The organism is Vibrio sp. 10N.286.51.B11 (genome assembly GCF_041469245.1).
Lineage (GTDB): Bacteria > Pseudomonadota > Gammaproteobacteria > Enterobacterales > Vibrionaceae > Vibrio > Vibrio crassostreae_C.
This window is the reverse complement of record NZ_JBFRKI010000009.1, coordinates 1-181,991: the sequence shown is the minus strand read 5'-3', so window position 1 is coordinate 181,991 and position 181,991 is coordinate 1. Positions and strand designations below refer to the sequence as shown.

The window sequence follows — 181,991 nt, the reverse complement described above, 5'->3', positions numbered from 1 at the left end:
CCAATTGATTTTCCGGTATTGCGGTTTCCGACGTCTCGGAAAACCAAGTAGTTCTCTCAAAGTTACTTTTAATAACGGCGTAATTGACGAAACCTTTAGGAAAAAAACAATAAAATTAAAGAAATAGCGATAAAGGAGAAGAAAGCGTGACTGGTAATAAATTTATCAAAAAAAGATAAGAAAAACGCTAAAGTTGTCGAGAAATCCGTCGAGCGAGGTTTTGTGTTTTTATTAACCAAAGAAGCCAAATAAACTGAAATGGTGTTATGAGATTTAAAGTAATTGATTAACCTAACAAGGTTAAGGCAAGGTTAGGTGCTTGCTTCGCTTGAGCCAGAATAGTGGTGCTAACTTGCTGCAGAATTTGCTGCTTGAGCATCTGAGTCGTTTCCTTGGCGTAATCGGTATCTTTGATTCGACTGTTTGAGGTCGCCAAGTTTTCATGAACATTTTCAAGGTTGTTAATGGCGTGGTCGAAGCGGTTTTGCATTGCGCCTAATTCAGAGCGATGGCTATCCACGTACTTCATCGCGGTATCTAAAATAGAAACAGCACGCTGCGCACCACCCACATCCGTCACATTGATGTCATTCACCGACTCATAGTAACCCGCTGACATCGACAGTTCACTCGCGAGTGAACCAGAGAAAGAGATAGTGCCAGAGGTATCTTCACCAGACATGTAGATTTGAAGCTGCCCATCATCATTAACCGAAGCTGAGACCAGATCCGTTTGACCATTGATGTAGGTCGCCAACTCTTCAATGTCATCGCCGACTTTCGCATTAATGGTGATCTCTTGAGGCTGGCCAAAACGATCGGTAAATGACATCGTCATATCATTCTGGTTTGATTTCACTTCCCATGAATCACTGGCCATGCCATTAGCAACGTAGCTAAAGCCGCCCATGTTGATGTCATCAGTACGCATGCTTTTCAAACCAATCTGCACAGCTTCGCCCGAACTGCCGCCGATTTGAAACGAGGTGTGCCCAAAACTGCCGTTAAGGAGTTTTTTACCACCGAATGAAGTGGTTTCGGCAATTCGATTCAGCTCGTCATTTAACGCGGTGACTTCTTCTTGAATAGCGATTCGTTCCGATGAACTATTCGAGCCGTTACTCGCTTGTAGGGATAAGTCTCGCATGCGCTGCATGATATTAGTGGTTTCATTCATAGCTCCTTCTGCAGTCTGCATAATGGAGATACCGTCGTTAGCATTTCGAACAGCAACATCAATGCCACTCATCTGTGCTTCTAATCGATTTGAGATCTGTAAGCCAGCCGCATCGTCTTTTGCACTATTAATACGGCTCCCTGAAGCTAAGCGCTCCAAAGATTGGTTCAGCATGTTATTAGCGTTAGAGAGGTTTCTCTGAGCCACTAACGCCGAGACATTCGTATTGACAGTTATAGCCATAGACCTTCGCTTACAAAAAGATGAATAAAACTCACGATTGCTCTTATATCGACCAGTTCATATAAAGCTTTAATAAAAAAGGAGCCCTGAGGCTCCCTTTCTTTGCTGCAGATGAGGTGATTTACTTAATCGTTAATACACTCAACATGTCAGTTGAAGGTGCAAAGTAGTAAGCGCCAGTCACTGCTTTGGTAAAGCGAAGCAGTTGGTCTGTTTTGCCATCTGTTGCGCCGTACATGCTCTCTAACATCGCATCGAAGTTATGACGAACGTTACAGTAAGCAATGAACAATAAGCCGTGGTCGCCCGTAGCAGTACCGTAAGGTAGACTGTGGCGAACAATCTTAAGCCCCTTGCCTTCTTCTTTGATATCCACACGGCCAACGTGAGACGCCGCAGGAACATCATCTAACTCAATTGAATCAGGTTTAGTTCGGCCAATCACTTTCTCTTGTGCCGACACATTCAAGCGATTCCAAGCTGGCAGATTGTGCATAAAACGCTGCACCATCACATAACTACCACCAGCGAATTCACCCTCAGGCACAATAGCAACTTCAGCACGTTGTGCGTCTTTCGGGTTTTCAGTGCCATCAACAAAGTCTGTCATGTCACGAGAGTCTAGGAAGCGGTAACCATAAGTTTCATCAACCACTTCAACATCAGCTGCTACTTCAGATAGCAATTTACGCAAGATAAAGAAGTGCAGATCATGTCGGTTTGAATGACAGTGAATCAGAACATCAGACAGTGTGCTCGGCGCGGTGGTATCACCTTCACCCAGCACAGGGAAGTCGATCAAATCAGCGGGCGCTGCTTGCTCGAACTTATCCCAAAAAGCTTTTGAGAACGCAACCGATGCCGTTAAGTTCGCATCAGGCTGAGTTTGGTTTAGTTCGTCGATTAGAGTCGGAAGCTTTTGAATTTCTGCTAGTACATTAGCAGTATTAGCGTTCACTTTAAGTTGAACGTAAAGCGCGAAAGGCCCAGCTTCAGGCAAAATAGCACTTTGAACGTTAGGCTGCTCATTTGAAACATTAAGCATAGATTAATCCTTTCATTTTTTAGCTTCTAAGTATAATTGGGAATGGGACAAATGTTTTGATGAGAATCAGTCTTCGAGCTCAACCATTTTAAAGCAATCCCTTGCAGCATGGCTATTGGTTAGATAAAGCGCTAACCACAGCAGCAACAATAGGGTGATGCCATTTGACCAACGGAACCATCCGTTATCCAAATAGATTAAATAAATCGTATGGGAGCCCTGTGCCAAGATAGCCATCATGGTAACCCAACGTCCCCATGACACGACTTTGTTAAGGCGCTTTCTATCTGGCGATCTTAGCCCAAATAACCACATCAGCAGCAAACTAGGCACACTCAACGCGATCCCGACATAAAACATCTGATGGTCTGGGTAGATTATCTCAAGAATATCGGTTCCCGATTCTCGGCTTGCGCCTGCAACAATGAAAACGACCAAGGCTTTCGCAAGAAACAACCAACCTAGCCAGAGCAAGATTGGAGCTTTCAAAAAGCCGTGCTTGTCGTATTGTTCTATGGAGTACCGCACAAATCTCACTTTCACTTATTTTCAAACCAACACTTTAACGCAAATCATTCATACTTAACTAGCTTTGCGTTATCTTAGTAGCCAATCCGTTTTAATTGTCGAACTCAGTATGAAAAACAAAACTAATACGCCCTCTGTTGAATCTCAACAGGAAGCACTGAAGATAGCCAAAGCGACTCAAAAGCCAGCTCAAACCAAAGAACAAACTAAACTGATTGCTCAGGGTATCGAGAAAGGCATCGCACTGTACAAGAAACAGCAAAAAGAACGCAGCCGCCAAGCCGATAAAGCGAAGAAGCGCGTACAGAAAGAAAAACAGACTCAACAAGCTAATCAACACCAAGAAGACACGATCGAAACAAGTGTTGAAACACCATCAAATCACGCCACTAAACTGCCGTGGTTACTACTGTTCGCAAGCTGGGTAGGCTTCGCGATTTATTTGATGCAATAGCAGGGTAAACGTATGAAAAAGGAATTAGTCGCTTTGGCTATGAGTGGCATGTTACTCGGGTGTACCAAACCCACATCAACGCCTCATAGTAAAGCGGACAAGGTACAAATGGATTACCACGGCCTGATTAACATCGAGCAGTGTGAGTATAAAGGGGAAATCACTGGCAGCGAAGGTCATTGGTACAGCTACTTGTTCTTTCCCAATGACACCCTGATTCAAGGTGCGATGAATGAGCTTAAATCGCATGCCATTGAGCTAGGCGCAGACACCGTCATCTTTACCCTACCCCAAGATTTCAGCACTTCCGTGACTATGCTTGGTACCGCCTACCTGTGCGAGTAAGCAACTAAAGCGGCATATCGATATGCTTTGATTTTATGACACCCAAAAGAAAGCCAGCTTTCGCTGGCTTATGCACTAAATCCAAGGCTTGTTGCTATATCGCCTTTACGCTGGATAACCCATTGACTGTCAAATGGCCCCCAGTCGGATAACTGGTAATAGCCATCATTATGACGTCGCCCATCTTGAACAAACATAAGTTCGATACCGATCCCCGGTAACGCCTTGAGTACATCTTGAATAGTACGACGAGGCCACCCCGTTTTTTCGATGAGTTTAGGCACATTTGGCCTATCAAGGCTTTCCACTAACAATGCTAAATATAGCCGCCTTGCAAAAACAGGACTCAACTCCATTGACACCTCCTATATATGTGCAGCTCAATTATTTCTTTTTTCGCTGACAACATGTTGAGGCTGATCAATAAGTCTCCAATAGTGACATTTTCTTACGCTTTTTTTTCACTCTATGAAATATTCATCACTCTATTTTGTCTGAGTTGCTGCTTCCTGATAGGATTCAACTCATAACAATGAAATAAAATCACTCAAAGGAAGAATAATGACTATCACCATGTTTGGTATCCCAAATTGCGACACCATTAAAAAAGCAAAGAAATGGCTCGAAGCTGAAGGTATCGAGTTCGAATTTCACGATTATCGCAAACAAGGCATCACAGAAGAGCTAGTAACAAGCTTCTGCTCTGAGCTAGGTTGGGAGCTTGTGCTAAACAAACGTGGTACGACTTATCGCCAACTTTCTCAAGAACAGAAAGACACCCTAACAGAAGAAAAAGCGGTGACTTTGCTTGTTGAACAACCTGCAATGATCAAGCGCCCAATCTTAAAAGTTGAGGGTAAGCTTCACATCGGATTTAAAGCCGACCAATACGCGGCTATTTTTGCTTAGATCGTTGTATTTACATAGACAGACAACAGGACGTTGATCAGTGAATCAGCGCCTAAAAATTAATGACTAGACGTTTTATTTAAACAAGGAATTCAAGGATGACAGATAGCCCAACTTTGGCTCTGGCAAAAGACCTAATCAGCCGTCAATCGGTAACACCAGAAGATGCAGGCTGCCAAGACCTGATGATTGAACGCTTAAAAGCACTCGGTTTTGAAATCGAAGTGATGGTATTTGAAGATACGACCAACTTCTGGGCTCGTCGTGGTACTGAAGCGCCTCTGTTTGCTTTTGCTGGTCACACTGATGTGGTACCTGCAGGCCCAATCGAACAGTGGAACACTAAGCCATTCGAACCGACTATCGTAGACGGTTTCCTACATGGCCGTGGCGCTGCTGATATGAAAGGCTCTCTGGCTTCAATGATTGTTGCCGTCGAGCAGTTCATTGCCAAACACCCAGACCACACAGGCTCAATTGGTTTCCTGATCACTTCAGATGAGGAAGGTCCTTTCATCAACGGTACTGTACGTGTTGTTGAAGCATTAATGGCGCGCGGTGAAAACATCGATATGTGTATCGTTGGTGAACCATCGAGCACTGAGTTCGTGGGTGATGTCGTGAAGAACGGCCGTCGTGGCTCTATCACTGGCGACCTAACGATTAAAGGCACACAAGGTCATGTTGCCTACCCTCACCTAGCAAACAACCCAGTACACAGCTCTCTGCTTGCTATTAATGAGCTAGCAACAACTGAGTGGGATAAAGGTAATGATTACTTCCCGCCAACCAGTTTCCAAATTCCAAATGTGAGTGCGGGTACTGGTGCTTCAAACGTGATCCCTGGTGAGTTTAATGTTCAGTTTAACCTACGCTTTAGTACAGAGTTAAGCAACGACATCATCGTTGAGCGCATCACAACGACACTCGACAAGTATAATTTCGAATACGACCTAAGATGGACATTCAATGGCGACCCGTTCTTAACAGACGCAGGTTCACTGCTTGATGCTATTGTTGATGCAGTGGGTCACGTCAATGATGTGAAACCAGCACTGCTAACGACTGGCGGTACATCTGATGGTCGCTTTATTGCACGTATGGGCGGACAAGTGGTTGAACTAGGCCCTGTGAATGCAACGATTCACAAGGTTAACGAATGCGTGAAGGTAGCCGATTTAGAAAAGCTAACTGACATGTACGAAAGAACATTAGTGAACCTATTCGCTAAATAGTCTTTCATCAGCGATTCATAGCATCCAATTATTGAGAGACTCGTTATGACACCAGAGCAGCTTACCGGACAATCAGATTCTCATCTAGAGCCTAGCCTGATCGGCACCAAGACCTTCTTGGTCCACAGTGAGGTTAAGAATGACCTGAATAATTTGATTGAAGCTGCTCAGCTCGCTGGTTTTAAAATGGAGATTGCCAGTGGCTTTCGCGACTATGAAAGGCAATCTCTGATTTGGAACCGTAAGTTTTCTGGCGAAGCTCCGATATTAGATTCAGAAAGCCAACCTCTTGATGCTTCAAAACTGACCGAACAACAAAAGCTATCGGCTATCCTGAGATGGTCTGCGCTTCCCGGCGCGAGTCGTCATCATTGGGGTTGTGACTTCGATGTCTTTGCTCGTAACCACTTACCTGAAGGCATACATCTGCAATTAGAACCATGGGAATACCTTACTGGCCACCAGCAATCGTTTTACCAATGGCTATCAGTTCATGCTGCACAATTTGGTTTCTTCTTTCCTTACAGCCAAGATTTGGGTGGTGTGGCGATCGAACCATGGCATATCAGCCATCGCAAAGTATCGGAGTCGTGTTTATCACAGTTATCTCCGACTTTACTTGGCAAGCAACTCCAATCTAAGCCAGTATTAGGGTATGAGATTATTATGGAGCAGCTAGACGAGATCTATGCACGCTTCGTAGCGAATATCAGTCATTAGGAGCGCTTATGTTGGAGTGGCTTACAAACCCTTGGGTTATCATCATCATCGTAGTTAGCGTTGTTGTGGGTAACATCGCAGCGCTCAAACAGACAGCCAATATGGATCTGACGGGGCGTGGTAAAACTGAGCGAGATTTAGATAAGCTCAATCGCTTGGATAAACTTAACCAAGAGAAAGCTGAAAAAGAAGAATCCAAAGACAATAAAGACGCATAGCCTTTTGCTTTGGCTAATCAGCTTGATTGACCAATTTTGATTGACCAATGTAGCCTGATGACAACGAATACAATAAAAAAGAGGACACAGTGTGTCCTCTTTTTTATTTGCTTTTGCTAATCACAAGGCTGATTTAACTCAGCTTGTGACGGCTTGAATGACTACTCAGCTTTCGCTTCTTTGTCATCTTTGGTTTGGTCAGCAATATGCGCTAATACCGGAACCATAGACTTAAGCAGCTCTTCTTCTACTGGCTTACCTGATGCATCCGTTACGTTGATTGACGTACGGTTGCCAAGGTCACCAAATAGGAAGTTGTAAGTGCCTGGCGCTAAGTCGATAGGCTGTAGGCCAATTTCTTCCCAGAACTCATCATCTGGTGCTGCGTACTTCGCCTTCACCGTACCCTGAGATTGATTGCGTTCTTCAAGCTCAAAGCCCATTTCAGGCAACAAGTTAGGCAGACGCTGCCAGAATACATTGTATGGCGTACGAGCAATAATCACAGGGAAACCACTACGGTCAGCACCCATTGAAATTGGAATACGCTTCACCAACTCTTGCGCTTTCAGCGCCGCTTCAGCACGAAGGTTTTCATCGTACTTAGCCATAACTAGGTTGGTCAGGAACGCGTTGTAACGCTCTTTATTGGTTGCCGTTACTGTTTTCTCTTCAGTACCTTCACGCCAATCAATCAGATTAATCTTGAAGCCATGACGGTTGTTTGCTTGGAAGCGAGAGATAGAGTAACGACTACCAATCTCTACGTCTTCATCTTCAGAAACCCAAGTTACCCAATCGGTCTCAATCTCATTCTCTGATTGCTCACGAATACCAATACCACGTTGAGCCAGCATATCTACAGCCGTTTGCCACACGCGGTCTGCCTCTTCTGCGCGAAGAAGCCATAGTGTCACTTCACCGTTTTGACGCTCAGCACGAGCACCCGGGATCAGTTCAAGAACCTGTTGCGGTGGACGAATATCCACTTCACGACCAGTACCACCACTGAATTCACCGCTTGGGATGTCAAAATTTGGGTAGAACTGAGGCTGAGCATCTACAGGCAATTGCCATTGTGAAAACTCAGGTGTTTCTAAGTATTCGAAATCATCTTTGGCTTGGCGACGTTGAGTCGGGTTGCCAGAACATGCTGTAAGAACGAAAACAGCCAGTGACCCAATCACTAGCTGGTGAGAATACTTCATTTATACTCCTAAATGCCGAAGGTTCGCTTCGGCATCACTTCATACGTTTTAGTAAATGCACGCTTCAGTCATTGCTTGAGCAACAACAGGTTGAGCTGGCTCTGACAGTTCAGTCAGCGGTAGACGTAAGCCACCTTCAGCAATCAGACCCATTTTATGAACCGCCCATTTTACGGGAATAGGGTTAGACTCAACGAACAAATTCTTATGTAGAGGCATCAAACGCTCATTGATCGCTTCCGCTTCTTCAAACTTACCTTCTTTTGCTAGCTTGAACATGGTTGCCATATCAGCGGCTGCAACATTGTTCGTTACAGAGATCACGCCATCGCCACCACGCTTAACAAATTCTAGGCCTGTTAAGTCATCACCACTTAGTAAGATAAAGTCTTCGCCACAAAGTTCACGGTGAATTGCAATTCTGTCGAGATCACCCGTCGCATCTTTCAGTGCAACGATGTTTTCGATCTCAGCAAGACGAGCAACCGTTTCTGGCAACAAGTCTACCGCAGTACGACCTGGAACATTGTATAGAATTTGTGGAACGTCACTGACTTCAGCAATCGCTTTGTAGTGTTGGTACAAACCTTCTTGAGTCGGTTTGTTGTAGTAAGGCGTTACGCTCAGGCAACCAGCAATACCAGAACCATTCAACAAACGGCTGAATAGAACAGATTCATGAGTTGCATTTGCACCTGTACCAGCGATAACGGGAATACGACCATCAGCAAATTCAACGATCTTGTTGACGACTTTGACATGCTCTTCAATAGTGAGTGTTGAAGACTCACCTGTTGTGCCAACCGCAACCAGACCATCACTACCTGCAGCAATATGGTGCTCAACTAACTTTTTAAGGCTGTCGAAATCCACTTCACCATCTGTATTAAATGGCGTAACTAGCGCAACGATACTTCCTGAAAACATGTCTATCTCCCTTAATTTATTCTTTTTGCATGTTACTGTAAGCCAATCAATAAACACAAGACATTAAAGTGGCTTACCGGCAACATCTGCATTAAATATTGTCGTATGTTTGAGGTAAAACGACTTCTAACGGCGTTCTACCTAGAATTTGGGTAACCTGCACTCAATCTAGCGGATAGCACATCACTGGATGTCAGTAACAAGTAAGCTGTGCTCTCATCGCTCTATCTCATTTTTTAACGCGCTCGATATTCTTATCATTGGTTGCATGTTCGAAGCAAGGTCGCACATAAAAAGCCCCGCACGCACGCTTATTCCACGAGCTAACTGTGCTAACATGCATGAATCAATGGAATATAAAGAGACGTGATTTTATGACTCAACATCTAGTAATCACAGCTGTGGGCACTGATCGCCCAGGTGTATGCAACCAAGTGGTTCATTTAGTCACCCAATCAGGCTGTAACATTATTGATAGCCGTATCGCCCTGTTTGGCGAAGAATTTACGCTTATCATGCTGCTGTCTGGAAAGGCAAACAACATTACCCGCGTTGAAACCACCTTGCCCTTGCTTGGACAAGAGCACGACTTGATTACGATTATGAAGCGAACCTCAACTCATGATGTTATTGAGAACTCTTACACAGTAGAAGTGTTCGTTGAATCAGATGATAAAATCGGCCTTACTGAGCAGTTTACCCAGTTCTTCGCAGACCGAAACATCGGCCTCGATTCGTTAAGTGCACGAACCATCAATAAGTCTAAGGTTCAACTCGACAACGACCAATTCCATATCTCTATTACCGCTTCTGTGCAATCAGAATGTAACTTGATGCAGCTACAAGAAGAATTCGATTCGCTGTGTCAGAGCCTATCAGTCCAAGGCTCTCTCAACTTTATCAAAAACAGTCTTTAAAAAGGAAATGTCATGAATACGCTAACGGCTGGTGTTCCAGCACCTGCTTTTTCTCTTCCAGATCAAGATGGCAATATCGTATCTCTTGGTGACTTCAAAGGTAAAAAAGTACTTTTCTATTTTTACCCTAAAGCAATGACTCCAGGTTGTATTGTGCAAGCGGAAGGCCTGCGTGATATCAAAACACAGCTTGATGACCTAAACGTGGTTGTTCTAGGTGTGAGTGTTGACCCAGTAAAACGTCTACCAAACTTCGTTGAGAAGAAATCTCTAAACTTCACCCTGCTATCTGATGAAGACCACAGCGTTGCTGAACAGTTTGGCGTTTGGGGCGAGAAACTTTTCATGGGTAAAATCTACGACGGTCTGCACCGTATTAGCTTCCTAATTGATGAAGAAGGTCAGATTGAACATGTCTTCAACAAGTTCAAGACTAAGACTCACCACGAAGTGGTTCTAGATTACTTCAATCAAGAAGCTTAAGGGCGATTTGAGTGAGTTAATGACTTAGATTCATCACTTTCTAAGGCAATAGCAACACTCATTAAGCTAATTATTAAGCTAATTATTAAGCTAAGAGCAAAAAGGCCGAACATCATGGATGTTCGGCCTTTTTCTATAACAAGATCAATTACTTTTGATGTTCGGGGTCATCGTCTAATGCGTGACTCGGTAAGGCATTCCAAACCGCCTTAACTAACGTTGCCAACGGGATAGCAAAGAACACGCCCCAGAATCCCCACAGTCCACCAAACACTAACACGGCAACAATAATGGCCACTGGGTGCAGGTTCACCGCTTCAGAGAAAAGAACAGGAACGAGCACGTTACCATCTAGCGCTTGGATAATACCGTAAGCGAGAAGCAACCAGTAAAACTGAGGCTCTAATCCCCACTGGAACAGGCCTACAATCGCCACAGGAACAGTCACAGCTGCCGCGCCGATATAAGGGATCAGTACCGAGAAGCCAACCGCGACAGCCAACAAGACTGAATAACGCAGATCCAGAATCGCAAAGGTTACGTAGCTGACACCACCAACAATTAAAATCTCTAAGACTTTACCGCGAATGTAGTTCGAGATTTGCTGGTTCATCTCTTCCCATACTTTGGTCGCTAAACGACGATTTCGAGGAAGTACACCGCTCGCCATTCTGATCATCTCTTCTTTGTCTTTTAACAAGAAGAAAATAAGCAGTGGTACAAGAATCAAGTAAACCGCTAAGGTCGCTAAGCTCACAAGAGAAGCAAGAGAACCTTTGACAACACTTTCACCAAAACCTAACGCTTTGTTCTTGGCGTTAGACATAATGGACTCAACGATCTGCAGGTTAGCTAATTCTGGATAGCGTTCAGGAATCGTCGCAATGAAGTTTTGCAAGCTGCCATACATGCTTGGGATATCATTAATTAGATTGCCCACTTGTTGCCAAATGGTTGGTACCAAGCCAAAGATCGCAAGTAGCATCACGCTAAAGAACATCATGATCACCAACATCACCGAAGGCGTTCTTGGAACACCGAGTCTTTGAAGTTGGGTAACAGGCCACTCAAGCAAATAAGCCAACACAATCGCAACCAAGAGTGGTGCAATTAGGTGACCAAAGAAGTAGATCGTAATAAAGCCGAAGAGAATGATGGCAACCAAACTGACAGCATGGGGATCAGAGAAACGTCGTTTATACCAACGATTGACCATTTCAAGCATCTGACTGCAATTCCTTTTTAGTGACGAGGAGATGATGGTAATTAGAGCAAACCTCAGTGATGACGTCATAGGCTTGCTTAGACAAATAAGTAACAATATCTTTCATCGAACTGTTATCAGACACATAAATTGACAATGACTGCCCTACTTCTAACTTTACACTGTGACGCTTGGCTAATAATAGCGCCATTGGACAGCGCTCTTGGCGTAAATCTAGAATATTAGGTGTCATTCTTGAGCTCGATGCTTATTATAAGGGTCGTATTGTAATCTGTTTTTGAAAACGCGCCATCATTCATTCATCCTCCTTCATGATAGCGCACGCACTTGGCAAAGGTTAAATCAGATAAAGAACCAATTTCCATTGCACTTGTCTTACTGTCAGAAGAAACGGAGTATTACTGACTAATATGTTTAAACGCGCTCGCTCAATTGCTTGCTTATGCATCGCAGCTACATTAAGCACCCCAACTATGGCGAATACCAATAGTTTGGAGCTACCAGATATCGGTACCGCTGCTGGCGGCACACTCACTATCGACCAAGAGCTTATCTATGGTGATGCCTACATGCGCATCATCAGAAGTAGCCAGCCTATCGTAAACGACCCAGTTCTAAATCTATATATTGATACTCTTGGCCATCGTCTGGTCGCGAACGCAAATGATGTAAAGACACCTTTCCAGTTCTTTATGATCCGTGACCGCAACATCAACGCCTTTGCTTTCTTTGGTGGTTATGTTGCTTTGCACTCAGGTCTATTCCTGCATGCACAATCTGAAAGTGAATTAGCTTCTGTATTAGCGCACGAAATCGCGCACGTAACCCAACGTCACTTAGCGCGTAGTATGGAAGACCAAGCGCGCCGCTCTCCAGCAACCATTGCAGCGCTAGCAGCCTCTGTATTACTGGCAATTGCAGCTCCTGAAGCCGGCATTGCAGCCCTAACGGCAACGACTGCGGGTAATATGCAAAGCCAAATCAACTACACCCGTAGTAATGAAAAAGAAGCCGACCGCTTTGGTATCAACACGCTAGCAAAAGCTGGGTTTGATGTGAATGCGATGCCACGTTTCTTTGGCCGTTTAGCTGATGAATATCGCTATGCGAGCACACCACCGCCAATGCTACTGACTCACCCATTACCAGAAGACCGAATTACCGATTCACGTGCTCGTGCTCGTAGTTACCCGCCACTGAAACTGGCTCCCTCTCTGGACTACCACCTAGCAAGAGCCCGCATTGTTGCGCGCTATGCTGGCATTAATAATGATGCTGCTCTTGATTGGTTTGAGCGTCAGCTAAAGAAAGCCCCTAAAGCTTTGGTTCCGTCATTAGAATATGGCCAAGCACTGGTTTACCTAGACTCTAAAAAATTAGACAAAGCAGAGCCCATCCTGAACAAGCTGATTAACAGCGATCCAACCAACCTTTTTTATCTAGATGCTATTTCGGATCTGCACATCGAGAAGAAGCAGCCTGAGATTGCGATTAAAGAACTTAAATCGGCACTGGTTCGTCAACCAAACAACCCGGTTCTGACCATTAACTACGCCAACGCACTGATTGAAAATGAAGATCTTCAAGAAGCGGTTCGCGTATTGCAGCGTTACACGCACGATAACCCGAATGACACCAATGGCTGGCACTTACTTTCAAAAGTAAATACGAGCCTTGGTAATAGCGACGAAGAACTGGCTGCTCGTGCAGAAATTTTGGCACTGCAAGCCAACTGGAACAAAGCGATTCAGTACTACACGCAAGCAAGCCAAATCGCAGAATTAGGAAGCCTAAAACAAGCACGCTACGACGCTCGAATTGATCAGCTAATGATTCAACGAGAGCGCTTCTTGTCGCTACAATAGAGTGTTTACTGGTAACAGCTCGTTACCCGAATAAAAAGAAAGCTCAACGTTACACAAAAAAGAAGTCACCCCTGGTGGCTTCAGCTAAACAACTAAATCAAAAATAATAATGAGGAAGAACCATGTCTGTCGTGATTTATCATAACCCACGCTGCTCAAAGAGCCGTCAAACTCTAGAAGTGCTTCAGGAAAACGGCGTACAGCCAGAGGTAATCAAATACCTAGAGACTCCGTTAACAGTTGAACAGCTGAAAGTGCTGTTCACTCAGCTTGGTTTTGACAGTGTTCGCGACATGATGCGCACCAAAGAAGCGGACTACAAAGAAGCAAACCTTGGTGATGCTTCAGTCACTGATGAAGATCTTTTCGCCGCGATGGCAACCAATCCAAAACTGTTTGAGCGCCCAGTCGTTGTCGCGAACAACAAAGCAAAAATTGGTCGTCCACCAGAGCAAGTGCTAGAGATTCTGTAATCCAATATGAGCATTAACATTCTTGTTCTTTACTACAGCCGCCACGGCAACACACAAGCTCTAGCAAGGCAGATTGCACGAGGGGTTGAGTCTATCCCAAACTGTGAAGCCATGTTAAGAACGGTGAACGACGTGTACACGGTAGAAGAGCAGCCTGATTCACGCTATCAACCAACCGATCCTATTGCCTCGTTACAAGAGCTTCGATCTTGTGATGGTTTGGCGCTAGGCAGTCCGGTTTGGTTTGGTAACATGGCCGGGCCAATGAAGCACTTTTGGGATAGCACGACATCAATGTGGATCAATGGTGATCTCATCGATAAGCCAGGTTGTGTATTTACCTCTTCTTCATCATTGCATGGTGGTCAAGAGACAACACAACAAAGCATGATGTTGCCCCTGCTTCATCACGGCATGTTAGTCGTGGGCATCCCCTACTCAGAACCGGCGCTGCACACCACTCAAACTGGTGGTACGCCTTATGGTGCAAGCAGTACTGGAGAGAGCGCTTCACTTAGCAAAGAAGAGATTGAGTTGGCGCAAAACCTAGGTAAACGCCTAGCGCGCATCGCAATAAATCAGAAGGGAATTTCTCAATGATGTATATGCCAGAGAAGGCTATGTCTCCCAAAACCAAGCTATTTCGCTACCTTGCTTTAGCGGGCAACTTGTCACTGTTATTCTGGGTGGTGGCTTGGCAGATGACGCTTTCACCGCACCCTCATCTCAGTAATATCACACTGGCGATTGCTTGGGCTATCCCGCTGTTATTGCCATTACCGGGCATTTTAGCAGGAAAACCTTATACGCACGCATGGGCAAATTTCGTCTTGATGCTCTATTTCCTACACGCATTAACTATCTTGTATGTAGACGATGGTGAACGTTTATTAGCGGCTGTAGAACTGCTTCTGACGACTCTAGGTTTCGCGGGCAATATCTTATTTACTCGCTTTAGAGCCAAAGAGTTAGGCATCAAGTTGAAGCGCCTTTCCGAAGTAGAAAAGAGAGAGAAAGCTAAGTTCGAGCAATAATATTGAGCCCATGCTTTTAAACTGACCGCTTACAAACAAAAAGCCCTGCGAGATTGCTCTTGCAGGGCTTTTTTCAAGTTTTCATTTCAATCAGTCATGTCAGCTGACAATTATGAGCGAACCCACTCGTATACCAAGCTTGGCTTAGCATGTACTGGCGCAGTGATGGTTAGATCTTCTGTACTAGAATCCTCTAACGTTGCGTCAGGCGTATTCGTTAGCTCAGCATCCTCAGATATCTCGTTGCCCTTAATCACTTGTACGCCTGAGTCAGTTTCGTCACCAACGACTTCAGCAGCGTCTGTTGAATCATCACCTACAGACATTGTGTTGTCTTGAGTTTCAAATTCAGGGCTCACTTCAGGCTCAATGTAAGATTCTTCAACCTTCGCGACTTGTCGAATACTTGCTACTTCTTGCTCAAACTCTTGTTGAGTCGACAATAAGTGAATTCGGAAAGTGACTTCGTTGTTCTGAATCTTCAGAATATCTAGGCTTGCCACCGAGTTTAGACGCTTAAGTGCGTTCTCTAACTGGAAGAAGTCTTGAGCATTATTCAGGCTAATAAACTGCGTTAAAATCGATTCTGATGACTCACTCGCTACCGTCACAGCACTTTTTCCTGCGTAGTAGTTACTGATTTGGTCAACTAACTTCTTAGAAGTCGTGTCGCTGTTACCCGATAGTGAACCACTTACAGGCGATGTTGGTGCACTCGTCAATTGACTTGGCTTTTGATCGTATAGAGCCCAACGTAGGCCTGAAGATTGAGCCTTTATCACCAACACAGCATCAACAGGATAACGCTGACTCGCTTTACTGATTGGCGTAACAAAGCTACCCCACAAATCAGAAGTCGCAATACCCGTAATATCGTCAAAGTCACCCACAGGCAGCGTTAGAGGCAAGCCACGCTCTTTTGCGTTAGCTTGTAAGCTAGCTGCTAACTGTGAGTTAGAGTGTTCCCACACGATATTCTTGTCGTAGTTGTCCTCTTCCACCAGCCAAACAAGGATGTTTGAACGCGTGTCAGGCCAGTACGGTAACTGTGCTTGAGTCAATAGCGAACGGATTTGAGCACCGTTAAAACGCATACGCAATGTTGAGTGGTCATTGCTTTCACCAAAACTCATTTGAGACATGTACTGCGAACTCTTGCGCATCGCCTTTTGAATCGTCTCATTCGAAGCGACATCAGTTTGGCCGGTCGCACGTATCAATACCTGCTCCATACCTGTATTTCTTGCCACTTGTTCTGGCTGTTTGTCTTCAGCGTTAATCGCAACTTCAGCACTAAAAATATCTACTTGAGTTAAGGCATAACTCGGAGAGGCTAATAGTCCCATCAACAACAATGCTATGTAGCGCATACTGATCCTAATATTCAAATCTTGTGCCTAGATGATAAGCAACTATGGATTGAGGGGCAAGGTCGATAGAGCCCACTGTGTTTAATAACCACAAAATATCACCTGGCCATGATAAATCGCTCACTTATAAACTGAATTTCTAGGGCTTAGATGGATATAAAACATCATTAAGATAAATAAATTTGATCTATTTGGTGTGGCAATCGATTGCTAAGTGATAGAATCCCGCGAATTTTATTTTTCGCTTTTCATATAACGACCATTTTAAGGACATAACATGAAAAATGCTCTGCAAGGTGCGCAAATGCTGTTTGTAGCATTTGGTGCGCTTGTACTCGTGCCGCTACTAACAGGACTTGACCCCAACGTTGCACTCTTTGGCGCAGGTATCGGTACCCTTTTATTCCAACTTATTACACGCCGTTCAGTGCCAATCTTCTTAGCATCTTCTTTTGCATTCATCGCGCCTATCATGTTTGGTATTCAAACTTGGGGTGTCGGTGCAACCATGGGCGGCTTGATGGCGGCGGGTGTTGTGTATGTACTAATGGGCGCGTTAATTAAAGTTCGTGGCGTTGGCTTCATCCATAAACTGCTTCCACCAGTCGTTGTTGGCCCTGTGATCATGGTTATCGGTTTAGGTCTTGCACCTGTTGCAGTTAACATGGCGCTAGGTAAGACAGGCGATGGTGCGGTTCAGCTTGTTGATGCAGACGCTGCCCTGTGGATCTCTTCAATTTCACTGTTAGTGACGATTGTCATCAGTGTGTTTTCAAAAGGCTTCCTTAAGCTACTGCCAATCTTCGGTGGTATTGTTGCGGGTTACATCACCAGCTTGGTATACGGCGCGGTAGACTTCACTCCAGTAGCGCAAGCATCTTGGTTAGCACTGCCAAACTTCACAACGCCAGAGTTCAACATCAACGCTATCTTTTTTATGGTATTTGTCGCGATTGCACCTGCCGTTGAACACGTAGGTGATATGCTTGCGATATCTAACGTGACCGGTAAAGACTACCTTAAAAAACCAGGTTTACACCGCACTATTACTGGCGACGGTGTGGCAACAATTGCCGCTTCAATGCTGGGCGCGCCGCCAAACACTACGTACAGTGAAGTAACAGGCGCAGTAATGCTTACCAAAGCATTCAACCCTGTGATCATGACTTGGGCTGCAGTCACAGCCATCGTTCTTGCATTGGTTGGCAAGCTAGGCGCACTACTTCAAACGATTCCGGTTCCTGTAATGGGCGGAATCATGATTCTACTGTTTGGCTCTATCGCAACAGTGGGTCTTAACACGCTAATCAAAAACAATGTTGACCTACACAAATCACGTAACCTTGTGATTGTGGGCATTACTTTAGTCTTTGGTATTGGCGGCATGGCCTTTGGTATCGGTGACTTTAGCCTACAGGGCGTAAGCTTGTGCGGTATCGTTGCGATTCTACTTAACCTAGTACTTCCAGAAGAGCTAGGTGACAACACTGTGGTAGATAAAGCTCAAATCGATTAATGAGTCGGTAAGGCTAGATTCCAAAGAATCACAACCTAACAAGATCAAAAAAGGGAGAGCATCGAATGCTCTCCCTTTTTATTAATACGGTTAATTCAGCGAGTTAAGGAACTGTTTAGAGTCACTTAAGCTGAAACCGAATTACTTAGTACCGAAGATCTTATCGCCAGCATCGCCAAGACCAGGAACAATGTAGCCCTTGTCGTTTAGCTTCTCATCGATTGCAGCCGTGTAAAGCTCAACATCTGGGTGCGCTTTTTCTAGAGCAGCGATACCTTCAGGAGCAGCAACAAGCACAAGAATCTTAAAGTGCTTACAACCTTTCTCTTTCATCAGGTCGATAGTCGCGATCATAGAACCACCTGTCGCAAGCATTGGGTCTACCACTAGAGCAATACGCTCATCGATGTTAGATGCAAGCTTGTTGAAGTATGGTACTGGCTCAAGTGTTTCTTCGTCACGGTAGATACCAACAACGCTGATACGTGCACTTGGGATGTGCTCAAGAACGCCGTCCATCATGCCTAGACCAGCACGTAGGATTGGCACTACCGTTACTTTTTTACCTTTAATTTGGTCAACTTCTACTGGACCGTTCCAACCGTTAATCGTCACACGCTCAGTTTCAAAGTCTGATGTCGCTTCGTATGTTAGAAGGCTACCCACTTCTGTCGCTAGCTCACGAAAACGCTTAGTGCTAATCTCACCTTCACGCATCAGGCCAATTTTATGTTTTACTAGCGGGTGTTTCACTTCAACAACTTTCATTTCCAACTCCGGCAATATTTAAACAAACCTGTAGATTATACACGAACTCTAGGGTTATTTCAGAATCTTTATTCTAATAAAAAAAACCGCGCAAACGTTTGCTCTTCATATTCAAGCCCTGTTAGAATAGCGCCGTTTTCACATCCAACTTAAGTTCGAGGACTATCCCGTGAGTGGTAATACTTCTTCTCTAAGCTACAAAGACGCTGGTGTTGATATCGACGCAGGTAATGCACTAGTAGACCGTATCAAAGGTGCTGTTAAACGCACTCGTCGCCCTGAAGTAATGGGCGGTATTGGTGGCTTTGGCGCCCTATGTGAACTTCCAACGAAATACAAAGAGCCGGTACTTGTTTCAGGTACTGATGGTGTTGGTACTAAACTTCGCCTTGCTTTGGATCTGAAAAAACACGACACCATTGGTATCGACCTAGTGGCAATGTGTGTGAACGACTTAATCGTTCAAGGTGGTGAACCGCTATTCTTCCTAGACTACTACGCAACAGGTAAGCTAGATGTAGATACAGCAGCAGACGTTGTTTCTGGTATTGCTGAAGGCTGTGTTCAAGCTGGCTGTGCACTAATCGGTGGTGAAACTGCTGAAATGCCAGGCATGTACGAAGGCGACGACTACGATGTAGCTGGCTTCTGTGTTGGTGTTGTAGAAAAAGCGGACATCATTGACGGCACTAAAGTAGCAGCAGGCGACGCACTTATCGCTGTTGGCTCAAGTGGTCCACACTCAAACGGTTACTCTTTAATTCGTAAAGTCCTAGAAGTTTCTGGTGCTGATAAGAATGAAGAACTAGAAGGTCGCACTATCGGTGAGCACCTACTAGAACCAACTAAGATTTACATCAAATCAGCGCTTAAGATGATTGCAGAGCATGACATTCATGCTATCTCACACATCACAGGTGGTGGTTTCTGGGAAAACATCCCACGCGTACTTCCTGAAGGTACTAAAGCAGTCATTGATGGCAAGAGCTGGGAATGGCCTGCTATCTTCAACTGGCTACAAGAGAAAGGTAACGTGGAGACATTCGAAATGTACCGCACTTTCAACTGTGGTGTAGGCCTAGTTGTTGCTCTACCTAAAGATCAAGCAGACGCTGCTGTTGAACTACTGAAAGCTGAAGGCGAAAACGCTTGGGTTATCGGTGAGATCGCAAACGCTGAAGCTGGCGAAGAGCAAGTTGAAATTAAATAAGTGATACGCTCACTTACTTAGTTAATCAATGAGGACCTAATGGTCCTCATTTTGCTATTTAGCCCGCAGAAAACCTTAGTTTATGTAGGTACATTGTAAACAATTCAGTTAATCAATCGTATGACCCACTCTATGAAAAACAATCACTCAAATAAAACCAGTCACTCTAATAAAAACATCGTTGTGTTAGTTTCAGGAAGCGGAAGTAACTTACAGGCAATTTTGGATGCCTGTGATAACAATATGATTGATGCTTCAGTTAAGGCTGTCTTTTCAAACAAAGCAGAGGCTTTTGGATTAGAACGAGCGAAAACCGCAGGTGTTGGCGCACATTCAGTGAATCCAAAAGACTTTGGTTCACGTGAAGAGTTCGATCATGAATTGATGATTCAGATTGATGCATACCAACCCGATTTAATCGTACTTGCGGGATATATGCGTATCCTGAGTTCAGAGTTTGTTCGTCACTATGCGGGTAAAATGGTCAACATCCACCCTTCCCTGTTGCCTAAATACCCAGGCCTACACACCCACCAGCGTGCCATTGATGCACAAGACAAAGAGCACGGAACTAGTGTCCACTTTGTTACTGAAGAGCTTGATGGGGGTCCTGTGATCTTACAGGCTAAGGTACCGGTATTTGAAGATGATGATGCTGATATGCTGGCAAGCCGAGTGCTTACCCAAGAACACTGCATTTACCCTATGGTCTGTAAATGGTTCGCCGAAGATCGTTTATCAATGCTAAATGGGCAAGCTGTCTTAGACGGTAAGGCATTAGGTAAACACGGTTACGCAGAAGAGTAATTCTTCAGAAACTAAATCAAATCCAAAAAAAGGCCGCTCACTGATTCATTAGTTCAGTAAGCAGCCTTTTTTTTATAGGGTTCAAATAATACTATTCGAGACACTTAGCTCAGCTCAATGGTTCAGTTGGCGCTTGGCTTGCTACCTTCTTCGGCGCATAAGCGACATCTTCCAACGCTTTATGATTGTTGCCAATCAGCTCACCAAAATGAAACAGCGCATATTCGCCCGGCTTCATTCTAAACCACTGTTCATTGTCTGTTAGAGGCTGAGTTGCCACCACCGTAACCACATCATTAGGCGTAGTTTCTTCCTGGAAGTTAATCTCAACATCTTCATCAATCAGGCTCGCTTTACCAAAAGGTGCGCGCCTTGTTATCCAGTACAAATGGTTAGTACAGTAAGTCATCACGTACTCACCATCACTCAACAACATGTTGAAAACGCCTTTCTCTCGGAGCTGGTCACAACATTCCGCTACGAAGCGAAACATACCTTCCATATCTTGAGGTGGCTCAGGGAAACGCTCTTCAAGTTGTTTGAGTAGCCAACAGAAGGAGAGCTCACTGTCTGTCTCGCCAACCGGTCTGAAACGACCACTAATCAGATCGTCGTAATCCGTTAATTGACCATTGTGAGCAAAGGTCCAGTATCGCCCCCAAAGCTCACGAGTAAAAGGGTGTGTATTCTCTAGATTAACACCACCACGGTTCGCTTGACGGATATGACTGACAACGGCTTGGCTTTTAATTGGGTAGTTTTGAACCAACTCAGCGATCTTAGATTCACAGCTCGGGTTAGGATCTTTAAATGTACGAAAACCCTTTCCCTCATAGAAGGTAATACCCCAGCCATCGCGGTGCGGGCCAGTATTGCCTCCACGCTGCATAAGACCAGTAAAGCTAAAACAAATATCAGTTGGCACATTCGCGCTCATACCGAGCAATTCACACATGGTTTAATCTACTCCCTATTAAAACCAATGGAGCCAAAAAGCTGGGCTCCAAATGTCTGTAAAACTATTATTCCATCTCTTTTTCGACAAGCTGAATCACAATGTGGATGATCTTAATGTGAATCTCTTGGATGCGATCTGCGTAGCCAAAGTGTGGTACTCGGATTTCGATATCCGCACAACCCGCCATTTTACCGCCATCTTTACCCGTCAACGCAATAGTCTTCATGCCTTTCGCTTGAGCCGCTTCAATCGCTTTTAGAATATTGGCAGAGTTACCTGAAGTCGACAGACCGAACAACACATCACCTTTACGACCCACCGCTTCTACATAGCGAGAAAACACGTGGTCGTAGCCAAAATCATTACTCACGCAAGACAGGTGGCTTGGATCTGAAATCGCAATGCCAGCGTAACCTGGACGGTTTTCACGGTATCGGCCTGTAAGCTCTTCCGCGAAGTGCATTGCATCACAGTGTGAACCACCGTTGCCACAAGAAAGCACTTTGCCCTCTTGCTTGAATGAGTCAGCAATCAGTTTTGCCGCCGCTTCAATTTGAGCGATGTTATGGTCATCACTCAGGAACTTATTCAGAACGTCAGCAGCTTCGTTTAATTCACTTTTGATTAGGTCTTGGTACATAAGACTTATCTCTTATTTTTTTTGACGCAGCTTAAAGTGCGTGAAATGAGAACTGAGGGTTTTCCCCTCTTTATAGCTGAGTTTACCCACAAACATGAAATAGTGTCGACACTTAAGCCCAAAGATTGCCACCTTAATTAACTTGTCGTTGTAAATCCGTCCAAATATTCGCCACCAACCTCTCACAATTAGAACTTTAACTCTATTGAGATCACTTTTTACCCACCTTGGAGTTTTACAAATATTTAATATTTTGTTTACACTTGACTGGTTAGACCTCTTACCTAAAACTTAATAACAATAAGTGATCTCTGAAAAGGAAATCGATCATGAACATATTGCTCTCCCTACTCGGCATGACCGCCATCTTAGGCGTCTGTCTTTACCATAGAGTTAGTCTGGTACGTGCATTAGTTGTATTAACCGGCGCAATGGTAGCATTAACACTGCTTGGCGGCGTGGCTGTTACCGGCTGGCTTTGCTATCTATTAGCCGTTGCGATCTTTGCTGTACCGACCATTCGTCAGACACTGATCAGCCAAAAAGCACTCTCTTTATTTAAGAAAGTTCTACCGGCGATGTCTCAGACAGAAAAAGAAGCACTAGAAGCCGGCACAGTATGGTGGGAAGCAGAGCTGTTCAAAGGCAAACCTGAATGGAAGAAACTTCAGAACATTGCTGACCCGAAACTCTCTGAAGCTGAGCAAGCGTTTTTAGATGGTCCAGTAAATATCGTGTGTGAAATGGTCAATGATTACCAAGTCACTCATGAGCTTGCTGATTTGCCACCAGAAGTATGGCAATACCTGAAAGACCATAAATTCTTCGCCATGATCATCAAGAAAAAATACGGCGGCTTAGAGTTCTCAGCTTACGCTCAATCTTTGGTTCTACAGAAGCTAACAGGCGTTTCTAGTGTATTGTCATCGACGGTTGGCGTACCTAACTCATTAGGCCCTGGTGAGCTTTTACAACACTACGGTACAGAAGAACAAAGAAACCACTACCTGCCTCGCCTAGCGGAAGGTAAAGAGATCCCTTGTTTCGCACTAACTAGCCCAGAAGCTGGCTCAGACGCTGGCTCTATTCCAGATTACGGTGTGGTTTGTAAAGGCGACTGGCAAGGCGAAGAAGTACTCGGCATGCGCCTAACTTGGAACAAGCGTTACATCACTCTCGCGCCTGTCGCGACGGTATTAGGCTTAGCTTTTAAACTTCGTGACCCGGATGGCCTGCTTGGTGATCAAAAAGATCTTGGTATCACTTGTGCGCTTATCCCAACGGATTTAAAAGGCGTAGAGATTGGCAACCGCCACTTCCCACTAAACGTACCTTTCCAAAATGGCCCGACGCAAGGCGACGATATCTTCGTGCCTATCGATTTCATCATTGGCGGTCAGAAAATGGCCGGTCAAGGCTGGCGTATGCTGGTTGAGTGCCTGTCGGTTGGTCGTGGTATCACACTGCCTTCAAATTCAACTGGTGGCATCAAGTCTGCCGCGCTTGCAACTGGCGCTTACGCTCGTATCCGCCGTCAGTTCAAACAGCCTATTGGCCGCATGGAAGGGGTTGAAGAGCCACTTGCACGCCTTGCAGGTAACGCTTATGTAATGGACGCTGCAAGTAACCTAACCGTTGCGGGCATCGACCTTGGTGAAAAGCCTTCGGTTATCTCTGCAATCGTTAAGTACCACTGTACTCACCGTGGCCAGCGCAGCATCATTGATGCGATGGATATCGTCGGTGGTAAAGGCATTTGTTTAGGCCCATCGAACTTCCTAGCTCGTGGCTACCAAGGCTCGCCTATCGCGATTACGGTTGAAGGCGCAAACATCCTGACTCGTTCAATGATCATCTATGGTCAAGGTGCGATTCGCTGTCACCCTTACGTACTGAACGAAATGGAAGCGGCTTATTCTGAAAGCAGCGATGCGCTTGATAAGTTTGATTCAGCGTTAGCAGGGCACGTTAGCTTTACGATGAGCAACCTAGTCCGCAGCTTGTGGTTTGGTTTAACCGATGGTCGTGGTTCTGATGCGCCAACACCTTCAAATAAAACAGATAAACAGACACAGCGTTACTACCAACAGCTAAACCGCTACAGTGCAAACCTAGCGCTACTGTCTGATATTTCAATGGCAGTTCTAGGCGGATCACTGAAGCGTAGAGAACGTTTATCAGCAAGACTGGGTGATATCTTAAGTCAACTTTACCTCGGTTCAGCAACGTTGAAGCGCTTTGAAAGTGAAGGCAGCCACGCTGAAGATCTACCGTTAGTACATTGGGGGATGCAAGATAGCTTACGTCAGACTGAAGTGGCGATTGATGAGTTCTTAGCGAACTTCCCTAACCCTGTGATTGGTCGTCTGCTTCGTGTTGTGCTAATGCCATTTGGTCGTATCCGTCGTGCTCCAAACGACAAGCTCGATAGCAAAGTTGCGCACATTCTACAAACACCAAGCGAAACACGCTCTCGTATAGGTCGCGGCCAATACCTAGAAGCGACGGAATACAACCCAGTAGGTAAGATTGAAAAAGCGCTAGAAGTGATTCTTCAAGCTGAACCTCTGTTCGACAAAGTCTGCAAAGAGACACATCAAAAACGTGCCTTCTTACGACTTGATCTTGTTGCTCAGTTGGGACTTGAGAAAGGTATCTTAACGCAAGACGAAGCAAATCTTCTGATTAGCGCTGAGGAACATAGACTGTACACGATTAACGTGGATGACTTCTCACCAGAGGAGCTTGCAGCAAAATCTCAGTACCCAGACCAATCGATTGATAACGTCGCTTAAGGCCAGAAAAAGAAACAAAAACGGGACTCCTATGAGTCCCGTTTTTTTTGTTCATGACATCGTTGTCACAAATTTTAATGCTTTATCTAGCGGCTTATTCTCTCAAGACAATCTAATCATCTAAGCGAGTTACTTGGGCGCCTTGAGCTGCATCTCAGGTAACGCTTTTTTCTTCGCCTTGACCTTACGAACCACAAACCAAATCAATAAGCCCAATAGAATAGCGACCACATTACCCACCGCAATAATGATCATACTGCGCTGTCTGTCATCTTCACGTTTTTGAAGGATCATCAACTCTGTTGCGATACGCTTCTGTTCAGCAAGAGCTTCTTCTTGAAGACGTCGTGACTCTGCTAAGTCGATATCTTCAACAACGCTGTACGACTGCTCGGTAATTGGAAAAATCAGCGGGCGCTGACTTGAAGCATCAGTGGCATAAACCATCCCTGACCAATTATAAATTCCTAAATCGCCATTATAAGGCACCTCTAAAGCGACTTTCATTGCGTCGACTTCAGCTTGCCCCTGCTTGTACATCACATATTCATCAGGAGCCTTGTGCTCAACATGAACCGCTAACGAGCTCGGTGCGATCATCCCCTGTTCACCAGACACCACAATAGTATGAGGTAAACCCTCTTTTCGTGATTGAATGAAGGTGCTAGTGATCGGTGTTGGGTAAACCAAGACTTCTTGCTCTTGCGCTCGCAGGAACACGCCATTACCAGAGGTAATACGCGCTCGGTATTTACCGGGCTCGATATCAATTGGCAAAGAGACAGTGAACACACCATCTCCGGCCTTTTCATCAAGATCAGCGCCATCATCGGCAAACTCGCCCATCACAACCGGCACCGGGCGCGCTTCTCTCACCAAAGACTCTTCGTTTTCAACAAACTTAGTAAAGGTAACCTTAAGCTTCACGCGATCGAGAAAATCGCGCAGCACCAGCGGCTTGCCATCAGAAGTCAGTCGAGCGGTAAATTTGATGCGCTCTGTTTGATACAACTTATCTGGGAACTCATTAGCATCCAAAACAAGATGAGACAGCAGCTTGATATTGTTCTTAGGGGAAACTTTACCTATCGCTTGCCAAGGGCCGGGCATCGGATTGTCGATAGAGATAATGTCCATGGACGATTCTTCGTACCAACGGACATTATCAGCATTGCGCCAAGAGTAGTATTTCTTGCCATCAGGGCGAACCAAAACGACAGGTTTAGAGTTATCGGCTCGATAAATCACAAAGGTGACTTGTTCAATACTGGGATCAACTCTAAAACGGTTGTCCAATAAACTCATAACGGATTCTGTTGCTGCATGTAAGCCAAAACTTAACAGCAATAAGCAACCGGTAGCCAATACCCTTAACATACTTTCTCCCTACTGACGCCAGAGGCAGCTTCCGCTTTTCTCGACGAGATCTAAACGACTTTGATGCGCTTCTACTTCATCGGCCGTAGCTCGTAAAACCTTTAGGGATTTTCGACCACTTTCTACTCTTCGTATGCTTTCGGCTTCGCCTTCCTGTTGACCAGCGTTAAATTGCAGCGAAGTTTGACCACCCGTCATCAATAAGTAGACGTCGGCTAGGATCTCCGCATCGAGCAATGCGCCGTGGAGAGTACGGTGCGAGTTATCGATACCGTAACGGTCACATAAGATATCTAGGTTGTTTCTTTTACCTGGGAATATCTTCTTCGCCATTGCCAAGGTATCGGTAACTTTACAGTAGTCATCCGTTTTACCTATCGCTGGGTTGAGCTTCTCAAACTCATAGTCCATGAAGCCCGTATCGAAGGGCGCGTTATGAGCCACCAGCTCCGCACCTTTGATAAAGTCGAGAAACTCTTTATGAATGTCTTGGTATTCAGGCTTATCAATCAAGAATTCATCGGTAATACCGTGAACGCCAATCGCCTCTTCTTGAATCGCACGATCGGGCTTGATGTAGACGTGGAAATGACGCCCGGTCAGCCTACGGTTGATGATCTCTACTGCACCAATTTCAACGATGCGGTGACCCATATAGTGAGGGCCACCTTCTGTATTCATACCGGTGGTTTCGGTATCGAGTACAACAATGCGCTTATTTTCGTTCGAACTGTTTTTTTCGTTCGTGCTTTGTTCTGGAGTGCTACTGGTATTCATAAGGATAACTGTGTCAGACTATGCCGATAATGTGCTTGAGGTAATAGTATCAAATCATGACGAAACAAGTTGAAATTTTCACTGATGGTTCTTGTTTAGGCAACCCTGGTCCCGGCGGCTATGGCATCGTACTTCGCTACAAAAAAGTCGAGAAGACGCTAGCAGAAGGTTTCACGCTAACAACCAATAACCGTATGGAAATGCTCGCCGCTGTCGTGGCTCTGCAAACCCTCAAAGAACCTTGCTCTGTGATTCTGACCACAGATAGCCAATACGTGCGTCAAGGCATCACACAGTGGATTCATAACTGGAAAAAGCGTGACTGGAAAACAGCCGACAAGAAACCGGTTAAAAATGCCGATCTGTGGCAAAGGCTCGATAAAGAAACCGCTCGCCATAACGTTGATTGGCGCTGGGTAAAAGGACACGCCGGACACAGAGAAAACGAAATGTGTGATGATTTAGCGCGAAATGCAGCGGAGAATCCGACTCTAGAAGATACGGGCTATCAACCAAGCTAATCGTCTTTTTAATTAGACGCACATTTCAGAAAGCGATTTATAATTTCTTAAACTAATTGACAATTTCTCAATCGAATTGATAGATGAAAAGCCGACAACTAATCGGCTTTTTCTGTTTTTAGCGGATATGACGCTTTGGCTGAATCCATTGTACGGCGCGTATTGGTTCTAAAACTTGCCCCAACAGGCGAGAAACGTCGCTTAAGGTGCCAATGTGGTTTGATGGGTTTTAGCGGGTAAGTACGCTTACGAGCAACAATAAAGTATTGGCTTCCGGCGAAGGATGCACAACCACCTAAGCTGTTCTCCAACCACGTCCACATCGCTTGATACTTACTCATCGGAAACAGCGCGTAGGTGTCACAATGAATTACTTCATAGTTAAGTACACCTAACCAGTCTTTAATTCGACTTGGCGTGTACATACGCCCACTCCAAGGCAAGCTGTTCTTTCGCCAAGGCATCAAACTGGCAAGCCCAGTGACACTGATTGGGTTGAAGCCCGTGATAATGATATAGCCATCGTCCATCATCACTCGATCGACTTCTCTCAATAAGCGATGCGGGTCATTGCTATAATCTAGCTGATGACTCAGTACTACAACATCAAAGCTTTTCTCCAAAAAGGGTAAATTATAGCCATCCGCTATCACATTATGTAATGGGTTCTGGATATCTAGGTTTACTTGATGTTGAATGTTGCATGTGCAGCTAGAAATCTCACTACTGAGGCCACCGAGCTTGAGCATATGGTAACCAAATAGCTTTGGGCACCACTCATCGAGTCGAGTTTGAATAGATTCTCTCAACCAGTCCCCATTGTGCAATTGCGCCCAAGTGTAAGGACGTTCAAACTTCTTTCTGCTACGTGCTGGCTTCATCAATAATCTGTCTCACTTATTCTGTCGCACTAATAGTGACTGGAGAACCAATAATGTTACATATCAAAAGCATACCTGCATTTAACGACAATTACATCTGGCTGATTCAAAATAGCGATCGCCGTTGTGCTGTCGTCGACCCTGGTGATGCGGCTCCAGTATTAGAGTACTTGGCACACCATGAGCTAACTTTAGATGCAATCTTGATTACACACCACCACCACGATCACATTGGTGGTGTTCCAGAACTCGTTAGACAATTTCCCGGCGTGGATGTTGTCGGTCCAAGGAATGAACCTATCCCTACCTTAACTCATCCGGTCGATGATGGTGATCAATTAGAACTGTTTGGCGAAGTATTCCTCGTCCTAGGGCTCAGTGGCCATACTGCGGGTCATATTGGTTATGTGGGCGATGCCAAACTGTTTTGTGGTGATGTGTTGTTCTCTGCGGGCTGTGGCCGAATCATGGAAGGCACACCACAACAGATGTTCGATGCACTGAATAAGATCACGGCTCTGCCTCAAGAAACCGAAGTTTATTGTGCACATGAGTACACTGCAGCCAATATCGCTTTCGCATTAGCCGTAGAGCCTGATAACCAACATTTGCAGCAATATCGCGACCAAGTGAACCGACTTCGCGCTCAAAATAAGTCGACCATCCCCACAAATTTGAGACAAGAGAAGTTTGTGAACCCCTTCCTGCGCTATACCGAGCCAAGTGTAGTGAAATCAGTGTCTAATCGCACCGAGCAGACCGATCCTTTATCGGTATTCACCGCTTTACGTGCGTGGAAGAACGAATTTTAACAAATACAGACTTGTCACTCATAGGGGGTGGCAAGTATTATCATCGGCCGTTAATTAAAAAGGCTGTAACATGCGAGTTAAGTACAGCTGGGCTTTGGTATTACTACTTTCTGGTTGCCAATTAACTCAGTCAGAGAATCCAGACCAAGCTTCCGAGCAAACCAACACATCTCCTACTAAAGAAGTTTCTCAAGCGAACGTTTCATCAGAAGCAACAGCCAAAGAAGATCAAAAAGTTGAAGCACCTGTCGTTACTCCACAAACACAAGAAGATGTTTGGAAACGCATTGCGATGCAACTTGAAATGGAAGTGCCAGACCAAAAGAAGGTCGACTACTACCGAACTTGGTATCTCAAGCACCCGAGTCATCTAAAAACAGTATCAAAGCGTGCTGAACCTTTCTTGTATCTGATCACGACTAAGATTGAAGAAAAAGGCTTACCACTAGAATTGGCACTACTACCCGTTGTAGAAAGCTCTTTCGATGCGTTTGCCTACTCTCATGGCAGTGCTGCTGGTCTATGGCAATTCATTTCAGGCACTGGCAAAGACTACGGGCTTGAACAGAACTTTTGGTATGACGGCCGCCGCGATGTTGCCGCCTCTACCGACGCCGCATTGGACTTCCTCTCAGATCTTAACCGACGTTTCGATGGCGACTGGAATCATGCGATTGCTGCCTATAACAGTGGTGGTGGTCGAGTAAACAGCGCAATCCGCAAGAACAAGAAGCTTGGCAAGCCAATCGACTTTTTCTCTTTGGACTTACCAAAAGAGACCAGCAGCTATGTACCTAAACTGCTTGCTCTAGCAGATGTCATTGCCAACCAAGAAAAGTATGGCATCGATATTCCGGCGATCCCGAATAAGCCAGTGCTGACTCTGGTTAACCCTGAAGAACAGCTTGATTTAGCCATTGCTGCGAACTACGCAGGCATTCCTGTCAAAGAACTTCAAGGTTACAACCCGGCTTACAACCAATGGGCAACGGCACCAGAGAAACACCAACAACTATTACTTCCTTTAGATTCAGTTGAGAAATTCAACAAAGAAGTCGCTGCCAATAAAGGCAAAGGCATGAAGTTGGTGCGTTACAAGGTTCAATCTGGTGACAGCATTAGCGTACTGGCAAGCAAATATAACACCACCAGCAAAGTGATCCGCTCTGCAAACGGTTTGAGCAACAACAATATTCGTATTGGCCAGCACTTACTTATCCCAACATCCACCAAAGACGACAAGACATACGCCCTAAGCGCCTCAAACCGCCTAGCAAGCACACAGTCGAAGAGTCGTGGTCAATATAAGCTCAGCCATACTGTAAGAAGTGGTGACAGCCTATGGACGATTGCACGCGCAAATAAGGTCTCTCATCAATCACTGGCTAAGTGGAATGGCATGGGACCACGCGACACGCTTAGAGTTGGTCAAGAACTGGTCATTTGGAAGAACGGCTCAGACGGCGCCATCATCCGTACGATCTTTTATAACGTAAGATCAGGTGACACAGTCAGCGGTATTGCATCAAAGTTCAAAGTAAAAAGTACAGATGTTGTAAAATGGAACACTTTGCAGAACAAAAAATACCTACAGCCAGGACAAAAACTGAAGCTGTATGTTGATGTAACTAAGGTAAGTGTATGAACCCGTCAAGTAACCCACTCGTCATGCTGTTGGATATATTCCGTTCGCCAACAGCTTGTTTCTTAGCGCTTTATCAACGAAGTGCTTGGGGATGGCAACCCTACGTCGTATTAATGCTCAGCCCATTTTTGTTTTGGGGTGCTTATTTTTCGAATGTAGATTTTGCATGGTTAAGTGCAGAGCTCTCGCAGCAACTGGCTCAAACGAACCCTGACCAATTGGCGTTACTTGACAGCAATACCTTACTCGCAAGTGAAATCATCAGCGACGTATTTGGCCGAACATTAACCATCGTTCTATTGGCATTCTGGTTTAACCTAGCAACCAAGCCAAGCCAACATCAGCACAGCTTTTGGCGATGGTTTGCAGCGGCATCGGTTGTTATATTCCCAGCTGTTTTAGGTGATGTAGCAAGCTACGCAAGCCTGATACTCAAGCATGGACATGTGATGAACTACGCTGCCGACTTGAACAGCTTAAATGGCTTGATCAAGTTACCGCTAACTAATGATTGGTCACAGTTTGCTAGCTCATTACCACTGCTTCTGCCATGGTACATCGTGCTAGGTTATGCTGCGGTATTAACGTGGACTGAGTTTGAACGCGGGCAAGCGCTTGTGATTTCAGGCTTACCATGGGTTGGCTACTACCTAATCTGGGCGCTCTACATTTTAATCTTTTAAGTAGAAGAGATAAGGCTAGCGAAGACTCTCTAGCCTATTGTTCCGTTAGATTTCCCAAGGTAACCACCGTGCGAATGGTTAAGTTCCAATGACTAATAGCTAATCACTATTTAGCCTTAAAGGTCACTCGCATAGGGTTATGATCAGAAGCGTCCGTAATGGGCGCTTTTGCTTTTTCTACCTCTAGCCCTCGATAGAACACATGGTCGAGCACCAGTCCTGTAATGAACTGAGTTCTGTTATCTGGCTCAAAGGCAACTTCCGTCAAACCAACCTTCTCCAACGCATCTTTCAATACAGCAAAGCGAGCTTCACTCCAGCTATTAAAGTCCCCAGCAAAAATAACCGGCCCACGATACTTTTGCAGATTGTCAGTTAAGCTCTTGAGCTGAGCCTCGTAATCTTCCGTACCAAAGGTAAAGTTCACAGCGTGGATATTAATCACAGCCAGCTCTTCGCCATTGTTTAGTTGGTAACGCGACCAAAGCGCCGATTTAGGCAGTTGAAGCCAAGGTTCTTCATGAGTATAAGCACACGCTTCAATCGGTAAATGGGTTGCTAGGTTGAGTACCCCAGCACTTTGCTCAAAGGCCTCAAACGCATTAACACGTGTGCTTCCCCACTGTCCGCTCATTACCCATTGGCGAAGTCCTTCTGTCATACTAGCTTCTTGCAGCAAGACTAAATCGCTACCTGCCGACAGCTTATTTAACTCACTCTGCCAATTATTTCGGTTTTGCTTGTAGATATTCCACACCGTAATGTCTAAGCCATCAGACACATCAATCGCTTTCGGTGCAGAGTTTTGGTAGCAACTGTAGATGTCGTTACTGGTACTTTGAGAGGAAATGATCAGGTTGGGTTTATTCGGGATCACGAAGATAAAATGAAAACTAACGACAGCAAGCGTTATCAATAACGTGATAACAATGATGGTTTTCTTAAACATACAGCACCCTACCAGAGATGAAAAAGGAGCGATAAACGCTCCTTTTAGGGTAATAGTTTTTTTATACGGCGTCTTCGTCTTCTTCGCCAGTACGAATACGTACCACACGTTCAACTTCAGTAATGAAGATCTTACCGTCACCAATTTTACCTGTTTGAGCCGTCTCAATGATGGTATCAACACATTGGTCAGCCACTTCGTCGGTCACAACGATTTCTAGTTTCACTTTAGGTAAAAAGTCGACCATGTACTCTGCGCCGCGGTATAGCTCAGTATGACCTTTTTGACGTCCAAAGCCTTTAACTTCAGATACTGTCATACCCGTAATACCCACTTCTGCAAGTGCTTCACGTACATCATCAAGTTTGAATGGCTTGATAATGGCTTCAATCTTTTTCATGTTCATCCCTTAAACTGTGCGAATGGCTCATTATCGGTTAGCTATAGTAAACATTCAATGAAAAAAGCCAGAGCTTTAAAGCTCTGGCTCGAAATTTATCATCTTGTTTAATCAGCGCTTTGAGAAGGTTTTACTTAAGGCTTGCGTAGTAAGCGGCTAGATTCGCGATGTCTTCATCACTCAGCATTGAAGCTTGAGCCTGCATTACAGCGGCCAAACCGCCGGTGCGCTGGCCATTCTTATAGGCCTTAATTGATGAAGCGATGTATTGCTCGTTTTGACCTTTAAGGTTTGGATAGCCAGGGATCACTGCGATACCGTCTGCACCATGACATGCCGCACAGATTGCTGCTTTAGCTTGACCCGCAGCAACATCAGCCGCCAGAGCGTTACCACTCAATAGTCCAAATCCAAGAACTAATCCTAGTGTAATTTTCTTCATTGCATATTCCATTAATTATTTTTATTAAAGTGACGGTGAATTGTGACATAAACTTTTTCTACTTGCTCCAAAGCGCTTCACAATCTTGACCTTCGTAGTTTTTATCTACGAATAAGCCTAAAACAGCGATCACTCGATCGCCATCCATTAATATCGGCGTTCTGCGTCTTAACCAACTGGGTACTTGGTACTCTTGAAACAACTTCTTAAGCTTCCTGCTATGACCGCGCCCAACAGGGTGTGCTGACAATCCCTCAGGGTTAAATATCACTCGCAGTGTTCCTCTCGTTGTGTTGAGACTAAAATGTTGCGCATCACAGTGGTTAGATACACCATCACTCGCCGCTGAAGTTAAGTGTAGTTCCCCTAAACCGTCAGGCAAAACTAAGCTCTCTTCCATCGAGATATCACTTTGCCAGTTCGACAAGTCTTTGGTCTCTTTGACGACATAGAGCTGATGATTAAAACGTCTAACCTCAACCTCATTCAACACCAGCTTAGGGTTGGCGTCTGCCTGAGCACATGCCACCTCATCCCATATAAGTTTGAGCTGCTTTTGGCTCGGCATCGGTTGATTACAGCGGCTCAGCCACATTCTTAATAAGCGTGCACGCAGTAAATCAGAGTGCTGAGATAATACCTCAATACTTAAGCTGTGCTTCTCAGTCAAAGCTTGTTGTAAGTGAGATTCTAACAACTCATCCAACAGTAACTCTTGCTCTGCACATAGCTGAGCACTACGACTGACCGATTCTCGAAAACTAGGCCAACGCTCGGTCAGTGTCGGAGTGACTTGATGACGAATAAAATTACGGTCAAAGCGAACGTCTTGATTACTCTCATCTTCTATCCAAGTTAAAGCCATATCGCGCGCCGCCCCTTCAATATCCGTTCTCGTCACCGACAGCAGTGGGCGAACGATATGAGCACCTGAAAATGGCATCACTTTCGCCATTGAAGAGAGCCCTTTCGGACCACTGCCACGCTTAAGAGCTAACAAGAAGGTCTCGACTTGGTCATCGATGTGCTGGCCTGTCACTAACACATCACCTTGTCTAATATGCTTTTTAAGGGCTTGGTATCGCGCGTCTCGAGCCAGCTTTTCAACGCTTTCTCCACGGCTAATATCTAGCGAGACTCGTTCAATGAACAAGGATACCGACACAGCATCACACCATGTTTTGCACTGCTCTGCCCAATAATCAGCATTGTTGCTTAAGCCGTGGTGAACATGTACCGCACAGCAATCGATGTGATGGGACTTAGCGAATTGGGCAGCCAACTCCAACAACACTCGTGAATCGACACCACCACTGAAAGCGACGATCAACCGACAAGGCTTAAGCGCGCTTTGATCAAGTACAGATGTGAAGGTATCAATTAAGTGTGTCATGAGGCTAATAAACCAAGAGATCGTGTGTTAAGGGATAATGTTTTAATAATAAAAAAGGGTTGGCACTGAGTCCAACCCTTTCATCATTTGTTCGTATAGCTAGCCTTATCGCTAAGGCAAGTTATCAGCAGTAGCCGTAGCTCATTAGACGCTGGTAACGACGCTCAAGCAGCGTTTCGTTATCAAACTGCTCTAGCTCTTCTAGCTGTTTAACTAACATGTCTTTCATGTTTTGAGCGGTTTGTGCAGGGTCGCGGTGCGCGCCACCTAGAGGCTCAGGAATGATTTCGTCGATAAGCTCAAGCTCTTTAAGACGAGGAGCAATCAGGCCCATCGCTTCAGCTGCTTGTGGTGCTTTATCTGAATCGCGCCATAAGATTGAAGCACAACCTTCTGGAGAGATTACTGAGTACGTAGAGTACTGAAGCATGTTCACGTAGTCACCAACACCAATCGCTAGTGCACCACCAGAACCGCCTTCACCCACAACGTTACAGATAACAGGAACTGAAAGGCCAGCCATCACTTTTAGGTTTTTAGCGATAGCTTCAGATTGACCACGCTCTTCAGCACCAACACCTGGGTATGCGCCCGCTGTGTCGATGAAAGTAATAATAGGCATGTTGAAACGCTCAGCAGTTTCCATTAGACGTAGCGCCTTACGGTAACCTTCTGGCTTTGGCATACCAAAGTTACGGATCACTTTCTCTTTAGTCTCACGACCTTTCTGGTGACCAATAACCATAACAGGACGGCCATTTAGACGAGCCATACCACCCACAATAGCTTTGTCGTCAGCGTAAGCGCGATCGCCCGCCATCTCTTCAAACTCTGTGAATGCATGCTCCAGGTAATCTTTGGTGTAAGGACGTTGAGGGTGACGAGCAAGTTGAGCTACCTGCCATGCACCTAAGTCACTAAAGATTTTCTGTTTAAGCTCTAAGCTTTTTTTCTCTAGTTGTTCGATTTCTTTGTCTAGATCTACCGCTGTGTCACCACCGTGACGCGAAACGTCACGTAGCGCTTCGATTTTTGCTTCAAGTTCAGCGATAGGCTTTTCAAATTCTAGAAAGTTCAGGCTCATCTATGAATCCTTGTTGATTCAGCTCCGCATTCGCGAAGCTAAATTTTAGTTAAATTCGAGTTCTACTTGGCTATTTCCAAGCAGCTGTTTTAATTCGTCTAGTAATGTATCACTTGGCGTCACGCGCCATTCTGTGCCCAATGTTAACCGCGCTCTAGCGTCGGCACGCTGGTAGTATACATTGACTGGGACCGTTCCGGCTCTATAAGGTTCTAAGATTTGACTAAAGCGTTCAAAAAATTGACCGTTAATTTGGGATTGGTTGATAGATATCGACACCCCACGAGCATATTTCTCACGGGCGCTTCCTAAGTCCATGACCTCGCGCGCGGACATTTTAAGCCCGCCATTGAAATCATCAAAGCTGACCTGTCCGGAAACGACCACAATTTTGTCTTTTTCGAGCAATTCTGCGTAGCGATCGAGCGCATCCGAGAACAACATCACTTCCATTCGGCCCGAACGGTCATCAAGTGTCATCAAACCAATTCGCGTGCCGCGCTTCGTCGTCATCACTCTCGCAGCAATCACCAAGCCTGCAATTGTTAGTGATTGGTCACGACGCGTTGGCGTGGCATCTTTCAAACGACAGCTAGTGTATTTCGCTAACTCTTTGATGTAAGCGTTAACCGGGTGACCCGTTAAATACAAACCAAGCGTTTCACGTTCACCCTCAAGCCAAATCTTCTCAGGCCATTTAGGCACTTGGGTATACTTGTGTTCAACCTCTTCCGGAGCGTCGGTCAACACGCCAAACATATCAGATTGACCAAAAGACTCGGCATGGTGATGTTGACTCGCTGCCTTCACCGCATCTTTCAAAGATGCCATCATCGCCGCTCGGTGAGGACCTAATCTATCTAAGGCTCCGGATAGAATCAACTTTTCGATAACACGTTTATTAACCTTCTTCAGATCAAGACGTGCACAGAAGTCGAATAAGTCTTTAAAGTAACCACCTTTATTTCGCGCTTCAATAATCGCTTCAATAGGGCCTTCACCGACCCCTTTGATCGCACCGATGCCATAAACAATCGCGCCATCTTCATCCACGTTAAAGCGGTACAGACCCGAGTTGATATCTGGTGGTAAAAGCTTGAGCTTCATACGGAAACATTCATCAACAAGGCCAATAACCTTCTCGGTGTTATCCATATCTGCCGTCATTACCGCAGCCATAAATTCCGCTGGGTAGTGCGTTTTCAGCCATAGCGTTTGATAAGAAACCAGTGCATATGCTGCGGAGTGAGATTTGTTAAAGCCGTAGCCCGCAAATTTCTCTACCAAGTCAAAGATCTTCATGGCCAGCTCGCCATCAACACCATTGGCTTCAGCACCCTCTTTAAAGGTACCACGCTGCTTTGCCATCTCTTCTGGCTTTTTCTTACCCATCGCACGACGCAACATATCCGCTCCACCAAGCGTATAGCCAGCAAGGATCTGTGCGATTTGCATTACCTGCTCTTGATACAGGATGATGCCGTACGTAGGTTCTAGCGTCTCTTTCAGCGATTCGTGTTGCCACGTTTCATCAGGGTAAGAAACCGCTTCACGGCCGTGTTTACGGTCGATAAAGTTATCTACCATGCCTGATTGCAGAGGACCCGGACGGAACAGGGCTACCAATGCGATAATATCTTCAAAACAGTCGGGCTGTAGACGTTTGATAAGGTCTTTCATACCACGCGATTCCAGCTGGAATACCGCGGTGGTTTCAGAATTTTGTAATAGGTTAAATGACGCTTGGTCATCAAGAGGAATCGACTCGATACGAACCGGCTCTTTGCCTTCTTTCTTCAGGCGAGGGTTTACAAGGCCTAACGCCCAATCGATGATGGTCAGAGTACGTAGACCCAAGAAGTCGAACTTAACCAAACCGGCGGTTTCAACGTCATTCTTATCGAATTGCGTTACTGGGAAGTTACCTTCTGCATCGGCATAGATTGGCGCAAAATCGGTGATCGTGGTGGGTGAGATAACAACACCGCCCGCGTGCTTACCGGCATTTCGCGTACAACCTTCAAGGATGCGACACTTATCGATCAGCTCACGAACTTCTTCATCGCCATCGTAAAGCTCTGGCAATGCAGGTTCAGCAAGGAATGCTTTCTCTAGCGTCATACCCGGATCTGGCGGTACAAGCTTTGAAATTCGATCGACGAAACCAAACGGGTGACCCAGTACACGGCCTACATCGCGGATTACCGCTTTTGCCGCCATGGTACCAAAGGTGATGATCTGAGAAACGGCATCACGACCGTACATTTCAGCCACGTGATCAATAACTTGGTCACGCTTATCCATACAGAAGTCGATATCGAAATCGGGCATGGATACACGTTCTGGGTTCAAGAAACGTTCGAAAAGTAGATCGTATTCAAGTGGATCGAGATCGGTGATATCCAAGGCGTAAGCGACTAGAGAGCCGGCACCAGAACCACGGCCAGGACCTACTGGCACATCGTTGTCTTTTGACCACTGGATGAACTCCATTACGATCAAGAAGTAACCTGGGAAACCCATGTTGTTAACAACTTCGAGCTCAATCTTGAGTCGCTCATCGTATTCCGGTCTGCGCTCAGCACGCACTTTTTCATCTGGGAATAGGAACGCTAGACGTCGCTCAAGGCCTTCTTCAGATTTCTTGATCAAGAAGTCTTCAATCGCCAAACCTTCCGTTGGGAAGTTAGGCAGGAAGTACTCGCCCAGACGAACCGTTACATTACAACGCTTAGCAATCTCAACACTGTTCTCAAGTGCTTCAGGGATATCGGAGAACAACTCGCACATCTCTTCTTCGCTACGAAGATACTGTTGCGCGCTGTAATTTTTAGGACGACGAGGATCGACCATAGTGAAACCATCATGAATTGCCACGCGGATTTCATGGGCATCAAACAGGTCTTCAGTTAGGAATACTACTTCGTTGGTTGCAACAACAGGCAAGTCTTCCTGCTCAGCCAGTTCCAACGCAAAGTGCAGGTAAGACTCTTCATCCGGACGTCCGGTACGAATCAGCTCAAGGTAAAAACGATCAGGGAAGTATGTTTTGTAAAACTTGACATTGCTTGCAACCAGTTCACGGTTACCTTTCAGTAACGCTTTACCGATCTCACCTTCCTTCGCACCCGATAAAATGATCAGGCCTTCAGCATTCTCAATCAGCCACTCTTTATCAATAACAGGCTGATGCTGAACGTGACCACGAAGGTAAGCTTTCGAGATAAGTAGCGTTAGGTTGTTATAACCTTTGTTGTCCGTTGCGATAACGGTGAGCTTGGTCAACTCGTCACCGAACTCCGGAGACTGCATCAAGAAGTCAGCACCAATAATAGGTTTAATCCCACACCCATGGGCAGTACCGTAAAACTTCACCAAACCACACAGGTTGGTAAAGTCGGTCAATGCTAGAGCAGGCATACCCATTTCAGCGACTTTTTTAACTAATGGTGGCACCTTGGATAGTCCATCCACCATCGAAAAGTCACTGTGTACGCGTAGGTGAACAAATTTTGGATCTGACATTATTTTTCCTGAGTTCTAGGTTTGAGCCTAGGATTACAACTGTGTGTATTCTATTTTTTTCTAATACAAGTTAGCAACTTTATTAGATGCCAAGCTCTAGTTAACGTAAAGCTCTAATCTATACCAAGAATACGTTTTACTGGCTTAAAGCTCTTGCGGTAATGCTCGGTTACACCATGTTTTTCAATCGCTTCGAAATGCGCTTTGGTCGGGTAACCTTTATGCTTAGCAAAACCAAACTCTGGATGAAGTTTATCAAGATCTTCCATCTCTTGGTCACGAACGACTTTTGCGATAATAGACGCCGCACTGATTTCAGCCACTCGCAAGTCACCCTTCACAATCGCAAGACCATCCATCGGCAGTTCTGGGACACGGTTTCCATCTATCAACGCCATATCAGGTTGAACGCTCAAACCTGCGATAGCGCGCTGCATAGCTACCATCGTCGCTTGCAGAATATTCAACTCATCAATTTCTTGTGGAGAGCAACGACCGACAGACCACGCTAAAGCTTTCTCTTTGATTTCTGGAAGCAGCGCAAGACGCTTTTTCTCAGATAATTTCTTTGAGTCGTTCAAGCCTTCAATTGGGTTGTTTGGATCGAGGATAACCGCAGCAGTCACCACGTCGCCAACCAAAGGGCCACGTCCTACTTCATCCACGCCAGCAAACAGCTGGTAGCCTTGCGGGTATTCAAATGGAGGAAGCTCTTTTTTCTCTTTTACTGCCATAACTAATCTCTTAATATTCTGTAAGTAAGCGCTTTATGCTTCAACAAAAGGTCGGTCAATCAATTTCAATACTGCGTTAGCGGCTTGTTTGTCTGCGTCTTTACGGATCCAGTGATGCATCTCGGTAAAGCGTTCGATCAAGGCACTGTTATCGGCTGATAGCATTTTATCGACAGACGGGAACAAAAAGTCTGGGTGGCACTCTTCAAGAATATGCTCTTTCACGATCTCTTCACCAGCCAAAATATTCGGCAGTGACACAAACTCAGTGATCGCCAATTTCTTAACAATGTAACCCGTCAGCTTATTTACTTTGTAACCAACCACCATAGGGCGTTTAAGCAACATACATTCAAGAGCCACGGTACCTGAAGCCAAGAGCACAGAATCAGCGGCGGTAATCACGTTGGTTGCCGTATCTTCGACTAACGTGAATCCAAGCTCAGGTGCGGTCGATTGCCAGATTTCAGTAAACTGCTTTTTACGCTGTTCGTTAACGAGCGCAACAACAAAATTGATATCCGGATACTTCTGCTTGATACGTTGGCAAGTTTCGATAAATGGTTGAGCAATCAAACCCATCTCACCACCACGACTACCCGGCAATACAGCTAACCATTGCTTGTCTTGATCTAAGCCTAACAGCTCACGTGCATCTTGTTTGCTTGGTTCTAAAGGAATAGCATCAGCTAACGTGTGACCAACAAATTCACAGGCAACGTTGTATTTATCATAAAACGCTTTCTCAAATGGCAGGAAGGCCAAAACCAAGTCGGTTGCTTTGTCGATTTTAAAGATACGTTTAGGACGCCAAGCCCACACGGAAGGGCTCACGTAATGAACCGTTTTAATGCCGGCGTTCTTAAGATCGAGTTCAAGTCTTAGGTTGAAGTCAGGCGCATCGATACCCACAAACACATCTGGCGGGTTTTGAGTGAAATACTTTACCAGCTCTGCTTTCACTTTTAATAAGCGAGGTAAACGGCCAAGTACTTCAACTAAGCCCATGACAGCCAGCTCTTCCATCTCGAAAAGAGACTCACAACCAAGCGCCTTCATTTTTGGTCCGCCAATACCCACGAATTCAGCGTTCGGGTACTGCGATTTGATTGCTTTGATAAAACCTTCGCCAAGCGTGTCACCAGAGAGTTCTCCGACAACGATACCTACGCGCAGTGGTTCAATCGAAACAAAGTCTGTGCTGTTGGTTGCTGTTTCTTGCTGTGCCATAGTTTTCCAATTCCCTTCTTGCCTAAAACAAAAAAGATCGCCTAATGATTAGCGATCTTTTTGTTATACCAATCTGATTAAGTAATTATTGTCATACTTACGCGGATTGGTACATAACCACATCGAGTATTAACGAATAATACCGCGCTCAGAGTTCTCTAGCATTTCAAGCATAGGAACTACCGAAGTAAACTCTTTTGCCATTTCCACTAAAGCCGCTTTCGCTTCTTCAAGTGTTTTACCTGAACGGTATAGCTCTTTGTACGCTTTCTGTAGTGCACGAATTTCAGGTTTCTCAAATCCGTTACGCTTCAAGCCTACTAGGTTAAGGCCGAATGGAGCCGCGTGGTTACCCTGTGCAAGCACGTACGGCAGTACATCTTGAACAACTGCAGAACAGCCACCGATGTATGCGTAAGCACCAATTGAGCAGAATGGGTGAATCGCAGAAAGTGCCATAACACCAGCGTAGTCGCCAACCGTTACATGACCGCCAAGAATAGCGTTGTTACCAATGTGAGTGTGGTTACCAACAATAACATCGTGCGCTACGTGAGCATTAACACAAAGTAAGTTGTCATCACCAATCACTGTGGTTGCTTTGTCTTGAACCGTACCACGGTGGATTTGAACCGCTTCACGAATTACGTTGCGATCACCGATCACAACTGTTGTGTCTTCGCCGCCGTATTTCTTATCTTGGTTTTCTTCACCGATAACAGCGTGTGGGAAGATACGGTTTTCTTTACCAATGGTTGTGTGACCTTTGATCACAACGTGCGACATCACTTCAGTGTCGTCACCAATTGTCACGTTACCAGCAATGTAAGTGAAAGGCCCAACCGTCACGTTAGCACCGATAGTTACATCACCTTCGATTACTGCTGCCGGGTGAATTTTCGCTGTTTCATGAATCATATTAAAACTCTCTACGAGCACATTTAAGTTCAGCTGAACATACAACTACGCCGTCAACCTTAGCAACACCATTAAACGATGCGATGCCACGACGTTCTTTTAAGAATTCAACTTCGATAACCAGTTGGTCACCAGGTACTACTGGCTTACGGAATTTTGCTTTATCAACACTTGCAAAGTAGTAAAGCTCGTTGCCAGAAGGCGCACCAAAAGATTTAAATGCTAGAAGGCCTGTTGCTTGTGCCATTGCTTCTAAGATCAACACGCCTGGGAATACAGGAAGTTGTGGGAAGTGGCCTGTGAACTGAGGTTCGTTAACAGAGACATTCTTAATCGCAGTCAGTGTTTTTTCTTTTTCAAAGCTAGTCACACGATCAACCATTAAGAATGGGTAGCGATGAGGTAATAGTTCCTGAATTTCAGTAATGTTCATCGTTGTCTGTTCAGTAGTCAAAGTCGTATTCCTATATATATTCTTTATTTAATTAGAAGGATTATAAACGAAAAAGACTCGCTGTACGCGAGCCTTTTATTAGAAATGCTGGAATTATGATTCCGCGCTCTTCTCGATAAGTTTTTCAACAGTTTTCAAACGCTTGTTCATTTCATCAATTCGATGAACACGCGTTGCTGTTTTACGCCAATCTTTATTTGGCTGTAAAGGAATACCTGAAGAGTACATGCCTTTCTCAGTGATGCTGCGCATTACCATCCCCATACCGGTGATTGTAACGCCATCAACGATTTCAATGTGACCATTAATCACACTGCCGCCACCAATAATACAGTACTTACCTATCGTCGTGCTGCCTGCGATGATAGTACCACCCGCAAGAGCAGAACCATATCCGATGTGAACATTGTGAGCAATTTGAAGTTGGTTATCTAAGATAACGTTATCTTCAATGATTGTGTCATCTAATGCACCACGGTCAATGGTAGTACACGCGCCGATTTCTACGCGGTTACCAATGCGAACAGAACCCACTTGCGGGATCTTAACCCACTCACCTTTCTCGTTCGCATAGCCAAAGCCATCAGAGCCAATAACAGTACTTGATTGGATCAGACATCCTTCACCAATCACAACTTCATGGTAAACACTTACGTTAGCCCACAGCTTAGTGCCTGCGCCAATTTTTGCATTTTTACCAATAAAGCAACCAGCACCGATGATCACATCATCACTAAGTACTACACCAGACTCAATCACAGCGTTCGCGCCAATAGACACATTTTGTCCAATGGTTGCTTCGCTAGAGATTGAAGCAGAATCAGCAATAGCCGCTGCGGGAGCAGGAGTAGTATCAAGCGCTTGAGCAACTTTAGCAAAAGCAACATAAGGGTCATTAACCACAATCACGTTAGTCTTGCACAGTTGACGCTCACTCTCTTTAACCATAATAGCGGACGCTTTACAGTCACCTAGGTGCTTGCTGTACTTCACGTTAGAAAGGAACGTAATGTTACCTTCTTGCGCTTTATCCATCGGAGCGACTGCTGAAACGGTAATTGTACCATCTCCGTGTAGCTCTCCCCCGGTAATCGTTGCCAATTCGGCTAAAGTCAGATTCTTCATAAAACTTATTTCAGTGCTTTAATTACTTTCTCAGAGATGTTGTATTCTGGCTTGCCGTATTGCAGAGCTTGAATATCAACGATCATGTCGTAGCCTTCTTTCTCTGCAACTTTCGTTACAGCATCTTGAATCACTTTGAATAGCTTCTGCTTCTCTTGTGCTTCACGACGTTGGCTTGCTTTTTCTAGTGCTTGAGCTTTGATTTTGTACTTGCTGTCTAGTTGGCCTACTTCGATACGTAGCTTCTCAACTTCGTCAGGACCTAGTAGCTCGCCATCACGCTTAAGCTTTTCAATCTTCGTTTTAGCTTCAGCTTGAATGCTCTGTAGCTCAGCTGCTTTGTCTTTGAACTCTTCCTGCATTTTTTGAAGAACAACTTCACGCTGAGGTAGAGCCTGGAATACTTGTGCAGTGTTTACATAACCCACTTTTTGCGCAGCTTCAGCAGCTGTTGCAAAGAAAGAAGAGCTAAGAACTACAAGGCCTAAACCTGCTGCTTTAATCATATTTTTCAAAATATTGTCCTTTAAATATTAGAAAGTTCTACCAATGGTGAATGTGAAGAATTCCTCATCATCACCTTCGTAAACTTTAATTGGTTTCGCTAGAGAGAAAACCAGTGGGCCCATCGGTGACATCCATTGAAGGGCTGCACCATAAGATGAACGGTAATTTGTTGGATCAGAGTAATCGTAGTAGTACTGGCCGCCACTGTTAGGTGCGCCACGGTCTACGAACTCGGTATCCCATACACTTGCCATATCGAAGAAGACACTGGTACGAATTTGGCTGCGCGCTTCATCAGAAGCAAACGGCGTTGGTACAATTAACTCTAAGCTTGCTAAGGCAACCGCGTTACCACCCACTGAATCATCAGTAGCGGTATCATAGGTTGGGTTATTACCTGTGCTGCTGCCGTAAACGGCTTTCGGGCCAGCTGAGTTAGAGCCAAAACCACGTAGGGTTGTAAAACCACCTGCGTAGTAGTTCTCGTAGAATGGGAACAAGTTATCGTTACCATCTGTTTGACCATAACCATTACCATAGCCTAATCGGCCGCGCATCAATAGTGTGAACTCATGCTTTTTGGTCAGCGGGATGTAATGTTTTACATCGTACTGCATTTTGAAGTACTGAGCATCAGAGCCTGGTACCGTCATTTTAGCGAAAGCACGTTGGTGGTTACCCTCTGTTGGGAAGAAACCACGGTTCAAGTTGTTACGCGTCCAAGAGATATTGATATCGAAGTCATCAGTTAAGATGTGCTCATCACCGTATTGGTCGATACTTCTCGCAAACTGTTCAACCTGGATATAAGTCGGTACGTTACCGATCTTGTTGTGCGTATAGCCAACACCGAACTCAATGCGGTTCAGCTCATCCATAGGGAAACCCCAGGTTAAGCTCGTACCATAACTTTGGTTGGTATAGTCGACGATGCCCGCTTCAGAGGCTTCAAATTCGTTGTAGAAGATCTTACCGCCTAAGCTCACACCATCCAGGTTCCAGTATGGGTCACGGTAGTCTAAGCTCACGTTTTTTTGGTAATCGTTCATCATGGCACTTACGCCAACACGGTTACCAGAGCCCGCAAAGTTGTCTTGTTGCAGGCCAACTTGGAAACTCACACCAGATTCAGTACCGTAGCCGACACCAAAGTTGATACTGCCTGAGTTCGCTTCCTTAACGTTGTAAACCAAATCAACTTGGTCTTCACTGCCAGGAACACGCACTGTTTGTACATCAACCGTTTCAAAGAAACCTAAACGGTTAAGACGGCTCTTACCGGTATCAATGGACTTAGAGTTAAGCCAGCTGCCTTCCATTTGACGCATTTCACGACGCAGTACTTCGTCTTTCGTTGAGTTGTTACCCGTGAATCGAATATCACGAACATAGATACGGCTGCCCGCTTCTACATTGATAACCAACGACACTTCTTTGGTCTCATCGTCAAATTCAGGAATCGTGCGAACTTGTGGGTACGCGTAGCCAGATTCACCAAGAATTCGTTTTACGTTCTCTTCCAAAGACGTTACCGAAGAACCGTTGTACGTATCGCCGTCTTCGAATGGCACTAACGCTTCGAAGTCAGCCTCACGACCGATTAATTCACCACGGAAAGAGACATCTTTAACGGTGTAGGCTTCGCCTTCATCGAGGCCAAGCGTGATGTAAACACCTTTTTTGTCTGGAGAGATCGCCACCTGCGTAGAGTCAACCTTAAACTTAAGGTAACCACGGTCAAGGTAGTAAGATTTCAGCGCTTCGATATCACCGGCTAATACTTGCTTTTGGTATTTTTCATCCGCAAGGAAATTCCACCATGCAACATCAACATTCAGATTGAAACGACTAAGCAGTTCAGAGTCAGAGAAGACTTCATTACCGATAAAGTTGATTTGCTGAATCTTAGCGGATACGCCCTCAGTAAACACAAACTTAAGGTCAGAACGGTTACGTGGCAGAGGTGTCACAACCGCTTTTACTGTCGCGTTGTACTTACCAACACTGTAGTAAAAATCTTCAAGGCCTTTTTCAATGTTACTCAGCGTAGTACGGTCAAGGGCTTCACCTTCACGAACACCAGACGCATCTAGGTTCTGCTGAAGCTGTTCTTCTTTAATCGCTTTATTACCAGAGAATGAGATGCTTGCGATGGTCGGTCGTTCTTGAACTTGAACAATCAATACACCTTCATCACGAAGTACTTTAACGTCCTCAAAGTTGCCCGAAGCATACAATGCACGAATGATCTCAGACACATCGCTTTCATCTACTTCATCGCCAATACGTACTGGCATTTTCAGTAGAGCTGCACCAAGTGCAACACGCTGTAAACCTTCGATCTTGATATCTTGAACTACAAAGTTTTGTGCTCCGTTCGCAGCCACACTAGTGGCCAATAGACTTGCGAACAGAATTTGCTTAATCGCCATACTTATTCTAATTATTCCTTGCTACTACCAATGCCTGTGAGAAACCATTCACAGACGAGTAAAATCGTTAAATATTGCCAGAGCCATCAATGAGAAGAGGATTGCCCCTCCCACTCTGTATCCCATTTCCTGAACTTTCTCAGGTACCGGTTTACGAGTAACGGCCTCAATAGCGAAAAACAGCAAATGTCCGCCATCAAGCATAGGCAGCGGAACCAAATTAATAATCCCTAAGTTAACACTAATCAGAGCCAAAAAGCCCAAGAAGTAAACCAGACCATAATCGGCGGTTGTACCTGCACCTTTAGCGATTGAAATAGGGCCACTCAAGTTGTTTAAGCCAACATCACCAACGATGAGCTTCTTAAGCATTGTCAGTGTCAATCCAATGATTTGACCTGTTTTATCAAATGCTTTTCCTACAGACTCAATTACACCAAATTGTAACTCAAAGCGATAATCTTCTGGCCATTCTGCGACTTCCGGAGCAATACCTGCATAGCCGATTGTCGAACCATCAGAAAGCTCTCGACTTTTTGGTGTCATAACCAATGACTGCTCGGCACCATTTCGCAATACGACCAAGTCCAATGATGTCATTGGATTAGCACGAATTAACTCAACAACCGACTGCCACTGTTCAATAGGTTGCCCGTTAATCTCAACAATTTTATCGCCAGCTTCAAGACCTGCATCGTATGCAGCGCCATCATCAATGATTTGAGCCAGTACGGTCGATATCTCTGGAGAATACGGTCTAAAGCCCAGCGTTGTCATTGCAGATTCAGTTTCTGGGTTGAACGACCAGTCTGAAATATCCAATGTCATTTGTTGCTCAAAGCCGATGTCGTCTTGAGAAGCAACCGTCACTGTCATGGATTGATCACCAATGTGCGATATCAACCCCATATTGACTGATTCCCAATCTGCGGTTTTGATTCCTGAAATAGATTTAAGTTCCATTCCAGTTTCAATTCCGGCTTGTGCAGCAATAGATTGTGGAGTTACCTCACCAATCACGGGCTTAACTGCAGGCACACCGATCAAAAATACTAACCAATATGCAAACACAGCAAAGATGAAGTTAAACGCTGGTCCAGCGCCAACAATCGCGGTTCGCTTCCACAATGGCTTTTTATCAAACGCGTACTGCTGCTCATCTTCTGATAGGTCATCGACACGACCGTCGAGCATTTTTACGTAACCGCCCAATGGAATCACGGACAAGCTGTATTCCGTACCATCTCGGCCTACTTTGCTCCAGATCGATTTACCAAAACCAATCGAGAATTTCTCAACTTTCACACCACAACGACGAGCAACCCAGAAGTGTCCAAACTCATGGACAGCGACCAGAATACCAAGCGCTACAATAAAGGATGCGAAGTTCCACAGAATTCCACTCATGCTAGCTGCTCTTTAATAAATTGAATGGCTATTTGACGAGACATATTATCGAGCTCGAGAAGGCTTTCCAAGCTATCTAAGCCCTCAGAGTTATGTTGTTCACATACTTTGCTCATAACATGCTCGTTAATGACGGCAATATCGGTAAATTTCACTCGATTGTTCAAGAAAGCATCGACTGCAATTTCGTTTGCTGCGTTAATTGCGGTTGTAGCGTGCTGACCTCGGTAGCACGCTTCAATCGCTAATCTTAAACATGGATAACGGCTAAAATCGGGTTCTAGGAAAGTAAGCTCGCCCACTTTGGTGAAATCCAGAGGCTTAACACCCGCTTCAGTGCGCTCAGGGTAAGACATCGTCAAAGCGATTGGCGTCGCCATATCCGGTTCGCCCATTTGAGCAAGTACAGAGCCATCCTTGTACTGGACCATCGAGTGAATCACAGACTGCGGGTGAATGATGACCTTTAACTGCTCCTGAGAAGCATTAAATAGCCATTTCGCTTCAATGTACTCTAGCCCTTTATTCATCATAGTCGCAGAATCGACAGAGATCTTAGGCCCCATAGACCAGTTAGGGTGTGCAATTGCGCGTTCAGGAGTCACTGATTCGAGTTCAGCCACATCGGTATAACGGAAAGGACCACCAGAACCAGTCAGAAGAATATGGTTAATGCCGTTTTCTTCAAGGTTACAGCGGCCTAGGTTAGTTTGTACGTTCTGCGGAAGGCATTGGAAAATAGCATTATGCTCGCTATCGACAGGAAGCAGCTCTGCACCGTATTTTTCCACGGCGTCGATAAACAACTGCCCAGACATCACCAAAGCTTCTTTGTTTGCAAGCAAGATACGCTTGCCCGCTTTAACCGCAGACATAGTAGGAAGTAAACCAGCGGCACCAACAATCGCGGCCATTACCGTGTCCACTTCCTCTAGAGAAGCAACCTGACACATGCCTTCAGTGCCTGAAAGTACTTTTACGTTAGGGTAACTCACGGACAACACTTCAGTCAGTTGAGACGCTGCATCAGAGCAAGCCATAGCAACATAGCTTGGTTGCCACTTTTCAACTAACGCCAGCATCTTTTCAACATTCGAGCCTGCAGCCAGTGCAACCACTGAATAGAGATCTGGGTTTTGCTCAACGACTTTTAGTGTACTTGCACCAATTGAGCCGGTAGCGCCAAGGATAGTTAGATTTCGCATCACATATGACCGTAGAAATGTAATAAAGGGCAGAATCACTGCCCTTTTTTATTAGAATGCTAAATAAAGCAGAGCAAAGACAGGGAATGCAGCCGTTAAGCTATCTATTCTATCTAGTATACCACCATGACCAGGAATCAGATTACTGCTGTCTTTCACCCCAGAAACACGCTTAAACATGCTTTCAACAAGGTCACCTAGAACAGAAATAACAACGGTCACAAGGGTAATAACAATCATGTGAAGTGGGCTTGTGAATTGGATGTCAAACAAGTCAGCAAAGATCCAAGCCACGATCACCGCAGTAATAATGCCACCGATAAGACCTTCAATCGTCTTATTAGGGCTTACCGCTGGTGCCATTTTACGCTTACCAAAACTCTTTCCTGAAAAGTATGCGCCGCTATCTGCAGCCCAAACAAGCAAGCAAACAAACATCACCAGTTTAGCACCGTGGTAAGGATCAGCATCGATACCGTTAGCACGCAGGATAACCACACTCCAGAAGAATGGCAGCAGAGTCAGCACACCAAAGGCGTGACGAAGAAGAGAAGAGTCTTTCCATGCAGGCATAGACTTAGGATAAGTCACCGCCATGCCACTCGCGATTACCCACCAAATCGAGCCAATCGTTAGAATGGCGTAGTGAGCAGTAGACAAGTTATTAAGGCTAAATGCATCAAAAGGGATAAAAGCAAAACTTGCAGCACTTACCACAACCGTTGGAATCAACGCTACATAACGTGATTTGCTTTCAACAAACTGAGTCCACTCCCAAAAACCCAATAGCGAGATTACCGCTAGTGAAAGAATAAATGTAGGAAGTGATAACTCGAAAATACCTAGAATAACTAGGGGAGCTAAAATCAACGCCGTAATAATTCGTTGTTTCAAACCAAAAAATCCTTATTAACTGTCCATCAGAGCTTTAATTTGCTCACCGGTGCATCCAAAACGACGCTCACGGTTAACAAACCAAGTCACAGCTTCTACTAAGCTGTCTTCATTAAAGTCTGGCCAGAATTGTTCAGTGAAATACATTTCGGCGTAAGCCAACTGCCAAAGCATAAAATTACTAATGCGGCATTCGCCACTGGTACGGATAAGTAGATCGACTTCAGGAATATCTGCCATTGTCAGGTGCTGTGTAATCATAGCTTCATCAATGTCATCTACATTAATATCACCAGACTTTACCTGTTGAGCAATAGAGGTCATTGCTTGCTGAATATCCCACTTACCGCCGTAGTTAGCTGCAATATTAATAACCATACCCGTATTGGTGCTAGTCAAAGCTTCCGCTTCTTCTATCTTCTTTTGTAGTCGATCATTGAAACGACTTTTATCACCAATAACACGAAGTTGTAGATTATTTTTATGAAGCTTTTTAACTTCACTCGACAGCACTGAAATAAACAGTTCCATCAAGATACCGACTTCTTCTTCAGGACGACGCCAGTTTTCGCTACTAAATGCAAAAAGAGTAACGGCTTTAATGCCAAGTCTGGCTGCAGAAGAGATAGTTTTACGAACGGCTTGAACACCGTTTTTATGGCCAAAGACGCGAGGCTTGCCCTGAGCTTTTGCCCAGCGACCATTACCATCCATAATGATAGCAATGTGTTTAGGAAGAGAGTCTGTGAACGCTTGAGAATTATGCATAAAAGAGTGAATCAAATTCTAATAGTCGAACAGAGTAGCATAAAAAAACGCTGCACCGTGAGTACAGCGTTTTTCCGGAAAGAAAAGAATATGGAAAATTAAACTTCCATCAACTCTTTTTCTTTAACAGCTAGAACTTCGTCTACGTTCTTAACCGCAGCGTCAGTTAGCTTTTGAATTTCGTCTTGTGCTTTACGATCTTCATCTTCAGAGATTTCTTTATCTTTAAGAAGTGCTTTTAGATCGCCATTCGCGTCACGACGGATGTTACGGATAGCAACACGGCCACCTTCAGCTTCGCCACGAACGATTTTAACTAGGTCTTTACGACGCTCTTCCGTTAGCGGTGGAAGTGGAACACGGATAACCGTACCAGCAGACATAGGGTTTAGGCCTAGGTCAGATGTCAGGATTGCTTTTTCAACTAGAGGAGTCAGTGTTTTATCAAACACTGTAATAGCTAGTGTACGTGCATCTTCAGCGATAACGTTAGCTACTTGAGTCAAAGGCGTTGGAGCACCGTAGTACTCAACAGTAAGACCAGAAAGTAGGCTCGGGTGCGCACGGCCTGTACGAATCTTTTGCAGGCTGTTTTTTAGTGCATCAACACTTTTTACCATGCGCTCTTGAGCGTCTTTTTTGATTTCGTTAATCACAATTTCACCTTGATTATGTTCTTTCTTCAAGAAAGCTTTTTATTTGGAGTGATAAGGATAAGCTTACCAAGGTACAACACCTCAGTAAGCCCGAAAAATTAGTCAGCGTCGCTGATTAATGTACCTTCAGTTTCACCCATAACCACGCGACGTAGTGCGCCTGGTTTATTCATGTTAAATACACGGATTGGCATTTTGTGATCACGTGCTAGCGTAAATGCAGCCAAGTCCATTACTTTAAGTTCTTTATCAAGAACCGTGTTGTAAGACAACGTATCATACAACTCTGCGTCTGGGTTTGCTACTGGGTCAGCAGTAAATACACCATCTACTTTTGTCGCTTTTAGAACTACGTCAGCTTCGATTTCGATACCACGTAGACATGCAGCAGAGTCAGTAGTGAAGAATGGGTTACCAGTACCAGCAGAGAAGATCACAACGCGACCTTGACGTAGTTGGCTGATTGCGTCTGCCCAGTTGTAATCGTCACACACGCCTTTTAGAGGAATTGCAGACATTACACGTGCGTTTACGTAAGCACGGTGCAGCGCGTCACGCATAGCAAGGCCGTTCATTACTGTTGCAAGCATACCCATGTGGTCACCAACAACGCGGTTCATGCCAGCTTCAGCAAGACCAGCACCACGGAACAAGTTACCGCCACCGATAACAACACCAACTTGAACGCCTAGTTCAACCAATTCTTTTACTTCTTGAGCCATACGATCAAGGATCGTTGGGTCAATACCAAAACCTTCTTCGCCTTGTAGCGCTTCACCGCTAAGTTTTAACAGAATACGTTGATACACTGGTTTAGGGTTCGTAGTCATGGAGTTTACCTTCCAAAGAGTTGATGATTAACAGTCATGGATAAAAACTGAGTAAGTCAGTTTGCATTCATAACCACTAACGTTGCCTTCAAAAATAGTTCACTATTCATAAAAAGACCGCAGCATTTGCCACGGTCTTTTTTCAAACAATACGCTAAGGATTAACCTTTTTGTACCGCTGCAACTTCGTCAGCGAAGCTCATTTCAGCAGCTTTCTCGATACCTTCACCAACTTCTAGACGTACGAAGTTAGATACTGCAGCGCCTTTTTCTTTAAGGATTTCGCCAACAGTTTTCTTAGGTTCCATGATGAAAGCTTGACCAGTTAGAGAGATTTCGCCCGTGAATTTCTTCATACGGCCGATAACCATTTTCTCAGCGATCTCTTGAGGCTTGCCTTCGTTCATAGCGATTTCAACTTGAACTTCTTTCTCTTTAGCAACTACGTCTGCTGGTACGTCTTCTGGGTTAACAAACTCAGGACGAGAAGCAGCAACGTGCATAGCAACGTGCTTAAGAGTTTCAGCTTCGCCTTCACCAGCTACAACAACACCGATTTTCTCACCGTGACGGTAAGAAGCTAGTGCAGCACCTTCAACGTAAGCTACGCGACGGATGTTGATGTTTTCGCCGATTTTAGCAACTAGAGCAACGCGAGTTTCTTCGAACTGTGCTTGTAGCTCTTCTACAGAAGCTTTAGAAGCTACTGCTGCAGCTGCAACTTCTTCTGCAAACGCAGTGAAGCTAGCATCTTTTGCTACGAAGTCAGTTTGGCAGTTAACTTCAAGAAGAACAGCTACACCGTTCTCTTCTTTGATGATGATTGCGCCTTCAGCAGCAACGTTACCAGCTTTCTTAGCTGCTTTCGCTGCGCCAGATTTACGCATGTTTTCAATTGCTAGTTCGATGTCAGCGTTTGCTTCTACAAGCGCTTTCTTACATTCCATCATGCCAGCGCCAGTGCGCTCGCGAAGTTCTTTAACTAGAGCAGCAGTTACAGTTGCCATTCTCTATTCCTCGGTTGATTCGAAAATAAGGTAAAAATCAGGGGCCAAAATGAGGCCCCCGATCTAACTATAACTTAGCTTACATTTAATAAAGATTTCAAAATCTATATTAGCTAAGCCAAGCGTGATTCAGAGCCGCTATTATTCAGCTTCTACAAAACCATCTTTTTCAGCAGCTACAGCAGCAACGTCTTTGTTACGACCTTCTTTAACCGCGTCTGCAGCAGCGTTTAGGTAAAGCTGTACTGCACGGATTGCATCGTCGTTACCTGGGATAACGAAGTCAACGCCGTCTGGGTTAGAGTTAGTATCAACTACAGCGTAAACTGGGATACCTAGGTTGTTTGCTTCTTTAACTGCGATGTGTTCGTGATCAGCATCGATTACGAATAGAGCGTCTGGTAGGCCGCCCATGTTCTTGATACCACCAAGAGACTTCTCTAGCTTCTCCATTTCACGAGTGCGCATTAGAGCTTCTTTCTTAGTTAGCTTGTCGAAAGTACCGTCTTGAGCTTGCGCTTCAAGTTCTTTCAGACGCTTGATAGACTGACGAACAGTTTTGTAGTTCGTTAGCATACCGCCTAACCAGCGGTTGTTAACGTAGAACTGGTTGCTGTTTACAGCAGCTTCTTTAACAGCTTCAGATGCAGCGCGCTTAGTACCAACGAAAAGAACTTTACCTTTCTTCTCACCAACTTTAGCGATTTCTGCTAGAGCTTCGTTGAACATTGGTACAGTTTTTTCTAGGTTGATGATATGTACTTTGTTACGAGCACCAAAGATGAATGGCTTCATTTTTGGGTTCCAGTAACGAGTTTGGTGACCGAAGTGAACACCAGCTTTAAGCATATCGCGCATTGATACAGTTGCCATTTTAAAATCCTCTATGGGGTTAGGCCTCCACATCCCCCATGAATCCGACCCCTAACAACTAACCACTTTTCAGCCGTTATCTGTGTTGTTGAGGCACCCCGGAACATGTGTCGGAATGTGTGTGATTTAAAGAAATAAGTTAGTGGACATAAAGCTTATTTCGCCAATTGGAGAAAACAGTCCTGATGTCCGGCGCGCTTTATACCATATTTTGTCTATCTATGGCTAGAAAAAATTCTAAAAATGGCGACTGCTATACTGATCCCTATCGGCGAATTTCACCTATAAATAGTGTCGCTATTCATTCACTTCTGTCTCAATAAATTGATCACGATTCACTCACGTTGAGCAGTATCCACCAGCAATGTATGGGCATGGGAATGTTGCGCTAAAATGCTGCACTGATAGAATAACCCCAATATGCACACTTAGGTGCTACCAAATTAAGAGATATGCAATGGCTGTAAAAATTAAAACTGCTGAAGAAATTGAAAAAATGCGCGTCGCCGGCAAGCTGGCCGCTGACATTATTGAGATGATCGAACCTCACATCCAAGTGGGTACCACGACGGAAGAGCTCAATACGCTTTGTCATGAGTACGCTCTAGAAAGAGGTGCATACTCTGCGCCACTCGATTACCACGGTTTCCCTAAGTCTATCTGTACGTCTATCAATCATATTGTGTGTCACGGCATTCCCGCGTCACAAGACGAGACGGGTAGCACAGGTCAATTCAAACCTGCGGTACTCAAAGATGGCGACATTCTGAACGTTGATATCACAGTTATCATCCCTGATGACGCAAATGCCGATCTTAGTACTCGCCCTCAAGGCTACCACGGTGACACCTCTAAGATGTTCCTAGTGGGTGAGGTTTCACCTGCAAACAAGCGTCTGTGCATGGTTGCTCAAGAAGCACTTTACGAAGGCATGCGCCAAGTTAAGCCAGGTGTTCAACTTGGTCAAATCGGTACTGCTATCGAGAAGTACATCAAAACAAACAACAAGAACAACCCACGCGCTAAGTTCTCTATTGTTAAAGATTACTGTGGTCACGGCATTGGTTCTGAATTCCACGAAGATCCACAAGTAGTTCACTACAAGAACAGCGATCGCACCGTGCTAAAAGCAGGCATGTGCTTCACTATCGAGCCAATGATCAACGCGGGTAAGTTTGGCTGTCGTCTTGATGACGAAGATAGCTGGACAGTATACACAGCAGACAGCAAGAACTCGGCTCAATGGGAGCACACTCTGGTTGTAACTGATACTGGTTGTGAAGTACTAACACTGCGCAGCGATGATACAATCCCACGTATCATGAAGAACGCTTAGTTCACCGAACTGAGCGCATCAGCCTTTTAAAAATATCCTCGCATTGTCGAGGATATTTTTTATCCACTCAATTTCGATTTTCCATCAGCTTCTGTTAAATTGTTTACTATTCTCATTTGCTTGCACGGATAGCAGACTATGCCTTATCAATGCCCTCTTACGTTCAATGACGAACAAATTGAAATCTGCGAATTAAAAAATCAGCTCGAGATCTTCACGCAGTATCAAAAAAATGAATTTCTGAACCACCATCCCGTCACCGATTTGGTTCTACTGCGCTCCGAATACATGGATTTACTTCTCAATCGTTTGTGGGAAAATTTCGGATTCAACAAACTGCCTCATATTTCACTTGTCGCAGTGGGTGGTTATGGTCGTGGCGAACTGCATCCTTTGTCTGACATTGATATTCTCATTGTCTCGCAAAAAACACTACCACCAGCTCTTGGTGAAAAGGTCAGTCAATTCATTACTCTACTTTGGGATTTAAAGCTCGAAGTTGGCCATGCTGTGCGAACTATTACTGAGTGTCTCGATATCGGCATCGATGATTTAACCGTCGCGACCAACCTACAAGAGTCGCGATTGTTATGTGGTAGTGAAGACACTTTCCAAGAACTAAAACTGAAGATTCATTCCGATTCATTTTGGCCAAGTGAGACGTTTTACAAAGCCAAGATTCAAGAACAGAGAGAGCGTCATGCTCGCTACCACGACACCACCTATAATTTAGAACCGGACATCAAATCGACTCCGGGAGGGCTCAGAGACATCCATACCCTGAGCTGGGTTGCGCGTCGCCACTTCGGCGCGACCTCTTTGTTAGAGATGAGCAAATACGGCTTTCTGACCGATGCTGAATATCGTGAGCTCGTTGAGTGCCAAGATTTTTTATGGCGTGTTCGCTTTGCATTGCATATTGAACTGCGCCGTTACGACAACCGTTTAACGTTCGCGCATCAAGCTCAAGTCGCTGAACATCTGGGTTATACGGGTGAAGGAAACCGTGGTGTTGAGATGATGATGAAAGAGTTCTACCGAACCCTTCGTCGTGTTGCTGAACTGAATAAGATGCTGCTTAAGCTGTTCGATCAAGCGATCATCAATGGCGGTCAAACCCAAGACGCTGAAATTCTCGATAGTGATTTCCAACGTCGAGGTTCGTTGATCGAAGCGCGCAAGCCTGCCCTATTCCAAGCAAGACCAGAAACCATTCTCGATATGTTCATCCATATCGCCAATGACTCGACTATCGAAGGGGTAAGTCCACCAACATTGCGACAACTGCGTACGGCACGCCGTCGATTGAACCGATTCCTGCATACCATTCCTGAAGCTCGTGACAAGTTCATGGATCTAGTTCGCCACCCTAATGCCCTACACAAAGCCTTTAGCTTAATGCACAAATTGGGCGTGCTCTCTGCGTACTTACCGCAGTGGAGCCAGATCGTTGGTCAGATGCAGTTTGACCTATTCCATGTTTACACCGTGGATGAGCACAGTATCCGCCTGCTCAAGCACATCAACCGCTTTGGTCAAATCGAAAACCACGATAAGCACCCTATCTGCTGTGAAGTCTATCCTCGAGTACAGAAGAAAGAGTTGCTGATCCTTGCCGCTATCTTCCATGACATCGGCAAAGGCCGCGGCGGAGACCACTCTGAGATAGGTGCGGTTGAGGCTTACTCTTTCTGTATTGAACACGGGCTATCGAAGCCTGAAGCCAAACAAGTCGCGTGGTTGGTACAAAATCACCTATTGATGTCAGTAACGGCTCAACGTCGTGATATCTACGACCCAGATGTGATCACCGAATTCGCCAAAAAAGTGCGTGATGAAGAATCACTCGAGCTACTGGTTTGTTTAACCGTTGCCGATATCTGTGCGACTAACCCTGAGCTATGGAACAGTTGGAAACGAACCCTGTTAGCTGAGCTGTTCCACTCAACGCAGCGAGCACTGCGCCGCGGCTTGGAAAACCCTGTCGATGTCAGAGACCGTATTCGTCACAACCAACAAATGGCATCAGCACTGCTGCGTAAAGAAGGCTTCACCGCTCGTGAGATTGAAGTGTTGTGGCAACGCTTTAAGGCCGATTATTTCTTGCGTCACACACATAAACAAATCGCTTGGCACTGTGAGCACTTACTTCGCCTAGAAGACCCAAGCCAACCGTTAGTGCTGATCAGTAAGAAAGCAACGCGCGGTGGCACAGAAGTGTTCGTTTATTGTAAAGACCAAGCAGCACTGTTTGCGACCGTGGTTGCCGAACTCGACAGACGTAACTTTAACGTTCATGACGCGCAGGTCATGGTTAGCAAAGATGGTCATGTTTTGGATACCTTTATCGTACTAGACCAGCACGGCGAAGCGATTGATGAAGCAAGACACAAAGCCGTTGCTAAACATCTGACTCATGTATTGACTGATGGCCGCCCGACTAAGATAAAGACGCGTCGCACGCCACGTAACTTGCAACACTTTAAGGTCAAAACCTTAGTTGAGTTCCTACCAACCAAGAGCAAGAAACGTACCTTGATGGAGTTAAGAGCTCTTGATACGCCGGGGTTATTGGCTCAAGTCGGTGCAACCTTTGCGGAGCTAGACATCAACTTGCACGGTGCCAAAATCACCACCATAGGTGAGCGAGCAGAGGATCTGTTTATTCTGACCAGTGAAGCGGGAGGAAGGCTGTCTGAAGAACAAGAACAGGCACTAAGAGAACGATTAACCGAGCACGTTTCTGAACTCGCACCTTAGAAAGCGAATTCAGTCTAAAAACAGGTTTAATAACCAAATAAGTGTGGGCAAAGATAGAGAGCGATCTTGCCCACAACTTACAATCAATTCACAGATATCAACTATCTAGCTCGTCGTTAGGCTGCTACATTGATCAAGTCAATTACATAAAAGTATTACATTCATAACCTAGAGGTCGCTTATGTATCCAAACCTCACTGGCTTAGGTATCCACGAACCTAAACAGATTGAACGTTACTCCCTTCGCCAAGAAGCGCACAAAGATATCCTGAAGATTTACTTTCGTAAGCAGAAAGGGGAACTGTTCGCGAAAAGCGTTAAATTTAAGTACCCACGACAAGTAAAAAGTGTGCTTGTTAGCGGTGGCAATAATCAATACAAAGAAGTGACAGAGATTAACCGCAACCTCACTCTTGTGATTGATGAACTCAACAAAATCACCAAACCGACGCCAACGGCTGAGGTGGATGTGAAGCAGAAGATCCTTACCGACTTACGCCATCTAGAGAAAGTGGTATCAAGCAAGATCGCTGAGATCGAAGCTGATCTAGAAAAGCTAAAATGATCCCGCGACTAACTATTACTGTTAACTAACCAACATTAGTTATGCCGTTAAGGTTATACAGATACAAAAAGGGCTGATATCACTATCAGCCCTTTGTTTTTTATTCTATTTTCTCTATTCACTTAGACTGGAGATTGCCTAAACACGCGAGACTTACTTAGACAAGCAAGTTTGAGCATCGATTAAGTTAGTATCCCACTCAAAGGTTTCAAACAACCTTAGCCAAGTTTCATCAAGGTTGGCCTTCATCACCAACTCTTCTTTTGTGAAAGGATGGATAAAGCGAAGCTCAGAAGCGTGCAACAACAAACGATGCGAATCTAAATCATCACGGAACAGTCGATTGTGCTTACCATCACCATGTGAAGTATCACCGACAATCGGATGTCTTAGATGAGCCATGTGACGACGCAGCTGATGTTTGCGACCTGTCTTTGGCATCATCTCAACCAAGCAGTAGCGGCTCGTAGGAAAGCGTCCTGTTGAATATGGCACTTCTACTTTTGCTAGCGGTTCATAGACTGTCACTGCCTCTTGCGCTTCTTTGTCTTCTTTCGCGAACTTATCTGCGATCTTATCCAGCTCAACCTTAAGTGCATAATCGAGCGTATCGCCCTCTTCTATCCAACCACGGACAATCGCATGATAGGTTTTTTGCATCTCATGATTAGCGAACATTGGCATCACCTGTGAAGCAACCTCACTCGACAACGCAAACACCAACACACCCGATGTCGGTCTGTCTAAGCGGTGTAATGGAAATACATGCTGACCAATTTGATCGCGCAATGTCTGCATAACAAATTGCGTTTCGTGTTTATCCAACCATGAACGATGCACTAGCATGCCAGCGGGCTTATTCACCGCGACAAAGTACTCATCTTGATAAATGATCTCTAACATTACGCACATACCTCATCAATGCTCTGAATTGTCACTAGCAGTTCGACTTTGTCTGCCTCATTTTTCCACACTTCACCAAAATAAGGATGGATAGCAAAGCCTTTCGGTAGGCTCATTTGGGCATCCATCATTGCGTTGATCTTAACGATAAAGATCCACTGCAACCACTCTTCCGGTTGTAACGAATCAATCCCGAAAGGTTCAACGCTCGCCAGAGCTTCATCCGAAGGCGGAAGCGTGCTCCATAGCGAACATTGGCGCATTTGTTCTTCTAGTTGTTGAAGTAAAAGAGGTAACTTTGTGGCTGCTGTCATTTTTCACCAAGTTATTTATCTAGTGACCTTGAAATTGGGGCATAGAGTACCATCTATTTAGGAAAGAAAGTTAGGAGCTTTATTACTATGGAAACGATTCACACGCTCACTCAGTTACTAAAGAATAGCGGTTGCCAGTACGATATCTACGACCTAGGTCGCCGTATTCAGAAGATCGACAACACCTTATTCTCTGATGTTGAGCAAGGGAAACAGCCGTACCCATTTCCACTTCAGAAACAAGCTCACTTAGCGATTAGTTACTGGAACGAACACAAGCAACCTTGGATCTGGTTCCTAAAATTCAAACTGGACGAAAGAGGCCTATTACATCAAGGTGATGTCGGCAATTTCCTTAAGTTTGTTATCGAAGCGATGGGCACACGTTTGAACGGTGAGATCAGCGAAGAGCAACAACAAAAGCTGTCAAACAACCCATATACCTTCAAGCCTTCAGAAGACAAAATGGCCGTGTTCCATAGCCAAGTAAGAGCAGGTTTAGACCTTGCAACGAGCCAATACTACGAACACGCTCAACACTACTTCACAGGCGATCTAGGCTGGGACAACTGGAAAACCGTTGGCCTACAAGGCATCACTGATATGTGTGCTCGTTTAGGCAGCCAACAAAATGGTGTCGCGATTCGCAAAGCATTGAATAAGCTGCCTTCAGAACCTCTATACGCGACTCTCGGGGCGCTTGAGCATACGCAAATCAATGACAAGCTCGCTCAACGCTTACAAGAAATGGCAGAGAATGAGATTAACAGTCAAGAGCCAGATCTGTTCTTACTGTCAGCACTGGTACGTGCCCTTTCTGGCGCAGAGCAAAGCACAACCAACGCCGTAATTAACCAAGTTCTGGCTAGCCCGCGCTTAAGCCACCAAGAAGTATTGATTGGTTTGGCTGGTCGCAGCTGGCACGCACTGCAAGATCCTGCGATTGCTGAGCAGTTCTTGCTGCGTCTCGCACAAACGGGCAACCAAAACTTGTTCAATCAGTTATTTGCAGATTTAGTGATGATTCCGACACTGAGAATGGTATTTTTACCATTATTGAACTCGAACCCATCACCAGAACTCGCCAATGCACTTGTAGAATTACAACAAGCGGCTAAGTCGCAATAGATACCAGACAGAACAGCTCAGTAGCTCATAACAAAAAGCTCAAATCACGAACGGAATAGAGAGATAAAAGGAAGTATGGATTAAATGATAGATAACTTATTGGCTATTTTGATGCTGTGCTTCTTTTGCTTTCTGTTTTGGCAACAGCGCAGGCAATCCGAGCTTGCGAAAGCTGCCATTGCGAGAAAATGTAAAGAGCTCGACTTACAGCTATTAAGTGTTGCCTTTAGTGGTCATAAACTTAAGATGCGCCATGAGCTCACCACCATTTGGCGCTGGCACACCGTGTATCAATTTGAGTTTTCAGCGTTAGGTGATGACCTGTACCAAGGGAAACTGACCATGGTGGGCTTCCGTTCTATGCGGTTTGAGCTACAGCCTCATAGAATGTAACGTCGCAATACGCGGTATAACTATATTCATGATAAGGGCCAAACTGATCTTGTTTGGTCTCTTTAAATGCAAAGCCTAACTTTTCAAGTAACTTAATTGATGGGTTATGACCAACATTAACGGTCGCGACAACATTCGTTAGGTGTTCTTCAAAACAAACCAAACTAAAGAAAGGTTTTAGCACTTCACTAGCAAGGCCTTGATTCCAAAACTCCTTGTCCAGAATAAATCCCAGTTCATGCTTCCCTTCTTCAGACGAAACAAACAAATGCCCGAGGTATTCGCGGGTTTGGTTGTGGATAATGGCTCGGCAAAAACCAACGTTGTCGTTCAGTATTTCTTGAAATAGGTGTTTTGCAGAGGCAATAGAATGCGGCCCGTTCATTTCAGCACGATTGATGGGGCAGCAATTCAACTTGATAAAGTCATGTTCTAACTGCTCGGTATAAGGTACCAACAGCGTTCTTGAGGTTGCTATCGTCATAAAACACTCCTTGTGTTGACCATTAGCAGAAAAGCAGATGTCGCGTGCTTAGATAAAAGCTCCTGAATTAAAGAGAGCCCCTAGATAGAGAAAAAGCCTTAGGAAAAGAAAAGCCCCGACACCGAAGTGTCAGGGCTAGGGTCTTACTCGCAGCAGTCCGGCTACTAATTAATGCTCCATGCATCATCCATAATAGTGGCTGTAATCCTTCAGCTCTTTCCTTTACTTCGCCGTCCTAGCGGTGTCCAATCATCCTGAAAGCTAACAATCCTAGTTAGCGCACATCACTTGTTCCGTGAGCGGTGTCCTTTACATCGTCCTGATGCTAATCCAACCCTTTAATCCTAAAGGTGTCCATTGTCATTCCGTTGCAGCTAACTTCCTGTTAACTGACTGTATCCCTACAATGTCCTTACGCTCCATGCTTGATCACTCAATCCTAAGTAACCAAATCTTCATCCTGAAGATAACCAAATCCTTGGTGCTTTCCTGTTCCGTGTCAGAATCCTTCCGACAAGGTTTAATTTACGCGATTTAGGATTTCGGACAATAGATTTGCATCACATTTTGAATTCAAGAAAGTTGTTAATTATATAAAACAATTAAAATTCAACACCTTAATCATGTGCACATCAATCTCTCTAGCGATGTATTCGTGTTATCTCACAACCTTTGTAAGAGATCTCTTACAAGCCATGGGCGGTTTTATGATTCGCTATCATTCACCAGAGCGAGTAAAATGACTAAAGACTAAAAATGGAGATCAACATGCTGACAAAAGATGTTTCTGAAGAGTTGAAATCAGTGCTTGAAGGACTGCAAGCGCAAGGGAAAGAGCCGACAGTTGCTTTAGTTAAGGCTCGTATGAGCACATCCGTTCCGATGCCCGCTTTAATCACGACCATCAAGAGCTGGAAAAGCGCAAATCGTGTTCCTAAAGTTGAAGTCGCGACACAAGAAGAGCCAGCACTTGATCGTGTTAGCCAACTGGAAAAGCAAATCCTTGAACTCACTGCTCGCGTTGCCATGCTTGAAGCTAAACTAACTGATCAATAAGGCAACTGAGCAATAAGTTGACCGATAAATAAGCTAACAGAGAAATTAGAACACTATGAAGATATGGGTTGATGCGGACGCTTGTCCAAAGGTTATCCGAGAAACAATCGTACGCGCAGCTGAGCGCACAGGGGTTGAATGTACCTTTGTGGCAAACCATCTGGTTCCCGTTCCTAAACGCAATAACATTCACTCAATTCAAGTGCCAAGCGGGTTTGATATTGCTGATGATGAAATCGTAAAGCGCACTGAACCCGGCGATCTTGTGATTACATCCGATATCCCTCTGGCTGACGAAGTGATCACTAAAGGTGGGCAAGCACTCAGCTCTCGTGGTGAGCTTTACACCAAAGAGACCATTAAAGCGCGTCTGAACATTCGTGACTTTATGGATACCATGCGCTCAAGTGGCATCCAAACGGGTGGACCAAGTGCCCTTTCTCAAACCGACCGTCGTGAGTTTGCCAACCACTTAGATAGAATTCTAGCCAAACGCTAGCTGGCTCATCCGAGCTTAACCTAGTTCTATCTCTCCATAAAAAATCAAAAAACCTGCAAACAATGCAGGTTTTTTTAATATCAATTAGAAGAAGGTTTCCCCTACTCTACAACTAAGGCGTGTAGTACGTTGCAGCACCTGGACCTACTGGTAGGCCAAATACGAATACCCAAACGTAGAACATTAAGCTCCAACCAACCAAGAATACGATTGAGTATGGAAGCATAGTTGCAATCAGAGTACCGATACCTAGGTTCTTCATGTAACGCGTCGCTACAGCTAGGATAAGACCAAAGTAGCTCATCATTGGCGTAATGATGTTGGTTGTTGAATCACCGATACGGTAAGCCGCTTGAATCGTTTCAGGTGCGTAACCTACTAACATTAGCATTGGAACGAAGATTGGCGCTGTTACTGCCCACTGAGCAGAAGCTGAACCGATCATCAGGTTAATGAAGCCACACATTAGGATGAATGCGAAGAACAACATTGGACCCGTTAGGCCGATATCCTGTAGGAAAGTAGCACCTGCAACTGCGAATACTTGACCGAAGTTAGTCCACTTGAAGAAAGCAACAAACTGAGCAGCGAAGAACACAAGTACGATGTACATGCCCATTGAAGACATAGACTTAGACATTGCATTGATTACATCACGGTCTGTTTTCATTGTGCCGGTAGCTTTACCGTAAACAAAACCAGGAACTGCGAAGAATACGAAGATGAACGCTACGATACTTTTCAGGAATGGAGAACCTGAAACCGTACCTGCTGCTGAACGTAGAACACCATCAGCTGGAACAATCGTCCAAGCAAGAAGCGCTGAAACCGCTAGCACTGCGATACCCGCAAACTTAAGGCCTTTCTTCTCAACGTCTGTTAGCTTGCCCATTGAATCATTTGATAAATCTTCAGACGCTTCTTCGTCGTTGTATTTACCCAGTTTTGGTTCAACAATCTTCTCAGTTACAAATGCACCTGTAATCGCGATGAAGAAAGTAGAAACAAACATGAAGTACCAGTTTGATTCAGGACCAACGTTGTAAGTCGGGTCAATCATTTGTGCTGCTGTTGTAGTAATACCAGAAAGCAGCGGGTCAACCGTACCGATTAGAAGGTTTGCAGAGTAACCACCAGATACACCAGCAAATGCTGCCGCTAGACCTGCTAATGGGTGACGACCCAAAGAGTGGAAAAGCATTGCTGCAAGCGGGATAAGTACTACATAGCCAAGCTCTGAAGCCGTGTTAGAGATAATACCTGCGAAAACTACGGTTACCGTAACCATGCGCTTAGATGCGCCCATTACCATGCCACGCATCGCCGCAGATAATAGACCTGAGTGCTCAGCAATCGCTACACCTAGCATTGCAACAAGCACGGTACCTAATGGCGCAAAGCCAACAAAGTTTGTCACTAGATTAGTAACAATGAGCTGTAAGCCTTCAGCATTAAGTAAGCTTACAACGTAGATCATGCCGTCAGCAGCACGACCTGGAGCACCTTCTGGACGAGGGTCCATAACAGAGACATCAAAATATCCTGCTATACCTGAAGTAACTAAAATAGCGACACAGAAGATTGCGAAAAGAGTGATCGGGTGGGGTAATAGGTTCCCCAAATATTCAACACCATCGAGAAAACGGGTAAAAATAGGTTTCTTTGGCGAGTTGTTTTTTATTGAAGCTGATGAACTCATCAGTTCCCTCCTTGTAGTGATTCCTATGCAATTGTGACAAAAATGTTCAAATTGCCAGCGAAGGGTACGCGACAAAATTATCAATTAGAAATTCAAAATGTTACAAAATGTGTAACAAACGACGATTTTCAACTCAATTCGAACAATTAATTAGCAAATAAATCTACATTAAATACAAGATATAGATTTATAATTCACAAACACACATTCACTACAAATATAACTGATGATATAACTCATTGATTCAATTGAAAATAAAACACGCCATACTCTAAGTTAATACGCAATATCCTGTCAGGTTCTTCTCGAGGGAAAAGAAAAACAGACAAATGAATGAAGTTTGACTTTCCCCTCGTTTTTACACTCGCGTCACATCAATTTGACTGACTAATTCTGAACCGCTTTGAATCTCGGATTGGTTTTGCAGATAACATAATGACGACCTCTGCGCTTTACTATCTGGCAATCAGGATGGCGGCTTTTCGCGCTTTTAAGTGATTTCACAACTTTCATTCTATTTCGCTCCCTTACCTAATTGACCAAAACGACGAGTGAAGTTCGCAACGCGTCCCTCTTTATGTAGCACTCGTTGTTTACCCGTATAGAAAGGATGCGACTTTGGCGACACCTCAATCGTGAAGTAAGGGTAAGTATTGCCGACTTCCCATTCGATAGTACGGTCTGTTTTTAGCGTTGAGCCGATTAAGAAGTACTCATCGACACTGGTATCATGAAAAACCACGGGACGGTAATCTGGATGGATATTCGGTTTCATTGTATTCCCCTTAAATAACCAACTTGATATGTTATAACACTACAAGTGACAATTGTTATCAAAAGAAAAACAAGCGATTTTATGATATTTTTCCGTCTTAATCGTAATCAGAGAACACCCAACTATGTACACAATTGAACCTGTTGGCTTTATTGAGTCTCCTTATAAAGAGAAGTTCGCTGTGCCAAGGCAGCCCAGGTTGGTACCCACATCCACCTCAAGAGTCAGATTGGTTGATGCAGCAAACTGCCTTGAGTCTGTTCGTGATATAGAGCAATTTAGCCATGTTTGGTTACTATTTCTGTTCGACAAGAACCTTGAAGCAGGCTGGAAACCAACTGTGAGGCCACCTCGCCTTGGCGGGAATGAACGTATTGGTGTATTCGCGTCACGTGCCACATTCAGACCAAATGGAATTGGCATGTCTGCGGTTGAACTAAAAGGTGTGTCTCAAGAGAAAGGACAGACTTGGTTGGATCTCGGCAGCGTCGACTTAGTAGACGGTACACCGATCATCGACATCAAGCCTTATATCCCCTATTCAGATTCGATTCCGGATGCATTGGGAGGGTTTGCCGCCGATGAACCAGAAGTGCTCGACGTTAACTTTTCGCAGCAAGCGCAAAGTAAGCTCGCAAGCCATCCACAAGCGCGCCATATCATTCAGGTGATCAAAGAAGTATTAGGCCAAGATCCTCGCCCTGCCTATAAGAAAGGTAAGCCTGACAACAAGGAATATGCGGTAAATTTGTTCAATCTTAACGTGAAATTCGTGGTTGAAACGCTTTTCATCAATGTAACTGACATTGAACGCTTTTGAGATCCCAAATAGGCTGATATTATATGCGGCTATATCAGATTTGCTGTGGTTACGAACGACAGCAAGTTTTCTTTTATCAATGATGAAACGGATACCATAGAATGCGTACCAGTAACTACCTTCTTTCTACTCTGAAAGAGACTCCAAACGACGCAGAAGTTATCAGCCACCAGCTGATGCTACGTGCAGGTATGATCCGTAAGCTAGCTTCAGGTTTATATACTTGGCTACCTACTGGTCTACGTGTACTGCGTAAAGTCGAAAATATCGTTCGCCAAGAGATCGATAATGCAGGTGCCGTTGAAATCTTGATGCCCGTAGTTCAACCGTTTGAGCTTTGGGAAGAGACTGGCCGTTCTGAAAAGATGGGGCCTGAGCTACTTCGTTTCACAGACCGTCACTCTCGTCCATTTGTTCTTAGCCCAACAGCTGAAGAAGTGGTAACGAGTCTAGTACGTAACGAGATCAGCTCTTACAAACAGCTACCTCTAAATCTGTACCAAATCCAGACTAAATTCCGTGATGAGCGCCGCCCTCGTTTTGGCGTAATGCGTGCACGTGAATTCTCTATGATGGATGCGTACAGCTTTGATATCGACAAAGAAGGCTTAGAAAAGTCTTACCAAGCGATGCACGATGCTTACTGTAAAGCATTCGACCGTATGGGCCTTGAATACCGTCCAGTATTGGCAGACTCTGGCGCAATCGGCGGCAGCGGCTCTCAAGAGTTCCACGTTCTTGCTGAAAGCGGCGAAGACCTAATCGCATTCTCAACTGAGTCAGATTACGCAGCAAACATCGAAAAAGCAGAAGCACTTGCTCCTACTGAAGATGCAGCAGCACCAACTCAAGAGATGGAACTGGTTGATACACCAAATGCGAAAACTATCGCAGAATTGGTAGAGCAACACGGTCTAGCAATCGAGAAGACAGTTAAGACTCTATTCGTTAAAGCATCTGATGAAGTAGAAGCAGATATCATTGCTCTAATCATCCGTGGTGACCACGAGCTTAACGAAGTGAAAGCAGAAAACCTTCCACAGGTTGCTTCTCCATTAGAGATGGCTTCTGAAGAAGAAATCCGTGCACTTGTTGGCGCTGGTCCTGGTTCACTTGGCCCTGTTGGCCTAGAGCTACCATTCATCGTTGACCGCTCAGTTGCTGTAATGAGTGACTTCGGCGCTGGTGCAAACGTAGACGGTAAGCACTACTTCGGAATTAACTGGGGTCGTGACGTTGAGCTTGCTCAAGTTGAAGACCTACGTAACGTAGTTGAAGGTGACCTTAGCCCATGTGGTAAAGGTACTATCCAGCTTAAGCGTGGTATCGAAGTGGGTCACATCTTCCAACTGGGTAATACTTACTCTAAAGCAATGAACTGTAACGTGCTTGGTCCTGATGGTAAGAGCGTAATCCTAGAGATGGGTTGTTACGGTATCGGTGTTTCACGTGTTGTTGCATCTGCTATCGAGCAAAACCACGATAAATTCGGTATCACTTGGCCAGACGCACTAGCGCCGTTCCAAGTTGCTATCGTACCAATGAACATGCACAAATCTGAGCGCGTTAAAGAAGCAGCTGAGAAGCTATACGCTGAATTAACAGCTATGGGTATCGAAGTTTTATTCGATGACCGTAAAGAGCGCCCTGGTGTTATGTTTAAAGATATCGAGCTTGTGGGTATCCCTCACACTATCGTTATCGGCGATCGCAGCATGGACGAAGGTAACTTCGAATACAAAAACCGTCGTACTGGTGATAAAGAAGCTATCGCAATGGACACGGTTATCGAGCACCTTAAGGCTCAACTAGCTTAGTAATCCGATTACTGACTAGATAAACATTGAAAGGCTGCCGTTAGGTGGCCTTTTTTGTGCCTGTCATTTCGCTTCAAACTCCCTTCTATTTATCAGTAGAGTAAATAACGTAAGTTAATCCCCTGTTCATCTTTAAATCCGTATATTGGTGTCATCAACTTTTTGGACATGCTCACCATTGGAGGTATCGATGGATATCAAAAGCTTACTGAACCAAGCACTTAAATCAGATCTCGTAAAACAAGGTACTCAGAAACTTTCACAAGGGTCTTCAAGTTTAAGTGGCCTTTCTCAAGGCAGCAATAGCAAGAGTAGCAGTAAAAGTACACTCGGAGCCTTCGGTGCAGGCGCAGTTGGCGGAGGACTGTTAGGTGCGTTAATGGGCTCTAAGAAGACTAAGAAAATGGGTAAGAAAGCGGCTGGGATTGGCGGCGCAGCAGCACTGGGCGCTTTGGCTTATAAAGTCTACAACGACTACCAATCCAAACAAGGCCAGACACCTAACGCCGAACAGGCTCAGTTTGATGAAAATGATGCAAACCACAGCGTGCTGATTCTACGATCGATGATTGCCGCGTCTAAAGCTGATGGCCATGTTGATGAAGAAGAGATGGCTAAGATAGAGCAAGCCGTCGAGAATATGGGCGCTGATTATCAACTGACTAAATTGGTCTCTGAAGAACTGCATAAGCCACTCGACCCAAGCGAAATCGCTCAACTGGCAACGTCACCTCAACAGGCGAGTGAGATCTACTTAGCCTCTTTGATTGTGGCCGACGAACAGAATTTCATGGAAAAGGCGTACCTGAAAGAGCTCGCGAAACAGCTCAATCTTGCTGATGAAGTCACCTATCAACTTGAACAACAAGTCTCTGGCTAATCGGCAAGTACCAAACGAAGCCGTAAAGAACGGCCTAAGCAGCGAGCTAACCAAGTGAGATATTGAGCAAGGACAAACTAACTCTGAACTTGATCAGATCCACTTTGTTTTTGCTTATCTCTATGTGTATATTGAGATCAGTTATCATTTGGTTAGGTATAAAAATGAAAGTATACGATTGTTGTGATTTGGTTCGTGAACTGTATTCTCAAATTGGCAGTGGCGACCAAGGCTATATCCCTAAAGCGATCACCTGCGCAGTAAAAACATTGAATGACCTTGCTGCCGATGAGTCTCTTCCTAAAGAAGCTCGTGAACGTGCAGCCTTTGCCGCTGCTAACTTACTGATTTCAGATTTCGAGGACTAATATGAACCTCGCTAACTTTGAAAAAATGGATCCAGTGATGTTGATGAGCATCGTCAACATGAAGCTTCGTGACGACTTCGGCGGTGATTTAGATCGAGTGGTCAACTTCTACGAAATCGACAAAGCAGCCTTAATCGCTAAGCTCGCGTCTGCTGGTTTTGAGTATCTTCCAGAAGCTAAACAGTTTCGATAGTCGTTTAAAAAATCTTCCTATTTAAAGACCAACCTCTGTGTTGGTCTTTTTTTGTTGGTGATACGTAATAAGGAAACACGCAGCAAACCCATTATAAATTATCTGTATGCACCTATACTTTTATATCTTAGAGTCAACGAACGCGCCTTGAACCAAAGCGTATTGTTGTATAGGCTACCTAAACTAGCATATAAAACTCATCACTCAACTTGATGATAGTGAAGGATTAACAATGAAAAGACTCGGACTTTTAGCCGTTATCGCAGCCGCACTCACCGCAGGTTGCGCTTCAAATACTCAGCAAGACAACTTTCGCGAAGCCTCTTTTGAGCTGTGTAATACTGAAGTCGATATTTACTCTGTAAGCCATGATGAACGAGTTCGTATCGTCTGTTCTGATGGCTCTAAATTCGCTTTGAACAGCGAAGACACATTAGAAGTGATGCGTGACATCAACATCGACTACTGTGATGGCGAAGGCCTAGGTAAGTTCAGTGAAAGCCGCCACTACTACTCTTTCAAGTGTAAGTCAGGCACCCTACTTAGCATCAAAAAGTAGAATCGACACTACCAAATACCAAAGGGTTAATGTGAAAGCATTAACCCTTTTTAATACCCGCTTTTCTTTACTCTTAATCCCAAATCCACCAGCCACCAGATACAAAAAATAGCTCCTTTAAAGAAGCCTCTAGTATCATTGCTTTTCAAAGTAGTTGTTTGAAATTCTAAGAGAGCACGCAGAGATTACGGGTGTAAGTGAGCATGCTCGACAACAATTTTAAAACTTCCAAGTACAAAAAAGGCCCCTATTAAGGAGCCTCTAGTATCAATATTTTTCAAAGTAGTTGTTTGAAATTCTAGGAGAGCACGCGGAGCTTACGAATGTAAGTGAGCATGCTCGACAACGTAATACCCAAAAAAACAAAAAAAGCTCCCAACAGGAGCCTTTCAAATCGTATTTTTCAATCAAATAGCTTTAGTTCAAGGAAAAGGCGCGGAGTTTACGAATGTAAATGAGCACCTTTGACACAGAAATTAAGCTATTTGAGCCAGAAAAATTAAGCGTAAACAGGTAGACGCTTACAGATCTCTAATACTTTTGCTTTCGTTGCTTCGATAACAGACTCATCACCCATGTTATCTAGGATGTCACAGATCCAACCTGCTAGCTCTTTCGCGTCTGCTTCTGAGAAACCGCGACGAGTGATAGAAGGAGAACCGATACGGATACCTGAAGTAACGAATGGGCTACGTGGGTCGTTTGGTACTGAGTTCTTGTTTACAGTGATGTTTGCTGCACCTAGTGCTGCATCTGCTTCTTTACCTGTGATGTCTTTGTTGATTAGGTCAACTAGGAACAGGTGGTTCTCTGTAGAACCTGAAACGATGTTGTAACCACGAGCTAGGAATTCAGCAACCATTGCTTTTGCGTTAGCAACAACGCGTGCTTGGTATTCTTTGAACTCTGGCTCTAGAGCTTCTTTGAACGCTACTGCTTTACCAGCGATAACGTGCATTAGAGGACCACCTTGGCCGCCTGGGAATACTGCTGAGTTCAGCTTCTTGTAAAGATCTTCGCCTTCGTTAGAAAGGATTAGACCACCACGAGGACCCGCAAGCGTTTTGTGCGTCGTTGTAGTTACTACGTGAGCGTGTGGCACTGGGTTCGGGTAAACGCCTGCAGCGATTAGACCTGCTACGTGAGCCATATCTACGAACAGGTAAGCACCTACTTTGTCAGCGATTTCACGCATGCGCTTCCAATCACAGATTTGAGAGTAAGCAGAGAAACCACCGATGATCATCTTAGGCTTGTTCTCGATAGCCAGCTTTTCCATCTCTTCGTAATCGATTTGACCCGCTTCATCGATACCGTAAGGGATGATGTTGTAAAGCTTACCAGAGAAGTTTACTGGAGAACCGTGAGTTAGGTGACCACCGTGTGCTAGGCTCATACCTAGAACCGTATCGCCTGCATTTAGTAGTGCCATGTATACAGCGTTATTTGCTTGAGAACCTGAGTGAGGCTGTACGTTTGCGTACTCTGCACCAAATAGTTCACATGCACGTTCAATTGCTAGAGTTTCAACTTTGTCTACGTACTCACAACCACCGTAGTAACGCTTGCCTGGGTAGCCTTCAGCGTATTTGTTTGTTAGCTGAGAACCTTGAGCTTCCATTACACGTGGGCTTGTGTAGTTTTCTGAAGCGATAAGTTCGATATGCTCTTCCTGACGAAGAGTTTCTTCTTGGATAGCTGCGAATAGATCCGCATCGTAATCAGCAATGTTCATGTCACGCTTAAGCATCTGTATCTCCTGACTCAGATTGTACTGAAAGTTTCAAAAAAACCACACAACGACCGAAAGCAAACGTTTCCGTCACCGTTTTGATGTGACGCATTCTACATAATTTGATCTAGGTCATAAAGAGCTAATTGCAATTTTATCATGCAGTTTTTTCATAATCACAAATAAGATTCATCATGGTTATTTGGCTTATCCAACCAAAGATGGCGCTTACTGTCAATTTTACGCTTTACACCCTGTAAAACGCAGATTACATAGGTTTACCTTAATTTTGCCCCTCAAGCTACCGAAAGCTAAGGTTTTTCTCTACTATGCACGCCTTTATTGGTTAGGTAATTATAAAAACGATGGAAAAACACTCACGTAAAGAAGATTGGGTAGCGATTCTCACTGGCACGTTTTTAGTGGCGTTAGGCGTCTTCTTTTTACAGTCAGCGAACCTGCTTACCGGGGGCACTACTGGCTTGGCTCTGCTTTTGAGTCAATTCTTGCCTGTAACCTTTGGTATTTTGTACTTTGTTGCCAATTGTCCATTCTATTTATTAGCATGGAAACGATTCGGCCGTAGCTTTGCTATTAGCAGTGCGATTTCTGGTGCTTTAGTGTCTGTGTTTGCCGATCATTTATACTTAGTTATCTCGCTAGAAGTTCATAACGAGATCTATTGTGCTGTTGCCGGCGGCTTACTAATGGGCTTAGGTATGCTAATCCTATTCCGTCACCGCTCAAGTCTGGGTGGCTTCAACGTACTGTGCTTGTTTATCCAAGACCGCTACGGTATCTCGGTAGGTAAAACACAAATGGGTATTGATGCATGTATTCTGTTTGCATCGTTCTTCTTCGTGTCACCTTGGGTGATTGCCGTTTCTGTATTAGGCACCGCAGTATTGAACATCGTATTGGCAATGAACCACAAACCAACTCGCTACTCGGTGAATTACGCGTCTTAGAGTTCATTACCTGCTCTGTCGTTGCTGGCACTCGATGCTCAAACTTCTCGCAAGTAGACTCGAGGCACGATATTCCAGCCATCACTAAAACAAAAAAGGCTTTGGGGAGCACTCCAAAGCCTTTTAACAGCCGAATCCTTTAAGGGGAAGAGAATCAAGCCGATTGAAATAAAAACAAGGCTAACCTTCGATCAAAAGAATACGAGTCTCGTAAGGTTGCAAAACTTGATGATGAGACGCCACTAAACTCTCGCTCACTTGATAATTAGACAACAAGCTCTTAGCCTTTGCCATCTCAAAACGTTCAGGTAAAACGCATTCAGCCTCTTCACCATAATAGTTGTTAATGCACAGCAGAGTTTGTCCTTCACTCTCACGAGAGTACGCAAATACCGACGGGTGCTCAGGCAATAGATCTTGATAGCTGCCATCCGTAATCACTGGTACTTGTTTGCGTAACTCAATCAAGCTCTTATAGAAATAAAAAACAGAGTCTTTGTCTTCCAGTGCTTGCTCAGCGTTAATCTCAGAGTAATTATTCGCTACATCAAGCCATGGCTGAGCTTGTGAGAATCCGGCGTAAGGCTCACTATTCCATTGCATTGGTGTACGAGAGTTATCACGAGATTTCTGCGCTAGAATCGCCATCATATCTTGATGAGCCACACCATCACGGTTAACCATGATGTCGTACATATTGGTACTCTCAACATCACGATACTGGCTGATGTCAGTATAGCCAGGGTTGGTCATACCAATCTCTTCACCTTGATAGATATAAGGCGTGCCTTGCATCATGTGCACAGAAGCAGCCAACATCTTGGCCGACTCAACACGATATTGCTGATCATCACCTAAGCGGCTCACGACTCGCGGTTGGTCGTGGTTACACCAAAACAATGCGCCCCAGCCCTTGCCGTTCAAACCCGTTTGCCAATGATTGAAGATCGACTTGAGCTGCAAGAAATCAAACGGCGCATTAGTCCACTTCTCACCATTGGTGTAATCCACCTTAAGGTGGTGGAAGTTAAACACCATCGATAACTCGCTGTTATCAATGTTTGAGTACTGTTGGCAATGCTCGAGTGTCGTTGAAGACATCTCGCCTACTGTCACGCTGCCGTATTTCTGGAATACCGCTTCGCTGATCTCTTTCAGGTATTCGTGCACTCGTGGGCCATCAGTGTAAAAACGACGACCATCACCGATATCATCATTGGGGAAGTCTTGCTGTTTCGAAATCAGGTTGATCACGTCCAAGCGGAAACCATCAACGCCCTTCTCAGCCCAGAAGCTAATGACGTCTTTCACTTCTTCGCGTACAACCGGGTTCTCCCAGTTAAGGTCGGCTTGCTCTTTCGCGAATAGGTGTAGGAAATACTGACCCGTCGCTTCATCCATTTCCCATGCATTACCACCGAACTTAGACTGCCAGTTGGTTGGTGCTTGGCCGTTTACAGGATCTTTCCATATGTAGTAGTCGCGGTATGGGCTGTTTTTATCACCCAATGCTGACTGAAACCACGCATGTTCTGTTGAGGTGTGGTTTACCACGATATCCATCACGATACGAATACCACGTTGGTGCGCTTCAGCCAGCAATAGGTCGAAATCTTCCATGGTGCCGAATTGCGGGTTAATCGCGTAGTAATCTGAAATATCGTAGCCGTTATCGATCATTGGGGATGCGTAAACTGGGGTTAACCAAATGGCATCCACACTCAAGTGTTTAAGATAATCCAGTTTTGAAATGATCCCTTTGATGTCGCCAGTACCTTTACTGCCACTGTCACAAAAGCTCTTTGGGTAGATTTGATAGATGGTTGCGGTTTTCCACCAACTTTCATCATGCTCAGTCATCGCCATCTCTAACACTCACTTACCAGAAAATATAAAATAAAAATCACCATGTGAATCATGGTCGAATAGCCGTTATAACTAAAAGAAAAAGCTATAACTAAGAGAAAAAGCGATGGCTCACTTTGGAGTCATCGCTTATTAAATGCATTACGCGTTGGCGGTTTCTAGTTCGCCTTTCATCTGTGCTCGTTTATAGAAGAACAGTGTTAACGTGACGGGTAGTACAATCGCCACCAGCATCGCAATTAAGTAAACAGACCAATATTGCGGTTGAATCGATAAGATGCCTGGCAAGCCACCAACACCGATACCATTCGCCATCACTCCTGCACTACCACAGATAGCAGCCGCAGCGGCACTGCCGATCATTGCGCTCAGCATTGGGAATTTGTATTTAAGGTTGATGCCGTACATCGCTGGCTCTGTTACACCTAAGTAAGCAGAGATTGCAGCTGGAACCGAGATATCTCGTTCGCCTTCGCGTTTGCTTAAGATGATGATGCCAACAACCGCTGAAGCTTGTGCAATATTTGATAGCGCAATCAAAGGCCAGATTGGTGTGCCGCCTAAGTCTTGCATCAGTTGTAGGTCGACGGCATTGGTTGTGTGGTGAATACCTGTAATAACCAAAGGTGCGTATAGGAAGCCAAAGACTACTGAACCAAGAATCGCAAAGTCACCCGTCATTGCCGCTTTAGCCGCGAATGCCACGCCATCGCCTAACATACGGCCAAATGGGCCAATGAAAGCGTGCGCTAGAATCACAGACAAAATAATCGATACGAACGGCACGACAACAAGGTACAGGTAAGAAGGAACAATACGCTTAAGGTTGGTCTCGATGAAGGCCAGAGCCACACCCGCTAACATCGCAGGGATCACCTGAGCCTGATAACCAACTTTCTCTATCACGAACAAGCCAAAGTCCCACACTTCAGGTACCGATTTACCTATCATGTATGCGTTCATGAGTTGTGGTGAAACTAAGGTCACACCGAGCGTGATACCCAAAATAGGGGTTCCGCCAAGCTTCTTAACCGTAGCCCAACACACGCCAACCGGTAGGAAGAAGAAAATAGCTTCGCCGATCAACCATAAGAAAGAGTGAACGGTTGCCCAGAATTGACTGATTTCAACGAGGGTTTTGCCGTCGAACATGCGAATGTCGCCAATCACATTACGGAAACCAAGAATCAAACCACCTGTAATGATGGCAGGCAGCAGTGGTACGAAAATTTCGGCTAAATGGGAGATACCACGCTCAAGGAAGTTCATGTTTTGACGAGCAGCCAGCTTCGCCTCATCTTTTGATGATGCCTCTTTACCTGTCTGTTCAATCAGAAGTGCGTACACTTCATCAACTTCAGTGCCAATCACAACTTGGAATTGGCCTGCATTAGTAAAACAGCCTTTTACTAGCTTCAGTTTTTCGAGTTCAGCTTTGTTGGCCTGCTCTGTATCGTTCAATACAAAACGCAGTCGAGTCAGACAGTGGCTGACACTCGCAATGTTTTCTTTACCACCGACTAACTCGATAAGACGCGCAACGTCTTGCTTCGCTATCTTACTCATACTACCCCACCCTGGTTTCATTCAATTACTCATCTAAACCATGCAAGCTATAATCACTCAGACTTAGATTTATGGGAACATTCCCAGTTACGGTTATTATAATGCCCGTATGAATGATAAATTAAAATGGGAACAATCCCATTAATTGAAAGAGATCACACTCTAATTTTAATCTAAGCCGTTCAATTTCGCTTAATTGAGTGGATTATAGAATAGGAGATTGCGTATGATGAGAGATCTCTGAATTGCCTAAAAGCTGAGAGATCAATAGATTAGCAGCCAACTTACCTGCAGATTGGTAACCAGGATCAATGCTAAATACTCGTGGGAATAAGAAAGAGAGAAGATCATTACCACCAACGCCAGTGACGACCACATCTTCACGTTGTAGTTCTTGCAGACGCTTGATTACACCAAGAGCCAGCGTATCACTGGCACAAACGATCGCTTGAGTCGCGGGAGTTAACACCTCATCCACCAGCTGATAAGCACTTTCGTGATGAAGTTGACCAGTACGATAGTTTGCCACTGAACCTGTGTTTTCACACCAATCGAGATAAGCCTTAAGACGCAGTTCACCGGTTGATTTATCACTAGGATCAACCCCGATAAAGCCAACGTCAGAGATCCCTTGATCCGATAAATGCACCAACGCACTATTGATCACCTGTTGGTTATCATAGTTAATCGACGTCACGTTCTCGGTATCCAGAGCAATCACCACCGCTTTGTGTTCCCAAGCTTCGATTGCCGGAATATCGCAGTCAGTAAAACCAAATACAATAATGCCATCAACGTTACGACGCTTTAGAACTTGCAGGTGCTCATTGGCTTTATCTCTATCAAGTTGGCTTTCCATGATCACGACATCGTAATCCGCTCGATACAACTCGGCCAGCATCGTGCTAACGGCTTTGTTTTCAGAGGGAGAGTCCAAACGAGAGATAATCACGCCGATGACTTTTTGGCTGCCACCGCGCATCGATTGCGCAGACTTTGAAGGCGTGTACCCAGATTCTTGAATTACTCTTTCTACCCTTTCACGGGTTTCAGGTTTCACTTTTGGATCATTGGTCAGAACGCGTGATACGGTTGACTTACCAACACCGGACAGCTTTGCAATATCAAGAATAGTGAGTTTTTTGCTCATAAAAAGTCTAACGTTAAAGGGAAGAGAAGAAAAAGTGAGGGTAGATTCCCTCACTTAACTGTTTGTAAATACTAGCAGTTCTTACTATGACTTACTTTTGGCAATTTCGATAGACTACGCGACCAAGTTCTAGACGCGCATTGTCACCTTTCGTGCGCAAAGTGATGCTGTTAATCATCTCTGAAGTGCCATCATCTAAGATGTATTTGGTTCCTGAGCCCGCTGGAACTTGAGTCAGGCGGTATTCATTATCAGGCAAGCGTAGTACCGCTTTTTCATTATCAAGGTAAGACACATCAAACGAGACGTCAGACTCACATTGATAAGTCGCGAATTGATCATTCGATGTTGCGCTATCAGTCTCAGGGGCTGCTGATTTAGAGCACCCAACCAATGCTACTGTACATAGAGATGCTACCAACATAGCTTTCATACTTCGTTCCTCATCTTTATATAGTCAACGACACTTAGCCTATTCACAGGTTCGAACAAACCTAATGTAAGTGCCTAATGATAGGTCCATACCTTAGTGATAAATAAAACGTTTAGCCATTTAAGAAAGCGGGTACGTCTTTAATGCTATCAAGTACCACGCTAGCCAACGCTTCACCTTTTTCAGTGATGGGTTTACCCGTTCTTACCAAGACTTTAGTACCAACACCTGCTGCTTCTGCAGCCATCATGTCTTCCGCTTTATCGCCGATCATGACCGAGTTAGCCATATCAATCTTCAGAAAGTCACGAGCATAAATGAACATGCCTGGCTTTGGCTTACGACATTCACAATCTTGCTTGTAGTCACCAATACCGTGCTCAGCGTGGTGAGGACAGTAATAAATGCCATCGAGCTCGACACCATTATCAACAAAGTTCCAATCCATCCACTGCGTTAAAGAAAGAAAACGGTCTTCACTAAACATGCCGCGAGCAATACCAGATTGGTTGGTCACTAGCACCAATAAATAACCCATATCTTTAAACGCTTTCGCCGCTTCAAACACACCATCGATGTATTCAAAGTCATGCTCATCATGTACGTAGCCGTGATCAACGTTAATCACTCCATCACGATCTAAAAAAACAGCAGGTTTAGACAAAATTTTGTTCTCTATCAACTCTCTATTAATCATTAATTATTACACGCTTTATTTGCTTCATCACTATCTATTTAGTTTTGCGTTCGTTAACGATTTGTTTCTAGCTTAGCCATACAATCGACGTTTAGCCGTCTAGACGTAAAAATATCTATTGACTTAGATCATAGAACACCATAGCATCGTCTGTAAATCGAGCGAGCTATCGACATATTATTCTGTTCTACCTGCACGGGTTTCTCTATGATTAAAGTGAATCAAGTCAATAAGGTTTTTTATCAAGGCACTAAAGAAATCAATGCCTTAATTGATATCAACCTCCACATTCCTCAAGGTCAAATCTTTGGAGTCATCGGCTCTTCAGGTGCAGGCAAAAGTACCCTAATCCGCTGTGTAAATATGTTGGAAGCCCCGACTTCGGGTGAAGTGATTGTTGATGGTATCGACCTAACAAAACTCAGCAAATCAGAGCTTAGCGAAGCGCGCCGTAACATCGGCATGATATTCCAGCACTTCAACCTGCTGTCTTCTCGTACTGTATTTAACAATGTAGCACTGCCTCTAGAACTTGCTGGTAAAGATAAAGCGATTATTGAAGCGAAAGTCAGCGAGTTACTTGAACTGGTTGGCCTTGCTGATAAGCGTGACACCTACCCGGCAAACCTAAGTGGTGGTCAAAAGCAGCGTGTGGCGATTGCTCGCGCACTGGCCTCTGACCCGAAAGTACTGCTATGTGATGAAGCCACCAGCGCATTGGATCCAGCAACAACTCAATCTATCCTTGAGCTGCTGCGTGAAATCAACCGCAAGCTGAACATCACTATCCTGCTTATTACACACGAGATGGATGTGGTTAAAAGCATTTGTCACGAGGTTGCGATCATTGGCGGCGGTGAATTGGTAGAGAAAGGTACAGTCGGTGACATCTTTGCTCATCCGAAGACAGAGCTAGCGCATCAGTTTATTCGCTCAACGTTGGATCTGACGATCCCTGAAGATTACCAAGCACGTTTGCAAGAGACTCGCGTAAACAGCAGCTACCCGCTGGTGCGTCTTGAGTTTACTGGTGCAACGGTTGATGCTCCGCTAATGACGCAAATCGCACGTAAATTCAATATCGATGTCAGCATCTTAAGTTCTGACCTTGATTACGCCGGTGGCGTGAAGTTCGGCATGATGGTCGCTGAACTGTTCGGTAATGAAGCAGATGATAATGCTGCTATCCAATTCCTACGCGACAACAATGTAAAAGTAGAGGTGCTTGGTTATGTCCTTTAGTTTCAACGAGATTGCTGACTGGATCAGCCTTAACGGTAACCTTCTATTAGGCGCAACAGGCGAAACGCTTTACATGGTTGCTGTTGCAGGCATTGTTGGCTTCGCGGTCGGTATTCCACTAGGCGTGATTCTGCATACGACTAAAAAAGGTGGCCTGTTAGAGAACACCAAAGTAAACAAGATTCTAGGTGCGATTGTGAACGTGGGTCGTTCAGTACCTTTCTTAGTTTTGATGGTTGCGATTATTCCACTGACTAAGATGCTGATTGGTACCTTCATCGGTACAACAGCAGCGATTGTTCCACTGACGATTGGCGCTATCCCATTCGTGGCTCGACTTATCGAAAGTGCACTACTTGAAGTACCAACAGGTCTAGTGGAAGCGGCCCAATCAATGGGCGCAACACCAACACAAATCATCAATAAGGTTCTGCTTCCAGAAGCACTACCGACTATCATCAACTCAGTAACGATTACGCTAGTGACTCTGGTGAGCTACTCAGCAATGGCCGGTACTGTAGGCGGTGGTGGCCTAGGTGATGTCGCGATTCGTTACGGATTCCACCGCTACGATGTGACCATCATGGCTGTGACAGTAGTGATGTTGATTGTGCTGGTACAAATTATTCAATCAATCGGTGATTCATTAGTTCGCCGCGTTGACCACAGATAAAGACTCACACATAAAGATTAGAGTCGTCTGAACCTAATTAAATAGATTTATTAAAAGGAGATTATTATGAAATTTAACCTTAAAGGTTTACTAACTATCGCAGCAGCAGCTTCAGCGCTAGTTCTAGCAGGTTGTGGTGATAAAGAAGTGGATACTTCTAAAGTAAAAGTTGGCGTAATGGCAGGTGCAGAAGCGCAAGTTGCTGAAGTGGCAGCTAAAGTAGCGAAAGAGAAATACGGCCTAGACGTTGAACTGGTTACTTTCACGGATTACGTAACACCAAACGCAGCTCTAGATGATGGTTCTATCGACATCAACGCATTCCAACACGCACCGTACCTAGATCAGCAAGTGGCTGACCGTGGCTACAAGCTAACTATCGCTGGTAACACGTTTGTTTACCCAATTGCGGGTTACTCTAAAGAAGTGAAATCGGTAGACGAAATCCAAGACGGTGCTCGTATTGCTGTACCAAACGACCCTACAAACCTAGGTCGCTCTCTACTTCTTCTTGAGCAACAAGGTCTTCTTGAACTTCGTGAAGGCGCAGGTCTTCTAGCTACAGTTCGCGACATCGTGGGTAACCCTAAGAACCTAACGATTGTTGAACTAGACGCAGCTCAACTGCCACGTTCTCTTGATGATGTTGCTCTATCTATCATCAACACAACTTACGCGAGCTCTATCAACCTGACTCCACAAAAAGATGGCGTATTCGTTGAAGACAAAGATTCTCCTTACGTAAACCTAATCGTTTCTCGTGAAGACAACCTAAACGCTGAAAACGTACAAAACTTCGTTAAAGCTTACCAAACTGAAGAAGTGTACAACGCAGCTTCTGACATCTTCCAAGGTGGCGTCGTTAAAGGTTGGTAATCAACTAAACGACAGCACTGTATAGATACCCGAAGGGGCTGACATAACGTCAGCCCCTTTTTTAATGATAAAGATTTGCTAGAAAGTAAAGCATCTCAGATTTAAGCGAAACAAAGTCGATTACTTCAGGTGATCCCAAGAGATGTTTGACACCAATCGGCAGTCATCACACTTGAAATAGAAAATATCGTGGATAGGCGCATCTAGCAGCCATTCACCACCACATTGCGGGCATTTGCGCTCTTTTTCATCTTTCAGGCTGATCCCACCGACACGGTATAAGTAGTAGTAGGTTGGAACCTTAGTCAGATACTCAATGCGCCCTCTTAGACCCCAACCGCGTTTAAACAGCACACTCTTCGTGTCACTGATCTCGGTTAGCGTTGCATGTTCCGCGCGACAACCACCACCCATTTGTACTTCATCACAGGCTTGCCATTCGGTCTGCCATTTCAACACGGCTTTATGGTCGCCATTGAAGGTAGGTGGATTGCGATACAAAGGGATTGGTAGCAAGCTATCGCCACTACGCAGCGGTGAACAGGTGTGCACGAATGTCGTGTATAACACCTGCCAGCTTGGTGTTTCATCTTCTGCCACTTCTTCTGAGTTCAGATCTCGACCTAGCAAACGCATTTTAGGCGCTAGTAGGCTCGCGTTAGACAAGCGATCAAAACACACTTTCACAAAGTCTGAGTGATTACGCGGGTGCAAGCTATCTTGCTCCGGGCACACAACGCGAACATAGAATTCCCCATCGCCCATCACGATTGGGAACTCACGACCTAACACTTGTCCGTTATAACGAAGTGCATCCATTAAGCCATTAACCGCCTTGTCGACAGCGCTTACCGTTGTGTTATCAAAACACTCAAATTGAAGTTCTAGTACGTACATCTATTTATACCGCTGGTTGTAGCTTTTCTAAAAATTCTGCCAATGTCTCGGCGAGCACATCACGATTTTTGGTACCTAAGCGCTCCAAAATCACGTTACCCGTTAGGTTACAGATAGAGATAACATCCAGCTCAGCATCGGTCGCGGCAATGAAAACCGTTGGTTTTAGCTTCAAGCGACGCTGAGTTACTAGGTGACCCAAAATGTTTTCTTGTAGGCATTCGAAGTCTTCATCACTCCAAATCTGTAACAGAGTCAATTCGTTACCATCGAAAGTTGCGTTCATATCTGCGCTGAATTGTGCGCCGTAGAAAGTTTTGATGTCTTCATGCAGAGTCAACTCAATACCGGTTTCAACGTTGGTGAAATCCGCGAATTGCTCACGTGGATAGTGCTTCCACAACACGGCATCGCCACTCTTTTCTTCTACGCATGGCGATACGATGTCCACCAACTCCTCATTACGAGGTAAGCTTTGGTGTTTCTGCTGCCACGCGTCAACGTATCGCTGACTAAAAGAAAGTAGTGCGTCTTGAGCACGTTGAGTCATGAAAATCTCCTAAACACAAAATAATAAATAGAATCCGAGCCCTTTCCGCGCCGATTAAGCGATGACTTAATGACAGGGTAAGGGGGATTCAGTAAAATCGACCCCATTCTAATCGAATTTGAAACGAAAGTATGAGCAAATATTCTGACGCAAAAGAGCTAGCGGGTTTAACCCTTGGCCAAAAAACTGAGTACTCTAACCAATACGATGCAAGTTTATTGCAACCAGTGCCTCGTAGCCTTAATCGCGATGATCTTGCGCTAAACGGCGAGCTGCCTTTTGTTGGTCATGATCTTTGGACGATGTACGAGCTTTCGTGGCTAAACACCAATGGTCTACCACAAGTGGCTGTCGGTGAAGTTTTCATCCCAGCAACCAGCCCAAATTTAATTGAATCAAAATCTTTCAAGCTGTACCTGAACAGCTACAACCAGACTCAATTTGAAAACTGGGATCAAGTAACCGAGCGCCTGACCCAAGATTTGTCGGCATGTGCAGGCGAAACGGTGATTGTGAATGTAAACTCAGTAACCGACTACACTAACCAACCTATCGTGACGATGGAAGGTGACTGTATCGACAACCAAGACATCCAAATCACTAGCTACGACTTTGAAGCGTCGCTGCTTGAAGGCGCTGCTGGCGAACAAGACGTTGAAGAAACACTGCACAGCCACCTATTGAAGTCGAACTGTTTGATCACCAATCAACCGGATTGGGGCAGCGTTGAGATCGCATATTCTGGTAAGCAAATTGACCGTGAAGCTCTGCTACGCTATTTAGTTTCTTTCCGTGAGCACAATGAATTCCACGAACAATGTGTTGAGCGTATCTTCACTGACATCATGAAATACTGTGCACCTTCGAAGCTAACTGTGTTCGCACGTTACACACGTCGTGGTGGTCTGGATATCAACCCATACCGTTCAACAGAGCAAGATAGACCAAGCCACAATAAGCGTATGGCTCGCCAATAATCAGGCGAGAACCACCCACACTTATTTGAACCTACCAAATCTTTAAAGGGACATTGAAATGCGTTGGTTATACGTTGTTAGTCTATTTATTTTAAGCTTAAGCACATCGGTCAATGCGTCGGTTTATTCGTCGGCGCTACTCAATGAAGCCAATAATTTGGTTGAGATCGAGCCGAGCCAAGCAAAACAAATGGCCAACAGCTACCTAACGCTGCGTGTCCTTTCTGATCAACGCGAGAAAAGCCCTTCAGCTATTTCTCGCGAAGAGACAGACTCCTCGATTCGAACACCAAACAGCAGTATCGATGCGTATAAGATCTTAGCCAAAGCGGAATACAACCTTGGCAATATGCGTATTGCGATTCAGCACATCGACAAAGCCTCCGAGCTAGCGCAAACCTATAAGCTTGATTACCTAAAAATAGATCTTCAGATCCTAAAAGTTCGCTTACTTTGGCTGAGTGATAGAAAATCAGCCAAAGCAAAATCAGAGCTCACTAACATTGAAACAAATCTAGAGTCGGTGAATAAAACCTTACGCTTAACGGAAGGCATTACCTATCGCTTGATCATGTTGAAAGCCGACATCGCCTCTTACGACAACAAGATCGATGAAGCCGAAAAGTTCTATCAAGAAGCCAAAACCTATCTCGATCAACGTTACTCTGAAAAAGTCACCATCGACTACCATATCTCCGTCGGCGAGTTTTATCTGACTCACAAAGAGTACAACCACGCGTTATCCGAGTTGTTGTATGGCTACTGGAAATCAGTAGAGGGCAATCTAAGTTCACGTTTGGCCAAGGTCAACCGCCTACTTGCGCAGCTTTTCTTTGAGCGCCAAGTGTTGGATAAAGCGTTAGAACACCTATCTCAAGCCGCTGATTTCTATGACAACTTTGAAAACTCGCCTGTCTTAGCACAAGTGCTTAAGAAAATGGGGGATGTGTACTTCTATCAAGGGAAATATAACCTTGCCTTGGTACACTTCTTCAACGTTCTTGATCACGAAAGCACTGACCGAGATATCCACCAAGTCATTGATATCCGACTAAGTCTATCGGCGACCTACTTACGCCTTTATAACTACCCTCTAGCAGAACAGTACCTAACCCGTGCCCTTGAGCTGCTGGAATATACCGACATTCCAAAGCTGGAAGGCCGTGCTGCACTGTTATCTGCAGGGTTAGCGTATCACCTACAAGAAAGCGAAGACGTGATAAAGCATGCGACACGTGCACTTGAGATCTCACGCCAGATAGAGAACATGCGCCTTTCACAACGCTCGTACTACTTACTTTCTTTGGGTTATGAACAGGCAGGTCGTCCACAGCAAGCATTGGCAAACCTCAAGCAATACAACAGCCTTGTCTCTCTAGAGCAGCAAAAACTCAACCGTGTTGGCGAAGACGCGTTCCGTCAACAGAAAGAATTTGCCGAACAAACCCTGCACTACGCAGGCCAAGCGCAAGAGCTAGAGCAATACAAACTGGAGCATCGTAAGTTCCAAAAAATATCGTTCGCCCTATTCCTGTTCAGCATTGTCTTGTTCTTCTTTGTTCTGCGCCGTGGCTATCTCATTCAAACCTTAGCCAAAGAAGTGGACTCACTGCGCACCGACCTATTTACGCACTCACGTTCAAAGCTTCCGAACTTAAGAATGCTCAATGCGAAGCTCTCTAACTCGCTGGAACAAACCAGCCAGACCTTCGAACAGTGGCAACTTGGCGAATTGATTCATGAGCCACTCAACGACCGCTTACGCTTCGTGATGATTGATTTACCGTTCTTACGCAATATGTACACGCAGAACGGTTACAAAGCCGGTCTAGAACTGGAAGACGCTTTCGGTGAATTCCTAAAATCTAAGCTTGAAGGCCCAGCTCGTGTCTACCACTTCTCGGATGCGAACCTGCTTTATATCGAGCCAAACGCGGACCGTGATTTGTCGCCTGATGACATGTTCAGAAAGATTCAGTCTTGGGTGAATGACTTCGAAACAGAGCGAAACATCAACCGAACGGTCCGTATGGGCATCGCTGACTACCCATTCTTGCCACGCGCTTACACCGCAATTAACGATCAAGAGCTGCTCGACGTATTGTTGATGTCGACCAATCTCGCCCGTGAGATCAGTCTCAAAGAGCGCAGTAGCCAATGGGTCTATCTAAAAGCTATCGATAATGCACCAGCAGCGAGCCTTGCAACTGGTAACATAAGAGAAGCGTGTAAACATGCGATTAATCAAGGGTTAATAAAAATACAATCCTCGTACCAGAATGAGGACAACATCAAAAAAATGCTAAAAGATGACTGATTTGCGAGCGGTTAAGAGCAGCAAGTCGTGACCTTATTTTTAGTTTTGTTATTATCGATGTAACGGAATTTCATCAAAATGATCGAGATCGGTCTACGCGGCGCTAATAAATACATCTATGGGCATTCTTGAAAAAGACATTCAGGCGCAACTCCACCAGCTGAAATCTCAGTTGGAGCAGGTCCGTTTGACGCAAAGAGACACCTCATTCAAGTTTATTAGAGAACAGAAAGTTCTAAAGCGTATCGTCACGTCTTTAAGTGATGCATGTGTTGGTAGTAACAGCCATTTAGATGAAAACCTCATTGCCCTTAGGGAAGAGCTAGAAAAGCAAAAAGACATTAGCTCAATGATCCCAAAACTGGCAGTATTAGAAAGGATGCTTAAGCAGAAAACGTTGGCTATGGATAAACAGAACGGGTATCTGGACGATAGCATTAAGCACAGTGGGGAAACGCTGCAGCGCATAACTGGCCTTCCAGCACAGCTCAAACGCGACCTACGAAACTTACTTAGCTTCTCCGAATGCAATGGCAGTCAGAAAGTCGACCACGCCATGAAACTTCTCGGTATTTATGAGCGTGCCATAAAGATTATGGCGAATAACTCACGCACCCATTTTGCTGACGCTGCGCACTCTCCGGAACAAGAGCTCCTTTCCGACCTATCAAACGAACTACAACATCTGATCACTGAACTCGACTTCGAGGGTGAATCGGGTGATCTGCTTACCGATATTCGAGCGAAGCTGCTGCTTGGTGTTTCCACACAAAACCTACTTGAGCTAACACTTCAGATCCTCAAACTGGTTATTGAAGGCACCAACCTAGAACGTAAGAAGTCTGAACAATTCATCGATCAGCTTAATTCTTCTTTAGCGTCCAGCATCAAAACGGCAGACCAAAATGCCGACCAGAGCCAGAGCTACTTTGAGCACCGACAAGGTCTAAACTCTGAGTTAAATGAACTAGTCACTAGAAGCCAAAGCTCGGTAGATAAAGCGAAAGATATTGATAGTTTAAAGCTGTCGATTAATCCGCTACTCAGTGAAATCGCCTCTCTTTCGGAAAGGCTGAACCACGCAGAGCAAAAAGAACAAGCTCTGATAGAGAGAATGAGTTACGGAAAGACTCAGTTAGATTCACTCTATGAAGTGACGCAAGATTACCGTAAGCGCTTGGAAGATCAGGCTCAGCGTATGCTGCTTGATCCTCTAACCAAGGTTTACAATCGCACTGCCTTTACTGATCGCTTAGAGCTTGAGTATCGCCGCTGGATCCGCGCGCAACACTCGCTACGCGTAGTACTGCTCGACATCGACAACTTCAAAGCAATTAACGATAGCTTTGGTTACACCGCGGGCGACAAAGCACTCAAGATCATCGCAAGAACTATTACCAAAGAAGCAGGCACCACCGATACTGTGGCACGTTTTTCAGGTGAAGAGTTTGTGTTATTGCTGCCAGAGCAAACCGATGAATATTGCCATCAGGTGATTCAGAACATTCAAACTCAAGTAAGCCGCCTGCCCTTTAAATTCCGTGACCAGCAAATCACGATCACTTTATGCGCGGCAAGTACTCAGTTTAAAGAGTCAGATACACCTGAAGAAGTGCTAGAGCGACTCAATAAGACTCTAAATAAAGCCAAACAACGCGGTACCAACCAACTTGTTTGGCACTAGGCCAGCCCTAGATTTAATTTATTTCATTTTTTCAAATACTTATCACATACCATTTCCCTCAATGTTTGCTAAGCTAATGATTAACATTCGCTTAACAAGCATTCATGGCAAGCAACGCTGTCGTATCCGTTTCGTCTGGTTAACTCTCTCCTACCTTTAACCAAACACTTTCAACGTTTGCTTCTCACTCTCGAGCCAGAGGGTCACTTCAACGTCCCCTGCTCTTTTCAACAAGGAGGCACTATGATCACTCATATCAGCCCTGCCGGTAGCATGGATTTACTCTCTCAACTTGAGGTTGAGCGTCTTAAGAAAACCGCGTCTAGTGATCTGTACCAACTGTATCGCAACTGTACGTTAGCGGTCCTGAACTCGGGTAGCCATACCGACAACTCCAAAGAGTTGCTCGACAAATATCTGTCGTTCGATGTCGAAGTCGTTCGCCGTGAGCGTGGTATTAAGCTCGAACTAAGCAACCCACCAGAGCATGCCTTTGTCGATGGTGAAATCATCAAGGGTATTCAAGAGCACCTATTTTCAGTGCTGCGTGACATTGTTTACGTCAACATGCACTTAGCCGATAACCAAAGGCTCAACCTGACTAATGCCACTCACATTACTAACCTTGTGTTTGGTATCTTGAGAAATGCAGGTGCGTTGACGCCAGGCATCGAGCCTAACCTGATTGTATGTTGGGGTGGTCACTCTATTAATGCCAGCGAATACCAATACACTCGTGAAGTCGGTAATGAGCTCGGCCTCCGTGAACTGAATATCTGTACCGGTTGTGGACCGGGTGCGATGGAAGGCCCAATGAAAGGGGCTGCCATTGGTCACGCGAAGCAGCGTTACACCGATCATCGTTATCTGGGGCTTACCGAGCCTTCGATCATTGCGGCTGAGCCACCAAACCCAATCGTGAACGAACTGGTGATCATGCCAGATATTGAGAAGCGTCTTGAGGCTTTTGTTCGTATGGCGCATGGCATCATCATTTTCCCAGGCGGCCCCGGCACGGCGGAAGAGCTGCTGTACATCTTAGGGATCATGATGCACCCGAATAACGCCGAACAACCAATGCCGATTGTGTTAACGGGCTCGAAAGAGAGTGAGGCTTACTTCCGCTCAATCGATAAGTTCATTGGGGAAACTCTAGGGCCTGATGCGCAGAAACATTACGAGATCGTGATTGATGACCCAGCACGCGCTGCGAAAATCATGAAACAAGCGATGCCAGATGTGCGTTCTCACCGTAAAGAGACCGGTGATGCCTACAGCTACAACTGGTCACTGCATATTGAGCCTGAGTTCCAACTGCCATTCGACCCAACACACGAATCTATGGCGGCGCTTGATCTTCATATGGACCAAAAAACAGAAAGCCTAGCCGCTAATTTACGTAAAGCGTTCTCAGGCATTGTGGCTGGTAACGTCAAAGCAGAGGGTATTCTGGAGATCGAGAAGCACGGCCCATTCCTAATTGATGGCGACAAAGAGCTAATGACCAAGATGGACCAACTGCTGAATGACTTTGTTGAGCAACATCGAATGAAGTTACCGGGAGGGACCGACTACGTGCCTTGCTATAAAATCGCCTCACGTGATTAAGGCGTTTACGTTACCAACGTTTCAACTCACCAAGTGATACGTTACTATAAGGGGCTAGCAGCCCCTTTTTTATTGCCTATTTAGTGGAAACTTATGTCTATCCATCTTGTTATTATCGATGCCTTAAACCTCATCCGACGCGTGCACTCTGTTCAGCCGGATCCAACCGATATAGCAAGAACCATTACCACCACAATTCGCACTCTCAATAAGATTCTGAATGAATCAAAGCCCACCCACATCATCGCGGTATTTGATCACCATTTACAAGACCGTGGCTGGCGCGCAGATGTGCTTCCTGCTTATAAGCAGAATCGTAAACCCATGCCAGAACCATTGATGAAAGGCCTTGATGCTATTCAACAAGCTTGGTGGGAGTTAGGCATTGATTCACTGCTGTCTGATGGCGATGAAGCGGATGATCTCGTCGCAACACTGGCAAAGAAAGTGGCTGACCACGGAGAAACCGTCACCATCGTCTCGACGGATAAGGGCTACTGCCAACTGTTGTCACCAACGCTTCAGATCCGAGATTACTTCCAGCGCCGCTGGTTAGATAAACCCTTTATCGAAGCTGAGTTTGGCGTTAAACCTGAACAACTGGCGGATTACTGGGGATTAACGGGCGTAAGCTCAAGCCAAGTACCGGGCATCCCAGGTATCGGGCCAAAAGCAGCCAAAGAGATATTGACCACTTACCCAGATATCGAAGCGGCCTATCAAGCAGAAGATCTGCCGAAAAAATATCGTAAGAAGTTCGACGAACACATCGAATCCGCTCGTGTATGTAAGCAAGTATCGGCACTCAAAACCGATATTGATTTAGGGTTCAACCTGCAAGATATTCGTTACGAAGCAAACGCTTAAGTCGCTGTGACTCGATAATATTGATACAAAAAATGCCCCTTAAAGGAGCATTTTTTATCACTGACACACTAACGTAAATATTAGTGCGGTGAGATGTTTGAAAGCGCCTGAATGTGGACCGTGATCTCTTCGCGATCGTGGTAAAGGTGCTTAGCCTGCATCTTGAACTTCACTTTGTTCTCAATCAGGAACACTTTTAGGTTCTCGATATCTTGCAGTACTTCATCGTAACGGCCTTTCATAGGCAGTTTAAGGTTGAACAGTGCTTCTTTCGCCCAGCCTTTGATGATCCACTCACCCATAAGGTGAGCAACACGAGCTGGCTTCTCAACCATGTCACAGATAATCCAAGTTACGTTCTTACGGTCTGGTTCAAACTTAAAGCCATCCACCATGTGGTGCTTAATTTGACCTGTTTCCATTAGGCTGTCTGCCATCATGCCGTTATCAACACAGTGAACGAACATCGAGCGCTTAACCAATTGGTAAGTCCAACCACCTGGACATGCACCTAAATCAACACCCCACATACCTGGAGCCAAACGCTCGTCCCACTCATCACGAGGGATGAATACGTGGAATGCTTCTTCTAGCTTCAATGTAGAACGGCTTGGAGCATCTGATGGGAACTTCAGACGAGGGATACCCATAAAGAACTGGGAGTTGTTCGTTGGGTAAGAGTAACCAACAAAACAGTGGCCCGGAGCGATGAAGCATAAATGAAGCACAGGCTTCTTAGCGTTATCTTTCGCTGTCATCAGGCCTTTACCACGCATCGCTTGACGCATCGGCACGGTAAATTTACGGCAGAACTTCAAAAGCTCTTTTGCTTCGTTAGTATCTGGCGTTTCAATACGGATATCACCACAACGAGGGAAACCTTCTTTCTCAGAAAGCGCCTCAAGAATTGGAGAAATACGGTCATCGGTTGGCAGGTCTTTAATTTCAACAGCCACTGCCAACATTTGACGAGCAAAGATCAGTGATTGGAAATCGATCTCTTTGATCAACTTGTCCGCTTCACCTGCTTGGTAACATTCAAACAATACAAAACCTGTATTGTTCTTTAGGCGAGGAAAACCAAACACTTCCAGTTGTGTTGCCTTGTCTTGAATTTCGCCAGCACATTCTTTTTCAAAACCAGAGCGACAATAAAGTAGTACGTGTTTCACTGAGTTACCTCTTTTATATTCAAAGCAGCGAAGGAGAAGACTCCCCAACCAATGATAAATAGTAGACCACCAAACGGAGTGATAGGGCCAAACCATTTTATTCCTGTCAGTGCCAAGCCATAAAGGCTGCCACTAAAACAAAGGATGCCGATGATAAAGCAAATTGCCGCAATGAAAAAATATTTTTGTGATTTAGCGCCAAGTTTCATCTGCAGCAGAGCGCCACACGCCAATATCGCTAGAGTATGGATAAATTGGTACTGAACACCCGTCTCAAACACGCCTAGCAGATATTCAGACAAGATAGCTTTCAAACCGTGAGCTGCAAAGGCGCCAAGCATCACAGCAACCGCACCAGAGATGCCAGCAAACGTGAGTAAATACTTACTTCTCATTGAGTACCTCTTTGATAAACGCTGATAACTTCTCAACGGTTAACGCAATATTCTGCTGCTCGGTGTAACCAGAACTCTTACGAGGTTTAAAGCTGTGGTCGCCATCGGGAATAAATTCAACACGAATAGAATCAGACAGATCAAAATCAGCAAACTCTTCACGCTTACCAAAGGTATCGCGCTCACCTTGTAAAATGAGGCATGGCTTTGCTAACTCAGCCAGATGCTCACCTTTGTATTTCTCGGGTTTACCTGGTGGGTGGAAAGGAAAGCCTAAACAGGCCATTGCGGCCACCTTATCAAGTTCAGACAAATGGCTCGCCATACGCCCTCCCATCGACTTACCACCAATCACAAGCTTATCGGCATCAACCTGCTCAATAATCTCTTGATAGGCTTCAAGTAGCTTAGGCGCTCTGTCAGGTGGACGACGCTTACCATCTTCAGCACGTTTAATCATGTAAGGGAAGTTGAAACGAATCACTCGTATCCCTTTAAAGGCTAACCCTTTGGCTACCGACTGCATGAACTCATGCTCCATGCCTGCGCCAGCACCATGGGCAAAGATAAAGGTGATGGGATTGTCTTCACCATCAATGATGACGTTATTCATCGAGTAAGTCCTCTTGTTCACTTTGCGCTTTCGCTAGCATCCAGTCGCGGAAGGTAGCAATACGACCCATGTCGGCTTGTTTCTCATGACAAACCACATAGAAGGCGTTCTTACTCACCAACACTTCATCAAAAGGCGCAATCAAACGACCCGCTTCGATTTCAGGCTGCGCCAACACGTTGTTACCCAGAGCAATGCCCTGGCCGTGAGCCGCTGCCTGCAGCACCATGGTTGAGTGACTGAAGATAGGGCCGTGATTAACGTTTACCCCATCGATGCCATTTTGCTTAGCGAACTGTTTCCAATCCTTTCGAGAAGTATCATGCAATAGCGTATGACATGCTAAATCACTGAGAGATTCTAATGGTTTTACTCCTAGCAGCACGGAAGGTGAGCAAAGAGGGATCAAGTATTCTTGGTAAAGCTTATCGGCTCTAAGCCCCGACCAATTACCTCGGCCATAATAGATAGCGACGTCTACATCATCGGTTAGCGAGCCTTCATCCATATCAACGGCTTTGATTCTTACATCAATATCAGGCTCTTGCTGATTAAAGTCAGCGAGCCTTGGTACCAACCATTGAATAGCAAAACTCGGCGGTAAACTGATGGTCAATGCGCCCTTCTCACTTCGCTCCAGCACTTTGTCTGTCGCTTCTGCTAGTGATGTGAAAATATCTTTGATATCTAAGAAGTAGCTTTGACCTTCTTCAGTTAGCAGCAAAGAGCGGTTTCTTCGGCGAAACAGCTTCAAAGATAAGAATTCTTCAAGCGCTTTGATCTGATGACTGACTGCCGCTTGAGTAACAAACAACTCTTCTGCAGCACGCGTAAAACTCAAGTGTCGAGCTGCAGCTTCAAACACTCTTAGCGAGTTTAATGGGGGTAATCGACGAGACATAGTTACTCTCTAAATAAGCATTAGTTTTTTTTATCTGAAACATTATAATTTGTCCATTGCCTAGCAGCCAGAGAAATTCTATATTTCATCCCGCAGCAGCTAGCCTGAACGGCTTGATTCTCTCTAGAATCAATTGGCTTAGCTCCTGCGATGTTGTGTTTGCAAACTCGTTCTTTTCGAGTTGGGTAGAGTTCTACCAAATGTTTTGTTGCAGTTTATACTGAAACGAGGCATGTACTTCCTGTATTTATTTTGACCTGTCTGTCAAATTTGTTTACACCGCCTTATGGGCGGTGTTTTTTTATGTGCAAAGAAATGTAACAACAAGTTTATCAATAGCTGTGCTAATTAATCTTTATTATTTTTCATCGCCAATCACAGAATCAGACACCCACTCAAATAATCAACTGAACACATACAAATAGCACCATTGAGTTGCACTAAAAAGTAACAGAATACTTCAAGATACTCACACTTCTTCGGTACTTATAAACCCGTTTAGAACACACTCTTTCTATCAATCAAAAATTTCAAAGCTGAGCATGACGATAGCACGCCCAAACTCACGCCTCTGTCTGACTACTGTAAATCATTCACAATAGAAAATAAAAAAGCCGCTTACTTTTCAGTAAACGGCTTTGCAAAATGATTAACGCTTGGTCAACACACCACTATGGGCGGTAAACCTTAACGTTATGGAAGCCCTGCTCTTGTAGGTAAAGTGCCTGTAGACGGCTCATTACACCACGGTCACAGTACAGCAAGTACTCTTTCGCTTGGTCTAGGTCGCCAAACTGAGTCGAAAGCTTGAAGAATGGGATGTGTTTAATTTCAACACCCTCGATCTCTAATGGGCTTTCGTCTTCTTCTTCTGGGCTACGGATATCAAGAACGATAGCGTGCTCAGCAACAGCTTGAACTTGTTCAACTTCAGGCGCTTGCTCTTGGCTCTCTTTCTCGATGTCACGGATATCCATAACACGAGCGTTCTCGATCACTTGATCCAGCACTTCAAAGTTAAACTTAGCTTCTTCTGCTTCCAGTTTGCCTTTCTTCGCTTTCACTGTTGGCTTCTTAGAAATAACACCACAGTACTCAGGCATTACCTTAGCGAAGTCTTCAGTACCGATGATACGAGAAAGGTCGATGATGTCTTCTTTATCCCAGTTGATAAGCGGACGAAGAATCAAAGTATCTGTCACGTTGTCGATGTGACGCAGGTTAGTTAGCGTTTGGCTTGATACCTGACCTAGTGCTTCACCAGTAACCAACGCTTCGATCTTGAACTTGTCTGCAACCATACCACCAGCACGCATGAACATACGCTTAAGAACAACGCCCATTTGGCCGTCTTCTACGTTCTCAAGGATTTCAGCAACCACAGGTTCAAAGTCTACAGAAATGAACTTCACCTTTGCAGATGAGCCGTATTTATTCCATAGGTAGTGAGCCACTTGTTTAACACCAATCTCGTGCGCTGGGCCACCAAGGTTGAAGAAACAGTAGTGAACCTTAGAGCCGCGTTTGATGTGCAGGTAGCTTGAAACACCAGAATCAAAGCCGCCAGAGATCAAGCTCAGTAGATCTTCTTGAGTACCAAGAGGGAAGCCACCGAGGCCTTTGTGACGAGCTAGAACTTGGTTTAGCTTGTCGTTAGCCACTTCAACCTTAACGGTTACATCAGGGTTCTTAAGTCGAACTTTCGCTGACTCAACTGCTTGGTTTAGACCGCCGCCTACGTAGCGCTCAAGTTCAATAGAGGTAAAGTCATGCTTACCACGACGCTTAGCACGTACAGAGAAAGTCTTGCATTCAATGTCAGCACGGCTGCGTTCTAGTACTTGCTCGTAAATATCGTGCAAGTCTTTGAATTCAGACTGTTGAACTTCAAGAGAGTGGTGAATACCTGGAGTGTGAGTCAGAGCCTCTAACACTTCTGCGTAGTACTGGTCACTCTCAGACGTCACTTCAATATGATCGCGACGGTTGAATACCGCAACACTTTCACAGCGACGTTGAATAACGTTACGAATGTTGCACTCTAGAATCCTTGTGAAGCGCTTACGCACCGATTCACTTTTTACAAAAATTTCCGGATGGGGCTTAACAATAAATTTCATAGTACTTTCACAACATTAATGTTCAAAATTTTGAAAACGCTCATCGCCAAGTAAATTAGAGAATTTACACAGCACTTGAAGCAAGAATAGATCATATCTAAATCTAAGGGCGCGAATTATACATGAGAAAGTGAAGCAAGGAAAAGAGTGCTTGCTGTAACACCATCATTAAACCGCTTGTTATTAACAGTAGCAGGTTTCGAAACGACATAAATGCCGCAGAGAGAACCATTGAAGACCAGCAAACAAAAAGCCCAACCTCATTATAAGGTTGGGCTTTCGATGCTATCTGCATGCTACCGTGTGTACACGTATCGGCTATTCATTAATAACAGGCACTTCGTCACTGTAAAGCGGCTCGCCCTGCATGATGCTGATTTCAACGCGGCGGTTGAGGCTACGTTGCCATTCAGTATCGTTCGGCTCGACTGGCTCGGTATCCGCCATGCCGCGTACTCTCAAGCGTTGATGAGAGAAACCACGCACCTTTTCCATCTCTTGAGCAACAGACACTGCTCGCTGTGATGACAAGTCCCAATTAGAGCGATAAAGCTCGGAATCAAGACGTTGATTATCGGTGTGCCCTGAGATTCGAACGATACCCGGAACATCTTTCACCAACTCAGCAACCTGTCTCACCAAAGGTCGGAACTTAGGCTGTAGGAAAGCAGAACCCGATGGGAATGCACCCTTCTCACGAATTCGAATCACAATCTGCTGGCCAAGGTTTTCAACTTCAATCGCGCCTTGGTCTATCTCTCGCTCCAACGCCTTCTTGATGCTTTCCATCAAGGTTTCCATCTCTTGCGATTGAGCTTCAGCTTGTTGTTGCTGTTGGTCTGACTCAGAGTTTTGATTGTCGTGAGTCGAAACCTCTGGCGACTTGCCTCCGGTCATCTTGCCTTGATCACGCATGGTACCGCCAGCACGCTCAGATTCACCTTCATGAAACTCAAGCGTTTGCTGCGTAATATCAATCGTCTGCTGCATGATCACATCAATCGGTGTCGGCTCTGGACGACCAGGTCGAAACTCTTGTGCAATGATGCTGGTGCCTTTAGGAATGTCTTTCACTTCCAAGCGGTTTTGTACACCAAACGCAAATTTCATCGAGCCAGCGATCTGTTTGAACTTCAGTACGTCCATCTCAGAGAATGAGAGCAGCAGTACGAAGAAACACATCAGCAGTGACATCAAGTCAGCAAATGTCCCCATCCATTGAGGCAATCCCGGAGGAGGACATTTACATGGATTTTCTTCATCCATCTTCAACTCCTCTTACGCAGGTTCACCATCAATCGTACGCTTACCTTCGTTTAGGTAGCTCTTCAGGTAACCATCGATTACTCGTGGGTTCTGACCATCTTGAATCGCGAGTACGCCATCCATAACCAAACGACGGTTGAGTGTCTCTTGGTCACGACGCAGCGCAAGCTTGTCGGCAATTGGGAAGAACACCATGTTCGAAAGAATCGCACCATATAGGGTGGTTAAAAGTGCCACCGCCATCGCAGGGCCGATCGCTTTTGGATCATCCATGTTAGAAAGCATGGCAACCAAGCCAACCAAGGTACCAATCATACCCATCGCGGGTGCTACATCACCAAATGCAGAGAACACCTTCGCGCCCTGCTCATGACGCTCTGTGGTTAATGCGATGTCTTTTTGCAGTGCAGCACGAACTACATCTCCATCATGGCCATCCACCAAAAGATCGATGCCCTTTTGCATGAAACTGTTGTTAATTTCCATCTCTTCCAGTGCTAAAAAACCACCTTTACGAGCCGCATCAGCCATCTCTACAACTTTCGCAATAAGATCTTCAGGCTCATCCGCTTTAAACATAAAAGCTTTGCCTGCGATTTTAGTCGCACCAAAGAACTGTCCCATGGTGAACTTCATTAGAACAACAAAGGTTGAGCCCCCAACTACGATCAAAATGGATGTCGTGTCATAGAACATCCCGAGGCTTCCACCTAGGATCATTGCCATAATTACAAAGGCAAATCCACCAATCAAACCTATTAGGGTTGCTAAATCCACTGAGCACTCCTCATGCTTTTTTGTAGCTCTATGTCGACGATAATCTTTTTATCGGCAAGACTATAAGATCTTTTAGTAAATTCTTGGCCTAAGTATCACACTTTTGCTTTTTGTATCACAACTATTACCCGCTTCCCCGTTCTCGAGCAGTCATAAACTCGATAAAGGTGAGGTTATTAGATGAAAGTGGCTTCAAGCCTCTTAAAAACGAACTTTCTAGCAAAATTTATTGGTTACATTTGACCATCTCAACGCCCTAAGGTAACGTTCGTTCATCTTTCCAAACGCAGATTTATTATGGCTACTAAGAAACCTGAAAATATGAGCTTTGAAGCGGCAATCGAAGAGCTCGACGGCTTGGTTGATCAACTAGAAAACGGTGATCTAGCTTTAGATGATGCGCTGAAAAAATTTGAACGAGGTATCTCCCTCGCTCGTGCCGGTCAAAGCAAACTAAACGATGCTGAACAGCGTGTTAGCATCCTACTGCAAAATGATGAAAACGCAGAACTTAGTGACTTTAACCCACAACCAGAATAACGAATTGTATGAGATCCCCTATGATCGAGACTTTATTGTCTTATCAGGCACGTAATAACGAGCAACTGAACCTTTGGCTTGATCGCCTGCCACACCAAAATCAGAACCTGATCAACGCAATGCGTTATGGGTTACTTTTAGGCGGCAAGCGCGCGCGTCCATTTCTTGTCTATATTACAGGGGAGATGCTCGGTTGCACCGCTGAAGAACTCGACACTCCAGCTTCTGCAGTCGAATGTATTCATGCCTACTCTCTGATTCACGACGACCTGCCAGCAATGGACGACGACGAACTGCGTCGTGGCCATCAGACCTGTCACATCAAATTCGATGAAGCGACCGCCATTTTAACGGGCGATGCCCTACAAACTCTGGCATTTACTATACTTGCGGAAGGTACATTAAGTGCTGACGGTGAAAGCAATCGCGTTCGAATGATTCAACGCCTAGCCGAAGCCTCTGGTGCACAAGGTATGTGCATTGGACAAGCACTTGATATTGAAGCTGAAAACCGCTCTGTCACGCTAGAAGAGTTAGAAGAAGTTCACCGCAATAAAACGGGCGCGCTAATGAAATGTGCGATTCGTTTAGGTGCTCTCGCTGCTGGTGAAAAAGCGTTTGAAGTGATGCCTCAATTAGACAAGTACGCCGACGCCATTGGATTAGCATTCCAGGTTCAAGATGATATTTTAGATATCACTGGCGATACTGAAACTTTGGGTAAGCCACAGGGTTCTGACCAAGAATTGAACAAAAGCACCTACCCTTCTTTGCTAGGTTTAGAGGGCGCTCAAGAAAAAGCGCAAACTCTGCTACAGGAAGCGCTTCAAGCTTTGGCTGCAATCCCATACAATACCCAGTTACTCGAAGAGTTCGCCCGATACGTCATCGAGCGCAAGAACTAAGACAATAAGCGCGCATTACCTATGACTCTTGATATATCAAAGTACCCAACTCTTGCTTTGGCTGATAAGCCAGAGGATTTGCGTCTACTTCCAAAAGAGACGCTGACACAGCTTTGTGATGAATTACGTACCTATCTTCTTAACTCAGTGAGCCAGTCAAGTGGTCACTTAGCGTCAGGCTTAGGTACAGTAGAGCTGACAGTTGCTCTGCACTATGTGTACAACACGCCTTTTGACCAGTTGGTTTGGGATGTTGGTCACCAAGCATACCCGCACAAAATTCTTACAGGTCGTCGCGACCGCTTGTCGACTATCCGTCAAAAAGATGGACTGCACCCATTCCCATGGCGTCAAGAGAGCGAATACGACACCCTTTCTGTTGGTCACTCTTCAACATCGATCAGTGCTGCACTTGGTATGGCTATCAGTTCGAAGAAAGAAGGCAAGAACCGTAAAGTCGTGAGTGTGATTGGTGATGGCGCGATTACTGCGGGTATGGCATTTGAAGCCATGAACCACGCGGGCGATATTCACAATGACATGCTGGTTATCCTGAACGATAACGAGATGTCGATCTCTGAAAACGTAGGTGCGCTAAACAACCACCTAGCTCAAGTTCTTTCTGGCAGTCTTTACACGTCAATTCGTGAGGGCGGCAAGAAAGTGCTATCAGGCGTTCCGCCGATTAAAGAGCTGGTTCGTCGTACAGAAGAACATCTAAAAGGCATGGTTGTCCCTGGCACCATGTTCGAAGAGTTAGGCTTTAACTACATTGGCCCAATTGATGGTCACGATGTCAATGAGCTGATTAAAACGCTTAAGAACATGAGAGACCTTAAAGGCCCTCAGTTCCTGCATATCATGACTAAGAAAGGCAAAGGCTACGAGCCAGCTGAGAAAGATCCAATCGGTTACCACGGCGTACCGAAATTCGATCCAGCACACTCAAGTCTGCCTAAGAGCACCAGCTCTAAACCAACTTTCTCTAAGATTTTTGGTGACTTCCTGTGTGATATGGCGGCGCAAGATCCTAAGCTAATGGCGATCACGCCTGCAATGCGTGAAGGTTCTGGCATGGTGCGTTTCTCGAAAGAGTACCCAGAACAATACTTCGACGTAGCAATTGCTGAGCAGCATGCTGTGACCCTAGCAACGGGTATGGCGATTGCGGGTGATAAGCCGATTGTCGCTATCTACTCGACGTTCCTACAACGTGGCTACGATCAACTGATCCACGATGTGGCTATCATGGACTTACCGGTCATGTTCGCTATTGACCGTGCAGGTCTTGTCGGTGCTGATGGTCAAACACACCAAGGTGCGTTCGACTTAAGCTTTATGCGTTGTATTCCAAACATGGTGATCATGGCGCCAAGCGACGAAAACGAATGTCGCCAAATGCTTTACACTGGCCACCAGCATACAGGTCCAAGTGCCGTTCGTTACCCTCGCGGTAATGGTATGGGTACTGAGATACAAAATAAATTTACCGCGCTTGAGATTGGTAAAGGTCGTATCGTTCGCGAAAGCGAAAAAACAAAAGATGGCTCGAAAGTCGCTATCTTAAGCTTTGGTACTTTCCTTGAGAGTGCACTTCAAGCCGCTGACGTCATCGATGCGACAGTTGCAGATATGCGCTTTGTGAAACCACTCGATGAAGCTCTGATCAAACAAGTTGCTGCTGACCACGATGTACTGGTAACTATCGAAGAGAATGCGATTGCAGGTGGTGCGGGCGCAGGTGTGATTGAGTTCTTGATGCAAGAGAAACTGCTGATGCCAGTATTGAACCTTGGCCTACCAGACAAGTTCATTGCTCAAGGTACGCAAGGCGAACTGCATGAAGAGCTTGGTTTGGACGCGAAAGGCATTGAGAAGTCTATCACTGACTATCTTGCCAAGTAGCTTTAATACGTAAGCTCGTAAGCTCCGCAAACAAAAAAGGTTGGCCCTAGGGTCAACCTTTTTAGTATCTGCTAATTAGTTTGGTGTATCGCCAACTAAACCTTAGCCCTTCAGTTAACTCACACTAACCAACCTGCGAAATGTGCCACGGCATACAACGAAATAGCCGCCATAATACCCGCTACAATATCGTCAATCATGATACCCAAGCCGCCGTGAATTCGCGCATCTAGCCAACCAATCGGCCAAGGTTTTACCATGTCAAAGAAGCGGAAAAGCACAAAACCAGTCAGAAGCCATTTCCAGTCATCGGCAGGGATATTCAGCATAGGCACTAAGCTCATGGTGATCCAAAAGCCCGCAAACTCATCCCAAACGATAGAACCGTGGTCATGCACGCCCATATCATCAGACGTTACTTGGCAGATCTTAATACCAATAATGCAGCTTACCACCACCACGGCAACGTAAGCAGGAAACGGTAGCTGAACCAACAATAGGTACAACGGAATTGACGCAAGCGTGCCCATTGTGCCGGGAATAATAGGCGATAAGCCACTGCCAAAACCCGTTGCTAAGAAATGCCAAGGATTTTTAAGAGAAATAAGAGAAAGTGGGTTTGTCATCAATTAACCTTAAAGTGATCGTAACCAGTTAAGTTCCAGCTTAGTGGTTCACCATTATTGTGTAATTCAAAATATTCTACAGGTCTTATCTGGCCAATGCAGGTGACTTTTGTACCAGTGTGTGACAAAGCACTTTCCAGCGACCCTTTATTCTCTTCTGGTACAGTAAAGCACAGTTCGTACTCTTCACCACTCGTTAGCGCATACTGCTGAGCTGAAGTGATATCAGGAGCGAACTGACGTAACTCTGGAGAGATAGGCAGCGTGCTTACATCAATACTCGCGCCAACTTGAGAACGCTTAAGGATATGTTTTAAATCAGCAATAACGCCATCAGAGATATCAATCGCAGATGAAGCAAGGTTCACTAGAGCCTGACCCGCTAACACTCGTGGGGCGCTCACATAATGTCTCTCTTCAAGCTCAGCAGCATAGGGCTTCGCTCTGTTCTGCTCAGGGTTAAGTAACACTTCTAAGCCAGCTTTGCTGTCACCTAGATTACCTGTTACGTAAATCCAGTCGCCCACTTTCGCGCCATCTCTGCGCAGCGCTCGTCCTTCAGGAACAAAGCCCTGTACCGTCAGTGTCAGGCTTAGTGGACCTTTGGTTGTGTCGCCACCAATTAACTGAATACCAAAGTAGTCTGCGAGTTTAAAAAAGGAGTCACAGAAGGGAGCAAGCCATGCTTCATCGATTTCAGGCATGGTTAAAGCAAAAGACACCCAAGCAGGCGTCGCGCCCATTGCAGCAAGGTCACTGATATTGGAAGCCAACGCTTTGTGTGCCACCCAAGCCGGATTCGCCTCAGCTAAGAAATGGGTACCAGCCACTAAGGTGTCCGTGCTGATCGCTATCTCAACATTGCCCGGCGCTTTGACCAAAGCACAATCATCGCCAGCAGCTAGAAGAACGTCTTTACGTTGTGGTTGTCGATTTACAAAATATTTTTCAATCAGGTTAAATTCGCCAGACATCACATGCCCTATCTTTAGTCTCATAAAAATCGCCGTAATCATGGATATTACAGAAATTTAGTTACAAAAAAGGCCAGCATAAAAGCTGACCTTTAGATTCAATATACGAACGTCTTATTTCTTACGAACGTGCGGTGCAGCTTTATCAAGCACACCGTTAACAAACTTATGGCTGTCTTCTGCTGCAAATACTTTTGCAAGCTCGATAGCTTCGTTGATAACCACTTTGTATGGTACATCTTCGCGACGAGTCATCTCGTACATAGCTAAACGTAGAAGCGCTAGTTCCATCAGATCCAGATCTTGCATAGGGCGAGATACGAATGGACGAAGCTTGCTATCAAGTTCCATGTGGCTAAGAGCAACACCAGTTAGTAAGTCGCGGAAGTATGCAACGTCTGTTTCTGGCATAGCAAGAGCAGGCTCTGCAGCATGATGCTCTTCTTCATCATACTTACCACCAGATAAGAACTGTTCTTCAACGGTAGCAATATTTTCTTTAGTAATTTGCCAAGAATAAATTGCTTGTAGAGCAAATTGACGTGCGTTACGACGTGCGGCTGGTTTCACACTGGCCCCCATTAGGAATCGATTTCAGAAAGAACGTTGATCATCTCAAGTGCGCTAAGTGCTGCTTCTGCACCCTTATTACCAGCCTTGGTTCCTGCGCGTTCAATAGCTTGATCGATCGTATCAACAGTAAGAACACCAAACGCTACTGGAAGAGAATATTCCAGAGACACTTGTGCCAAACCTTTATTACATTCACTACAAACATAGTCAAAGTGAGGTGTACCGCCACGAATTACTGTACCAAGAGATACAATCGCATCGAACTTACCTGTTTTTGCAACGCGCTGCGCTACAAGTGGAAGTTCTACTGCACCAGGGCAACGAACAACAGTGATGTTGTCTTCGCTTACTTGTCCATGACGCTTTAAAGTATCGATTGCACCAGAAAGTAAACTTTCGTTAATAAAACTGTTGAAACGAGCAATAACGATAGCAATTTTTGCATTTGGCGCTGGGAAGCCACCCTCGATCACTTTCATAAGCCTTCCTTTAACTATTTTCATCAAGTGAGAATCGCCGGATTCTAGCACAAAACTGTGAGCAATATCTAATGGTAATTTAGAAGAACAGACACCGGCAATGTAAAGATGATAATGCAGCGCTGATCCCAAGCATATAGGAACAGCGAGTAACCAAGTTTGTGTGTTGAACACGTTTTGAGTCGGACTTGGCTACTTTGCTCTTTTGGCAAGATTTATCACCAAAAGAGCCACTGAAATCATCGGTAAATTATGTTGCTACAAACGGAGAAACGTCTGCTTGCTAACGCATGGTTTATTCGCAAACGTACTCAACAACGTTAAGGCCAAAACCACCCAATGCGTGGTAACGCTTAGTGCTTGAAGAAAGCAGACGCATATCGTGCACACCTAGATCTTGAAGAATCTGAGAACCGACACCAACACGACGCGAGGTACCCTGCTTCTTCGCCATAGTTGGCTGCTCGTTCTTGTCTTGCGCTTCGAATGTCTTCACTTTGTGAATCAAAGAATCAGACGACTCTTCGTTGCCAAGAATAACCAACACACCGCCTTCGTCGCCAATACGCTTCATCGCTTTATCTAGCGACCAGCTGCGTTCAGTACCACGGTCTGAATGAAGCAGATCGGTGAACGTGTCATGCAGGTGAACACGTACCAAAGGAGCACCTTCAGATAGGTCGCCTTTTTGCATCGCGTAGTGGATCTGGTTATCAATTGTATCGCGGTAAGTCACCAGCTCGAAATCACCAAACTCTGTTGGTAAATGGCATTGTGCTACACGCTCAATCGTTGTTTCTGTGTTGTTGCGGTATTCAATCAAGTCAGCAATCGTGCCTAGCTTGATGTCGTGTTTTTCAGCAAACACTTCAAGGTCAGGGCGACGAGCCATAGTACCGTCGTCGTTAAGGATCTCAACGATAACCGATGCTGGCTCGCAGCCTGCAAGACGTGCTAAATCACAACCTGCTTCTGTGTGTCCTGCGCGAGTCAGAACACCGCCATCTTGCGCTGTCAGTGGGAAAATATGACCAGGTTGAACAAGATCAGCCGCTTTCGCATCTTTCGCCACTGCCGCTTGAACCGTCACTGCACGGTCTGATGCAGAGATACCCGTTGTTACGCCCTCTGCCGCTTCAATCGAAACAGTAAAGTTAGTGGTGTACTGTGCGTTGTTATCTTGAACCATAGGCGCTAGACCCATGCGGTTTGAACGCTCTTTGGTTAGCGTCAGACAAATTAAACCACGGCCGTACATCGCCATGAAGTTAATCGCTTCTGGCGTCACATGTTCTGCTGCCATGATCAGATCGCCTTCATTTTCGCGATCTTCATCATCCATCAGGATAACCATTTTTCCTAGGCGAATGTCTTCAATAATTTCTTGAGGAGTACTAATTGGCATTGTTCTATATCCTTTGAAATGGTTCTGCTTCCTAGAACCGACACTATTTAAACCTGATGATATTGCTTCGCTTTACAAAGTCTCGCTTAACGCACTTTGTATCAACGGTTAGGCAAAACCATTCTGCTGTAAGAATTCCATCGTTAATCGAGATTCAGGCTCAGATTCTTGTTGCTGACCTTGCAGTAAACGCTCCATGTAACGTGCTAATACATCAACTTCTAGATTCACTTTACGACCGACATTGAATTGGTCGATGGTGGTTTCTGAAGAAGTATGAGGAACGATAGTCAGCTTGAATGCGTTCTTACGTAAATCGTTCACAGTCAGGCTAATGCCATCAACTGTTACTGAGCCTTTTTGAGCCACGTATTTTGAGATTTCTGCTGGCATTTCTACCCAGAATTCAATCGCACGGCCAACTTGGTTACGTTCAACAATCTCACCCACGCCATCAACGTGACCAGACACTATATGTCCACCGAAACGCGTGGTTGGTAACATTGCTTTCTCAAGGTTAACTTTATCGCCCGCTTGGTAATCGACAAAACCCGTTTTTTTCAGGGTCTCAAGCGAAAGATCTGCACTGTAGCTGTGGTCGTTATATTCAACAACTGTCAAACACACACCATTGGTAGCGATACTGTCGCCTAACTTAACGTCAGCCATATCAAGCTTACCAACATTAACCGTTACGGTGATGTCTTCTCCGCGGGGAGTGATTGCACTCAATGTACCTACGGCTTCTACAATTCCTGTAAACATTTTAAAACTCTTTTTGTTGTCAACGACACGTATGCAGTTGGAGTAACTATTTCCACTGTGGTTTCGTTACTATCTGTTTCGAAATACGGGTTTCGCAACGATGCGAATATCCACACCAACCTGTCGAACATCTTTAATTTCTAGGTCAATAACGTCAGACATTGAAGTGAGCCCTAATGCACCCATCAAACCTCGTCCGTCACTGCCCATAAGTTTAGGTGCTAAATAAAGGATTAGCTCATCCACCAGCTGCTCTTCAATCAAGCTTTTTGCCAATGTTGCGCCCGCTTCGACCCAAATATGGTCGATATGATTGGCAGGTAATTGACGCATCAGATCGTGCAAATCGAGCTGACCTGCATCTGTGGTTGCGACTTCAATATCAGCAGATGCTTCGGCAACTCTCAACACCGATGTTGGAGTCTGGAATAACTTGAGTTCAGGACGCAGTTGGTTTTGACGATCAAGAATCACGCGAATCGGCTGACGCAGCTCGTCTTCAGCGTAATGACCTTTGATACTGCTTGGCAACTCTGCCCAACGAACATTCAACGACGCGTTGTCTTCAATCACCGTCTGGCTAGTTGACAACACAGCGCCTGATTTTGCTCGGTAGTTCTGAACATCACGACGTGCTTCTGGCGATGTGATCCACTGGCTTTGACCATTTTCCAATGCCGTTTGCCCATCAAGGCTAGCCGCCATCTTTAACTGAACGAATGGCATGCCCGTTTGCATACGCTTGATAAATACAGGGTTCAAGTCGAGAGCGTCTTGCTCTAGCAAACCGATTTCAACCTCAATACCCGCATCGCGTAGCATTTTGATACCACGACCTGCGACTTTTGGGTTTGGGTCCTGCATGGCACAAATCACTTTGGCTACTTGAGCCTTAATCAAACCTTCAGCACAAGGCGGCGTTCGACCGTAATGAGAACAAGGCTCTAGCGTGACATAAGCCGTCGCACCTTTTGCTTTGTCGCCTGCCATTCGCATGGCATGTACTTCAGCATGAGGTTCGCCAGCTTTGGCATGAAAACCTTCACCAACGATCTGACCGTCGGTTTGTACAATGACACAACCCACATTAGGGTTTGGCGCAGTAGTGTAAATGCCGCGTTTTGCTAACTGAATAGCACGCGACATCATTTGAAAATCTAGGGGAGTAAAGTTTGACATGATTGAGGAGTTAATCCTCTAATTTAGCGATTTCTTCGCCAAACTCTCGGATGTCTTCAAAGCTGCGGTAAACAGAGGCAAAACGAATGTACGCCACTTTATCCAATTCTTTCAATTGGCCCATCACAAGATTACCAATCATCTCGCTTGGTACTTCACGCTCACCAGTTGCACGGAGTTGTGACTTAATCGTACTGATCGCAAGTTCAATCGCGTCAGCACTCACTGGGCGTTTTTCTAGGGCGCGCTGTACACCACCCACCATTTTATCTTCATTAAATGGTTCGCGGTTTCCATTCGACTTTATGACTTTAGGCATCACAAGTTCTGCCGATTCGAACGTAGTAAAACGTTCACTACATGCAAGGCATTGACGGCGACGACGAACCTGATGGCCATCGGCTACCAGTCTTGAATCGATTACTTTAGTGTCGTTCTCTGAACAAAAAGGACAATGCATATCACCTCCAAATAATTGAATATCAGTGTAACGGAATTGCCAAACGTTAGGAAAGAAAAAGGGCCAATTAAGGCCCTTTTGTGTGGTGATTCATTGATTATTGCTACTCGACCGCCATTTCAAAAATGAGCTGAGGAGTAAAATTAACGACCAGCGTTAACCGCGGACTAAATAGTTCGCTTTACCTACCCATTTGTAGCTTGTCAGCTCTTCTAAGCCCATTGGGCCGCGAGCATGCAATTTCTGAGTAGACACGGCAACTTCAGCACCTAAACCAAACTGTGCTCCATCAGTGAAACGTGTTGATGCATTCACATAAACCGCTGCAGAACCAACAGAGTTAATGAAACGCTCTGAGCTCTCTAAGCTATTGGTCATGATCGCATCTGAATGACTCGCGTTGTGTACACGCATGTGGTCAATCGCTTCTGCCACATCCGCTACCACTTTCACGCCTAGCGTGTAGCTTAGCCATTCAGTGTCAAAGTCGCCTTCAACCGCATCACGTTGGTCTTCAAAACCCGCTAGCAGCGATTTTGCACTGGTATCAGCAACTAAGGTTACCTTGCCGGCTAAACGCTGTTTCAGCTTAGTTAGGAAAGCTTCAGCAACCGCTTCATGCACTAGCAGTGTATCTAACGAGTTACACGCTGATGGACGTTGAACTTTTGAGTTTTCGACCACATCGACAGATTTCTCAAGATCAGCGCTTTCATCAACGAAGATATGGCTGATACCAAAGCCGCCGATGATTACTGGGATGGTGCTGTTCTCTTTACACATCTTGTGCAGACCAGCGCCGCCACGAGGAATGATCATATCCACGTAGTCGTCCAGTTTAAGCAGTTGAGAAACGAGTTCACGATCAGGCTTCTCGATGTACTGAACAGAAGCGGCTGGAAGCTCCGCTTTCTCTAATGCAGACTGGATAACCTTAACCAGTTCCATGTTCGAGAAAAACGTCTCTTTACCACCACGTAGAATGCTTGCGTTACCTGTCTTCAGACACAGAGCTGCAATATCGATGGTTACGTTCGGACGCGCTTCATAGATAACACCCACCACACCAAGTGGCACGCGGCGGCGAGACAGTGACATACCGTTTTCTAGTACTTTGCTGTCAATTTCGCTGCCAACTGGGTCATTCAGGCTAATCACGTTACGAACATCGTTAGCGATACCGGTTAAGCGCTCTTCGTTAAGAAGTAGACGATCGAGCAGTGCGTCAGTTAAACCCGCTTCACGACCCAGTTCGATGTCTTTCGCGTTCGCTTCTAAAATCGTTGTTGCGTTTGCTTCTAGCTCATCAGCGATAATCGCCAATGCTTTATTCTTTTGCGCCGTAGATGCGGTCGCTAGGTGGAAAGCAGCGTCTTTTGCTGCGATACCCATGTTAGTTAAATCCACGTTTAACTCTCCCTAAATTCTGTCTGTCTTTGGATGCAAAAAGGTGATTCACCTTATCATCACGAGCTACTCTTGGATTACAACTAGGTCGTCACGGTGAATGACTTCTGACCCATAATCGTATCCAAGGATGTCGCCAATATCTTTACTGTGCTTGCCTGCAATTTTTGCTAGGTCTTGGCTTGAATAACTGGCGATACCACGCGCAATTACTTTGCCTTTGCTGTCTGTGACTTGGGTAACTTCACCACGAGAGAATTCGCCTTTAACTCGAACAACCCCTTTCGCCAACAAGCTGCTGCCTTTGGTGTTGACTGCGTTTACTGCGCCGTCGTCAACCACGATGTCACCTGCTGAAGCAGGGCCCGCTAAAATCCAGCGTTTACGGTTTTCAAGCGCTTCCGCTAAAGGCAAGAAACGTGTGCCTTGTGGGTTATCACTCAGTGAATCAAACACCACATTTTCAGCACTGCCCGCAGCAATAATCACTTCGATGCCTGCGCGACGAGCAATGTCAGCCGCCTGCAGTTTTGTCGCCATGCCGCCAGTACCCAACGTAGTACCGCTGCCACCTGCGATCTTACGCAGCGTGTCATCAATGGTTTTCACTTCTTTGATGAGCTCAGCATTTGGATCTTTACGAGGGTCAGCCGTAAACAGGCCTTTTTGGTCTGTTAGTAGCAAAAGCTTATCAGCACCGCACAAAATACCCACTAAGGCCGACAAGTTATCATTGTCGCCCACTTTAATTTCGTTGGTTGCTACTGCGTCGTTTTCGTTTACTACCGGAATAATATCGTGCTCAACCAGTGCGTTGATCGTGTCACGTGCATTAAGAAAACGCTCGCGATCATCGAGATCAGCACGAGTCAGTAGCATCTGGCCAATCTTAAGGCCATAGATAGCAAACAAAGACTCCCAAACTTGAATCAACTGACTTTGCCCAACTGCCGCAAGCAACTGTTTGCTCGCCATTGAGTTGGGAAGTGCGGGGTAACCAAGGTGCTCACGTCCTGCTGCAATTGCACCAGACGAAACCATAACCACAGAGTGGCCTTGTTTTTTTAATTCAGCACATTGACGAACCAGCTCAACCATATGAGCGCGGTCTAATGCCAATGTTCCACCAGTTAAGACACTGGTACCCAGTTTAACAACGACAGTTTTACGCTGTGTTGTTGTCCCGCTTTGATGATTTGTTGTCATGAAGTCTTTTATGAATAAAACAAATAAGAGGTGATGTTTTAGCAATCAAAAGGGGAATTCACAAGCAGAAAAGGTGCGAAATCGCACCTTTTTGCTTTATATAGAAGAGTAACCTTTAAAATTAGACGAATTCGACAGACTCTTCGTCTAATTGGATACTGATTTCAAACTTACTTTGAAGTTCATCAACCAGTTTCTTGTGGAAGGCTTCTTGAGTTCGAGAGACCTCAGCGACCGCCTTTTTAGGTAACGGCAAAGAATCCCAGTTACCATCGATGTTGTACTTGCCGATATTGTACTTCGCCGAATATCCCTCTTCCGACTTATCCAATTCCAGCCACCAGCCCCAGAACTCGCGTTCTTCTGGTGATTTTTTATCGTTCACACATACAGACAAGCAATCAAAGATATAGTGGCCTTCTTCTGATTGCGGTTCCCTTAAGTAAGGCCCGATCGCCTTTAAAACATTCAACAAGCGGTAATGCGTAGGTTGTTGTGTCACTTCTGACATATTGAATCTCCATTTTCAATGTTAAGAATGACGTTACTCAGACTGTTATACGTAGAAACTACGCATTTGGATTTTATAAATGACCTCTGAGTATCAGGTACTTAGTTTGTACATTTTTCATGCTTAACTAATTTAGGAGAAATGTCATCTAAATAATTCATCCTCAAGCCACTTTATCGCCAATTCGAGGGATTGCTCATAACCTTGTGTAATTGACTTAGCTTTGATTTTCTTCGCTTTTCCGTAATCACTGTAAATAGCAACCAGTTGATTATCCATTGGCGGTGAAACCGGGTCGCCTTCCAGAGCCAATGCCAAGATAGGAACACTGGTTTTACTGTTTGACAGCAAACCTTGTACCTTGAGTGACCACGCCATCAACTGCCCAGAAAGGCTATTGATATCGACCGCCCCTTTACCAAGGCGCGAAGCCAACACATCTAGATGCATTTTAGGCATCTGCTTAAGTTTGTCTGCATGAACAAAGATATCGTGAATTGGCGCGCCTAAAGAAATACACGCTTTAATCTTATGTTGCTCGAGGAAAGATAATCTCACCATCGCATTGCCACCGAAGCGGAAACCAAACAAGCCGACTTTGTGGTGATCGACCCATGGGATGTTAGGCAATTCATTCAGCACTGCTTGGTGAAGACAAGATGAGTCTTCTGTTAACGGCCAATGTGCACTGTGCCCTATTGATGGCATGTCTACCGTTAACATAGCAATGTTCTTAGGTGCTAAATAATCCCTAAACAGGCGCCACATATCGGTTTGCAAGCTATCTAGACCCGCGCTGACAATCACAACCGGTTGTGGTTTATCTGTCTTGGTTAGATGCAAGTTCGCTTTGATCTTCTTGTTTTGGTATGGAATATCAATCTGCTTGACGATCAACTTAGTGTGCTTGATCGCTTCAGAATACGCTGCGTTGGCCAACACTTGAGCCTGAGCTGCCAAGTTGTCGTTCTTGAGGTGTGGGTAACCCGCAATACTGAAGCACAACGATGCGGAAAATAGCTCTTCAGCCATCTCTTCACCATTCTTCTCATTAGAACGATTTTGATGCTGCATACCCAGCTTGGTCCATTCGTATGCCCAGTTACCACTTCGGTAACCCATGACCGTATCAAGCCACTCATCGGTTGTACGAGAGTTATCTGATGACGCGATGCGAGCCAATACCGCTTCCTGCTCTATTGGATTAACGCCTTGCCATACCCACTGAAGACGTCTTAGGTTTCGATACCATGATGAGTTTTGCTGTTCACGTTTCTCATCCAATAGCGCTTCAGAGCTTGGCATGTATTGTGTCAACATTGAGGTCTCTTTCGCTTGCTTGTGCTTTACAAACAAAGTTTCCGAAAGGTTCGAGCTCGTTTCTTCTGGTTCAGACATAGGGATACTTAATAAGAAATGGTTGTCACTAATAATATAAAAAAAAATGACCCTATAAAGGGTCATTTCTCAAAAAACTAAGTTTACGCTTATTTTGACTTGCGATTTACTGGCTCTACGTAGCTTAGGCTAGTATCCCAAGGTTGCTCAATCCATGTGTCTTGAGCGATATCAACAATGTACTCGTCTAGCAAATCAGCGCCAGATGGTTTTGCACATACAGCGATCAGTTTCGCTTTAGGGTACATTTCGCGAAGCTTACGTGCAGTGTCACCACTATCAACCAAGTCTTCAACGATTAGGAAGCCTTCGCCGTCACCTTCAGGTGCTTTAACTACTGTCATATCACGTTGGTGATCGTGGTCGTAGCTAGAAATACAAATCGTATCTACGTGACGAATACCTAGCTCACGAGCCAAGATTGCACCAGGAACCAAACCACCACGGCTTACTGCCCAGATGCCTTTCCACTGCTCTGCTGGCATTTGCTTTTCAGCAAGTTGACGGCAGTAAGTCTGCATGTTGTCCCAAGTGATAACGAATTTGTTGCTCATAGTATAAAACCTAATAATTTTGTCATGTTATTAGAGGCTATTTCAAACATAGCCTCTTCAGCGATTAAGCAGAAATCTAGACGATTAAGCGAAAATGTATTTAAGAATAAAGATAGCCGACATTACCCACACAGCAGGAGAAACGTCGCGACCTTTACCACTTAGCAGCTTAATTGCAGCGTAAGCGATGAAACCTAGTGAGATACCCTCAGCGATAGAGTACGTCAGCGGCATAAGCAGACATGTTACCACGACTGGTGCTGCTTCCGTAAGATCACGCCAATCAATGCCAACTAGGCCAGACATCATCAGAATTGCTACATAGAAAAGTGCACCTGATGTTGCGTAAGCCGGAATCATACCTGCAAGTGGCGAGAAGAAAAGAGCCAGTAGGAATAAGATACCAACAACAACAGCCGTTAGACCGGTACGGCCGCCTTCAGCAACACCCGCAACACTCTCAACATAAGAAGTAGTATTTGATGTACCTAGCAGTGCACCAATAGATGTTGCTGTAGAGTCAGCAAGCAGTGCTTTGTTCAAACGAGGTAGTTTGCCGTCTTCTTTGATTAGGTTTGCTTTCGTTGCAACACCAACCAGAGTACCCGCTGTATCGAACAAATCGACGAACAAGAACGCGAATACCACTGAAATCATACCGATTTCAAATACAGCAGAGAAATCAAGCTGCATGAATGTAGGAGCAAGGCTTGGTGGTGTAGACATGATGCCGCCGTATTGAACGTCACCAATAACAATGCCAAGAGCTGTGATAGCTAGAATCGCAATCATTACTGCCCCTTTCACGCCACGGTGAACAAGAGCAATCGTTAGGAAGAAACCAAGTGAGCCTAGGATAGGAGCAATCGCGGTAATGTCGCCCAGTGAAACTTTAGTTGCTGGGTTAGAAACAACGATGCCTGCATTGCTAAGCGCAATAAACGCTAGGAAAAGACCGATACCTGCAGAGATACCAACACGCAGAGACATAGGGATCGAGTTGATAATCCATTCACGGATCTTAAAGATGCTTAAGAAGATGAAGATTACGCCTGATACGAAAACCGCTGCCAGAGCAACTTGCCACGTATAACCCATACCCATTACAACAGCGTAGGTAAAGAATGCGTTCAAACCCATGCCTGGAGCTTGAGCAATTGGGTAGTTAGCAACAAAGCCCATGATGAAACAGCCAATAGCAGCCGCTAAACAGGTTGCTACAAATACAGCGCCATGGTCCATACCAGCATCAGCTAGAATCATTGGGTTTACAAAAATGATGTAAGCCATTGTTAGGAAGGTTGTTAGACCTGCGATGATTTCAGTGCGCACATTGGTGCCATTTTCACTGAGTTTGAATAGCTTTTCGAACATTATCGAATCCTATAAGGGTAAAAAGTAAACGGTTGCGTAATCGATTGGCTGTGGATTATAAAGTTATCAAATAACAAATTCCAGATAGAATTAAGGCTCTAATCGATATTTATCAGAATGCCGTATGAAACAAAGCGATTAAAAATGAAGATATCATCGATAAATAACCATTAAAAACAAACAATTAACAACAATAGACTCACTAAAACTAGTTGGTTGTTTTTTCTACCATCGGTTATTTTCATTGATAATCTAGCCAGTAAATTCTGAATTCAAACTCACAATAGTTATGTATTTTTCAACAGGATCAGTAATAAGGCGCAAATTGATATTTCGGCGTTTAAAAAACAACCACGCAGAACAGCAAGGAAAGTGACAAGCGAAAGCGGTTTGGAAAAGTAGCAGGCAAAAAAAACGCCACTCAAAACTGAGTGGCGGTAGAATCTGTCAACCAAAAGGGCTGTAAAAGAATTCCAATATATAGGGGTGAACAAAACTGTTCGAGTTACATGCTTACGGTATTAGTAACCAAAGCTTGTAGGGTATGCAAAGTTGCTAGTGTAAACAGAGCTGTTAATCCAGAACATTGCAGATGGTAAACCTTTCATAACTATCACCTTAATAAATCAATAAAAAACGAATTTGATTTCTCGGTTCCTTGGAGGCGATAAAACGGACTCATCCTTTGAGCATTTACTCTTCATCTCAGAAGTTGGTTATTAATATACCCTAAAGAAAAAAGATTACAAGTATTTTTTGCTATACGTCACATTTTTGGCCATTTACGGTTATTTTGCAAACTTATCTTGTAATAAAATTACAAAATAGAATTAAACAAACGTTTGCCTGCTCCATTTATAAGCATCAAGGCGCTTAGCTGTGATCAGATGGACAAGATCGCTTTCAAAATTTGAGCTATTTGAGGTTTAGAACCGCTACTCGTCAAAACGCTCAAGTGGTATGCTGTTGCCATCAAAACAGACCCATATTTTAGATTTTTGTTCTAGGTTTTTCCCCATGCAAAACCTAAATATATGGTTATTAAATAAAAAAGGAGTCATCCGTGTCTGAATTCCATTCTGAGATCAGTAAATTATCCCCTGCCCCTATCTGGCAGTTCTTCGATAAGATTTGCTCAATCCCACACCCTTCTAAGCATGAAGAAGAGCTTGCTCAATACATTATTGCTTGGGCAACAGAGCAAGGCCTAGATGTACGTCGTGACCCAACGGGTAACGTATTCATCAAAAAGCCAGCAACGGCGGGTATGGAAAACAAAAAAGGTGTAGTGCTACAAGCTCACATCGATATGGTTCCACAAAAGAACGAAGACACAGTTCATGACTTTGCTAAAGATCCAATTCAACCATACATTGATGGTGAGTGGGTTACAGCTAAAGGCACAACGCTTGGCGCTGATAACGGCATGGGCATGGCTTCTTGCCTAGCGGTTCTTGCTTCAAACGAAATCCAGCACGGCCCTATCGAAGTTCTACTAACAGTAGATGAAGAAGCAGGCATGACTGGTGCTTTCGGTCTTGAAGCGGGTTGGTTAGAAGGCGATATCCTTCTTAACACCGATTCAGAGCAAGAAGGCGAAGTGTACATGGGTTGTGCTGGCGGTATCGACGGCGCAATGACATTTGAAATTGCTCGTAATGCGATTCCAGCTGACTTCGTAACACGTAAGCTAACGCTAAAAGGCCTAAAAGGCGGTCACTCTGGTTGTGACATCCACACAGGTCGTGCAAACGCAAACAAACTGCTTGCTCGCTTCCTAGCGGGTCACGCAAAAGAGCTAGACCTTCGCATCGTCGAATTCAAAGGTGGTAGCCTTCGTAACGCGATCCCTCGTGAAGGTTTCGTAACGGTTGCTGTTCCTGCGGCAAACCAAGAAAAACTGGCTTCACTATACAACTACTACACTGAGCTGCTTTCAACAGAGCTAGGTAAAGTAGAAGACAGCATCGTGACTTTCAATGAAGAAGCTTCTGTAGAAATGGGCGCACTTGCGTCAGCAGACCAAGCTCGCTTTATCGCTGCACTTAACGCATGTCCAAACGGCGTGATTCGTATGAGTGACGAGATTGAAGGTGTTGTGGAAACGTCTCTAAACGTAGGTGTTATCACAACAGAAGAGAACTCAATCACAGTACTTTGCCTGATCCGCTCTCTTATCGATTCAGGTCGTAGCCAAGTAGAAAGCATGCTTCACTCTGTTGCTGAACTAGCAGGCGCTAACATCGCGTTCTCTGGTGCTTACCCAGGTTGGAAACCAGACGCAGATTCAGAAATCATGCATATCTTCCGCGACATGTACGAAGGTATCTACGGTCACAAGCCAAACATCATGGTTATCCATGCTGGTCTTGAGTGTGGTCTATTCAAAGAACCTTACCCGAACATGGATATGGTTTCTTTCGGCCCAACCATCAAGTTTCCGCACTCTCCTGATGAGAAAGTGAAGATCGACACCGTTGAGCTATTCTGGAACCAAATGGTTGCATTGCTTGAAGCGATCCCAGAAAAAGCTTAATTCGATAAGCTATGTTTGTTCAGTAAATGGTGTTTTACAGTAAACACCGTTTATCTGAGACAAAATAAAACAGGTACTCAATGAGTACCTGTTTTTGTATCTAATCTTTGTAGCTACTACTTGTGACTAAATAAACAATTAAGCGCGTGAAGCCGCGTAGCTTTCTAGCTCATCAATTGAAGTTTGTGCCACAACTTCGCCATCGATGAAGTACGTCACCATCTCGCCATCACGAACACCGATTAACGTCGCACGCTCACCAGACTGGTAAGTAATGTCCATTTGGATCGTGTTTTCATCAATCTGCTGCATTTGACCTTTTTCGATCACATCTGCACTCGTGATAGGACCCACTGGCGCTTCCGTTAGAGACGGATCAAGTTGGTGGTTGATGTCTAGGTAAGTATCAGTCTTAGTATCAAAGATGTGCGGAGCACCTGTTAGTGGGTTGCTACCAGTCCAGAACTCTAGTGAGTTGAATACTAGGTAATCGGCAGCAACTGTTAGACCGTATGCAGGTGCAAATAGCATGTTCAAACCACCACGAGCGTAACGGTTATCAACAGCCTTGATGTTGAACTTCATTAGGTAACCCGTTACTGCGTTGCTACCAACACAGCCAGATAAAGCAACAGATACCACCGCTAGTGCTACAACTTTTGAAATTGTTTTTTTCATTTTGATCTCAATATTTGAATTTGGCCGCCAAAAAATGGCGGTGGATAATACCAACGAACTGAATGACAAATATCAGCTCTAAGTTAATGTATTGTCAGAAAATTCAAAATTTTAAACACCCTTCAATTAGCCAGATAAAAAACTGAAACCAATTCAGAAGCCCCTTCATAAAAAACTTTTGTCGTCACCGTAAAGCGATTGATTCGTACTAAAAATCAACGATTGCTACATTCCGTGTTAACGAATTATCACCATGTTGAGAACAACCTAAATGGCAAGACTAAAACCTAATCAACCATTCGAATTACTTGGTTATACTGTTCAGCCAGGACAGCGAATGGAGATTGAACTGCAAGCGGCTCAGCTTTACACGCATTCTCCACTTTCGATCCCGATTGAAATTATTCACGGTCGCCAAGCAGGCCCAACACTGATGGTAAATGCGGCTATCCACGGCGATGAGCTAAACGGTGTTGAGATTGCACGACAACTGACCAATGCGATTGATCCAAAGAAACTGAAAGGGACATTAATTGTTGTGCCTATCGTTAACGTATTTGGCTTTATCCATAAATCTCGTTACCTACCAGACCGTCGTGACCTAAACCGTTGCTTCCCTGGCAGTGAGAAAGGATCGTTAACATCACGTATCGCTTACACCTTCTTTGAGAACGTGGCAAAGCACTGTGATTACATTCTGGATCTACACACGGGCGCGATTCACCGTACCAATCTGCCACAGATTCGTGCAAACCTATCGAACCCTGAGACACTGCGCATCGCAAAAGCGTTCGCAACACCCGTGATTATTGATTCTCCACTGCGCGACGGTTCACTGCGTAGCGAAGCGGAAAAACTGGGTATTCCTGTATTAACTTACGAAGGTGGTGAAGCGCTGCGTTTTGATCACCTCGCGATTCGTGCGGGTTACCTTGGCGTGCATCAAGTGATGAAAGAAATCGGCATGCTGCGCCCTAACCGTAAGAAGTTACCAGAGCCAGTATTGAGTAAATCCACCAGCTGGATCCGCGCTGAATCAGACGGTATTTTGCGTAACATGGTAAGACTTGGCGAACAGGTTGAAGCAGGACAAACCCTTGCTTACATCAGCTCTCCATTGGGTCACCAAGAAGGCCAAGTGATCACAACCAAAGGCGGTATCGTGATTGGTCAGCAAACTCTGCCTTTGGTCAACGAAGGTGATGCTGTGTTCCACATCGCTTACTTCAAGCAAGACGATGAAGAAGTAGGACAATCAGTAGAAAGCTACATTGAAGAAGTGGCAGAAGACGATTGGCTAACTGCACTGAATAACTGATCAGACAATGCTTAACAGTTTAAGAGCTCGACGTTAAAAGCGAGAAGCCAAACCGAGCTCTTAAACACAATAAAACAGAACTCCACAAACTAAAAAGCCCCAAAACACTTTTAACTCGAAAGAAAAAAGTTGTATCGGGGCTTTTTTCACAAATCCCTTATCTTAAAATTAAGGGATCTATAAATTAGTCATGCACTGAATTATTCAGCGTCTTGTTGCTCTTCTGCACGAGCTTTAGCGCGCGCTTCACGTGCTTGCTCAGCTTTAAGCTCTTTAGTGTGACGTAGTTCGTCACGCTCTTTACGTTGCTCTGATTTACGCTCGTTACGTTCAGCTTGGTTAGCGATGAAAGATGCTAGCTCTTTCTCTGCCCACTCTTGTGCTAGAGCTTCAGTTTCGAAACCAGACTCACGCTTAGATACTGTAGTGCTGCGAGACGTTACTTGACGAGTAATCTCTGCACACCAACCGTTGCGTTTTTCTGTAAGGCGGATATCAAATTTTTTGTTCTTAGACATGTTCTATTTTTTCCTAAGGGAGATCATTAAGGGATCGGTCAACTTTGATAACTCCATCTAAGTGAGCATCTTTTAACACCATCCCTTGGTAAGCGCGGTATTAGAGCACAAATCAATGAATATTGCTGCAAATATTTGCAGCGGATCACACTCCAATGCTGCAAATCGTTTGCGCCTAATTTCAATCGGTTCATAACTCTCGGTTCACCATCAACTTCTATCCTATTTTATCGATAACAATGAAATGAACTATGCTCAAACAGAGATAAATGAAAGAGATACCTGCTTGCTCAGGTTTATAGACTCTACTGTCTCACCTACTCCGCTCATAATTAAAATAGCTAAGGAGTTGCTATGGATAGCTTCATCAAAAATTTACCCAAAGTTGAGCTGCACTTACATATAGAAGGCACATTAGAGCCAGAGCTGATGTTCCAACTCGCCAAGCGTAATAACCTGTCGATTCCCTTTGAGACCCCAGACCAAGTTCGAGACGCGTACCAGTTCCACAATCTTCAATCCTTTCTCGATATCTATTACCAAGGTGCAAACGTACTGATTCATGAACAAGATTTCTACGACCTGACGTGGGCTTATCTGTTGAAGTGTCAGCAAGATAATGTGGTTCATACTGAGATCTTCTTCGACCCTCAGACTCACACTGAACGCGGCATTGACTTTGAAGTCATCGTTGGCGGGATTACTCGAGCTTTGAATCAAGTGGAGCAAGAGCTTGGTATCAGCAGCCAACTGATCATGTGCTTTCTGCGTCATCTCGATGAAGACAGCGCTTTTGAAACACTCAAACAAGCCCTTCCTTATAAAGATAAGATCATTGCCGTTGGGTTAGATTCATCAGAACAGGGCAATCCACCAGAGAAGTTTAAACATGTATTCCAAGAAGCGATCAACCAAGGCTTTCTGACTGTCGCGCACGCCGGAGAAGAAGGCCCAGCACAAAATATTAGCGACGCACTGAGCTTGCTAGGCATTACCCGAATTGATCATGGCGTTCGCTGTGTAGAAGATGAAGAGTTGATGGAACAGCTAATAGCAAAACGTACACCACTGACCGTCTGCCCGCTGTCGAATACCAAGCTCAAGGTGTTTGAGACCATGCAAGAGCACAACATCGTCGAGTTGCTGAGAAAAGGGCTGTGCGTCACCATCAATTCCGATGATCCGGCTTACTTCGGCGGCTATATGAATGATAACTTCCTCGCCGTCGCCAATGCTCACCCAGTGACCAAAAACGAATTGGCGCAGTTCAGTATTAATGCCATCGAAGCCAGTTTTATCTCGCCTCACGCCAAGGAAGATCTCATCACACAGGTACGCCAATACCTTGCTGCGAGTACTTAATGAGTTATCAAGATCAAAAAGGGAAGCTCTGAGCTTCCCTATCTATATCAATAGATAACTAATTGGCTTAGCCCGGGTGACCATCCACTCTTGGCGTTAACAGCATCATCCCAAATTTCCAGATAAATAGACCGAACGCTAACGTCCATAAACCCGCGCTGATATTGACCATCTCAAATAAATACGCCGGGAAGAATGTCACACCTAAACTACGAACGAGTGCCGCGATAAATATAGCCGAGAACGCCAAAGCCATACTTGGCCCTTTATAGATAGCACGGCCAGTATGTCCCATTGTCACGCGCGTGATCATCGCCAGAATTAACCCACTCAAACCGCCAATCGCAAACAGGTGCAGCATGTTATGGCTCGCGAACGGGTTATCTAGCAAACCGCGTAACAGCAAGCTGAGAGGGATACATAGGTAAGCCGCATGCAGCGACCACACCAAGGGTTCTGATAGTGTTGTCCAAGGCTTCCAGCGGATAAAGCGCACCAACTGTGTCACACCTGCAAATACCATCAACTCATTGCCGACTTGAGCAAAGGTCAATGGGAAGAAGCTCAACACAAATAAGCCAACCAAAGGTAGATTGGCTAACCATTCCAACCAAACCAAGGGCTGCGCTTTTTCGAAATCAAAACGACGCGCTGTGAAGAATGGGATTACTCGCCCACCCATCACTGATAAGAGCAAGGTAAACCACCACAACATGGCCTGCCAAACTGCAGACGATGGAAATGGAGGCATTCCCTTAATGGTCGCGTAACTAGCAGAGTTCGCCACGATAGCCAATATAAACAGCGGCACAAAAAACAGGTTCTTCCAGCCTTTCGACTTCACGACTCGAAAACCAATTTCGTAGGCGGCGAAGATTAAGAACAGCGCCTCAACCGACGAGATCAGCCATAACGGAGCGGGGGTCCAAAACAGAATACGAGGTGCGAGCCAAAAGCCCACAAGAATTGCCAACCGATAGTGCTTGGTTCCATTGACACCCGTCCAGGTTTGCACGGCAGTGAGCACAAAGCCGACAACAATCGCCATCGAAAAACCAAACAGCATCTCATGCACGTGCCACCACAGTGCGGGAACTTTTAAAATCTCAGGTTGACCGTTTTGGAACATGATTACCCAAGCTACAATCGCAATCACGGCATAGAGACTGCCTAAAAAGAAGAAAGGTCGAAAGCCTAAACGCAGGTAGGCTGGAATCGCGTCTTCTACACTTTTATCTGTGATATTTAACAAACTCGCTCCTAATTCTCAGATAAGCGGCCAAGGTATTACCTAAACCAAATTTTGTATGCATCAAATCCGATGCAATATGCAGATAACACTGCATGAAACGCGCCAATTAGATAAAACCAGTAAAAACAGCGACTCACGAGATTCACTAGCCAATAAACAAGTCAAAAAAACACAACCAAAAGAGTCATAAAGACATATAGATGTATAAATAGAAACTTACTGACTTTTGGTATCTCGCCACATATAGTAAGACTAGACTTAAATGGAACAACTCAGACAAGGAATGCGATGTATATTTTTGGTTATGGCAGTTTAATCAACTCATCTTCACGCCAGCTTACCGGTCAGACAGGGCAAGCGATCCCTGCGATTGTTCATGGCTTAATTCGCCATTGGAGCAAGATCGATGACAGCTATGTGTTATCACCTTTGATCGTCAATCTCGGCGAGGGACAAGTGAATGGTGTGTTGCTTGAGGTGGATGATATTGCACTGGCTGAGTTTGATCGCCGTGAGCGTGGTTATCACCGTATCGAATTAAAGGCCTCTCAGATAGAAAGCCAAGATGAATTCAAACAGGATCAACCGATCTGGGTTTACATCAAAGACGAGATTGAAGCACCTTGCGAAAACAGCCCTATCGTTCAAACCTACGTCGATACTGTATTAGCAGGATGTTTAGAGGTGTCTGAAAGCTTTGCGGCGCACTTCGTTAAACACACACAAGGTTGGCATCACCCATTAGAAAATGATCGCCACCAGCCTAAATACGGCAACCTTGCTGGGGTTTCCGATCACCATCACAGTGTAATTGATGGCTTGATACTGACTGTACGAAGCTAGCTTATGTACCTTGTTAATGAATATAGCGAGTTAATTTAGGTTGGTGAACACATTGACTCACCAACCTAAAGTGAGCTTAAACGACACGAATACCTGCTGGCATCGCACGTTCAGGTGTTAGCAATACACTTTCAGATTCATCTTCCGTTTCTGCACAAAGCAACATGCACTCAGAAGTGTGGCCTCTCATCTTCGCCTTCGCTAGATTGCACAAAACAACAACCTGCTTACCCATCAACTCTTCTTCTGTGTAGTAAGGGACTAGGCTGGTCACCGTTTGCAGTGTCTTGTCACCAACATCCACTTGCACTATGTAAAGCTTGTCGGCGTTTTCATGACGCACAACCTCAATGATCTTACCCACACGCATTTCTAACTTAGCAAAGTCACCATAAGAGACAGTATCCATTTCTCACTTCCTATATTGGTTTATTTTCACTCATCAAATAATTTACTAAAATTAAGTAAAATGTAAATGTTTACACTAGCATTAAGCCTAATAATTACAAGCGGTAAAGATCTCATTACTGGAAGTAAAATGAGAGTTTCGTTGCCTTACTATCATTGTCGGTGTTAAATAGATGAAGCAATGTATAGAGGTTAAAAATGGCAACAATTAAAGATGTAGCAAAGGAAGCTGGTGTTTCTGTTGCAACCGTATCTCGAGTGATCAACAAGTCTCCCAAGGCGAGTGCAAGCTCGGTAGAGTCTGTAACTAAAGCGATGTCTAAACTTGGCTATCGACCGAATGCCAATGCTCGAGCGCTGGTAAGCCAAAGCACGAACACTGTTGGTGTATTGGTCGGTGACATCTCCGATCCCTTTTTTGGCACGCTGGTTAAGGCTGTCGACAATGTCGCTCGTGAGAACGGAAAACATATCCTTGTCGGTAATGGCTCGCACGATCGTGAAGAAGAGAGACAAGCGATTGAATTGCTGATTAACAGCCGTTGTGACGCCCTGGTGATCCACTCTAAAGGCCTCACCGACGAAGAACTGATTGCCTATGCAAAAGAGGTCAAAGGCTTAGTACTGATCAACCGTTATATTGCTGAGATTGCCAACCACTGTATTTTCTTAGACAACAAAAAAGGTGCGTATCTTGCGACGGAATATCTGATCCGCCATGGCCATAAGAACATTGCCTGTATCGCCTCATCGCATAGCATTGAAGATGCCGATGAGCGTATCCAAGGTTACTTAGCGGCACTCTCAGATTACAAAATAGCGCTCTCTGACAGCTATATTGAATACTCAGCGCCGACCAGTGACGGTGGCGAATACGCCATGACTAACCTTCTGACTAAGTCACTGCCAATCACTGGCATTGTGGCGTACAACGATTACATGGCAGCTGGTGCTTTGTCTGTCCTTGATGAAAACGGTATTCAAGCGCCAGACAAAATGTCGATCATCGGTTTCGATGATGGTTTGATTGCCCGCTATGTTCATCCAAAGCTCACCACTATTCGCTACCCGATTCAGATGATGGCAGAGAAAGCGACACGACTCGCGTTGCACTTAGCCAAAGGTGAAAACACCTCAACTGAACCAATGATGTTCTCTCCAACTCTGGTACGCCGTAATTCGGTAGAGAAAGTCTAGGTTCTGGTCGACTCATCAAGCAATAAACAAAAAAAAGCCCTAACAGAATCGCTTCTGTTAGGGCTTTCCTACCTTACTCAGATACTCAACAATCGCGCTTAATAAACCGCACTCTTGTTGAGCGCCACTTTTGCTCATCCCCCAAGAACAACGCGATAATTCACATCGTCCTATTCACAAACAAAAGATATTGACGTAACCGCTTTGAGCTAGAGCGTACTAGTTTGAAGAATCCCCCGAAAATTCAAACTGGTAACAGGTACTGTAGTTATATTCTTGTTCAGGCTTGAGAATACAACTGTCCTGCTTCCACTCTGGGTGGTTAGGAGAGTCAGGTAAGAACTGGGTTTCTAGCGCCAAACCAGCGTAGTCTTCATAGCTGCCACCACTTCGGTTTGGTGTGCCACCAAGCCAGTTTCCGGTGTATAGCTGCATCGCAGGTTTGGTTGAAAATACTTTTAGTGTGACGAGCGCATCCGGTGAGGTTACGGTCGCGGCGCATTGAGTGCGTTTGCAGCCATCAGCCAATAAGAAAGAGTGGTCGTAACCCTTTGCTGCTTTCTGCTGTTCATCGCCCAACAAACGCTCTGAGATCATCATAGGCTGATTGAAGTCAAAGCTGGTCGATTTCACTGATTTAAGGTTACCTAACGGAATACCCACCGAATTGGTCGGTAAGAACTGATTAGCATTGATACTGACAATGTGTGACAAACAATCGTGTCCAGCTTCAGCGCCAAGTAGATTGAAGTACGCATGATTCGTTAGGTTGACTACAGTCGGCTTGTCTGTGGTTGCAGAGTAATTAATGGACACTCGATTGTCTTCGGTGATGTCATAACGTACCGACACATTCAAATTCCCCGGGAATCCTTGGTCGCCATCAGCAGACTCTAGACTGAACACCACTGACGTTTCGGTTTGCTCGGCAATATTCCAACGGCGTTTATCAAATCCGTTCGGGCCACCATGTAAGGTATTGCCCGCTTGGTTGGTTTCCAGCTTGTAATTCTGACCATCAATTTTGAAACGACCATTAGCAATGCGGTTAGCATAACGGCCAACGGTTGTGCCCATATAGCTGGCTTGTTTATCGAAGTTCTCCATTGAGTTAACACCCAACAACACTTCTCTTTTGTTTCCCTTTACTGGCAGGATACAGCTCAACCATGTTGCACCAATATCCATGAATGTCACTTGAATCCCATGCGTATTTGATAGCGTCACTAACTGAGCGGGTTGGCCATCATAGGCTGGAGTCTGCGCCATGGATTGATGCAGGTTTTGCTCTTGTGTCATTCTAAATTCCTTCTAGTGCCAGTAAAAAGCCTCTACCTGAAGTAAAGGCTTTAGCATTTGGCCTACCATGATCTTTTTACTTGGTAAGCTCTATATTAAGTCTCGAAGCCGTTAGATTACTTCAACTAAGCCTGCTCCGTCTTTCGCTTGGCACACATAAATAGATTCTTTTAGCCCCGTCGCCGCTTGATATTTCTGTTCAACGGTTGTTTTGATTTCATCAACCAATGCAGGTGGAACCAATGCCACAATACAACCACCGAAACCACCGCCAGTCATACGCACGCCACCTTGTTCACCGATCACTTCTTTGACCATATCAACCAGCGCATCAATCTCTTTCACCGTGATTTCAAAATCATCACGCATTGATGCATGCGATTCAGCCATCAACTCGCCCATACGCTTCATATCATGAGTGCGTAGAGCTTGAGCCGCTTCAACAGTACGGTCATTTTCAGTAATCACGTGACGAGCACGTTTCGCGACCATTTCATCCAATTCAGACTCTTTCGCTTTGAATTGCTCAATGGTCACATCACGAAGTGCCGGAACACCAAAGATGCGCGCCGCTTCTTCACACTGTTCACGACGTGTGTTGTATTCGCTGTCGACTAAGCCGCGTTTCTTGTTTGAGTTAATGATAACCACAGCCATATCTTCTGGCATTGAAACCGCTTGAGTCTCTAGGCTACGACAATCCAATAGCATCGCATGGTTTGCACGACCTTCTGCAGAGATCATTTGGTCCATGATGCCGCAGTTACAGCCAACGAACTCGTTCTCTGCTTGCTGGCCGTTCAATGCTACTTCTGCTTGAGTGATCTCTAAGTTGTAAAGCACCTTAAATGTCTGACCAATCACCACTTCAAGTGCCGCAGAAGAACTTAAACCTGCACCTTGAGGTACGTTACCCGTTACAGAGATGTCTGCACCTGTAAATTCAAAGCCGCGACCTTTTAAGCACTTCACCACACCACTAATGTAATTAGCCCACATCTTGTCTTGTTGGAATGTGATCTCTTGAGTTAAATCGAACTCATCGACTGCATTACCGTAGTCCACTGATACTACGCGAACAATGTTGTCGTCACGCTTAGCCGCGGCGACTACCGTTTGGTAGTTAATGGCACACGGTAGAACAAAACCATCGTTGTAGTCAGTGTGCTCGCCGATCAGGTTCACACGACCTGGTGCTTGGATAATATGAGTCGCTTGGTAACCAAGGACTTGCTCAAAAGATGCTTTCACGTTTTGGATTAGGTCAGACATAAGTAAACTCTCTGGTTAAACTCTTTGTTCAATTGGTTATGGCCCCTTTACGGCACCACTTTAATTCTTTTAGATTCCCTATATCGTTCGTCGCTCACGGTAGGGAATGACAACATCAGCGACTAAACTTTTAAGCTTCTAAGCTCTTAAACTTATGGGCTTTTCATCTGCCGTCATTCCAGAATCGAGGGACGAGATATCAGGAATCTCGCTTGTTATCTACGAAGCAACGTATTACTGCTCTTTATAGTGAACGTCACTCAAATCACGCAGACGCTGCGCTGCTTGTTCTGCGGTTAAATCACGCTGAGACTCAGCCAACATTTCGTAGCCGACCATGAACTTGCGAACCGAAGCACTACGTAGCAATGGCGGGTAGAACAACGCATGCAGTTGCCAGTGATCGATGTCCGTGCCTTCTTCAAAGAACGGCGCATAGTGCCAACCCATTGAGTACGGGAATGAGCATTGGAACAAGTTGTCGTAACGACTGGTCAGCTTCTTAATCGCAAGCGCTAAATCATCACGCTGCTCGTCAGTCAGTTCGCTCATACGGCGAATGTGCGTTTTTGGTAGCAACATGGTTTCAAATGGCCACGCCGCCCAGTAAGGCACCACCGCAATCCAATGTTCAGTTTCAACCACAGTGCGAGAGCCGTCTTTCATTTCAGCTTCAACGTAATCCACTAAAAGATTCGAACCTTGTTGTTCGAAGTACTCTTTTAACAATTTCTCTTTGCGTTCAATCTCGTTGGGCAAAAAGCTGTTTGCCCATATCTGACCGTGCGGATGAGGCTGAGAACAGCCCATGGTCTCGCCTTTGTTTTCAAACGCTTGAACCCATAGGTAGTCTTTACCTAGCTCTTCAATCTGTTCATTCCATGTGTCGATAACACCGCGAATCTTGTTTAGTGGTAACTCTGGCAGCGTTTTGCTGTGGTCCGGAGAAAAACAGATCACGCGGCTCAACCCGCGAACACCTTGAGTCTTGAATAGAGGGTTTTCAGACTCTGGAGCGTCAGGCGAATCGGGCATCAAGGCCGCGAAGTCATTACTGAATACATAAGTGCCGTCGTAATCTGGGTTTTCGTCGCCCGAGATACGCGTATTGGTTGGGCACAAGAAACACTCTTTCTCATACGCAGGAAGCTGCGCAGTCGATGGTTTTTCATCTTGGCCACTCCAAGGACGTTTTGCTCGGTGCGGTGATACTAAGATCCACTGACCCGTTAATGGGTTATAACGACGATGCGGGTGGTCTACTGGGTTAAATTCAACTTTTGACATGTTTAGATTGCTCTCAAATTTTGTGTCTTGGTCAATTCACCAAGATGAATAATTCTTCTACAAGGAGATTCCCTATCACGCTCGTGCCTCGCTGTAGGGAATGACGTGTAATCTCGTTGTGCTATTTGTGCAAAGGCCACCACTTCATAGCCTTATGCTCATCCGTCATTCCAGAATAAAGGCACGAGATATCTGGAATCTCTATTTTTTCAATAGCTTAAAAGTTATTTAGTAACCTTGTGGGTTATTCGACTGCCAATTCCATGTATCCGCCGTCATCTCCATCACGCTACGCGTCGCCTTCCAGCCAAGCTCGCGCTCTGCTTTTTCAGTACTTGCCCAACATTCGGCAATGTCACCTGCGCGGCGTGGGCAAAGTTCATAAGGAACTGGCTTACCCGATGCTTGTGCGAAGGCTTCAACCATCTCGAGTACACTTGAGCCTTTGCCCGTACCTAGGTTGTAAATGTGTAAGCCCGCTTTCTCGCCAACCACTTTTAGTGCTGCTACGTGGCCATCAGCCAAATCCATTACATGAATATAGTCACGAACGCCTGTGCCATCGACTGTTGGGTAATCGTTTCCAAAAACAGCCAGTTTTTCACGGCGACCTACGGCTACTTGGGCAATAAACGGCATTAAATTATTTGGGATACCTTGTGGGTCTTCACCCATAGTGCCCGATGGATGTGCGCCGACTGGATTGAAGTAACGCAGTAAAGTCACGCTCCAATCGTTCTCCGCGTTGAACAGATCGCTCAAGCACTCTTCCACCATATATTTGCTGCGACCATAAGGGTTAGTTGTCGCGCCAGTTGGTGAAGTTTCAGTAATCGGCACTACGTCCGGGTCACCGTAAACGGTAGCCGAAGAACTAAATACGATGTTTTTCACGCCCGCTTTCTTCATGCTTCGAGCTAACACCAGTGAACCATTGACGTTGTTATCGTAATATTCCAAAGGCTTAGCCACCGACTCCCCTACCGCTTTCAGGCCAGCAAAGTGAATCACCGCTTGGATATCGTTTTCTGAAAACACGCTATCTAGAAAAGATTGGTCACGAATGTCGCCAAGATAAAACGTTGGGCGCTTGCCAGTTAACGACTCGATTCGTTCCAGCACTAGCTCTTTGCTGTTGCAAAGGTTATCAACAATGATCGGCTCCATACCTGCCTGTATCATTTGAATGCATGTATGACTTCCGATGTAACCCATGCCGCCCGTAACCAGTACTTTCACAATCAACCTCTCTTTATCGTCATTCGTGGGCTAGCTCAAACTGACATTCAGCTCAATAGCACCGTATGCCAGAAATAGTAGCAGCCATTTTGACTATAATTCTGTGATCAAAACCACGAAGTGTAAACGTTTACACTAACTTTCATCATTGGTACTGAACATGGCATAGAGATAACGTATAGCTGTTAACTTCTAATTCATTGAATTTTAATAAGATAATTATAGATAGTCAGATTTGAGACATCACAGATGAGTTGAGCATTTATTTTACTAAAAGTTAATGCAATGACTTCCAGTTTGATTACAATAGGTCTGTAGAATAAAGAGGTGCATTGCTTTTTTACTAAATACCAATTTCAAAGCAGCGCAATGTTCCAATAACAGGAAGTGAGTATGGCAACGTTAAAAGATATCGCGACTGAAGCGAATGTATCATTGGCTACAGTTTCAAGGGTTCTCAATGAAGATCCAACATTAAGCGTCAAGGAAGAGACCAAAAGGCGTATCTTTGAAATTGCAGAGAAGTTGGAATACAAAACCAGCAGCTCACGAAAAACCGTTAGTAGTAAAAAACAAAACCATCACTTCCTAGCCCTGTATAACTACAAGCAAGAAGCTGAGGTTAACGACCCTTACTACCTATCGATTCGCCATGGGATTGAAACCCAATGCGAAAAGATGGAAATCAAGCTAACCAACTGTTATGAAAGTAAAATACAAATCAACTCAGCGCCGATAACAGGTGTTTTATTGGTGGGTCGAATGACACCAGAGGTTATCGAGCAAGCTAAAAAGCTGAGCGATAATATTTGTTATGTCGATTTTACCGATCACTCAGAACCTTATGACTCTGTCGATATCGACCTGGCTTTGATCAGCAAAGAGATCACCAACTTCTTTATCAACCAAGGCTATGAGCGCATCGGCTTTATTGGTGGCCAAGACGACGTCAACACCCCTGATATTCGTGAAGTCGCTTTTGCTGAATATGGTGGCCTAAAAAATGTTGTCAGTGAGCAAGACATCTACCGTGGTGACTTCTCTAGCTCATCAGGTTACAAGCTTGCAAAACAGATGCTCGCGACGGGCGACTACCCTAAAGCCATGTTTATTGCGTCAGATTCCATCGCAATTGGCGTTTTACGAGCAGTTCATGAGCACGGATTAAACATTCCTGAAGATATTGCGCTGATCAGTGTAAACGACATCCCAACAGCTAAATTTACCTTCCCATCTTTATCGACTGTTCGTATTCACTCTGAACTGATGGGAATTCAAGGCGTTAACCTGCTGATTGAGAAAGTACGCGACGGCCGAACCATCCCATTACGCGTCTATGTACCAAGCAAACTCAAGCTACGCGATACAACAAAATAATTAAATATATCAAATAGATAAATTAAGGCTACCTTTGTTGAAGGTGGCCTTTTTTGTGCCCGTCACATACATCAATCGACACATGTCCCCCTCTTTAACCTGCTGCATAAAACAGCCAATAGCATTCTTTTAAGTGGATCACACAGCACCGTAAAAAGACCATAAAAAACGTGATGAAGTTAAAGTAAAACGTTTTCACTAATTTCATTTAGTAAAACTTTTACTAATAATTACCTCAGTCCAAAAATACTCGTATTCACTACGACCCAATTACGCATAAGAACGTCGGTCAGCAAACTGCATTTAGACCGAGAGAGAGGCAACGTGAACAACTGGGAAAACTTCCTGAACTTACATGAGAACCGTATGGCACCGCGTGCATACTTCTTCTCATACGCATCAGAAAAAAATGCAAAAACGTTTCAGCGTGAACTGAGCAGCCACTTCCAACTATTGAGTGGCCAATGGAATTTCAGCTACTTCACCAATCCGCTATTGGTTCCTGAAGAGTTTTATTCTCAGGAAATGAGCGACTGGGGCAACATCACGGTTCCAAACATGTGGCAAATGGAAGGCCACGGCGATCTTCAATACACAGATGAAGGTTTCCCATTCCCAATTGACGTGCCTTTCGTACCATCAGACAACCCAACCGGCGCATACCAACGCTCTTTCTTCCTTGGCGAAAGCTGGGACGAAAAACAAACCATCATCAAATTTGATGGCGTTGAAACTTACTTCGAAGTTTACGTAAACGGCGAATATGTAGGTTTCAGCAAAGGTAGCCGCCTAACCGCTGAGTTCGATATCTCTAGCCAGGTAACAGCAGGCAACAACCTACTTTCTATTCGTGTGATGCAGTGGGCCGATTCAACCTACATTGAAGACCAAGACATGTGGTGGACAGGCGGCATCTTCCGTGATGTTTACCTCGTAGGTAAAGAACAGCTGCACATTCAAGACGTTACCGTTCGCACTGATTTCGACGACGCTTACCAAAGCGCTACCCTGTCGTGCAAAGTGGAACTAGAAAACCTAGCAGCAGCGGCAAACGCAACCCTTGAGTACGCATTGCTTGATGGCAGCCAAGTTATCTCGCAAGGCTCAGTAGATAACCTAACTGTTCCTAACCAACAGACTGGCGGCAATGCCGATACTCAATTCTCTATCGATGTAGTGAACCCTGTTCAATGGAACGCTGAAAACCCATACCTTTACCAACTGCTGCTGACGCTGAAAGACGCTGACGGCAAAGTGTTAGAAGTAATCCCACAACGCGTTGGTTTCCGTGACATTAAAGTTCGTGATGGTCTGTTCTACATCAACAACAAATACGTGATGCTGCATGGTGTGAACCGCCACGACAACGACCACCTAAAAGGTCGTGCTGTTGGCATGGATCGCGTAGAAAAAGACTTAGTGTTGATGAAGCAACACAACATCAACTCAGTACGTACAGCGCACTACCCGAACGACCCACGTTTCTACGAACTGTGTGATATCTACGGTCTGTTCGTGATGGGCGAAACCGATGTTGAAACACACGGTTTTGCTAACGTTGGCGACTTAAGCCGCATCACTAACGATGCAGCATGGGAAGCGGTGTTTGTTGAGCGTATCGAGCGTCATATTCACGCTCAAAAGAACCACCCTTCTATCATCATGTGGTCACTGGGTAACGAGTCTGGTTACGGCTGCAACATCCGTTCTATGTACGATGCAGCAAAAGCCATTGATGACACGCGTCTGGTTCATTACGAAGAAGACCGTGATGCTGAAGCGGTCGACATCATTTCAACCATGTACTCACGAGCTCAACTGATGAATGCCTTCGGTGAATTCCCGCACGAAAAGCCACGCATCATCTGCGAATACGCACACGCAATGGGTAACGGCCCGGGTGGTTTAACTGAATACCAAAACGTGTTCTACAAGCATGACGCAATTCAAGGTCACTATGTTTGGGAATGGTGTGACCACGGCATTCTAGCGCGTGATGAAGCAGGCACAGAGTTCTACAAATACGGCGGTGACTACGGTGACTACCCGAACAACTACAACTTCTGCATGGACGGTTTGATCTACCCAGACCAAACGCCAGGCCCTGGCTTGAAAGAGTACAAGCAAGTGATTGCCCCAGTGAAGCTTCGCGATTTCGATGCACAAACGGGCACCTTCACGGTAGACAACAAACTTTGGTTCTCAAACATCGATGACTACACCATCACTGCGGAAATCCGTGCTGAAGGTGAAACCATTGCTGTGCAACACATCAAGATTGAAGAACTGGCAGAAAACTCGAGCCGTGAACTGACACTTAACTTGCCACAACTTGATGAGCGCGAAGTGTTTGTGAACTTTACCGTGCGCAAGGATTCTCGTACGCCTTACAGCGAAGCGAACCACGACATCGCGGTGTATCAATTCCAAGTGAAAGAGAACACAGCACAGCTAGAAGCCTTCACTAACAACAATGCGACAGCACTGAATGTGGAAGAGTCTCGTTTAGCTTACCTAATCAAAGGCCACAACTTCGCACTGAACTTCTCGAAAGTGAACGGCAAGCTGACGTCATGGTTGGTCAATGGCGAAGAGATGATTAAGTCAGAACCACGAATCAACTTCTTCAAGCCAATGATCGATAACCATAAACAAGAGCACGATGGTTACTGGGAGCCTGCACACTTGCAAATTATGCAGGAGCACTTCCGTAGCATTGACCTTGAATGCGTTAACGTTGAACAGGTAAATGGCAAGGTAGAGATCACCACCACCAGCATCATTGCTCCACCAGTATTCGATTTCGGCATGCGTTGTGAATATCGCTACCAAGTTAATGCTGAAGGCCAATTGAACGTTGAGCTAAGCGGCGAACGTTACGGTGAGTACCCTCATGTAATTCCTGTGATTGGTTTTGATATGGGCATCAACGGCGACTTCGACCAAGTCCAATATTACGGACGCGGCCCTGAAGAGAACTACCAAGACAGCAAGCAAGCCAACATGATTGATGTGTACCAATCAACCGTTGCAGACATGTTCGAGAACTACCCGTTCCCACAAAACAACGGCAACCGCCAACACGTTCGTTGGGCTGCGCTTTCAAGCCGTGCTGGCAATGGTATTGCGGTGAAACCACAGCAAGAAATCAACTTCAGCGCATGGTTCTACACCAACCAAAACCTGCATCAAGCACAGCATACGATTGAACTAGAGAAGAGCGGTTACATCACCCTAAATCTAGACCACCAAGTGATGGGCCTAGGTTCAAACTCTTGGGGCAGCGAAGTATTGGATTCTTACCGCGTGTACATGGATGAGTTCCGCTACGGCTTAACTCTGATTCCATTCCAAGCAGGCGATTGCGACGCACAACACCTAATCAATCACAACTTTGGTGATGAGTTCTTCACGGCGAATACGCCAACAACTCAACCACAACAGAACGAGGCATAAGCGATGATCGTTTTAGACAACCTAGAGCAATTTAAAGTCGTTTACCGCGACGGTCGTAAATGGCAACGCTGTGTAGAAGCGATTGAAAACATCGGCAACATTGAAGATAGCGTGATGTATTCGATTGGTGACTCACTGGCTTACATGATTGAAGACGGTGTGGCTCGTAACACAGAAAACTTCACCGGCAACCGTCGTTACTTTGATGTGCACTACTACTTGGAAGGTCGTGAAACGGTTGAGTTTGCTGATAAGTCTCAACTTGAACAGACCCAAGCTTACAGCGATGAAACCGACCGTGAACACCTACTGGGTAACGGTGAAACTCGTGAGTTATCTGAAGGCCAAGTGGCGATCTTTGATAACAGCAAAGCTTACCGCTTCCACGGTGATAACCGAGTTCGCAAGGTGGTGCTGAAAGTGACCATTGAAGACGGTTACTTCCTTAATAAGTAAGCAATAACCCTATTAACTCACAGCGCGTTTGAGCCTTGCCGTTCAAGGCTCAAATAGACTGAACAAAACCTCTGTGCTTCTTCCCTACAAAGAAGCATAGGGAAATAACGACTATAATTATGTGATTCCCTGGAGGACACTATGTCTGAATCTGTACGCGGTAAGTTAGGCAAATTTGCCCTACTCTCCATGACATTTGCAGCGGTATTTAACGTTCGCAACATTGTAAACAACAACATCGAATTGGGATTGAGTTCAGCCCCTATCTTTTTGCTCGCGACCCTTATTTACTTCATTCCGTTCGTGTTCATCATTGCTGAATTCGTATCAGCAAATAAAAATTCTGAGTCAGGCATGTATGACTGGCTAAAAAAACCACTAGGCTCAAAAGCAGCCTACCTAGGTTCCTTCCTATACTGGTTCGTAAACCTTTTCTGGTTTGTATCCCTGCTACCAAACGTAATCGCCTATGCGTCTTACGCGATGTTGGGCTATGAATACGCCTTCTCGCCAGTCGTCACATCGGCTATCTCGATTGCTCTGTTTGCTGCAGCAACTCACATCTCAACCAAAGGCGCGAGCTGGCTAGGTAAGATTGCCGAGATCGTGGCCTACGGTGTATTCGCTCTGTTTGCAATCTACGTTATCGGTGCACTAATGGCACTGGGCGGCAACCATGAGCCAGTAGAACCAATCACGCTTGAAGCAATGACACCGACCATCAACTGGGCAACGCTAGGTATCATGTGTTGGATCTTCCAAGCAGCCGGTGGTGCAGAAACCGCAGCCGCTTACCTAAACGATGTTAAGGGCGGTCACAAGTCTTTCATCAAGGTTATCATTGGTGCAGGTATCGCAATCGGCGCAATGTACGCAGTGGGCTCTCTTCTAGTAAACGTATTCGTTGCTCGTGATGAACTGACCTACGCTGGCGGCATGGTTGAAATCTTCACAGGTATGGCGAACTACTTCGACATTTCACAATCTCTAACGGGTCGCTTCGTCGGTATTATCCTATTCGTTGCTATGTTCGGTTCGATGATGATGTGGACAGCAGCTCCAGTAAAAATTCACTTCTCTGAAATTCCTAAAGGTGTTTACGGCGAGAAGACAACAGAGCTTAACGAACACGGTGTGCCAGTACGTGCAGCTTGGTGGCAGTTCGCGTTTGTATTCGTGATGCTTGTGGTGAACGGCTTCGGCTCTGAATCTGTACAAGACATGATGAATACAGCAATCAATCTAACAGCAGGTACGGCAATGCTACCGCCAATCTTCATCATGGTGGCCTACTTTGTATTCCGCTTGAAACACGACGACACACCGCGTGATTTCCGCATGGGTACTCGAGTTCAAGGTATGGCAGTAGTATCGGTACTGATTGGTATCTTCATTGTGAGCATGACAGCATCGGCATTCCCGACAGGTGTTGACCTTGTTCAAGCCTTCTTCATCAACGTCTTCATGACAGCGGTATTCTCTGGTATCGCATGGTGGTGGATCTCTCGCTTTGAAAAGAAGCAAGCAGGTAAAGAAGCAAAGCTAGAAACGGCTAAGCAATCGTAGCACTCTGCATCCCCCCAACTTTAAAAGCGCCTAACAAGGCGCTTTTTTTGTTTTAAATCAGATAATTAAAATAAAAACCCCAAAAATAAAAACGGCGTTCCGTCAAGGTTTCAGTTCACGAAAAACACCAATTAATAGGTAATAAAACTCAAATAAAAACCAAGGTAAAACATTAACTAAATTTATTTACTCAAGGTCACATATTTGATCAATTTCGATTAACTTCCCGCCGCTTAATCTTTAATCTTCTTGCTAAAGAGACAAACTGATTCATATAAAGAAAGCGACAAAAAAGCCCCTACACGCCTTATAAATCGTCGCTCATGAAACAAGCAATCTCTTCAATGAACTTCTTAATCTTTAACTCTTTGTTTTGGTAATAAGTTTACTGAAATACCAAAGAAAAAAATCCCAAAGAAGTCCGATCGTAAATCTATAAAAACAACAATGAGCCAACCCTGACAAAACAAAGCGGGTGTTTGCCAAACCAACATAACAATAAAAGTGCGGCCTAGAGCTTCCCTCTCTAGGACCAAGTTATAACGATCATCAACGTGATTCACCGGAGAACATCATGTCCGAAAATAAACGCAGTACGATAGGCAAATTTGCCCTACTGTCTATGACCTTCGCGGCGGTATACAGCTTCAATAACATCATTAATAACAACATCGAGATCGGCCTTTCCTCGGCTCCGATGTTCTTTCTAGCAACCATCTTTTACTTTGTGCCATTTTGTTTGATCGTTGCAGAGTTTGTGTCACTGAATAAAGACTCTGAAGCGGGTGTTTACTCTTGGGTTAAAAGCTCTCTAGGCGGCCGCTGGGCGTTTATTTCAGCTTACACCTACTGGTTTGTTAACCTGTTCTTCTTCACCTCTCTGCTCCCTAGAATCATCGCTTACGCGTCGTATGCGTTCTTAGGTTTTGAGTACATATTCACGCCAATGACCACCGCAATTCTAAGTACTATTTTGTTTGCGGTCGCGACTCATATCTCGAATAACGGTGCGAAATTACTGGGCCCTATCACCTCACTAACATCATCACTGATGCTGCTGCTAACGATGTCTTACATCTTGCTATCTGGCGGTGCTTTGGTAGGCGGTATCGAGCCAGCTGACCCAATCACCATTGAAGCCATGACACCAAGCTTCAACTGGGCATTCCTTGGCGTAATCACTTGGATCTTCATGGCGGCAGGCGGTGCAGAATCGGTCGCGGTTTACGTTAACGACATCAAAGGCGGTCACAAGTCTTTCGTTAAAGTCATCATCATTGCCGGTATCTTCATCGGTGCGCTTTACTCGGTAGGATCTGTGTTAGCAAACGTGTTTGTTTCGCGTGAAGAGCTTAAATTCACAGGCGGCTCAGTTCAGGTATTTGAAGGGCTAGCAAGACACTTTGGCCTGTCTGAAATCTTGATGAACCGTTTCGTTGGTGTGGTTTCATTCACGGCGATGCTGGGCTCTCTGCTGATGTGGACAGCAACACCGGTTAAGATTTTCTTCTCTGAAATCCCTAAAGGTATCTTCGGTGAGAAAACGGTCGCTCTAAACAAACAAGGCGTTCCAGAGCGTGCGGCTTGGATTCAGTTCTTGATTGTGATTCCACTGATGTTCATTCCGACACTGGCGTCGGATACAGTACAAGACTTAATGAGCACCATCATCAATATGACAGCCGCAGCCTCTATGTTGCCACCACTGTTCATCATGATTGCTTACCTTCATCTACGTGTAAAACTTGACCATCTACCTCGTGACTTCCGCATGGGTTCTCGCCGAGTAGGTATCACCGCAGTGTCGATTCTTATCGCTATCTTTACGGTTGGTTTCTTTGCATCAACCTTCCCAACGGGCGCAGACATCATGACCATCATCTTCTACAACGTGGGCGGGATTGTGATCTTCCTTGGCTACGCATGGTGGAAGTACGGTCAATACGAGAAAAGCTTATCTCCAGAAGAGAAGAAACTAGAAGCAAAACCTGAAGCGGCGAATGCTTAGTTTGACTCCACATTCTGATTGAAAATTAAGGCACTCACATTTGGTGAGTGCCTTTTTATTTGTCGGTACATTTCCACTAACCATCTCGATTAAATCAAAGCCATTCAAGAATCAAAACATTCGAACCAACAATCTTACCACCCATCAAACAATTCACCTCGCGAATACTTACAACCCTAGCCATACCTCTGCAAATTCAACTGAAAGTCAAAATAAAAACAAAGTAAATATTTACTAAAAATAGATCACACTTTTAAACTTAATTAATTTTAAACATCAAAATTATCATTAATATTGGTTTTGCGATCGTAAGTAACCTGACCAATACGCCTTGAAGAGCACCCCATATTAGAAGTCAGAACTGCTTGCGAACCTTCATTTATAACCCCGACAAAGAAGTGATTAAAATGAAAAGTAGTTTTACTAAAAACACTCTTATTACAAGCTGTATTCTTGCTGCCTTAAGTACCACTGCCCACGCGGAAGAGTCCGCAGCAAACCACAGTGATACTCAGCCTCCTCAGACAGAAACTGAAACCCTATTTAACTTTTATGGTGAGCTTGGCCTTGGTGGTCACGTGGCACTCGAAGGTGATGATAAAGGCCGCTACGCAGACGGTACTTACATTGAAGCTGGCTTGGCTATCGAGCACGGTAATTGGTTTGGTCTTGCTTATATGGAGGGCTGGACAGTACAAGCCGATGACGAAGGCAATGCTTGGGCAACGGGCCACGGCTGGGGCGGTTTTGAAGGTGGTTTCAACCGCTTTTACGCTGGCTACCGCACAGATAACAAAACAGAATTCATGATTGGTCGTATGGACTCTTCATTAGATGACGTTCAATGGTGGGGTGACCCTACGGTTGAATACGGCTACGCGATCTCAAACACGCGAGACGTGCACCTTGGTGTGAAGATTCAAAACCTAGAAGGCAAGCTTCGCTACAGCGTTTCTTTCGCGCCAGAGTCTGACTTCTCGGAAGACGATGCTCTTGTTCACTTCGGTAAATACGACAGCTTCGCAGACCAATGGAAAGATAAGAACGCCATGGTCAATGGTTACCTTCAATACGATCTGACCGACGACTTAACCCTAATGGGTGGTGGTGAAGTTCGTAACAACGATGGTGGTGAACTATTGCTATTGGGTGCTGAGTACAAAAACTTCGCCACTCGTGTTTGGCACGATACAGATAAAGGCAACCAAGAGTCTTTCGGTAGCGAGTCTGGTATTCAAACCAGTGCATGGTACGAAGCGGCACAAGGCGTTTACCTATCTGCAGCCTACAACTACGCAAACTTTGACGGTGACAATGGCGACAAAGAAATCACCTCTTACATCAATGCTGGCGTTTGGTATGAATACGGCAACGGCGCGTTTGCGACTGCTTTCGATAGCCGCTTTGGCGTAGGCAGCGACACTGAAATCGGCGACGCTCAGGTGTTCGCAATGCAATACTTCTACTGGTAATAACAGGAATTGATCATGAAACTGAATAAATCATTCGCAGCTCTCGCTATCGGTGCAGCCCTTGTCGTTACTGGTTGTGCTTCAAACTCAATCTCTGGCTCAGGCTCTGACACAGAGCAACTGCAAGCCAACGAATTTAAGAACGTTATCGACCGTACTGGCTCACCTGAATACATGCGTGACTACGACTTCGATGACCACCAACGCTTTAACCCATTCTTCGACCTAGGTGCATGGCACGGTCATCTGCTGCCAGACAGTGCAGAAGGCATGGGCGGATTCCCAGGTACAGCACTGCTTACCGAAGAATATATCAACTTCATGGCTGATAACTTCGACCGCCTAAGCGTGTTCAAAGACGGCAAAAAAGTGGCTTTCACTATGGAAGCTTATAGCCTACCGGGCGCATTGGTTCAGACGCTAAAATCTGACGATGTGACCGTAGAAATGACGATGCGTTTTGCTTCAAACCGTACCTCTCTGCTAGAAACAAAAATCACTACCGACTCACCGGTTGAATTAGTGTGGGATGGTGAACTGCTAGAAAAGACGCACGCCAAAGAAGGCGTGGCACAAACCGACAAAACAATCGCTGAAACTTACCCTGAGTATGACCGTCAAATCGTCGCAACCGACGATGGCCTAAAGGTGACCTTCGGTAAGGTTCGTTCGACATGGGATCTACTGACTTCTGGTGAGTCTGAATACCAAGTTCACAAGTCGATTCCAACGAAAACCACGGTTGATGGTTTAGCGTTTACTTCAACGGCAAACATTGAAGCATCGACGACTATCTACACCACATACTCGCATGTTCTAACGGCAGAAGAAGCGCAAGCGGAACAGCCTGAAATCAAAAAGATCATGGCAAACCCTACCGACTTCTTAGCCGCATCAGCAGAACGTTGGGAAGGCTATCTTGAGATGGGTTTAACCAACCCGAACGCGACACCAGAGCAAGAGCGTGTTGCGGTTAAAGCGATGGAAACCCTAAACGGTAACTGGCGTGGCGCTGCAGGTGCGATGGAGTTTGACTCTGTGACACCATCCGTGACGGCGCGTTGGTTCTCGGGCAACCAAACTTGGCCTTGGGACACATGGAAGCAAGCCTACGCAATGGCTCACTTCAACCCAGATGTAGCGAAAGATAACATCCGCGCGATGTTCGCTTACCAAATTCAGGCTGACGATGCCGTTCGTCCTTGGGATGAAGGTTACGTGCCCGATCTACTCGCTTACAACCTAAGTCCAGAACGTGGCGGCGATGGCGGTAACTGGAATGAACGTAATACCAAACCAAGCCTAGCAGCATGGGCAGTAATGGAAGTCTACAAAACCACAAGCGACGAAGCTTGGCTACAAGAGATGTATCCAAAACTAGTGGCATACCATGACTGGTGGCTACGCAACCGTGACAACAACGGCAATGGCGTTCCAGAGTATGGCGCTGCTCGTGACAAAGCACACAACACACCTGAAGGTGAAATGTACTTCACCGTGGTTCGTGGCGATAAGCACGAAACAGTCGTAGGACAAGCAGCACTGGATAAAGTGGTAGCAGAAGGCAACTACGATTACATCGAGAGCCCCGCACAAACCGCTGCATCTTGGGAATCAGGCCGTGACGATGCAGCCGCATTTGGCTTCATTGATAAAGACCAGCTAGACGCATACGTTGCAAACGGTGGTAAGCGCAGCGATTGGGATGTTGAGTTCGCTCAAAACCGCGCTGAAGACGGCACTTTGCTTGGCTATTCATTGCTGCAAGAGTCCGTTGACCAAGCAAGCTACATGTACAGCGATAATAAGTACCTAGCAGAAATGGCTGACATTCTAGGTAAAGACACAGAAGCGAAAGAGTTCCGTGAAAAAGCAGAGCACCTATCGAACTACATCAACACCTGTATGTTCGACGAAGGCACTAACTTCTTCTATGACATTCGTATTGAAGACAAGCCTTTAGCCAATGGCTGCGCAGGCAAACCGATTGTCGAGCGTGGTAAAGGCCCTGAGGGTTGGTCACCACTGTTCAACGGTGCAGCAACACAAGCTCACGCTGATGCCGTGGTCTCTGTGATGAAAGATACCTCAGAGTTCAACACCTACGTTCCACTGGGCACAGCAGCGCTTTCTAGCCCAGCATTTGGCCCAGATATTTACTGGCGTGGACGTGTATGGGTAGACCAGTTCTACTTCGGCCTAAAAGGTATGGACAGCTACGGCTACCGTGACGATGCGATTGAAATGGCAGGCGCATTCTTCGACCACGCCGATGGCTTGGTACAAGACGGTCCTATCCGTGAGAACTACAACCCGCTAAACGGTGAACAACAAGGTGCTCCAAACTTCTCTTGGAGTGCTGCCCACCTATACATGTTATACAACGATTTCTTTACTGACGCAGAGTAAGTAAAAACCTATACCTGTCTTCTGAAATTCAATGAAAATCTAACCTCATAAATTTCAGACTTTGGCACTCAGTTTCTCGCTGAGTGCCTTTTTTATACCTGAAGCAAATAATCTAAAAAAAAAGTATTTAGACTATTTGGCCTACTATGATCCTTTTACTCTATTCGCTGCACATTAGCCTATATCACCACAATGGAAGCGCACCTGATAATGGTAATGCTCTTTCAATAATTTAAATTCATCATGGACACTTGGCGTCCACGAGTCATCACCGCCAACCCCCATATGGAAGCCATCCACATAAACAAACAGCTGTTCTTGTTCGGTTAAGTCACAAGTATGTTTTGCCTTCTGTAGCTGCTGTAACCCCAAACGACTGACTGAGAAATGGAAGTCTCCTTGCAATTCGAATGCGCCCACTTTTGCCTCACGAACATCACAACGCAAGCCGCAATCAGATGGGAAAATATAAGGGGTATACATTTGTTCAATACTTTGCTGATATAGCCCCATATGTGCGGACATCTTTCGATCTGGGTAGTTTTCGTGTGGCCCACGACCAAACCATTCCACCCCATCAGGCACATGCTTCAAAGCAAACTCAAATCCGACTCGTGGCAGAGACGGCAAGCCTTTCGCCGCTTGAACATCCACATCTAATTTGACCTCACCATCGGCAAATAATTGGTATTGCCAAGTCGACAACAAACGAACCTGATCTTCCACCGTGTGGGCAATTCTTGCAGTCACCGACACCCTATTTTTCTGAGTGATGGATGAAAATTCGATGCACTCTGGAGTGAGCCTATCTAACCTCATAGCCTGCCAGCGTGCGATCCATGAATTGGGGTCTACACGGTTTGCTTCACTGACACCGATATCGTTGTCTAATGGTGCGCGATAAAAGTTATCTCGAAGGCCACTAGCAAGCTGTTCCACCCCTTTGATTTTCCAGCTTTCTAATGTCCCAGACAATCTGTCGAACTCTACTTGATAAGCATCACCAATCACCGTCAGCAGCGTGTCGGTTTCAGTCACTTTCGGTGGAAATTGAGAGAGGTTAGCATCCAACATCAATTGTGGTTGAGTAGGTAAGCTAAGCTGTTCAATCGCCGTCACATGACCTTTATCCGCCCATGCAGTATTGGTGTTTAATACCACTTCGAGATTAAGGTAATTAAGCGCGTTGGCCGTATGAGGAATCGTCACACCATTGAGCTCTATCTGAACACTCTCGCCCGCACCAACCATCAATTCGATACAACCATCGCTCATTACTACACCATTCTGAGTAACCGTCCAATTCAACGTTTCAATGCTGCTGGTCACAAATAAATATTCGCTGTGCACCTCTATCACCAGAGGCGAAGTCGAAACCAGTCTAAACTGGTAAAACTGCTGTGCTTTTTTCACTTCCTGAAGCGTTGGATGTACCGTTCTGTCTGGGAACACCAAACCATTAATGCAGAACTGGCGATCATTAATCTCGTCGCCGAAATCACCACCATAGCCCCAATATTGTTTGCCGCTCGAATCGGTTTTGGTGATCCCTTGATCTACCCAATCCCAGATAAATCCGCCCTGTAATCTTGGGCTGTCTCTAAACGCTTGCCAATATTTATCAAAGCTACCCAGACTGTTCCCCATTGCATGGGCGTACTCACAGAGAATAAGAGGACGATGCTCGTTTGGTAGAGCGATAGCTTTACGAATACCCACGCGAGGTGTCACCTCAGGTTGACTCTCAACCACAGGTAAATCCCAATCAACGCGCGCATACATAGGACATAAAATATCGGTCGCTGCTGTATCTGCCCCGCCACCTTCATACTGAACCAGACGTGTTGGATCAGTTTGTTTCACCCATTGATACATCGCATGGTGATTACGACCAATACCCGATTCATTACCCAGCGACCAAATGATCACGCTGGCGTGGTTTTTATCGCGCTCAACCAGCCTTGTCATTCGGCTCATGTACGCATTCAACCATGACGCATCATCGGATAAACGGCACATCGGAAATTGACCATGAGTTTCCACATTCGCTTCATCAACCAGATACAGACCATACTCATCACATAATTCATACCACAATGGATGATTCGGATAATGAGCGGTTCTAACGGCATTGAAGTTATTTTGTTTGAGCAGTTTGATGTCTTGAATCATCCCCTCTCGAGTCATGGTGTGACCCAATTCAGGGTGATGTTCATGGCGATTGACACCACGAATCAGCAATGGCTTTCCGTTAACTTTTAGCAAACTATCGGTAATTTCAACACTTCGAAAGCCGACATCGTAAGTCTCACAATCGACAAGCTCATCATGTTCATTGAGCAATGACACCACACAGCGATATAAGTAGGGTGACTCGGCACTCCACTTGTTCGGGTTCACCACTGAAATGCTGTGTTCTGCGACTTCAGACCACGGCCCTTTTTCATCAACATAACGCTCACCAAAACCCACGATTTGAGGTTCGCAAGCCAACTGTCCTTGAGTATCATAAAGTTCAGCTTTCAGCTTATAGCAGCTTTCTACATCATTGCTGTGCTTGGTTATTTGCGTAGAAATATTTAAAACTGCATCGCGATAGCAAGCATCTAGCTGAGTCTCAATGCCAACATCCTCGATTGCGACCTTGGGTTTTCTCAATAAAGTCACATCACGGAATATGCCGCTGAGCCACCACATGTCTTGGTCTTCAAGGTAAGAACCATCAGACCAACGCAGCACCATCACTACCAGCACGTTCTCGCCCACTTGCAAGTATTCAGACACGTCAAATTCAGCCGGTAATCGACTGTCTTGCGAATAGCCAACCCACTTGCCGTTGCACCACAAATGAAAAGCAGAATTCACGCCGTCGAAGGTCAGCCTATGGGTATCTAATAACTCCGGTTCCGTGCAGTTAAAACGCGTTCGGTAGAGCCCTGTTGGATTATCGCTAGGGACGAAGGGAGGGTTATCAGCGAAAGGATATTTCACATTGGTATAGATCGGTTTATCAAAGCCTTGCATCTGCCAGTTGCTTGGCACTGAAATCGACTTCCATGAAGAATCATCAAAATGTTCCGATACTACCTCTTCGCAAACCAACTCTGGTGAATCGAACAGCTGAAACTTCCAAGTCCCATTGAGAGACATAACACTCGACGAGCTCTTCGTCATAGCCTCAACCAACGAGGTGTAACTATTTAAAGGAGCATGAGCCTCAACAACATTATGATGGGTGATGTGTTGATTTTCCCACTCACGGGCAGAGATGATTTGAGAGAAAGTTCTCATGACGTGTTCCTTACCAAAAGCCGTTTAACGTGAACCATTGCAAGTGATGCTCAGCGCCTCATTGCGTTCAAACATTACGAACGCCAACTAAACAGCTCTTGCAATAATCCCTTAAGAGAAGAAAAAAAGCCGCAGCCAGAACAGCTGCGGCTATTGAAATATTACTTAAAGGTACGCTTGCTCACTTTATCGAGTTTTTTCAAGATTTTATCGATTCGTTCAGGGTGAACCATAAACTCTTGGAAGCCTTTCATGCCTTCTTTGGCCATCGCAGGATCAGTGTCTCGGTCATAGAATTGAGCCGTACCATCACTGGATGCCAACATCGCGACGCCTTTGTCTAAGAACGGGTCAGACTTCGCTTTAGCTTTGTTGTTGGTTGGAATCTGTAACAGCATCTCATTGATCAGCTGCTGGTTTTCAGCGCGAGCAACAAACTCTAAGAACTTACGAGCATCTTCTTTGTTTTTCGCTTTTGAAGGTATGTGCAGCGTATCCATTGGTGCATCTTCAGACATAGGAACACTTGGGTCGATCACCGGGAACTGGAAGAAATCCATCTTGCCATCCAACTCAGCTGGGAAGTTAGGCGTGATGAAGTTACCCATCAGGTACATCGCCGCTTTACCGTTGTACAAGAAAGGTTGAGCTTCTTGCCATGAATAAGACGCGTGGTTTTCTAGGAAATAGCCAGGTTCAACTAACTCCGCCCAATTAGCGAAGGTTTTCTTCACTCGCTCATCAGAGTAATGCACCTGGCCTTCCATTAACTGAATATGAAAATCCAAGCCGTTAGTACGCATGTTGATGTAATCAAACCAACCTGCGGCGGTCCAAAGATACTTGGTACCAATAGCAAACGGCGCTACACCATTTTCTTTAAGTGTTGCAGACGCAGATTTCAAATCATCCCACGTTTTCGGCTCCGCAATTCCATATTGCTCAAAGATGTCTTTGCGGTAGTAGATACCCCATTGATAATACGTGTACGGCACACCAAACTGCTTACCTTGTACTGTCATCGCAGGCGCGGCAGCCGCAAAGTCTTGCTTCATGTTGTTGTCAGCCCAAATATCACTGACATCCTCAAACAGGCCACGGTCAACAAAGGCTTTCATTCGGTTACCCGCATACCAAAAAACCACATCCGGCGGCGAAGTGACCAGCCAATTACGAATCGTTGTTTTATACGACTCGTGATCGTACAAGTTGTACTTCACCGTAATATCTGGGTTTTCTTTTTCAAAGCGGTTAATGATCTCGCCCCACGCCTCTTTTGGCGCAGGATCAGAAGCATCAGAGTTGATAACGAGTGTTCCTGCAAACGATGTTGCAGACATGGAGGCAGCGAGCACTGCACTGGCAGCGATATGTTTCACGTATTTCATATTGAGGTCCTTGTTATGGAGCTAAGCTCTCTAAGTCCAATTCTTATTGTTTTATCTCGTAGGGTTGTTCGTGTTTTAGTTTCTCTTCAATGATTCATCCATTCGGGATGTCGGTAGCAATAACGACTTAAAGCCTTCGCTATTGCTAGATTCGTGTATCGATTCTTATCTCGTGATTTACCCTTTGGTCGCACCTAATGTTAGGCCTGCGATAAAGTGCTTTTGCATGGTAAAGAACAGCACTACCGGTGGGATAGCCGCGACCACGGCACCCGCTGACATAAACTGCCAAGACGCCAGCCATTGGCCTTGAAGTGAGCTCAGACCCGCAGTCACAGGACGAACATCATCACTCTGAACCAGTACTAGAGCCCAGAAGAAATCGTTCCAAATAAAGGTAAACACCAATACGGCTAACGCCGCTAAAGCAGGGCGAACCAGAGGGAGTACGACATGCCAGAATATTTTCCATTCACTCACCCCTTCAACACGCGCCGCTTCGATCAGGGCATCAGGGATCCCGACAATAAAGTTACGCATGAACAAGGTACAAAAACCGGCTTGGAAAGCGATATGGAAAAAAATCAATGCCCAGTGAGTGTCGTATAGACCGAGTCCAATCGTTAAATCACGAACTGGAATCATCAGAATTTGGAACGGAACAAAGTTACCCGCGATGAACATCGCAAAAATCCACACATTGGCTTTGAAGTTGTATTTAGCCAAGGCATAACCAGCCAGTGTCGACAACGCCACGGCACCAGCAACCGCTGGCAATGTGATGATTAAGCTATTGATGAGGTACTGCCCCATCGACGTCGAGGTAAATACTTGGGTGTAGTTTTCAATGAACTGAATCTCACTAGGCCAGCCCCAGTAGTTACCTTTGTTGATGTCTTCCATCGAACGAATTGAAGTCATCATTACGGCGATAAGTGGTAATAACCACATCACAATGGAAATAGGCAGTGCGACTCGGTAGCTAATGTTGGTAAAGCGACCTGCTTTTTGAATTGGTTGTGGATACATTATTTTTCACTCCTTAACATACGCCACAAGAAGTAAGCGATATAGATATCCATAATCAGGAACAACACAACGGAAACCGCCGCGCCATAACCCATTCGATAGTTAAAGATAGACTCTTCATACATTTGATACGCCAGTACCGTCGAGCTGCCCCAAGGGCCGCCTGCCGTCATGGTCGCCACTAGATCAAATGAACGCAGGGCACCAATTACGGTGACAACCACGGCGATAAAAGTTGCGGGTCTTAACTGTGGAAGCACCACATACCACAACATGCGCCACTTCTTTGCACCATCAAGTCGAGCCGCTTCTAACTGCTCAGGATCGAGGTTATTCAGCCCAGTTAAATATAAGATCATGCAATAAGAGATCTGAGGCCATAAGCCAGCAGCGATGATTCCGTAGGTCACATAGTCTTCATCAGCAAGTATCGAAATTGGCTCGAAGCCAAGCGACCCGAGTGCAATATTGAAAAGGCCAAAAGAGGGGTCATAGAACCAAGCAAATACGAGGCCTACCACCACTTGAGAAATAACGAATGGGAAGAAAAACAGAGATTTTACGACACGAATGCCTTTCACTTGTTGGTTGAGGAAAAGGGCAATCGCTAAGCCACACGGTGGCGCAAGCATAAAGAAGATCAACCAAAGAAAGTTATTCGTTAACGAAGTATAAAAAGCATCTGAGTCAAAAAGCTCACGATAGTTCTCAAGCCCCACCCACTCCTTTTCACCTAATCCATCCCACTCAAAGAAGCTCAGCCAAATACTGTCCAAGATGGGATAGATAACATAGAGAGAGAAGATAGCGATGGCTGGTGCCAAGAACAGCCAAGGCGAGACCTTGGAACTGATGCGCCTTTTCTTCTTCGCTGATGGGGTGCGATTTTCTGGGTATATCGTTTTCACAGATTGCTCCATTTCCCAAAATTCCTTGTATTAAAAGCTTGGTTTACTACTTGGTTAACTTCCATCTGAATTTATAAATCCCAATCAGTAGCTCAGCATTTATAATGATTACGTTCAAATATTAGGCTTATTGATAACATTACGCACAGTTATGTTTTATTTATGTAAACGTTTTCACAAAAATCAGTATAGATCGCGGGATTTATATGACGATGATCAATAAATCATGCGAGGCACCTAACAAATTTCTGATGAAAGCGTATGTTTTAAAGGCAAAGAGATGTAGTCCAACGAAGCAAGGAGAGAGCATGGCTGATATCAGCTTAAAAAAGGTCATCAAACGATATGGTGATATACAGACCATCCATGGTGTTGATCTAGAAATAAATAATGGCGAATTCGTCGTATTCGTTGGACCATCAGGTTGCGGAAAATCAACCCTCTTACGCTTAGTTGCTGGCTTAGAAGAAATCACTGAAGGCGAGATTCATATTGGAGACGATCTTGTTAACGATGTCGATCCTGCTGAGCGTGGTGTCGCTATGGTATTTCAATCCTACGCACTCTACCCACACATGACCGTGGAAGAAAACATGGGCTTTGGCCTCAAAATGAATGGCGTAGCGAAGGAAGTCGTTGAAAAGCAAGTCACCAGTGCGGCAAAAACACTCCAATTAGAGCCTTTATTGAAGCGTAAACCGAAAGAACTGTCAGGTGGGCAGCGTCAACGTGTCGCTATCGGTCGAGCAATAGTTCGTAACCCTCGCGTATTCTTATTCGATGAACCGCTCTCGAACCTCGATGCTGAACTTCGTGTCGATATGCGCTTACAAATCGCCAAATTGCACCAAGATCTGCAAAATACCATGATTTACGTCACGCACGATCAAGTCGAAGCCATGACGCTTGCAGACAAGATCGTGGTATTGAGAGATGGTCGTGTTGAACAAGTCGGTTCTCCACTCGATCTATACCACTCTCCACAAAATGAATTTGTGGCTGGCTTTATTGGCTCACCGAAAATGAATTTCTTACCGTGTGTTGTTAACAGCACCTCAGAAACGCACGCCCAACTCGCCGTTAACGGTGTCAGCCAAATCACCCTTCCCTTACCAAGCGATGGATTAAAAGAGGGACAAAGTATCACGCTGGGCATTCGACCTGAACATTTAGAGATTAACAGTGGCTCTGATATCACCATTGAATTTCAAAGTGAAGTGGTCGAGCGACTAGGGAACAGCACTTATATGTTTGGCCAGTCTTGTGGCGTGGATAGCTTTAAGGTGCACCTACCAGGAGACCAAGAGGTCACTCGATACCAATCACTTGAGCTGAGTTTCTCCTCAAAAGATTGCCACCTATTCGATGACCGAGGGCAACGAATTAACTAGACTTTAAAACGGTAGAGCTAGCTCGATGTCGCTAGCTTTGCCACTTTTCAAACTCACTTTCCGGTCGTTTCAAGCAATCACTTGCTTCCATTCTGATCCTCTTAATAGCTTATGAAATCTTACTCAAAAATTTCATCACTCTCACTGAAATATTGGGTTCTGAAGACTTATTCGAATTTTATTTATCCTTATTAGCCTTCCGGACATTAATTTGATAGTCGTTTACTAAATAATAGCTAAACTATAGTGTCGCCTACCCCTTTTTTGAGAAAACCTAAATGCCTAATGCTGATTCCACCCTAAACAAACGTATGGGAATCGTTGCGCTCACCTGGCCAATTTTTATCGAAGTTCTTTTAAGAACCGCACTCAACACCAGTGATGTATTCATGTTATCGGGATACTCGGACAAAGCCGTGTCTGCCGTTGGTGTTATTTCTCAGATATCCTTTTTTCTGATCATTGTCTCGACCATGGTCAGCAGTGGTACGGGTATTCTAATCGCGCAATACAATGGTGCTTCCCGCACTCAAGAGAGCGCTCACGTGGGTGTAGCAAGTATCATTCTGGCCATTATTGCCGGTGTGCTACTGAGTGTGATTGCCGTTCTTGTTGCTGAATATTTTATCCCGCTTTATCAACTCGAACCTCAAGTCGAACAGTACGCGCAAGAATACCTGTTCATCAGTGGTGCTCTCACCTTCAATGTAACCATAGGTGTGGTTCTCACCACTATTTTGCGCAGTCATGGCTATTCAAAGTCACCGATGGTGATCAATATGATTGCAGGTGTCATCAACGTATTCGGTAACTACTGTGCCTTATATCAACCTTTTGGTTTGCCTGTATACGGCGTGCAAGGGGTTGCGACCGCGACCGTCATTAGCCAAGTAATCGGAATGTTGATCTTGATTGGTGTGGTCAGAAGCAAAGGGATTTATCTACCAGTGAAGCAGTTTAAATCTGTGCCGAAAGCCATCTATCAAAAAATCATGAAGATCGGCTCGATGAACGCTGGAGAAGTGCTCTCTTATAACATGGCTCAGATCAGCATTACCTTCTTTGTAGTGCAGATGGGTACGTCTTCACTGGCTGCGTTTACTTACGCACAAAACATCGCTCGCCTCTCTTTTGCGTTTGCACTGGCAATTGGTCAAGGCAGCCAAATCCAAACAGGCTATTACATTGGTAAGGGTTGGATCGACGAGATTACCAAGCGTGTGCAACGTTACTTTGTGGTTGGCTTTATCGCGTCAACCGCGATCACCTGCATGGTGTATGTGTTCCGTTTCAGAATTCTCGATCTGTTCACGCAAGATCCAGAGATCATTGCGCTAACGGCGGCACTGATTGCAGGTTCCATCATTCTTGAAGCTGGACGAGTATTTAACCTTATCTTTATCTCTTGTCTAAAGGCTGCTGGCGACATTAAATTCCCGATCAAAATGGGCATTCTCAGCATGTGGGGCATTGGGGTTGCCATGAGCTATTTGCTTGGCGTGCATTGGGGTTATGGCGTATTGGGTGCTTGGATGGCAATCGCGATGGACGAATGGTTCCGTGGAATCATCATGGCCTATCGCTGGCGAGCTAAGAAATGGACTCGATTCTCTTTTTAGACTTTTTAGCCTTCCATTTATCTTCACAAGATCGAAAAACGCCGCTCCTATTTCCAAAGAGCGGCGTTTTCGTTTTTAATTACCCGAACTCATCTACGCGGTCGCAAGTGCTTTCTTTCGCTTTGCTAGTCGTCCAAAAATACCGAGCAACATAACAATGCCACACACGCCATAAACTTGCATGATGGTTGGATCGTCCGATACAAAACCCACATCCGAGAACATAACGTAAGCACCAAGCACCATGTAAAGAATAATAGCCGAAGCCTCGAAACGGAACTCCCAAGGTGTCACATCAATATTCTCATTGACTGGCATCACGTACTCAGATTCACGCGGCATAAAGTAACCAATGATGAACATCAACGCGGTACATACTACGAATAGAATCGCTAATTGATGTAGGAAGTGAATCGGTGTTTTAAATACTAGCTGCATTGCTGCGTATGAACTTACAAACACCACCAACGCCACTTTCGCCGCTACAGCGGGTACACGTTTAGATACATAGCCGACAAACACGATAGTAAAGATTGGCACACTGAAGAACCCCGCCACCATTTGAAGGTATTGGAAAAGACCTTCTGGTGCGTACATGATGAATGGTGCGATACATACCGAGATAATCGCAATCACAACACCAAAAATACGCCCTTTATCCACTAGCTCTTCGTCTGTTTTACCTTGTCCAAATAGCGGCTTATACACGTTCAACGCAAACAGAGTCGTTGAGCTGTTCAACACACCATTAAAGGTACTCAAAATCGCACCAAACATCACCGCAACGAAGAAACCCACCAGCGGCTTAGGCAAAACTTCATTAACTAAACGGGTGTACATGGTGTCTGGGTTGCCCGCATCAGCACCAAACATGTGGAAAGCGATGATGCCTGGAATGATCAAGAACAGCGGAGAGATAACCTTAATCGCACCGGCAAGGATTACACCTTTCTGACCTTCTTTCAGGTTTTTAGCACCTAATGCGCGTTGAATAATGGATTGATCAGTACCCCAGTAGTACAAGTTCACCAAAAGCAGACCAGTAAACAATGTTGAGAACGGCAGTGGATCGCTTTCTGTACCCACCGATTGAAGCTTCTCTGGCGCGGCATAAAGCAGAATATCTAAGCCAGCACCAAAGCTACCTTCGCCCAGTACCATCAAACCAAACACAGGGATCATCATGCCGCCAACAATCAAGCCTACGCCATTAATGGTATCTGCAATCACAACCGCTTTCAGGCCACCATAAATTGCGTAAAAGAAGCCAAGTAGACCAATCGTCGCCGAAATAAGCGCGATTGAGCTAAACTCTGAAATATTAAGCAGGGCCTGAACATCGAAGATTTCACCCAAAACAACGGCGCCCGCGTAAAGTGTGGTAGGCAAAATGTTGATCACGTATTGGCACAAGAAAAGTAACGTCACAAACTTCTTCACCGACATGTCGTAGCGGCTCTCTAAGAAATCAGGAATAGTGGTGATGCCTTGCTTCAAATAACGAGGAACTAACATCAAAGCGATGATCACCAAAGTGACACCAGAGGCCACTTCCCAGCCCATGACACTCATATTGTGGGTATAAGCTTGTGCGCTCATGCCCACGAAACTGGTGGCGCTCAAGTTTGTTAAGATAAGTGAGCTGGCGATTAAGCCGCCGGTTAAGCTTCTTCCGCCAAGAAAGAAACCATCTTGTGAGGTGTTTTTATCATTTTTCACTTTGTTGTAGGTAAACGCGACTACAAACCCAGTAAATAACAAAAATGACAACAGAACGGTAATAGACATTTTGTTTTCCTTAAGTTGAGTTATTGCGGCAGCAATACCTCGCTGCCGATTATAATTTTTATATTTAGATTTTTATTTGTAGGGGTACTCAGAGTCAGAGATTCACATCTTTTTTAGATGCACAATCAAGGCAGACTCTGGGTCGAGAATAGGTAAGGTCAATCCAATCTCTTTGAGGTTATCGCCGCTTAAAGTCAGTGTTTTATCTAACCATTGAGGGCGTTGCTTCATGAGTTGGAAACTGGTTTGTGGCATCTCCACTAACTTCACTTGATACAGCGCACTGTCTTCCACGCAGCTAATACGAAGTGGTGATGGCAGAGCGTACTCAGGCATCGCCAACTGACACACGGTGATCAGCATTTCATCATCATTCTGCACCCCATAGATGTTCTGGTTTTTGTCCGCAGGATCCATGCGAAAGCTGCGCCCTGAGTGCAAAATATGGCGGAACTGCTTGTGCAGAGAGATGTAGTGAGAGAAAGCTTGTTTCTCTTGTTGCGACTCTTTAACCGGGTCAAGCTCAACACCCATATGCCCCATCAAAGCGGTGACACCACGCATATTGATACTGTGACGACGATTGGTTGAATGGCACTCAGCAGGGCCAATATGCGCCCCCATAACTTCTGGTGGGAAGAAGTAACTCATGCCTTTTTGAATAGCTTGGCGTTCCAATGCATCGTTACAATCGGATGCCCAGAATCGATGTGTTCTCTTGAGGATTTCAAAATCAATGCGACCACCGCCTGATGAACAAGATTCAATCTCGACTTTAGGGTGTGCTTGATTCAGTTGATCGACGAGACGATACAAGGCTTCAGTTTGACCATGCACCGCCGCCTTACCTTGGTGGCCCGGCTGAACTAATTCACGATTCATGTCCCACTTTAAGTAGCCGATATTGTACGTAGTCAGAAGCGTATCAAGGCGAGAGAACAAGTAGTCAAAGCACGCTTCATTCTGCAAGTCTAAAACATACTGCCAACGACCAGACGGTTGATGATAACCTTGCAAACCTAGGACCCAATCAGGATGGTTACGGTATAGGTTTGAGTCTTGGCTGACCATCTCAGGTTCAACCCACAACCCGAACTCCATCCCCTGTTGGTTAACGTGTTCAATCACAGGTTCTAAGCCATTTGGGTATTTCACTTCATCGAGATACCAATCGCCTAAGGCCGTTCGTTCGCCATCACGACCAATAAACCAACCATCATCAATAATGAATCGTTCAACACCCATTGCGCCGGCTTCGGTTGCCATCTGCATGATGTATTCCGGTTTATGGTCGAAGTAGATGCCCTCCCAAGTATTTAAGTGCACAGGGCGAGGTTTATCGGTAGGGAATTGAATAATGTTGTCACGAACAAACTGCTGAAAACGTTGAGCAATACCGTTCAAACCAGAGTTGCTGTAACAGCCATAGAGCCAAGGTGTCTGGTAAGTAGCCTCTGGTTCTAGAATCGATTCACCCGCTAACAATAACTCTCCCGCTTGTACAAAGCGGCGGCCATCACTGCGAACATCAGCACGCATTTGGTGGTTACCACTCCAACCTAAATGGAAGCCCCACACCAAACCATTCTGTTCTGAGAAACCTTGCGTTCCTGCAAACATGCCAGGGAAGTTTTCATGTGAAGTACGGCCGCGACGGTTCTCTTGCATGAAGCCACCATGCTCAAAACGCTGACGTTGCGTTTGGAACTCATGACACCAACGACCATGGAACGTCATCAATTCATTGGCGTGGTTTGGCAGCGGCAACGTTGATGACAGCTTATTTAAATAGTATTTACTGCCCCCTTTGTTGGTTACTGTGATGCGCTTTTGAACCACATCCGATTCGTAATCCAGTTTAATTTCAACCGTCAATTCAAGCTTAGACACGGTGTCTTCTAGAACAAAAGTGGCTTGCTGAACCTGAGCTTCCACGCGGACGGTATTAAAAACGGGTGCCCAATCAAAACCATCACGATGCCCTTCTATTCCCGGCGCATTAAAATGACCGCTACCCAATTCAGGACAAAGAGAAAGCGGTACATCGACATCAAGGCGTGCTTGAGAGATCGGTCTCTCGGTTGATAACAAAAGATCTTCATCAATACTGGCGATCTTTGCGCCCCAGTGAAGAACCTCTGGAGTACGGCCCGATTTGATGATCAAACTGTGGTTTTTACTTGTTAGATGAATAAATTCGCTCATAGCCAATCTCATATTGTTTTCGTAAACATAAACTAAAATTAATAGTGAACTTGAAGACTGAAATTAGTACTAAAACGGCTAAATAACGTGATCTAAAAACACTTATTCGTTGCTAAAATTTGCACAAGATCGACTGTTTCCGGAAACATATTTAATGTTTCAAATGACATTTTTTTGAAAGGGAGCAGAGTTTCATTTCGCTAAATTGGATAAGCTCATCGAACGACGGGAATATTCGATGGACGGTGTGATGAGTGTAACTTTTAAAGATGTGGCGAAGCTGGCTGGCGTATCGACTCAAACAGTATCAAGGGTGACGAACGGTTCGCAAGATGTCGCAGAATCCACTCGAAACAAAGTGAATGCTGCGATAAAGAAGCTTGGATATGTGCCCAATAAAGGGGCTCAAATGCTCAGCCGTTCCAAGTCCACCAGCATAGGGTTAGTGACGCTCGATATGGCACTGCATGGCGCCGCAATGATCGCTAACGGTGTACGAATGCAGGCTCACGATATGGGGTATGGCACCGCTTTTTCTGTAGTATCCGAACCGAACCTCACCAACACCCGCGAAGCCATTCGTGAACTGATCGCCCAACAGGTCGACAGCATCATTCTCAATGTGCCTTTAAAGAGTGCAGACGCCGAATTGCTGGTAGAACAATATCAACACTTAAACCTCATCTTCATTGATGTCCCTTCTAACAGCCAAGTTAACTATATATGCGGCGATCATGCCGAGGGCGCAAAGCTGGCGGCTCAACATCTTATTGAAAATGGTCGCAGTAAATACTTGTTGATCAGCGGGCCTCATGAGTCCAGTGCCTCACAAATCCGTCTTCAGAGTTGGTTGGGTGTGCTAGCAGATGCAAACTGTCAGATACAATTTCAACATCAAGGAAACTGGCAAGCAGAAAGTGGCTACCTTGGCATTCGAGACGCCGTCGCGAAACAAATCCAGTTTGATGCTGTGTTGGTCGCCAGTGATCAAATGGCATTAGGGGTTTTACGCGCACTACAAGAATTGCAAATACCCGCACCGGACAAGGTCGCTGTTGTCGGTTTTGATGGCATAGAAGACAGCGCATTCTTCAATCCGCCTCTTACAACCATCAAACAAGATTTCACAAAAATAGGCCAGCAAGCGGTGAGACTTGCAGAGAAGCTCAACGCCAATTCTCAAGATGCCTTGTTACAACATCATATCGAAACCACACTGCTTGCGAGAGAAAGTAGCCAATCTAAGGTGACTGCCAATTATGAAAAACAAGAGATCGAAAAACTGCTGAAGAGGATTCAGAGCCTATTACCGGAATCCAACTGAAAGAAAAAAGCGCTAGGGGGAGCTAGCGCTTTTAAGACCAACTAAGTCCGTTTAGCCTGGTAGATTTTTAAGCTATATCATGAGGATATAACCAATTTTTTTACTTAGGTAAATCAAAAAGCCTATTCTTTACGACTGCTTTAAGTCGTAAATTAAGTATAGTCGGGTTCTTATAATAAACCGGATTTTTCTAAAATTAATTCATATGAATTTGACGATTAACCGACACAATAAACTATTCGGAAATCACAGATGAGATCGCATTAGTAATCAGCTTTCTAAGTAGTTTATTTTTATCATCTAAATGCTTTGCCTTTCGATAAACAAGCTGGATATCAAAATCTGGAACATCAATTGGTGGCTTCACAGCTAGTAAGGTTTCTTCACTATCCATATCCTTGCGCGCGACTAGCTTGGGGACAATACACAATAGTTCTCTGCCACGAATGAGCCGCTTAACAGTTAAAAAGTTACTGGAAGATATCGCGACTTTCCGGCTTAAACCTAGTTCACCTAAACGAGTGTCCACTCCCGTCTTTAAAGCCCCTGCCGGAGAAACGAGCGCGTGCTCGACAGCAACAAATTGTTCTAGCGACATCGGCTCCTCAATAGATAGAACCGATTGATCAAGTAAACAAACATGTTGCTCCGTATACAAATGCTTTGTTCGATATTGCTTTGGTACCTCACCAAAGCTACCTATCGTCATATCAAGCTTGGCATCGTCAAAGACTTGCTGGTAGTTACTCCGGTTTACATTGAACAACGCTACTTGGGAATAAGGAGAGGATTGATTAATCAGGTCAAACAATATTGGAGCGAACATCTGCTCGGCATAATCAGTGAGACCAATCTTCCAAGTCCCTTTATAAGTCTCTGCATCAAACGATTTAGATAACAGAACTTCAGACTGGATGGTATTCAGTAGCGCGTCCACGGTACTTGATAGTTCAATGGCTCGGTCGGTTGCCTCCATCTTGCTGCCCACACGCTCAAACAAAGGGTCATCAAACAACTTTCGTAACCTTTGTAAGCTATGGCTCATCGCAGATTGGCTGACATAACAACGCTCAGCAGCCTTACTCACGCTATTCGTTTTATACAAAGCCTGCAGTGCAATCAATAAGTTAAGGTCAATTCCTTTCCAGTTAAAATCAGCCACAAATCAATCCCATATTATTCATAGTTATAATTAAAACAATTAATTTGAATCATAGTTCAACTCCACCTAAATTACGCTAAACATTTATCTGGAATCGATCATGCTTTCAATTTTTAAAACCTTTTTCTGGCTTGGCTGGATTAGCTTTGGTGGACCAGCAGCACACATTGGCTACTTCCGTAAAACCTTTGTTGAGAAACTGAATTGGTTGTCCGACGAAGAGTACGGGCAGATTGTCGCTCTTAGCCAATTTCTACCGGGCCCTGGCTCAAGTCAGGTTGGCTTTGCGGTTGGCTACAAGAAAGGTGGATTAACAGGTGCTATTGCTGCATTTGTCGGCTTCACTTCCCCATCTGTGATTCTGATGCTGATATTGGCGTTAGTCAGCAACCAGCTATTGGAAGCACCACTTTTCAATTCAATCATTCACGGGCTTAAGTTATTAGCGGTAGTGGTTGTGGCTGATGCAACCTTTGGTATGTACAAGAACTTTTGCCAATCGAAGATAGCAACCGCCTTATGTGTGATTACCGCGATTGTTCTGCTACTGATTCCAGGCATCTGGCCTCAAGTTTTAGTGCTTCTATTTGCAGCGATGATTGGCAGTAAGTTCTTGACATCTCAAGAGCTCAAAACGATACCTTCAACGCAAAAAATATCGGTAACGCCTCTCGTGATTTTTGTTGCTTTGCTGGTTGGTCTGCCTCTATTCAGTGCTTACTCTCAAGGTATTGAAGTGTTTGGCCTGTTCTACCAAGCAGGTAGCTTAGTATTCGGCGGCGGCCACGTGGTACTTCCGTTGCTACAAAATGGTATTGGTGACCAACTGTCTCAAGATGCCTTCCTAACAGGTTATGCAGCAGCACAGGCAGTACCAGGGCCTATGTTTACACTTGCGACTTACTTAGGTTATGTATTGATGCCATCGGCACCGATCACAGGCGCACTACTCGCAACGATTGCTGTGTTCTTACCGGGCTTCTTATTACTACTCGGTGTGTTGAAAAACTGGCAGGCGATTGCAAGCAAACCTTTAGTGGCTGGCGCTCTTACTGGTGTGAATGCGGCGGTTGTCGGTTTATTGTTGGCAGCGCTATATCAACCGATTTTCACAAGCGCAGTGAGCAGTGGTTTAGACTTCGCTTTGATCATTGTTGGCGTGTGGCTACTAAAAACGGTCAAGATGCCAATCGTAGGGCTTGTCGGCATGTTTATGCTATTCGGCGCTCTTACTGGCTTTGTTAACTAAAGATCTAACCGAAGCAAGAAGTTAGTGAATACCTAACTTCTTGCTTACGACTGAACGATAGGAGCCGTCGAACCTTTAACTAGCAGGCTTGATTCCATGGAAGTTAAAAAACAAATTGCAATCAATTAGCGGGATTGGGCTTAACGGCCAAAAAGAGTGTTTATTATCAGGGAGATAGTACTTTAAAAAGGCGATCAAATTATTGCAGGGATTAACATGTTCTCTCGCCATAATGTAATCGTAGTTCCACCCCTTTTTCACTCCAAGTTTTCTTGTCGTCATATAACGACCAACCTTCCATGCAATACCTGGGTCTGTAGGAATCAAAATGGACAAAGTGCCGCCCGGCTTTAATACCCTAAGCCATTCTTTAATCACAAGATGAGGCTCATAAAGGTGTTCCAATATATGTGTCGCAATAACACGATCAAAGCAGTTGCTTTCAAAGTCTAACGCTCGTGCATTCGTTACATTAAAAACGAGCTTGTCATAAGTACTGGTGTTACTGAGTTGCCTTTTTGCCACTTCAAGTGCGGCAGAATCGCCATCACTGACCGTATACTCGTCAAAACTATGCTGAACATGTCTCAAGTGTTCACCCGTTCCTGAACCCACTTCTAGCACCTTCGAGAAATGCTCTCTGTTACTGAAAGGCTTCTCACACGCTATATGACCCGCCCTCATCACATAGCCTGTTGTACTGCTTTCGTAGACTCGCTCGTCATATTCATCACTGAAACGGGACAAATAATCGAGCCACTCCTTGTCTTCATCCTTGTTTATTCTCATTCCTGAATCCTATTGAGATGGCTTGTGATCGTGACTTCTTAATATTGAAAGGATCCTCATCTCTCGTCTGCCGCGCGACACGTTGTCGAGTATCAAGCCGCAAAAGAAAGACATCACCGCGATAAGTGCAATTGAACTAGACAGAATAGCTGTTGGGACTCTTTCAACGAGCCCGGTATCAATAAAATCGATAATAACGGGAACCCCTAATCCCAATGAGATAAAGCAAAGCAACACCGACAAAGCACCGAAAAAAAACATCGGCTTTACGTCTCGTAGCAGGAACAAAATAAAGTTGAGGATTTTGATCCCATCACTCAATGTATTCAGCTTACTCGCCGTGCCTTCAGGCCTTGAGTGGTAATGAGTGGGTACTTCTTTGATCGACATATTATGGTGCAATGCATGCACGGTTAGTTCCGTCTCAATTTGAAAGCCATCACTGAAAATAGGAACCGTTTTTACAAACCGGCGACTCATCACTCGATAGCCAGAGAAAACATCATTCAATTGAGCATTGAACCCTTTATTTATTAGGGTCGAAAACATCTTATTACCCAAAATATGTCCTGCAGGATAAGCCTCGGAAGAGCGCTCTCGACTGCCAATGATCATATCGAGCTGTTCAGTAACCAGTTGTTCAATCAGTGTAGGGCTAATGGAGGCGTCGTAGGTATCATCACCATCAGCCATAATATAAATATCAGCATCAATATCTGAGAACATCCGTCGCACAACTTCACCTTTGCCCTGACGATACTCATGGCGAACAACAGCACCAGCTTGCAGCGCCTCTTCGACCGTGCCATCAGTAGAGTTATTGTCGTACACATAAACCGTCGCACTTGGTAGTGCACGTTGAAAGTCAGCCACCGTTTTTCCAACCGCTCCGGCTTCGTTATAACATGGGAGTAATATTGCTAATTTCTGTTTATTCATACTCACTCCTTACTTTAAAAACTCGGTAACCATCCGCAATTCCATCGTAGGTAACTTCTAGCCAAGCAGGAATATTATCCCCATGAAGCCTTCTAACTAAAGAATCATCGCCTCCAGAGTTCTTGAGGAGAGATAAGTGAGGGTCATTACCGATCAATATATAGTCAACCTTTTTATCTACTATTTTTTTTCTTGCCAGAAACATGTTCTCTTCTAACATCACTTCGATTAAAAATTGGTTGCCAACAATATTTCTATGATAAGGCGCTGCAATTATACTGTTGTTCGTTTTAGCTAATACAGGTGCGCCAGTTTCGATTCCAGAAAGGATAGTATGTGAATTGATACCGTTATCTTTTAATACATTAAAGATACTTGGTGACTTGTATTCATCATCAAAGGTAGTGGTAATTTCACCTGTTGGTGACAATGAAATAATAAAAAATGCTACAGATAATGGAGATCCAGAAAAGATAATGCTGACTTTTAACATTGTGAACCTGACATATTCAGATAGTTTAATGATAAAATAGGCTTGGAAAGGTGCAGCTAAAACAAAGCACAATCTTATTACTCTAACCTGCCAAAATATCGCAAGGGCTAGATTAAACATGAATATTAGATATAATATTGTACAGTGGTGATTTTTAATTCTGAAAACTGGGTATAGAATAGCGGGGACCAATAGTAATGTATAATTATCTACAGAAAAGAAACCCTTAATTGCTATGTAATCAACTACAGATTTGGCCTCGGTGACCTGATCTAGCCAATACAGCTTAAGTATCGGTGGATAATCTATCAAGAATGCACTGGTGAGTGATGGGTAGAGAACGGCTACAGGGACTAAACATAACAAACTAAGGGAAAGTAATAATATTAACTTTTGAGTCGAGCTCTGTTCTTGATTCGCCAATCGATTATATAAGTTAACAAAGGTCCATCCGCTAAAGAATAGAATAACAAGAATAAATGAGATCTCGTCATACTTGAAAACAAAGAACTCATCGTACGGTCTATTCAATAGGACAGTAAAAGTACCAAAAACTGCACAGGTCAAATATAACCTAGATACATAGCTAAACCACTCACGACGAAAAAAACAGAAATACACCGTATAAGAAACAAGGAATGCCATAAATAACAATATATTATCCATCCCCGTCCACAGAGATAGAGACATAAAAACGGCCTGAGCATACACTCGCCATGATTGTTTTAGGTTGCTGAACGTAATTGGTGTTACTGATAAGAAAAGTGTTGCTAAAACAAGTTGGATATTATGATGGTCAATAGAGCCAGGTAGGAAGTGTATGATAGCAGGAGAAAAAACTGCGAACATCATACTTACAAATCGATACTTCTCTCCAAAGTAATGTTCGCATAGATAAAAGCATGAGAGCGCATACAAGAATAAGTAGAGTAAAGGGACAATGGAAATTGAGATTGTATACGCAGTACTGTCATCAACCATAAATAGCAATGGGAAAGCCACTAAAGATAGTATTAGGTCAGGAAATCGAGACCAATGAATAATAATACCATCAGCGGCATTGAAGTTGGTCATCGGCTCTAGGTACCAATGGCCGTTCTTCATCCACTCTTGAAACTGAACAAAACGCATATAGTCGTCATTGTCATTCAAGTTGAGTATTGAAACGCTTTCCCACTTATAAATAAATATCACTGTGGCACAAACTAGCCAAAGACCAGAAATTACAATGATATCTTTATTAAAGCTTTCGCTTTTAGGCAATATGAATATCCTTTTCATTGAGCCAAAATCAAATCCCTATTACTCCATCTCTCTCACTTCCGCTAGTGCTCTGTTTAAGTTTTCATTAGCCACTTTATAGTAAGATGATTTTTTATTGATAGCTTGTTGTAAATAAGGAACTGCCTGATCGGGCTTTCCTTGTAATATCAAGAAGTAGCCGACATTATTTAACGCCTCCGGAGCGTCCATATGCCTCATGAATACGTTGGTTGCTTTTTTAATATCCCCAGACGCTAAATAAATAAGTGCCAGATTATTCTGAGCTTTTTCATTATTCGGATCCAACTCTAAAGCTGAACGCGTGTATTGATAGGCTTCCTTGTAGTTACCGTACATGTAGTGGGAGTAGCCCATATTCAACAAAGCTTTGACTGAACTTTTATCTATCGTCAGTGACTTTTTAAAGTACTCTTGTGCGATCTGATGCTTTCCGTCAACATCTTCCAGTACGCCAATCCCCATATAAGCTAGCGCTGGAGACATACTATCGACCTTCAAACTGGCCACTTCACTTTGGTTCAATGCTTGGTAATTCTGGATAGTTTCACTGCTTTTTAAACGAATTTGGTCTGAATTAATCGCTTTAAAGAAATAACTCCGCCCTTCATCTGTACGACGTTGTTTGGTGTATAGCACACCTAACTGTTCCAGCACTTCAGTGTGGGCAGGGTTAAAATCTAGCGCTGCAAGGTAAGCTTTCTCGGCCAACGCATAGTTACCGCGAGACGAATGTATTTGGCCAATAGTGAACAGAGTTTTATCGTGAAACTCTTTTTCAGGGAAAGACAAAGAGCGTATGTATTCATACAACGCCAAGTCTATATTGTTGTCTCGCAGAGCAATGTCACCGCGCATGATTGCTTCTTTTTCATTTAGCGGTGGATCATCACTAGTCAAACTATCGATTGGTTTACCCGAATACAATTCGGCATCAAATTGGTTGGTTGGTTCATCAGAAGATGCGCAACCAAGTAGCAAAAATGGCAATAATAGAAGAAGAAACTTATTGTATAAAATCATAAACTTGCTCCCGGCGCACTCAATGCGTCCATTACAATCAAGAGTCCAGGGCCAAGTGCGACAATGAAAAAACAAGGCCAAATAAATATCAACATGGGGAATAACATTTTAGTCGGTATTTTCGCCGCGATTTCTTCAGCGGCTTGCTGACGCTTATCTCTAAAATCTTCAGTATAGTCACGGAGCGTTTGCGCTAAGCTTCCGCCCATTCTCGATGCATGAGAAAGCAAAGAAACCAAACCTTCCAATTCGACTAAACCGGTTCGTTCGATAAGCTGCCTAAGTGCGTCAGGCATAGTGACACCCGCTTGAATTTTAGCAAATACCGTCTCTAGTTCATCCGCGAGTTCAGGCTGAGAGACATAGAGCTCTGATGCAACACGACCAAGAGCCGCATTAAAACCAAGCCCTGATTCAGTACATACAACAAGAAGATCTAATGCATCAGGAACACCGTTTCTGATTTTTTTCTGACGCTCTTTTTGTAGCTTAGATAGAATAATATTAGGTGTGAATGTACCAAGAAAAACACAGATCATGATGAGTAAATTATTGTACTCTCCGCCCAACGCTATGTAATAAACCATAAAAGCAGCGACGATACCTATCAAGCTAGATAGAACCTTCAACGCATAGAAAACCGATAATGAACTCTTTTCATGAAACCCGGCATGCATCAACTTTTCCGAGTAGGTTTCATTATCTTTTTTATTACCTTTACTTAAAAAAGGGCTTAATGATTCGAGCGTATTAGAGAAGTTATAAGGTTTCCTGCCAGTCGGAGATCCGTCTTCTGATATTTGTCTCAGTTTCTTATCCAAAGGAGAGCGAGCTCCTAAAAAAAGAAATCCAAGCGTTAGTGTTAACAAGACTGTTGTAAGCAAAATCATCGAATAGATAACCATCTGAGAGCTGACCCCAAAGTCTGCTAACATCTGCTTCCAAACTTCAATATTTAATAATTCCATAGGTTAAATCTCTATGCTGATGATCTTTTTAATCCACAAGGCTCCGATAGCCAAAAGAACTATACCGACACTCACCATAGAGAGACCACGTGGATCTGTGTAAAGTGGCTCGATGTATTCGGGACCAGCTACCCGCATAGCAAAAAACAAACCAAAGGGTGATAACGTTAAGATCCATGCTGACAACCGACTCTCAGCCGAGAGCGTTTTGACTTTCCTTTCCAGTTTAAAACGCGCTCTAAGTACTTCAGATACCTTTTGCAAATTCTCGGATAAGTTTCCCCCAGTCTCTTTCTGCAACATTACGGCGCTAGAAAAAGCTAGCATTGAAACGGTTGGGACTCGCTCTGCCATTTGTAAAATTGCCAAACGTAAGTCATAACCATAGTTGAGCAGGTTATAAGTGTTCTTAAACTCGGCACCTATAGGATCAGGAAGCTCTTCGCCAACCTCGTTAAATGATTGAACCAACGGTTGCCCGGCTTGCAATGCTCGTCGGATAACATCTAAAGCCTCGGGAAGCTGTTCCTCAAATCGAGCCATTCGGTAGGTCACTCGATTTTGCACAAATAGATAGGCGACAACCCAAACAAAAATGAATGCCGCGACACTAATGAACCATACTTGGTTGGTCATTATCGCTATCAATGTAAGCGACACACCACAAAGAGAAACTATGAGTAAAAAGCGGCTCAATGCTAATTTAAAGCCAGCTAGTTCCAACATTTTCTTTAAGCCAGCAAAATATGGAATGACGATTAACTTGCGGTCTACTGGAGATAAATCTTTGTTATAGTGTTCTTTTAGTAATGACAAACTCTCTGCATCGATATTACGTTGCGTCTCTTTCAAACGTCGAGACAACTCTTTGTGCTTCGCTTTTTTCCCTGCAGCAGGGAGCAACAAAGCTTGCGAAATAAAAAGCACCGCAATGAATAATAGACCTAATGAAACGCTTACATTGTCCATAATATATCCTTAGACTTTGGTCTCACTAAAGAGCTCGAAAGGCAGGTCGAGTCCACGTTTGACTAACTGGTCATGGTATTGAGGCACAACCCCCGTTGCTGTGAAATAACCGATAATATTGCCGTCTTCATCAATACCTTTACGCTGAAAACGGAATATTTCCGACATCGTAATCACCTCACCTTCCATGCCGTTGATCTCTTGGATACTCACCATACGACGCTTACCATCTTCTTGGCGTTCCATTTGAACAACAAGGTGGATAGCCGAAGCAATTTGAGCTCGTAAGTTTTTGGTTGATATGTTCCACCCTGCCATCGAGAACATATTCTCGACCCGACTCAAGGCATCACGGGGGGTATTCGCGTGAATGGTAGCCAGTGAACCATCATGACCGGTATTCATCGCTGCTAGCATGTCAACGGCTTCGCTACCACGCACCTCCCCAACCACGATTCGATCTGGTCGCATACGCAAGGTATTTTTAACCAATTCGCGCTGGCTGATTTCTCCCTTCCCTTCTAGGTTAGCAGGGCGGGTTTCGAGACGAATAACATGTGGTTGTTGCAGTTGTAATTCGGCCGAGTCTTCTATGGTAATAATTCTCTGGTCTCGCGGAATGAAACCAGAAAAGATATTCAGTGTGGTTGTTTTCCCTGACCCCGTCCCTCCTGAAATCAATATATTGAGCTCACCTTTCACAGCAGCCTCCACAAACTTAGCCATTTGAGGCGAGACTGAGTCGTAACCAATTAAGTTATCCATGGTCAAACGATCGACAGCAAAACGACGGATCGAAACGGAAGGGCCATCGAGTGCGAGAGGCGGGATAATCGCATTAACACGAGAACCATCAACTAAGCGGGCATCTACCATAGGTGATGCTTCATCAATCCGGCGACCAACCTGACTGACAATACGATCAATAATGTTTCTTAAGTGACGATCATCTAAAAACGTATACGGTGTTTTTTCTAATTTACCTCGGCGCTCAACGTAAACACTTTTAGGGCCGTTGACCAATATATCCGACACAGTTTGATCAGCTAATAAGGGCTCCAACGGCCCCAGACCAAAAACTTCATCTTCGATTTGTTTGATGACCCGCTTACGACCTTCTGCGCTGAGTGCATGACTACCATCATCAGCCATCAACTGAACGATAGCTTCATGCAAATCTAGCTTGGCGCGCTCTTTCTCCAAGCTAGAAAGTAACCCTAAGTCTAACGTTTCAAGCAACTGCTTGTGAAAGAAGTGTTTGATTGACAATTCTTGCTCCAGTACTTTGCGAGCCTCGTCAATCGCCTTCTCTTTTTCAACGCTCGCTTCTGTCCGAGAGTGACTGGACATCTCAACACTTGATAAACGTTCAACAGGATTGGCATCTTCTGAATCATGCGAAATCTGTTCTACTTTTTTTTCAAACTCTGGATTTACATTTTTTCGTTTAAAGAACATCACAATCCCTCGTGTTTACTTTTCATCAACCCATTATGAAAACAACTTTTTCAGCCACCCTTTCTCTTCCTGCTCCGGTGGTGAAAGAACATGAGATAAGTCGATGATAGAGCGAGTAATAGAGCTTTTTTTTCTCGACTGAACTAACGGCTGCCCCAAGTTGGCACTCTCTAGCGCGACTTTAAAATCATTTGGCATAAGGTGTATGTCGTGGTTGCCCACTGCTTGCTCAATGTCTTTCAACTTAATTGAATGTCGCTTTTCATAACGGTTGAGAATGACCTCTATTGAGTCACTTTGTAAGCCGTACTCAAATTTCAGAGATTTAATTAGTCTGCTTGTGTTTTTTACTGACACTAAGCTCTGTTGCAAAACCAAAAGTACTTTAGTCGCTGGTGATATTGCTGATGCAAATACGTGATCTAAGCCTCTAGATAGGTCAATGATCACATAAGGGTAGAAACGACGCAGAATTGGAAGTAATCTGCCAATTTTCTGAGCCTGCTCGAAATCATCAGCGTTATTTTCATGTTTAAAGCTTAGAACATGGAGACCTGATTCGTGTTTATTTACCAAAGAGCCCAAAGACATTTCATCCAAATCATTCGAACTGTTGATCGCATCAGAAACGCTATAAGTCGGTACTATGTTCAAATAGTCTGGAATCACGCCAAACTGAAGATCGATATCGAGTAAAAGAACTTCATTCGGATGTTGAGTGGCCATCTCAATGGCAGTATTTAACGCCAAGGTGGTTGCCCCCATCCCTCCTTTGGTATTCAAAAACAAGATAAACTCTCCGTAACTGGAGTTCTCAAGCTTTTCGGAAGCGGTTTTCTTCAATAATGGAAGTAAGTCCGATAGAGTCACATTATGAGACAGAAAATCTGAAGCCCCCAAGCGAAGTGCGATTTTTAATGATCCATTATCACTTTCATCACCGAGCACAACTAAAGACAAATCCTTGTCTTCTAAAGACAAATCATACCCTTGTAACTCAACCATTTTTTGAGCCCAATTCCCATTAGCTTCAACAAAAATAAGCTCTGGGACATCTGCACTTTTTAGGTATTCTTCACTCATTGCCGCAAGAGAAAACGAGGTCACATGAACATTTCGGCATTTTTTTAGTTCTTGACTCATATGCGAATGAAAGCCGTCAGTACTGTAGACTAACCAGACCTTTAGATTCGTTCTTAAACGCGTCATATCTTTATCGTTTTCATTCGGCGTTATTTTGATCGCTTCCCCCATACATTTATCTCCTTTTAAATAACCTCTTATGGGCATCTATTCCATATGTTAGTGCTAGTTTCAGTTTCAGGCCTCACCACTCCCAAACTTTCTGCTGGCAGTATTGTTTCAAACGCAGGGGCGGCTAAAAACCCACTATTTCCTAAAAAGCTTAGGTTACTGATTAGCTGAATGCCATAACCCGTAGCCCTAGCACGCACAAATTTAATATCACCAAAGTTCGCTTCAAAATCAGAAGCAATCTCTACCCCGCTCGCGTCTAAGTAAGCCACTTCTAAGTTCGCATTAGTAAACCCAACAAGAGGAATATCATCCACCACCATTCCCGCAATATTATCTCTATCTAAGACGTAACAGACCGTCGCTAACCTAGCAGCCTTCCTAGTCGCTTCACTGACCATTTGCAGCGAAAATATATAGGCACCCAACGCTAAAATGAGAAACAGCAGTAGAAAAATTAATGATGAGACCAAAGTGAACTCAATAATGGCAAGCCCTTTGGTTTGTCTTTTAAGCCTTATCATCACAGCACCCTCATCACGGAAGTCACACTTAATGGAAGAGCAAAACTCTCGTTCGAAAAAGGAATAGACAAGAAGAGTGGAACATAATCATACGTCACACTGACTCGTACATAACTGTCTCCTGAAGGGGGGGTTACAGTCACATCCGATGTCGTCAGTGAAGATAATACAGCTGTTCCTACGCTGTTCTGACCATAGACCACGACATTCTGAATTTCAGACGTCGGTGCGATGGTTCCACCAATGGTTCCATACACTTCACTAACCGCATAACGAGCGCCATTTTGCACTGACTTCGATATCACATTGTAGTGAACAAGAATATTGCCAAGCTCTAGAACTAAGACTAGAAAAAACAGTAACACGGGAGTCGCAATGACCATCTCTACGGCAGCAAATCCCTGTTGAAATTGATTAGATTGCTTCATGATCAAGACTCCCCACTATCAGGGTCCTTATACAAAACAATCCTATAAGTCCCTTCTGTTGTAGAGGTCGTACTACCCGCCCCACCTGTCACACTGCAGGAGTGAATAAATTCACCAAATACGGCTGGAGTACCTGAATTATTTGTCGGCGCTTTTTGTAGCAAGAAGAAACAACCAATTTTGTTCACCGTAAATTCAGTCGCACCGCCACTTTTACCTGAACAATCCACCATAGGTATAGGTAATATACGACGCCAAGCAACACCATTAGCCGCACACCCAGAACCATTATTAGCTATGCATGTGTTAGTCGCTGATTCATATTGAGCATAGGTATAACTGCCGTCAAAATCGATATCTCCCGTACTAGCATCGATCGTAATCTCATTAGTAGGCTCAGTCGTTACATAATCAGTGGGGTAATCTGATGCCGATAATCCTCCACCATAATCACCAAATCGAGTATTTAAGCCATCACCGGTAGGACCAACCGTTCCTCCTGGTTTGGTGGTTATATCGTCACCTATTGCAACAGGATAACTATAGTCCCCCCCTAAACCTTCTTTCACCGTTTTACCACCAGATCCAAAATCAAGAAGGTGGTAATTACCGTTCCCCATTTCAGATAAGCTACTGTCGCCGACCTTTAACGCATGAACGGTGCCAACTTCATAACCAAAAACACTGGTTATTTCCTCACCAGTAACATCATGGTACCCATCTTCTGGTGAGACATCATTATCCGACGTGCCATCACCAATACACACACCAATTGGCACAACATTATTAACAACGACCTGACCAGAACTAGGACCAGCAACCGCACTCGCCGAAACGGTTTTTTCTAGTCCAAACATTTGAATGAAAAACTCATCCATATCCAAGGAATCGACACGAACACGCACATAGACATCATCATCTGCACCGAACGTTGCTGTTCCTGTAAAATCCTTAGGATCATTTGAATAATCAATGTTTACAGAAGCCGTACTAAAATCAAATTCATGATTACCTGTGGCGGCTGCCATAGCATTTAATGCGGTGCCAACCTCTGCATCTACGGCATCTTTATCCTTACTATTGTCTAAAATAGTTGCGGCAGCTAGCGCAGCAGAATCGACTGCATTTTGTAAGCGCGTTTTATTCACGACCATATGGTTTATGTCTACAGCTAGCGCTGAGACTGCTAGAAAAACCAACAAGGCAGCAGTAATCATCACCGCAACTAAGCCTTGTTGTTTTTTCGGGCTTTGTGATACTCGATACAACATGTGAGTACCTCCAGATTTAGTTAAAATCTTCTAAGATCTGGCTACTACTTCCGGACAGATCATTTTCACCTCTGCCTACATATCTGTCGTAACCAGTCTGCATCCGCTCCCCTGTACCATCAGGTACTTCGAGTAAATTCTCTTGGGTCGCATTAGGGTTATACGTTTGCTCTGTTTTCACCAGTGCGACTGAGTGCCCTAAACGAGCATCATTTGCACAGCCAACTAACACCATCACGAGAAAGACCATCATTATTCTAATCATATCTATCTCCTTATAAATCATGCCCAAATGAGCCTTCGCTACCACCATCGGTCGGTGATATATCCTGTGAAGCTTGAGACTGTTCTGAATCAGACTCAGACGGTTCAGCTATATAAGCGCTTCGACCCAATAAGTAATATTCCAAGTCATTAGGGTCAACAAAGGCATCAGTTGGTAACGTCACTTTCGTTCGATCAATAGGCTTTGCGAGTCGAGGAGTAACAAGAATAACGAGCTCTGTTTCACCAGATACATACTCTTGGCTATTGAAAAGCTGACCTAAAATCGGCACATCGCCAAAGCCTGGCATCTTGTTACTGATGTCCCTAACATTCTCACTCAACAACCCCGCAATACCGATGGTCTGACCGTCGGCTAACTCAAGCGTCGATGACGCACTTCTTCGTGTAATTGGAGGGATAAAGTAAGTCGCATTGGTAGTACCAGGATCAATCGTTAACGAGCTACTATTGGCAATTTCACTCACATCAACCGCTAAGTTTAGGTTGATTTTTTTGTCACTGAGTACCGTTGGGATGAACTTTAAACCCACACCATACTCTTTGTACTCAATCGTAATACCATCCTCATCAGGCACTGGAATTGGAAACTCCCCACCAGCTAAAAACTCAGCCTTAGAACCACTTAATGCGGTTAAGTTCGGTTCAGCCAATACCTTAGCGACCCCGTTTTGTTTTGCTACGTCCAGTGCGAAAGTAAACAATGTATTACTATCAATGAAAGAACCTAAAATGCCGTAATCGGTAGAGGTAGGAATATTGAAAATTGGGGTTGCACCTAACACACCAGCAGGGACTGAAGACGCCCCCCAAGAAAAGTCAGACCCACTGGTTTGGAAGAAGTGGAAGTTTGCATCAAACTTTCTCACCAAGCTTCTTTGCACCTCGGCAACCGTCACCTCTAACATGACTTGTTGAGCCCCGCCAATGGACATCAAATTGATAACACCGGTAGCAGCGGCTTGCTCGCTACCACTTTCATTTGATTTGTCAGCGGTTTGCCCAGATGAATACGTTTCTGCAATTCGCATCGCGACATTCATTTGTTGTTGATTACTCACCTGACCACTCAACAACAAACGATTCTGTGCGCTGTGGACTTCGATAGTTTCATCTGGAAGGAACTCATATAATTTAGCTTTGAGGCTATTAAGATCATGAGTAACCTCAATGTTAATAGACTCAATTAACCGACCTCGAGAGTCCCAAGCCATTAGGTTTGTCGCACCTAATTTTTTACCAATTAAAAACACTTCATTTGATTTTAAAATTACAATATCTAAAACTTCAGGATCACCAAGAGAAACCTTCGCCGCTTTTCCCGACAGCACGACATGCGTAGATTTATGATGTGGAACCGTGACTGTTTTTCCCGTTTGTAACGCCGCAACACTGGCCGTCGAAATACAAATCAGGCTCAAAACACACGCAATTAATATTCTCATATTTCACCTCAATCCTTGACGCGCACATTAGATGTTTCTGTACCTTTGATAATGGTGACACTTGGTCTAGGCACATATCGACGAACCACTTTTTTCTCAACTTCATGTGGGTTTCTCAAAGTCAGCTGAATATCGCCCTTGCTTTTAGCCGTGAGAAGTTTCTCTGCCTCTTTCGGCGTCATCTCAAGTGTTACCGCTCGTACAATAATTGGACTGTTTTCATTCGTCTTAGCCGTTTGGTCGACAGCCAAAACCTTGATGTCTTTTAATACTGTTTGAGTCGTGGCAGAATTTTTTCCGTAAGAAACGGTATTGAGAATATCAACCTTGTTACCCGGTAATAAGAAACCCGCCACACCAATAACATCATCAACACGTATCGTTACCGCACGTTTATTTTCAGGGATAAGAGCTGCAAGCGTTGACCCTTCTCCTGGTACAGTAAATCGTAACTTGTGAAGCACCTCTCCCGCATAGACAGTATTCGCAACAACCTTGCCAATCAGCTCTGCTTTATCCGAATAGTTATTTTCATTAATCCAATCAACTTCCATCAATCTGGTGGTTAAAAACTGATCCTCGATAATAGTTCCGGCTTCAATTTCTTGTGATGCCACAACAACGGGGTGGCGCTCGATCGTTTCAACTTCAACGGTTGGCTGAACTTGATCATCCATCCACTGCTTAGCAAAAAATACAGCCGCTAAGCCGAATACTACGGACAGTAAAAACAGTAGGAAAACTTGACTCTTATTCATTATTCTCTTCCTCGTGTCCATCAGAGGTAAAATAAACTTCCCATGCCATGGAAAGAATATCGAATGTGATAACAGGTGGTAGCTGCTCAAACGAAAGAATATCTTTGCTTATACCAACGAGATCTTTCGGTAAACATGGGAAAAGTGGCACCTTAAGCAGCGTGTGCATTTGAGACAAACGCTCAAAAAAACCGTCTTGAAGCTCGACCTCTTTATCAGCAACGACGCTCATCCATAAAGCTTCATAATCTCGCTGATTAAGTGGCTTGAATTCAATCTTGTAACCTAAACGACGTAAAAAGGCCGGATCGCTTATTTTCTTGGGATTTAAGTTGGTAGAAAAGGCAAGCGTTAGAACAAACGGCATCGTGATTTGCTGTCCGTTAGGTAGCGATAAATAATCAAAGGAATATTCCATCGGTACAATCCAACGATTAAGCAAAGCATCGACTGGCATTGGCTGACGACCAAGATCATCAATGATAAAAATCCCATTGTTTGCCATCATTTGAACCGGTGCTAACCAGACTCGACTGTTCTCAGAATGATTGACTTCAAGCATATCCATGGTGAGCTCTCCGCCCACCTGAATATTTGGCCTTTCACAATTAAGCCAACGCTTGTCGTATTGATCTTTGAGGGAGATACTTTGATCACTGCCGTTGTTATCCAACGGTTTATGATGTTGTGCGGAAAACACCTTAATGATGTTACCTAATGCATAAACAGCATAAGGAATGAAAACAGACGTATGCAGCGCATTGACAATACGTGAAGCTACAAATGTTTTACCCGTCCCCGCATGCCCATACAGTAATAAGGCACGCCCCGAATTAATTGCTGGCCCCAATACCGAAATCATTCTATCGACACCATATACATCATTCAGTGCTGCTTCGACATGTGGCCGAGTCACTAACTCTACTCTTAGATCTTGCTGCTTTACCACATCACTATATTGAGTAAGTGAAACAGGTGCGGGGCCTAAATAAGCATCACGTTTAAAGGCAAGATCAGCATCTTCAAGTCCTTTCTCAGAAAGGGAATAGCGGACGTGGCTATGAGATGTCGATGAGAGAGAAAGGTTAGAGGTTGGTTGAAAAACTTCAATCAATGACTTTGTTCTCAACACAGCCAACGCACTTTCAACAATATGTGTCACAACACACAAATAGTTAGAAAGCTCTAAAACATCCGACTTGGGATAGGCTGATAGGTGCTTCAGAACAAGGTTTTCAATAACGACTTCAGGAACACCCAACATATCAATAGATGTAGGTACGGCTGGAGCTGAAATTTGAGGCTTCAAAGTTGTTGGAGCAGTACGCCCTATAATATCCATATATTATTCCTCTCCATAAGAACTATCCAACAACATTTTTAAGTAAAATAACTATACATAGCCAATCCTATAGCAACAGAAGGTGCAAAAGGCATCGTTACTTTATTTGAATACCTAGCATGCAAACTCGCACTTTCATCTAATACTGGTGCGACTCCACCAAGCACAAATAACTTGTTTTCAAAATAGCCTTTGATACTAAGACTGTTCGAGTTGGAAAAGTTATATAGCAGGTAGAAAGTTCCAATCACTCCAGAAGAAAGTAAGATAAAGTACGACGCATCAAGTAATTGTCCCCACCCGAGATACATCCCTACAATACCTAATAGCTTCACATCTCCTGCAGACATAGCTCTTAAAAAATATAAGAGTAATCCAAAACAAAAAAACGCCACGAATCCAACGAAGGACATTAAAAAAAATTCAAAGGTATAATTACGGTTAAACATTGATAAAAAATACACAAACAAAAACATAATCAATATTTTGTTTGGTATGCGATGTTTCTCAACATCGCATACCGAGACTGCAATTAATAACACCCAAAAAGCAGAAGGTTCATTAATCATATATTCAACTCATATACTAGATGTAACGCTCTGGAGTTTACTGATTAAAGCTGTTCCCATCCCAGAAAACACTAATACAATGAAAAGAACAAGCGAGGCTGCACCTATCACATACTCAATCGTTGTCAACCCTGCTTGCTGTGTCATGCTTGTACTATTCATACCTAAGCCATCCTTCACAGTTACGCGAAGCCACTAGGCACCATTACCAATATTTCCAATAATAGTATTCAGTTTGGTTGAAAGTTGTGTGCCTAAACCTGTAAATACGGTTGTTATAGCGAGAACCAACAATGCAGCACCGATTACATATTCGACAACTGTCAACCCTTCTTCATCTTTCATGAATTCTTTGCAATTATTCAAAAACTTACCCATGACAACCTCTCCTTGATTTTCATAACAGGCTTCGTTTACCTGTAAAGTAAATCTAGAGGTGAGTCACACATTCGGTTAGGATTTTTTTGCCATTTACTTGCACTTTTTTGTTGTACTTCTAATCTCTGTAATAACTCCCTTATTTCTAAATTTTCACATCTGGCCCTTTATATATGATACAGGTTTAGTAGAAATGAAATTAATAACACCACTGCTATCAGATATAGATAGCGAGTTTAATTCAATTATTATAAATAAAATTAGTCGCTACTTCCCTGTGGAAAATTTCCAACAAGATATATCAGTTATCAGTAACTTAGATGTAAGAATTGTATTTTTCATTTTAAATAGAGAAAGTGAAATTCAATTACTTACCATGGCATTATCTATTTGTAAAAACCTAAACAAGCGGATAGTTTTAATTTCTCCATTTGAGATACCTAATATCATTCGAAATCATAAGAATATATTTTTCATTATAGAAACGAGTAACAATCATCTGACCAGTGCCTTCGAAGAATTAAAGAGTAAAACACAGCATATCTTTGATCCTCACTTCGATCTTGACCGAAAAACGAATAACAACAACCAACTGTCAGCAAAACTGTTCACGTCTGAAGTCGTAAACTTTGTAATGGATAATATTAACAAGGAGATAAGAGAAACGGAGATTGCAGAGAAATGTCACTGTTCCACCACCTACTTTTCTAAGAAGTTTCATCTACACTTTGGGGTAAGCTTTCGTGACTTCGTGTGTGATAAACGAATCTTATTAGCCAAGAAGCTAATCGAAGCCGATACCGAATCAAAAATAGCGGTTATCTCTTATCAATGTGGATACAAGGATGTGTCATATTTCTCAAGAATCTTCAAGAAAAGAACTGGCGTAACGCCTGCAAGTTACAGACGAGCCTGCACGGATAACATAAAACGCTAATTTTACTCCAAAAAAGAAAAAATCATGGTACATTTAACATGATTTTAACAAAAATAACTTAGCGAAAAACATGGAGTTAGACAATGATTCAGCCTAACGAGTTTAGCCAAGAACAAGCAACAGCTCTCCCTACACCCAATGACATGATTTTAAAATGGGCAGAAGAACGCCCAGATGAAGTCTATTTGAAACAGATTATTAACCGCCAATTTGTCGAATTTACTTATAAAGAAGTAGCCGACAAAGCACTGAAATTGGCGTCAGCATTAGAAGGACTCGGAGCCCAACCAGGCGATCGAGTCGCTCTCGTATCAAAAAACTGTGCAGAGTGGTTCATCTGCGATCTTGCAATGATGTTAGGAGATTTTGTCAGCGTCCCAATCTTTCCAACAGCGGGTGCAGATACCATTCAGTACTGTATTGAGCATAGTGAAAGTAAAATTGTGATTGCGGGTAAGCTTGACGATCCTAAAGCCACTCAAAAAGTACTTGATGACAATCCGAGCTTGGTGAGTATTTCACTGCCATACGACAGCGCAGCGAAGTGCCAACACACTTTCGAGAAGCTCATTGAGACACATGAACCATCAACCAAACGCCCTCAGCATCACGACGATAAGCTGATGTCACTTGTTTATACATCGGGTACATCAGGGTTACCAAAAGGCGCAATGCTCACCTACGGCGCGTTTACTTGGTCTGTTCAAAGGTTGATTGACCATATTGGAATCCAACCTGGCGATCGCCTGTTTTCTTACCTACCGCTTGCTCATATTACAGAACGCGTTTACATCTTTGGTTCTTCAGTAATGGGGGGCGTGGTTACGGCTTTCCCTGAATCTTTAGACACCTTTATTGATGATGTGAAAATGCATCGCCCTACGCTGTTTATTTCAGTTCCTCGCTTATGGACTCTGTTCCAGCAGCGAATCCAAGACAAATTGCCACAGAAGAAACTGAACTTCTTACTGAAGATTCCGTTTATCAACAACATCATTAAGAAGAAACTTGCTGATGGCTTAGGGTTAGACCAAGCTCGCGTTCTTGGATGTGGTTCTGCACCTGTATCACCCGCTCTACTCGCATGGTATGAGAGTGTTGGCCTGCACATTACCGAGGCATGGGGCATGACAGAGTCTTTCGCCTACAGCACGCTCAACTACCCATTCAGAGCCGATAAAATTGGTACGGTTGGTAATGCAGGTCCAGGGATCGAACTCAAAATAGCTGAAGATGAAGAGATTCTAGTTCGAGGCAAAGGCTTATTCTCTGGTTACTACAAGAATGATATTGCAACCCAAGAGTCTTTTAACTCGGATGGTTGGCTTCATACCGGTGATATCGGTGATATCGATAGTGAAGGTTACCTAACGATTCGTGGGCGTAAGAAAGATACCTTTAAAACCGCTAAAGGTAAGTTTGTTGCCCCTGTACCAATCGAAAACAAACTGTTTGAGTACAGCCGCGTAGAAATGATGTGTTTGATAGGTCTTGGCCTACCTGGTCCAATCCTACTTGTGGTACCGCATGACTTCCCTAATTTCGATCGAGCTCGCTATGAGAAAACGACAAAGCGCGTTATCGAGAAAATGAACGAGCAGCTTGGTTCACACGAGAAGATCAAAGGTGTATTGATGATTAAGGAACCATGGAGCATTGAGAATGGTGTGTTGACCCCGACTCTCAAAATCAAGCGACATATCCTTGAGCAGAAATACCATGAAGTTGGTCATAACTGGCCGAAAGATAAATTGGTGGTTTGGGAAGAATAATCAAAATCGAGAGGGAGCCATTATGGCTCCTTTTTTGTAAGCTCACATTATAAGTACTTAGTATAATCCGCAGCATCACTACTCTCGCAATCTAAACCGACATCCTTTTTCATTCGATGACTTAACGATTTAGAGCAAACAACTTGTCTAGATTTAGCCCCCTTCCTCACCTTAGTATTATCATTGATTTTAAGTACCTGAGTAACAAATATTCCGACCCAACAGGTTATTGCTTTCATGTTCTCTCTCTTGTATTCCCTTTGTATTTATCGCTATTATGAAAACAACCTGTTCGATAATCGAACAACCATTATTAACAAGAACTATAAGCTGAGATTATGGACAATAGACTGCGTCACCTTTCAGGTCTCCGTTACTTTGAAGTTGCGGCTCGCTTGAGCAACTACAGCAAAGCTGCTGAAGAGCTGTTCGTCACTCAAGCAGCCGTCAGCCAGAAGATTCGACAGTTAGAAGAACAGGTTGGATGTAAGCTTTTTATTCGTAAGGGGCGTGCAATGACTTTGACGCATGAAGGGCACACACTTTTTAGACATGTCTCTGATGGATTTCAAGAGGTTCTGCTGGGGTTAAACAAGATCCAATCAGAACCTATTCAAGGGCTGCTTGTTGTTAGAAGTCCCCCTTCTTTTGCTTCGCGTTGGTTACTGCCTAGGCTGTGGAAGTTCTCGGTAAAGCACCCAGAAATTCCAATTAAGGTGCTAACAGGGTCTGATACCCCAAATTTAAAACATGGCGAGATTGATGTGGCTATTCTGCAGGGCGAAGATCTATGCGTTGAAGAAGGCTTGACTCTAGAGATGCTAATCAACGAACCGGTTTACCCTTTTTGTTCTCCTGAACTCGCAAACTCTTTGAACTTCACATCACCTGAACAACTCCTCAAATGTTGGCTAATTCAGTTTGATAGCGGTTGTTTCCCGTGGGAGGAATGGTTTAGGCAAGCAAACATATCGACTCAAAGCAGCACCATTCAGTGGATGGAAGTAGGCACCTTTGATATGGGGCTAACCACGGTCATGGCAGGGCATGGGGTTTGCTTGGCAACCGACAGCTTGGCTGGTGACTTCATCGAACGCGGCTTGCTAGTGAAGCCCTTTGATATAGGCATGACACCTGGGGTTCAAGTCAACCTATGCTTTGATCCTAACTCCCCGAGAGAAGAGCGTATTACCGCGTTCACCAATTGGTTGCACGAAGAAGTAAACGAGCTATTGGAAAGTTAAATCTCATCTCCCACTTCTTTATATAAACCATAAACCTAACTCAACATAGAACGGTAACGTAAACCTCCCGACACCGACAAAACTATGTTGAGTTAAAGCAACGTCGAGTTAAAAGCTACGTTGCCTCGAATCACTCCCAAAATGACTTCTTCAGTTCTTTCTCGACTTGTTCCGAAGTAATCCCGACATCTCTCAGTAAATAATCGGGTAGCTCAGACAGCTGCTTTCTGGTTCTACGATTTTGAAAGTACAGGCTTAATTTAGAATAGAATTTCTTAATTGATAATGATGACAAAAATGAATGGTTGGTATCTACTATTGCTGTGATCGTATTCATAACCTTTCCCCTGTTGATCTTTTGCTTTGTTATGGTCAATAATCGACCAGTAGAGCAACATCGACAAACGATAGATACTGGCATTCAGTTAAGGAAAACTAATGTGAGAGAACGCACTCCACCATTCCAAGGGATCTACTATTTTTACACGGCGGCAGAAACAGGCAGTTTTAAACTCGCCGCACAAAAGCTATTTGTCACGGCTGCAGCAGTCAGCCAACAAATTCGCCAACTTGAAGAGTGGTTAGGCGCAGATCTGTTTATTCGCCAGCACCGAAAAATAGTATTAACCCATGAAGGTGAAGTGCTTTACCTGCAAGCGAAGAAAGGCTTTGCTCATATTCAAGATGGGGTGAGACGAATCAACCAAGATCCTAACCCCACTCAACTGTCGATCTCTACCGTGCCTTCCTTTGCTCAGCATTGGCTCGTACCAAGAATTGGCGACTTTCGCGATCGCCACCCTGATCTATCCATGCTAATTGAGCCGACCAATAAGCTAGTCACATTTGAAGATTCTAATGTCGATATCTGCGTTCGATACGGTCATGGAGACTACCCAAACATCGAATCACGTTGGTTGATGGACGAGGTCATTTACCCGGTTTGCCACCCTATTTATCAAGAGAAACATGGTATCTATGACATCGACGATCTGCATAAAGCGGAACTTATTGAAGACCGTTGGCCTGATATGGATTGGAATCTCTGGTTACAAGTCGCAGGAGTAAAAGCTGGCCGCACATCATTGCAATTTGATGGCTCTCATTTTGTGTTAGAAGGTGCACTATCCGTTCAAGGTGTCGCGCTTGTTAAGCACAGCTTGGTATACCGCTATTTACAAGAAAAGAAATTGGTGCGGATCGGAAACATAGCGCTGAAGCCTAAATACAATTATTTTTTGTGTGCGCCTCCAGGTTACTTTCATCGAGAAAAGATAAAACGCTTCGAAGAATGGATGCAGGCTCAAGTTAAATTGTTTGGTGACACTGGTAGAGAAGAGCTGTCGATTATCCACACCGATTACGAACTTAAATGGTCTGATAATTCATAAAGCGAAACTGGTATACTGAGCTCAAATAAATGGCGAGAACATCTCATGACACAAGACAATAATCCACTTCACGGTATCACTCTACAGAAGCTACTGACTGAATTGGTTGAACATTACGGTTGGGAAGAGTTGAGTTACATGGTGAACATCAACTGCTTTAAAAAAGACCCAAGCATTAAATCGAGCTTAAAGTTTTTGCGTAAAACGGATTGGGCACGAACTAAGGTTGAGCAGATTTACATCGACTTAAAGCGTTAGTCTCTCCCTACTTCATCTGTCCCGTGTTGATTAAATACGGGACAACCCCTGTGTCTACTTTTTAGGGGCCATATCAATCTCGCATCTCTCGCATCTCTCGCATCTCTCGCATCTCTCGCAGTATGTTACAAGCAATAAAAAGGTTCATCGCG

Annotated in this window: 170 protein-coding genes; 66 read left to right on the top strand and 104 right to left on the bottom strand. The window is 44.7% G+C overall.

The genetic code is table 11. The annotated features are described in order from the left end of the window. Positions 1 to 286 precede the first annotated feature (286 nt). The 3 genes from AB4154_RS05930 to AB4154_RS05920 form a co-directional block, all read right to left on the bottom strand. Positions 287 to 1,420 (bottom strand): flagellin, encoded by a 1,134-nt coding sequence (locus AB4154_RS05930; protein ID WP_372122453.1) that lies wholly within the window; start codon positions 1,418 to 1,420, stop codon positions 287 to 289. Positions 1,421 to 1,541: 121 nt separating this feature from the next. Next, positions 1,542 to 2,465 carry a Dyp-type peroxidase gene (locus AB4154_RS05925; protein WP_372122451.1) on the bottom strand — a complete coding sequence of 308 codons (924 nt, stop codon included), beginning with the start codon at positions 2,463 to 2,465 and terminating at the stop codon, positions 1,542 to 1,544. Positions 2,466 to 2,531: 66 nt separating this feature from the next. After that, on the bottom strand, positions 2,532 to 2,993 hold the full coding sequence (locus AB4154_RS05920; RefSeq protein WP_171732524.1) for a DUF2919 family protein: 462 nt from the start codon (positions 2,991 to 2,993) through the stop codon (positions 2,532 to 2,534). A 109-nt stretch (positions 2,994 to 3,102) separates the two neighbouring features. On the opposite strand from AB4154_RS05920, the gene AB4154_RS05915 reads away from it, so the two are divergent. After that, positions 3,103 to 3,447 carry a DUF2956 domain-containing protein gene (locus tag AB4154_RS05915; protein WP_017060697.1) on the top strand — a complete coding sequence of 115 codons (345 nt, stop codon included), beginning with the start codon at positions 3,103 to 3,105 and terminating at the stop codon, positions 3,445 to 3,447. A gap of 12 nt (positions 3,448 to 3,459) precedes the next feature. Then, complete coding sequence (locus AB4154_RS05910) at positions 3,460 to 3,792, top strand: DUF4156 domain-containing protein (RefSeq protein WP_371722180.1); 333 nt, start codon at positions 3,460 to 3,462, stop codon at positions 3,790 to 3,792. Positions 3,793 to 3,860: 68 nt separating this feature from the next. Here the strand turns inward: AB4154_RS05910 and AB4154_RS05905 are convergent, their stop codons facing one another. Next, entirely contained in the window at positions 3,861 to 4,148 is a 288-nt protein-coding gene (locus AB4154_RS05905; RefSeq protein ID WP_004734273.1) for a helix-turn-helix domain-containing protein, read from the bottom strand. 205 nt (positions 4,149 to 4,353) lie between these two features. Here AB4154_RS05905 and AB4154_RS05900 point away from each other — a divergent pair, with 205 nt between their 5' ends. The 4 genes from AB4154_RS05900 (at position 4,354) to AB4154_RS05885 (ending at position 6,874) form a co-directional block, all read left to right on the top strand. After that, the gene (locus tag AB4154_RS05900) at positions 4,354 to 4,701 is read left to right on the top strand and encodes an ArsC family reductase (RefSeq protein WP_017060699.1); all 348 of its coding nucleotides are present in this window, start codon (positions 4,354 to 4,356) and stop codon (positions 4,699 to 4,701) included. A gap of 98 nt (positions 4,702 to 4,799) precedes the next feature. Beyond that, positions 4,800 to 5,936 carry a succinyl-diaminopimelate desuccinylase gene (gene dapE, locus AB4154_RS05895; protein WP_372122449.1) on the top strand — a complete coding sequence of 379 codons (1,137 nt, stop codon included), beginning with the start codon at positions 4,800 to 4,802 and terminating at the stop codon, positions 5,934 to 5,936. Positions 5,937 to 5,981: 45 nt separating this feature from the next. Next, positions 5,982 to 6,656, top strand: coding sequence for a M15 family metallopeptidase (locus AB4154_RS05890; RefSeq protein ID WP_017063385.1), 675 nt, complete (start codon positions 5,982 to 5,984; stop codon positions 6,654 to 6,656). An 8-nt stretch (positions 6,657 to 6,664) separates the two neighbouring features. Continuing rightward, positions 6,665 to 6,874: a DUF2897 family protein gene (locus AB4154_RS05885; RefSeq protein WP_019821638.1), complete on the top strand. Its 210-nt coding sequence runs from the start codon at positions 6,665 to 6,667 to the stop codon at positions 6,872 to 6,874. Between the two features lie 161 nt (positions 6,875 to 7,035). Here AB4154_RS05885 and bamC read toward each other — a convergent pair whose 3' ends face one another. After that, positions 7,036 to 8,082, bottom strand: coding sequence for an outer membrane protein assembly factor BamC (bamC, locus tag AB4154_RS05880; protein ID WP_017060703.1), 1,047 nt, complete (start codon positions 8,080 to 8,082; stop codon positions 7,036 to 7,038). A 48-nt stretch (positions 8,083 to 8,130) separates the two neighbouring features. Beyond that, complete coding sequence (gene dapA, locus AB4154_RS05875; RefSeq protein ID WP_017060704.1) at positions 8,131 to 9,009, bottom strand: 4-hydroxy-tetrahydrodipicolinate synthase; 879 nt, start codon at positions 9,007 to 9,009, stop codon at positions 8,131 to 8,133. 374 nt (positions 9,010 to 9,383) lie between these two features. Here dapA and AB4154_RS05870 point away from each other — a divergent pair, with 374 nt between their 5' ends. Together AB4154_RS05870 and bcp are read left to right on the top strand one after the other, a co-directional pair. After that, entirely contained in the window at positions 9,384 to 9,926 is a 543-nt protein-coding gene (locus AB4154_RS05870) for a glycine cleavage system protein R (RefSeq protein WP_017060705.1), read from the top strand. A 12-nt stretch (positions 9,927 to 9,938) separates the two neighbouring features. Beyond that, positions 9,939 to 10,409, top strand: a complete 471-nt coding sequence (gene bcp / locus AB4154_RS05865; RefSeq protein ID WP_372122447.1) for a thioredoxin-dependent thiol peroxidase — start codon at positions 9,939 to 9,941, stop codon at positions 10,407 to 10,409. A gap of 148 nt (positions 10,410 to 10,557) precedes the next feature. Here the strand turns inward: bcp and AB4154_RS05860 are convergent, their stop codons facing one another. After that, a complete protein-coding gene (locus AB4154_RS05860; protein WP_017063383.1) occupies positions 10,558 to 11,634 on the bottom strand; it encodes an AI-2E family transporter in 1,077 nt (358 codons plus the stop codon). Further along, complete coding sequence (locus tag AB4154_RS05855; protein ID WP_017060709.1) at positions 11,627 to 11,866, bottom strand: sulfurtransferase TusA family protein; 240 nt, start codon at positions 11,864 to 11,866, stop codon at positions 11,627 to 11,629. The genes AB4154_RS05860 and AB4154_RS05855 overlap by 8 nt, the downstream gene beginning before the upstream one ends. A 178-nt stretch (positions 11,867 to 12,044) precedes the next feature. Between AB4154_RS05855 and AB4154_RS05850 the strand changes: the two genes are divergently transcribed. From AB4154_RS05850 to AB4154_RS05835, 4 genes are all read left to right on the top strand, one after another. Continuing rightward, a complete protein-coding gene (locus AB4154_RS05850) occupies positions 12,045 to 13,499 on the top strand; it encodes a M48 family metallopeptidase (protein ID WP_017060710.1) in 1,455 nt (484 codons plus the stop codon). A gap of 122 nt (positions 13,500 to 13,621) precedes the next feature. Then, positions 13,622 to 13,972: an arsenate reductase (glutaredoxin) gene (gene arsC, locus AB4154_RS05845; RefSeq protein ID WP_017060711.1), complete on the top strand. Its 351-nt coding sequence runs from the start codon at positions 13,622 to 13,624 to the stop codon at positions 13,970 to 13,972. 6 nt (positions 13,973 to 13,978) lie between these two features. After that, complete coding sequence (gene wrbA / locus AB4154_RS05840; protein ID WP_017060712.1) at positions 13,979 to 14,572, top strand: NAD(P)H:quinone oxidoreductase; 594 nt, start codon at positions 13,979 to 13,981, stop codon at positions 14,570 to 14,572. Beyond that, complete coding sequence (locus AB4154_RS05835; RefSeq protein ID WP_372122445.1) at positions 14,569 to 15,006, top strand: DUF2069 domain-containing protein; 438 nt, start codon at positions 14,569 to 14,571, stop codon at positions 15,004 to 15,006. The genes wrbA and AB4154_RS05835 overlap by 4 nt, the downstream gene beginning before the upstream one ends. Before the next feature lie 110 nt (positions 15,007 to 15,116). Here AB4154_RS05835 and AB4154_RS05830 read toward each other — a convergent pair whose 3' ends face one another. Then, complete coding sequence (locus AB4154_RS05830; protein ID WP_065583984.1) at positions 15,117 to 16,376, bottom strand: DUF2066 domain-containing protein; 1,260 nt, start codon at positions 16,374 to 16,376, stop codon at positions 15,117 to 15,119. A gap of 277 nt (positions 16,377 to 16,653) precedes the next feature. On the opposite strand from AB4154_RS05830, the gene AB4154_RS05825 reads away from it, so the two are divergent. Then, positions 16,654 to 17,892, top strand: coding sequence for a uracil-xanthine permease family protein (locus AB4154_RS05825; RefSeq protein ID WP_017060715.1), 1,239 nt, complete (start codon positions 16,654 to 16,656; stop codon positions 17,890 to 17,892). 141 nt (positions 17,893 to 18,033) lie between these two features. Here AB4154_RS05825 and upp read toward each other — a convergent pair whose 3' ends face one another. After that, positions 18,034 to 18,660 (bottom strand): uracil phosphoribosyltransferase, encoded by a 627-nt coding sequence (gene upp, locus AB4154_RS05820; protein WP_017060716.1) that lies wholly within the window; start codon positions 18,658 to 18,660, stop codon positions 18,034 to 18,036. Positions 18,661 to 18,829: 169 nt separating this feature from the next. On the opposite strand from upp, the gene purM reads away from it, so the two are divergent. After that, positions 18,830 to 19,870, top strand: coding sequence for a phosphoribosylformylglycinamidine cyclo-ligase (gene purM / locus AB4154_RS05815; RefSeq protein ID WP_017071054.1), 1,041 nt, complete (start codon positions 18,830 to 18,832; stop codon positions 19,868 to 19,870). A 132-nt stretch (positions 19,871 to 20,002) separates the two neighbouring features. Next, complete coding sequence (purN, locus tag AB4154_RS05810; protein WP_372122443.1) at positions 20,003 to 20,677, top strand: phosphoribosylglycinamide formyltransferase; 675 nt, start codon at positions 20,003 to 20,005, stop codon at positions 20,675 to 20,677. 109 nt (positions 20,678 to 20,786) lie between these two features. Here the strand turns inward: purN and AB4154_RS05805 are convergent, their stop codons facing one another. Next, complete coding sequence (locus AB4154_RS05805) at positions 20,787 to 21,632, bottom strand: class II glutamine amidotransferase (protein ID WP_136973718.1); 846 nt, start codon at positions 21,630 to 21,632, stop codon at positions 20,787 to 20,789. Between the two features lie 67 nt (positions 21,633 to 21,699). Further along, complete coding sequence (gene lpcA / locus AB4154_RS05800) at positions 21,700 to 22,275, bottom strand: D-sedoheptulose 7-phosphate isomerase (RefSeq protein WP_017063379.1); 576 nt, start codon at positions 22,273 to 22,275, stop codon at positions 21,700 to 21,702. 329 nt (positions 22,276 to 22,604) lie between these two features. Between lpcA and fadE the strand changes: the two genes are divergently transcribed. Further along, positions 22,605 to 25,070 (top strand): acyl-CoA dehydrogenase FadE, encoded by a 2,466-nt coding sequence (gene fadE, locus AB4154_RS05795; RefSeq protein WP_029235127.1) that lies wholly within the window; start codon positions 22,605 to 22,607, stop codon positions 25,068 to 25,070. A gap of 129 nt (positions 25,071 to 25,199) precedes the next feature. Here fadE and AB4154_RS05790 read toward each other — a convergent pair whose 3' ends face one another. Together AB4154_RS05790 and dnaQ are read right to left on the bottom strand one after the other, a co-directional pair. Continuing rightward, complete coding sequence (locus tag AB4154_RS05790; RefSeq protein ID WP_017069371.1) at positions 25,200 to 26,447, bottom strand: TIGR03503 family protein; 1,248 nt, start codon at positions 26,445 to 26,447, stop codon at positions 25,200 to 25,202. 9 nt (positions 26,448 to 26,456) lie between these two features. Continuing rightward, positions 26,457 to 27,224, bottom strand: a complete 768-nt coding sequence (gene dnaQ, locus AB4154_RS05785) for a DNA polymerase III subunit epsilon (protein ID WP_017060722.1) — start codon at positions 27,222 to 27,224, stop codon at positions 26,457 to 26,459. A 56-nt stretch (positions 27,225 to 27,280) separates the two neighbouring features. On the opposite strand from dnaQ, the gene rnhA reads away from it, so the two are divergent. Then, positions 27,281 to 27,745, top strand: a complete 465-nt coding sequence (rnhA, locus tag AB4154_RS05780; protein WP_017063376.1) for a ribonuclease HI — start codon at positions 27,281 to 27,283, stop codon at positions 27,743 to 27,745. Positions 27,746 to 27,843: 98 nt separating this feature from the next. Here the strand turns inward: rnhA and AB4154_RS05775 are convergent, their stop codons facing one another. Beyond that, positions 27,844 to 28,626, bottom strand: coding sequence for a class I SAM-dependent methyltransferase (locus AB4154_RS05775; RefSeq protein WP_017060724.1), 783 nt, complete (start codon positions 28,624 to 28,626; stop codon positions 27,844 to 27,846). Between the two features lie 53 nt (positions 28,627 to 28,679). Between AB4154_RS05775 and gloB the strand changes: the two genes are divergently transcribed. The 3 genes from gloB to AB4154_RS05760 all read left to right on the top strand — a co-directional run bounded on the left by gloB (position 28,680) and on the right by AB4154_RS05760 (position 31,766). Next, positions 28,680 to 29,438, top strand: coding sequence for a hydroxyacylglutathione hydrolase (gloB, locus tag AB4154_RS05770; protein ID WP_017060725.1), 759 nt, complete (start codon positions 28,680 to 28,682; stop codon positions 29,436 to 29,438). Between the two features lie 70 nt (positions 29,439 to 29,508). Next, positions 29,509 to 31,083, top strand: coding sequence for a LysM peptidoglycan-binding domain-containing protein (locus AB4154_RS05765; protein ID WP_017063374.1), 1,575 nt, complete (start codon positions 29,509 to 29,511; stop codon positions 31,081 to 31,083). After that, positions 31,080 to 31,766 (top strand): YIP1 family protein, encoded by a 687-nt coding sequence (locus AB4154_RS05760; RefSeq protein ID WP_017060727.1) that lies wholly within the window; start codon positions 31,080 to 31,082, stop codon positions 31,764 to 31,766. Before AB4154_RS05765 ends, AB4154_RS05760 begins: the two co-directional genes overlap by 4 nt. 106 nt (positions 31,767 to 31,872) lie before the next feature. Here AB4154_RS05760 and AB4154_RS05755 read toward each other — a convergent pair whose 3' ends face one another. From AB4154_RS05755 to rpsB, 21 genes are all read right to left on the bottom strand, one after another. Continuing rightward, a complete protein-coding gene (locus tag AB4154_RS05755) occupies positions 31,873 to 32,715 on the bottom strand; it encodes an endonuclease/exonuclease/phosphatase family protein (protein ID WP_017060728.1) in 843 nt (280 codons plus the stop codon). 61 nt (positions 32,716 to 32,776) lie between these two features. Then, the gene (gene glnB, locus AB4154_RS05750) at positions 32,777 to 33,115 is read right to left on the bottom strand and encodes a nitrogen regulatory protein P-II (protein WP_017063373.1); all 339 of its coding nucleotides are present in this window, start codon (positions 33,113 to 33,115) and stop codon (positions 32,777 to 32,779) included. A 130-nt stretch (positions 33,116 to 33,245) separates the two neighbouring features. Then, a complete protein-coding gene (locus tag AB4154_RS05745) occupies positions 33,246 to 33,569 on the bottom strand; it encodes a cytochrome c (protein WP_170791809.1) in 324 nt (107 codons plus the stop codon). Positions 33,570 to 33,615: 46 nt separating this feature from the next. After that, on the bottom strand, positions 33,616 to 34,950 hold the full coding sequence (gene tilS / locus AB4154_RS05740; RefSeq protein WP_372098325.1) for a tRNA lysidine(34) synthetase TilS: 1,335 nt from the start codon (positions 34,948 to 34,950) through the stop codon (positions 33,616 to 33,618). A gap of 124 nt (positions 34,951 to 35,074) precedes the next feature. After that, entirely contained in the window at positions 35,075 to 36,034 is a 960-nt protein-coding gene (gene accA / locus AB4154_RS05735; protein ID WP_017060731.1) for an acetyl-CoA carboxylase carboxyl transferase subunit alpha, read from the bottom strand. Positions 36,035 to 36,079: 45 nt separating this feature from the next. Further along, the gene (dnaE, locus tag AB4154_RS05730; protein ID WP_372122441.1) at positions 36,080 to 39,559 is read right to left on the bottom strand and encodes a DNA polymerase III subunit alpha; all 3,480 of its coding nucleotides are present in this window, start codon (positions 39,557 to 39,559) and stop codon (positions 36,080 to 36,082) included. A 113-nt stretch (positions 39,560 to 39,672) separates the two neighbouring features. Continuing rightward, positions 39,673 to 40,293 carry a ribonuclease HII gene (rnhB, locus tag AB4154_RS05725; protein ID WP_017063371.1) on the bottom strand — a complete coding sequence of 207 codons (621 nt, stop codon included), beginning with the start codon at positions 40,291 to 40,293 and terminating at the stop codon, positions 39,673 to 39,675. A 33-nt stretch (positions 40,294 to 40,326) separates the two neighbouring features. Further along, positions 40,327 to 41,523: a lipid-A-disaccharide synthase gene (gene lpxB / locus AB4154_RS05720; protein ID WP_372122439.1), complete on the bottom strand. Its 1,197-nt coding sequence runs from the start codon at positions 41,521 to 41,523 to the stop codon at positions 40,327 to 40,329. A gap of 129 nt (positions 41,524 to 41,652) precedes the next feature. Beyond that, on the bottom strand, positions 41,653 to 42,441 hold the full coding sequence (lpxA, locus tag AB4154_RS05715) for an acyl-ACP--UDP-N-acetylglucosamine O-acyltransferase (protein ID WP_017069381.1): 789 nt from the start codon (positions 42,439 to 42,441) through the stop codon (positions 41,653 to 41,655). Position 42,442: 1 nt separating this feature from the next. After that, positions 42,443 to 42,895, bottom strand: coding sequence for a 3-hydroxyacyl-ACP dehydratase FabZ (fabZ, locus tag AB4154_RS05710; RefSeq protein ID WP_009847408.1), 453 nt, complete (start codon positions 42,893 to 42,895; stop codon positions 42,443 to 42,445). Between the two features lie 93 nt (positions 42,896 to 42,988). Then, complete coding sequence (gene lpxD, locus AB4154_RS05705; protein ID WP_017063368.1) at positions 42,989 to 44,020, bottom strand: UDP-3-O-(3-hydroxymyristoyl)glucosamine N-acyltransferase; 1,032 nt, start codon at positions 44,018 to 44,020, stop codon at positions 42,989 to 42,991. A 5-nt stretch (positions 44,021 to 44,025) separates the two neighbouring features. Continuing rightward, positions 44,026 to 44,526 (bottom strand): OmpH family outer membrane protein, encoded by a 501-nt coding sequence (locus tag AB4154_RS05700; RefSeq protein ID WP_017056311.1) that lies wholly within the window; start codon positions 44,524 to 44,526, stop codon positions 44,026 to 44,028. A gap of 27 nt (positions 44,527 to 44,553) precedes the next feature. After that, on the bottom strand, positions 44,554 to 46,959 hold the full coding sequence (gene bamA / locus AB4154_RS05695; RefSeq protein ID WP_017069384.1) for an outer membrane protein assembly factor BamA: 2,406 nt from the start codon (positions 46,957 to 46,959) through the stop codon (positions 44,554 to 44,556). Between the two features lie 48 nt (positions 46,960 to 47,007). Continuing rightward, complete coding sequence (rseP, locus tag AB4154_RS05690) at positions 47,008 to 48,366, bottom strand: sigma E protease regulator RseP (protein ID WP_017066403.1); 1,359 nt, start codon at positions 48,364 to 48,366, stop codon at positions 47,008 to 47,010. Then, a complete protein-coding gene (gene ispC / locus AB4154_RS05685) occupies positions 48,363 to 49,571 on the bottom strand; it encodes a 1-deoxy-D-xylulose-5-phosphate reductoisomerase (protein WP_372122437.1) in 1,209 nt (402 codons plus the stop codon). The genes rseP and ispC overlap by 4 nt, the downstream gene beginning before the upstream one ends. 51 nt (positions 49,572 to 49,622) lie before the next feature. Further along, positions 49,623 to 50,465 carry a phosphatidate cytidylyltransferase gene (locus AB4154_RS05680; RefSeq protein WP_017063365.1) on the bottom strand — a complete coding sequence of 281 codons (843 nt, stop codon included), beginning with the start codon at positions 50,463 to 50,465 and terminating at the stop codon, positions 49,623 to 49,625. Positions 50,466 to 50,480: 15 nt separating this feature from the next. Next, positions 50,481 to 51,233 (bottom strand): isoprenyl transferase, encoded by a 753-nt coding sequence (locus tag AB4154_RS05675; protein WP_017063364.1) that lies wholly within the window; start codon positions 51,231 to 51,233, stop codon positions 50,481 to 50,483. 98 nt (positions 51,234 to 51,331) lie between these two features. Continuing rightward, entirely contained in the window at positions 51,332 to 51,889 is a 558-nt protein-coding gene (gene frr, locus AB4154_RS05670; protein ID WP_017060741.1) for a ribosome recycling factor, read from the bottom strand. 98 nt (positions 51,890 to 51,987) lie between these two features. Beyond that, the gene (pyrH, locus tag AB4154_RS05665; protein WP_017063362.1) at positions 51,988 to 52,719 is read right to left on the bottom strand and encodes a UMP kinase; all 732 of its coding nucleotides are present in this window, start codon (positions 52,717 to 52,719) and stop codon (positions 51,988 to 51,990) included. 161 nt (positions 52,720 to 52,880) lie between these two features. Further along, positions 52,881 to 53,726 carry a translation elongation factor Ts gene (tsf, locus tag AB4154_RS05660; protein ID WP_017063361.1) on the bottom strand — a complete coding sequence of 282 codons (846 nt, stop codon included), beginning with the start codon at positions 53,724 to 53,726 and terminating at the stop codon, positions 52,881 to 52,883. Between the two features lie 141 nt (positions 53,727 to 53,867). Beyond that, positions 53,868 to 54,599: a 30S ribosomal protein S2 gene (rpsB, locus tag AB4154_RS05655; protein ID WP_032546326.1), complete on the bottom strand. Its 732-nt coding sequence runs from the start codon at positions 54,597 to 54,599 to the stop codon at positions 53,868 to 53,870. 457 nt (positions 54,600 to 55,056) lie between these two features. Between rpsB and map the strand changes: the two genes are divergently transcribed. The 3 genes from map to AB4154_RS05640 all read left to right on the top strand — a co-directional run bounded on the left by map (position 55,057) and on the right by AB4154_RS05640 (position 59,260). Continuing rightward, the gene (gene map / locus AB4154_RS05650; RefSeq protein WP_017060743.1) at positions 55,057 to 55,935 is read left to right on the top strand and encodes a type I methionyl aminopeptidase; all 879 of its coding nucleotides are present in this window, start codon (positions 55,057 to 55,059) and stop codon (positions 55,933 to 55,935) included. Between the two features lie 138 nt (positions 55,936 to 56,073). After that, positions 56,074 to 58,695 (top strand): bifunctional uridylyltransferase/uridylyl-removing protein GlnD, encoded by a 2,622-nt coding sequence (glnD, locus tag AB4154_RS05645; protein WP_372051862.1) that lies wholly within the window; start codon positions 56,074 to 56,076, stop codon positions 58,693 to 58,695. A 181-nt stretch (positions 58,696 to 58,876) separates the two neighbouring features. Next, complete coding sequence (locus tag AB4154_RS05640) at positions 58,877 to 59,260, top strand: DUF3461 family protein (RefSeq protein ID WP_004734354.1); 384 nt, start codon at positions 58,877 to 58,879, stop codon at positions 59,258 to 59,260. A 153-nt stretch (positions 59,261 to 59,413) separates the two neighbouring features. On the opposite strand, the gene truC is transcribed toward AB4154_RS05640, so the two are convergent. Continuing rightward, a complete protein-coding gene (truC, locus tag AB4154_RS05635; RefSeq protein ID WP_017060745.1) occupies positions 59,414 to 60,163 on the bottom strand; it encodes a tRNA pseudouridine(65) synthase TruC in 750 nt (249 codons plus the stop codon). After that, positions 60,163 to 60,477 carry a YqcC family protein gene (locus tag AB4154_RS05630; RefSeq protein WP_017063358.1) on the bottom strand — a complete coding sequence of 105 codons (315 nt, stop codon included), beginning with the start codon at positions 60,475 to 60,477 and terminating at the stop codon, positions 60,163 to 60,165. The genes truC and AB4154_RS05630 overlap by 1 nt, the downstream gene beginning before the upstream one ends. Positions 60,478 to 60,564: 87 nt before the next feature. Between AB4154_RS05630 and AB4154_RS05625 the strand changes: the two genes are divergently transcribed. Both AB4154_RS05625 and AB4154_RS05620 read left to right on the top strand, forming a co-directional pair. Then, entirely contained in the window at positions 60,565 to 61,605 is a 1,041-nt protein-coding gene (locus AB4154_RS05625; RefSeq protein WP_017060747.1) for a DUF3549 family protein, read from the top strand. A gap of 84 nt (positions 61,606 to 61,689) precedes the next feature. Continuing rightward, positions 61,690 to 61,998 carry a DUF3301 domain-containing protein gene (locus tag AB4154_RS05620; protein WP_017060748.1) on the top strand — a complete coding sequence of 103 codons (309 nt, stop codon included), beginning with the start codon at positions 61,690 to 61,692 and terminating at the stop codon, positions 61,996 to 61,998. Here AB4154_RS05620 and AB4154_RS05615 read toward each other — a convergent pair. Then, on the bottom strand, positions 61,964 to 62,482 hold the full coding sequence (locus tag AB4154_RS05615) for a GNAT family N-acetyltransferase (RefSeq protein ID WP_017060749.1): 519 nt from the start codon (positions 62,480 to 62,482) through the stop codon (positions 61,964 to 61,966). The two genes, AB4154_RS05620 and AB4154_RS05615, sit on opposite strands and share 35 nt — an antisense overlap. A 768-nt stretch (positions 62,483 to 63,250) precedes the next feature. On the opposite strand from AB4154_RS05615, the gene AB4154_RS05610 reads away from it, so the two are divergent. Further along, on the top strand, positions 63,251 to 63,538 hold the full coding sequence (locus AB4154_RS05610) for a hypothetical protein (RefSeq protein ID WP_017069390.1): 288 nt from the start codon (positions 63,251 to 63,253) through the stop codon (positions 63,536 to 63,538). Between the two features lie 55 nt (positions 63,539 to 63,593). Then, the gene (locus tag AB4154_RS05605) at positions 63,594 to 64,037 is read left to right on the top strand and encodes a YaiI/YqxD family protein (protein ID WP_017063355.1); all 444 of its coding nucleotides are present in this window, start codon (positions 63,594 to 63,596) and stop codon (positions 64,035 to 64,037) included. Between the two features lie 112 nt (positions 64,038 to 64,149). Here AB4154_RS05605 and AB4154_RS05600 read toward each other — a convergent pair whose 3' ends face one another. From AB4154_RS05600 to AB4154_RS05590, 3 genes are all read right to left on the bottom strand, one after another. Next, entirely contained in the window at positions 64,150 to 65,736 is a 1,587-nt protein-coding gene (locus AB4154_RS05600; RefSeq protein ID WP_372122435.1) for an AbgT family transporter, read from the bottom strand. A 387-nt stretch (positions 65,737 to 66,123) separates the two neighbouring features. Further along, entirely contained in the window at positions 66,124 to 66,249 is a 126-nt protein-coding gene (ykgO, locus tag AB4154_RS05595; protein ID WP_083190210.1) for a type B 50S ribosomal protein L36, read from the bottom strand. A gap of 1 nt (position 66,250) precedes the next feature. After that, complete coding sequence (locus AB4154_RS05590) at positions 66,251 to 66,511, bottom strand: type B 50S ribosomal protein L31 (RefSeq protein WP_017066390.1); 261 nt, start codon at positions 66,509 to 66,511, stop codon at positions 66,251 to 66,253. Between the two features lie 124 nt (positions 66,512 to 66,635). Between AB4154_RS05590 and tsaA the strand changes: the two genes are divergently transcribed. The 6 genes from tsaA (at position 66,636) to AB4154_RS05560 (ending at position 71,148) form a co-directional block, all read left to right on the top strand. Then, positions 66,636 to 67,331, top strand: coding sequence for a tRNA (N6-threonylcarbamoyladenosine(37)-N6)-methyltransferase TrmO (tsaA, locus tag AB4154_RS05585; protein ID WP_017063354.1), 696 nt, complete (start codon positions 66,636 to 66,638; stop codon positions 67,329 to 67,331). 101 nt (positions 67,332 to 67,432) lie between these two features. Next, positions 67,433 to 69,148, top strand: a complete 1,716-nt coding sequence (locus tag AB4154_RS05580; RefSeq protein WP_065584001.1) for a proline--tRNA ligase — start codon at positions 67,433 to 67,435, stop codon at positions 69,146 to 69,148. Between the two features lie 190 nt (positions 69,149 to 69,338). After that, entirely contained in the window at positions 69,339 to 70,028 is a 690-nt protein-coding gene (locus tag AB4154_RS05575; RefSeq protein WP_017060754.1) for a tellurite resistance TerB family protein, read from the top strand. Positions 70,029 to 70,192: 164 nt separating this feature from the next. Beyond that, entirely contained in the window at positions 70,193 to 70,396 is a 204-nt protein-coding gene (locus tag AB4154_RS05570) for a YaeP family protein (RefSeq protein ID WP_008222923.1), read from the top strand. 1 nt (position 70,397) lies between these two features. Beyond that, positions 70,398 to 70,589, top strand: coding sequence for a DUF4250 domain-containing protein (locus tag AB4154_RS05565; RefSeq protein WP_004738555.1), 192 nt, complete (start codon positions 70,398 to 70,400; stop codon positions 70,587 to 70,589). A gap of 232 nt (positions 70,590 to 70,821) precedes the next feature. After that, positions 70,822 to 71,148, top strand: coding sequence for a hypothetical protein (locus tag AB4154_RS05560; protein ID WP_017072003.1), 327 nt, complete (start codon positions 70,822 to 70,824; stop codon positions 71,146 to 71,148). A 499-nt stretch (positions 71,149 to 71,647) separates the two neighbouring features. Here the strand turns inward: AB4154_RS05560 and glyA are convergent, their stop codons facing one another. Then, a complete protein-coding gene (gene glyA, locus AB4154_RS05555; protein WP_017066387.1) occupies positions 71,648 to 72,898 on the bottom strand; it encodes a serine hydroxymethyltransferase in 1,251 nt (416 codons plus the stop codon). A gap of 347 nt (positions 72,899 to 73,245) precedes the next feature. Between glyA and AB4154_RS05550 the strand changes: the two genes are divergently transcribed. Continuing rightward, entirely contained in the window at positions 73,246 to 73,848 is a 603-nt protein-coding gene (locus tag AB4154_RS05550; RefSeq protein ID WP_017060757.1) for a YitT family protein, read from the top strand. Between the two features lie 180 nt (positions 73,849 to 74,028). Here AB4154_RS05550 and treC read toward each other — a convergent pair whose 3' ends face one another. The 5 genes from treC to gmhB all read right to left on the bottom strand — a co-directional run bounded on the left by treC (position 74,029) and on the right by gmhB (position 79,527). After that, positions 74,029 to 75,714, bottom strand: a complete 1,686-nt coding sequence (gene treC / locus AB4154_RS05545; RefSeq protein ID WP_136973729.1) for an alpha,alpha-phosphotrehalase — start codon at positions 75,712 to 75,714, stop codon at positions 74,029 to 74,031. Between the two features lie 141 nt (positions 75,715 to 75,855). Continuing rightward, positions 75,856 to 77,280, bottom strand: coding sequence for a PTS trehalose transporter subunit IIBC (treB, locus tag AB4154_RS05540; RefSeq protein ID WP_017069492.1), 1,425 nt, complete (start codon positions 77,278 to 77,280; stop codon positions 75,856 to 75,858). A 205-nt stretch (positions 77,281 to 77,485) separates the two neighbouring features. Continuing rightward, complete coding sequence (gene treR / locus AB4154_RS05535; protein WP_017060760.1) at positions 77,486 to 78,430, bottom strand: trehalose operon repressor TreR; 945 nt, start codon at positions 78,428 to 78,430, stop codon at positions 77,486 to 77,488. A gap of 91 nt (positions 78,431 to 78,521) precedes the next feature. Beyond that, a complete protein-coding gene (locus AB4154_RS05530; RefSeq protein ID WP_017060761.1) occupies positions 78,522 to 78,863 on the bottom strand; it encodes an MliC family protein in 342 nt (113 codons plus the stop codon). A 112-nt stretch (positions 78,864 to 78,975) separates the two neighbouring features. After that, on the bottom strand, positions 78,976 to 79,527 hold the full coding sequence (gmhB, locus tag AB4154_RS05525; RefSeq protein ID WP_372122433.1) for a D-glycero-beta-D-manno-heptose 1,7-bisphosphate 7-phosphatase: 552 nt from the start codon (positions 79,525 to 79,527) through the stop codon (positions 78,976 to 78,978). 240 nt (positions 79,528 to 79,767) lie between these two features. Here gmhB and metN point away from each other — a divergent pair, with 240 nt between their 5' ends. From metN to AB4154_RS05510, 3 genes are all read left to right on the top strand, one after another. After that, positions 79,768 to 80,802, top strand: a complete 1,035-nt coding sequence (metN, locus tag AB4154_RS05520; RefSeq protein ID WP_017060763.1) for a methionine ABC transporter ATP-binding protein MetN — start codon at positions 79,768 to 79,770, stop codon at positions 80,800 to 80,802. Continuing rightward, positions 80,792 to 81,475 carry a methionine ABC transporter permease gene (locus AB4154_RS05515; protein WP_017060764.1) on the top strand — a complete coding sequence of 228 codons (684 nt, stop codon included), beginning with the start codon at positions 80,792 to 80,794 and terminating at the stop codon, positions 81,473 to 81,475. The genes metN and AB4154_RS05515 overlap by 11 nt, the downstream gene beginning before the upstream one ends. Positions 81,476 to 81,541: 66 nt before the next feature. Further along, the gene (locus tag AB4154_RS05510; RefSeq protein WP_017060765.1) at positions 81,542 to 82,351 is read left to right on the top strand and encodes a MetQ/NlpA family lipoprotein; all 810 of its coding nucleotides are present in this window, start codon (positions 81,542 to 81,544) and stop codon (positions 82,349 to 82,351) included. A gap of 120 nt (positions 82,352 to 82,471) precedes the next feature. Here the strand turns inward: AB4154_RS05510 and AB4154_RS05505 are convergent, their stop codons facing one another. After that, positions 82,472 to 83,248: a Zn-ribbon-containing protein gene (locus AB4154_RS05505; protein WP_017060766.1), complete on the bottom strand. Its 777-nt coding sequence runs from the start codon at positions 83,246 to 83,248 to the stop codon at positions 82,472 to 82,474. 4 nt (positions 83,249 to 83,252) lie between these two features. Beyond that, positions 83,253 to 83,798 carry a SecY-interacting protein gene (gene syd / locus AB4154_RS05500; protein ID WP_050633962.1) on the bottom strand — a complete coding sequence of 182 codons (546 nt, stop codon included), beginning with the start codon at positions 83,796 to 83,798 and terminating at the stop codon, positions 83,253 to 83,255. A gap of 131 nt (positions 83,799 to 83,929) precedes the next feature. Between syd and queF the strand changes: the two genes are divergently transcribed. The 5 genes from queF to xni all read left to right on the top strand — a co-directional run bounded on the left by queF (position 83,930) and on the right by xni (position 91,251). Beyond that, a complete protein-coding gene (queF, locus tag AB4154_RS05495; protein ID WP_136973730.1) occupies positions 83,930 to 84,775 on the top strand; it encodes an NADPH-dependent 7-cyano-7-deazaguanine reductase QueF in 846 nt (281 codons plus the stop codon). 58 nt (positions 84,776 to 84,833) lie between these two features. Beyond that, positions 84,834 to 87,092, top strand: coding sequence for a tetratricopeptide repeat protein (locus tag AB4154_RS05490; protein ID WP_372122431.1), 2,259 nt, complete (start codon positions 84,834 to 84,836; stop codon positions 87,090 to 87,092). Positions 87,093 to 87,210: 118 nt separating this feature from the next. Beyond that, a complete protein-coding gene (locus AB4154_RS05485; protein WP_017069497.1) occupies positions 87,211 to 88,776 on the top strand; it encodes a GGDEF domain-containing protein in 1,566 nt (521 codons plus the stop codon). Between the two features lie 243 nt (positions 88,777 to 89,019). Further along, positions 89,020 to 90,384 (top strand): nucleotide 5'-monophosphate nucleosidase PpnN, encoded by a 1,365-nt coding sequence (gene ppnN / locus AB4154_RS05480; RefSeq protein WP_017060771.1) that lies wholly within the window; start codon positions 89,020 to 89,022, stop codon positions 90,382 to 90,384. A 93-nt stretch (positions 90,385 to 90,477) separates the two neighbouring features. After that, entirely contained in the window at positions 90,478 to 91,251 is a 774-nt protein-coding gene (gene xni / locus AB4154_RS05475) for a flap endonuclease Xni (RefSeq protein ID WP_372122429.1), read from the top strand. A gap of 80 nt (positions 91,252 to 91,331) precedes the next feature. Here xni and rlmM read toward each other — a convergent pair whose 3' ends face one another. The 7 genes from rlmM to pomA form a co-directional block, all read right to left on the bottom strand. Further along, complete coding sequence (gene rlmM / locus AB4154_RS05470; RefSeq protein ID WP_017070491.1) at positions 91,332 to 92,423, bottom strand: 23S rRNA (cytidine(2498)-2'-O)-methyltransferase RlmM; 1,092 nt, start codon at positions 92,421 to 92,423, stop codon at positions 91,332 to 91,334. Continuing rightward, the gene (locus AB4154_RS05465) at positions 92,420 to 92,818 is read right to left on the bottom strand and encodes a DUF423 domain-containing protein (protein ID WP_102319950.1); all 399 of its coding nucleotides are present in this window, start codon (positions 92,816 to 92,818) and stop codon (positions 92,420 to 92,422) included. The genes rlmM and AB4154_RS05465 overlap by 4 nt, the downstream gene beginning before the upstream one ends. Then, positions 92,808 to 93,431, bottom strand: a complete 624-nt coding sequence (locus AB4154_RS05460) for an alpha/beta fold hydrolase (RefSeq protein WP_102319949.1) — start codon at positions 93,429 to 93,431, stop codon at positions 92,808 to 92,810. Before AB4154_RS05460 ends, AB4154_RS05465 begins: the two co-directional genes overlap by 11 nt. Continuing rightward, entirely contained in the window at positions 93,424 to 94,332 is a 909-nt protein-coding gene (locus tag AB4154_RS05455; protein WP_012604639.1) for a transcriptional regulator GcvA, read from the bottom strand. The genes AB4154_RS05460 and AB4154_RS05455 overlap by 8 nt, the downstream gene beginning before the upstream one ends. Positions 94,333 to 95,003: 671 nt before the next feature. Then, complete coding sequence (gene thiI, locus AB4154_RS05450; protein WP_372122427.1) at positions 95,004 to 96,452, bottom strand: tRNA uracil 4-sulfurtransferase ThiI; 1,449 nt, start codon at positions 96,450 to 96,452, stop codon at positions 95,004 to 95,006. A 318-nt stretch (positions 96,453 to 96,770) separates the two neighbouring features. Next, positions 96,771 to 97,718 carry a flagellar motor protein MotB gene (locus tag AB4154_RS05445; RefSeq protein WP_017060777.1) on the bottom strand — a complete coding sequence of 316 codons (948 nt, stop codon included), beginning with the start codon at positions 97,716 to 97,718 and terminating at the stop codon, positions 96,771 to 96,773. Between the two features lie 12 nt (positions 97,719 to 97,730). After that, entirely contained in the window at positions 97,731 to 98,495 is a 765-nt protein-coding gene (gene pomA, locus AB4154_RS05440) for a flagellar motor protein PomA (protein WP_017060778.1), read from the bottom strand. A 297-nt stretch (positions 98,496 to 98,792) separates the two neighbouring features. Here pomA and xseB point away from each other — a divergent pair, with 297 nt between their 5' ends. Genes xseB through dxs form a run of 3 tightly spaced genes read left to right on the top strand, consistent with a single transcriptional unit; the run spans position 98,793 to position 101,845 of the window. Continuing rightward, positions 98,793 to 99,035 (top strand): exodeoxyribonuclease VII small subunit, encoded by a 243-nt coding sequence (gene xseB / locus AB4154_RS05435; RefSeq protein ID WP_004734405.1) that lies wholly within the window; start codon positions 98,793 to 98,795, stop codon positions 99,033 to 99,035. 20 nt (positions 99,036 to 99,055) lie between these two features. Next, the gene (gene ispA / locus AB4154_RS05430; protein ID WP_102393211.1) at positions 99,056 to 99,940 is read left to right on the top strand and encodes a (2E,6E)-farnesyl diphosphate synthase; all 885 of its coding nucleotides are present in this window, start codon (positions 99,056 to 99,058) and stop codon (positions 99,938 to 99,940) included. Positions 99,941 to 99,961: 21 nt separating this feature from the next. Beyond that, entirely contained in the window at positions 99,962 to 101,845 is a 1,884-nt protein-coding gene (gene dxs, locus AB4154_RS05425) for a 1-deoxy-D-xylulose-5-phosphate synthase (protein ID WP_372122425.1), read from the top strand. Between the two features lie 119 nt (positions 101,846 to 101,964). On the opposite strand, the gene pgpA is transcribed toward dxs, so the two are convergent. From pgpA to AB4154_RS05355, 14 genes are all read right to left on the bottom strand, one after another. Next, complete coding sequence (pgpA, locus tag AB4154_RS05420; protein ID WP_017060782.1) at positions 101,965 to 102,471, bottom strand: phosphatidylglycerophosphatase A; 507 nt, start codon at positions 102,469 to 102,471, stop codon at positions 101,965 to 101,967. Beyond that, on the bottom strand, positions 102,471 to 103,445 hold the full coding sequence (gene thiL / locus AB4154_RS05415; RefSeq protein WP_017066823.1) for a thiamine-phosphate kinase: 975 nt from the start codon (positions 103,443 to 103,445) through the stop codon (positions 102,471 to 102,473). Before thiL ends, pgpA begins: the two co-directional genes overlap by 1 nt. 114 nt (positions 103,446 to 103,559) lie before the next feature. Continuing rightward, positions 103,560 to 104,027, bottom strand: coding sequence for a transcription antitermination factor NusB (nusB, locus tag AB4154_RS05410; protein WP_004734399.1), 468 nt, complete (start codon positions 104,025 to 104,027; stop codon positions 103,560 to 103,562). Beyond that, the gene (gene ribE, locus AB4154_RS05405; protein WP_004741508.1) at positions 104,027 to 104,497 is read right to left on the bottom strand and encodes a 6,7-dimethyl-8-ribityllumazine synthase; all 471 of its coding nucleotides are present in this window, start codon (positions 104,495 to 104,497) and stop codon (positions 104,027 to 104,029) included. Before ribE ends, nusB begins: the two co-directional genes overlap by 1 nt. A gap of 295 nt (positions 104,498 to 104,792) precedes the next feature. After that, positions 104,793 to 105,902, bottom strand: a complete 1,110-nt coding sequence (gene ribBA / locus AB4154_RS05400; protein WP_017060784.1) for a bifunctional 3,4-dihydroxy-2-butanone-4-phosphate synthase/GTP cyclohydrolase II — start codon at positions 105,900 to 105,902, stop codon at positions 104,793 to 104,795. A 108-nt stretch (positions 105,903 to 106,010) separates the two neighbouring features. Then, positions 106,011 to 106,667 carry a riboflavin synthase gene (locus AB4154_RS05395; protein ID WP_010436361.1) on the bottom strand — a complete coding sequence of 219 codons (657 nt, stop codon included), beginning with the start codon at positions 106,665 to 106,667 and terminating at the stop codon, positions 106,011 to 106,013. 69 nt (positions 106,668 to 106,736) lie between these two features. Next, positions 106,737 to 107,816, bottom strand: a complete 1,080-nt coding sequence (gene ribD, locus AB4154_RS05390; RefSeq protein WP_372122424.1) for a bifunctional diaminohydroxyphosphoribosylaminopyrimidine deaminase/5-amino-6-(5-phosphoribosylamino)uracil reductase RibD — start codon at positions 107,814 to 107,816, stop codon at positions 106,737 to 106,739. 40 nt (positions 107,817 to 107,856) lie between these two features. Further along, positions 107,857 to 108,306: a transcriptional regulator NrdR gene (gene nrdR, locus AB4154_RS05385; protein WP_004734394.1), complete on the bottom strand. Its 450-nt coding sequence runs from the start codon at positions 108,304 to 108,306 to the stop codon at positions 107,857 to 107,859. A 156-nt stretch (positions 108,307 to 108,462) separates the two neighbouring features. Further along, positions 108,463 to 109,713, bottom strand: coding sequence for a glutamate-5-semialdehyde dehydrogenase (locus AB4154_RS05380; RefSeq protein WP_017060786.1), 1,251 nt, complete (start codon positions 109,711 to 109,713; stop codon positions 108,463 to 108,465). Between the two features lie 66 nt (positions 109,714 to 109,779). Further along, positions 109,780 to 110,964, bottom strand: coding sequence for a glutamate 5-kinase (proB, locus tag AB4154_RS05375; RefSeq protein WP_017084187.1), 1,185 nt, complete (start codon positions 110,962 to 110,964; stop codon positions 109,780 to 109,782). 76 nt (positions 110,965 to 111,040) lie between these two features. Beyond that, the gene (crl, locus tag AB4154_RS05370; protein WP_017060787.1) at positions 111,041 to 111,430 is read right to left on the bottom strand and encodes a sigma factor-binding protein Crl; all 390 of its coding nucleotides are present in this window, start codon (positions 111,428 to 111,430) and stop codon (positions 111,041 to 111,043) included. A gap of 144 nt (positions 111,431 to 111,574) precedes the next feature. Continuing rightward, a complete protein-coding gene (gene frsA / locus AB4154_RS05365) occupies positions 111,575 to 112,828 on the bottom strand; it encodes an esterase FrsA (protein ID WP_017060788.1) in 1,254 nt (417 codons plus the stop codon). An 89-nt stretch (positions 112,829 to 112,917) separates the two neighbouring features. Next, positions 112,918 to 113,382 (bottom strand): oxytetracycline resistance phosphoribosyltransferase domain-containing protein Tet(34), encoded by a 465-nt coding sequence (gene tet(34), locus AB4154_RS05360; protein WP_009847475.1) that lies wholly within the window; start codon positions 113,380 to 113,382, stop codon positions 112,918 to 112,920. An 84-nt stretch (positions 113,383 to 113,466) separates the two neighbouring features. Next, positions 113,467 to 114,756, bottom strand: coding sequence for an NCS2 family permease (locus AB4154_RS05355; RefSeq protein ID WP_017060789.1), 1,290 nt, complete (start codon positions 114,754 to 114,756; stop codon positions 113,467 to 113,469). 1,063 nt (positions 114,757 to 115,819) lie between these two features. Here AB4154_RS05355 and AB4154_RS05350 point away from each other — a divergent pair. Next, positions 115,820 to 117,292, top strand: a complete 1,473-nt coding sequence (locus AB4154_RS05350; protein ID WP_017060790.1) for an aminoacyl-histidine dipeptidase — start codon at positions 115,820 to 115,822, stop codon at positions 117,290 to 117,292. A gap of 138 nt (positions 117,293 to 117,430) precedes the next feature. On the opposite strand, the gene AB4154_RS05345 is transcribed toward AB4154_RS05350, so the two are convergent. Continuing rightward, on the bottom strand, positions 117,431 to 117,970 hold the full coding sequence (locus tag AB4154_RS05345; protein ID WP_017070352.1) for a DUF3332 domain-containing protein: 540 nt from the start codon (positions 117,968 to 117,970) through the stop codon (positions 117,431 to 117,433). Positions 117,971 to 118,241: 271 nt separating this feature from the next. On the opposite strand from AB4154_RS05345, the gene AB4154_RS05340 reads away from it, so the two are divergent. Then, positions 118,242 to 119,288: a succinylglutamate desuccinylase/aspartoacylase family protein gene (locus tag AB4154_RS05340; protein ID WP_017060792.1), complete on the top strand. Its 1,047-nt coding sequence runs from the start codon at positions 118,242 to 118,244 to the stop codon at positions 119,286 to 119,288. Positions 119,289 to 119,488: 200 nt separating this feature from the next. Here the strand turns inward: AB4154_RS05340 and AB4154_RS05335 are convergent, their stop codons facing one another. Beyond that, entirely contained in the window at positions 119,489 to 119,806 is a 318-nt protein-coding gene (locus AB4154_RS05335) for a DUF3622 domain-containing protein (RefSeq protein ID WP_017069509.1), read from the bottom strand. A 354-nt stretch (positions 119,807 to 120,160) separates the two neighbouring features. Here AB4154_RS05335 and AB4154_RS05330 point away from each other — a divergent pair, with 354 nt between their 5' ends. Next, a complete protein-coding gene (locus tag AB4154_RS05330) occupies positions 120,161 to 121,168 on the top strand; it encodes an adenosine deaminase (protein WP_017069510.1) in 1,008 nt (335 codons plus the stop codon). 67 nt (positions 121,169 to 121,235) lie between these two features. Here AB4154_RS05330 and AB4154_RS05325 read toward each other — a convergent pair whose 3' ends face one another. Further along, positions 121,236 to 122,420, bottom strand: a complete 1,185-nt coding sequence (locus AB4154_RS05325) for an NnrS family protein (protein WP_372083597.1) — start codon at positions 122,418 to 122,420, stop codon at positions 121,236 to 121,238. Positions 122,421 to 122,708: 288 nt separating this feature from the next. Between AB4154_RS05325 and AB4154_RS05320 the strand changes: the two genes are divergently transcribed. Then, positions 122,709 to 123,263 (top strand): gamma-glutamylcyclotransferase family protein, encoded by a 555-nt coding sequence (locus tag AB4154_RS05320; RefSeq protein ID WP_017060795.1) that lies wholly within the window; start codon positions 122,709 to 122,711, stop codon positions 123,261 to 123,263. Positions 123,264 to 123,339: 76 nt separating this feature from the next. Here the strand turns inward: AB4154_RS05320 and AB4154_RS05315 are convergent, their stop codons facing one another. Further along, the gene (locus AB4154_RS05315; RefSeq protein WP_017060796.1) at positions 123,340 to 123,672 is read right to left on the bottom strand and encodes a tRNA-binding protein; all 333 of its coding nucleotides are present in this window, start codon (positions 123,670 to 123,672) and stop codon (positions 123,340 to 123,342) included. A gap of 197 nt (positions 123,673 to 123,869) precedes the next feature. Between AB4154_RS05315 and AB4154_RS05310 the strand changes: the two genes are divergently transcribed. Further along, a complete protein-coding gene (locus tag AB4154_RS05310) occupies positions 123,870 to 124,868 on the top strand; it encodes a substrate-binding domain-containing protein (protein ID WP_017066816.1) in 999 nt (332 codons plus the stop codon). Positions 124,869 to 125,087: 219 nt separating this feature from the next. Here AB4154_RS05310 and galM read toward each other — a convergent pair whose 3' ends face one another. The 4 genes from galM to galE all read right to left on the bottom strand — a co-directional run bounded on the left by galM (position 125,088) and on the right by galE (position 129,965). Next, positions 125,088 to 126,167 carry a galactose-1-epimerase gene (galM, locus tag AB4154_RS05305; protein WP_017063325.1) on the bottom strand — a complete coding sequence of 360 codons (1,080 nt, stop codon included), beginning with the start codon at positions 126,165 to 126,167 and terminating at the stop codon, positions 125,088 to 125,090. Positions 126,168 to 126,278: 111 nt separating this feature from the next. Then, positions 126,279 to 127,439 (bottom strand): galactokinase, encoded by a 1,161-nt coding sequence (gene galK / locus AB4154_RS05300; RefSeq protein ID WP_372122422.1) that lies wholly within the window; start codon positions 127,437 to 127,439, stop codon positions 126,279 to 126,281. A 234-nt stretch (positions 127,440 to 127,673) separates the two neighbouring features. After that, positions 127,674 to 128,726 carry a UDP-glucose--hexose-1-phosphate uridylyltransferase gene (locus tag AB4154_RS05295; protein ID WP_136973738.1) on the bottom strand — a complete coding sequence of 351 codons (1,053 nt, stop codon included), beginning with the start codon at positions 128,724 to 128,726 and terminating at the stop codon, positions 127,674 to 127,676. A gap of 228 nt (positions 128,727 to 128,954) precedes the next feature. Continuing rightward, the gene (galE, locus tag AB4154_RS05290; protein WP_136973739.1) at positions 128,955 to 129,965 is read right to left on the bottom strand and encodes a UDP-glucose 4-epimerase GalE; all 1,011 of its coding nucleotides are present in this window, start codon (positions 129,963 to 129,965) and stop codon (positions 128,955 to 128,957) included. Between the two features lie 393 nt (positions 129,966 to 130,358). On the opposite strand from galE, the gene ebgR reads away from it, so the two are divergent. The 7 genes from ebgR to ygjK all read left to right on the top strand — a co-directional run bounded on the left by ebgR (position 130,359) and on the right by ygjK (position 142,709). After that, positions 130,359 to 131,342 carry a transcriptional regulator EbgR gene (ebgR, locus tag AB4154_RS05285; RefSeq protein WP_017066024.1) on the top strand — a complete coding sequence of 328 codons (984 nt, stop codon included), beginning with the start codon at positions 130,359 to 130,361 and terminating at the stop codon, positions 131,340 to 131,342. 324 nt (positions 131,343 to 131,666) lie between these two features. After that, positions 131,667 to 134,798: a beta-galactosidase subunit alpha gene (gene ebgA / locus AB4154_RS05280; RefSeq protein ID WP_372122420.1), complete on the top strand. Its 3,132-nt coding sequence runs from the start codon at positions 131,667 to 131,669 to the stop codon at positions 134,796 to 134,798. 3 nt (positions 134,799 to 134,801) lie between these two features. Continuing rightward, on the top strand, positions 134,802 to 135,254 hold the full coding sequence (locus AB4154_RS05275; RefSeq protein ID WP_372122418.1) for a beta-galactosidase subunit beta: 453 nt from the start codon (positions 134,802 to 134,804) through the stop codon (positions 135,252 to 135,254). Between the two features lie 141 nt (positions 135,255 to 135,395). Beyond that, entirely contained in the window at positions 135,396 to 136,820 is a 1,425-nt protein-coding gene (locus tag AB4154_RS05270) for an amino acid permease (protein ID WP_017063320.1), read from the top strand. A 574-nt stretch (positions 136,821 to 137,394) separates the two neighbouring features. After that, complete coding sequence (locus AB4154_RS05265; RefSeq protein ID WP_136973741.1) at positions 137,395 to 138,828, top strand: amino acid permease; 1,434 nt, start codon at positions 137,395 to 137,397, stop codon at positions 138,826 to 138,828. Positions 138,829 to 139,235: 407 nt separating this feature from the next. Next, the gene (ygjJ, locus tag AB4154_RS05260) at positions 139,236 to 140,300 is read left to right on the top strand and encodes a protein YgjJ (protein WP_004734431.1); all 1,065 of its coding nucleotides are present in this window, start codon (positions 139,236 to 139,238) and stop codon (positions 140,298 to 140,300) included. A gap of 15 nt (positions 140,301 to 140,315) precedes the next feature. After that, positions 140,316 to 142,709, top strand: coding sequence for an alpha-glucosidase (gene ygjK / locus AB4154_RS05255; RefSeq protein ID WP_372122416.1), 2,394 nt, complete (start codon positions 140,316 to 140,318; stop codon positions 142,707 to 142,709). Positions 142,710 to 142,883: 174 nt separating this feature from the next. Here the strand turns inward: ygjK and AB4154_RS05250 are convergent, their stop codons facing one another. The 4 genes from AB4154_RS05250 to AB4154_RS05235 all read right to left on the bottom strand — a co-directional run bounded on the left by AB4154_RS05250 (position 142,884) and on the right by AB4154_RS05235 (position 149,337). Next, positions 142,884 to 146,000: a beta-galactosidase gene (locus AB4154_RS05250; RefSeq protein WP_372122414.1), complete on the bottom strand. Its 3,117-nt coding sequence runs from the start codon at positions 145,998 to 146,000 to the stop codon at positions 142,884 to 142,886. A 161-nt stretch (positions 146,001 to 146,161) separates the two neighbouring features. Beyond that, on the bottom strand, positions 146,162 to 147,388 hold the full coding sequence (locus AB4154_RS05245; RefSeq protein WP_372122412.1) for an ABC transporter substrate-binding protein: 1,227 nt from the start codon (positions 147,386 to 147,388) through the stop codon (positions 146,162 to 146,164). A 177-nt stretch (positions 147,389 to 147,565) separates the two neighbouring features. Then, a complete protein-coding gene (locus AB4154_RS05240) occupies positions 147,566 to 148,417 on the bottom strand; it encodes a carbohydrate ABC transporter permease (protein WP_050649668.1) in 852 nt (283 codons plus the stop codon). Then, positions 148,417 to 149,337 carry a carbohydrate ABC transporter permease gene (locus tag AB4154_RS05235; RefSeq protein WP_050619981.1) on the bottom strand — a complete coding sequence of 307 codons (921 nt, stop codon included), beginning with the start codon at positions 149,335 to 149,337 and terminating at the stop codon, positions 148,417 to 148,419. The genes AB4154_RS05240 and AB4154_RS05235 overlap by 1 nt, the downstream gene beginning before the upstream one ends. A 296-nt stretch (positions 149,338 to 149,633) precedes the next feature. On the opposite strand from AB4154_RS05235, the gene AB4154_RS05230 reads away from it, so the two are divergent. Together AB4154_RS05230 and AB4154_RS05225 are read left to right on the top strand one after the other, a co-directional pair. Further along, a complete protein-coding gene (locus tag AB4154_RS05230) occupies positions 149,634 to 150,716 on the top strand; it encodes an ABC transporter ATP-binding protein (protein ID WP_136973744.1) in 1,083 nt (360 codons plus the stop codon). A 278-nt stretch (positions 150,717 to 150,994) separates the two neighbouring features. After that, positions 150,995 to 152,335: an MATE family efflux transporter gene (locus tag AB4154_RS05225; protein WP_136973745.1), complete on the top strand. Its 1,341-nt coding sequence runs from the start codon at positions 150,995 to 150,997 to the stop codon at positions 152,333 to 152,335. Positions 152,336 to 152,428: 93 nt separating this feature from the next. Here AB4154_RS05225 and AB4154_RS05220 read toward each other — a convergent pair whose 3' ends face one another. Both AB4154_RS05220 and AB4154_RS05215 read right to left on the bottom strand, forming a co-directional pair. Continuing rightward, complete coding sequence (locus tag AB4154_RS05220) at positions 152,429 to 154,123, bottom strand: solute:sodium symporter family transporter (RefSeq protein WP_372122410.1); 1,695 nt, start codon at positions 154,121 to 154,123, stop codon at positions 152,429 to 152,431. 102 nt (positions 154,124 to 154,225) lie between these two features. Continuing rightward, entirely contained in the window at positions 154,226 to 156,328 is a 2,103-nt protein-coding gene (locus tag AB4154_RS05215) for an alpha-galactosidase (protein ID WP_102319934.1), read from the bottom strand. Positions 156,329 to 156,578: 250 nt separating this feature from the next. Here AB4154_RS05215 and AB4154_RS05210 point away from each other — a divergent pair, with 250 nt between their 5' ends. Continuing rightward, entirely contained in the window at positions 156,579 to 157,652 is a 1,074-nt protein-coding gene (locus AB4154_RS05210) for a LacI family DNA-binding transcriptional regulator (RefSeq protein ID WP_372122408.1), read from the top strand. Positions 157,653 to 157,887: 235 nt separating this feature from the next. Here the strand turns inward: AB4154_RS05210 and AB4154_RS05205 are convergent, their stop codons facing one another. Next, positions 157,888 to 158,814, bottom strand: coding sequence for a LysR family transcriptional regulator (locus AB4154_RS05205; protein ID WP_372112685.1), 927 nt, complete (start codon positions 158,812 to 158,814; stop codon positions 157,888 to 157,890). A gap of 100 nt (positions 158,815 to 158,914) precedes the next feature. On the opposite strand from AB4154_RS05205, the gene chrA reads away from it, so the two are divergent. Then, positions 158,915 to 160,063 carry a chromate efflux transporter gene (gene chrA, locus AB4154_RS05200; protein WP_372122407.1) on the top strand — a complete coding sequence of 383 codons (1,149 nt, stop codon included), beginning with the start codon at positions 158,915 to 158,917 and terminating at the stop codon, positions 160,061 to 160,063. A gap of 75 nt (positions 160,064 to 160,138) precedes the next feature. On the opposite strand, the gene AB4154_RS05195 is transcribed toward chrA, so the two are convergent. From AB4154_RS05195 to AB4154_RS05115, 17 genes are all read right to left on the bottom strand, one after another. Beyond that, positions 160,139 to 160,852, bottom strand: coding sequence for a class I SAM-dependent methyltransferase (locus AB4154_RS05195; protein ID WP_017065822.1), 714 nt, complete (start codon positions 160,850 to 160,852; stop codon positions 160,139 to 160,141). Between the two features lie 9 nt (positions 160,853 to 160,861). Continuing rightward, the gene (locus AB4154_RS05190; protein WP_372122405.1) at positions 160,862 to 161,791 is read right to left on the bottom strand and encodes a glycosyltransferase family 2 protein; all 930 of its coding nucleotides are present in this window, start codon (positions 161,789 to 161,791) and stop codon (positions 160,862 to 160,864) included. Further along, positions 161,784 to 163,565 (bottom strand): hypothetical protein, encoded by a 1,782-nt coding sequence (locus AB4154_RS05185; protein ID WP_372122403.1) that lies wholly within the window; start codon positions 163,563 to 163,565, stop codon positions 161,784 to 161,786. Before AB4154_RS05185 ends, AB4154_RS05190 begins: the two co-directional genes overlap by 8 nt. A gap of 21 nt (positions 163,566 to 163,586) precedes the next feature. Next, on the bottom strand, positions 163,587 to 164,588 hold the full coding sequence (locus tag AB4154_RS05180; RefSeq protein ID WP_017066696.1) for a lipopolysaccharide assembly protein LapB: 1,002 nt from the start codon (positions 164,586 to 164,588) through the stop codon (positions 163,587 to 163,589). Continuing rightward, on the bottom strand, positions 164,585 to 165,556 hold the full coding sequence (locus AB4154_RS05175; protein WP_017084215.1) for a type II secretion system F family protein: 972 nt from the start codon (positions 165,554 to 165,556) through the stop codon (positions 164,585 to 164,587). The genes AB4154_RS05180 and AB4154_RS05175 overlap by 4 nt, the downstream gene beginning before the upstream one ends. 3 nt (positions 165,557 to 165,559) lie before the next feature. Then, positions 165,560 to 166,525 carry a type II secretion system F family protein gene (locus AB4154_RS05170; protein ID WP_017066694.1) on the bottom strand — a complete coding sequence of 322 codons (966 nt, stop codon included), beginning with the start codon at positions 166,523 to 166,525 and terminating at the stop codon, positions 165,560 to 165,562. A 9-nt stretch (positions 166,526 to 166,534) separates the two neighbouring features. After that, positions 166,535 to 167,983, bottom strand: a complete 1,449-nt coding sequence (locus AB4154_RS05165; RefSeq protein WP_017066693.1) for a CpaF family protein — start codon at positions 167,981 to 167,983, stop codon at positions 166,535 to 166,537. Between the two features lie 33 nt (positions 167,984 to 168,016). Further along, positions 168,017 to 169,237 carry an AAA family ATPase gene (locus AB4154_RS05160; RefSeq protein WP_017066692.1) on the bottom strand — a complete coding sequence of 407 codons (1,221 nt, stop codon included), beginning with the start codon at positions 169,235 to 169,237 and terminating at the stop codon, positions 168,017 to 168,019. 26 nt (positions 169,238 to 169,263) lie between these two features. Continuing rightward, positions 169,264 to 169,761 carry a TadE/TadG family type IV pilus assembly protein gene (locus AB4154_RS05155; RefSeq protein ID WP_017066691.1) on the bottom strand — a complete coding sequence of 166 codons (498 nt, stop codon included), beginning with the start codon at positions 169,759 to 169,761 and terminating at the stop codon, positions 169,264 to 169,266. Beyond that, a complete protein-coding gene (locus AB4154_RS05150; RefSeq protein ID WP_017066690.1) occupies positions 169,761 to 170,189 on the bottom strand; it encodes a TadE/TadG family type IV pilus assembly protein in 429 nt (142 codons plus the stop codon). Before AB4154_RS05150 ends, AB4154_RS05155 begins: the two co-directional genes overlap by 1 nt. 2 nt (positions 170,190 to 170,191) lie before the next feature. Then, positions 170,192 to 171,460, bottom strand: coding sequence for a TadE/TadG family type IV pilus assembly protein (locus AB4154_RS05145; RefSeq protein ID WP_136973750.1), 1,269 nt, complete (start codon positions 171,458 to 171,460; stop codon positions 170,192 to 170,194). Positions 171,461 to 171,476: 16 nt separating this feature from the next. Further along, a complete protein-coding gene (locus tag AB4154_RS05140; RefSeq protein ID WP_029405622.1) occupies positions 171,477 to 171,746 on the bottom strand; it encodes a hypothetical protein in 270 nt (89 codons plus the stop codon). Next, positions 171,736 to 173,190 (bottom strand): type II and III secretion system protein family protein, encoded by a 1,455-nt coding sequence (locus tag AB4154_RS05135; RefSeq protein WP_019824853.1) that lies wholly within the window; start codon positions 173,188 to 173,190, stop codon positions 171,736 to 171,738. The genes AB4154_RS05140 and AB4154_RS05135 overlap by 11 nt, the downstream gene beginning before the upstream one ends. An 8-nt stretch (positions 173,191 to 173,198) precedes the next feature. After that, positions 173,199 to 173,948, bottom strand: a complete 750-nt coding sequence (gene cpaB, locus AB4154_RS05130) for a Flp pilus assembly protein CpaB (RefSeq protein WP_372122400.1) — start codon at positions 173,946 to 173,948, stop codon at positions 173,199 to 173,201. After that, complete coding sequence (locus tag AB4154_RS05125) at positions 173,941 to 175,290, bottom strand: AAA family ATPase (RefSeq protein WP_372122398.1); 1,350 nt, start codon at positions 175,288 to 175,290, stop codon at positions 173,941 to 173,943. The genes cpaB and AB4154_RS05125 overlap by 8 nt, the downstream gene beginning before the upstream one ends. A 38-nt stretch (positions 175,291 to 175,328) precedes the next feature. Beyond that, positions 175,329 to 175,859, bottom strand: coding sequence for an A24 family peptidase (locus AB4154_RS05120; protein WP_017067897.1), 531 nt, complete (start codon positions 175,857 to 175,859; stop codon positions 175,329 to 175,331). Positions 175,860 to 176,054: 195 nt separating this feature from the next. After that, a complete protein-coding gene (locus tag AB4154_RS05115; RefSeq protein ID WP_017067895.1) occupies positions 176,055 to 176,237 on the bottom strand; it encodes a fimbrial protein in 183 nt (60 codons plus the stop codon). A gap of 193 nt (positions 176,238 to 176,430) precedes the next feature. On the opposite strand from AB4154_RS05115, the gene AB4154_RS05110 reads away from it, so the two are divergent. The 3 genes from AB4154_RS05110 to AB4154_RS05100 all read left to right on the top strand — a co-directional run bounded on the left by AB4154_RS05110 (position 176,431) and on the right by AB4154_RS05100 (position 180,190). Beyond that, positions 176,431 to 177,174 carry a helix-turn-helix domain-containing protein gene (locus AB4154_RS05110; protein ID WP_372122396.1) on the top strand — a complete coding sequence of 248 codons (744 nt, stop codon included), beginning with the start codon at positions 176,431 to 176,433 and terminating at the stop codon, positions 177,172 to 177,174. Between the two features lie 83 nt (positions 177,175 to 177,257). Next, positions 177,258 to 178,946 carry an AMP-binding protein gene (locus AB4154_RS05105; protein ID WP_017067893.1) on the top strand — a complete coding sequence of 563 codons (1,689 nt, stop codon included), beginning with the start codon at positions 177,258 to 177,260 and terminating at the stop codon, positions 178,944 to 178,946. 338 nt (positions 178,947 to 179,284) lie between these two features. Beyond that, positions 179,285 to 180,190: a LysR substrate-binding domain-containing protein gene (locus tag AB4154_RS05100; RefSeq protein WP_017060828.1), complete on the top strand. Its 906-nt coding sequence runs from the start codon at positions 179,285 to 179,287 to the stop codon at positions 180,188 to 180,190. A gap of 130 nt (positions 180,191 to 180,320) precedes the next feature. Here the strand turns inward: AB4154_RS05100 and AB4154_RS05095 are convergent, their stop codons facing one another. Next, entirely contained in the window at positions 180,321 to 180,527 is a 207-nt protein-coding gene (locus AB4154_RS05095; protein ID WP_372122394.1) for a DUF1127 domain-containing protein, read from the bottom strand. 103 nt (positions 180,528 to 180,630) lie between these two features. Here AB4154_RS05095 and AB4154_RS05090 point away from each other — a divergent pair, with 103 nt between their 5' ends. Both AB4154_RS05090 and AB4154_RS05085 read left to right on the top strand, forming a co-directional pair. Continuing rightward, positions 180,631 to 181,581, top strand: a complete 951-nt coding sequence (locus tag AB4154_RS05090; RefSeq protein WP_048615573.1) for a LysR substrate-binding domain-containing protein — start codon at positions 180,631 to 180,633, stop codon at positions 181,579 to 181,581. Between the two features lie 45 nt (positions 181,582 to 181,626). After that, complete coding sequence (locus AB4154_RS05085) at positions 181,627 to 181,839, top strand: VF530 family DNA-binding protein (protein WP_012604684.1); 213 nt, start codon at positions 181,627 to 181,629, stop codon at positions 181,837 to 181,839. The last annotated feature ends 152 nt before the right edge of the window (positions 181,840 to 181,991 follow it).

Bases quoted from the DNA above. Each gene is read 5' to 3' on its own strand.
- AB4154_RS05930 (WP_372122453.1), bottom strand. From the start codon at position 1,420: ATGGCTATAACTGTCAATACGAATGTCTCGGCGTTAGTGGCTCAGAGA.
- AB4154_RS05925 (WP_372122451.1), bottom strand. From the start codon at position 2,465: ATGCTTAATGTTTCAAATGAGCAGCCTAACGTTCAAAGTGCTATTTTG.
- AB4154_RS05915 (WP_017060697.1), top strand. From the start codon at position 3,103: ATGAAAAACAAAACTAATACGCCCTCTGTTGAATCTCAACAGGAAGCA.
- AB4154_RS05910 (WP_371722180.1), top strand. From the start codon at position 3,460: ATGAAAAAGGAATTAGTCGCTTTGGCTATGAGTGGCATGTTACTCGGG.
- AB4154_RS05905 (WP_004734273.1), bottom strand. From the start codon at position 4,148: ATGGAGTTGAGTCCTGTTTTTGCAAGGCGGCTATATTTAGCATTGTTA.
- AB4154_RS05900 (WP_017060699.1), top strand. From the start codon at position 4,354: ATGACTATCACCATGTTTGGTATCCCAAATTGCGACACCATTAAAAAA.
- dapE (WP_372122449.1), top strand. From the start codon at position 4,800: ATGACAGATAGCCCAACTTTGGCTCTGGCAAAAGACCTAATCAGCCGT.
- AB4154_RS05890 (WP_017063385.1), top strand. From the start codon at position 5,982: ATGACACCAGAGCAGCTTACCGGACAATCAGATTCTCATCTAGAGCCT.
- AB4154_RS05885 (WP_019821638.1), top strand. From the start codon at position 6,665: ATGTTGGAGTGGCTTACAAACCCTTGGGTTATCATCATCATCGTAGTT.
- bamC (WP_017060703.1), bottom strand. From the start codon at position 8,082: ATGAAGTATTCTCACCAGCTAGTGATTGGGTCACTGGCTGTTTTCGTT.
- dapA (WP_017060704.1), bottom strand. From the start codon at position 9,009: ATGTTTTCAGGAAGTATCGTTGCGCTAGTTACGCCATTTAATACAGAT.
- AB4154_RS05870 (WP_017060705.1), top strand. From the start codon at position 9,384: ATGACTCAACATCTAGTAATCACAGCTGTGGGCACTGATCGCCCAGGT.
- bcp (WP_372122447.1), top strand. From the start codon at position 9,939: ATGAATACGCTAACGGCTGGTGTTCCAGCACCTGCTTTTTCTCTTCCA.
- AB4154_RS05860 (WP_017063383.1), bottom strand. From the start codon at position 11,634: ATGCTTGAAATGGTCAATCGTTGGTATAAACGACGTTTCTCTGATCCC.
- AB4154_RS05855 (WP_017060709.1), bottom strand. From the start codon at position 11,866: ATGACACCTAATATTCTAGATTTACGCCAAGAGCGCTGTCCAATGGCG.
- AB4154_RS05850 (WP_017060710.1), top strand. From the start codon at position 12,045: ATGTTTAAACGCGCTCGCTCAATTGCTTGCTTATGCATCGCAGCTACA.
- arsC (WP_017060711.1), top strand. From the start codon at position 13,622: ATGTCTGTCGTGATTTATCATAACCCACGCTGCTCAAAGAGCCGTCAA.
- wrbA (WP_017060712.1), top strand. From the start codon at position 13,979: ATGAGCATTAACATTCTTGTTCTTTACTACAGCCGCCACGGCAACACA.
- AB4154_RS05835 (WP_372122445.1), top strand. From the start codon at position 14,569: ATGATGTATATGCCAGAGAAGGCTATGTCTCCCAAAACCAAGCTATTT.
- AB4154_RS05830 (WP_065583984.1), bottom strand. From the start codon at position 16,376: ATGCGCTACATAGCATTGTTGTTGATGGGACTATTAGCCTCTCCGAGT.
- AB4154_RS05825 (WP_017060715.1), top strand. From the start codon at position 16,654: ATGAAAAATGCTCTGCAAGGTGCGCAAATGCTGTTTGTAGCATTTGGT.
- upp (WP_017060716.1), bottom strand. From the start codon at position 18,660: ATGAAAGTTGTTGAAGTGAAACACCCGCTAGTAAAACATAAAATTGGC.
- purN (WP_372122443.1), top strand. From the start codon at position 20,003: ATGAAAAACAATCACTCAAATAAAACCAGTCACTCTAATAAAAACATC.
- AB4154_RS05805 (WP_136973718.1), bottom strand. From the start codon at position 21,632: ATGTGTGAATTGCTCGGTATGAGCGCGAATGTGCCAACTGATATTTGT.
- lpcA (WP_017063379.1), bottom strand. From the start codon at position 22,275: ATGTACCAAGACCTAATCAAAAGTGAATTAAACGAAGCTGCTGACGTT.
- fadE (WP_029235127.1), top strand. From the start codon at position 22,605: ATGAACATATTGCTCTCCCTACTCGGCATGACCGCCATCTTAGGCGTC.
- AB4154_RS05790 (WP_017069371.1), bottom strand. From the start codon at position 26,447: ATGTTAAGGGTATTGGCTACCGGTTGCTTATTGCTGTTAAGTTTTGGC.
- dnaQ (WP_017060722.1), bottom strand. From the start codon at position 27,224: ATGAATACCAGTAGCACTCCAGAACAAAGCACGAACGAAAAAAACAGT.
- rnhA (WP_017063376.1), top strand. From the start codon at position 27,281: ATGACGAAACAAGTTGAAATTTTCACTGATGGTTCTTGTTTAGGCAAC.
- AB4154_RS05775 (WP_017060724.1), bottom strand. From the start codon at position 28,626: ATGAAGCCAGCACGTAGCAGAAAGAAGTTTGAACGTCCTTACACTTGG.
- gloB (WP_017060725.1), top strand. From the start codon at position 28,680: ATGTTACATATCAAAAGCATACCTGCATTTAACGACAATTACATCTGG.
- AB4154_RS05765 (WP_017063374.1), top strand. From the start codon at position 29,509: ATGCGAGTTAAGTACAGCTGGGCTTTGGTATTACTACTTTCTGGTTGC.
- AB4154_RS05760 (WP_017060727.1), top strand. From the start codon at position 31,080: ATGAACCCGTCAAGTAACCCACTCGTCATGCTGTTGGATATATTCCGT.
- AB4154_RS05755 (WP_017060728.1), bottom strand. From the start codon at position 32,715: ATGTTTAAGAAAACCATCATTGTTATCACGTTATTGATAACGCTTGCT.
- glnB (WP_017063373.1), bottom strand. From the start codon at position 33,115: ATGAAAAAGATTGAAGCCATTATCAAGCCATTCAAACTTGATGATGTA.
- AB4154_RS05745 (WP_170791809.1), bottom strand. From the start codon at position 33,569: ATGGAATATGCAATGAAGAAAATTACACTAGGATTAGTTCTTGGATTT.
- tilS (WP_372098325.1), bottom strand. From the start codon at position 34,950: ATGACACACTTAATTGATACCTTCACATCTGTACTTGATCAAAGCGCG.
- accA (WP_017060731.1), bottom strand. From the start codon at position 36,034: ATGAGCCTGAACTTTCTAGAATTTGAAAAGCCTATCGCTGAACTTGAA.
- dnaE (WP_372122441.1), bottom strand. From the start codon at position 39,559: ATGTCAGATCCAAAATTTGTTCACCTACGCGTACACAGTGACTTTTCG.
- rnhB (WP_017063371.1), bottom strand. From the start codon at position 40,293: ATGGCAGTAAAAGAGAAAAAAGAGCTTCCTCCATTTGAATACCCGCAA.
- lpxB (WP_372122439.1), bottom strand. From the start codon at position 41,523: ATGGCACAGCAAGAAACAGCAACCAACAGCACAGACTTTGTTTCGATT.
- lpxA (WP_017069381.1), bottom strand. From the start codon at position 42,441: ATGATTCATGAAACAGCGAAAATTCACCCGGCAGCAGTAATCGAAGGT.
- lpxD (WP_017063368.1), bottom strand. From the start codon at position 44,020: ATGAAGAATCTGACTTTAGCCGAATTGGCAACGATTACCGGGGGAGAG.
- AB4154_RS05700 (WP_017056311.1), bottom strand. From the start codon at position 44,526: ATGATTAAAGCAGCAGGTTTAGGCCTTGTAGTTCTTAGCTCTTCTTTC.
- bamA (WP_017069384.1), bottom strand. From the start codon at position 46,959: ATGGCGATTAAGCAAATTCTGTTCGCAAGTCTATTGGCCACTAGTGTG.
- rseP (WP_017066403.1), bottom strand. From the start codon at position 48,366: ATGAGTGGAATTCTGTGGAACTTCGCATCCTTTATTGTAGCGCTTGGT.
- ispC (WP_372122437.1), bottom strand. From the start codon at position 49,571: ATGCGAAATCTAACTATCCTTGGCGCTACCGGCTCAATTGGTGCAAGT.
- AB4154_RS05675 (WP_017063364.1), bottom strand. From the start codon at position 51,233: ATGCATAATTCTCAAGCGTTCACAGACTCTCTTCCTAAACACATTGCT.
- pyrH (WP_017063362.1), bottom strand. From the start codon at position 52,719: ATGACTACGAACCCTAAACCAGTGTATCAACGTATTCTGTTAAAACTT.
- tsf (WP_017063361.1), bottom strand. From the start codon at position 53,726: ATGGCAACTGTAACTGCTGCTCTAGTTAAAGAACTTCGCGAGCGCACT.
- rpsB (WP_032546326.1), bottom strand. From the start codon at position 54,599: ATGGCAACTGTATCAATGCGCGATATGCTTAAAGCTGGTGTTCACTTC.
- map (WP_017060743.1), top strand. From the start codon at position 55,057: ATGGCTGTAAAAATTAAAACTGCTGAAGAAATTGAAAAAATGCGCGTC.
- glnD (WP_372051862.1), top strand. From the start codon at position 56,074: ATGCCTTATCAATGCCCTCTTACGTTCAATGACGAACAAATTGAAATC.
- AB4154_RS05640 (WP_004734354.1), top strand. From the start codon at position 58,877: ATGTATCCAAACCTCACTGGCTTAGGTATCCACGAACCTAAACAGATT.
- truC (WP_017060745.1), bottom strand. From the start codon at position 60,163: ATGTTAGAGATCATTTATCAAGATGAGTACTTTGTCGCGGTGAATAAG.
- AB4154_RS05630 (WP_017063358.1), bottom strand. From the start codon at position 60,477: ATGACAGCAGCCACAAAGTTACCTCTTTTACTTCAACAACTAGAAGAA.
- AB4154_RS05625 (WP_017060747.1), top strand. From the start codon at position 60,565: ATGGAAACGATTCACACGCTCACTCAGTTACTAAAGAATAGCGGTTGC.
- AB4154_RS05620 (WP_017060748.1), top strand. From the start codon at position 61,690: ATGATAGATAACTTATTGGCTATTTTGATGCTGTGCTTCTTTTGCTTT.
- AB4154_RS05615 (WP_017060749.1), bottom strand. From the start codon at position 62,482: ATGACGATAGCAACCTCAAGAACGCTGTTGGTACCTTATACCGAGCAG.
- AB4154_RS05610 (WP_017069390.1), top strand. From the start codon at position 63,251: ATGCTGACAAAAGATGTTTCTGAAGAGTTGAAATCAGTGCTTGAAGGA.
- AB4154_RS05605 (WP_017063355.1), top strand. From the start codon at position 63,594: ATGAAGATATGGGTTGATGCGGACGCTTGTCCAAAGGTTATCCGAGAA.
- AB4154_RS05600 (WP_372122435.1), bottom strand. From the start codon at position 65,736: ATGAGTTCATCAGCTTCAATAAAAAACAACTCGCCAAAGAAACCTATT.
- ykgO (WP_083190210.1), bottom strand. From the start codon at position 66,249: ATGAAAGTTGTGAAATCACTTAAAAGCGCGAAAAGCCGCCATCCTGAT.
- AB4154_RS05590 (WP_017066390.1), bottom strand. From the start codon at position 66,511: ATGAAACCGAATATCCATCCAGATTACCGTCCCGTGGTTTTTCATGAT.
- tsaA (WP_017063354.1), top strand. From the start codon at position 66,636: ATGTACACAATTGAACCTGTTGGCTTTATTGAGTCTCCTTATAAAGAG.
- AB4154_RS05580 (WP_065584001.1), top strand. From the start codon at position 67,433: ATGCGTACCAGTAACTACCTTCTTTCTACTCTGAAAGAGACTCCAAAC.
- AB4154_RS05575 (WP_017060754.1), top strand. From the start codon at position 69,339: ATGGATATCAAAAGCTTACTGAACCAAGCACTTAAATCAGATCTCGTA.
- AB4154_RS05570 (WP_008222923.1), top strand. From the start codon at position 70,193: ATGAAAGTATACGATTGTTGTGATTTGGTTCGTGAACTGTATTCTCAA.
- AB4154_RS05565 (WP_004738555.1), top strand. From the start codon at position 70,398: ATGAACCTCGCTAACTTTGAAAAAATGGATCCAGTGATGTTGATGAGC.
- AB4154_RS05560 (WP_017072003.1), top strand. From the start codon at position 70,822: ATGAAAAGACTCGGACTTTTAGCCGTTATCGCAGCCGCACTCACCGCA.
- glyA (WP_017066387.1), bottom strand. From the start codon at position 72,898: ATGCTTAAGCGTGACATGAACATTGCTGATTACGATGCGGATCTATTC.
- AB4154_RS05550 (WP_017060757.1), top strand. From the start codon at position 73,246: ATGGAAAAACACTCACGTAAAGAAGATTGGGTAGCGATTCTCACTGGC.
- treC (WP_136973729.1), bottom strand. From the start codon at position 75,714: ATGGCGATGACTGAGCATGATGAAAGTTGGTGGAAAACCGCAACCATC.
- treB (WP_017069492.1), bottom strand. From the start codon at position 77,280: ATGAGTAAGATAGCGAAGCAAGACGTTGCGCGTCTTATCGAGTTAGTC.
- treR (WP_017060760.1), bottom strand. From the start codon at position 78,430: ATGAGCAAAAAACTCACTATTCTTGATATTGCAAAGCTGTCCGGTGTT.
- AB4154_RS05530 (WP_017060761.1), bottom strand. From the start codon at position 78,863: ATGAAAGCTATGTTGGTAGCATCTCTATGTACAGTAGCATTGGTTGGG.
- metN (WP_017060763.1), top strand. From the start codon at position 79,768: ATGATTAAAGTGAATCAAGTCAATAAGGTTTTTTATCAAGGCACTAAA.
- AB4154_RS05515 (WP_017060764.1), top strand. From the start codon at position 80,792: ATGTCCTTTAGTTTCAACGAGATTGCTGACTGGATCAGCCTTAACGGT.
- AB4154_RS05510 (WP_017060765.1), top strand. From the start codon at position 81,542: ATGAAATTTAACCTTAAAGGTTTACTAACTATCGCAGCAGCAGCTTCA.
- AB4154_RS05505 (WP_017060766.1), bottom strand. From the start codon at position 83,248: ATGTACGTACTAGAACTTCAATTTGAGTGTTTTGATAACACAACGGTA.
- syd (WP_050633962.1), bottom strand. From the start codon at position 83,798: ATGACTCAACGTGCTCAAGACGCACTACTTTCTTTTAGTCAGCGATAC.
- queF (WP_136973730.1), top strand. From the start codon at position 83,930: ATGAGCAAATATTCTGACGCAAAAGAGCTAGCGGGTTTAACCCTTGGC.
- AB4154_RS05490 (WP_372122431.1), top strand. From the start codon at position 84,834: ATGCGTTGGTTATACGTTGTTAGTCTATTTATTTTAAGCTTAAGCACA.
- AB4154_RS05485 (WP_017069497.1), top strand. From the start codon at position 87,211: ATGGGCATTCTTGAAAAAGACATTCAGGCGCAACTCCACCAGCTGAAA.
- ppnN (WP_017060771.1), top strand. From the start codon at position 89,020: ATGATCACTCATATCAGCCCTGCCGGTAGCATGGATTTACTCTCTCAA.
- xni (WP_372122429.1), top strand. From the start codon at position 90,478: ATGTCTATCCATCTTGTTATTATCGATGCCTTAAACCTCATCCGACGC.
- AB4154_RS05465 (WP_102319950.1), bottom strand. From the start codon at position 92,818: ATGAGAAGTAAGTATTTACTCACGTTTGCTGGCATCTCTGGTGCGGTT.
- AB4154_RS05460 (WP_102319949.1), bottom strand. From the start codon at position 93,431: ATGAATAACGTCATCATTGATGGTGAAGACAATCCCATCACCTTTATC.
- AB4154_RS05455 (WP_012604639.1), bottom strand. From the start codon at position 94,332: ATGTCTCGTCGATTACCCCCATTAAACTCGCTAAGAGTGTTTGAAGCT.
- thiI (WP_372122427.1), bottom strand. From the start codon at position 96,452: ATGAAATTTATTGTTAAGCCCCATCCGGAAATTTTTGTAAAAAGTGAA.
- AB4154_RS05445 (WP_017060777.1), bottom strand. From the start codon at position 97,718: ATGGATGAAGAAAATCCATGTAAATGTCCTCCTCCGGGATTGCCTCAA.
- xseB (WP_004734405.1), top strand. From the start codon at position 98,793: ATGGCTACTAAGAAACCTGAAAATATGAGCTTTGAAGCGGCAATCGAA.
- ispA (WP_102393211.1), top strand. From the start codon at position 99,056: ATGATCGAGACTTTATTGTCTTATCAGGCACGTAATAACGAGCAACTG.
- dxs (WP_372122425.1), top strand. From the start codon at position 99,962: ATGACTCTTGATATATCAAAGTACCCAACTCTTGCTTTGGCTGATAAG.
- pgpA (WP_017060782.1), bottom strand. From the start codon at position 102,471: ATGACAAACCCACTTTCTCTTATTTCTCTTAAAAATCCTTGGCATTTC.
- thiL (WP_017066823.1), bottom strand. From the start codon at position 103,445: ATGTCTGGCGAATTTAACCTGATTGAAAAATATTTTGTAAATCGACAA.
- nusB (WP_004734399.1), bottom strand. From the start codon at position 104,027: ATGGGGGCCAGTGTGAAACCAGCCGCACGTCGTAACGCACGTCAATTT.
- ribE (WP_004741508.1), bottom strand. From the start codon at position 104,497: ATGAAAGTGATCGAGGGTGGCTTCCCAGCGCCAAATGCAAAAATTGCT.
- ribBA (WP_017060784.1), bottom strand. From the start codon at position 105,902: ATGCCAATTAGTACTCCTCAAGAAATTATTGAAGACATTCGCCTAGGA.
- AB4154_RS05395 (WP_010436361.1), bottom strand. From the start codon at position 106,667: ATGTTTACAGGAATTGTAGAAGCCGTAGGTACATTGAGTGCAATCACT.
- ribD (WP_372122424.1), bottom strand. From the start codon at position 107,816: ATGATGTCGCGTGCTATTCAGTTAGCAAAACGCGGCATTTACACTACT.
- nrdR (WP_004734394.1), bottom strand. From the start codon at position 108,306: ATGCATTGTCCTTTTTGTTCAGAGAACGACACTAAAGTAATCGATTCA.
- crl (WP_017060787.1), bottom strand. From the start codon at position 111,430: ATGTCAGAAGTGACACAACAACCTACGCATTACCGCTTGTTGAATGTT.
- frsA (WP_017060788.1), bottom strand. From the start codon at position 112,828: ATGTCTGAACCAGAAGAAACGAGCTCGAACCTTTCGGAAACTTTGTTT.
- AB4154_RS05355 (WP_017060789.1), bottom strand. From the start codon at position 114,756: ATGTTCGAAAAGCTATTCAAACTCAGTGAAAATGGCACCAATGTGCGC.
- AB4154_RS05345 (WP_017070352.1), bottom strand. From the start codon at position 117,970: ATGAAAAAAACAATTTCAAAAGTTGTAGCACTAGCGGTGGTATCTGTT.
- AB4154_RS05340 (WP_017060792.1), top strand. From the start codon at position 118,242: ATGGCAAGACTAAAACCTAATCAACCATTCGAATTACTTGGTTATACT.
- AB4154_RS05335 (WP_017069509.1), bottom strand. From the start codon at position 119,806: ATGTCTAAGAACAAAAAATTTGATATCCGCCTTACAGAAAAACGCAAC.
- AB4154_RS05330 (WP_017069510.1), top strand. From the start codon at position 120,161: ATGGATAGCTTCATCAAAAATTTACCCAAAGTTGAGCTGCACTTACAT.
- AB4154_RS05320 (WP_017060795.1), top strand. From the start codon at position 122,709: ATGTATATTTTTGGTTATGGCAGTTTAATCAACTCATCTTCACGCCAG.
- AB4154_RS05315 (WP_017060796.1), bottom strand. From the start codon at position 123,672: ATGGATACTGTCTCTTATGGTGACTTTGCTAAGTTAGAAATGCGTGTG.
- AB4154_RS05310 (WP_017066816.1), top strand. From the start codon at position 123,870: ATGGCAACAATTAAAGATGTAGCAAAGGAAGCTGGTGTTTCTGTTGCA.
- galM (WP_017063325.1), bottom strand. From the start codon at position 126,167: ATGACACAAGAGCAAAACCTGCATCAATCCATGGCGCAGACTCCAGCC.
- galK (WP_372122422.1), bottom strand. From the start codon at position 127,439: ATGTCTGACCTAATCCAAAACGTGAAAGCATCTTTTGAGCAAGTCCTT.
- AB4154_RS05295 (WP_136973738.1), bottom strand. From the start codon at position 128,726: ATGTCAAAAGTTGAATTTAACCCAGTAGACCACCCGCATCGTCGTTAT.
- ebgR (WP_017066024.1), top strand. From the start codon at position 130,359: ATGGCAACGTTAAAAGATATCGCGACTGAAGCGAATGTATCATTGGCT.
- AB4154_RS05275 (WP_372122418.1), top strand. From the start codon at position 134,802: ATGATCGTTTTAGACAACCTAGAGCAATTTAAAGTCGTTTACCGCGAC.
- AB4154_RS05270 (WP_017063320.1), top strand. From the start codon at position 135,396: ATGTCTGAATCTGTACGCGGTAAGTTAGGCAAATTTGCCCTACTCTCC.
- AB4154_RS05265 (WP_136973741.1), top strand. From the start codon at position 137,395: ATGTCCGAAAATAAACGCAGTACGATAGGCAAATTTGCCCTACTGTCT.
- ygjJ (WP_004734431.1), top strand. From the start codon at position 139,236: ATGAAAAGTAGTTTTACTAAAAACACTCTTATTACAAGCTGTATTCTT.
- ygjK (WP_372122416.1), top strand. From the start codon at position 140,316: ATGAAACTGAATAAATCATTCGCAGCTCTCGCTATCGGTGCAGCCCTT.
- AB4154_RS05250 (WP_372122414.1), bottom strand. From the start codon at position 146,000: ATGAGAACTTTCTCTCAAATCATCTCTGCCCGTGAGTGGGAAAATCAA.
- AB4154_RS05245 (WP_372122412.1), bottom strand. From the start codon at position 147,388: ATGAAATACGTGAAACATATCGCTGCCAGTGCAGTGCTCGCTGCCTCC.
- AB4154_RS05240 (WP_050649668.1), bottom strand. From the start codon at position 148,417: ATGTATCCACAACCAATTCAAAAAGCAGGTCGCTTTACCAACATTAGC.
- AB4154_RS05235 (WP_050619981.1), bottom strand. From the start codon at position 149,337: ATGGAGCAATCTGTGAAAACGATATACCCAGAAAATCGCACCCCATCA.
- AB4154_RS05230 (WP_136973744.1), top strand. From the start codon at position 149,634: ATGGCTGATATCAGCTTAAAAAAGGTCATCAAACGATATGGTGATATA.
- AB4154_RS05225 (WP_136973745.1), top strand. From the start codon at position 150,995: ATGCCTAATGCTGATTCCACCCTAAACAAACGTATGGGAATCGTTGCG.
- AB4154_RS05220 (WP_372122410.1), bottom strand. From the start codon at position 154,123: ATGTCTATTACCGTTCTGTTGTCATTTTTGTTATTTACTGGGTTTGTA.
- AB4154_RS05215 (WP_102319934.1), bottom strand. From the start codon at position 156,328: ATGAGCGAATTTATTCATCTAACAAGTAAAAACCACAGTTTGATCATC.
- AB4154_RS05210 (WP_372122408.1), top strand. From the start codon at position 156,579: ATGAGTGTAACTTTTAAAGATGTGGCGAAGCTGGCTGGCGTATCGACT.
- chrA (WP_372122407.1), top strand. From the start codon at position 158,915: ATGCTTTCAATTTTTAAAACCTTTTTCTGGCTTGGCTGGATTAGCTTT.
- AB4154_RS05195 (WP_017065822.1), bottom strand. From the start codon at position 160,852: ATGAGAATAAACAAGGATGAAGACAAGGAGTGGCTCGATTATTTGTCC.
- AB4154_RS05190 (WP_372122405.1), bottom strand. From the start codon at position 161,791: ATGAATAAACAGAAATTAGCAATATTACTCCCATGTTATAACGAAGCC.
- AB4154_RS05185 (WP_372122403.1), bottom strand. From the start codon at position 163,565: ATGAAAAGGATATTCATATTGCCTAAAAGCGAAAGCTTTAATAAAGAT.
- AB4154_RS05180 (WP_017066696.1), bottom strand. From the start codon at position 164,588: ATGATTTTATACAATAAGTTTCTTCTTCTATTATTGCCATTTTTGCTA.
- AB4154_RS05175 (WP_017084215.1), bottom strand. From the start codon at position 165,556: ATGGAATTATTAAATATTGAAGTTTGGAAGCAGATGTTAGCAGACTTT.
- AB4154_RS05170 (WP_017066694.1), bottom strand. From the start codon at position 166,525: ATGGACAATGTAAGCGTTTCATTAGGTCTATTATTCATTGCGGTGCTT.
- AB4154_RS05165 (WP_017066693.1), bottom strand. From the start codon at position 167,983: ATGTTCTTTAAACGAAAAAATGTAAATCCAGAGTTTGAAAAAAAAGTA.
- AB4154_RS05160 (WP_017066692.1), bottom strand. From the start codon at position 169,237: ATGGGGGAAGCGATCAAAATAACGCCGAATGAAAACGATAAAGATATG.
- AB4154_RS05155 (WP_017066691.1), bottom strand. From the start codon at position 169,761: ATGATAAGGCTTAAAAGACAAACCAAAGGGCTTGCCATTATTGAGTTC.
- AB4154_RS05150 (WP_017066690.1), bottom strand. From the start codon at position 170,189: ATGAAGCAATCTAATCAATTTCAACAGGGATTTGCTGCCGTAGAGATG.
- AB4154_RS05145 (WP_136973750.1), bottom strand. From the start codon at position 171,460: ATGTTGTATCGAGTATCACAAAGCCCGAAAAAACAACAAGGCTTAGTT.
- AB4154_RS05140 (WP_029405622.1), bottom strand. From the start codon at position 171,746: ATGATTTATAAGGAGATAGATATGATTAGAATAATGATGGTCTTTCTC.
- AB4154_RS05135 (WP_019824853.1), bottom strand. From the start codon at position 173,190: ATGAGAATATTAATTGCGTGTGTTTTGAGCCTGATTTGTATTTCGACG.
- cpaB (WP_372122400.1), bottom strand. From the start codon at position 173,948: ATGAATAAGAGTCAAGTTTTCCTACTGTTTTTACTGTCCGTAGTATTC.
- AB4154_RS05125 (WP_372122398.1), bottom strand. From the start codon at position 175,290: ATGGATATTATAGGGCGTACTGCTCCAACAACTTTGAAGCCTCAAATT.
- AB4154_RS05120 (WP_017067897.1), bottom strand. From the start codon at position 175,859: ATGATTAATGAACCTTCTGCTTTTTGGGTGTTATTAATTGCAGTCTCG.
- AB4154_RS05115 (WP_017067895.1), bottom strand. From the start codon at position 176,237: ATGGGTAAGTTTTTGAATAATTGCAAAGAATTCATGAAAGATGAAGAA.
- AB4154_RS05110 (WP_372122396.1), top strand. From the start codon at position 176,431: ATGAAATTAATAACACCACTGCTATCAGATATAGATAGCGAGTTTAAT.
- AB4154_RS05105 (WP_017067893.1), top strand. From the start codon at position 177,258: ATGATTCAGCCTAACGAGTTTAGCCAAGAACAAGCAACAGCTCTCCCT.
- AB4154_RS05100 (WP_017060828.1), top strand. From the start codon at position 179,285: ATGGACAATAGACTGCGTCACCTTTCAGGTCTCCGTTACTTTGAAGTT.
- AB4154_RS05095 (WP_372122394.1), bottom strand. From the start codon at position 180,527: ATGAATACGATCACAGCAATAGTAGATACCAACCATTCATTTTTGTCA.
- AB4154_RS05085 (WP_012604684.1), top strand. From the start codon at position 181,627: ATGACACAAGACAATAATCCACTTCACGGTATCACTCTACAGAAGCTA.